Source organism: Cloacibacillus sp. An23 (assembly GCF_002159945.1).
Taxonomy (GTDB): Bacteria; Synergistota; Synergistia; order Synergistales; family Synergistaceae; genus Caccocola.
The window spans coordinates 1-192,062 of record NZ_NFJQ01000008.1 but is presented as its reverse complement, the minus strand read 5'-3'; the positions used below and the strand labels follow the sequence as shown (position 1 = coordinate 192,062).

At 56.6% G+C, this 192,062-nt stretch carries 188 protein-coding genes, 6 tRNA genes, 1 pseudogene and 1 riboswitch; of the genes and pseudogenes, 29 read left to right on the top strand and 166 right to left on the bottom strand.

Annotated features, from left to right (window positions below; translation table 11 throughout):
- The 12 genes from B5F39_RS09670 to B5F39_RS09615 all read right to left on the bottom strand — a co-directional run.
- The coding region (locus B5F39_RS09670) for an HAD-IIIC family phosphatase (protein WP_087366634.1) at positions 1-1,316 on the bottom strand (1,316 nt) is incomplete at its 3' end.
- 11 nt (positions 1,317-1,327) lie between these two features.
- A complete protein-coding gene (locus tag B5F39_RS09665) occupies positions 1,328-2,083 on the bottom strand; it encodes an SDR family oxidoreductase (protein WP_087366631.1) in 756 nt (251 codons plus the stop codon).
- Positions 2,073-3,146 carry a ketoacyl-ACP synthase III gene (locus B5F39_RS09660; protein ID WP_087366629.1) on the bottom strand — a complete coding sequence of 358 codons (1,074 nt, stop codon included), beginning with the start codon at positions 3,144-3,146 and terminating at the stop codon, positions 2,073-2,075. Before B5F39_RS09660 ends, B5F39_RS09665 begins: the two co-directional genes overlap by 11 nt.
- Before the next feature lies 1 nt (position 3,147).
- On the bottom strand, positions 3,148-3,348 hold the full coding sequence (locus B5F39_RS09655) for a phosphopantetheine-binding protein (protein ID WP_087366626.1): 201 nt from the start codon (positions 3,346-3,348) through the stop codon (positions 3,148-3,150).
- A 2-nt stretch (positions 3,349-3,350) separates the two neighbouring features.
- Positions 3,351-3,587: an acyl carrier protein gene (locus B5F39_RS09650; protein WP_239391208.1), complete on the bottom strand. Its 237-nt coding sequence runs from the start codon at positions 3,585-3,587 to the stop codon at positions 3,351-3,353.
- A gap of 59 nt (positions 3,588-3,646) precedes the next feature.
- Positions 3,647-4,282, bottom strand: coding sequence for a NeuD/PglB/VioB family sugar acetyltransferase (locus tag B5F39_RS09645; protein ID WP_087366623.1), 636 nt, complete (start codon positions 4,280-4,282; stop codon positions 3,647-3,649).
- 32 nt (positions 4,283-4,314) lie between these two features.
- A complete protein-coding gene (locus tag B5F39_RS09640) occupies positions 4,315-5,238 on the bottom strand; it encodes a UDP-3-O-(3-hydroxymyristoyl)glucosamine N-acyltransferase (protein WP_087366620.1) in 924 nt (307 codons plus the stop codon).
- 35 nt (positions 5,239-5,273) lie between these two features.
- A complete protein-coding gene (locus B5F39_RS09635; RefSeq protein WP_087366617.1) occupies positions 5,274-5,936 on the bottom strand; it encodes a PIG-L deacetylase family protein in 663 nt (220 codons plus the stop codon).
- Positions 5,933-6,682, bottom strand: coding sequence for a sugar transferase (locus tag B5F39_RS09630; protein WP_087366614.1), 750 nt, complete (start codon positions 6,680-6,682; stop codon positions 5,933-5,935). The genes B5F39_RS09635 and B5F39_RS09630 overlap by 4 nt, the downstream gene beginning before the upstream one ends.
- Positions 6,683-6,735: 53 nt before the next feature.
- Positions 6,736-7,902 (bottom strand): aminotransferase class I/II-fold pyridoxal phosphate-dependent enzyme, encoded by a 1,167-nt coding sequence (locus B5F39_RS09625; RefSeq protein ID WP_087366610.1) that lies wholly within the window; start codon positions 7,900-7,902, stop codon positions 6,736-6,738.
- A gap of 272 nt (positions 7,903-8,174) precedes the next feature.
- Positions 8,175-10,742, bottom strand: coding sequence for a Helicase associated domain protein (locus B5F39_RS09620; protein WP_087366608.1), 2,568 nt, complete (start codon positions 10,740-10,742; stop codon positions 8,175-8,177).
- 1,095 nt (positions 10,743-11,837) lie between these two features.
- Positions 11,838-11,934: transfer RNA gene (locus B5F39_RS09615), tRNA-Sec, on the bottom strand.
- 213 nt (positions 11,935-12,147) lie between these two features.
- Here B5F39_RS09615 and B5F39_RS09610 point away from each other — a divergent pair.
- From B5F39_RS09610 to B5F39_RS09600, 3 genes are all read left to right on the top strand, one after another.
- The gene (locus tag B5F39_RS09610) at positions 12,148-12,903 is read left to right on the top strand and encodes a hypothetical protein (RefSeq protein ID WP_087366604.1); all 756 of its coding nucleotides are present in this window, start codon (positions 12,148-12,150) and stop codon (positions 12,901-12,903) included.
- Between the two features lie 57 nt (positions 12,904-12,960).
- Positions 12,961-14,124 carry a sugar diacid recognition domain-containing protein gene (locus tag B5F39_RS09605; protein ID WP_087366601.1) on the top strand — a complete coding sequence of 388 codons (1,164 nt, stop codon included), beginning with the start codon at positions 12,961-12,963 and terminating at the stop codon, positions 14,122-14,124.
- Positions 14,125-14,268: 144 nt separating this feature from the next.
- On the top strand, positions 14,269-15,627 hold the full coding sequence (locus tag B5F39_RS09600) for a GntP family permease (RefSeq protein ID WP_087366599.1): 1,359 nt from the start codon (positions 14,269-14,271) through the stop codon (positions 15,625-15,627).
- A 105-nt stretch (positions 15,628-15,732) separates the two neighbouring features.
- On the opposite strand, the gene B5F39_RS09595 is transcribed toward B5F39_RS09600, so the two are convergent.
- The 10 genes from B5F39_RS09595 to rpmH all read right to left on the bottom strand — a co-directional run bounded on the left by B5F39_RS09595 (position 15,733) and on the right by rpmH (position 21,617).
- Complete coding sequence (locus B5F39_RS09595) at positions 15,733-15,954, bottom strand: hypothetical protein (RefSeq protein ID WP_087366596.1); 222 nt, start codon at positions 15,952-15,954, stop codon at positions 15,733-15,735.
- On the bottom strand, positions 15,941-16,258 hold the full coding sequence (locus tag B5F39_RS09590) for a hypothetical protein (protein WP_087366594.1): 318 nt from the start codon (positions 16,256-16,258) through the stop codon (positions 15,941-15,943). The genes B5F39_RS09595 and B5F39_RS09590 overlap by 14 nt, the downstream gene beginning before the upstream one ends.
- A gap of 17 nt (positions 16,259-16,275) precedes the next feature.
- Complete coding sequence (locus tag B5F39_RS09585; protein ID WP_143330711.1) at positions 16,276-16,596, bottom strand: hypothetical protein; 321 nt, start codon at positions 16,594-16,596, stop codon at positions 16,276-16,278.
- Between the two features lie 246 nt (positions 16,597-16,842).
- Positions 16,843-18,348: a Do family serine endopeptidase gene (locus B5F39_RS09580; protein ID WP_087366588.1), complete on the bottom strand. Its 1,506-nt coding sequence runs from the start codon at positions 18,346-18,348 to the stop codon at positions 16,843-16,845.
- 118 nt (positions 18,349-18,466) lie between these two features.
- Positions 18,467-19,243, bottom strand: a complete 777-nt coding sequence (locus B5F39_RS09575) for a prolipoprotein diacylglyceryl transferase family protein (RefSeq protein ID WP_087366585.1) — start codon at positions 19,241-19,243, stop codon at positions 18,467-18,469.
- Positions 19,244-19,255: 12 nt separating this feature from the next.
- Positions 19,256-19,954 (bottom strand): RNA-binding cell elongation regulator Jag/EloR, encoded by a 699-nt coding sequence (jag, locus tag B5F39_RS09570; RefSeq protein ID WP_087366582.1) that lies wholly within the window; start codon positions 19,952-19,954, stop codon positions 19,256-19,258.
- A 3-nt stretch (positions 19,955-19,957) separates the two neighbouring features.
- Positions 19,958-20,779, bottom strand: coding sequence for a YidC/Oxa1 family membrane protein insertase (locus tag B5F39_RS09565; RefSeq protein ID WP_087366579.1), 822 nt, complete (start codon positions 20,777-20,779; stop codon positions 19,958-19,960).
- A 9-nt stretch (positions 20,780-20,788) separates the two neighbouring features.
- Complete coding sequence (yidD, locus tag B5F39_RS09560) at positions 20,789-21,112, bottom strand: membrane protein insertion efficiency factor YidD (protein ID WP_087366576.1); 324 nt, start codon at positions 21,110-21,112, stop codon at positions 20,789-20,791.
- Positions 21,085-21,477, bottom strand: a complete 393-nt coding sequence (locus B5F39_RS09555; RefSeq protein WP_239391207.1) for a ribonuclease P protein component — start codon at positions 21,475-21,477, stop codon at positions 21,085-21,087. Before B5F39_RS09555 ends, yidD begins: the two co-directional genes overlap by 28 nt.
- Before the next feature lie 5 nt (positions 21,478-21,482).
- Entirely contained in the window at positions 21,483-21,617 is a 135-nt protein-coding gene (gene rpmH, locus B5F39_RS09550; protein ID WP_087366572.1) for a 50S ribosomal protein L34, read from the bottom strand.
- A gap of 220 nt (positions 21,618-21,837) precedes the next feature.
- On the opposite strand from rpmH, the gene rpsT reads away from it, so the two are divergent.
- Positions 21,838-22,104, top strand: coding sequence for a 30S ribosomal protein S20 (gene rpsT, locus B5F39_RS09545; protein ID WP_087366569.1), 267 nt, complete (start codon positions 21,838-21,840; stop codon positions 22,102-22,104).
- 152 nt (positions 22,105-22,256) lie between these two features.
- On the opposite strand, the gene B5F39_RS09540 is transcribed toward rpsT, so the two are convergent.
- From B5F39_RS09540 to B5F39_RS09510, 8 genes are all read right to left on the bottom strand, one after another.
- Entirely contained in the window at positions 22,257-23,411 is a 1,155-nt protein-coding gene (locus B5F39_RS09540) for an aldo/keto reductase (protein WP_087366566.1), read from the bottom strand.
- 35 nt (positions 23,412-23,446) lie between these two features.
- Positions 23,447-24,091, bottom strand: a complete 645-nt coding sequence (locus tag B5F39_RS09535; RefSeq protein WP_087366563.1) for a flavodoxin — start codon at positions 24,089-24,091, stop codon at positions 23,447-23,449.
- 17 nt (positions 24,092-24,108) lie between these two features.
- Complete coding sequence (locus B5F39_RS09530; RefSeq protein WP_087366560.1) at positions 24,109-25,194, bottom strand: cyclophilin-like fold protein; 1,086 nt, start codon at positions 25,192-25,194, stop codon at positions 24,109-24,111.
- Positions 25,195-25,260: 66 nt separating this feature from the next.
- Entirely contained in the window at positions 25,261-25,722 is a 462-nt protein-coding gene (locus tag B5F39_RS14445) for a LysR family transcriptional regulator substrate-binding protein (protein WP_204245089.1), read from the bottom strand.
- A 14-nt stretch (positions 25,723-25,736) separates the two neighbouring features.
- Positions 25,737-26,141: a LysR family transcriptional regulator gene (locus B5F39_RS14440; protein ID WP_204245088.1), complete on the bottom strand. Its 405-nt coding sequence runs from the start codon at positions 26,139-26,141 to the stop codon at positions 25,737-25,739.
- Positions 26,142-26,365: 224 nt separating this feature from the next.
- Positions 26,366-27,331, bottom strand: a complete 966-nt coding sequence (locus B5F39_RS09520; RefSeq protein ID WP_087366557.1) for a putative sulfate exporter family transporter — start codon at positions 27,329-27,331, stop codon at positions 26,366-26,368.
- Positions 27,332-27,753: 422 nt separating this feature from the next.
- A complete protein-coding gene (locus tag B5F39_RS09515; RefSeq protein WP_087366555.1) occupies positions 27,754-28,707 on the bottom strand; it encodes a (4Fe-4S)-binding protein in 954 nt (317 codons plus the stop codon).
- Positions 28,708-28,722: 15 nt separating this feature from the next.
- Entirely contained in the window at positions 28,723-30,354 is a 1,632-nt protein-coding gene (locus tag B5F39_RS09510; RefSeq protein WP_087366550.1) for an FAD-dependent oxidoreductase, read from the bottom strand.
- 117 nt (positions 30,355-30,471) lie between these two features.
- On the opposite strand from B5F39_RS09510, the gene B5F39_RS09505 reads away from it, so the two are divergent.
- Positions 30,472-31,392, top strand: coding sequence for a LysR family transcriptional regulator (locus tag B5F39_RS09505; protein WP_087366547.1), 921 nt, complete (start codon positions 30,472-30,474; stop codon positions 31,390-31,392).
- A gap of 105 nt (positions 31,393-31,497) precedes the next feature.
- On the opposite strand, the gene B5F39_RS09500 is transcribed toward B5F39_RS09505, so the two are convergent.
- The 27 genes from B5F39_RS09500 to B5F39_RS09370 form a co-directional block, all read right to left on the bottom strand.
- Entirely contained in the window at positions 31,498-32,556 is a 1,059-nt protein-coding gene (locus B5F39_RS09500) for a SurA N-terminal domain-containing protein (protein WP_087366544.1), read from the bottom strand.
- Between the two features lie 80 nt (positions 32,557-32,636).
- On the bottom strand, positions 32,637-33,560 hold the full coding sequence (gene ribF, locus B5F39_RS09495; protein ID WP_087366541.1) for a riboflavin biosynthesis protein RibF: 924 nt from the start codon (positions 33,558-33,560) through the stop codon (positions 32,637-32,639).
- Positions 33,560-34,495: a tRNA pseudouridine(55) synthase TruB gene (gene truB, locus B5F39_RS09490; protein ID WP_087366538.1), complete on the bottom strand. Its 936-nt coding sequence runs from the start codon at positions 34,493-34,495 to the stop codon at positions 33,560-33,562. Before truB ends, ribF begins: the two co-directional genes overlap by 1 nt.
- Complete coding sequence (locus B5F39_RS09485) at positions 34,468-35,463, bottom strand: bifunctional oligoribonuclease/PAP phosphatase NrnA (RefSeq protein WP_087366537.1); 996 nt, start codon at positions 35,461-35,463, stop codon at positions 34,468-34,470. Before B5F39_RS09485 ends, truB begins: the two co-directional genes overlap by 28 nt.
- Entirely contained in the window at positions 35,460-35,834 is a 375-nt protein-coding gene (gene rbfA / locus B5F39_RS09480) for a 30S ribosome-binding factor RbfA (RefSeq protein ID WP_087366534.1), read from the bottom strand. The genes B5F39_RS09485 and rbfA overlap by 4 nt, the downstream gene beginning before the upstream one ends.
- Positions 35,806-36,132 carry a DUF503 domain-containing protein gene (locus B5F39_RS09475; RefSeq protein ID WP_087366531.1) on the bottom strand — a complete coding sequence of 109 codons (327 nt, stop codon included), beginning with the start codon at positions 36,130-36,132 and terminating at the stop codon, positions 35,806-35,808. The genes rbfA and B5F39_RS09475 overlap by 29 nt, the downstream gene beginning before the upstream one ends.
- Before the next feature lie 9 nt (positions 36,133-36,141).
- A complete protein-coding gene (gene infB, locus B5F39_RS09470; RefSeq protein ID WP_087366528.1) occupies positions 36,142-38,235 on the bottom strand; it encodes a translation initiation factor IF-2 in 2,094 nt (697 codons plus the stop codon).
- Positions 38,228-38,563, bottom strand: coding sequence for a ribosomal L7Ae/L30e/S12e/Gadd45 family protein (locus B5F39_RS09465; RefSeq protein WP_087366525.1), 336 nt, complete (start codon positions 38,561-38,563; stop codon positions 38,228-38,230). Before B5F39_RS09465 ends, infB begins: the two co-directional genes overlap by 8 nt.
- Positions 38,560-38,856, bottom strand: coding sequence for a YlxR family protein (locus B5F39_RS09460; RefSeq protein WP_087366522.1), 297 nt, complete (start codon positions 38,854-38,856; stop codon positions 38,560-38,562). The genes B5F39_RS09465 and B5F39_RS09460 overlap by 4 nt, the downstream gene beginning before the upstream one ends.
- A gap of 12 nt (positions 38,857-38,868) precedes the next feature.
- Complete coding sequence (gene nusA / locus B5F39_RS09455; protein WP_087366519.1) at positions 38,869-39,984, bottom strand: transcription termination factor NusA; 1,116 nt, start codon at positions 39,982-39,984, stop codon at positions 38,869-38,871.
- Between the two features lie 32 nt (positions 39,985-40,016).
- Positions 40,017-40,520 carry a ribosome maturation factor RimP gene (gene rimP / locus B5F39_RS09450; RefSeq protein ID WP_158096013.1) on the bottom strand — a complete coding sequence of 168 codons (504 nt, stop codon included), beginning with the start codon at positions 40,518-40,520 and terminating at the stop codon, positions 40,017-40,019.
- Between the two features lie 123 nt (positions 40,521-40,643).
- Positions 40,644-41,195: a YqiA/YcfP family alpha/beta fold hydrolase gene (locus tag B5F39_RS09445; RefSeq protein ID WP_087366514.1), complete on the bottom strand. Its 552-nt coding sequence runs from the start codon at positions 41,193-41,195 to the stop codon at positions 40,644-40,646.
- A 240-nt stretch (positions 41,196-41,435) separates the two neighbouring features.
- A tRNA-Pro gene (locus tag B5F39_RS09440) sits at positions 41,436-41,513 on the bottom strand.
- A 110-nt stretch (positions 41,514-41,623) separates the two neighbouring features.
- Complete coding sequence (locus B5F39_RS09435; RefSeq protein ID WP_087366513.1) at positions 41,624-41,905, bottom strand: HU family DNA-binding protein; 282 nt, start codon at positions 41,903-41,905, stop codon at positions 41,624-41,626.
- 122 nt (positions 41,906-42,027) lie between these two features.
- A complete protein-coding gene (der, locus tag B5F39_RS09430; RefSeq protein WP_087366510.1) occupies positions 42,028-43,338 on the bottom strand; it encodes a ribosome biogenesis GTPase Der in 1,311 nt (436 codons plus the stop codon).
- 21 nt (positions 43,339-43,359) lie between these two features.
- Positions 43,360-44,718 carry a PFL family protein gene (locus B5F39_RS09425; protein WP_087366508.1) on the bottom strand — a complete coding sequence of 453 codons (1,359 nt, stop codon included), beginning with the start codon at positions 44,716-44,718 and terminating at the stop codon, positions 43,360-43,362.
- Positions 44,719-44,721: 3 nt separating this feature from the next.
- A complete protein-coding gene (locus tag B5F39_RS09420; RefSeq protein WP_087366655.1) occupies positions 44,722-44,991 on the bottom strand; it encodes an ACT domain-containing protein in 270 nt (89 codons plus the stop codon).
- 54 nt (positions 44,992-45,045) lie between these two features.
- A complete protein-coding gene (locus B5F39_RS09415; RefSeq protein ID WP_087366505.1) occupies positions 45,046-46,821 on the bottom strand; it encodes a hypothetical protein in 1,776 nt (591 codons plus the stop codon).
- Complete coding sequence (coaBC, locus tag B5F39_RS09410) at positions 46,821-48,032, bottom strand: bifunctional phosphopantothenoylcysteine decarboxylase/phosphopantothenate--cysteine ligase CoaBC (protein WP_087366502.1); 1,212 nt, start codon at positions 48,030-48,032, stop codon at positions 46,821-46,823. The genes B5F39_RS09415 and coaBC overlap by 1 nt, the downstream gene beginning before the upstream one ends.
- Positions 48,016-48,240: a DNA-directed RNA polymerase subunit omega gene (locus tag B5F39_RS09405; protein WP_087366499.1), complete on the bottom strand. Its 225-nt coding sequence runs from the start codon at positions 48,238-48,240 to the stop codon at positions 48,016-48,018. Before B5F39_RS09405 ends, coaBC begins: the two co-directional genes overlap by 17 nt.
- Complete coding sequence (gene gmk, locus B5F39_RS09400; RefSeq protein ID WP_087366496.1) at positions 48,237-48,806, bottom strand: guanylate kinase; 570 nt, start codon at positions 48,804-48,806, stop codon at positions 48,237-48,239. The genes B5F39_RS09405 and gmk overlap by 4 nt, the downstream gene beginning before the upstream one ends.
- Before the next feature lie 3 nt (positions 48,807-48,809).
- Entirely contained in the window at positions 48,810-49,055 is a 246-nt protein-coding gene (locus B5F39_RS09395; protein ID WP_087366493.1) for a DUF370 domain-containing protein, read from the bottom strand.
- A gap of 9 nt (positions 49,056-49,064) precedes the next feature.
- Positions 49,065-49,952 (bottom strand): YicC/YloC family endoribonuclease, encoded by an 888-nt coding sequence (locus tag B5F39_RS09390; protein ID WP_087366490.1) that lies wholly within the window; start codon positions 49,950-49,952, stop codon positions 49,065-49,067.
- A 36-nt stretch (positions 49,953-49,988) separates the two neighbouring features.
- Positions 49,989-51,137 (bottom strand): GTPase HflX, encoded by a 1,149-nt coding sequence (gene hflX, locus B5F39_RS09385; RefSeq protein ID WP_087366487.1) that lies wholly within the window; start codon positions 51,135-51,137, stop codon positions 49,989-49,991.
- Positions 51,134-51,805 carry a (d)CMP kinase gene (cmk, locus tag B5F39_RS09380; RefSeq protein ID WP_204245087.1) on the bottom strand — a complete coding sequence of 224 codons (672 nt, stop codon included), beginning with the start codon at positions 51,803-51,805 and terminating at the stop codon, positions 51,134-51,136. Before cmk ends, hflX begins: the two co-directional genes overlap by 4 nt.
- A 22-nt stretch (positions 51,806-51,827) precedes the next feature.
- Entirely contained in the window at positions 51,828-52,745 is a 918-nt protein-coding gene (locus tag B5F39_RS09375) for a dihydroorotate dehydrogenase (protein WP_087366481.1), read from the bottom strand.
- On the bottom strand, positions 52,735-53,505 hold the full coding sequence (locus B5F39_RS09370) for a hypothetical protein (protein ID WP_143330708.1): 771 nt from the start codon (positions 53,503-53,505) through the stop codon (positions 52,735-52,737). Before B5F39_RS09370 ends, B5F39_RS09375 begins: the two co-directional genes overlap by 11 nt.
- 98 nt (positions 53,506-53,603) lie before the next feature.
- Between B5F39_RS09370 and ade the strand changes: the two genes are divergently transcribed.
- The 3 genes from ade (at position 53,604) to B5F39_RS09355 (ending at position 56,620) form a co-directional block, all read left to right on the top strand.
- Positions 53,604-55,346 (top strand): adenine deaminase, encoded by a 1,743-nt coding sequence (ade, locus tag B5F39_RS09365; protein WP_087366474.1) that lies wholly within the window; start codon positions 53,604-53,606, stop codon positions 55,344-55,346.
- Between the two features lie 103 nt (positions 55,347-55,449).
- On the top strand, positions 55,450-55,794 hold the full coding sequence (locus B5F39_RS09360) for a ferritin family protein (protein ID WP_087366471.1): 345 nt from the start codon (positions 55,450-55,452) through the stop codon (positions 55,792-55,794).
- 25 nt (positions 55,795-55,819) lie between these two features.
- On the top strand, positions 55,820-56,620 hold the full coding sequence (locus B5F39_RS09355; RefSeq protein WP_087366469.1) for a family 1 encapsulin nanocompartment shell protein: 801 nt from the start codon (positions 55,820-55,822) through the stop codon (positions 56,618-56,620).
- Between the two features lie 152 nt (positions 56,621-56,772).
- On the opposite strand, the gene guaA is transcribed toward B5F39_RS09355, so the two are convergent.
- The 7 genes from guaA to codB form a co-directional block, all read right to left on the bottom strand.
- Positions 56,773-58,311: a glutamine-hydrolyzing GMP synthase gene (gene guaA, locus B5F39_RS09350; RefSeq protein WP_087366468.1), complete on the bottom strand. Its 1,539-nt coding sequence runs from the start codon at positions 58,309-58,311 to the stop codon at positions 56,773-56,775.
- A 120-nt stretch (positions 58,312-58,431) separates the two neighbouring features.
- Positions 58,432-58,896 (bottom strand): prepilin-type N-terminal cleavage/methylation domain-containing protein, encoded by a 465-nt coding sequence (locus B5F39_RS09345; RefSeq protein ID WP_087366465.1) that lies wholly within the window; start codon positions 58,894-58,896, stop codon positions 58,432-58,434.
- Positions 58,897-58,995: 99 nt separating this feature from the next.
- Complete coding sequence (locus B5F39_RS09340; protein WP_158096012.1) at positions 58,996-60,213, bottom strand: type II secretion system F family protein; 1,218 nt, start codon at positions 60,211-60,213, stop codon at positions 58,996-58,998.
- Positions 60,214-60,451: 238 nt separating this feature from the next.
- Positions 60,452-62,086 (bottom strand): chaperonin GroEL, encoded by a 1,635-nt coding sequence (groL, locus tag B5F39_RS09335; protein ID WP_087366459.1) that lies wholly within the window; start codon positions 62,084-62,086, stop codon positions 60,452-60,454.
- Between the two features lie 23 nt (positions 62,087-62,109).
- On the bottom strand, positions 62,110-62,400 hold the full coding sequence (groES, locus tag B5F39_RS09330) for a co-chaperone GroES (RefSeq protein ID WP_087366455.1): 291 nt from the start codon (positions 62,398-62,400) through the stop codon (positions 62,110-62,112).
- 314 nt (positions 62,401-62,714) lie between these two features.
- Positions 62,715-63,947 (bottom strand): cytosine deaminase, encoded by a 1,233-nt coding sequence (codA, locus tag B5F39_RS09325; RefSeq protein WP_087366451.1) that lies wholly within the window; start codon positions 63,945-63,947, stop codon positions 62,715-62,717.
- 25 nt (positions 63,948-63,972) lie between these two features.
- Positions 63,973-65,226, bottom strand: coding sequence for a cytosine permease (codB, locus tag B5F39_RS09320; RefSeq protein ID WP_087366448.1), 1,254 nt, complete (start codon positions 65,224-65,226; stop codon positions 63,973-63,975).
- Between the two features lie 334 nt (positions 65,227-65,560).
- Between codB and B5F39_RS09315 the strand changes: the two genes are divergently transcribed.
- Complete coding sequence (locus tag B5F39_RS09315) at positions 65,561-66,286, top strand: DUF4241 domain-containing protein (RefSeq protein WP_158096011.1); 726 nt, start codon at positions 65,561-65,563, stop codon at positions 66,284-66,286.
- Positions 66,287-66,367: 81 nt separating this feature from the next.
- Here B5F39_RS09315 and B5F39_RS09310 read toward each other — a convergent pair whose 3' ends face one another.
- The 6 genes from B5F39_RS09310 to B5F39_RS14070 all read right to left on the bottom strand — a co-directional run bounded on the left by B5F39_RS09310 (position 66,368) and on the right by B5F39_RS14070 (position 72,420).
- The gene (locus B5F39_RS09310; protein ID WP_087366443.1) at positions 66,368-66,613 is read right to left on the bottom strand and encodes a (2Fe-2S) ferredoxin domain-containing protein; all 246 of its coding nucleotides are present in this window, start codon (positions 66,611-66,613) and stop codon (positions 66,368-66,370) included.
- Complete coding sequence (locus B5F39_RS09305; protein WP_087366441.1) at positions 66,614-68,314, bottom strand: [FeFe] hydrogenase, group A; 1,701 nt, start codon at positions 68,312-68,314, stop codon at positions 66,614-66,616.
- Between the two features lie 4 nt (positions 68,315-68,318).
- Complete coding sequence (locus tag B5F39_RS09300) at positions 68,319-70,196, bottom strand: NADH-quinone oxidoreductase subunit NuoF (protein WP_087366438.1); 1,878 nt, start codon at positions 70,194-70,196, stop codon at positions 68,319-68,321.
- Between the two features lies 1 nt (position 70,197).
- Entirely contained in the window at positions 70,198-70,677 is a 480-nt protein-coding gene (locus tag B5F39_RS09295) for an NAD(P)H-dependent oxidoreductase subunit E (RefSeq protein ID WP_087366435.1), read from the bottom strand.
- A gap of 108 nt (positions 70,678-70,785) precedes the next feature.
- Complete coding sequence (locus tag B5F39_RS09290; RefSeq protein WP_087366432.1) at positions 70,786-71,442, bottom strand: redox-sensing transcriptional repressor Rex; 657 nt, start codon at positions 71,440-71,442, stop codon at positions 70,786-70,788.
- Positions 71,443-72,084: 642 nt separating this feature from the next.
- Entirely contained in the window at positions 72,085-72,420 is a 336-nt protein-coding gene (locus tag B5F39_RS14070; protein ID WP_143330707.1) for a hypothetical protein, read from the bottom strand.
- A gap of 4 nt (positions 72,421-72,424) precedes the next feature.
- Here B5F39_RS14070 and B5F39_RS14065 point away from each other — a divergent pair, with 4 nt between their 5' ends.
- From B5F39_RS14065 to B5F39_RS09260, 4 genes are all read left to right on the top strand, one after another.
- A complete protein-coding gene (locus tag B5F39_RS14065; RefSeq protein ID WP_143330706.1) occupies positions 72,425-74,062 on the top strand; it encodes a YadA-like family protein in 1,638 nt (545 codons plus the stop codon).
- 539 nt (positions 74,063-74,601) lie between these two features.
- Entirely contained in the window at positions 74,602-75,597 is a 996-nt protein-coding gene (locus B5F39_RS09270; protein WP_087366424.1) for an NAD(P)H-dependent glycerol-3-phosphate dehydrogenase, read from the top strand.
- 192 nt (positions 75,598-75,789) lie between these two features.
- A complete protein-coding gene (locus tag B5F39_RS09265) occupies positions 75,790-76,221 on the top strand; it encodes a MarR family transcriptional regulator (RefSeq protein WP_087366421.1) in 432 nt (143 codons plus the stop codon).
- A 310-nt stretch (positions 76,222-76,531) separates the two neighbouring features.
- On the top strand, positions 76,532-77,851 hold the full coding sequence (locus B5F39_RS09260; protein WP_087366418.1) for a cytidylate kinase family protein: 1,320 nt from the start codon (positions 76,532-76,534) through the stop codon (positions 77,849-77,851).
- Positions 77,852-78,061: 210 nt separating this feature from the next.
- Here the strand turns inward: B5F39_RS09260 and B5F39_RS09255 are convergent, their stop codons facing one another.
- From B5F39_RS09255 to gyrA, 20 genes are all read right to left on the bottom strand, one after another.
- On the bottom strand, positions 78,062-78,793 hold the full coding sequence (locus B5F39_RS09255) for an NAD-dependent deacylase (protein ID WP_087366416.1): 732 nt from the start codon (positions 78,791-78,793) through the stop codon (positions 78,062-78,064).
- Entirely contained in the window at positions 78,786-79,007 is a 222-nt protein-coding gene (locus B5F39_RS09250) for a DUF1653 domain-containing protein (protein WP_087366414.1), read from the bottom strand. Before B5F39_RS09250 ends, B5F39_RS09255 begins: the two co-directional genes overlap by 8 nt.
- Positions 78,985-79,458: a nickel insertion protein gene (gene larC / locus B5F39_RS09245; RefSeq protein WP_087366412.1), complete on the bottom strand. Its 474-nt coding sequence runs from the start codon at positions 79,456-79,458 to the stop codon at positions 78,985-78,987. The genes B5F39_RS09250 and larC overlap by 23 nt, the downstream gene beginning before the upstream one ends.
- Before the next feature lie 66 nt (positions 79,459-79,524).
- Positions 79,525-80,307, bottom strand: a complete 783-nt coding sequence (locus B5F39_RS09240; protein WP_087366409.1) for an MBL fold metallo-hydrolase — start codon at positions 80,305-80,307, stop codon at positions 79,525-79,527.
- Positions 80,308-80,486: 179 nt separating this feature from the next.
- Entirely contained in the window at positions 80,487-80,927 is a 441-nt protein-coding gene (locus B5F39_RS09235) for a C-GCAxxG-C-C family protein (RefSeq protein ID WP_087366406.1), read from the bottom strand.
- A gap of 195 nt (positions 80,928-81,122) precedes the next feature.
- A complete protein-coding gene (locus tag B5F39_RS09225) occupies positions 81,123-82,442 on the bottom strand; it encodes a glycine/betaine/sarcosine/D-proline family reductase selenoprotein B (protein WP_239391205.1) in 1,320 nt (439 codons plus the stop codon).
- A gap of 13 nt (positions 82,443-82,455) precedes the next feature.
- The gene (locus B5F39_RS09220; protein WP_087366395.1) at positions 82,456-83,721 is read right to left on the bottom strand and encodes a glycine/sarcosine/betaine reductase component B subunit; all 1,266 of its coding nucleotides are present in this window, start codon (positions 83,719-83,721) and stop codon (positions 82,456-82,458) included.
- A 94-nt stretch (positions 83,722-83,815) separates the two neighbouring features.
- A complete protein-coding gene (gene larA, locus B5F39_RS09215; protein ID WP_087366393.1) occupies positions 83,816-85,084 on the bottom strand; it encodes a nickel-dependent lactate racemase in 1,269 nt (422 codons plus the stop codon).
- 12 nt (positions 85,085-85,096) lie between these two features.
- Positions 85,097-85,849, bottom strand: a complete 753-nt coding sequence (locus tag B5F39_RS09210) for an alpha/beta fold hydrolase (protein ID WP_087366390.1) — start codon at positions 85,847-85,849, stop codon at positions 85,097-85,099.
- 43 nt (positions 85,850-85,892) lie between these two features.
- Positions 85,893-87,179: a TRAP transporter large permease gene (locus B5F39_RS09205; protein WP_087366387.1), complete on the bottom strand. Its 1,287-nt coding sequence runs from the start codon at positions 87,177-87,179 to the stop codon at positions 85,893-85,895.
- Positions 87,180-87,184: 5 nt separating this feature from the next.
- Positions 87,185-87,679, bottom strand: coding sequence for a TRAP transporter small permease (locus B5F39_RS09200; protein WP_158096009.1), 495 nt, complete (start codon positions 87,677-87,679; stop codon positions 87,185-87,187).
- 103 nt (positions 87,680-87,782) lie between these two features.
- Positions 87,783-88,784 carry a DctP family TRAP transporter solute-binding subunit gene (locus tag B5F39_RS09195; RefSeq protein WP_087366381.1) on the bottom strand — a complete coding sequence of 334 codons (1,002 nt, stop codon included), beginning with the start codon at positions 88,782-88,784 and terminating at the stop codon, positions 87,783-87,785.
- A 273-nt stretch (positions 88,785-89,057) separates the two neighbouring features.
- Entirely contained in the window at positions 89,058-90,161 is a 1,104-nt protein-coding gene (locus tag B5F39_RS09190; protein WP_087366379.1) for a helix-turn-helix domain-containing protein, read from the bottom strand.
- Entirely contained in the window at positions 90,142-92,199 is a 2,058-nt protein-coding gene (gene dctP, locus B5F39_RS09185; protein WP_158096008.1) for a TRAP transporter substrate-binding protein DctP, read from the bottom strand. Before dctP ends, B5F39_RS09190 begins: the two co-directional genes overlap by 20 nt.
- A gap of 162 nt (positions 92,200-92,361) precedes the next feature.
- Positions 92,362-93,099 carry a class I SAM-dependent methyltransferase gene (locus tag B5F39_RS09180; protein WP_087366373.1) on the bottom strand — a complete coding sequence of 246 codons (738 nt, stop codon included), beginning with the start codon at positions 93,097-93,099 and terminating at the stop codon, positions 92,362-92,364.
- Positions 93,100-93,172: 73 nt separating this feature from the next.
- The gene (locus tag B5F39_RS09175) at positions 93,173-93,754 is read right to left on the bottom strand and encodes an indolepyruvate oxidoreductase subunit beta (protein ID WP_087366370.1); all 582 of its coding nucleotides are present in this window, start codon (positions 93,752-93,754) and stop codon (positions 93,173-93,175) included.
- A 3-nt stretch (positions 93,755-93,757) separates the two neighbouring features.
- A complete protein-coding gene (gene iorA, locus B5F39_RS09170) occupies positions 93,758-95,524 on the bottom strand; it encodes an indolepyruvate ferredoxin oxidoreductase subunit alpha (protein WP_087366367.1) in 1,767 nt (588 codons plus the stop codon).
- Positions 95,525-95,601: 77 nt separating this feature from the next.
- On the bottom strand, positions 95,602-96,342 hold the full coding sequence (gene pssA / locus B5F39_RS09165; RefSeq protein ID WP_087366364.1) for a CDP-diacylglycerol--serine O-phosphatidyltransferase: 741 nt from the start codon (positions 96,340-96,342) through the stop codon (positions 95,602-95,604).
- On the bottom strand, positions 96,335-96,964 hold the full coding sequence (locus tag B5F39_RS09160) for a phosphatidylserine decarboxylase (RefSeq protein WP_087366361.1): 630 nt from the start codon (positions 96,962-96,964) through the stop codon (positions 96,335-96,337). The genes pssA and B5F39_RS09160 overlap by 8 nt, the downstream gene beginning before the upstream one ends.
- 1 nt (position 96,965) lies before the next feature.
- Complete coding sequence (gyrA, locus tag B5F39_RS09155; protein WP_087366359.1) at positions 96,966-99,419, bottom strand: DNA gyrase subunit A; 2,454 nt, start codon at positions 99,417-99,419, stop codon at positions 96,966-96,968.
- 106 nt (positions 99,420-99,525) lie between these two features.
- On the opposite strand from gyrA, the gene glsA reads away from it, so the two are divergent.
- Positions 99,526-100,548: a glutaminase A gene (gene glsA, locus B5F39_RS09150; protein ID WP_239391203.1), complete on the top strand. Its 1,023-nt coding sequence runs from the start codon at positions 99,526-99,528 to the stop codon at positions 100,546-100,548.
- Between the two features lie 234 nt (positions 100,549-100,782).
- Here the strand turns inward: glsA and B5F39_RS09145 are convergent, their stop codons facing one another.
- From B5F39_RS09145 to B5F39_RS09130, 4 genes are read right to left on the bottom strand one after another with little or no spacing between them, the layout of a single operon-like run.
- The gene (locus B5F39_RS09145; RefSeq protein ID WP_087366357.1) at positions 100,783-102,462 is read right to left on the bottom strand and encodes a glutamine--tRNA ligase/YqeY domain fusion protein; all 1,680 of its coding nucleotides are present in this window, start codon (positions 102,460-102,462) and stop codon (positions 100,783-100,785) included.
- A gap of 22 nt (positions 102,463-102,484) precedes the next feature.
- Complete coding sequence (locus B5F39_RS09140) at positions 102,485-103,432, bottom strand: asparaginase domain-containing protein (RefSeq protein ID WP_087366354.1); 948 nt, start codon at positions 103,430-103,432, stop codon at positions 102,485-102,487.
- 39 nt (positions 103,433-103,471) lie between these two features.
- On the bottom strand, positions 103,472-104,488 hold the full coding sequence (locus tag B5F39_RS09135) for a hypothetical protein (RefSeq protein ID WP_087366351.1): 1,017 nt from the start codon (positions 104,486-104,488) through the stop codon (positions 103,472-103,474).
- A 6-nt stretch (positions 104,489-104,494) separates the two neighbouring features.
- Complete coding sequence (locus tag B5F39_RS09130) at positions 104,495-106,312, bottom strand: hypothetical protein (protein WP_087366348.1); 1,818 nt, start codon at positions 106,310-106,312, stop codon at positions 104,495-104,497.
- Between the two features lie 238 nt (positions 106,313-106,550).
- On the opposite strand from B5F39_RS09130, the gene B5F39_RS09120 reads away from it, so the two are divergent.
- From B5F39_RS09120 to B5F39_RS09105, 4 genes are all read left to right on the top strand, one after another.
- Positions 106,551-106,636 (top strand) — tRNA-Leu (locus B5F39_RS09120).
- A gap of 13 nt (positions 106,637-106,649) precedes the next feature.
- Positions 106,650-106,726 (top strand) — tRNA-Met (locus tag B5F39_RS09115).
- Positions 106,727-106,732: 6 nt separating this feature from the next.
- A tRNA-Met gene (locus tag B5F39_RS09110) sits at positions 106,733-106,809 on the top strand.
- 45 nt (positions 106,810-106,854) lie between these two features.
- A tRNA-Pro gene (locus tag B5F39_RS09105) sits at positions 106,855-106,932 on the top strand.
- Positions 106,933-107,544: 612 nt separating this feature from the next.
- Here B5F39_RS09105 and xylB read toward each other — a convergent pair.
- From xylB to B5F39_RS09025, 15 genes are all read right to left on the bottom strand, one after another.
- Complete coding sequence (gene xylB, locus B5F39_RS09100; protein WP_087366342.1) at positions 107,545-109,068, bottom strand: xylulokinase; 1,524 nt, start codon at positions 109,066-109,068, stop codon at positions 107,545-107,547.
- A gap of 65 nt (positions 109,069-109,133) precedes the next feature.
- Complete coding sequence (locus B5F39_RS09095; protein WP_087366339.1) at positions 109,134-109,994, bottom strand: MurR/RpiR family transcriptional regulator; 861 nt, start codon at positions 109,992-109,994, stop codon at positions 109,134-109,136.
- 94 nt (positions 109,995-110,088) lie between these two features.
- Positions 110,089-111,399 carry a glycine/betaine/sarcosine/D-proline family reductase selenoprotein B gene (locus B5F39_RS09085; RefSeq protein WP_255376023.1) on the bottom strand — a complete coding sequence of 437 codons (1,311 nt, stop codon included), beginning with the start codon at positions 111,397-111,399 and terminating at the stop codon, positions 110,089-110,091.
- Between the two features lie 15 nt (positions 111,400-111,414).
- The gene (locus tag B5F39_RS09080; protein WP_087366329.1) at positions 111,415-112,719 is read right to left on the bottom strand and encodes a glycine/sarcosine/betaine reductase component B subunit; all 1,305 of its coding nucleotides are present in this window, start codon (positions 112,717-112,719) and stop codon (positions 111,415-111,417) included.
- Positions 112,720-112,734: 15 nt separating this feature from the next.
- Positions 112,735-114,018 (bottom strand): TRAP transporter large permease, encoded by a 1,284-nt coding sequence (locus B5F39_RS09075; RefSeq protein WP_087366326.1) that lies wholly within the window; start codon positions 114,016-114,018, stop codon positions 112,735-112,737.
- Positions 114,019-114,510: a TRAP transporter small permease gene (locus B5F39_RS09070; protein ID WP_087366323.1), complete on the bottom strand. Its 492-nt coding sequence runs from the start codon at positions 114,508-114,510 to the stop codon at positions 114,019-114,021.
- A 107-nt stretch (positions 114,511-114,617) separates the two neighbouring features.
- The gene (locus B5F39_RS09065; RefSeq protein ID WP_204245085.1) at positions 114,618-115,625 is read right to left on the bottom strand and encodes a TRAP transporter substrate-binding protein; all 1,008 of its coding nucleotides are present in this window, start codon (positions 115,623-115,625) and stop codon (positions 114,618-114,620) included.
- Between the two features lie 38 nt (positions 115,626-115,663).
- Complete coding sequence (locus B5F39_RS09060) at positions 115,664-116,461, bottom strand: SDR family oxidoreductase (RefSeq protein WP_087366318.1); 798 nt, start codon at positions 116,459-116,461, stop codon at positions 115,664-115,666.
- A 41-nt stretch (positions 116,462-116,502) separates the two neighbouring features.
- Positions 116,503-117,624 (bottom strand): glycerol dehydrogenase, encoded by a 1,122-nt coding sequence (locus tag B5F39_RS09055; RefSeq protein ID WP_204245084.1) that lies wholly within the window; start codon positions 117,622-117,624, stop codon positions 116,503-116,505.
- Between the two features lie 378 nt (positions 117,625-118,002).
- Positions 118,003-119,355, bottom strand: a complete 1,353-nt coding sequence (gene radA / locus B5F39_RS09050; RefSeq protein ID WP_087366315.1) for a DNA repair protein RadA — start codon at positions 119,353-119,355, stop codon at positions 118,003-118,005.
- An 8-nt stretch (positions 119,356-119,363) separates the two neighbouring features.
- A complete protein-coding gene (locus B5F39_RS09045; RefSeq protein ID WP_087366312.1) occupies positions 119,364-120,128 on the bottom strand; it encodes a histidinol-phosphatase in 765 nt (254 codons plus the stop codon).
- Between the two features lie 7 nt (positions 120,129-120,135).
- Entirely contained in the window at positions 120,136-120,471 is a 336-nt protein-coding gene (locus B5F39_RS09040) for a serine kinase (protein WP_087366310.1), read from the bottom strand.
- A complete protein-coding gene (locus B5F39_RS09035) occupies positions 120,468-121,784 on the bottom strand; it encodes a [Fe-Fe] hydrogenase large subunit C-terminal domain-containing protein (protein ID WP_087366308.1) in 1,317 nt (438 codons plus the stop codon). The genes B5F39_RS09040 and B5F39_RS09035 overlap by 4 nt, the downstream gene beginning before the upstream one ends.
- 20 nt (positions 121,785-121,804) lie before the next feature.
- Positions 121,805-122,236, bottom strand: coding sequence for an ATP-binding protein (locus B5F39_RS09030; protein WP_087366306.1), 432 nt, complete (start codon positions 122,234-122,236; stop codon positions 121,805-121,807).
- 3 nt (positions 122,237-122,239) lie between these two features.
- Positions 122,240-122,602, bottom strand: a complete 363-nt coding sequence (locus tag B5F39_RS09025) for a DRTGG domain-containing protein (RefSeq protein ID WP_087366303.1) — start codon at positions 122,600-122,602, stop codon at positions 122,240-122,242.
- A gap of 164 nt (positions 122,603-122,766) precedes the next feature.
- Between B5F39_RS09025 and B5F39_RS09020 the strand changes: the two genes are divergently transcribed.
- Positions 122,767-124,200 (top strand): hypothetical protein, encoded by a 1,434-nt coding sequence (locus tag B5F39_RS09020; RefSeq protein ID WP_087366300.1) that lies wholly within the window; start codon positions 122,767-122,769, stop codon positions 124,198-124,200.
- Positions 124,201-124,854: 654 nt separating this feature from the next.
- On the opposite strand, the gene B5F39_RS09015 is transcribed toward B5F39_RS09020, so the two are convergent.
- Both B5F39_RS09015 and B5F39_RS09010 read right to left on the bottom strand, forming a co-directional pair.
- Positions 124,855-125,352 carry an adenosine-specific kinase gene (locus B5F39_RS09015; protein ID WP_087366298.1) on the bottom strand — a complete coding sequence of 166 codons (498 nt, stop codon included), beginning with the start codon at positions 125,350-125,352 and terminating at the stop codon, positions 124,855-124,857.
- 93 nt (positions 125,353-125,445) lie between these two features.
- Positions 125,446-125,877, bottom strand: a complete 432-nt coding sequence (locus tag B5F39_RS09010) for an OmpH family outer membrane protein (RefSeq protein WP_087366295.1) — start codon at positions 125,875-125,877, stop codon at positions 125,446-125,448.
- Positions 125,878-126,108: 231 nt separating this feature from the next.
- Between B5F39_RS09010 and B5F39_RS09005 the strand changes: the two genes are divergently transcribed.
- The gene (locus B5F39_RS09005) at positions 126,109-126,330 is read left to right on the top strand and encodes a DUF3343 domain-containing protein (RefSeq protein WP_087366293.1); all 222 of its coding nucleotides are present in this window, start codon (positions 126,109-126,111) and stop codon (positions 126,328-126,330) included.
- A 14-nt stretch (positions 126,331-126,344) separates the two neighbouring features.
- Here B5F39_RS09005 and B5F39_RS09000 read toward each other — a convergent pair whose 3' ends face one another.
- Complete coding sequence (locus B5F39_RS09000; protein ID WP_087366290.1) at positions 126,345-126,605, bottom strand: hypothetical protein; 261 nt, start codon at positions 126,603-126,605, stop codon at positions 126,345-126,347.
- A 1-nt stretch (position 126,606) separates the two neighbouring features.
- The gene (locus tag B5F39_RS08995; RefSeq protein ID WP_087366288.1) at positions 126,607-128,034 is read right to left on the bottom strand and encodes a chloride channel protein; all 1,428 of its coding nucleotides are present in this window, start codon (positions 128,032-128,034) and stop codon (positions 126,607-126,609) included.
- 59 nt (positions 128,035-128,093) lie between these two features.
- Between B5F39_RS08995 and B5F39_RS08990 the strand changes: the two genes are divergently transcribed.
- Positions 128,094-128,672, top strand: coding sequence for a hypothetical protein (locus B5F39_RS08990; RefSeq protein WP_143330705.1), 579 nt, complete (start codon positions 128,094-128,096; stop codon positions 128,670-128,672).
- Positions 128,673-128,690: 18 nt separating this feature from the next.
- Here B5F39_RS08990 and B5F39_RS08985 read toward each other — a convergent pair whose 3' ends face one another.
- The 12 genes from B5F39_RS08985 to B5F39_RS08930 all read right to left on the bottom strand — a co-directional run bounded on the left by B5F39_RS08985 (position 128,691) and on the right by B5F39_RS08930 (position 140,770).
- Positions 128,691-129,758, bottom strand: coding sequence for an AbrB family transcriptional regulator (locus tag B5F39_RS08985; RefSeq protein WP_255376025.1), 1,068 nt, complete (start codon positions 129,756-129,758; stop codon positions 128,691-128,693).
- A gap of 226 nt (positions 129,759-129,984) precedes the next feature.
- The gene (locus tag B5F39_RS08980) at positions 129,985-130,194 is read right to left on the bottom strand and encodes an acetyl-CoA carboxylase biotin carboxyl carrier protein subunit (RefSeq protein WP_087366280.1); all 210 of its coding nucleotides are present in this window, start codon (positions 130,192-130,194) and stop codon (positions 129,985-129,987) included.
- On the bottom strand, positions 130,158-130,865 hold the full coding sequence (locus B5F39_RS08975) for a phosphoribosyl-dephospho-CoA transferase MdcG domain-containing protein (protein WP_158096006.1): 708 nt from the start codon (positions 130,863-130,865) through the stop codon (positions 130,158-130,160). The genes B5F39_RS08980 and B5F39_RS08975 overlap by 37 nt, the downstream gene beginning before the upstream one ends.
- A gap of 24 nt (positions 130,866-130,889) precedes the next feature.
- The gene (locus B5F39_RS08970; RefSeq protein WP_143330704.1) at positions 130,890-131,948 is read right to left on the bottom strand and encodes an acyl carrier protein; all 1,059 of its coding nucleotides are present in this window, start codon (positions 131,946-131,948) and stop codon (positions 130,890-130,892) included.
- Between the two features lie 13 nt (positions 131,949-131,961).
- A complete protein-coding gene (gene mdcE / locus B5F39_RS08965) occupies positions 131,962-132,852 on the bottom strand; it encodes a biotin-independent malonate decarboxylase subunit gamma (RefSeq protein WP_087366271.1) in 891 nt (296 codons plus the stop codon).
- Between the two features lie 15 nt (positions 132,853-132,867).
- Positions 132,868-133,815: a biotin-independent malonate decarboxylase subunit beta gene (locus B5F39_RS08960; protein ID WP_087366269.1), complete on the bottom strand. Its 948-nt coding sequence runs from the start codon at positions 133,813-133,815 to the stop codon at positions 132,868-132,870.
- A 5-nt stretch (positions 133,816-133,820) separates the two neighbouring features.
- On the bottom strand, positions 133,821-134,147 hold the full coding sequence (gene mdcC / locus B5F39_RS08955; RefSeq protein WP_087366266.1) for a malonate decarboxylase acyl carrier protein: 327 nt from the start codon (positions 134,145-134,147) through the stop codon (positions 133,821-133,823).
- A gap of 18 nt (positions 134,148-134,165) precedes the next feature.
- Positions 134,166-135,845, bottom strand: coding sequence for a malonate decarboxylase subunit alpha (mdcA, locus tag B5F39_RS08950; RefSeq protein ID WP_087366263.1), 1,680 nt, complete (start codon positions 135,843-135,845; stop codon positions 134,166-134,168).
- A gap of 20 nt (positions 135,846-135,865) precedes the next feature.
- Positions 135,866-136,654, bottom strand: coding sequence for a biotin--[acetyl-CoA-carboxylase] ligase (locus B5F39_RS08945; RefSeq protein WP_087366260.1), 789 nt, complete (start codon positions 136,652-136,654; stop codon positions 135,866-135,868).
- Positions 136,654-137,868: a Na+-transporting malonate decarboxylase, carboxybiotin decarboxylase subunit gene (gene madB, locus B5F39_RS08940; protein WP_087366257.1), complete on the bottom strand. Its 1,215-nt coding sequence runs from the start codon at positions 137,866-137,868 to the stop codon at positions 136,654-136,656. The genes B5F39_RS08945 and madB overlap by 1 nt, the downstream gene beginning before the upstream one ends.
- A gap of 236 nt (positions 137,869-138,104) precedes the next feature.
- Entirely contained in the window at positions 138,105-139,496 is a 1,392-nt protein-coding gene (locus B5F39_RS08935; RefSeq protein WP_087366254.1) for a TRAP transporter large permease subunit, read from the bottom strand.
- 86 nt (positions 139,497-139,582) lie between these two features.
- A complete protein-coding gene (locus tag B5F39_RS08930) occupies positions 139,583-140,770 on the bottom strand; it encodes an amidohydrolase family protein (RefSeq protein ID WP_087366252.1) in 1,188 nt (395 codons plus the stop codon).
- Positions 140,771-140,942: 172 nt separating this feature from the next.
- On the opposite strand from B5F39_RS08930, the gene B5F39_RS08925 reads away from it, so the two are divergent.
- Positions 140,943-141,803, top strand: a complete 861-nt coding sequence (locus B5F39_RS08925) for a LysR family transcriptional regulator (RefSeq protein ID WP_158096005.1) — start codon at positions 140,943-140,945, stop codon at positions 141,801-141,803.
- A gap of 220 nt (positions 141,804-142,023) precedes the next feature.
- Here the strand turns inward: B5F39_RS08925 and raiA are convergent, their stop codons facing one another.
- The gene (raiA, locus tag B5F39_RS08920; RefSeq protein ID WP_087366247.1) at positions 142,024-142,566 is read right to left on the bottom strand and encodes a ribosome-associated translation inhibitor RaiA; all 543 of its coding nucleotides are present in this window, start codon (positions 142,564-142,566) and stop codon (positions 142,024-142,026) included.
- A gap of 265 nt (positions 142,567-142,831) precedes the next feature.
- On the opposite strand from raiA, the gene B5F39_RS08915 reads away from it, so the two are divergent.
- On the top strand, positions 142,832-144,001 hold the full coding sequence (locus B5F39_RS08915) for a pyridoxal phosphate-dependent aminotransferase (protein WP_087366246.1): 1,170 nt from the start codon (positions 142,832-142,834) through the stop codon (positions 143,999-144,001).
- 111 nt (positions 144,002-144,112) lie between these two features.
- Here the strand turns inward: B5F39_RS08915 and B5F39_RS08910 are convergent, their stop codons facing one another.
- The 24 genes from B5F39_RS08910 to B5F39_RS08795 all read right to left on the bottom strand — a co-directional run bounded on the left by B5F39_RS08910 (position 144,113) and on the right by B5F39_RS08795 (position 169,606).
- Positions 144,113-144,844, bottom strand: a complete 732-nt coding sequence (locus tag B5F39_RS08910; protein ID WP_087366243.1) for a DUF4241 domain-containing protein — start codon at positions 144,842-144,844, stop codon at positions 144,113-144,115.
- 21 nt (positions 144,845-144,865) lie between these two features.
- The gene (gene tsaD, locus B5F39_RS08905; protein ID WP_087366240.1) at positions 144,866-145,912 is read right to left on the bottom strand and encodes a tRNA (adenosine(37)-N6)-threonylcarbamoyltransferase complex transferase subunit TsaD; all 1,047 of its coding nucleotides are present in this window, start codon (positions 145,910-145,912) and stop codon (positions 144,866-144,868) included.
- Complete coding sequence (locus tag B5F39_RS08900) at positions 145,912-146,115, bottom strand: hypothetical protein (protein ID WP_087366238.1); 204 nt, start codon at positions 146,113-146,115, stop codon at positions 145,912-145,914. Before B5F39_RS08900 ends, tsaD begins: the two co-directional genes overlap by 1 nt.
- Positions 146,097-146,648, bottom strand: coding sequence for a hypothetical protein (locus tag B5F39_RS08895; RefSeq protein ID WP_143330703.1), 552 nt, complete (start codon positions 146,646-146,648; stop codon positions 146,097-146,099). Before B5F39_RS08895 ends, B5F39_RS08900 begins: the two co-directional genes overlap by 19 nt.
- A gap of 78 nt (positions 146,649-146,726) precedes the next feature.
- Complete coding sequence (gene murJ, locus B5F39_RS08890; RefSeq protein ID WP_087366644.1) at positions 146,727-148,412, bottom strand: murein biosynthesis integral membrane protein MurJ; 1,686 nt, start codon at positions 148,410-148,412, stop codon at positions 146,727-146,729.
- Between the two features lie 318 nt (positions 148,413-148,730).
- A complete protein-coding gene (gene lptB / locus B5F39_RS08885) occupies positions 148,731-149,471 on the bottom strand; it encodes an LPS export ABC transporter ATP-binding protein (RefSeq protein WP_087366232.1) in 741 nt (246 codons plus the stop codon).
- Position 149,472: 1 nt separating this feature from the next.
- Positions 149,473-150,546: an LPS export ABC transporter periplasmic protein LptC gene (gene lptC, locus B5F39_RS08880; RefSeq protein WP_087366230.1), complete on the bottom strand. Its 1,074-nt coding sequence runs from the start codon at positions 150,544-150,546 to the stop codon at positions 149,473-149,475.
- Between the two features lie 85 nt (positions 150,547-150,631).
- Positions 150,632-151,492, bottom strand: a complete 861-nt coding sequence (locus B5F39_RS14265; protein ID WP_087366227.1) for a hypothetical protein — start codon at positions 151,490-151,492, stop codon at positions 150,632-150,634.
- 3 nt (positions 151,493-151,495) lie between these two features.
- On the bottom strand, positions 151,496-152,095 hold the full coding sequence (pyrE, locus tag B5F39_RS08870) for an orotate phosphoribosyltransferase (RefSeq protein WP_087366224.1): 600 nt from the start codon (positions 152,093-152,095) through the stop codon (positions 151,496-151,498).
- The gene (pyrF, locus tag B5F39_RS08865) at positions 152,095-152,802 is read right to left on the bottom strand and encodes an orotidine-5'-phosphate decarboxylase (RefSeq protein WP_087366222.1); all 708 of its coding nucleotides are present in this window, start codon (positions 152,800-152,802) and stop codon (positions 152,095-152,097) included. The genes pyrE and pyrF overlap by 1 nt, the downstream gene beginning before the upstream one ends.
- 111 nt (positions 152,803-152,913) lie before the next feature.
- Positions 152,914-154,218 carry a dihydroorotase gene (locus B5F39_RS08860; RefSeq protein ID WP_087366219.1) on the bottom strand — a complete coding sequence of 435 codons (1,305 nt, stop codon included), beginning with the start codon at positions 154,216-154,218 and terminating at the stop codon, positions 152,914-152,916.
- Positions 154,218-155,144 (bottom strand): aspartate carbamoyltransferase catalytic subunit, encoded by a 927-nt coding sequence (locus B5F39_RS08855; protein ID WP_087366641.1) that lies wholly within the window; start codon positions 155,142-155,144, stop codon positions 154,218-154,220. Before B5F39_RS08855 ends, B5F39_RS08860 begins: the two co-directional genes overlap by 1 nt.
- Before the next feature lie 13 nt (positions 155,145-155,157).
- Positions 155,158-155,709: a bifunctional pyr operon transcriptional regulator/uracil phosphoribosyltransferase PyrR gene (pyrR, locus tag B5F39_RS08850; RefSeq protein WP_087366216.1), complete on the bottom strand. Its 552-nt coding sequence runs from the start codon at positions 155,707-155,709 to the stop codon at positions 155,158-155,160.
- Positions 155,710-156,058: 349 nt separating this feature from the next.
- Positions 156,059-157,525: a Na+/H+ antiporter NhaC family protein gene (locus B5F39_RS08845; RefSeq protein WP_087366213.1), complete on the bottom strand. Its 1,467-nt coding sequence runs from the start codon at positions 157,523-157,525 to the stop codon at positions 156,059-156,061.
- A gap of 153 nt (positions 157,526-157,678) precedes the next feature.
- Positions 157,679-158,287 carry a LysE family transporter gene (locus tag B5F39_RS08840; protein WP_087366210.1) on the bottom strand — a complete coding sequence of 203 codons (609 nt, stop codon included), beginning with the start codon at positions 158,285-158,287 and terminating at the stop codon, positions 157,679-157,681.
- 162 nt (positions 158,288-158,449) lie between these two features.
- Positions 158,450-159,928, bottom strand: coding sequence for a Na+/H+ antiporter NhaC (gene nhaC, locus B5F39_RS08835; protein ID WP_087366207.1), 1,479 nt, complete (start codon positions 159,926-159,928; stop codon positions 158,450-158,452).
- Between the two features lie 82 nt (positions 159,929-160,010).
- Positions 160,011-161,588, bottom strand: a complete 1,578-nt coding sequence (locus B5F39_RS08830; RefSeq protein WP_158096004.1) for an amidohydrolase — start codon at positions 161,586-161,588, stop codon at positions 160,011-160,013.
- Positions 161,589-161,635: 47 nt separating this feature from the next.
- The gene (locus B5F39_RS08825; protein WP_087366201.1) at positions 161,636-162,388 is read right to left on the bottom strand and encodes an SDR family NAD(P)-dependent oxidoreductase; all 753 of its coding nucleotides are present in this window, start codon (positions 162,386-162,388) and stop codon (positions 161,636-161,638) included.
- Between the two features lie 177 nt (positions 162,389-162,565).
- Complete coding sequence (locus tag B5F39_RS08820) at positions 162,566-163,915, bottom strand: APC family permease (RefSeq protein WP_087366198.1); 1,350 nt, start codon at positions 163,913-163,915, stop codon at positions 162,566-162,568.
- Positions 163,916-163,946: 31 nt separating this feature from the next.
- Positions 163,947-164,648, bottom strand: coding sequence for an isochorismatase family cysteine hydrolase (locus tag B5F39_RS08815; RefSeq protein WP_087366195.1), 702 nt, complete (start codon positions 164,646-164,648; stop codon positions 163,947-163,949).
- A gap of 72 nt (positions 164,649-164,720) precedes the next feature.
- Entirely contained in the window at positions 164,721-165,836 is a 1,116-nt protein-coding gene (locus B5F39_RS08810) for an ATP-NAD kinase family protein (protein WP_087366192.1), read from the bottom strand.
- 4 nt (positions 165,837-165,840) lie between these two features.
- Entirely contained in the window at positions 165,841-167,412 is a 1,572-nt protein-coding gene (gene gcvPB / locus B5F39_RS08805; RefSeq protein WP_087366189.1) for an aminomethyl-transferring glycine dehydrogenase subunit GcvPB, read from the bottom strand.
- Positions 167,413-167,425: 13 nt separating this feature from the next.
- Positions 167,426-168,811 (bottom strand): aminomethyl-transferring glycine dehydrogenase subunit GcvPA, encoded by a 1,386-nt coding sequence (gene gcvPA / locus B5F39_RS08800; RefSeq protein ID WP_087366186.1) that lies wholly within the window; start codon positions 168,809-168,811, stop codon positions 167,426-167,428.
- A gap of 12 nt (positions 168,812-168,823) precedes the next feature.
- Positions 168,824-169,606, bottom strand: a complete 783-nt coding sequence (locus B5F39_RS08795) for an SDR family NAD(P)-dependent oxidoreductase (protein ID WP_087366183.1) — start codon at positions 169,604-169,606, stop codon at positions 168,824-168,826.
- A 420-nt stretch (positions 169,607-170,026) separates the two neighbouring features.
- On the opposite strand from B5F39_RS08795, the gene B5F39_RS08785 reads away from it, so the two are divergent.
- Positions 170,027-170,677, top strand: a complete 651-nt coding sequence (locus B5F39_RS08785; protein ID WP_087366175.1) for a GntR family transcriptional regulator — start codon at positions 170,027-170,029, stop codon at positions 170,675-170,677.
- Positions 170,678-170,700: 23 nt separating this feature from the next.
- Here B5F39_RS08785 and B5F39_RS08780 read toward each other — a convergent pair whose 3' ends face one another.
- The 5 genes from B5F39_RS08780 to B5F39_RS08760 form a co-directional block, all read right to left on the bottom strand.
- Positions 170,701-171,324, bottom strand: coding sequence for a trimeric intracellular cation channel family protein (locus B5F39_RS08780; RefSeq protein WP_143330702.1), 624 nt, complete (start codon positions 171,322-171,324; stop codon positions 170,701-170,703).
- Positions 171,325-171,585: 261 nt separating this feature from the next.
- The gene (locus B5F39_RS08775) at positions 171,586-172,845 is read right to left on the bottom strand and encodes an argininosuccinate synthase (protein ID WP_087366169.1); all 1,260 of its coding nucleotides are present in this window, start codon (positions 172,843-172,845) and stop codon (positions 171,586-171,588) included.
- Positions 172,846-173,269: 424 nt separating this feature from the next.
- Entirely contained in the window at positions 173,270-174,067 is a 798-nt protein-coding gene (gene surE, locus B5F39_RS08770; RefSeq protein ID WP_087366166.1) for a 5'/3'-nucleotidase SurE, read from the bottom strand.
- Between the two features lie 10 nt (positions 174,068-174,077).
- Entirely contained in the window at positions 174,078-174,695 is a 618-nt protein-coding gene (locus tag B5F39_RS08765) for a site-2 protease family protein (RefSeq protein ID WP_087366164.1), read from the bottom strand.
- Positions 174,696-174,772: 77 nt separating this feature from the next.
- Positions 174,773-175,483 (bottom strand): thiamine diphosphokinase, encoded by a 711-nt coding sequence (locus B5F39_RS08760; RefSeq protein ID WP_087366161.1) that lies wholly within the window; start codon positions 175,481-175,483, stop codon positions 174,773-174,775.
- Between the two features lie 97 nt (positions 175,484-175,580).
- A riboswitch (TPP riboswitch) is annotated at positions 175,581-175,678 on the top strand.
- 51 nt (positions 175,679-175,729) lie between these two features.
- Between B5F39_RS08760 and thiD the strand changes: the two genes are divergently transcribed.
- From thiD to B5F39_RS08735, 5 genes are read left to right on the top strand one after another with little or no spacing between them, the layout of a single operon-like run.
- Complete coding sequence (gene thiD, locus B5F39_RS08755; RefSeq protein ID WP_343217578.1) at positions 175,730-176,560, top strand: bifunctional hydroxymethylpyrimidine kinase/phosphomethylpyrimidine kinase; 831 nt, start codon at positions 175,730-175,732, stop codon at positions 176,558-176,560.
- Positions 176,553-177,299, top strand: coding sequence for a hydroxyethylthiazole kinase (gene thiM / locus B5F39_RS08750; RefSeq protein ID WP_087366158.1), 747 nt, complete (start codon positions 176,553-176,555; stop codon positions 177,297-177,299). The genes thiD and thiM overlap by 8 nt, the downstream gene beginning before the upstream one ends.
- Entirely contained in the window at positions 177,289-177,930 is a 642-nt protein-coding gene (gene thiE, locus B5F39_RS08745) for a thiamine phosphate synthase (RefSeq protein WP_087366155.1), read from the top strand. The genes thiM and thiE overlap by 11 nt, the downstream gene beginning before the upstream one ends.
- A 16-nt stretch (positions 177,931-177,946) precedes the next feature.
- Positions 177,947-178,459: an energy coupling factor transporter S component ThiW gene (gene thiW / locus B5F39_RS08740; protein ID WP_087366152.1), complete on the top strand. Its 513-nt coding sequence runs from the start codon at positions 177,947-177,949 to the stop codon at positions 178,457-178,459.
- A gap of 44 nt (positions 178,460-178,503) precedes the next feature.
- Positions 178,504-179,010, top strand: a complete 507-nt coding sequence (locus tag B5F39_RS08735; RefSeq protein ID WP_087366149.1) for a DUF2004 domain-containing protein — start codon at positions 178,504-178,506, stop codon at positions 179,008-179,010.
- 385 nt (positions 179,011-179,395) lie between these two features.
- Here B5F39_RS08735 and coaE read toward each other — a convergent pair whose 3' ends face one another.
- From coaE to B5F39_RS14055, 11 genes and pseudogenes are all read right to left on the bottom strand, one after another.
- Positions 179,396-179,977: a dephospho-CoA kinase gene (gene coaE, locus B5F39_RS08730; RefSeq protein ID WP_158096003.1), complete on the bottom strand. Its 582-nt coding sequence runs from the start codon at positions 179,975-179,977 to the stop codon at positions 179,396-179,398.
- Complete coding sequence (locus B5F39_RS08725) at positions 179,937-181,895, bottom strand: UvrD-helicase domain-containing protein (protein ID WP_087366143.1); 1,959 nt, start codon at positions 181,893-181,895, stop codon at positions 179,937-179,939. The genes coaE and B5F39_RS08725 overlap by 41 nt, the downstream gene beginning before the upstream one ends.
- Before the next feature lie 31 nt (positions 181,896-181,926).
- Positions 181,927-182,520, bottom strand: coding sequence for a hypothetical protein (locus B5F39_RS08720; RefSeq protein WP_087366140.1), 594 nt, complete (start codon positions 182,518-182,520; stop codon positions 181,927-181,929).
- A gap of 562 nt (positions 182,521-183,082) precedes the next feature.
- Positions 183,083-184,528 carry a flippase gene (locus tag B5F39_RS08715; RefSeq protein WP_087366136.1) on the bottom strand — a complete coding sequence of 482 codons (1,446 nt, stop codon included), beginning with the start codon at positions 184,526-184,528 and terminating at the stop codon, positions 183,083-183,085.
- Positions 184,510-185,808, bottom strand: a complete 1,299-nt coding sequence (locus B5F39_RS08710) for an O-antigen polymerase (RefSeq protein WP_255376024.1) — start codon at positions 185,806-185,808, stop codon at positions 184,510-184,512. The genes B5F39_RS08715 and B5F39_RS08710 overlap by 19 nt, the downstream gene beginning before the upstream one ends.
- 105 nt (positions 185,809-185,913) lie before the next feature.
- Positions 185,914-187,761: a hypothetical protein gene (locus B5F39_RS08705; RefSeq protein ID WP_143330700.1), complete on the bottom strand. Its 1,848-nt coding sequence runs from the start codon at positions 187,759-187,761 to the stop codon at positions 185,914-185,916.
- A gap of 119 nt (positions 187,762-187,880) precedes the next feature.
- Positions 187,881-188,930: an NAD-dependent epimerase/dehydratase family protein gene (locus tag B5F39_RS08700; protein WP_087366127.1), complete on the bottom strand. Its 1,050-nt coding sequence runs from the start codon at positions 188,928-188,930 to the stop codon at positions 187,881-187,883.
- Between the two features lie 16 nt (positions 188,931-188,946).
- Positions 188,947-189,663, bottom strand: coding sequence for an IspD/TarI family cytidylyltransferase (locus B5F39_RS08695; protein ID WP_087366124.1), 717 nt, complete (start codon positions 189,661-189,663; stop codon positions 188,947-188,949).
- Between the two features lie 13 nt (positions 189,664-189,676).
- Complete coding sequence (locus tag B5F39_RS08690; RefSeq protein ID WP_204245083.1) at positions 189,677-190,411, bottom strand: CDP-alcohol phosphatidyltransferase family protein; 735 nt, start codon at positions 190,409-190,411, stop codon at positions 189,677-189,679.
- Between the two features lie 74 nt (positions 190,412-190,485).
- Complete coding sequence (locus B5F39_RS08685) at positions 190,486-191,619, bottom strand: glycosyltransferase (RefSeq protein ID WP_158096001.1); 1,134 nt, start codon at positions 191,617-191,619, stop codon at positions 190,486-190,488.
- Between the two features lie 29 nt (positions 191,620-191,648).
- A pseudogene (locus tag B5F39_RS14055) lies at positions 191,649-192,062 on the bottom strand (hypothetical protein); the annotation flags it as partial.

The window sequence follows — 192,062 nt, the reverse complement described above, 5'->3', positions numbered from 1 at the left end:
TAGCTGCCGAATTTGTCTTCCAGTTCGCCTATCCAGATTTTGTGGCTGCCGTCTTCTTTCATCCTGCGGATGTCGCTTTCGGTGTATCTCCGCGCCGTTAGGTTGAACTGGTTGGTTTTCTGCGTAAGCTGCGCCGCGCGCGGGATGTCTTCTTCGGTTATCTCTCGTATGGTGAGTTTCATTTCCAGCGTCTTAAGGTACTCTTCTATGGATGGAGCCTCTTTTTTAAGTTCCGAGCGTTTGTGCTCTATCCGGTATTGCTCCGTCTTCTGCGTGTCTTCTTTCGTGAGTTTCAGCGTCGGGAAGTATTTCTTCCATATCTCTATGGCGAATTTTTCAAGGTTTGCGGTGTCTTTCGGGAATTCAGGCACGATTACCTGCGGCAGAGCCGTTTTTACCGCTTCTCTTTCTATCGGGTTGTCGTCTATGAATACGAACGAATCTAGGCCGATGTTGAGCTCTTTTGCCAGTTCGTCTATGTTGACCGGCTTGGGCTCCCAGTTGGCTTTTACGGCTACGAAGTCTTTTTCGCGCAGTATCATGTCGGGATGGTTGTTTATCCCGTCCATCGCGTCTTCCGGATTGTTTTTGGAGACTACCGCGAGTATCGCGCCTTCTTCTTTTATATCTTTTATTCTTTTCTGGAAGTCGCGGTAGCGCGAGCCTTCTTTCGTTGTGGAGAGTTCTATACCGCCTACCCCGTCTTCTCCTATGACTCCGCCCCAGAGCGTGTTGTCGAGGTCGAGCACTATGCATTTGGCTCTGCGTCCTTTGATGGAGTTCACTGCGTTTGATATTTCATCGGCTATCGCTTTTTCTCCGGTCATGGAGTAAGGGATGCTTCCCAAGTACCACATACGGGAGCTGTAGAATTTGTCGCGGCCTATATTTGTGGCCAGTTCCTTAATGTCCAGTACTGGTATTCCGTTTTCTTCAAGCGCGTCGAGCCAGTAGGATTCGGCCTTATGCTCTATCCTTGCCGATATGTACGGCTGTATCTTCTTTTGAGGAATGTCAAGAGAAGATACGAATATAGGAATATCTTTATGGGACGAAGCAAAGCCGATGATCACGGAGAGTGCTTCGTCCAATGTTTCTTTGGCTGAAGGCCAGTCTGTCGGGAAAGCGTCGCCCATGAGCTGCGTGCCGTCGAGAATAAGGAATACGCATTCGGGTATAGTGCCGCCGAAGGACGCGGAAAGCAGTTCCTGCACCCACGTGTTGTAGCCGGAAGAGGTGTAGATTTCTTCTCCGGTGAGTTTGGCTGCGGTCTGGGCCAAAGAATCTATTGTGACGTTCGAAAGCAGAGCAAGCATTTTTCTAGCCCTTATCCTCTTATCATGTGTCCGCCGTCTATTATGTAGGACTGACCCGTCGCCCATCTGCTTTCGTCGGAGAGAAGCCAGACGATCAAAGAGGCTGCGTCTTCCGGTTTGCCCAGGCCGAGCGGGTACGTCGCTTCAAACTGTTCTTTTCTGTCATAGGATAAATTTTTCATAAAGCTCTCAGACATTTCAGTCTTTATCATGCCGGGAACGACTATGTTCAGACGTATTCCTCTTGATACCAGCTCTGCGGCGGCGGGAGCAAGGAATCCTTCAATAGCTCCTTTTGTTGCACCGTACAACGACTGGCCGACAGAGCCTTCGTGTGCCGACAGAGACGAAATAAGTACGAACGAAGCGCCGTTTTCGCTTATCATTTTCTTTTTCGAGAAGCAGCGTATCAGCTCTATCGGCGCAAAGGTGTTGAGCGTAAAAAGCTCTTTCACTTTGTCAGGCTTGTTCATGGATATCGGCATGGTGAGCTGGGCTCCAGCCGTGTATACCATTCCGGAGATCGGGCCGGATTCCTGATTTACCTTTTCAGCGAATGCGGCTATAGCCTCCGTGTCCGAGAAGTCACATCCGTATATCTCCACGCCGCCGCCGTACCGTTTGTATTTTTCGGTCATGGCCTCGACGTTTCTAGCGGCAGCTATGACTTTATAGCCTCTGGCAAGCAGCATTTCCGCCGTCGCGAAGCCGATGCCTTTCGACGCTCCGGCTATGAGTATTTTTTTGCTGTTATTGTCAGCATTCATATTCGACCACTCCGGGGCAGCGGCACGGACCTAGTTCCATCGATACGGAGGCGAGCGAGAGTCCCGCTCCGAAACCGGACGCCAGTACTTTCAGGCTTTCCGTTTCTATTCTTTCGTGAAGCTCGGAGGCGAGCGTCACAGGGATCGTCGCTGAGCTTGAGTTGCCGTATTTCTGTATTGTCGTCGGCACTTTGTCCATCGGGAATTTCATTTTCTTTGCAACCTGGCGGATCATGAAGAGGTTCGCCTGGTGGAGGGCAAGCACATCGTAGCCGTCAGGCGCCGTTTTCGTTTCCTGCATTAGGAAGTCGAGGCACTTGGGGACTGAGCGCACGACGAAGTTGAATACTTCCATGCCGTCCATTTTCATGTCTATGCCGCGGCGGATTCCTCCGTCGGGATATTCTCTGTATTCGGCGCTGTGTGCGTTTACTCTGTTTCTGTAGCCGCCTTCGGGGATGATGAGCGCGTCGCGCTTGCTTCCGTCAGTTTCAAAAGCGAAGGTCCACAGCAAAGCGTTTTCGCACGGCTCTACTAGCGTAGCGGTTCCCGCGTCTCCGAAGAGGACGGCGGTGGCTCTGTCTTTGGGCGAGGCGAAGTGGCTGTTGGTCTCGCCGTCAAGGAGCAGGACGGGTTTGCGCATCGAGTTCGCCGCCATAGCGGCATTCCACAGGCCGTAGACATAGCCGGAGCATGCGAGGTTTATGTCAAAGGCGGCGAGTGCGTTTGAGAGGCCGAGCCTGTGCTGCGCAGAGGTCGCGTTGTTGGGCATGAGGAAGTCCGGCGACGATGTGACGAATATCACTCCGCCGATTTTCTCTTTGTCGTAACCGGAATGTTCGAAGAGACGCTCAGCCGCTTTGACGCACAGGTCGAGGGCCGTGACTTCGCCTTCGGGCGAGGTTCGCCTTTCCGCTACTCCGGTAGTCTTGATGACTCCGTCTATTTCGTCTCCGTAAAGCTCCGCCCCGGCTTCTTTGTTTGATACGGAGTGAGACGGCAGACAGGCGGCTAGTCCCGCTATCCTTACGTTATCGACTTGCGCAAGGGCGAAGTCCGGCATTCTATTCCACCTCTGCAAAGGCGATTATGTCGCCCACCGATTTGACTTTCGCGATTTTCTCGAGCGGCACGGATATTCCTTCTTCGTCCAGAGCCATGATTATCTGAAGGATTTTCAGCGAGCCGGCGTCGGAGAGCGAAGACGATGCGTCTGCCGAATACCCGAGAATATCCGACGCTACAGCTATGACCTTTGTTTCCATCTCTATTCGCCTTCTTTTGAGGCGGCCTTATACAGGTCCCCGACGGTGTGCATTTCAAGGAAATCGTCCACGGGGACGTTTACTCCGCATCTGTCCTGCATGAAGATGAGGATGCTGAATCCAGTGAGCGACGACCAGTAGTCCGCGGACTCACGGAAATCCGAGTCAAGGGTCAGCGTCGTGGGGTCGGCTTCCAGTATTTCTGCCAGTTCTTCTATGAATTGTTTGGTGTCCATCATAATTAGATATCCTCTCTTCTGTATCATATATACAATTTTTATTCAGCAAGTTTATTGTGTTACTTACATTTGAGCACTTTCGCAGGGCTGCCCATTGCCATTCCGCCATCGCAGACATCCCTGCAAACTACGGTGCCAGCCGCTATAGTTACGCTATTGCCAATGGTTTTTCCCTGCAGAACAAAACTGTGTGCGCCTATGAACGTTTCGCACCCAACTTTGACAAATCCAGAAACGGCGCATTGCGGCATAATTGAGCATGCTTTACCTATCACTACGTCATGCCCAATAACCGTGCCCACATTAAGGAATACGCCATCTTCAATAACGGCTTTAGTAGAAATGCTGCAAAAGTCCGTAACAACGATGCCTTTTCCCAATTTGCAGTCTTTATTGATGATTGCATGTTTGGACAGGATGTTAGGAAAAGATAAATTTCTATAACATTCTAGTTGGGTCAGCCGTTTATTTTTCTGGCGTGTATCTGTAAAACCGAAAACTACCGCCAAGTCGGCCGTTTTAAGATATTCAGGAGAAAACACAGGAATACCTTCAACCATGTCTGGTCTGTCGTCGCAATCGACGATAAAACCAACTACCCGCCACTCGTCAGCATAGTCGCGGCGTATCAGCGACAGGATTTCTCTCCCAAGTCCTCCTGCTCCGTATATGACTAGATTTTTTATATTTGTCATATCTTCTTGCCACCGTCCACGGTCAAAGCGGATTAGAGTTTGCTCTCTTTACCCATGTAGTACGGGAATATATATCTTGCGGGATCGCCGTAGACTGTGGCGTTGGTACGTTTTATGTCCCTGACGACTACTGAGTTGATGCAGACGCGTACTTCGTCTGCGACTTTCGCCCCGTTCTTTATCACGCAAGAAGAGCCAAGCCAGCAGTTGTCACCGACAACGCAGCTTCCTCCTATTTGAGTTCCTCCGGCGATAAAAGTATTCTTCCCGATAACTACGTTATGAGCCACCTGAACCAGATTATCTATCTTCGTATTGTCTCCAATGGTAGTGTCGTCAAGCACTCCACGGTCTACGCAGCTGTTGGCTTTTATTTCCACGTTGTCTCCGATGACGACGTTTCCCATGTGTACGACATGCTGCCAGAGGTTGCCGTCATCGAGGAAATAACCGTGGCCGTCAGCTCCGATTACTGCTCCGGCCCATATATGGCAGTTTTTGCCTATGGTCACGTCGTGGTATATGGTCACGTTGGCGTCTATTATTGTTCCGTCGCCTATACGGCATCCGTCTTCTATTACCGTATAGGGGCCTATGTAGACGTTCTCCCCTATGACCGCTGTCGGGCTTATCACCGCTTTATCATAGATGCCCGTTTTTCTTATCCTTCGGTTGAAATGATAGGCGACGGTCCCGAATACCCGTCTCGGATCCTGCACGTGAATCATTACAGTGTCTAGGTTAGGGTCATGTTCCTGCTCAGGCTGACAGAGGAGCACAGCCGCGTTGGGAATGGTGTCCGGCGAAAGCGTTTTCTGCGACCAGCATAGCGCGTCGGCTGACGGATGCAGCAAGGAAGCGAAACGTTTTATTTCCTTATCTCCGTCTGTCTTGACTTCGCCTATAAGCAGCTGTTTTTCTTTGAGAAATTCTATAAGCTCGCTCAGTTTAAACATATGCGTTCAACCTTTCTATTTTGCCTCTGTTTGTGTCAGCGTATTTCACGGATCAGAGAGAAGGCTTCCGCGGCTCTCTTGTTGACCGTCGATCCTCTGTATTTCGCAAGAGCTTCAAGGCTTTCAATTGATCTCGGATTTGGATACGGCGCAAGCTGGGACTGATAGAACCGCATCGCCTGTAATTTCTGATCCAAATAACCGCTTATGTCGTTATAGACCGTCGGAATGAATTCGTTGACGGTGTTAGGGATATCCCATCCTGTCTCCGACAACGTCTCATAAGCGTATATCCTTTTTGCCACGTGTTCGTATTTGGGACGCAGGGCAACCATGGCGGCGTCGACTATCATCTTGTGGTCGAGCTGCATGTCGCCCCTGTGGGGGATATACACTTCTTCCGGCTTTATACGCTGTACGACTTTACAGAGGCTGTCGTTGAGCTCGTGCCTTGGGACTTCTTCGAGCATGGCGGCGGGGAAGTCAAGGAAGATGGTTTCTTTTACCCCTAAATATTTATGGGCAGCTGAACATTCTTCCCTAACAATTTTCACACCTTCGTCGTTGAATAGAGGAAGTTTTCCTCTTGTCACGATGCAGACGTATACCTGGTTCCACGCTGCCGTATGTTTTGCGATTGTTCCACCGCATCCCAGTATTTCGTCATCCGGGTGCGGAGCTATTATCAGGACGTTCATCTCTGTTCTCCCTGCGCTGCCGCGTAAAGTTCTTTTTCTTTTTCACTGTTCTTTTTCGCTCTGACGGCAGTGTTGTTGTCAGTGCCGCTGCCGGCAGAGCCGGATTCTATCGTTTGTCCGGTATGAACACTGCCTGTGAATGCTTCCCTGTCAGGCGATGAGATAGTAATGAAGCCGCTTAAGACGTTGGGGATTGCGCGGAATATGATTTTTATATCTTCAAACAGCGTGATATGTCCGGCGTACCAGACGTCCCATTCGAACTGTTTTTCCCATGAAGTGGCGTGGCGGCCCATTTTTGTGAAGCCTATAAGCCCTGGACGGACATCGTGACGGTGTCTCTGGATTTCGTTGAATTTATCCAGATAGGAAGCAAGGAGCGGGCGCGGGCCTATCCATGAACAGGTTCCTTCCAGGATGTTGAAGGCCTGGAGGATCTCGTCAAGGCTGGTGCTTCTAAGCCATTTACCGAGTTTGGTCATGCGTTCCGCGTCCGGCAGAAGCTTGCCGTTTTTATCTTTAGCGTCGGTCATCGTCCGGAATTTATATATCCTGAATATTTTCTCGTCTTTACCGATGCGCTCCTGCGTAAAGATGATAGGACTGCCGAGGTTTATGCGGACTAATACAGCTATGATGAGATAGAGCCACCAAAAGAGTACAATCGTAAGAAGGGCCAGGAATATATCCAATGGCCTTTTGAGGTATCTCTCGTATGGTCCGTAAGGTATGTGTTTCTGTCTCATTTTGTTTACTGTCCTACCCGCTTCTAATCTTCTAGTTTCTTTTACGCTTATGTCTATGCCGACAGATATCTTTTCAGCGCTTCAATCACGTAGTCCTGCTCATCGTCTATCATGGCGGAAGCCGACGGCAGGCATAGACCTGTGTTGAAGAGCCTGTCTGATACGCTGCCGTTTTCTCCGTCTCCGTGAGTGAAGTATTTAGCGTTCATCTGCTTGAAGTACGGCTGGAGGTGCATGGGTTTCCAGACGGGACGTGTTTCTATGTTCTGTTCGTTCAGGTAGTTGAGCACGTCCATGAATGTTTTGCCTGTTATTTCTTTGTCTATCGTTATAGCTGTGAGCCATTGGATGGAACGGGCTTTCGGCGTCTCGGGCATCAGGGTTATGCCGGGGATTTTTTCAAGTTCCTGTTTGTATTTGCTGTATATGGCTCTTCTTCTGTTTATGCGTTCTTCAAGATGGAGCATCTGGCCTCTGCCTATGGCGGCGAGGATGTTGCTCATCCTGTAGTTGTAGCCTATTTCGGTGTGTTCGTACCACGGCGCTTTGTCTCTGGCCTGGGTGGACCAGAATCTGGCTTTTTCTATGTATTCTTCGTCGTCGGAGAGGAGCATTCCTCCGCCTGATGTGGTTATTATTTTGTTGCCGTTGTATGAGTAGACTCCTACTTTGCCGAAGGAGCCGCATTTTTTGCCGTCGTATGTGGCGCCCAACGCTTCGGCGGAGTCTTCGAGTATAGGAACGCTGTATTTGGCGCAGATTTTTTGTATCTCGTCTATTTTGGGCGGCTGCCCGTAGAGTTCGGCGACTATAACGCATTTGGGCATTCTGCCTGTTTTTTCAGCGTCGTCGAAGGCTTTCTGAAGTGCTGTGGGCGACATATTCCATGTCTCTTCGTCTGAGTCGATGAAGACGGGGACGGCGTTCTGGTACATAGCCGGAGCTACCGAAGCTATGAAGGTCAGTGTGGAGCAGAAGACTATATCTCCGGCCTGCACGTTGAGCAACCTGAGGCCGAGGTGTATAGCGGCGCTCCCGCTGGAGAGTGCAAGCGCCGATTTTACTCCGGCGTATGCCGCGGTCTCTTTTTCAAATGCGTCGACATGCGGGCCGAGAGGCGCTATCCAGTTGGATTCGAATGCGTCTTTTACGAGCCTCAGCTCGTCTCCGCTCATGTGCGGGTATGATAGTAGGATTCGTTTTTCGGGTTTTGTCTTCATCTTTGCTTCATGTCTCCTGTAACGGTCTGGTTCCGTTTGCTATCTGTCGTACATTTCTTCTATCAAGTCTCGTTTTATATGTATTCATGTTCGCGCCTATGGCGTTCAGCGCGCTTAGTTTGCTTACCTGTTCGCTTGAAAGTTTTCCCTAACCGATAAGGGGAGTAACGCCGATGTATTGCCACTCAAAAAAATAAGAAACTGCGGACATTGCTGTAACTTCAAATAGTTAGAATATTTATTTAATTTATATTGATAGTTATGCATATTTTTTATCTCACAATACAGCTATATTGTTTATTTAAGATGTCTATTTTTGATACCTGTTGCTGTGACAATTTCCCATGTCTTATAAGAAAACGCTGTCTCACGAGCCACTGGCGTAAGCTGTGGCTTGGGGGAAACTCCGCTTTTAAAGATGCCGTATCGTTTATTTGCTTCATCTTTATGAGCATTTCCGTTGCTGCTTTATATTTTTCTTCCCATGCCTTTTCAGCGGGCGTACGCCAGTCCATACCAAGGGTTTCAAGCTGGCGAATCTGGTCTTGGGTAAGTACTTTAACTATGTTATTAGATTCGCCGCGGTAGGCCCTTCTGCATTCGTAGAGCCATTTGCCTAGCCATATTCCGTCGGTCGTCACGTAGTGCTGCGGGACGTTGAGGTCGCCGTGTTCGGCTTTGTATTCTCTGCACGCGGCGATGCGTCTGCTCCACGAGTCTTCTTGTTCCCATTTGAAGCCGAGAGTATCAAGCTTTGCTTTACGTTCGGGCGTAAGCTTGGTAGACGATCTTCCGGTTTTGTCGGCCGGCTGCACATGTCCCTTGAGCCATTTGCCTAGCGGGAAACCATCTTCGGTTACATACATGGTCGGTACGTCAAGATTGCCGTATTCAGCGTAGTATTCCTTTGCTTTGCTGTAACCGTATTCCCAGCGCCGGGTAAAAGCGTCCTGCCAGTTCATGCCTATTGCATCAAGACGCTGTATCTGCTCTTGTGTGAGAGACGTCGTGTTTTTTAGTCTTCCGTCTCTGGCTTTGCGTATTCTTCTGATCCACGCGCCTACACGAAGCCCTTCAGCGGTTGTGTAGCCGGCGGGGATGTCGATGTTCCTGTGTTTTTCGTAGTATTCGACGCAGGCCTGGTAGTATTTTTCCCACCGGAAGTCTATCTTGTCCCAGATCATGCCGAGTTTATTGAGCATGGTTATACGCTCGTCGGTGAGATAATAGCCCCTGCGGAGGTTGTTTTTCGCGGTGCGGAGGTTCGATATCCATGCGCCGAGTTCTATACCGTCAGGCGTAACATACCTTGCATTTATATCGATGTTGCCGTTGTCATACTTGTATTTGCATAAGGCGCCGTAGTACTTTTCCCACGCTTTGTCGTATTTGCTATGCCAGTCCATTCCTATGGCGTTCAGCTTCTGGATTCTTTCTTCCGTGAGTACGCCGTGTATCTTTCCGGCTTTGACCAGTTTTTGTGTGTTGAGCCACGAGCCTAGGGCGTAGCCTTCGGGGGTTACGTAGCGTCTTTCTATGTCGAGGTTGTGGTGCTTTTCGTAGTAGGCTTTTGCCAGTTTATACATGGAGTCCCAGCTGGCGGATAACGTCTCTTCGAGTTCGCAGAAGAGCTGCCTGCTGTCCCTAGTTTCATCTGTTATGGTGAATGTCTCGTTGACTATTTTATCTTCCTGTCCCGTGCCTCTGTAGTAGTTTATGGCTGTGTTCATCTCTTCCTGTACTGCTGAGATGGAGTACAAGTTTTCTATGTTGTTTACTATATCGATTATTACGGGTACTTTACTTTTATCTTTACCGCTTTTACCGGAGGATAAAGCTCTGCCTATCTGCTGTTTATAGACTATTGGAGATACCGTAGGACGCAGGAGTATTACGCCCGATACTCCGTCTACGTGGATGCCTTCGTTGAGCATGTCGATACAGAGCAATAGCTTTAAGTGGTCCGTATCGTCTTGCCTAAATGAGTCAAATGCCTTTGATGATTCCGCGTCTTCGGAGTAGGCTTTGTAGATTACTGGAGTACTGTCTACTCCTTTGAACCATTCGTGGATATGCGTCTCCGTTTCGCGCAGGTGTTCTACGTTTGAGCAGAAGACTATGTATTTGCCTTGTTTATCTTTTATATGTTTGGCAAATACCGCATCCAAGCCTTCCGCGTTTTCTAAAGAACGGCGGAGTGCGTCGAGCTTTTTCTGGGCTTCGTCTCTGGTTGCCTTTGTCTTAGCCCTGCGGATGCGGCTCTGGTATTTTTCTATGTCCTTCGAGCAGGAGTAGATAGAGAGTACGTATTCGGGAGGCGTTAGTATGCCTCTGACTACGGCTTCGCCTAATGTCATTTCGGAAGCGACATTGCTGTCGAAGAGTTCGTCGGCCATGTCGCGGCGGTTGTCCAAGTAGCGGATGCTTGTAGCAGAGAGACCAAGCACGGGGACGTTTGGATAGGCGTCGAATAATCTCTCAACGCCTTTGCCCCACATCTCGGCTCCTACGCGGTGGAATTCGTCCAGGATTATGTACGACGGCTTGAGTTCGTCGATTGCTTCCATATCAAACTGCATGAGCTTGGCGTAGGTGCGGAATTCGACGTTGCAAGGTTCATAGCCGCAGACGGATTTAATGTTCTCCAGCTGCGTGCGAAAGATATATTCGCTCGGCGAGAGCCAGAGTATGCGCGACGATGGATTGTCCTCCGCGAGCTTGAAGGCGATGAAGGATTTACCGGTGCCGGTGGGGTGCACAACTGCGGCTTTGCCGCGTTCGGCGAGCATGGAGACTGCTTTGTCGTATGCTGTTTGATTGTGTTCGAACAGATCTATCATCGCAGCCTCACCTCCGTATCGTCACGTACCCTCTCGCCCGAAGTGGCGAATAATGCGTACCTTTTTCGCCAGTACACGATTGACTTTTACAGAAGGTGTTGTAATAATATGGAGAAGCCAAGCGATGTTTTTGGCTGTTGTTTAATGTATTTAGGCGCGTTTTATAAAGCGATGTTGGGTGGCGAAAAAGGTACACCTTTTTCGCCACTTATACGTTTCAGAATAGCATGAACGTAGATCTGGGTTATGTTTTCTCCATACATTCATTTATGGAAAATATATACTTCGACACGAGGATTCATGTTCTTATCATATCGCGCGATAGTACAGAAGAATTCTCTTTGCCTTTTTTATTTCCCAATAATTACCGCAAAAGTAAATTGCTTTGTATAACCTATGTAATGTTGGATCGGCACGTTTCCGGCAAGAGCAGTAACTGACTGAAACGCAGGCGTTATATAGTCAAGATAAGTCTCAATTGTTTGTTCCTTGTTTACGGATGCAGCAATCTGTATGTCCTACTGCGCAGTAGAGCCGGCTGCACAAGAATGCGCCCCCAAAAGGAATATGTTCCATTTACAATAGAACGTCACGAATTTTATGGTCTAAATAGTAATTGCTGCCGCGCTTGAAACACGGCGGCGGCGTTCCCGCCTCGCGCCCCGCGTATTCGCTTTCACTCCATTTTCGAAGTGTGATAGGCGCTATGGCAGATATCCCGCCGTCTCCGCCTCGGTCAGCCGTTCCTTCTCCGTCGCCGAACTGAACATCTCTGCAGCTTCCTTTTTATTACGTATTCCCATTGCTTCTAATCCTCCGTACCGAATTCTTACCGGCTATCAAGAACCGGTTTTCTTTCCATTGTTATGTTGGCATATTCAGAGATTGCTAAACAAGCATTCGTTTTAAAATAGGATAAGGAATGACATATTGCTGATGTTCGGGAGTTCTATTTTTATGAAAAACTTGGAGAGGTCATTCTGTTGCGGAATCTGCATTATGAATTTTTTGCTACCGAGATGCTACCGGAAATTTGGGGGATATATAAAATAAAAACGGCCCAAAGCCTAAAAGCTCTGAACCGTTGGTATGACTTGGCGGAGGCGTGTAGGAATCGAACCTACCAGAGCAGCTTCTAACCACTCTCACCGGATTTGAAGTCCGGGCCCAGCACCAGCTGAAACGCACCTCCGCGCGGCGACTGGTACAGTCTAGCAGAAATTCGCCGCCTGCGCAATCACGGAGGCGCAAATTATTTTTCTTTCCGGCGCCGCAAATGTGCGCAAGTAATACGTTTTTCCACGTTTTTTAAGATAGTATAATAATGATATAATAAATAGCATTGAACGAAACAATTACGACGAATTTATATCAAGCCCTTCGCAGGGATAGGGGGAATGTCCAGATGAAATATCCGAACATGACGGTCAATATCTTCGTAAGAAGGCATATGCAGGACGGGAGCATGACGGTCGTACCCTGCACCATGTCGCTGCTTCCGCCAGAGGAAGCCGATGACGCCGTGAGGATTCACGACGAGGTGGCGCACGGACTCAGCGAGGATATTTTTATTCCAAGTTCCAGGGAAGAGATCGAGAGATATTTAGGCCCGGAAGGGCTCGCCGTCGGCATCAAACACGAGGGACGGCTGATTTCGCTAAGAACCGCCATTACCGGCGAGGATTGGGTTCGCTATACGGCTAATGGGATGGGGCTGCCGCCCGGCGAGGCGGAGAACGCCGCATGCACCGGCTTCTGCGTCGTTCATAGGGAGTTCCGCGGCAATAACGTGCAGTTTCTAAGCCAGTATTACGCGGAGAATCTCATCGCGTCACACCGAGACGCAATTCTCACCACGGTGTCGCCTCACAATATTTTCAGCTTGCAGAACGTTCTAAATTGCAATTACCGCATCGTCGCGCTGAACGAAATTTACGGAGGGCATCTGCGCTACGTCCTAAAGAAAGAATTCCGCTCTGAGTTCCCGCTGTGGACGCACTGGCATATGCAGATCCCCATACGCGACATAGAACGTCAGCGCAGGGCGCTCGCGGCCGGCGCCGTCGGCTATAAGCTCGTGAGGAAGCCGAGCGGCATGCACGTGCTTTACGCCGCGGCAAGCAGGACCCCGTGCTCGGCGAAGGATCTCCGCATCGACTAGAAGATCCGCACCGTAAACGCTTTTCCGGCCTTGACATCTTATTTTCGGTGACGCGGGATGTATTTTTTAGGTAAGCTTGCGGCCGACATCGTGCGCCTTATAGGCGGGGTTATAGACGATGAGGGCGTCACTGTGAGCGTGGCCGACACCGACGGGCGCGTCGCGGCGAGCGGCGATCCGCGCAGGACCGGTACGGCCGACTGCGCCGCGAGGCTCGCCGCGGCGCAGAACCTTTCGGAACTTGAGATAAGGTACGACGGAGAGTTCGAGGGGGCGCTCGAAGGGATCGCCATTCCGGCGAGCGTGCGCGGCGAGACGGCCGCGGTCACGCTGCTATCAGGCCCGCCCGCAAAAGTCAGGCGGTATGCCGGCATCGTCAAGAAGATGACCGAGATATTGATTCTCGAAAGCGTCCTCTCCGAGGAAACGGATATGGAGCTGCGCGCGCGGACGCGTTTCCTCAACGAGTGGATACACGGCGCGCCGCGCATGCCGCTCGGCGTGCTTATAAACAAGGGGCTCCAGTTCAACATCGACATAACCTCGCCCCGCCGCCTTATGCTCGTATCGGTCATACCGCGCGACAGCGGCGCGGACGCAGCGAGGCTCCAGCGGGCCGTGGACGCCGCGGAGAAGAAGATACACGAGTCGCTGCTCCGCCATGAGGAAGGAAGCCTCGTGTTCCGTTCGGAGAACCATCTAGTCTGCCTCCTGCCGTCGGCTTCCGACGAAAAAATGCTGTCCGTCGCCGTGCGTCTCAAGGCCGGCGCTGAGAAGGCGGAGGAGGTTACGCTCGCCGTAGGGATAGACGCTCCGGCCGGCGACTGGCGCCAGATGCCCGCCGCGTTCTCGTGTGCGGAAAAAGCGCTCGGCGCCTGCCTGCGTTCGCCGAGCCGCCAGCCGCGGCTATACGAGAGCCTTAATATGGAAATTTTCGAAAGCGAACTCTCCGACATGACGAAGCTTGAATTTATACGCCGCATTTTCAGAGGCTGCTCGCCTGATGAGATCGCCGAATACGCGGCCATGCTCGAGGCCTACTATGACTGCGAGGGCTCTGTGACGAAGGCCGCCGGACGCCTTCTCATACACAAAAACACGCTGCAGTACAGGCTGAAGAAGCTTGCGGAGCGTACCGGCTACGATCCACGCTCTATCAAATACAGCTCGCTCTACTATAACGCAGTGCATTTTTACAGAGATTTAGGCAATATACTATAATTTAGATATTTTGACTGTTTTTTATACCAACACGAGACATAATAGTTGTTATATATAACATTGTAAACTTTTTCGCGAGGGGATACAATAGCCGGCGTGCTGCGGCAATGGCACTAATATTTTTTTATAGGGGGTCGTTCAAAGATGACAGGCATACCGCTTATTATTATGTTTGTAGTGGCAGTCATCGCGATGATCGTCGCAATTTCAAAGTTCAAGATCCATCCGTTCCTTTCCATTATGACGGTCTCTCTGTTCTTCGCGCTGGTCGCAGGAATACCGCTGAAGGACATTCCGGGGACTATCGGGACAGGGTTCTCGGGTACGTTTACGAGCATAGGCATCGTCATCATACTCGGAGCCCTCACCGGGTCGCTGCTTGAAAAGACCGGGGCCGCGCTCAAGATGGCGGACGTCGTCGTCAAGCTCGTCGGCAAGAAGAACCCGGACCTAGCGATCCTAATCATGGGCTGGATAGTTTCAATCCCGGTCTTCTGCGACAGCGGATTCGTCATACTGAACCCGATAAGAAAGGCTCTCGTCAAGCGCACCGGCGTTTCAAGCGTAACTATGACGGTAGCCCTTTCGATGGGTCTTTATATCTCCCACTGCTTCATACCGCCGACGCCTGGCCCGATAGCCGCGGCGAACCTTCTCGGCGTGGGAGACGAGCTGCTCCTCGTCATCGTGCTCGGCGTAGTTCTGTCGATTCCTCCGCTTATTGCGGGCTATATATTCGCCAAATACATTGGGAAAAAGGTCAAGTCGAAGGACGAACTCGCTGAAGAGTCAGGCAGCGAACCGGTGAAGACTTACGAAGAGCTGCTTAAGGAATACGGGCAGCTTCCGGGCGCAGTCGCTTCGTTCGCCCCTATCATCGTCCCGATCATTCTGATGGGAGTAGCCTCCGCCTGCGCCATGGCTAAGATTGACATTCCGTTCATCACGTTCCTCGGTACGCCGATAATAGCCCTCGCCGTCGCCGTCGTGCTCGGCGTGATACTGCTCGTACAGGCCGGTAAGACTTCCGAATTCTACAATATGACTAACGAGACGCTTATGGTGGTCGGCCCGATACTTTTCGTAACGGCTGCCGGAGGCGTCCTCGGAAAGGTCATCAGCGTTTCCGATATGGTTCCGTTCATAATGCAGCACTCGAACGTGCTTGAGACGGTCGGCATATTCTTCCCGTTCATCCTCGCCGCCATCCTCAAGACGGCTCAGGGCTCATCCACGGTCGCTATCACTACTACAGCCGGTATGCTCGCCCCTGTGCTTCCAGCTCTCGGCCTCGCCACACCGACGCTTTCAGCGCTTTGCGTAATAGCGATAGGCGCCGGCGCAATGACAGTCTCGCACGCGAACGACTCCTACTTCTGGGTCGTTACGAACTTCGGCGAGATGAAGGTGGAGGACGGATACAGAACTCAGACGATAGGCACGCTCGTCATAGGCTTGGCCTCGATGGTCGGAGTCGTCATCGCCTACATGATACTCGCGTAAATGAAGCCGGCGGCTGAGAAGCAAGAGCCGGCCGGCAAATAAGCATCAAAATCAAGCCGCCGCTTATGATGAAAGCGGCGGCTTTTTTTGATGTTTCCGAATCCTTTATTTTTTTGCAAGAAGCCTTAGAGCAAGCCCGGCGAAGTCCAGTAACGGGAAAACCAGCCCCAGCGCGCGTCTGCCGGAAAGTCCGGCTGCGGCTCCTGCAAGCGCCGACAGGGCTACGCTTTTCCCGGGGTGATCTTGCATTATCACTGACGGGCGCAGCCTGTCAGTCGCGGCGGCGAAGTCGCGCTTCGCTTCGGCCAGAGATTTACAGCCCGCCATCTGTACCGTCCTCCCCATGCGTCCTGTTTTCCGCGCCTGTACGCGCGGCCCGGCGCAGCAGCGTCAGCCCTCCGGCGCAGAACGCCGCGGCTGCGGTCAACGCGGCCGCTGGCCGCCCTATCAGCGGCGCCGCGAATGCGAAAAAGGCGAAGCCGGCTGCCAGTACGGCGGCGAACAGCATCAGCCCGCCGAAGAACAGAAGAAGCGCGCGCCGAACGGCGGCTTCTGCCTGGCTGCGGAATTCGCGCCCTTCGGCTTCAAGCAGCTCGAAAAAGCTGAGTACTGCGGCGGCGAACCTGTTCACTGCGAGAATCCCGGCGTTCAGCGCTTCCTGTCGAGCAGCACGGCCGCGGCAAGGCCGGCGCCGAAGGCGAGAGCGAGCGACGCGCCGGGATGCTTGCGTATCTTGTCGCATATGAGCTCTTCCAGCTCGCGGCCTTCGCCCTTATACTTTTCAAGGAAAGGTTCCAGCTCCTCGTAAAGATGCTTCGCCTGCGCCTTGGCGTTCGCCTCAAGCGCATGTAGCTTCTCCCCGCGCGCTTCTTCGTGACGCGCCGCAAGCTTTTCTTCAAGCTCTGCGATCTTCGCCTCGAGTGCTTCGATCTTTTCCCGTCCCTCGAGGACTGCGTTTTCGTCGTTCATATATATGCTCCTCCTTCCGCACGGCTCCGAGCCGTATCCGTTTTTCATTATAACATTGCATTGACTTTTGTTGATAGCCGCCGGTAAAGATAATAAAACATTCACGGAGCTTCGCCGCCGAATGCTCCCCTTCATTCATACCTTAACCCGTTGCCTATCGAGTCCGTTGTCCGCGCATATGATAAAGGAGCCCGGGCTTACGTCCGGACTCCTTTCTGTGCAGCCTTATGGTTTCTTGAGCTTTCTCTACTCTTCGCCGAGAGAGATGAATAGCGTCTGTCCGCCGCGTGAGACGAGGAAGCCGAAGTTCTTCGTCTTTTCGTTCATCATGCGCTCCCAGTCCGCTATGGAGTTTATCTTCTGGCGGTTTATCTCAAGGATCACGTCGCCGGCGCGAAGCCCGGTGCGCTGTCCGCGCGAACCGCGCTCTACCGAGACGACGACCACGCCGCCGCTCTCGGAAAGGTTATGCTCCTCGCTGAACTCCGGGCTGTTGGGGACTACCGTTATGCCCATGCGCTTTGATTCCGCCGGAGCCTGCTGGCCGCCGCCTTTTCCGCCGCGCTGTCTGCCGTTCTCGATGGTCTTCGCGCCGCTCACGTCGCCGAGCGTTATCTCAACGTTCATCTTCTTGCCGTCACGGTATATCTCGAAGTTCACCTTGTCGCCCGCAAGCTTGTTGCGCACCGCGTAGACGACGTCCTCGCTGCTCTTGACGTCCTTGTCGCCTATCTTGACTATAACGTCGCCGCGCTTGAGGCCGAACTTCTCCGCCGGCGAGCCGGGCTGTATGTCGGCTATTATAGAGCCTTCCTTGACCGGTATCTTATAGGCTTCGACAAGCGGAGCCGTCAGAGGCTGCACCGTCGCGCCGAGCCAGCCGCGGCGCACTTCGCCGTGCTTGATGAGGTCGTCCATGACCTGTTTCGCCATGTTGATAGGTATGGCGAAGCCGATGCCCTGCGCGTAGGGGATTATAGCCGTGTTCATGCCGATGACGCTGCCGTTCATGTCGATGAGCGGCCCGCCGCTGTTGCCTGGGTTGATCGCAGCGTCGGTCTGAAGGAATCCCTGGAAGTTGACCCCAGGGGCCTGCAGCGTCCTGTTCTTGGCGGAGACTATGCCGGCCGTTACAGTGCTGCCGAAGCCGTAGGGGTTGCCTATGGCCACTACCTGCTCGCCGACTTCGGTCGCGTCGGAGTCTCCGAGCGGAAGGAAGGGAAGGTCTTTAGCTTCAATCTGTATGACTGCTAGGTCGAACGTCGGGTCCTGGCCAACCTTCTTCGCGTCGAAGGTACGCCCGTCGAGCATAGTGACGCGTATTTTTTCCGCATCCTCGACGACATGGTTGTTGGTCAGTATATAGCCGTCCCTGCTCACTATGAACCCAGAGCCCTTGCCGCGGCGCGGAACCTTCCTGGGCTGCTGCGGGCCGAAGAACTCTTCGCCGAAGAACTCGTCGAAGAACGGATTGCCCTGGAACGGGTTCATCACCGGCTGCTGCGTAACCATGCTCTCCACGTCGATGTTGACGACCGCTGGCGAGCTTCTTTTGACTATAGCGACGAGAGGATTCTTCACGTCCTCAGTCCCCGGCAGAGAGGCTACGGCCTCGCCCGCCGGATTCGTCTGCTTCACGACGCCGGACTCTCCGAGCGTATATCTCGTCGCTATATATGAGCCGGCCGTGCCGCCGGCGAACAAGATAAGCGCCGCGAGAGCGGCCGTACCGAACTTTTTAAATTTTTCCAAACTGGAACACCTCCGTAATACTTCTCGCTTCAACAATATGTACTGCCCTGCATAGTGGATATAATAGCATAAGGTCAACGAAAGTCAATAAAGTTTGACGAGAATCGGCGGCGAATTTTCAGCGGCGCTCCGCGAGACGCCGCTTGACGGTGCGGCACAGCCACGCCGCGCCGGCTATGATCCCGGCGGCCCAGACGAAGGCGTTGACGTTCATCAGCCCGTCTGCGTATAGCTGCCGGCGCGGGTCGGACAACAGCCTGTAAAGGCCGTATAGAATCAGCATGAACGGAAACAGCACGCCGCCACGCCTGCGAGCATCCTCGGGCAGCGCCGCGCTTAGAAGACAGAGAAAAACCGCTATGCAGAGGGAGGCCGCGGATTCCGCCGGCTGCGAGGGAAAACGCCAGAAATTCGGCGCGTCCGACGGAAAGTGCAGCCACAGCGCCGGAGGCTCGGAGTAAAAGCCGCCAGCGCCGGAGCAGCAGCCCTCGAGCAGACAGCCGACTCTGCCGAGCGCGAGCATCGCGGCGAGCGGGACCGACGCCGCGTCGGCGAACGCGTCGGCGCTCGCGCCGAGCCGGCGCAGCCGCCAGAGGCCGAATAGACCGCCGCACAGCAGTCCCCCGGCGGAGTACAGCCCGCGGAAGATTTCGGAAAACTCTATGCGCCCGTCCAGATAGAGCGGAATACGCTCTATTATCCCCGGGATGAACGAGCCGAGGATACCGGCGCAGTAGACCCATACGAGGACGGACGAGACGGCGCGGTCGTCCATGCCGTAGACGCGCGACGCGCGGCGGCGCGTCCACACGACGAGCAAAAAAAGGGCGGAGGCCCACAGCAGATAATAGCTGCGGATCTCCGCTCCGAAAATCTCAAAGAGTACCGGGCGCATCACGTCCCCCGGCTAGCTGTACCTGCGGCGCTGAGGCCTGCGTCCCCTCTCGCGCTTCTGCGCGCCTCCGACGGGGCAGACGAGCACGCGGCGCAGCGGCTCCTCGCCGACCGAACGCGTCTCGACGTCCCTGTCGTCGCGCAGAGCTATGTGGATTATGCGGCGCTCCCAGCTCGACATCGGCTCGAGGCTCACGGGCGAGCCCTTACGCTTAGCCTCCCGCGCTATCGACTCGGCGAGGCGGCGCAGAGTCTGCTCCCGGCGCGCGCGGTAGCCGCCGCAGTCGAAGCGCACGCGGCGCGTAGACATATCGTCGTGGCAGACGAGGTTGGTTATATATTCAAGCGCCTTCAGAGTCTCGCCGTAGCGTCCTATCACGACCCCGGCATCCTCGCCGACCAGATTGATGATGCCGTCGTCGGTGAGCTCTGGAATGAGGTCGAGATCCATTTTATCGAGCACCTCGTTGACGAAATGGCACGACTTTATATAAGAGACCGGGGCGAACGGCGCGACCTCGACCTTATAAGTAGAGCCGAGAAGCCCGAAAAGCTTCTTATCCTCGGAAAGCACGGTCGCGTCAACGTCGTCCGGCTTAATTCCCCAGATTTCCGCTCCCTTGGCCTTCGCCTCTTCCACAGAGGAGCATTCGAGCACGCGGCTCTCTATCTCCGGCATCGGCATAAGTTCTGTATCGGAAGTATTTTTCATAGACTATTCCTCGTCGTCGTCATCGTCGCCGACGCGCTGCGCGCTCACCGGCTTGTTCTTATGGAGCGTCGGCTTTATAGCCATCTCCGCCTTCGTCTTCTTCATGACGAAATACTGCTGCGCTATGCCTATCAGAGATGAAAGCCCCCAGTAGAGCATTACGCCGCCAGGCATCGAAAGGCAGATGAACGCCATGAATATAGGCATGATCGTGTTCATCATAGCCATCTGCGGGTTGTTGCCGGCGCCGGAAAGCTTCTGCTGCGCCCACGTGAGGAATGAAATCGCTATAAGCAGCGCGAGGTTGCCGAGATAGAGCCCGGCGTTGGCGAGCCCGGCCGGATTACTGAAAATACCGGAGAGAACGGCGAACAGGCTGTATATCCCGTCCGGGCCGGGAGCGACGCCGACGGCCTGGCCGAGCCCCGCCGTCGCGGACGATCCGAGCAGGACGCCGCAGAACGAAGTACCTGAAAAATCGTAAGAGTTAAGAACCTTGAAAAGAAGTATCAGTATAGGGAGCTGAACGAGAATCGGCAGACACCCCGCGGCGGGGTTCACCTTATATTCCTTGTAGAGGCGCATCGTCTCCTGATTCAGTTTCTCACGGTCGTGACCGTATTTCTCCTGGATAACCTTGAGCATCGGCTGTATCTTCTGCATGTGCTGCATACTGACCATCTGCTTCTGGTTCAGAGGATAGAGCGCCACCCTGACGATGAGGGTGAGGATGATTATCGCCAATCCGTATGAATTTGTGATGCCGTACAGGAACTCAAGGAAAGAAAGAAGGAGCTGGCCTGCCCCATTCCAAATACCACCCAAAATTTCCACCTAACCTTTCGAAGTCCGCTCCTTCTGCCTCAGGAGCTTTCCCAGCCATTTCCGCGCCTCAATGTCGCGGCGTTCCGGCACGGGGTCGTAGCCCCCCTCGTGCCACGGGCCGCATTTCAGCAGCCGCGACGCCGCGAGGCACAGCCCTATCGCGGGGCCGTACCTGTTCAAAGCCTCAGCCGCGTATTCCGAACAGCTCGGATAAAAGCGGCACTTTCCGCCCCCGAGCATGGGGGACAGAACCGTCTGATAGACGCGGACGGCGAAGATAAGGAGCCAGCCTGCCGCACGCCCGATCAGCCGCGTCTTGAATCTACGCTCCAATCGGCGCCGGGCCAGTCCTTCGCAAGAAGCCCGCGCCTCTTCATGCACGCCGCGAGGTCGCTGTAAACGTCGCGCGCGTTCGCTTCAAGCCCCGACGCGCGCAGCGACGCGACTATCCACACGCCGTCCCTCGTCCAAGGCAACAGACGGCGGACGGCTTCGCGCAGCACACGCCTTCCGCGCACCCGCTGCGCGCCGCAGGCTATCTTCTTGCCTACAGCGACGCCGGCGAGCGCCGGCCCCTCGGCGTTCGTTACATACAACAACCGCACCAGCGCGCCTGAATCGCGACGTCCGGTGCGGAAAACAAAATCAAACTGCCAGCCTTTCTTAAGACGCGCGGCAGATGAAAACCCAAAATCCACCAGAACTAGACGGCGAGGCGCGCCCTGCCCTTACGGCGGCGGTTCCTAAGAATACGGCGGCCGCTCGGCGTCGCGGAGCGCTCCAGGAAGCCCATAGCGCGCTTCCTTCTCAGATTGTGCGGCTGAAACGTCCTTTTCACAGACAACACCTCCTGCGTAATTGCTTCATTCTAAAAGGTTCAAATTCTATACAGAATTATCATTGTACGGTTATTCCCCAAACAACCTGTTAAATATAGCATAGAGGCGGCGTTAGGGCAAGGAAAGCGACAAAATTTCCGCGGAAAATTTTTAAAGTATTGCGCACGGGCCATATTTTATGGTAAGATTCCCCTTGTCTTTGTGAAGGAGGTGACGGCATTGCCAAACAAGAAATCAGCTAAAAAACGAGTCCTGGTCACTGAGAGAAACCGCATCTACAACCGTTTCTGGAAGACCCGCTGCAAGAACGCGGTGAAGAAACTCCTCGAAGCGGTGGAAAGCAAGGATCTTGAACTTGCGACGAAGAGGCTGAACGAGGCTCAGAGCGTACTGGACAAGGCGGTAGTAAAGGGCGTCGTCCACCGTAACACAGCCGCTCGCCGCAAAGCGAGCATCACGGCTAAAGTCAAAGCCCTCCAGGCCTAGGCTTCACACACAACCATTATAAAAGGAAACGGCGGAGCGCTCGCACGAGGCTCCGTTTTTTTCGTACTCTGCGCATGGCGCTGAAAACGCCGCGCTGCTGCGGGTAGGCCGTGCGGCGCGGCGTTTTTGCGTTTTTTGTATTGTTGCGCCCTTCAGCGCCCGACCTGACGCTGCTGTTCGGCGTTGTATCGGTCTCCCGTCACGGGAATCGCGGCTACGGCGTCCTCCAATTCCTTCCATTCAGCGCCGGAACAGGCGAAGTCTAGCGTGCGGAGGTTTTCTTCGAGGTGAGACGGCTTAGTCGTGCCGGGGATGGGGACTAGCCACGGCGCTTTGTGCAGCAGCCAGCCGAGAGCGGCCTGCGACGCGGTCATTCCGCGCATGCGCCCGAAGCTCTGGAGCGCGGCGGCTATTCTCGTGTTCGCACGTATCGCATCGTGAGTGAAGCGCGGCAGCGTCTGGCGGTTGTCATTGCCAGGGCCGAACACGGTGTACTCGTTGATGCCGCCGCCGAGGAAGCCGCAGTTCATCGGGCTGTACGGTACGAAGCCTATCCCGAGCTCGCGGCAGACATCGAGCACTCCGTTTGTCTCGACGTCGCGGAACATCAGGTGATATTCGCTCTGTACCGCAGTCAGAGGACAGACGGCGTGGGCCCTGCGTATCGTTTCGGCGCTCACCCCGCACATCCCCCAGCGCAGCACCTTGCCCTCCTTTATGAGCTCCGCCACATTGCCGGCGGCCTCCTCGGCCGGCACTTCCGGGTCGGCGCGGTGCTGATAGAAGAGCGGCAGCGCGTCGAGCCGCAGACGCTTCAGAGAATCCTCGCAGTAACGGCGTATCGTCTCGGGACGGCTGTTCTGCCGTCCGGTCGCCTTGCCGTCTATCGCCTCGTGTCCGAACTTAGTTGTCACGCTTATCCTGTCCCTAAACTGCAACAGCGCCTCGCCAGCAAGCAGTTCGTTCGTGAGCGGGCCGTATATTATCGCAGTGTCGAAGAGCGTCACTCCGCGGTCGACGGCCTCGTGAAGCAGCCTTATGCACTGCGCCTTGTCCGGGTGCGCGCTGCGGTTGTAGGTCATGCCCATCAAGCCGAAGCCGAGCGCCGAGACGGTCATCGCCGCCTTCCCGCTTCCGAGCGTCCTCTTCGGCAATTCGCCGCGCGCCGCGCTTTTCGCCCTTTCCGCCGCTTTCGCCTCGCCCGCCGCGAATCCGCCGACGCTCGCGGCCGCCCCGGCGAGCGCCATCGTTTTCAGAAAATCCCTGCGGCTCACCGCCCCGGCCCGCTCTTTCGTTTCGTCTGTCATTTCGCTTCTCCTTCTCTTTCTTCCGCGCAAAACGTCTAATAGCCTAGCTGTTTCAGCCATTCCGTTATCTTTCCCCTAGCGCCCGCGACGTCGTCGCGATAGACGCCTACGTGCCCCTTCATCTCAGCCGAGGCCGGAAGCGCGGCGCGCAGCTCGCGGATGCTCTCCGCCGCCCCGCCGGTGCCGTAGGTGCAGAATGGGATTATCGTCTTGCCGCTCATGCCGTACTTCTCGATGAAAGTAAAAACCGGCATCGGCGCGGTGCAGCCCCAGTTCGGATAGCCGAGGAAAATCACGCCGTACTCGCCCGCGTCTATGCCTAAGTCTTTTATCGCGGGGCGCGCGCCGCTCTGCTTTTCCTCGCGCACGCGCGCAAGACATTCGTCGAAATCGGAGGGATACGGTTCCTCTGCGATTATCGGGAAGAGCGTGCCTCCGGTCTCCTCCGCTATCCACGAGGCGATCAGCCCCGCATTGCCCGGAGGCGCGAGGCTCGCGGAGGTCACCGCGTCCACCTCCGCCGCGCCGCTCGGGCGCGCGTTCTCCGCCCATGTGAAGTAGGCCACGAGTATCCGTTCCCCGCGCGCTTCGTCTCCCGGCGCATCGCATCGGGCCGCGCCCGCCAGCAGGGCCGCGAGCGCCGCGCAGAGAAAAATCCCGCAATATCTTGAAAACTTCATGCAGTGAGCCTCCGCCTCTACTCGGCAGCCGCGAATGTGAAATCCTCGCGTCCGCCGAGCGTGTCGAAGATTTTCAGGTCGGAGGTGACGCGCCCTATCGGTATGACCTCCATCGTGAGGTTCGGGCGGTCCGTCTGCGCGTAGAAAATAGCGAGAGTGTTGTTCGTCGGGCTGTAGGTTATGTCTCCGTCGTCGAAGCGCAGGCGGCCCTCGGCCTCGGTCTGCGGCGTGAAATCCAAACCGCCGTAATACTCGCGCCCGCCGTAGCCGACCATCGAGACGGTCAGCGGCATACGCGCGGCGATCTCGCGCGCGAGCGGAGTGTCGAAGAGCACGCCGTAGAGGCTGCGCCCCGCCGCCGTAATTGTAATTTTCCGCGTCTCCGCCGCCTCGGCCTTGCGCGCCATGCCTATCGAGCGCAGCCACTCGATTATGCGCCCGCGCGCGTCCGGCACGCCGCGCGCATCTATGTCTATTCCTTCATGCCGCCCGGCATCTGGCGCGGCGGAGAAAATTTCGGCGTAGCTGCGCCCGCTTCCGTAGCCGTCGTGAGTGCAGAAGGGTACGACGGTTTTTCCCGCGAGGCCGCCGCACTCCTTAATGAAAGACACTACGGCGCGCGGCGCTGTGTTCGCCCAGACGGGATAGCCTATGAACACGGCGTCGTACTCCGACATATCGGGCAGAGCGCCTGAGAGCGGCGACAGATAGCCCCTGTCTATCTCGTCGTGATTCGCCTCTATTACCGCGTCGAAATCCGCCGGATATTTGTCAGTCGTGCGTATAGCGTAAAGCTCGCCGCCCGTCAGCCCGCCCACCACCCGCGCGGCGTACTCGGTCGTCCCAATGCGTGTGCCGCCCGTTTCAAGCAGGCTCGCGGAGGACGTCGCGTCCGCGCCCTCTGGATACCCAGAATTACCCCACAGCGAGAAATAGGCTACAAGCACGCGCCCCTCGCCCGAAGCGCGCGCCGAACCGCCGCACAATGAAACGGCGCATAGTGACAATACCAACAACAGCAGCATGAAAATCTTCTTCATCCAGCACAACATCCTTTCGCCGCGCGAAAGCGGCTGAAATTCGTGGCGCGCAGCGATTTTCATGCGCGGCGCGCCTTTATCGGTCAGTGATCAGATTTTAGATTCAGCGGATTGCGATGTCTAATACTCCTATTTCATCGCCGCGTCATGCTTGAAATGGATTCGCGCGCCATCGACGAACTTCTCGACGGCGGGGCTCATCGGCTGGCCGCGCTTCCAGGCGAGCACGCTCGTCGAAAGCAGCTCCGGCGAGAGCGGCACGGCCCGGACGAACGACCTGTCCCAGAACATGACCGAGCCCTCGATCACGAGCGCGCAGCCGAGACCGCGCCGCACCATGTGCGCGGCGTTAGTGCTCAGGTTGCTCGTGAATGAGACGCGCAAATTCTTGTAATAGCCGCCGAACCAGTTTTCGAGCACGCTCTTCACGTGCGGACGCCTGACCATGATGACTGGATGCTTAGACAGCTCCGCAGGAGACACGGCGTCGAGGCGCGCGAGCGGCGAACCCGGCGGCACCAGGGCTACCCAGCGTTCCCGCACGCCGAGCCTGACGAAATCGTGCCGCTCGACGTTTACCGGCTCAAGCATGAGCCCGACGTCGGTCAGCCCTCTGTCGCGCTGCCCGTGTACAGATAGAACGAAACGTGCGGATGGCGCTTTGAAAAAACCTCGATATATTCCGCAAGAGCGTCCGTCGCGGCGAGCTCGCCCGCGCCTATCGAAATATCGCCAGTGAGCGGCCTATCCCTGCCGCAGAGGCGGAGCTCGCTCCTCGTCCTCTCCACGAGTTCCATGACTTCGGAGGAACGCCGCCGGAGCATAAGCCCCTCCCTCGTCAGCTCTATCCCCTGCGGCCCGCGCGTGAACAGCTTCGCCCCGAGCTCCTCCTCGAGCCGCGCGAGCTGGCGGCTCAGAGTAGACTGCGGCAGATTCAACGATTCAGCCGCCTTAGTTATGCTGCCTTCCTCCGCAGCCGCAAGAAAAATCCGCATAGCTTTAAGCTCCATAGCGATTCCACCGCTTCCGGCTTTTTACGTTCTTATTGTTTCATTATATCAGCGCGTGGAAAAGGGCAAAAAACGCAGACGATAGCTTTCGCCGCGTATAAGGCGCAGCATCGGTCCGCACTCTTGCCGACCCGCTCGCCGGTATGAAAAAACGCCGCGCCTGTATGCTTTCGTGAAAAAGCGGCGGCACGGCGGTATTTATGCAAAATCTGCGGGAATGGGCGTCAGAGCGCGAGCGAAGGCATGAAGCCGAGCTTTACAGCCGTGAGACTGAGCGCGGAGACGGCGAGCCAGAGGGCGACGGCCATGACGAGCGGCTTCGCTCCTATCTTTTTCAGCTCGGCGCGCCCGAGCCCGCCTCCGACGAGGAAGAGCGTGCCGGTCATCATGTGCTTTCCGGCGAGAGCGCCGGCGTCCCAGAGCTGCGAGAATCCCGGCGCGAGCGAGCGGACGAGCGCCGCGAGCAGAAAGCCAAGCAGGAACCACTGGAACTTGGCCTTCGCGTCGGAGCCGGCGAGACGCGCGCCTAGATAAGATACGGGGAGAATCCACAGGGCGCGCGTGAGCTTAACGGTCGCGCCTATTGCCAGAGCCGCCGCGCCGTATATGGAGGCCGCGCCGACGACGCTGCTGGTATCGTGTATCGCGAGCGCCGCCCAGAAGCCGAACTGCTCCTGCGTAAGGCCGAGCGCGTGGCCGAGCGGAGGAAATACGAAGAGCGCTATGCCGTTGAGCAGAAAGACGACAGCCATCGCGACGCCCGTCTCAACGCTCGACGCGGAGATAGCGGGAGCCATCGCAGCTATCGCGGAGCCGCCGCATATCGCGGTGCCGGAGCTTAAGAGCACGGCGAGCTTGCGCTCTATACCGAAGGCTTTGCCGAGCAGCGAACCTATCGCGAGAGTGGCGGAAATTGAAATCAGCGTCACCCATAACGAAGCGAAGCCGACCTTGAGCACCGCGTCGAAACGCATACCGAAGCCTAGCATTATGACGGAGAGCTGAAGAAGCTTCTTCGACGCCGCGGACGTATCCTTCTGCGCCGGATTGCCTGCGGTGAGCGCGATCGCGAGGCCGAGCGCCAGGCCGACAGCCGGATTGGGCGTTATCACCGAGAGCAGCGCCGCCGCCGCGAACCAGAAATATTTGTTCCCCGCCGTCCGTTCCATAAGAGCGTTATGAATGTCCATCGCCGTATTCCCCCAAGTTTTTTCGTTTATGCCGCGATTATACAGGAGCATATTCATTATGAAAAATAATAGGTTTTGATATAAAACATAGAAAATTACTATGTTATACCATAAGGGGGACGCCAGCCCCGTTTGACGTGCGTTTAGCGCGGGTGGCTGCGGCTTACACCACTTCCGCCTCACATGCCGAAAGCCGCGTGATTCCGCGTCCGCCGAGAAACGCGCCCGGCGGAGCCCGCCCCGTCTCATCGGGCGTTAGCAAAGCGTTGATGAAAATTCAAAACGTCCGCTAACGCGAACTATAACTTTACGTCAAAGCACGAAATGACGGTGGGACCGGCTGTTTCTCTCCGACGGAGGGCGAACGCAAAAAAGCGGAAGAGCGCCGCCCTTCCGCTTCGTTCTGTTTTTTGATTTTTTATCTAGCAGGTCGCGCCGCCGGTGAGGTGCAGCTCCGCGTCGAGTATCTCCTGTTTGCGCGACATTATGTCGCCCTCGAGCAGCTCCTTCTCGATGTAGTCGAAGCCGAGGCGCTCTATCGTCTGCGAGAAGCGCTCGCCGGTCTTTCCCTGCTCGCGGAAGAGGAGCAGAGCCTTTTCTATCGTCAGCATGACCTCTTCCTTCTCGGAGAATATCTTCGAGAGCGGACGGCCCGTCATCGTGGACTTGCCCCAGCGTCCGCCGATGTATATCTTGTATCCGCGCGTCTTCTCCGTCACTGCGTCGAAATGGCATTTTCCGACGCAGTGGCCGCAGTTGTTGCATTTGTCCCAGTCTATCTCAAGCATTCCGTCTTTGAGCTTCGCCGCTCCGATTGGGCACGACGCCTCGACTGAACACTTTTTGCAGCCGTTGCAGGAGTCTTCGTCGAATTCCGGAACGCACTGGCCTATTACGCCGAGGTCGTTGAGGTCGGGCTTGACGCAGTTGTTCGGGCATCCGCCGACGGCTATCTTGAACTTATGCGGCAGGCGCACCTGGCGGTAGCCTTCGTAGAAACGCTCGTGTATCTCCTGCGAGACGGCGAATGTGTCGATGAGGCCGTACTGGCAGGTCGTACCCTTGCACGATACTACGGGGCGCACCTTCGAGCCGGTGCCGCCGGTCTCAAGGCCGGCTTTCGCTATGTAGGCGCGGAAGTCCTCTATCTTGTCGAAGGGCACGCCCTGGCATTCGAAGGTCTGGCGCGTCGTGAGAGTCACTACTCCGTTGCCGAAGAGCTTCGCGGCTTCAGAGAGGCAGGCTATCTGCTCCGCCGTCACTTTACCGTTGACCGTTATGATTCGCGCCGAAAAGTTGTTCGTCCCCTTGTTGCGCAGAAAGCCGAGCGCCTTTACAGTTTTTTCCTCCGCGGCTGTTACGAGTCCGTTTTCCACAGTTCTTCCCCTTTTCTATTCTTCGGTCTCTATTTCGTTGAAGGTGTGTCCGCCTTCGAGCACCTTAGTGTTCGTGAAGCCGTATGCCTTGAGCTTGTTCTGCGTCAGATACGCGCGCTTCCCCTTCGCGCATATGAATAGCAGCTTTTCGTCCTTCGCGTACTTGTCGAAGCTCTCGTCAACCTTCGTGTAGTCGAGATAGGGCAGGCTCGGCAGCGACGGCTGTATCGAAGTGTCGATGAATTTATAGCCCTCGGCGGCGCCAGCCGCGAATTCCGCGGGCGTGAACGAGTCGAGCGCGCCGCTGAGCTTGTTCTCCATTATGTTTATCATATTGACGAATGGATGTATCGCGGTCGAGAAGGGCGGCGCGTAGGCGAGGTCGAGGTTCTCAAGGTCGGAGAGCGTCGCGTTCATCGATATGGCGAGCGCCGCTATGTCGGTCATCTTGTCCACCGCGCCGGGGCCGAGCGTCTGCATTCCGAGCAGTTTACCGCTCTTTCTGTCCGCTGTCATCTTGACGATGAAGTTCGACGCGCCGGGATAATAGTGCGCCTTGTCGTCCACGACAGCCGTGACGCTGACGGCGTCGTAGCCGGCGGCTTTCGCGGCTGCTTCCGTGAGCCCGGTGCGGCCTACGTTGATGCCAGGCAGCTTGCATACGCCGGTGCCGAGGACGCCCACGTATGATTCTTCGCCGCCCGCAAGGTTCTTAGCCGCAACACGCCCCTCCATGTTAGCCGATGAGCCCATCGGCGACCAGGCGGGAGCGCCGGTTATCCTGTTTCTGACCGTCACGCAGTCGCCGGCGGCGTAGATGTCGGGGTCGTTGGTGCGCATCGCGCCGTCCACCACGAGCGTGCCGTTCTTCGCGGTCTCAAGTCCGCTGTCCGCGAGGAAGGCGGTGTTCGGCTTTATGCCGAGCGCGAGCACGACGAGGTCGGCTTTCATAGCGCGGCGGCTCGTAAGCACCTTTTCGACGGTATCCGTCCCCTCTATGCCTTCGAGCTTCGTCCCCGTGAAGCAGACGATGCCGCTGTCGGCGAGCTTGCGCTCGACGTAGCCCGCGACTTCGGGGTCGAAGCCCGGGAGTATCTGCTCCGCCATGTCTATGACGGACACTTTGACGCCCTTCGCCGCGAGGTTCTCCGCCACCTCGAGGCCGATGAAGCCGGCTCCGCAGACGACGGCGCGCTTGACCGTCCCGGTGTCGAGCAGCTCGCGCATCGCTATGGCGTCCTCGGGCCTGCGCATCACGAAGACGTTTTTGAGCTCAGTCCCGGGAAGTTTCGGGAATATCGGCGACGCGCCGACGGCGATCACAAGTTTGTCGTATTCATAGACGTTTTTCTCGCCGGTCTCGACGTCCGCCGCCGTCACAGTCTTCGCCGCGCGGTCGAGAGCGACTGCCTCCTTGCCGGTGAGCACCTTCGCCCCGGTCAGCGCCGAGAATTTCGCGGGCGTGTTGACGATGAGCGACGCTTTGTTTTCTATAACGCCGCCGACGTAGTAGGGCAGGCCGCAGCCAGCGTAGGATATGTCGTTATCCTTTACAAGTATCGTAACCTCCGCGTTCCTATCCTCGCGTTTAAGCTTCGCCGCCGTCTTGGTTCCCGCAGCGACTCCGCCGATTACAAGAATTTTCACGTCATCACATCCTTCGTGGGATTTTTAACATTATAATTATATGCGTTTTCTTCAATTATTAAACATAATAAAATATAATTGAGTTCATAGGCAAATGCTATACATTGGAGGCGCGGAATGACTCTTCATCATCTCAAGGTTTTCATCAGGGTCGCCGAGGGGGGCTCGGTCAGCGCGGCCGCGCGCGAGTGCCATTTGGCGCAGCCGACCGTGAGCCAGATCATACGCGAGCTTGAGGAATATTACTCGACGCGGCTTTTCGAGAGGCTTTCCAAGAGGCTCTACATAACGGAAGATGGGCGCAGGCTGCTGGCGCGCGCCAAGGAGGTGGCAGCCGCATACGAGCGGCTCGAGTACGACATGTCGCCGGACAAGATGCGCGACAGGCTGCGAATAGGCTCTTCGGTCACCGTCGGGATGTGCCTGACGCCCGCGCTCGTGAAGCGCTTCGGCGCTGCGAGGCCCGAGGCCGAGATTTACAGCTACGTCAACAACACGCGGACGATAGAGCGGATGCTGTTGGCGTCTGAGCTCGACGTGGCGATCGTCGAGGGGCGCGTGCGCAGCCGCGACGTGCAGTCGTTTCACTGCCGGGACGACTACGTAGCGCTTTTCTGCTCCGCGCGCCATCCGTTCGCATCGCGCGCCAGCGTGGATATCGCCGAGCTCGGCGCGGAGAGCTTCGTACTGCGTGAGAGCGGCAGCGGCACTCGAGAGATTTTCGAAAATTTCATGCGCGAGCGAGGACGTAAGATAAAAGTCAAATGGGAGGTCGCCTGTTTCGACGCCACGCTGCGCGCCGTCGTCGAGGAGGGCTGCGTCGGCGTCGCGTCGGTACGCCTGCTCGCGCCGCATCTCGCGAGCGGCGCCGTGCGGGCGATATACAGGCCGGGCGGCGAATGGGACAGGACTTTTTCTCTGATTTACCACAAAGATAAGTTCATCACGGAGAGTATGGAGATGTTCGTAAAGGAGGCGCTCGACGGCAAGGAGGACGAACTGCCGCAGAAGGACGATATGATACGCCTTGACGGGTAGCCCGCACGGACGGAGGAGAGATATGCCGCGCGAGGCCGGATCACGCAAAAAGGCCGGAGCTATGCGCTCCGGCCTTCGGCGTTTATTCGTCTCGTATGTCCCGCGCTATTTCGCGTCGGAGGAGGCGGCCCCGGTCTTGTCCGGCGACGCGGGCTCCGCGGCGGGCGTCTTGTCGGCGGACGCCGGCTCCTGCGGGAATATCGACGGGTCGAGTATCTTCACGTTCGCTCGGCTGAGAAGCTCTTCGAAGAACTTCTGCTGCTCGGCCTGCATTTTCTGATTGCGTATCGTCGCGCGCACGTCGGCGCTGACCTCGTTGAACGGCAGCACTCGCTCCGTCTCGCGTCCGCGGTTGATGGCGATGAATACGAACGGGTCGTTTGCTTTCTCGACCGGGGTGACTTTGTTCACCGGCGCGTCCTTGATGGGCGCAAGCTCGTTCTTCAGCATCTGGTCGGTGAGTATCACGGGATTATCGTAAGGCGTCGCCATCTCGACGTCGGCGCGGTACTTCTCTATCTGCTCGTCCCATTTCGCGCCGGAGGCTATAGCCTTCTGCGCGGCCTCGGCGGATTCCTTTTTACGGAAGGTGGCTATGTTGGCCTTGACTCCGGCGGGCTGCTTGTAGAGGAAGTCCTTCGTCGCGTCGTAGAAAGCTGTGACTTCGGAATCCTCCACCGTTATGTTCTCGCCGAGGGATTCCATGAGCTTCTGCATACGTATGCGGCGCGCAATGTCGTCCTTTATCTGCTTCTCTGTGACGCCGGAGCGCTGCATGTAGGCGAAGAACTCTTCGCGCGTCGGATAGCTGTCCATCATGCGCGTATAAGCGTCGTCTATCTCGCCCTTGTCGGCGCTGAGCTTACGCGCCTTTATCTCTTTTTCGAGCTCCGAGTCCACAGCCATGTTGTCTATGACGGCCTGGCGTATCATCGGTATATCGCCGGAGGTTATCTCGCGTCCGTACTGTTCGGAGAGGCGGGCGGCGCCCTGCTCCAGCGCGGAGCGCATCACTTCGCGCCCGTCTATCTCGGCGACCGGGTAATCCCTCATCCCTTCGCCGTCTCCGCCGCCGCGCACGTAGAGGCCGTAGCCCGCGAAGCAGGAGGCGACGAAGAACAGTATGACGATTATCATTATCACTTTGGTGTGGTTTCTCAGCATTCTAAGCAAGGGAAATCTTCCTCCTCATAAACATCGGCTTTTCAGCAACTCCATAATGATACGATAGCGTCACCGCGCTGTCAAAGAACGGCGGCGAATTTCTCCATTGTTTCAGCGTTTCTGCGCATATATTCCTTCGTGTCGGCGCGGCAGGTCTCGACGTCCTTTTTCATCTGGGCGACGAGGCCGTCGCTTTCGGCGAATTTCACCTCGCCGCGCACGGGCGTCGTAATGAAAATGAAAAGCTCGCGCCCGTAGAAATTTTCGTCGGCGCCTATGACGTGCGCCTCGCAGCGTATCTCGCGTTCGCCCGCGAAGGTCGGATTGCTGCCGATGTTGAGAGCGCACGGCATCCACGCGCCGCCAGTGCGCACGAGAGCGCTGTAAACTCCCTCGGGCGGGTATATCTTGCCGCGCGAGACGGCGATGTTAGCGGTCGGGAAGCCGAGCTTCCGTCCGCGCCCGTCCCCCTCGCCGACGACGCCGCTTATTATGAACGGATAGCCGAGCATCTTCGCCGCGAGAGCCATTTCGCCGAGGGCGACGGCGCGGCGCGTCTCCGTGCTGCTGACGGTCATTCCGTCGAAGGTGTAGCGCGGCACTACGTCGAGCGTCCAGCCGCGCGCGGCGCATATTTCGGCGAGTATTTTGGGCGTGCCGGCGCGGCATCTGCCGAATCTGAAATTTTCGCCTATGACGAGGCCTCCGACCTCGTATTTCTTGTCTATGTAGTCCGCGAAGCTCTCTGGCGAAAAGGCGGCGAAGTCGTGCGTGAAGGCGATCTTCTCCATGCGCGGCACGCCCAGGTAGGCGGCTATGAGATCCTTCTCCCTCTGCGAGAAGAGCAGGCGGAAGTTGTCCCTGTCGAGAAGCTGGCGCGGATGTCCGTCGAAGGTCATCACGCCCCAGTCCGTACCGGCTTCTGCGGCGCGCTCCGCCGCCTTGCGGAGCAGCCTCGCGTGTCCGAGATGGAAGCCGTCGAAGGCTCCTAACGCGTAAATCATTATTCCAAGCCCCCAGATAAAATTATATTGACGCCGGGCAAGAGCTCGAGGCCCCCGTCTTTCTGCACGGCGCGGCAGATAGAAAATATCCGCTCAGACTTCACCGCGACTGGCGAGCCGGGCCTCGGCTCCGCCCCGAACGACAGGCGCGTCAGACCGCCGAGGCGCACGCTCCTGCCGCATGAGAGCGCCGCGAAAGCCTGGCCGTCCGCCAGGTACGAGGCGCACGGCCCCTCGAGCGACGGTATAGGCGTCAGCTCGCGCGCCAGCTCGTCCCCCGTCATCGCAAAAAGCTCTTCGGCCCCCTTCGCCGCGTCTATGGAAAACGGCCCGCTCCGGCTCCTGACGAGAGAACTCAGGTGCGCGGCGGAGCCGAGGCGCGTCCCGAGGTCGCGCGCGAAGCTGCGCACGTATGTCCCCTTGCGGCACAGTATCGAGAAAGAGACGCGTCCGTCCTCGCTTATATCCGACGTGCGGGCGATTTTAGAAAAGCAGACGGGCTTCGGCTCCGGCAGCACGCCGCGCCCCTCGCGCGCGAGGACGTGCGCGCGCTCGCCGTCTATGTGGACGGCCGAGACGGACGGCGGAGACTGCATGCGCCACCCCATGAAGCCGCATAGAGCGGAATCTATCATTTCATCAGTAACGTGCTTCCACGGCGCGCTCTCTACGGCTTCGCCGCTCGCGTCGTCGGTCGAGGTGCGCGTGCCGAACGTCACCTCGGCCTCGTAGCGCTTGGGCATCGACATAATAAAATCAGAAAGCCTGGTCGCCTGCCCTACGAGCACTATGAGAAGCCCGGACGCCGTCGAGTCGAGCGTGCCGCCGTGGCCCGTCTTGGTCCCGCGTCCGATCGCGCGCCGCAGCTTCTGCACGCACTCCGTGCTGCGCATTCCGACCGGCTTATTTACAGGGAGGATTCCTGAGAGCGGCATTTAAGAGCCTCTTTTCTCACATTGTCGAGCGCTTCTTCAAGGGGAGACGCCGTTTTGGCGCCCGCCGCGCAGGGATGTCCGCCGCCGCCGAAGGATGCCGCGAGAGCCCTCGCGCTGTACGGAGGCCTCGCGCGGACGCTTAGCTTGCAGAATCCGTCGTGCTCCGTCACGAGCAGAGAGAGCCTCACGCCCTTTATCCGCAGCGGCATATTAACGAGGCCGTCAAGCTCAGCGCTTCCGGCGCCTGACTCATCCAGCTCCGCGCGGCTCAGCCGCAGCAGCGCGCACTCGCCGCCGCCGAACAGCTCCGTCCGCCCGAGCGCGAGTCCCCACAGCCGCGTGGAGGCTAGGCTCATATTCTGGCTCACGGCGTCGTCTATCTCCGCCGGCTTAGCCCCGGCCTCGATGAGCACTCCCGCGCAGCGGTGGCTCTCCGCCGTCGTCGAGCTGAAACGGAAATTTCCGTTGTCGGTGACGAGCGCCGTGTAGAGAGCCGCGGCCTCTTCAGGCGTTATGCCCTTTCCGCAGGCTTCCATAAGACGAACGACGATCTCCGCCGTCGCGGAAGCCGACGGCTCTACGAGGTTGGTTTTGCAGAATAGTTTATTGTCGCCGTGGTGGTCTATGCAGAGCGAATCTGCGCACACGCCGAGCAGCTCGCCGAAGTTGTCCACCGAGCGCTCGGCCGTGCTCATGTCCACCGCGACGAGCAGCGCGCCCTCGGCGAGCGGGAGCGGCGCGTTTTCTGCGCGGACAAGTTCGTCCGAATATGGGAAAAAGGAGAAAACCTGCGGCAGCGGGTCCTTCGACACTATAGCCGCGCGCCTGCCGCTTCGCTTCGCGAGCGAATAGAGCGCGAAGGCGCTGCCCAGAGTGTCGCCGTCCGGGCGCTCGTGGCAGACGAGCGTCCATGCGCCGTATTTCGTCAGCTTTGCCAGGGCTTCGCTGAAAGCGTCGTCGTTTTTCATTCTCCGGCGTTCTCCGCCTTCATGCGCGCGTCGCGCTCAGCGACCATGTCGAGCAGCTCGTCCATCTTGCGCGCCTTGTTCTCCGAGTCGTCGAAACGGAAATGCAGCTCCGGAATCGTGCGCAGCCGCATCTCCTTGCCGAGCATCGCGCGCAGCACAGGCGCGGCGGCGTCAAGCGCGGCCTGCACCTTCTCCCTGTCGTCCTGATTTATGAGCGTATAAAAAACCTTCGCGTGGCTCAGGTCGCGCGCGACGGAAACGTTCGTGAGCACAGCCTCGCCCGCGTCAGGATTCTTTATGCGCGTCTGAAGCATCCCGGAGATCAGGCGCAGAAATTCCTTGTTAAGCCTGTCTATCCGATATGTCACCATAGCTGAACACCTCCAGAGAAAAGCCGGTTATTTCAAACTCCCCGTCCTCTTCCCTCTGATATAGAAATTTTTCGAGATTGCCCATGCGTTCCTCCAGCTCGTGCGGCGAGGACCCGGCCGCGGCGAAGCCAAGCGAAGCCTCGCCGTGCGTCCCGTAGGGGCCGAGGTCGGCCGCCGATATGGAGAAGCGCCCGCGCACGCCGTCTGTAATGGAACGGACGACGTGCCGCCTGTCCTTGAGGCTCGCGGCGAAGGGCAGCCTCATGTCAAGCCGCACGGCGGCTATCCAGAACTGCATCGCGCGGCGTTAGTCCAGCGACTTCTTTTCTTTCAGTATCTCGTATGCTTCCACCACGTCGCCTACGCGGAAGTCCTGGAATTTCTCGAAGCTGAGGCCGCATTCGTTCCCTGCCTTTATCTCGCGCACGTCGTCCTTGAAGTGCTTGAGGCTCGAAAGCTCGCCGCTCCAGAAGACGACGCCGTCGCGTATCAGGCGCACTTTCGCGCTCCTGCGGATAAGCCCCTCCGTAACGCGGCAGCCGGCGATGTTGCCGACCTTCGGGACGCGGAATATCTCGCGTATCTCGGCCTGTCCGAGCGTGTGTTCGCGGAGCTCCGGCGCGAGCATGCCTTCCATGGCGGCCTTCACGTCGTCGAGCATGTCGTATATGACCTGGTAGAGACGTATCTGCACGCCCTCGTTTTCTGCTATCTTCTTCGCGTTGCTGTCGGGGCGCACGTTGAAGCCGACGATTATCGCGTTCGAAGCCGAGGCGAGCATAACGTCGGATTCCGAAATACGGCCGACGCCCTCGTGGACTATGTTGATGGACACCGCGTCCGTGCTCATCTTCATCAGAGACGAATGGAAGGCTTCGAGCGAGCCCTGCACGTCCGTCTTGAGGACTATGCGTAGCTGCGGTATCTCCTCCGTCTGCATCTTCTCGTAGAGCTCTTCGAGGGTCAAGCGCTTCGCCTTGCTCTGGTCGGTCTCGCGCCGCTCAAACTCGCTCTGGGATATGAGCTCGCGCGCCTCGCGCTCCGACGAAAGCGTCGTGAATTTCTCGCCGGGCTGCGGGACGCTCTCAAGCCCGAGCACCTCTACAGGCATGCTCGGCCCCGCCTCGTTGACGTTGCGTCCCTTGTCGTCGATCATCGCGCGTATCTTGCCCCACGCGGAACCGGTGTGTATGATGTCGCCCCTGTGAAGCGTCCCTTCCTGCACTATGACTGTAGCGACCGGCCCCTTGCCTTTATCCAGGTTCGCCTCGATGACCGTGCCCGACGGAGGCGCTTTCGGGTTCGCCTTGAGCTCCTGCATCTCGGCGACGAGAAGCAGCATCTCGAGAAGGTCGTCCACATGGAGCCCCTTCTTAGCCGCGACGTCCACCATGATGGTGTCGCCGCCCCATTCCTCGGGGACGAGTCCGTAGTCGGAAAGCTGCTGGCGCACGCGCTCAGGCTTCGCCTCGGGCTTGTCTATCTTATTGACCGCTACGACTATCGGGACGCCGGCGGCCTTCGCGTGGTTGATGGCCTCGACGGTCTGAGGCTTTATGCCGTCGTCCGCAGCGACGACGAGGACGGCGATGTCCGTCACCTGCGCTCCGCGCGCGCGCATCGAAGTGAAGGCCTCGTGTCCCGGAGTGTCGAGGAACACGAGAGTGTTGCCGTTGTATTCGACGCGCGAGGCTCCGATGTGCTGGGTGATGCCGCCGGCCTCTTTTTCAGTGACGTGGGTCTTTCTGATGTTGTCGAGCAGCGTCGTCTTGCCGTGGTCGACGTGGCCCATGACGGTGATTATCGGAGGACGCGGCTGCAGCTCGCCGTCGCCGTCCTGCCTGCCTTTTTTCTTTTTATCTTTGGCTTTGAGTTTTTTATGGGAAACCTGCTTCGGAGCTTCCTCGCGCGGCTGCTGGGCCGGCGCTTCGACCGGCTCGGCCTCCACAGTTTCGACCGCGTCCCCGGCGGGCGCCGGCTCTTCCTTAGTCGGGGCCTGGGCCGGGGCTTCCGACGCGAAGACGAAATTTTTCTTGAACGTCTTGCCGAGTATCTGGAGTATCTTCTCGTCGGCGCGGGTCGTGGCGGGCAGCATAAGCCCCTCCATCATCAGAGCCTTTACCGCGCTTCCGGCTTTTTCGCCCGCGAGCGCCGCAACGTCGGAGACCGAAGCCCCGTCCTTTACGGCGACCGTCGGATATGTCGATATGGCCTCTATCTCCTGGCGCGAAGCCTCTTCCTGCGCCTTGTTGAGCGACTCCTCCACCATCGGGACGAGTCCTTCGTCTATCGAGCTCATATGGGACTTTATGCTGATGCCGAGGCCTGTGAGCAGCTCGACCATTTCTGTGTTGCTCTTTCCGAGCTTTTTAGCCAGGTCATAAACTCTTATCTTACTCATTCGCATCACTCCTGTCGCAAATCGTATGGATTTTTTTAACGAACCCGCTTTCCGCCGGCAGAGCCGCAGTCTGAGCCGCAGTCAAGCCGAGGGCTGCCCCCAGCCCGGCGCGGTCCGTCCCTTTTATCAAAATTATATCCGCGCGTCCGCGCCCGGCCGCCGCCTCTAAACGGCGCGTTACGTTGGCGGCGCAGTCGCACGTTACGAAAACAACATACCTTCCGCCGGACTTCAGCGCAGCAAGAACCTTGTCCTGTCCGACCAGAAGCGCTCCGGCGCGGCGGGCCATGCCCAGAGTCCCGAGAATTTCTCCGCCGCAGGCTCTCACGCTTCGCCGCCCTTTTCCGCGCAGAGCGCCGTGAGCTCGTCGTAAAGCGATTCCGGCACCTCGGCCTTGAGCGCGCGCGAAAGCGACTTTTTCTTTTTCGCCGCCGCAACGCACGACGGGTCTGCGCAAAGATACGCGCCGCGCCCGTTCGCCTTCCCGGTCGGGTCGTAGCGCACTTCACCCTCGGGCGACCTCACGATACGCAGCAGCGTCCTCTTCGGCGACTCCTCGCCGCATCCGACGCAGGTGCGCGGGCGCTGTTTCTTCACCGGCTGCTTAACGGCCTTCGCCATGCGTCCGGCCCCTTACTTGTCCTTTTCGTCCTCGGATATCATCTCTGAGAAGTCCATGAAGAGGTCCTTCATCGTCGGGAGCTTCTCCTCGTCCTTCACCTTGATGTCTATCTTCCACCCGGTCAGGCGCGCCGCGAGGCGCACGTTCTGTCCCGCCTTGCCTATCGCGAGCGAAAGCTGGTCCGAATGCACGTAGGCGATGACGGAGCGGTCCTGGTCGAGAAGCGGCTCGATGCGCACTATCTTAGCAGGCGAGAGCGCGTTGACTATATATTTGAGCGGATCGCTGTTGTAGACGATTATGTCGATCCTTTCGCCGTTCAGCTCGCTGCTGATGGACTTGATACGCCCGCCCTGCTTCCCTACGCACGCGCCGAGCGGCTCTACGTTCACGTCGAGGCTCGCGACGGCTATTTTTGCGCGCGTTCCGGCCTCGCGTACTATGTTGCGTATCTCAACGATGCCGTCCCTGATCTCCGGCACCTCGAGTTCGAGCAGCCTGCGCAGAAGCCCCGGATGAGTGCGCGAGACGATTATGCGCGGGCCGCGCGTCGTCTGGCGCACGTCGAGCAGATAGAACTTCATGCGGTCGCCTGGATTGTACTTCTCTCCGACGATGCGCTCTTCCTTCGGCATTATAGCCTCGGTCTTGTCGTTGAGGCGCACGAGTATCTGGTCTCCCTCGGCCTTGAAGACGGAGCCGGTGACGATGTTCCCTATCTTGTCGGAGAACTGCTCGTACACGACCTGGCGCTCCGCGTCCTTAAGCTTCTGGATTATCACCTGACGCGCCGTCTGCGCAGCTATGCGCCCGAAATCCTCCGGCAGCACCTCGGAGCGTATCACGTCGCCGACCTCGAGATCCTTGTAGCCGCGGCGCTCCGCCTCCTCGGGCGTCATCTCTGCGTCGTGGTTCACGACCTCGTTCACTATCTCGTAGACTTCGTAGAGCGATATCTCGCCGCTCTCTATATCTATATGCACTTCAATGTGCTGGTTGCCGCCCTTGAATTTCTTGTAGGCCGACACCATGGCCGCCTCGAGGCTCGAGACGATAGTCTCTTCAGAGAGCCCCTTTTCTTCTTCTATCTGTTTGAGCACCTTTTTAAAATCCTTGCCAAGCTGCATTTTTCCTGTCAGACCCCTTTCTCTTTGCAAAATTATTTTTTCTTCTTAGGAATTTTTTTGAAGGTTTTCTTCTGCCCGCGCTCCGGGACATATACTAGGTGCGCGCGCTTTATATCGGCGAGGGCGACCGTAACGCCGCCGTCTTTCGTCCCGACGGTCACCTCGGCATCCGAAGGCGTGCCCGCTATGACGCCGCGTACCTTCCTTCCGCCCTTTTTCAGCGAGATCTCAGCCTCGTTCCCCGCGAACCGGCGATAGTCCTCTATGACGAACAGCGGACGCTCGACGCCTGGCGAACTTATCTCAAGAAAATATCTGTCAGGAAGGTATTCCTCCACCGTATCCAAATACTCGCCGACGTCGCGGGAAACTATCTCGCAGTCCCCCGTGTCGATGCCTCCCGGCATCTCGAGGTAAACGCGGACGACGTTCATCCCGTTTTCCGAAACTGCCTCAAAACCGGCGCACTCGTAGCCTAGAGCTTCGACCCTCCCGCATATCGCGCGGTGGATCTCGTTGTATTTCTCCTGGTTCACACATACGCCTCCCTTAACAAAAGAAGAGTGGGAAAAACCCACTCTTCCAGCATTAACTCCAGAATTGTCTGTTAAGTGTATCACTTTTTCAAAAAAAAGCAACACATTACAGTCAGGCGCACCCTATCCGAAGAACTTTTTGATCTTTTCACCGATTTCCTCGTCGATGTCCATCCTGTGCGTCGCGCGGACCGTCTCAATGTTTCTGAAGTGCTTCGGAAACATCGGGCGCGTCAGAACGTCGTGGTTCAGCTCTTCGTCCTCTTCGGAGAGCAGCACCATCATGTTGTCGTAGTTGGGATGCTCATAGACGTATTCGCTTACAAGCGACGCGTATTCCTTGCGTATCCATACCGGGAGGTCGTATTTAGATCCGAGGGACAGGAACGGGAAAAGGCACGGATTAAGGAGCACTGTCCGCGCGTGCGGAAAGATTATGTTGAGGATATTGGCGAAGAAGCCGCCGAGGCTGGAGCCTATTATCCTGACGGGGCCCTCACCCGCGCGTTCGGCTTCTGTTATCCTGCCGCGCAGCGTCTTAAGCACGATGCGCGGATTAGTGTTCCTGTAATCGAAGGTCGGGGAATATATCTCACACGAATAATTATTCTTCAGCCATTTATATTTGCTGTTCTCCCCGCTGCTTTCAAAACCGTGGATGTTAACTATTATCATATTATCAGCGCCCTTTCTTACCAATTATTTTTGGTTTGGTCGAATTATTTACTTCATCGCGCCGGACTCAGGGGCCGAATGTGACGCGGAACGGCCCCGCGCGGCGTATACGTCGAAATTTAATATATTATATCATGCGCAGGCGGCTAAAAATAAACGCCGCGCGTACAGGAGGCGCGGCAGGCGGTAGTGACGGACAAAAAGCCCGGCTTCTTGATGAAGCCGGGCCGTAGATCCAAATGGTCGGGATGAGAGGATTCGAACCTCCGACCACCTGCACCCCATGCAGGTACGCTAGCCAGACTGCGCTACATCCCGTACAACGCAAAGTATGATACCGCGACATCGCGTTTAGGTCAAGAGGGACAAAAAAATTCCCCCGCCTCGAAGCGAAGGAATTTATCTAATCTAAGCTTTAAAGAAGACGGTTACTTGTTTACGGCTTCCTTTAACGCCTTCCCGGCGCGGAAGACCGGTACGTTCTTCGCCGGAATCTCTATAACTTTCTTCGGATCCTGGGGATTGCGTCCCTGGCGCGCGGCCCTCTTCTGAACTTCAAACGTGCCAAAACCTACAATCTGGACTTTCTCGTCTTTCTGAAGCGCCTCATGTATATTGCAGAATATAGCTTCCACAACTTCGGTCGCCTTTTTCTTAGTGACGCCCTCTACCTCTTTGGCCACGATGTTGATGAGGTCTGTCTTTGTCACCGCAATGCCACCTCCATTCAAATTTGAACCGCCTTAACGCAGTACATAGCATTTATACAGATAAAAGCCCGCAACGTCAAGACCTTGACATTAGAAAATTAGCTCTGACAGCGACTTTTACGCTAGTTTTTGCTTCTCATGAAAATCTTTATCGGAACGCCGGAAAAATCCGCCATTTCCCGCAGTAGGTTCTCGAGGCGCCTTTTGAAGCTCTTCGACGAAAGCTCGGGATCGTTGACGAAGAAGACGAACGCGGGGGGCGCTCCGTCGGCCTGTGTGCAATAGTAGACTTTGAGGCTGTGGCCTTTGCCGTCTCCCGGCATGCGGTCGAATACGAGCACTTCCTTGACGAGCCTGTTCAGCTCCGACGTCGCTATCCTCCGGCGGCGGTTCTCTTCGACCTTGAGTATCAGCTCCGGCAGCTTGCCCAGGCTGCGCCCGGACAGAGCCGAGATGAATACGCGCGGCGCGTGCGCGGCGAGCGGAAGCTCGTCGATGAGTTTTTTCGTCACGACGTCGCCTACCTTTTCCTCTTTCGGCGCCAGGTCCCATTTGTTGACTACCAGCACAAGTCCCTTGCCGCGCTCGAGCACCTGACCTACGAGACGTTTGTCCTGCTCCGTAAGGAGATCCTGCGCGTCGAGCAGCACAAGCGCGACGTGGCAGCGGTCTATCGCCTGGTAGGTGCGCACGTTGGAGTAGTATTCAAGCGCGGAATTCACCCGGCTTTTGCGCCGCAGCCCTGCCGTGTCGAGGAAGCGGAATTTTTTGCCTCCGATCTCGACGACGGAGTCTACGACGTCGCGCGTGGTGCCGGCTATGTCGCTGACCATCGAGCGCTCCTCTCCCGCGAAGGCGTTGAGCAGGCTCGACTTGCCGACGTTAGGGCGTCCGACGAGAGTCACGCGGATTTCGTCAGTATCCTCGTCCAGCTCTTCGTCCTCGAGCTTCGAGGCGACTATGTCCATGAGTTCGTTGAATCCGCTGTTGTGCTCGGCGCTGACGCCTACGACCTCGTCGAATCCGAGTCCGTAGGCCTCGCCTATCATGGCGTCTTCCTGATTTGAGTTGTCGAGCTTGTTCATCGCTACGACGACGGGCTTGCCGCTTCTGCGCAGCTTGTGCGCTATGTCCTCGTCGGTCGGCGTGACGCCGGTCTTGCCGTCTACGACGAAGATTATCACGCCGCTTTCGTCGACTGCGAGGTCGACCTGCTTTTCTATGAGGTCCATGAACGGATGCTCAGTCTCGGAACGGATGCCGCCCGTGTCCACGATGTAGAATTTTTTGCCGCCCCATTCGGTTTCTCCGTAGAGCCTGTCTCTCGTGACTCCGGGCTGGTCGTCCACTATCGCGGCGCGTTTTCCCAGTATCCGGTTGAATATGGAAGATTTGCCGACGTTGGGCCTGCCGACGATCGCTGCTATAGCCATTGTGTTTACGCTCTCTTTTCTTTAGTTTTTGAAGCTGTGTATCGGCGCCGGAATCCTTCCGCCGCGGCCGACGAACGCCGAGCAGTCGAACCTGTTGACCGGCATTATTGGCGCGTAGCCAAGCAGTCCGCCGAAGGTCACGGTCTCCCCCGCCACTTTGCCGTATACCGGAATGACGCGCACTGCGGTCGTTTTATTGTTTATCATGCCTATCGCCATTTCGTCGGCGATTATGCCCGATATGGTCTCCGCCGGCGTTTCGCCTGGAAGCGCTATCATGTCTAGGCCGACGGAGCAGACGCATGTCATCGCCTCGAGCTTGTCGAGCGTCAGCGCGCCCGCCTCCACCGCCTCTATCATGCCGTGGTCTTCGCTGACCGGGATGAAGGCCCCGCTGAGGCCTCCGACGTAGGACGAGGCCATGACGCCTCCTTTTTTGACGTTGTCGTTGAGTATGGCTATCGCCGCCGTGGTGCCTGGGGCGCCGGCGCGTTCGAGCCCCATCTCCTGCAGTATCTCGGCGACGCTGTCGCCTATCGCCGGGGTCGGCGCGAGCGAGAGGTCGATGATTCCGAATGGAACGCCGAGGCGTTCCGACGCCTCGCGCGCGACGAGCTGCCCGACGCGCGTTATGCGGAAGGCCGTTTTTTTGACTGTCTCGCAGAGCGTCTCGAAGTCCGCGCCGCGTACTTCTTCGAGCGCGCGCTTAACGACGCCTGGGCCGCTTACTCCGACGTTTATCGCGCAGTCGCGCTCGCCTACGCCGTGGAAGGCCCCAGCCATGAACGGGTTGTCCTCGACGGCGTTGCAGAAAACGACGAATTTGGCGCATCCGAGCGAATCCTTGTCCTTCGTCAGGAAGGCCGTCTCTTTTATAACGCCGCCCATTTCTTTCACGGCGTCCATGTTGATGCCGGAACGGCTGGAGCCGAGGTTGACGGACGAGCAGACGCGCTCCGTGACTGCGAGCGCCTCCGGTATCGAGTTGATGAGTTTCTGGTCGGATGCCGCCGTGCCTTTCTGGACGAGAGCGGAGAAGCCGCCGATGAAGTTGACTCCGACCTCTTCCGCAGCGCGGTCGAGCGTGCGCGCTATCTCGACGTAGCTGTCGGTCTCGCAGCAGGCCGCTGCTATAGCGACCGGCGTCACGGATATTCTTTTATTGACTATCGGGATGCCGAACTCGACCGCTATGTCGTCTCCGACTCGCACGAGGTTTTCCGCCGTCTTAGTTATCCTGTCGTACAGCTTTGTGCAGAATTTTTTTTCGTCTGGGTCCGCGCAGTCGAGTATGTTTATGCCCATCGTTATGGTGCGGACGTCGAGGTTCTCTTCGAGGATCATCTCGTTCGTCCAGCGCGCTTCTGATCTGCTAATCATTTTTTATATCCTGTGCATGCTTTCGAATATTTCTTCACGCTGGAATTTTATCATGAGGCCTATCTCTCCGCCCAGTTCCTCGAGGCCGCCAGCAAGCTCGCCGGGCGAGCAGGTCGCCTCGGTCACGTCGATTATCATGAGCATGTCGAAGTATCCATTGACTATCGTCTGTGAGATTTCGAGCACGTTGACGTTTTTGCCGGCGAGGTATGTGCATACGCTCGCGATGATGCCGACCTTGTCTTTTCCCAGTACCGTGACTAGCGCTTTCATTCCGTCCATACCCCCAGGTTCTTTGGTGCACGCCGAAGCGGAGGGGCTATGCCCTCAGTCTAGATATAATAATACAGAGGGAAAAGCTTTTCCAGACCTAGATATGGAGAAATAAGGGGAGAGTATCGCGCCGAGCGCCGCGAAACGTTTCGTGCGCGCCCAGAGCGCGGCCTCTTCGTCCGACTGCCAGCAGTCCACGCCGGCCTCCTCGAGCTTGGAGGCGATCTCGCGCAGGGCGGAGCGCGCCGCGGTTATCTTTATCATCGGCACGAAGGGCGGCAGCTCAAGCTCCGCGCGCTCCGAAAGCTCCCTGCGCCAGAAACTGCGCCAGCCGCGCCGCAGGCCGTCCTGCCAGCCGGTTCCGGGACGGCGGCTCTGGACGACGACGCGCCTCTCGCCGCCGCGCCACATTGATTCCCAGAGCATCGCGTAGGCGCGCGCGCGCGCGTCGTAGCCCTCGGAGCGGGCCTCTGCGTCGGCGTCTATCCAGCCGATCACGGAGGGCGACAGGCCGCCGCAGAGCGAGAGCAGGCCGCGCGTACCTATGAGCAGCGCGCCGTGCGGATATTGTTCCGCGAGCTCTTCCGCCTGGGGGATTTTTTCTCCGTCGTTCTGGAAGAGCAGTACGCCGCCGTATCTTCCGCGCAGCGCGCCGCCGGCCCGCTCGAATAGGGCTTCGAGCCCAGGGCGCGAGCCGCGCATGAGCATGCCGCCGCAGTTCGGGCAGCGCTCTGGCAGCGGCGCGCATTCTCCGCATGATACGCAGCGCAGCCTCCCGCGGCGTTCTTCCCAGCGCATGGCGGAACCGCAGCGCGGACAGCGCGCGCTCCAGCCGCACTCCTCGCAGCAGAGCTCGCCGGCGTAGCCTTTGCGGTCGAGAAGCCACATGACCCATTCGCCGCGCGAGCGCGCCGCCGCAGTTTCGCGCAGCAGCGGCACGCTTATCGAGAGCTTTCCGGTGAGGGCCGCGAATTCCGACGCCTGCGCCTCTTTCGTATCGACGAATATCAGCCGCGGCTCGCCGCCGTTGTCTCCGACGCGCGGGTTCATGGACAGGAAGCTTTTCGCCGATGGCATGGAGCCTCCGAGAACGAAGCGCGCCCCGGCGAATTCTGCGCGCTTTCCGAGCAGCGGGCGCGCGTTGAATACCGGGTGTTTCTGAGAGCGCCATCCGCCCTGGTTCTCTTCGTCCATTATTATCGCCGAAAGCCCGGCGAGCGGGACGAACGACGCGCCCGGCGGGCCGACGATGAAACGGAGGCCGCCTTCGAGCGCGAGCTTCCACAGTTTCCACTGCTTCGACGGGCCGTCGGGCCACAGCGCGCCTTCATCGCGTAGCGAAGGCGGCAAACTTTCCCAGAAGGCGCGCGCCATGACGGCCTCGGGAAACAGCGCGAGCGCCGGAGCCCCCTCCTCAAGCACGCTTCTGTAGCGCTCCCATCTTTTTTTATAGTCCGTGTCGTAAAAGCATTCTGCGGAGAAAATTCCGCGGTTTTCGCACGCGGGCCTCGGCGGCAGAGCTTCATCCGAAAAGAATTTCGACGGCAGCAGCGTTTTCATCGCGAAGCCCGCTCCTATAAACCACGTCAAGCCGAACCATTTTATCAGCTTCCAGAGCTCGGGCGGCAGCGGCGGGCGTTCGTCGATCACGCCGGCGAGCCGCTTTATCTTCGAAGCGTCGAAGCTCCCGCGCGAGTTCACCGTGACGCCTATCCTGTTCCCGCGCCCGAGCGGAGCGGATACGCGAAGCCCCTCGGCGAGCTCCGTCTCCCATTCGTAGGAGAGCGGCGTCCACCAAGGGGCCGGAAATATCGCGTGTACGAAAGGCATTATCTCCCGGCGGCGAGCGCCGATACGGAATCGAGTATGACCGCCGCCGATTCCTCTTTCGTCCCGGAGAAGCGCAGCGGCTCCGCGCCGCGCGCCATTATCGTTATAGCGTTGGTGTCCACGGCGAAGCCCGCGCCCGGCGCGAGCACATCGTTAGAGACTATCATGTCGAGATTTTTTTCGGACATTTTCTTCTGAGCGTTTTCGAGGACGTTCTGCGTCTCGGCCGCGAAGCCTATGAGAAGCTGCCCCGGCCTCTTGCGCCGCCCGAGTTCGGCGGCTATGTCCGGGTTCTGTACGAGCTCAAGCGTAAGCGTGTCCTTACCGCCGCGCTTTATCTTCTGCTCCGAGCGTTCCGCCGCCCTGTAATCGCCGACGGCGGCGGCTTTTACTATGACGTCAGCCGTCTCGGCGGACTTCATGCAGGCTTGGTACATATCTTGCGCGCTGACGACCTCGACTACCTCGAGCCCCGCCGGCCGGCGCAGCGCCGACGGCCCGGTTATCAGCGTCACCTCTGCTCCGCGCCGCCACGCCTCCTCGGCTATCGCGTAGCCCATCTTGCCGCTGCTTGGGTTGCTGATGAAGCGCACCGGGTCGATATACTCGTGCGTCGGCCCCGCGGTGACGGCGACGCGCATCCCGGCGAAGTCCTTTTTATCGCAGAGCGCGCGCAGCACATAGTCGTTTATGACGGCGGCCGAGGGCATACGTCCCTTGCCCTCGTAGCCGCAGGCGAGCAGGCCGCTGTCCGGGTCCACTATTTCGGCCCCGCGTTCTTCCAATATCCTTATGTTCTCGCGCACGGGGCCGCTCGCGAGCATCTTGCTGTTCATCGCGGGGAAGAGCAGAAGCGGCTTTGTATTCGCAAGCAGAGCCGCGCCGAGCAAAGTCGAACCGTCGCCCTGCGCCGCGGCGCGCAGAACGTTCGCCGTGCACGGTGCGATTACGAACAGGTCGGCCCAATCTGTGAGCGAAATGTGCGGTATCTGCCAGCCGTATTCGGCTGAGAGGAAATCGCGCTCGCGCCATATGCGGCGCTTGCTGAGCGTCGAGAGGGCGAGCGGGCTGACAAATTGCTCGGCGGCCTCGGTCAGCACCGTCTCGACCTCGAAGCCGAGCTTGACCCAGCCGTGCAGTATGTCCGGCGCCTTGTAGGCGGCGATGCCTCCGCTGACGCCGAAGAGTATCCGCCTAGGCCGCGGGCTCATTTTCCTGCTTCGGGAGCGGGTCCACTATGCGGTAGGCGATGCGTCCGTTCGTCACGTCGTCTACCGCCATCGAGATGTATTTCTCGTCTCCAGAAAGGTCGCGGCGTTCGCTGAGCTGTCTCGCGCGCGCCGCTATGACGAGCGTCAGTATGTACTTGTTGGGAATGTCCCTTTCACGGTATATTTTTTCGAGATCCATATATATCATCGTTGTTCCTCCCTGTTTTCCTTCACTATATTTATAATCTCGTCGACGGCCCTGTCGAGGTCGTCGTTCACAACAACGTAGTCGTAGCTGTCAGCGCAGGCTATCTCGGCCTCCGCGTTCTTTATCCTGAGCGCCTGCTCCTCCGGCGGCTCGCTTCCGCGTCCTCTGAGGCGGCGGCGCAGCTCTTCCATCGACGGCGGCTTTACGAAGACCGTCACCGCCTCCGGCATTTTTTCTTTTACTATGCGCGCGCCCTGCACGTCTATCTCGAGCACGATGTCGGTGCCGGAGTCGAGAGCTTTTTCAACTATGTCGCGCCGCGTGCCGTAGAGATGCCCGTGAACCTCGGCGTATTCGAGAAAGTCCCCGTCGGCTATTCTGCGGCGGAACTCATCTTCAGTGACGAAGTAGTAGGTCTCGCCCTCTTTGTCGAGCTCCGGCCTCGGCGCGCGCGTCGTACACGAGACGGAATATTTTATGTTGCTCAGCTTTTCAAACGCCCGGCGCAGCAAAGTCCCCTTGCCGACCCCCGCGGGGCCGGAGAATATATAAAGCCGTCCCTTCACGGCCTACGCCTCCCCTTCGAAGCGCGCCGTTATCGTCTCCGGCTGTATGGCGGAGAGTATAACGTGGCGGCTGTCCATTATAAGTATCGAGCGCGTCTTGCGTCCCTGCGTGACGTCCACCAGAAGCCCCGCCTCGCGCGCCTCGTCCTTGAGGCGGCGTATCGGAGCGGAGTCCGGGCTGATGAGCGCGACTACGCGCTCGGCGACGACCATGTTGCCGAAGCCTACGTGGAGAAGTTTCTGCGTCATGCGTCCCAGCTATTCCAGATTCTGTATCTGCTCACGGATGCGTTCGAGCGCGGCCTTCGCCTCCACGGCGAGCCAGCGTATCTCGGCATCCGCGACCTTCGAGTCTAGCGTGTTGACCTCGCGGTTCATCTCCTGCACTATGAAGTCGAGCTTGCGCCCCGCGCTTTCGTCGGAATCTCCGGCGGCGCGGAATTTCGCTATGTGGCTCTTGAGCCGCGCGAGCTCCTCCGCGACGTCCCATTTGTCGGTCAGCAGGACTATCTCCTGCATGTAGCGCTGCTCTTCGAGCTTCTCGCCTATCTTTTCAAGAGCCTCCGTGACGCGCGCCTTCATCGCCTCGAATGCCGCGTCGCGCGCCGGCAGCCACTTCGCCTCTATCTCGGCGGCGAGCCGCTCGAGCTCCGCGAGGTGGCGCAGCACCTCCTCGCGCAGGTGCGAGCCTTCGAGCGCGCGCATCTTGTTCCACGACGCCGCGGCCTCTTCGAGAAGCGTCTTGAAAGCCTCCTCGACGGCCTGCGAATCATCTTCGTCCTCGAACTTCGGCATGTCGAGCACGCCGGGGAAGAGCGCGACGCGCTCGACGTCCACGTCGGGGACGAATCCCAGCGCGCGGCGCGCCGCCGACATTTCTCCGCAGTAGGCGGCGAGCACGTCCCTGTTGACGCGCCCGGTCTTGAAATCCTGCGCCCATAGCACCTCCATGCGGAGCTGCACCTTGCCGCGGCGGAATGTTTTTCTCAGATTCTGGTGGAACCACGGCTCCCAGCTCGCAAACTCCCTCGGGAGACGCACGGAAATTTCCTGATAGCGGTGGTTGACGCTGGAAAGCTCTATTACGACTGTTCCCCATTTAGTCTGTATCTGGGAGCGGCTGAAGCCGGTCATGCTTATGTACATACAGATCCACCTTTCGAATCGGTCATATTAACCTTGTTATAATATATCCTCCGCACGGTTTTGCGCAACGCCGGAGGCGAAAATTTCGCCGATTTCCGAAAGCATTTCCGCAAAGCCGCAGCCGTCGAGCGCGCAGACGCATACGACGCGTTCGCCGCGCGCTCGCAGTTCGACCGCGACGTCTTCGGCGGCGAGGCCGCTTTTGTCTATCTTGTTGAGTACGATGAGGCGCGGCAGTTCGCCGGCTCCGAGGCCGTTCAGCGTTTCGAGCACGACGTCGAGCGTCGCGCACGGGTCTTTGTCCGCCGAGTCGAGCACTATCAGAAGCAGGTCGGCGTTCGCGGCCTCTTCTAACGTGGCTCTGAATGCCGCGACAAGCTCGGGCGGCAGTTTCCTGATGAAACCGACGGTGTCAGAGAGCAGAAAGGGCTTCCCCTCGCCGGTCTCTATCCTGCGCACGACGGTGTCGAGCGTGGAAAAGAGCTGGTCTTTCGCAAGAATCCCTGCGTCTTTGGAAAGAGCCTTAAGCAGAGTGGACTTTCCGCTGTTCGTGTAGCCGACGAGCGCCGCGAGCGGCACGCCCCCGCGTTTGCGCCGCTCGCGGTTTTCGCCGCGCCGCCGGCGCACGTCCTCAAGCCTCTTCGTTATGCTCTTTATGCGCAGTTCGAGCTTGCGGCGGTGGCGCTCGAACTCCGTCTCGCCAGGGCCGCGCGTCCCTATGCCGCCGCCGGTGCGCGACATCTGATGCCCCAGCCCTTTGAGGCTCGGAATTTCGTAGCGGTACTGAGCTAGCTCTACCTGTAATTTCGCCTCGGCTGTGTTTGCGCGCCGTTCGAAAATCTTCATTATGACGAACGCCCTGTCCCAGACCTGAAGCCCCGTGAGCTTCTGGAGGTTGCTCTTCTGCGTCGGCGTTATGAAGTCGTCTACTACGAGGTGCGTCACATCGTTCGGCTCCGCGTACTCCTTTATTTCCTGCGCCTTGCCCGCGCCGATGAACGAGGCGGGGTCGGGCGCGCGGCGTTTCTGCACGACGCGCGCTGCGACCGGGACGTCGAGATTTTTCAGAAGAAGCGTCAGCTCGTCCAGGGAGCTCTGAACATCCTCGCCGTCGCCGAGCGCCGCTGTGACGGCCTTCGGCGGCTTCGGCCTCAGGTCCGCTGCCGTGCGCCTCTGGCGGCTCAACGGTTCTCCTGCGCCTCTATCTCTTTCGCGAGCGAGGCTATCGCGTCTACGACCTCGGCGGCGCTCATCGTCGTGCTGTCGAGTATGACGCAGCCCTGCGCGGGACGCAGCGGAGCTATCTCGCGCGTCATGTCGAAGCGGTCGCGCTCAATGACCTGTTTCAATATCTCTTCGTAATCCGCGCTCTCGCCCTTCGCCTCGCGCTCGGCGCAGCGCCGCCTCGCGCGTTCCTCGGCGCTCGCGGTTAGGAATATCTTGAGCTGCGCCTCCGGGAACACGACGGTCCCCATGTCGCGCCCGTCGGCGACGAGGCCGTCGGCGGCCTGAGCGCGCTGGAAGCCGGCGAGCGCGCCGCGCACCTCGGGCCTCGCGGCGTAGGCCGAGACTATCTCGTCTATGTGCGCCGTGCGTATCGCCTCTGTGACGTCTTCGCCGTCCGCCGAGACTTTGCCGCCGCTTATGTCTATTTTGAAATTCTTCAGCGCTTCCGAAATTTTCTCTCCGTCTTCGGGCGCTATGCCGTCACGGTCTAGCTTCCACGCCACGGCGCGGTAGAGCGCCCCCGTGTCGAGATAGGGAAGCCCGGTCTTTTCCGCGACGGCCTTCGCCGTCGTGCTTTTTCCGGCCCCGGCCGGGCCGTCTATAGTTACTATTATCCTTTTGCTCATTATCGCTGAAATTCCGCCTCTTTTAAGAAATCCTCGCGCGTCCCGTAAGCTCCAAGAGCTCCGACGCGCCGTAACGTTTCACGAACTCCGGCAGCCCTTCGCATATCGAGGCACCGGCCTTCACGTCCGCGAAGAAGGCGCTGCCAACCTCGACCGCCGAAGCCCCGGCGAGCAGCATCGCAGCGCAGTCTGAAGCGTTCGACACGCCGCCGCAGCCGACGACTGGGATCTTCACCGCGCCGCAGACCTGCCATACCGCGCGCAGCGCGAGCGGGAAGACCGCGGGGCCGGAGAGTCCGGCGACTACGCGCCCGAATGCAGGCTTTCCGACAGTCATGTCCATCGCCATGCCGAGCCACGTGTTGGCGCAGACAATCGCGTCAGCGCCCTCTGCCTCGACTGCGCGCGCGACTGCCGCAATGTCCGCGGACTGCGGCGTCAGCTTGACCCAGAGCCGCCCGTTCCACGCCTCTCTCGCGGCGCGCACAGCGACGGCGGCCTGCTCGCAGCACACGCCCCACGCCATGCCGTCTCCGTCGGCGTTGGGACAGGAGATGTTGAGCTCGGCGGCGGCTATCCCTTCGACCTCCGAGAGTATGCGCAGCGTCTCGCGCGTCTCGGCGGGGCGCTCCATTACGACGTTCGCTATCACCGGGACGGGGCAGTTTTTCACAAGCTCCGCGTAGCACGCCGCGAATTCGCGCACGCCGCAGTTTTGCAGGCCGATGCTGTTGAGCACGCCCGACGGCGTCTCCCATATCCTGACGCCGCCATTTCCGGCGCGCGGCTCGAGGCTTATCGCCTTCGTGCAGAGCGCGCCTATGCCTTCAAGCTTCTCGCCGCCCCAGAAATCCTCAGCGTAGGGCCATACGCCCGAGGCCGGGATGACGGGAGAGCGCAGTTCCAGATCCCCGACGCGCACGGTCAAATTAGTAGTCATTGAGATCCACCTCATCGGCCCTGAAAAGCGACTGGTCGGCACAGACTCTCTTGAGCCCGCCCGAGGTCTTTACGACGCAGCCCATGCAGCCGCCGTAGCCGCAGGCCATGCGCTTGTCGAGGCTGAAATAGAGATTCTGCGGATTCTCCGCGTAATGGCGCTTCATGGCATTAAGGAAGCCAATAGGGCCGCAGCACCATACGTCCCTGCCGCCGGTGTCGCGCGGCAGGACCTTGAACATCGAGTCTCCCTCGCCGAAACTGCCGTCGTCGGTGAATATCCTCGCGTCGGGGCATATCTCCTTTATCTTCGCCGCGAAATCCTCGCAGCCGCGCCCCGGCATTCCGACGTAAAGCTCCGAGGCGGCGCCCGTCTTGCGCGCGAGTATGAAGCCCGCCGCGCCGACGCCGCCGCCAGCCGCTATCGCGCCGCGCCCCTCGGGATAAGGCACGCCTATGAAGCCGCGGATTTTCAGTGTCTCCCCGGCCTTCACGCGCGAAAGCATCTCCGTCCCCTCGCCAGCGAGCATATAGCAGACGGAAATCACGCCGCGCGCGCCGTCCGCGTCCGCCGCCTCGAACGGGCGTCCGAGCAGCTTCGCTCCGTCGGGCGCGAACACCATGAGGCACTGCCCCGCCTTCGCCGCGCGCGCAAGCTCCGGCGCTTCGAATGTCATCCAGAATATGCGTTCCGTGAGCCTGACGTTCTCCGCCACCCTGGCGTCGTAGTCCCTCACACTATGCGAACCGCATCCTTCCACCAGCACTCCCCGCTTTCACAAATCAGCTGATAAAATATATTCAAGTTTCGACATATATTTTACCATCTTACGAGGGGGCGCACCCCGGAGGTAACGCAATGAGCTTAAAAAATCTTCTCCCCTACGCGATGAAGGAAAAACCATGCGACGCGGTGTTCACAAACGCCGAGTTCGCCAACCTTTACACGATGGAGATAGAACGCGCCGACGTGGCCGTCAAGGACGGAATCATCGTCGGCATAGGCGAAGGCTATGAAGCCGCCGAATACATAGACTGCTCGGACGGACTGCTCGTCCCGGGCTTCATTGAGGGGCACATGCACGTCGAAAGCACTATGATGACGCCGCGCGCCTTCGCCGCAGCCGCCGTGCCGCACGGCACCTCGACCGTCATGGCCGACCCGCACGAGATAGCCAACACCTGCGGCATGGAGGGCGTGCGCTTCATGAAGCGAGAGAGCGAAGGGCTGCCGCTCGACATATTTTACGGCGCGCCGTCCTGCGTGCCGGCCTCGTGCTTCGAGACGCCCTTCGAGGAGATAACTGCGGAGGGCATAGCTGAGCTGCTCGCCGACGGGACATGCACGCACCTCGGCGAGATGATGAACTTCCCCGGAGTCTACCTCGGCGACGATGAAGTCTGGAAAAAGCTCGAAGTTTCAAAAGACACGGTAATCACGGGCCACGCCCCCGGCGTCAGCGGCGCGCAGCTTTCAGGCTATCTTCTCGGAGGCGTCACCTCCGACCACGAATGTTCGACGCGCAAAGAGGCGCTCGAAAAGCTGCGCCGCGGCATGCACCTGATGATACGGCAAGGGGCCGCCGCTCGTAACCTGAAGGACCTCGCGCCGCTGCTTGCGGAGGATCCGCGCCTCTGCGTGCGCTGCCTCGCCGTCAGCGACGACATAACGCCGGCCTTCATGCGCGAGCGCGGACACATGAACGGATGCGTGCGCGAGCTCATAGAGTGCGGCGTCCCTCCGCTCGCCGCGCTGCGTACAACGACGCTGACGCCCGCGGAATACTTCCGCCTGTACGACCGCGGCGCGATAGCCCCCGGCAAGAGGGCCGACCTCGCGCTCGTGGACTCGCTCGAAAACTGCCGCGTGCTCTGCGTCTGGAAAGGCGGCAAACTCGTCGCGCAGGACGGAAAAATACTCGAAAACCTCGCGCCCGCCGCGGTCTCCGAGTTGCCGGGAATACATAAAACTGTCGCGACGCCGACGCCCGACGAGCTGAAAATCAAGCTCGGCCCAGACGACAAATACATCAACGTTATAGGCGTCGCGCCGCGCCAGTTCACGACGGAGACTCTGACGCTCGAACCGACGGTCGAGGGCGGCTGCGCATGCGCCGACCCGTCGCGCCGTCTCGCTAAGATGGCGGTCGTCGAGAAAAACCGCGGGACGGGCCGCCTCGCGCTCGGCTTCCTGCAAAACTTCCCGATCGCGCGCGGCGCTGTCGCCTCGTCGGTCGCGCACGACGCGCACAACTACACCTGCGCCGGTATGGACGACCTCTCGATGGTGACGGCTCTGCGCGAGCTCGCGCGTATGCACGGCGGCGTTGTCGTCGCGGACGGCGACAAGGTCCTCGCGAGCCTCGAACTGCCAGCCGGCGGCCTCATGAGCCTGCTCGGCGCCGACGAACTGCTCGAAAAGCTCGCGGAGATACGCGCCGCCGCCGAGAGCATAGGATGCCCCGGCACTGAGGCGATGATGCAGCTCAGCTTCATGTCGCTCTCCGTAATCCCGAAGCTCAAGCTCACCGACCAGGGCTACTGCGACATCACTGCCGGCGGTACACAGCCGCTGACGTTGAAGGATTTGCCGAAGAAATAAATAATAATTTTAGATTGTATAGACAAGCATGAAACACTCAACTAAAATAGTGAGCACACGCTAATCAATGCGTGCAGCAAAAAACGAAAGGAGCACGACGCACATGGACGCATACACCGAACCATACGAGCTGCTGAGCCAAAAGGCGCGCGACGCGGCGCAGGCGCTGAAAAGCCTCCAGGAAGAGATCGAGGCCGTCAACTTCTACAACCAGAGGGCCGAGACCTGCACCAACGAGGACCTCAAGCGAATCATGGAACACAACCGCGACGAAGAAAAAGAACACGCCGCTATGCTAGCCGGCTGGCTCAAGGTCTACATGGATGGATGGGACAAGGAGCTCGACGAATACGTGACGAACGCGAAAGCGGGAGAAATGGGCGTCGATCACGAAGAGGGCGGAACTGACGAAAGCGCCGGCCCGTCCCTGAACATCGGAAAACTTTAGAGCGCCGGAAGGAGCCTGCATAACGATGGACATACTAAAGAGAAATATAGCGCCCATAACTGCGGAGGCATGGAAAGAGATAGACGCGCAGGCGTCGGCGATGCTCCGCGCGCTGCTCGGTGGACGCCGCGTCGCGGACGTATCCGGGCCTAAGGGCTGGACCTGCGACTCCGTCTCCGACGGCACACTCTCGCTCGCCGAAGAGACTCCGGTCGAGGGAGTCAACTACGGCATACGCGACGTCACGCCGCTCGTCGAGATACGCGCGCCCTTCACGCTCTCGATGTGGGAGCTTGACGACATATCGCGCGGCAGCAAGATAACGGACTTCACCGCGCTCCAGGATGCGGCGCGCCAGGCCGCGCTCTTCGAGGACACGGCCGTGTTCATGGGACTCGAAGAGGCCGGAATACTCGGCATAGAGCTCGAAGCCGGCAACGAGCCGATAGAGCTCGCCTTCGGCGGCGACGCTCTAGTCGAAGCCGTTTACGCCGCGACGCAGCGCCTCGCCGCGCGCGGAGTCGGCGGGCCCTACGCGCTCGTCTGCTCCAAAGAAGTCATGGCGAAGATAAAGACCTGCGCCGCGGTCTACCCGCTAGAGAAGCGACTCGAACGCATAGTCGAAAAAATAATCGTATCGCCGCAGTACGAAACCAACTTCGTAACGTCGCTTCGCGGCGGCGACAGCGAACTGACCGTAGGACAGGACTTCTCCGTCGGCTACCAGTCGCACACGAACACCGAGGTAAACTTCTACATCACAGAGACATTCACCTTCCGCGTCTTCGCGCCGGAAGCCTTCGTGCCGCTCAAGCTGGTCGGCTAAACGACATAATTTAATAAACAAGCGCCCGCGTTCCCGTAAGCAACCATCCTGGGACCGCGGGCGCGATTTTTCTATACTGCAAAAAACAAATAAAAAATCATGACGAGCCGTTGCAAGACAAGGCTCTTCGGGATTCGTCTACGCTGAAAATATCATTCCCACTCGATCGTTGCCGGCGGCTTCGAGGTTACGTCCAGCACCACGCGGTTTACCTGCGGGACTTCGTTGCAGATGCGGCGGGCCACTGTGTCGAGGAGGTCGTAGGGGAGGCGGACCCATTCGGCGGTCATGGCGTCGAGCGAGGAGACGGCGCGGAGCGCTATCGTTTCGCCGTAGGTGCGCACGTCGCCGACGACTCCGACGCTGCGGACGGGCAGAAGCGCGCAGAAAGCCTGCCAGATGTCGTTGTAGAGGCCCGCTTTGCGGATTTCTTCAATGAATATCGCGTCGGCTTCGCGAAGCACGTCGAGCCGTTCTTTTTTGAGCTCGCCGAGACAGCGGACTGCGAGGCCCGGGCCCGGGAAAGGATGACGCTCAAGGAAGTGCGGCGCTATGCCGAGGACTTTTCCGACGCGGCGCACTTCGTCTTTGAAGAGGTCGCGGAGCGGCTCGAGCAGCCCCATTTTCATGTCTTCGGGAAGGCCGCCGACGTTGTGGTGGCTTTTGATGACGCCTCCGCCGCCGTGTCCGCTTTCGACTACGTCGGGGTATATCGTCCCCTGCAGCAGCCAGTCGGAACCGCCGAGACGGCGCGCCTCTTCTTCGAATACGCGGATGAATAGCTCGCCTATTATCTTGCGCTTGCGTTCAGGCTCGGTCACGCCTTCGAGCGCTGTCAGGAAGCGTTCGCCCGCGTCTACATAGTGGACGTTGAGGTTGAGCGAGCGGTAGGTCTCCATGACCTGTTTGCCCTCGTCTTTGCGGAGCATGCCGTGGTCAACGAATATGCAGTGCAGCTTGTCGCCTACGGCGCGCTGCGTGATGACCGCCGCTACCGTGGAGTCAACGCCGCCGGAGAGGCCGCATATCACTGTGCCGCCGCCGACTTTTTCGCGTATCTTTTCTATCTCATGGTCGATCCATTCCATGCCGAGCGTCCACTCAGCCTTGCATCCGCAGATGTCGAATACGAATGCGGAGAGTATCTCCTGCCCCTTCGGAGTGTGCGCGACTTCGGGGTGGAACTGGAGCGCTGTCACCATGCCGTCGGCGGACTCGAAGCCGGCCATAGCGCCGCTTTCGCTGCGCGCCGTGACGCGGAAGCCTTCCGGCAGGCTTTTCACCTCGTCCCAGTGGCTCATCCAGACGTCGAGTTTTTTGTCGCCGCCGCAGCGCGCGAAGAGCCGTCCGCCCTCGACGTCCACGACGGCGCGCCCGTACTCCGCGGACTCTCCGCGTTCTACGGCGCCGCCGAAGGTGTGAGCGAGCAGCTGCATACCGTAGCATATCCCGAGCACGGGGACGCCGGATTTTATGAGTTCGACAGGCACGGCGGGCGCGTCCGCGTCAAGCACGCTTCGCGGGCCGCCGGAGAGGATTATCCCCGACGGGTTGGCGGCTTCGAGTTTTTCGGCGGGCGAGTCCCAGAAGAGTATCTCGCTGTAGACGCCGAGCTCGCGCACACGGCGCGCTATGAGCTGCGTGTACTGGGAGCCGCAGTCGATGATCAGGATTTTATTTTCTTTTTTCATAACGTGGGGGAATTCCCCTCACCTCCGGCAGTTGTTGAAAGTTCAGACTAAAGTATGACATAAATTTATTTGAAAATCCAGCTTAATATTTGTAAAATGCTGTGAAAGAGGCGCAGCGGGTTATTTTTTGACGATCATGAACACTTCTCCGCCGCCGCTGTAGTCCGGTTCGTCCGGGGCTGCCGCCGCAGATGAGTAAAGGCCGGACTCTTTCGCCATCGCAGCAAGGCGTTCCGACACGCCGTTGCCCTCGGCCAGCTTTCCGCCGCTGTAGCTGAGCCACAGAACGTTTTCTGAGGTTTCGAGCGAGTAGTCGTCGTTGTCGCTGACCGGTACGTCGAGGTATTTGTCGAAGCTCGCGTTTATCTCCTCCGGCCATTCGCCGTAGTCCGCGTAGTACATGACGCATGCGGTCTTCATGCTGCGCATGTCCGAGACTATCCGCGTCGCCTCGGCCTTGTCCGTCGCGGCCCCGGTAGATAGCATCATCATACTGGCGAGTATGCCTATTATGATTATAACGATGAGCATTTCCACAAGAGTGAAGCCTTCCGACCTGCCGCGCGCGGCGCGTATCTCCTTCATAGATGAAACCTCCGTCCCGTTTATTTTTGGATGAACGTGTAAATCAAGCCGTTATGATAATAGCAGGTTTTTGCGCGTAATGCAGGGCAAGCGCGGAATTTATATGAAGGAGTTTATCGCGGATACGATCGGCATGAATACGGCGACGGCTATAAGGCCGACCAGGCCGCCGACTATCACGACCATCACGGGCTCGAGTATGGAGCCGAGGCGCTTCACCTTCTCAGTGAGCTCGGACTCGTACCATCCGGCTATTTTTTCGAGCATTTCGCCGGTGCGCCCCGTCTCTTCTCCGACGGCCGCCATCTGGACTATCATCGGAGGGAATATGCCGCGCGCCCCGAGCGAAGCGCTGAGGCTTTTTCCCGAGGCCGCGTCCTCGCGCGCGGTCTCAATTGCTTTCCGTATTTTTTCGTTTCCGGCGGCGGAGGCGGCGAGCCGCAGCGATTGGAGGACCGGAAGGCCCGAGCGAAGCAGCGCCGCCATCGTTCCGAACGAGCGCGCGAGCGAGGCCTTGAGCAGCATGTCTCCGAATACCGGCATTTTCAGCAGAGCGCCGTCCGCCGCGGCCCGGAGGCCCGGCGCGCGCAGCGAAAGCCTCGCGGCGAGAAGGGCCGCCGCGAGAACGATTAGCGGAATGTACCAGTAGGCCTCCATCCACGAGCCGGCGGCGAACACGGCGCGGGTCAGAGGCGGAAGCGCGACGCCGAGGCCGCGGAAGGCGCGCTCGAACTGCGGAACGACGACCGCCGTCAGCACGCAGAGGGAGGCCGCCGCGACGAGGACGACGAGCGCGGGATAGGTGAGGGCCGAGACGAGCTTTTTGCGAAGCTCAGCCCGCGCTTCGAGAAAGGCTGCGAGGCGGGCGAGGCTCGCGTCGAGCGTGCCCGATTCTTCGCCAGCCCGTATGAGCGCGACGGTCACGGCGTCGAAGCACGATGGATGTCCGGCGAAGGCCCCGGCTATCGTAGAGCCGGACGAGACCTCGGCGTATATCCGCGCGATGACGCCATCGAAGCGGCGGCTCCTTTTTTGCCCGGAGAGTACGCGGAGGGCCGACGATGCCGATATGCCCGCGCCGGTCATGGCGGCGAGCTCACGAAAGAAGAGCGCCTTCTCGGCGAGCGGCACCCCGCCGCGCATAAAGAATGACGGCGAAGTCCCTGCGCCGCTCCGCGAAGGGCGCGCCGGGGCGATGTCTATCGGCGTCAGTCCGCGCTCACGCAGCCGCGCCGCGGCTTCGTGCTCGCCGTTCGCCTCTATTTCGCCGCGCACGGCCTCGCCGCCGCCGTCCTTCGCTTCGTAACGGAATTTCATAGCAACGCCCCCTTTCTGTTGAGAATGAGGCAGAGAAGCCGAAAAGTCAACCCGGCTCATAAACGGTCATGAAGATTCCGCGCGTCACACCGGCGCCCGCGGACGGAATTACGCGCCGCGCTCCGCTTCGTCTGAAGAAATAGCGCGCCGGCGCATGGTCACGAAAAAACGGCGCGAAAGCCGCAAAGCTTTCACGCCGTTTTGTTATTGTTTGATTTGGGTTGGTTCTAGCCCGGACTTAGTAGTCCATGCCGCCCATTCCGCCCATGCCTCCGGGCATGTCGGGGCCTTCCTTCTTTTCGGGCTTGTCCGCGACCACCGCGTCGGTGGTGAGGATCATGGCCGCGATCGAAGAGGCGTTCTGGAGAGCCGAGCGGGTGACCTTGACAGGGTCGATGATTCCGGCTTCGATCATGTCTACGTACTCGCCGGTCGTCGCGTCGAGGCCCTGGCCTTCCTTGAGGGTCTTGACCTTCTCGATGATGACGTCGCCCTGCATACCGCTGTTCTGAGCGATGAGGTAGAGCGGCTCGGTCATCGACTTGCGGATGATCTGGGCTCCGGTCTTCACGTCGCCTTCGAGTTTCGCTATCTCGGCGTCGAGGGCCTTCACGCAGCCGACGAGCGCGACGCCGCCGCCGGGGACGATGCCTTCTTCAACGGCCGCGCGGGTCGAGTTGAGGGCGTCCTCTATGCGGAGCTTGAGCTCCTTCTGCTCGGTCTCGGTGGCCGCGCCGACCTGGATGACCGCCACGCCGCCGACGAGTTTCGCAAGGCGCTCCTGGAGCTTCTCCTTGTCGTACTCGGAGGTGGAGTCGTTGTACTCTTTCTTAATCTGGGCCGCGCGATCCTTGATGGCCTGCGAATCGCCGCCGCCTTCGACTATCGTCGTGGTCTCTTTGCTGACCTTTACCTTCTTGGCGTGGCCGAGGTCCGCTACGTCGGCGCTGTCGAGCTTGCGGCCGACTTCTTCGCTGATGACTGTAGCGCCGGTGACGATGGCTATATCCTGGAGCATGGCCTTTCTGCGGTCGCCGAATCCGGGCGCCTTGACCGCCACGACCTGGAGTATGCCGCGGAGCTTGTTGACGACGAGCGTAGCGAGAGCTTCGCCTTCAACGTCTTCGGCGATGATGAGGAGCGGCTTCGCGAGCTGCACGCTCTTCTCGAGTATCGGGAGCATATCCTTGACGTTGGAAACCTTGCCGTCTACGATGAGGATGTTCGCGTCGTCGAGAACGGCTTCCATACGGTCGGGGTTGGTGATCATGTAGGGGCTGAGGTAGCCCTTGTCGAACTGGAGTCCTTCTACGGTCTCAAGCGTGGTGCCGAGGCTCTTGCTGTCCTCGACGGTGATTACGCCTTCCTCGCCGACCTTCTCCATAGCTTCGGCGAGCAGTTCGCCGACCTTCTTGTCGTTGGCGGAGATGGAAGCGACCTGAGCTATCTTCTTGTGCTCCTTGACGGGCACGGCCTGCTTCTTCAGTTCATCGACTACGACTTCGGTCGCGAGCTCCATACCCTTGCGGAGCTGCATGCCGTTCGCGCCGGCGGCTACGTTCTTCGTACCCTCGCGAATCATCGCGCGGGCGAGGACGGTAGCGGTCGTGGTACCGTCGCCGGCCACGTCGTTGGTCTTCGAAGCGACTTCTTTGATGAGCTGAGCGCCCATATTCTCGAACGGATCTTCGAGTTCGATCTCCTTAGCGATGGTCACGCCGTCGTTGGTGATGGTCGGCGAGCCGAATTTCTTTTCGAGAACGACGTTGCGGCCTTTCGGTCCGAGGGTGATGCCGACGGTGTCAGCGACTTTATTGATTCCGCGCTCCATAGCGCGGCGAGCTTCTTCTTTGAAAAGCAGAACTTTAGCCATAATCTATTCCTCCAGTTTCCTTACTACTTCTCTACGATGGCGAGGACGTCTCTCTCGCCGATGACAAGATAGGTCTCGTCGTCGACCTTGACTTCGGTTCCCGAATACTTGCTGTAGATGACCTTGTCGCCGACCTTGACTTCCATCGGCTGGCGCGTGCCGTTGTCAAGCACTTTGCCCTGGCCTACCGCGACGACTTCGCCCTCGACGGGCTTCTCTTTCACGGTATCGGGAAGGACGAGCCCGCCCTTCGTCTTCTCCTCATTGGGAGCCGCCTTTACTACGATTCTGTCTCCAAGCGGTTTAAGTTTCATAGGAAAAATCCCCTCCTGTAAAATTTTCTTTCTTGGTATTAGCACTCGCACTCATTGAGTGCTAATTTCTTTACAATCGAAATTGTAATGAGCGGGGCCGCTTTTCTCAAATCTGTTTATTGGAGATTATTATTAATTTTATGCTTATTTATATGATTTTCTCGCAAATCCGCGATTTTATACAAACAGTTTGACTTTATTAAATCTTTCAGTCGTGACGCGCTATCGCGGCGTTTGACGGCAAACGGCACGAAACGCGGGCCGCTCCGGATATTTTCCGAAGCGGCCCGCGTTTCGCGTTTTTTCTTTGGTTTCTAGAAAAGTATTTCTCTCTTCGCGGGCTCCGCGGAGGCGATGAGGCGGCCTTTGTTGTAGGAGCGGAGCACTTCGCCTTTTCTGTTAAGCGCGTTGTAGAAGTTGTCGCCGTCGAGGATTATGAAGCTCGCGTCGTTGCCCTCGGCTATGCCGTAGCCGGAGAGGTGCAGCGTCTTCGCCGCGTTGTAGGTGCAGAGCCTGTAGGAGTCCATTATCTCCTGATAGCCCATCATCTGGCAGACGTGGAGGCCCATGAAGATGACGTCGCGCATGTTGCCCGTTCCGAGCGGGTACCACGGGTCGAATATGTCGTCGTGTCCGAACGAGACGTTGTTGCCGTTCGCGAGCAGCTCTTTGACGCGCGTCACGCCGCGGCGGCGCGGGTATGTGTCGAAGCGCCCCTGGAGGTGCGTGTTGACGAGCGGGTTGCAGACGAAGTTTATGTCGCTCATGCGAAGCAGACGGAAGAGCTTGCCGCAGTAGGCGTTGTTGTAGCTGTGCATCGCGGTCGTGTGGCTCGCCGTCACCATGTCCTTCATGCCGCTTTCGAGCGCGCGGCAGGCCAGGGTCTCGAGCCCCTTGGACTGTTCGTCGTCTATCTCGTCGCAGTGGACGTCCACGAGTTTGCCGTACTTCTCCGCTATCTTCATGCAGTAGTTGACGGACTCGACGGAGTACTCGCGCGTGAACTCGAAGTGCGGTATCGCGCCTACGCAGTCCGCGCCCATTTTGACGGAATCCTCGAGAAGCTGCTCGCCGTTCGGGTAGCTCATGATCCCCTCCTGCGGGAAGGCGACTATCTGGATGTTGACGAAATCTTTGAGCTCTTCGCGGAGCTCTATCATCGCCTCCATCGCTACGAGCGTCGGGTCCGTCACGTCTACGTGGGTACGGACGTGCTGGACGCCGTTGCCCGCCTGCATGCGCACGGCGCGGCGCACGCGCTCTTTAACGTCTTCTTTCGTCAGTTTTTCCTTGCGTTTGCTCCAGCACTCTATGCCCTCAAAGAGCGTGCCGGAGAGGTTCCACACGGGGTCGCCGGCTGTGAGGCAGGTGTCGAGGTGGACGTGGCTCTCGATGAAGGGAGGAATGGCGAGCTTGCCGGTTCCGTCCACGATCTCTTCGCCTTCGCGCGGCGCGAGGTTCTGAGCAATTTCTTCAAACTTTCCGTCCGTTACGCGGATGTCTTTGGCTTCGGTCGAGTTTTCTATGAATATGTTTTTTACGAGCATTTCGGAATAGTCCTTTCTTTACGGCTTAGCGCTTCGCACAGAGGCGGTCTGCGATAAGGAAGACCAGAGCGGCGACGAAGAGCGAGTTGACGGGCTTGATGCCGGTCGTGACGAATATGCCGACGAGCGAGCCTGCGACTACGGCGAGTATCGCGGGCATGTTGACCTCGCGCAGCGCGGGCCTGTCGTTCTCGTATTCGTCCTTATGCAGGAAGTAGTGAAGTATTAGCACCGCGCCGACGGGTGGTATCATGCCGGAGAGCAGGTTCAGCATCCCGACGAAGTTGTAGTAGAGCCATACGGCGAGGCCGGTGCCTATCGCGCCGCTGACAAGGACGAGCGGCTTGTTCGGTATCTTCGTGATATTCGAGACGCCGAGGCCTGCGGTGTAAAGCGCGTTGTTGTTCGTCGTCCAGATGTTGAGGCCGAGCGTGAGCACGGCGGGAAGCGCGAGTCCCTGAAGTATAAGTATGTCGAAGATGTCGGGCACGCCGGTGACGGCTCCGCCGACCGCTCCGAAAATCATCATTATCGAGTTGCCTACGAAGAAGGCGACGACGGTCGCTACGACGGCGACGGAGGGCGTCCTCGCGAAGCGCGTGAAGTTCGGCGTCGCGGTGCCGCCCGAGATGAATGAACCGACGACTATCGCGATGCCCGCCGCGAGGGAAAGCGGTTTATCGGGGTTCTGCGCGAAGACGTTCATGAATCCGCCGACCTCGTTTATGCCCCAGTTTACGGAGTAAATGCCGAGCACCGCGATGAGCGGGACGGCGATGCTGCCGAGGACGGCGAGCGCCTTGATGCCTAGGTATGCCGTGACCGTCATAATGACGCCCGTTATCACTATGAGCGCCCACATCGGGACGGCGTTGTTGATAAGGCCGGCCACCGGTATCGCAAACATCGCGACGCCGACTCCGAACCAGCCTATCTGGGTGAAGCTGATGAGGGCCGAGGGAAGGTACGAGCCTTTGCTGCCGAACGAGCGATGCGCGAGAAGGTCGAGCGTGAGCCCCGTGCGCTGGCCGATGTAGCCGAGCAGCCCGCAGTAGACGCCGAGGAAGGCGTTGCCCAAGACCATCGAGAAGAAGAATTTCTGAAGATTGAGGCCGATGCCGAGGTTGCCGCCCGCCGTCATGCTCGGCGAGAAGAACGTGAAGCCGACGAGGACGACCATCGCGGCCCAGAGCCCCTGCACCTTCATCGAGGCCGGAACCGCCGAGAGCGACCACTCGCTGTCCTCTACCCTTTTTACCGCTGCCTGCTCACTTGCCATAAACGACGCTCCGTTTCTTTTTATTTTTCGACTATGCAACCGATTGTGCAAGCCGTTAGTCATTATACAACGAAAATCGCGTTTTTACAAAGAATGGCGGCGGATTTTATTTTTTGTTTCCGTCGGCGAAATATTGAAAAACTGAACCGGCGCGAACGAAGGCCGCGCGCTATACCTTAAAGGCGACGGAGCTGTATTCTCATCGCGCTTCCGCAAAATGCAAAAAACGCCACGAAGGATTTGCCTGCTTCGGGCCGTTTCCGCGTTTCGCCGCGCGTGCTATATTAGGCATGAAAATCATCCGCGCACAGGCGCGAGTCATGGAGGTCTGGCTATGCCGGGCAAAGAAGAAAAATCGCCGCTTCAGGCGGCGTTCGCAAAAAATCTTAAATTTTTGAATCACGAGAGCTATCCGGAAGATTTCTTCCGCGGCTTCTTCGACGGGAGGCTGACGACAGTCGCCGCCGGCGCGGTGGATTTCCCGACAGGGCGCGTCGTACTCGCAGACCCGCTATGCTACCTCGGCACGAAGTACGAGACAAGGCTCGACCGCGTCATACCCGCCGGAAGCTACGACGTTGAACTTGCGATACTGCGCTCGCCCGTTGCGGGAATCCGCGTCGCGGCGGCGCGGCTTGCGATAAGCGAAGCGCCAGTCGTCAGCCGCGAGATAGCGATGCCGGAAGGCCGCAAACTCGAAGAGCTCGGGCAGCCAGGCGTTTGGACGTTTTTCGGAGTGGACGCGGGGCTCGCCTGCTTCGCCGACGCTCGCACGGCGGAGGAGTACCGCGAGTTCGCCGCACGCTGGAGAGAAAAGAACCCGGAGGGCGATATTTACAATGATTACTTCGCGCGCCTGTTCGCAGAAAGCGCCGCGGCCCGTCCGGACGTCCAGAACGGTTACGGAGATTTCATCGCCTGGCGCGTCCCCGGCGGAAGCAGGCTCACGATGTTCTCCAGCGGGCTCGGCGACGGGATATACAGCGCATACTGGGGGCTCGACGCCGGCGGCTCCCCCGCGGAGCTCGTCATTCCTTTCATGAATCCCGAATTTTTCTAAGCCTGAGCGTACGTTCCGCGCATAGGCGAACGCCGCCGCGATTTCCGCGGCGGCGCTGCTTTTTACGCTGTCTTATATCTTTTACTTCACGAGCGGCATTACTGTCTCTTCAAAAAATTTGTGCGCGTTCTCCGGCGAGACGCTGTATATCTTTCCGTCTATCTCCACGGACACGCCGTGCTCGCAGTTGCCGAGGCAGAAGGAGCCGGATATGTCTATCTTGTCGTGCAGCTTTCTGTTCTCTATCTCGTGCTGGAAGTACTGCAGGACGTTGTACGCGCCCTTGAGGTAGCACGAGGTCCCGTTGCATATTCTTATCGAAAGCATCTACTCAGCCTCCTTCGAGCCGTAACGGACGTGCAGCAGCTCGTGTACTTTGCCCTTGAGCAGTCCGTTGTAGAGCGATATCATGAGCGGGTTTTCCTCGGAGCGCTTGATGCTCGACATCCTGTCGGCGGAGTAGAGGCCCTTGCCGCGCAGCTCCTTTTCACCGCGCAGCGCGAACGGCTGCCCGGCGCCGCAGACGCAGCCGCCGGGGCAGGCCATGACCTCGACGAAGTCGTAATGCTCGCCGGCCTTTATGCGCTCGAGCAGCTTGTGCGCGTTGCCGAGGCCGCTGACTACCGCTATTTTCAGCGTTTTGTCCCCGTAGGCCACTTCGGCCTCTTTTATGCCCTCGTTTCCGCGCTCGCCCTTGAAGGCTATCGCGCGCAGCGCGGCGGGCGATTTGTCGGAGGTTATGCGGCGCAGCACGGCCTCAGTGACGCCGCCCGTGACGCCGAAGATGACGCCGGCTCCGCTCATCGTGCCGAACGGCATGTCAACTGCCTCGGGCTCGAGTTCGTCGAATACGATGCCGGATTCTTTTATCATCTGTATCAGCTCCTGCGTCGTTATCACGAAGTCCGTGTCGGGGCCGAGTTCGCTGCGGAATTCCTCGCGCGCGGCCTCGCCCTTCTTCGCGGTGCAGGGCATGACGGCGACGTGGTAGTGCTTGCGCGGCGAATGTTTGTGGTGCTCCTTTATTACGGAAGCGAACATCTGCATCGGCGAGCGGCAGGTCGAAAGGTACTCAGCGAACTCGGGCTCGTTCTTCTCGCAGTAGCTCACCCACGCGGGGCAGCAGGAGGTGAAGAGCGGCATTTCGTCCGTCTCGCCCTTCGCGAGCTTCTCGAGGAATTCGGCGGACTCCTCGAGCACCGTGAGGTCGGCTCCCGTAGAAGTGTCGAAGACTTCGTTGAAGCCCATGCGGCGCAGCGCCGCGACGATGCGGCCCATCGCGTTCTCGCCGCCGCCCATGCCGAACTCCTCGCCTATCGCGACGCGCACGGCGGGCGCTATCTGTACTGAGACGCGCGCCTTTTTGTCGTCGAGCGCCTTCCAGACCTTCGCAGTGTCGTTCTTGACGACTATCGCTCCGGTCGGGCAGACGGCGGCGCACTGGCCGCAGCCGACGCAGCAGCTTTCCGCTATCGGAATGTCGAAGACGGTGCTTATCGTCATCTTCGAGCCGCGGTTCGCGAAGTCTATCGCTCCGACGTGCTGTATCTCGTTGCACATCCTCACGCAGTCGCCGCAGAGTATGCACTTGTTGTGGTCGCGCGAGATGCAGAGCGACGAGTCGTCTCGCCTCGGCTCCGCAGCGCCGTTCGGGAAGCGCACGCCCTCGATGTTGAAGCGCATCGCGAGGTCCTGCAGCTTGCATTTGCCGTTGTTGTGGCAGGTCGTGCAGTCGCGGCAGTGGTCGGCGAGCAGCAGCTCGAGTATCATCCGGCGGTACTTGCGCAGCCGCTCGGTGTTCGTCCATATCTCCATGCCCTCTTTCGGCGGCGTGGAGCAGGCGGCGTCGAGGCCGCCCCATTTGTTCTCGACCATGCACATGCGGCAGGCGCCGTAGATGGAGAGCTCCGAGTAGTAGCAGAAGGTCGGGAGCTGTATGCCGGCTTTGCGTATGACCTCGAGGATGTTTTTCTCGCCGTCTATCTCGACGGGTATCCCGTCTATCGTCATGTATTTCTTCTGTTCCATCGGGCTATCCCTCCTTCACCGCGTGGAACGGGCAGGCCGTCACGCAGGCGCCGCATTTTATGCATTTGTCCCTGTCTATGACGAAGGGCTTCTTTATCTCGCCGCTGATCGCCCCGACGGGACATCCGCGAGCGCATTTCGAGCAGCCCTTGCAGAGCGCCGGGTCTATCGAGAAGCTCTTGAGCTTCGAACAGGCCCCGACCGGGCAGTATTTTTTATAGATGTGCGCCTCGTATTCCTCGCGGAAGTTCTTTATCGTGCTGACGACCGGGAGCGCGGCGGATTTGCCGAGGCCGCAGAGCGCGGTGTGCGATATCATGTCGGCGAGCTCGAGCAGCAGCTCTATGTCGCCGTCGCGCCCCTCGCCCGCGACGATGCGCTCCAGTATCGCGAGCATCTGCTTCGTGCCGCCGCGGCAGGGGACGCATTTTCCGCAGGACTCGTTCTGCGTGAAGTTCATGAAGAAGCGCGCCACCTCGACCATGCAGGTCTTGGAGTCCATGACGACTAGGCCACCGGAGCCTATCATCGCGCCCGCGGCTGTAAGCGAGTCAAAGTCGAGCGGCAGATCCAGGTCTTTCTCAGTGAGGCAGCCGCCGGACGGCCCGCCTATCTGCACGGCCTTGAAGCCGGCGCCGCCGCGCATACCGCCGCCGACGTCGAAGACGACCTCGCGCAGCGTCGTGCCCATCGGCACCTCGATGAGCCCCGTGTTCTCTATGTTGCCGGTCAGGGCGAAAGCCTTCGTGCCCGGGCTCTTGTCCGGGCCGAGCGACTTGTACCACTCGACGCCGTTGCTGATTATGAGCGGGACGTTGGCGAAGGTCTCGACGTTGTTCAGCACAGTCGGGCTGTCGAAAAGCCCGTGCTCGACCGTGCGCGGCGGCTTCACGCGCGGCATTCCGCGCTTGCCCTCTATCGAGGCTGTCAGCGCGCTGCCCTCGCCGCAGACGAAGGCCCCGGCCCCGCGGTTGATGTGTATGCGGAACGAGAAACCGCTGCCCATTATGTTGTCTCCGAGCAGTCCCAGCTCCTCCGCCTGGGCTATCGCGGTTCGCAGACGCGAGACCGCCATCGGGTACTCGGCGCGCACGTAGATGTAGCCTTCGGACGCTCCGCAGGCGACGCCCGCTATCATCATGCCTTCGAGCATCTTGTGCGGGTCGCCCTCCATTATGCTGCGGTCCATGAACGCGCCCGGGTCTCCCTCGTCGCCGTTGCAGACGATATATTTAGGCCCGGCCTTCTGCGCGCGCACCTGGCTCCACTTGCGCCCGGTCGGGAAGCCGCCGCCGCCGCGCCCGCGAAGGTTCGAGTCGGAAATCATCTGCACGATCTCGTCGCCGCTCATATCGAAGAGCGCTTTTTCAAAGGCGCTGTATCCGCCGATGCCGAGATATTCCTTTATCGAGGTCGCGTCTATATGCCCGCAGTGCTCCAGCACGCGGCGGGTCTGTTTCTTGTAGAAGGGTATCTCTTCCTGCCTTTTGAAAATTTCTCCGTGCTTGGAATAGGCCAGGCGCTCAATATGTTCGCCGCCGATTATCGTCTTTTCGACGATCTCACCGCAGTCGGCTGGCTTCACCTTGACGTAGAGCCAGCCCTGCGGCTCGATGCGGACGAGCGGCCCCATCTCGCAGAACCCGTGGCAGCCGGATTTCTTAAGGCCGACGGAGCCGTCGTGCGGCTCCTCGGCGAGCTCGACCTCGACCCTGAGTCCGCGCTCCTCCATTATTTTTTTAAGCTCGTCGTAAATCACGAGCGAACCGCTCGATATGCAGCCGGTACCCGCGCATATCAAGATCTTCTTCTTTTCGCCGGCGAGGCTTTCCGCGTATTCCTTCCTGAGCTCGCGCAGCTCTTCGCGCGTCTTTATAATCATGCTAAAGCTCCTTCTTGAGAGCCGCCACGAGTTCGGCGGCCTTGTCGGGCGTCATGGACGGATGCACCTCGTCGTTGACGGTAAGCACTGGGGCGAGTCCACACGCTCCGAGACACGACACCGTCTCGACGGTGAAGCCCAGGTCGTCCGTCGTCACCTTGTTCTCGGAAAGGCCGAGCTCCGAGCGCAGCCTTTCGAGTATCGGAATGGAATTCCTGACGTGGCACGCGGTGCCGTTGCAGACCTTGATGACGAACTTCCCCTTAGGATTCAGCGAGAAATTTTCGTAGAAGGTCGCGACGCTGTAGATGCGCGCCTCCGGCATTCCGAGCTTCTTTGAAAGATAGGGGAAGATCTCACGCGGCAGATAGCGGTAATGCTCCTGAATATCCTGGAGTATCGCAATGACCGCGGTAGCCTGCGCGTCGTGCTCTTCGACTATCCTGTCGATGGGCGCGTAGTCAAAACTCTCCGTCACCATACACATCCCTCTCTCTTAATCGGTTGATTGAACGGAGTCGCGGCGCCTCCACACAACGCGCCGGACTATAACATAGTATCAAAAAAGGCGGATGCCTGACGCGCCCGCCTACTTTTTATTCGCCTGACTCAGACGGCTTGAAAGCGCCGCGAACGACGCCGCGAGATTCTCATTCGAGACGATGACGCCATCCGGCACCGAAAGGTGTACCGGCGCGAAGTTCCACACGGCGAGGACGCCGCCGGCGATCATAGCGTCGCACGTGCTCTGCGCCGCCTCCGCCGGGACGGTTATAATCCCGATATGCACGCCGAGGCGCGCGCACAGTTCCGCTATGCGCGACGCGTCGAATATCTCCTTGCCCGCCACCGTCGTGCCGATTACGTCGCGCGAGGTGTCGAAGCCCGCGATGACCGCCAAGCCGTAGCGGTCGAAATTTTTATACGAAAGCAGAGCGCGCCCGAGATTGCCGACACCGGCGACGACCGCCTCGTGCGCGTTGTTGCAGCCGAGGAACTCCGCCATATCGTCTATGAGCCCGTCGAGGGCGAAGCCGATGCGTGGGTTTCCGTCAACGCTCGAGACGGAGGCCAGATCCTTCCGCACCTGCACGGGATGCAGCCCGAGCTCCGAAGCTATGAAAGCGGCGGAGACGTGGCTTTTGCCATCCGCCTTTATTTTTTTCAGCAATTCAAGATAGACCGGCATACGCTGAAGAGACTGCCTCGATATACTAAGAGGTTTAGCTGCTTCGCCCGACGTCATACCCCTTCACTCCCCGTCGCGTGTTTGCTTCATTATCGATAATTATATATCGATAGCAAAATCCTGCAAGTGGCAATCTGCGGCGCTTCGGACACTTTTTTTAAATTTCCCGGCGCAGGCAACGCCGCACGCAATTCCGGCGAAAAACGCGGCATCCGCTCCCTTTAGGAAAAACCGGCAGTCTGAGCGCCGCGCGTGCGAAGCTTCGTAAACACGCCGCAGCTTCAGCGCGCGCGAGCGAAGCGGCGAGTCGCGGGGAAAACTCCGCGCGTTTGCGGAAAAGCCGCACGCGCTGCGGGAATTTCGCCGAACGCGCGGAATCTTCATCACGCGAGCGGTTTTTCGTCAAACTCGCGCTCTTTTCCGAACGCGCCTGACTTCGCCTTCGTTCCGCGCCGGCCGCCCCGCGCCGCGGGCGGCGCGGAAAATGTAAAACGCGGCGGCGCGCTCTTGCAATTTGCCGTCTATATGGTACGATAGCGTAAATTACAACAGTTTTGCAGCGTATGCAACGCACAGCTGCACAGCATTTCAAGCTTAACTATGAAAGGGGAGGCGGAAATGATAACAGTAAGTAACAACTTGATTATGAATGTTATAATTACCCCCCCCCCGTTTGCATTCCAGACTAAATAGCTACTATCAATATACATATATAGAAACAAACCATAAAATACGGCGCGCACACGCCGCTGTCGCCGCGCGCCCCGCGCCGATGCAATACCAGCCGTTCGCGGACGATTCATAGCGCACGAAGATGGCGCACAGCCGCCGCACGCTTTCTCTCCTTTTGCTGTCTTTCCGTACAAAACCGAACTCCGCACGGCGCGCGAAAAATTTAGGAACGCGCCGCCGCTGTTGGTATTTTGCCCTTTTGCCGAAAATATGAAAGACAGGCAGAAAACACGCATGAGCACAAAATTTGCGCGTTCGCGCAGAAACAGCCGGACGCGGATAAATCAAGGAAAGGAAGGTCAAACAGATGACTTCGTTTACAAAACATAAAAAGGCCCATATAAAGCCGCTCGCGGTCTTCGCCGCCGCGCTGATGCTCGGCGCGTCGGCGTTCAGCGGCGCGGCGCTCGCCGACAATATTCAGTATGGCAATAACGCGAGCGCGACGGGGACGAACACAACTGCTATAGGAAACAACGCTAACGCATCCGGCAACAAAACCACCGCTATAGGTAACGCCGCTAATGCTTCTAACAGCAACAGCACCGCCGCCGGAAACAACGCAAACGCATCCGGTTTCGACAGCACAGCTACCGGAAGCGGCTCTCAAGCTATTGGCAACCAGAGTACTGCCACCGGCAACGGCGCTACAGCTGATAAAAACAACAGCACCGCTACTGGGTACAACGCTGCGGCTTCCGAACGCGACAGCACAGCAACAGGAAGCGGCGCTAAGGCTTCCAGCACCAGCAGCACTGCTACCGGAAACAACGCCGAAGCCAGCGGCAGCCAGAGTACCGCTACCGGAAGCGGCGCTAAGGCTAGCAGCGGCAACAGCACCGCCAGCGGGTACAGCGCTACGGCCTCCGGCGGCAACAGCACTGCCACTGGAAACAGCGCTAAGGCCAACGGCGGCAACAGCACCGCTACCGGAAATAACGCAACCGCTTCCAAAACCAACAGCACCGCTACCGGAAGCAACGCCGAGGCTTCCGAAAGCAACAGTACCGCCACTGGAAACAGCGCCAAAGCCTCCGGCGGCGGCAGCACCGCCACCGGAAACAGCGCTAACGCCTCCGGCGGCAGCAGCACCGCTACTGGAAGTGGTGCGACCGCTTCCAACACCCAAAGCACCGCTACTGGCAGCGGCGCTTTGGCTTCCGGCAATAAAAGCACTGCCACCGGAAACAGCGCCGCGGCTTCCGGTACCAGCAGCACAGCTATCGGAAACAGCGCATCGGCCGCAGGCGACTACAGCACCGCCGTCGGGAACAGCTCTGCGGCATCCAACAGGAACAGCACCGCAATCGGCAGCAACGCGAACGCACTGGGCGCTAATTCCGTCGCGATAGGCAGCGGATCCGTGGCGGCGGGCGACAACATAGTATCGTTCGGCAGCGACACGATCAAGCGCCAACTCACCAACGTCGCAGACGGCGGCGTCTACAGCGGAAGCTCCGACGCCGTGACCGGCGGCCAGCTTTGGGACGCCTATCAGCGTATGGGGACGATGGAAAACAATATTTATCGCGAGATGGATAACCTGCGCGAGGACATCAACATCGTCGGCGCGCACGCCGCGGCTCTCTCTGGGCTTCACCCGATCCAGTACGACCCCGATATGCCGACGACACTCTCGGCCGCCGTCGGCACGTACCGCGACGAGTACGCGGTCGCGGTCGGCGTTTTCCACTACACGCGCGAGACGGTGATGTTCAACCTCGGCGCTTCGATATGCTCGGACGGCGACCTTATGGGGCGCGCGGGCGTGAGCTTCGCGGTCGGCAAGGGCGGCGAGAAGTCAAAGAAGCGCGCGAAAGACGCCGCCTCGATGCAGAAGCGCATGGACGAGATGGAAGCGATGCTCACGAAGCTGATGGAGGAAAACGAACAGAACAAGCAGACCATCATCGAGCTCACGTCGCAGCTTGAAGCAAAGAACTGACGAAAACAGAGGCAGGAGCGGCTGCTCTCCGCTCCGGTCTCTAATCCGCGCCGGCGCGGGCGCGAGAGTTGAAACGCCTACGCCGAGCAAAAACGCTTTGCGCGCCGCCGCGATTCTGCCAGGGGTACGCGGCGGCTCGTAATAAAAGGCGGGACGGCGAAGTTCTGCCGTTCCGCTTCGCTTTGCGCCCGTTTATATTTACTTGCTTTTTCATAAAAACGCCGTCGTTCCGTGAATCTTCTATGCGGGACATCCGCCTTAAATACCAAGACTAAACGAAGCGATATGCCGCAATATGAGGTTACGCGATACGGAGCGGAGGCCAGGCAGGGCCCGCCCCGTTTCACCGGGCGCAAAAGATTTGCATGGCGACATGTAATTTTTATAAAAGTTCATACAATATATAAGCAACGCCCCGTCGCAGGCGCCACGCAAGGCCAGGCGCGCCGCGCGGCGTGCGCCAAGAGCTCTGTGCTATAATGAAAAAAGTCCTAGACCGCGCCTCCGCGCGGCGAACAATGGTGAACGGGGGAACAAACATGAATATAACGATCCTCGGCGCGGGAAGCTTCGGAACGGCGATGGCCGTACACCTCGCGTCGCTCGGCAACGAAGCTCTGATGTGGACGATAGACGAAAGCCAGGCGAAGGCGATAACGGAGACGCGGCGCAACAACTTCTGCTTCCGCGACACAGAGCTGCCGCGCGCCGTCAACTGCACGACCGACTTAGACGCCGCGCTCGCTTTCTCCGACCGTTACATAATGGCGATACCGACGCAGTTCGTGCGCGAGGTCTGCGAGAAGATAGCCGCGCGCGGAGAACGCGAAGGGCATATCCTCAATCTGGCGAAGGGCATAGAGATCTCGACCGGCGACCTGCTTCACAAGGTCTACGCTGAATGCTGCCCGTTCCTCAAATATTCCGCCCTCTCCGGCCCCAGCCACGCGGAAGAGGTCCTGATAGGCCGCCCGACGACCGTCGCGCTCGCCTCAGCAGACGAAGAAGAGGCGAAGGGCTGGCAGCAAATCGTCAGCGGCAACAACTTCCGCGTCTACACCGGGACGGACGTCGTCGGCCTCGAGGTCGGCGGCGCGACGAAGAACATATACGCGATAGCGGCGGGCATAGCGAAGGCGCTCGACCTCGGAGACAACGCAATGGCGGCGCTCGCCTCGCGCGGACTCGCCGAGATAATGCGCTTCGGCGCTAAGCTCGGCGCTTCGCCTCTCACCCTCTCGGGGCTCGCCGGAGTCGGCGACCTCATCGTCACATGCTACAGCATGTACTCGCGCAACTTCCGCCTCGGCCTCGCGATAGGCAGCGGCATGAGCTTCGAGGAGGCCGCCGGCTCGCTCGGGCAGGTAGCGGAGGGCGCCTACACGGTGCGGGCCGTCGTCGAGAACAGCAAGCAGTTCGGAGTCGAGATGCCGATAGCCGAGGCCGTCTACCGTGTGCTCTATAAGGGGGAACGTCCTCAGAAGCTTATCGAGGAGCTATTCGCGCGTCCGCTGAAGCCCGAGATGAGACTGTAATTTCCGCGCAGCGTCTCCAGCGCGCCGAGAAAGCAAGAAACGCGCAAGCGCCGCAGGCTTAACGCCGCGGCGCTTTTTTATCGCGCCCCGATATTTTATAAGAGACGCGCGGCGGCAGTTTTTTGCTTGACATTGCAGTGTGGCGGTTTTTTAATATACAACATATTGTATTTTGCTTTTTCAGGAGGAGCAATGACGGAAGAGGATTTTATAATCGAGCGCAGGATTCTGAGAATCGGCAATATGGTGCTGGCGACGCGCGACGCCGATTTGAAGCGTTTCGGACTGACGACGGTGCAGTCGGAGACGCTTCTGTTTTTCGACAGGCACGCCGGGGCGCTCGCCGCCGATTTGAAGGATTATCTCTCAGTCAGCCATCAAGCGGCGCGCGGCATCGTGGAGCGCATGAAGGAGAAGGGGCTGCTTTACGCCGTCGTCGGCGATGACGCGAGGGGAAAGCGGACTTATCTTACCGAGAAGGGGCGGAAGCTCTGCTCAGAATTAAAGAAAAAGGGAAGCGCTCTCGGCGCAGGCCTTCTGTCCGGTTTATCGGACGAAGAGAAAAAGGCTTTGTATTTCACTCTTGATAAAATTATAAAAAATATCGAAGAGCAAAAAACGTAAAAGCAGGCGGAAGGCAGCCACGAAACTGCGTTAAGCGTAGCGTTCGGTTCAGCCCCGCCTGTTTTCGCGCGCCGTCCGCCTCACGTGCGCTTCGGCATGCGGAGCGGAGCCTTTTACAAATTTTTCCGGCAGTAACGCCGGTATCGAAGTGAAAAGACGCGGCGTTCCGCGTCCGCCGTAAAGCGCGGCGGACAGACATGAGCAGACTGACGCGCGCAAAACCGGCGGCGCGCCGGAGCGCGGCGTTACAGAATGTGCGCCTGTTTCTCTTTTGAAATTCAGCAGCGGTATTATTTATAAGGGGGCAGAAATGATTACATTAGAGACGATAAAACGTTATTTTGTTTTTCTTATAGGGCTGGTTCTCACAGCCTTCGGGGTCGCGCTGATAACGAAGGCGGCGCTCGGAACTTCGCCTATAGCGGCGATTCCATACAGTCTGTCGCTGATCAGCGGAAGACTGACGCTCGGTATATGGATAGTGATTTTCAATCTCACGCTCGTCGCGTCTCAGGCCGCGATAGAGGGCAGGAAATGCGTCAAGGCTCAGATTATGATCGAGGCCGCGCTGACTTTTCTCTTCGGCTATTCCGTGGACGCCGCGATGTCCCTCCTGTGGGCGCTCAATCCGGCGAGCTACGCAGCAAAGGCCGCGGCGCTGCTTGCCGGATGCTGCGTCATATCGCTTGGCGCTTATCTAGAGGTGATAGCCGACGTGGCGATGCTGCCATACGACGGTTTTGTGCGCGCCTTGTCTCGGGCGCTGAAGAAGGAGTATGTGACGCTCCGAGTGTTCCTGGACGTAACTATGTCTGCTGCGGCCGCGGCTCTCTGTCTGATCTTTCTCGGCGGGCTCGCGGGCGTGCGCGAGGGCACGGCGGCCTCTGCGCTGCTTGTCGGCTCTATCGTGAAGATCTACGCGCGTCTGTTCTCCGGCGCTGCGAACAGGATTTTCCCGCGGACGGAAGAGGCGGCAAAACCGGCCGGCATTCCTTCAGGCAATCTGATAATCGCGATTTCGCGCGAGTACGGCAGCGGCGGGCGAAATATCGGTAAAAAAATCGCGGAAGCCCTGGGCGTGCCGTATTACGACGCGGAGCTGATCCGCATGTTCGCCCAGGAGGGCGGCTATACGGAGGATTTCGTGCGCGAGTTCGACGAAAAAATGACGCCCTCGCAGTATAAACTCTATTCGTGGTACGTTCCGGCATTGCCAGATCGCGACAAACCGAAGGCCGAGCGTCTGTTCCATATTGAAGAAAGGGTCATCAACGAGATTGCGTCACGCGGCTCCTGCGTCATAGTGGGAAGGCTCGCCGGCCATATCCTGCGCGGGCATAAGAACGTGCTGCACGTCTTTATAACAGCCGGCGCGGAGGCGAAGATCAGGCGCGTGATGGCGAGGGACGGCCTTACAAGGGGGGCGGCCCGTGCGCAGATATCGAAGGTGGAAAAGGAGCGCGCAGCGCATTGCCTGTATTTCACACACACGGAATGGGGGAAGGCCGAAAATTACGACCTGTCTGTAAAGTCCGACAAATACGGAATTGATGAAACCAGCAGCATGCTGACCGCAGCCGCAGGGCGCCTGGCCGCGCGCATATCGCAGCTCCCGCCGGCGTCCACGTAGCGCGCGCCGTGGACGCGGAGCGGCTTCGCCAACTACCCGGCTCCGCCCATAATAGAACGCGCCGGAGCAAGATCCGCAAAAGTCCTCGTCTCGCCAGCCGGACTCGGCTTCCGTTTTTTGCCGCCTCGCTGCGCTATACGGAACGGGCCGCCTTTCGTTCGTCCGGCGGCTCGTTGATTTTGTTCGTATTTCTGTGGTTTGCGGCGTTTTTTACGGAAGTTCCACGTACTTCTCCACTTCCGTCAGGAAAGCGCCTATCCCCTCGTGGACGACGACGTCGGCCATCCTGTCGAGCGGAGTAGGTTCGCGGTTGATTATCACGAGGTTCGCGCCGTTCATCTTAGCCTGCTGCGGGAAGTAGTTGGCTGGAGAGACGACAAGAGACGAGCCGAGCACTATGAACGTGCGGCAGCGCCCGCTGAGCCTGTCGGCTACGGCGAGCGCCTTCTGCGGCAGCATTTCTCCGAAGAGCACGACGCTCGGGCGCAGGTGCCCGCCGCAGAACTCGCACGGACGCCCCGCGAGGAAGGCCTCCCTGTCCCCCGTCTTGCCGCATCTGTGGCAGTAGACGGGCTCGAGGCTGCCGTGCAGCTCCAACACGTTGACAGAGCCGGCCTTCTGGTGCAGCCGGTCTACGTTCTGCGTGACGACGCCGTCTACGAGGCCGCGCTTTTCCCATTCGGCTATGAGCTTATGCCCCACGTTGGGCTGCACCTCGTCGGGGACGAAGAGGCGCGCTTTGTAAAATTCGAGAAATTCGTCGTAGTTGTTTTCGAGTACGCCCACGGAGGCGAGACGCGCAGGGTCGGCGTGCGCCCATATACCGTCCTTCGAGCGGAAATCCTGGAGTCCGGACTCCGTGCTGAGCCCGGCTCCGCTGAATATGACAACGCCTCCGCCGCGTATGAGCGCGGCGACCTTTTTCGCCATTTCCTCACTCATTGCCAGCTCCTCCGTTTTCTTCAATTTCCCGGAAACGCGGAACGCTTTCCCCGTTCACAGTCACGTTTTCAAAAAACATTTTCTTCGGCCTTATCCATAGTCCGCCGTCGTTATAAAGCGGGCGGTAGACGACGTACTCTTCTTCCGTCTCCGAGTGGCGCGCTATTCCGACGAACTCGTATTCGCCGCCCTTAAAGTGCCTGAATTTCCGCATCCACGGCGGCCTCCGCGCGCACGCGGGCCATCGGAAGCCCGGTGTCGTGCGCTATCCTTCTTATGTCCTCGTACTCGGGCGTCTCTTTCAGCGTTTCGCCGCCGAGCATGCCGCGCTTGAAGCGCACTTCGCCGTAGCGCGTCCCGACTTTACGGATCTCCCGCGCGAGCATCAGCCGCTCGACCTCGCGCATACGCACGCCTAGCGTCGTCGTATGGCGCAGCATAAGCTCCGCGAAGCGCTCCGTTTCCTCCGGCGCGGCCAGAACGCAGAGCTTCACCGCCGGACGGTTCTTTTTCATCTGTATATGCTCGAACCAAACGTCCAGCGCCCCGGCAGCGAGCAGCAGCTCCATCGCAGCGCCGAGGTCCTCGCCAGTCATGTCGTCGATGTTCGCGCTTATCTCTATGGCGCGTCCTCTTATGAGGCCGCCGGATTCTCCTTCAGCCATCTCAGCACCGCCTTTCGGCTTTATTTTAGCTCAAAGCGGCGGAAAATACCCGGCGGACGGCGCGCGCTACAAGGTCAAAATTTCCCCGTCCTCCGGCACTGCGATATTTTCCAGATGTTCGGCTTCTATGAACCTTCTCATGTCCGCGCGGCTCACGGAGGCGTGCGGCACCGCGTCCATGTGCGAGACTATGATCAGCGCCTCCGGCGCGGCCTCGCGCACTTTCAGCACGTCGTCCGTCCCCATGATGATGAGGCCTCCCGTCAGGAACTGCGCGCCCGCCGCGTTCACCGCCACAACGTCCGGCGAATATCTGCCGAGCGCGCGGCGCACGCAGTCCGCCCATATCGTGTCGCCGGCGAGATAGAAAGTCTTCTCCCCGGGATTTTTGAACACGACGCCGGAGGCTTTGCCGCGGATGCCGAAAGCGTCGTAAAAGCTCTTAGTTTTTTCCGGGTCTCCGTGCACGCAGTCCGTCTTGCAAAGCTCCGCCTCTCCGAATTTCGAGCCGGAGTACTCAAGCGTCTCAACGTTCGTGAAGCCGAGCTTCTTTACTATATCCGCGTCCCATTCGTCCTGAGTGAAGAACTTTATATCCTTCGGCAGAGCCTTCGCCGCATACTCGTCGAAATGGTCAGGATGGAAGTGCGTCATTATCACGGCGTCTATGCCGCGCATCGCTTCCTCGGGCGGAAACGGCAGCGGCGACGTGGGCCAGCGCAGCTCCGGATGGAAGCAGCTCTCGAACGGAGGGAAGGCGTCCTTCTCAGCGAAGAACGGGTCTACGAGGAAACATTTCCCCGCGTAGGTTATTTTCGTCGTCGCTCCCCTGATTTGCTGAAATTTCATCTGTGATCTCCCCTTTGACAAAAACCGTGCGTCTCATTGTCCCGGACTTTTCCGGCCCGGCGCGCGCCCCGCCGGAGTACGGCGCAGTTATATATTACGGCGTCCGCCCCGCCGGCACAATATCCGGCGCTTTGCCGATAAAAGAGAAAAGGCTCGCGGGGCCGCGCCGCCGGGAGCCGTCACTCGGACAAAAGCTCCCTCGCCGCCGCGCACGCGTAGCACACCGCTGGCGCGCAGACGCTTTTGAAAAGCCCGGCTCCGGCCGCCGCGTTCAGCTCCGACTGCACCGCGGGGTCAAGGCCGCCGAGCAGCTCTTTGCAGTTGACGCTTCCGTATTTTTTAATAAAGCGGCGGTCGAACTCGTCTTTCTTTTCTTTCAGCTTCGCTGCGCGTTCGGCCTCGCCCGGGCCTCCGACGCCGTATTTCAGGCCGAGCGCCATATACGCGCCGGTCACGCAGCCGCAGACGCCCGCGTGCTCCATGCCGGAGCCGAAGCAGGACGCTATGCGCCGCGCCGTCTTTTCGTCCAGCCCGAGCTCGGTCGCCAGCTCGCCGAACACCAGCATCGAGCAGATCACGCCCGAGCCGAATCCCTCCAAAGCCTGCGTTTCGTCTATCATACGCCAGCCTCCCAGCTTTCTATAAAACTTCCGCACACCGTAGGTTGCGTTACGCTAATACAACTAGACCAACTCTAATATATATACCGCAAAATTGCAAGAGCGGTCTCCGCCGGAGATGCGCGATAAAATAAGCTCCGCGGACAGTACAGTCACGCGGAGCTTAATTGCGTATATTCTGCTATGTTCCGGCGGTTACTCGGAGACTACCGCGTGGGCTCCGTTCTGCGGAGTTTCCTCGAGAAGGGCGAGAGCCTTCTCGACCATCTCGCGGCGGTAGTCTACTTCCTTGTCGTGAGGAAGCGACGGGTTGCCGAATACGTGGAGGACGCTGTTGCCGCGAAGTATCCTGTTCGCGCCTATGCCCTCCGATATCTTCGTAAGGTTCGTGACATGCACGACCGGTATGCCGGCGCGCTGTATTTCTTTTGTCATCACTGCGCCGCAGCGAGAGCTCGTTCCTCAGGTGGATGTGAGGATCACGGCGTCGACATGGTCCGCGAGCAGCGCCTGCGCTATGCCTTCGCCGAGCTTCTTGCTCATGTCGAGCGGAGTCATGACGCCCGCGGTCATGTAGTAGTGGTCGAGCAGCGCGCCTATGCGCCCTTTCTTTACCTCCTCGCGCAGGCAGTCGACAGGCACTAGGCGGTTCGGGTCCTGAAGTACGAAGGCGTTGTTGTAGCCCTGATGGCTGACCTCGTAATCCTCGGCTTTCAGGTAGTCCTGCCCTGCGAACGAGTAGCAGCGCCAGTTCTTAGAGTTCGTCGGCGGCATCCTGTCAGGGTTGCCGCGCGGCACGAGTCCGCCGTCGGTCACGACCGCTACGAGGCATTCTGAAAGCGGCTTCGACAGCACCGGCACCGGTATCTCCTCGTGGTTCGGCATGACGACCTCTGTGCGGAAGGGCCTGCCGTAATATTTGTTGAGAAGCATGTCCACGCCGCGCTTGCAGGCCGGCGTCGAGTAGTCCACCTCTATCGCGGGGCCGCTGCCGTGGTAGCCCTCCTGCTTGCCGTCGCGTATCGTTTCGCCCGAGGCGAGCTTGAGGCCGAACTCGACGAGGCGCGTCATCGCGTCCTTCATGTTCTTCGCGTTGTTGTCGGTCTGCACGATGTAGCAGCGGTTCTTATAAAGGTCTGTGCCCGGGTTCTCCGAGAACAGCGCCGTAGCGCAGGGGATCTTGAGCTGCTCCTGCACGGCCGCAGTCAGCGCCGCGCAGGCTATGCCGTAGCGTCCGGCGTTGAAGCCTGGGCCCGCGAGCACAAGGTCGGGCTTCACCTCGCGGATTATATCGAGTATCTGCGGTATCACCTCGGCCTGGTGCTCGGATATATAGTTGTCGCCGCAGATGACCGTCTTGACGATCTCGCCGCGTCCCGCGAGCACGGCCTTCATAAGCATACCGGGGCCGACGGGGCCGTCTTTTGTCGAGAGTCCGACGCTCGCCTGATCCTCGCCGCCTATACCTCCGTAGAACTGGTTTATGTAATGAAGTATCCTTAATTTATCAGACATGGCGCATACCTCCTTACTTCCACTCCAGGTCGGCATCCGCCGTCTGGAAATAATCGCCTATCTGAGACCAGCAGCCGCACAGCGCGTAGTTCGTCGTGTGCGTGAAAGGCCCCCACGGATTGTAGCCGAGCAGGCACGGCACGTTCGCGTGTTCGCCTATGAGGCGGTCGACCTTCGGGTGTTCCACGTCCCAGTTGCGCCCGCTGCTTATGACCGCGTCCACGCGCGGGTCTGCTATTACGAGCATGTCCCCCGGCTCGTAGTTAGAGACGGCGGCCTGGTTGCTTATCGCCGGCATACCGAGCTTCTCCATCCAGTTGAAGGCGAGGGCCGAGTCGAGCTGCGCGTGTCCCATGCCGGATTTGTTGACTACCACGCAGTCCGCGTGCAGGGTGTCGCGGCAGAGGCGCGCGCCTATCATGCCCATCGTCTCTTTGCCGTCGAGCTTCATGACGTTGTTCGCGAAGACGCATCCGACGAATTCGAGATCCTTGCCGTGGCGGTTGAGCAGCTCTTTGATATACATCTCGTTCTGGAGATAGTAGTTCGGCTCCCAGTAGCGCCAGACCATCGCGCCGTCGAGTATCTCAGTCGGCTGCACCACCATCGGCAGGAAGCCGAGAGCGCTCTGTCCGTAGAAGAGGAAGTTCCACGTGTCGTGCGATGCGAGGTGCGTCGCGAAGTATGCGACGCGCGGCAGACGCTTCTCGCCGGGCTTGTACTCGATGGGGTTCCACTCGAAGCGCTCCGAGTAGTCGATTTTATGTCCGAGGCCGAGCTTCGCGAGGTAGACGTTCGCCTTGAGCGATGCGAGCTTCAGCGCCTCGGCGTAGCTGGCGTCGCTCACGCCATCGGCGGGCTCCGCGTCTATGCAGACGTGGAAGTGCTTCGAGAAATGCGAGTAGCGCGCCGCGGGGCCGCCCATATCGAGGTAATACTTGATGTTGCATTTAGCGTAATAGATGTCGGAGACGACGACGCCCTTGAGCGCCAGCGTCTTCCCCTCGCCGGCCGGCGCGAGTTTGCCGAGAATGCCGGGATAAGTCTCGTCGGGGTTCTCGACCTTGCAGCGCGGCTGCATGACGTCGTGTATCGCGAGTATGCGGCAGCTTTCGCCCGGAGCCGCGAGCTCTATCTCGAGCCGCGAAAACAGGTCGCTCGAGCAAAGCTCGCGCAGCTCGTCGCGGTTTATCGTCAGCACGCCGTCCTCGAGCGACGACTTCTCTCCGAAGCGCACCGAGCGCACGTAGATATAATCTATTTCAAAAGGTTTTGCCATGTTTTCACTCCTTTTTGTGACACGCCGCCCCCGGCCTTCCGCGCAACGGCAAAGGCGGAAGGCTGAGGGAGCGGCTTATGTTATTGCTGCTGGGTTACTGTTTGATTATCAGGGAAACCCCGTTGGGGATGACCGTCACGCGCGCGGAAGCGCCCCTGAGCGCGCGGGCGCGCGCGTAGGCCTCCTCGAGCGAGGGCGCGTATTCCATCTTCATCGCCGTTATCTCTTTTTCGAGCTCGGGGCGTGTGACGAAGTAGACGTGATGCTTCTCGAGTATCCGGGCGAGTATCTGATACTGCCACTGGTCTGGCACAGTTTCGTCCATCGGCACGCGGCGTATCTCCTCGAGCAGCTCCTCGGGGGTCGAACACTCGCTGAGCGCCTTGTAGAAGCTGTCGCCTCCGATTCCGTCCGCGCACTCGGCGCATATTATCAGAGCGCCGTCTTCGCCGGCCGCGTCCGCAGCGGTCGTAAGTCCCTTGACCGCCTGATAGACGTTCTGGTCGAGCGGGGCGCCGCCGTTGGACGTTATTACGATGTCCGCCTTGTACGCAGGGTCGGCCTCGCAGTACTTTGCGAGATAGGCGCATCCCGCGTGATGGGCCTCTATCGCGTCGCCGGCGAAGGCCGCTACGACCTCGTGAGCCTCGTTGACCACGACGTTGACGATGTATGCGAGCTTCGCCATGCGAGCGGCGCATTCCATGTCGCGGTTTATCGGGTTGCCATCAATCACGCCCATGCGCGACTTCGGATCGTCGATGAAATCCGCGCAGTGATTGCCTAGCACCGTCACGCGGCTGCATACGCCGGGAAGTATGCTCTTGCGGCCGCCGGAGAAGCCGGCGAAGAAGTGAGGCTCGATGAAGCCTTCGGATACAACAAGCTCCGCGTTCGCGACGAGCGAGTTGACGACGAGGCGCGCTCCGGAAGGAAGGACGCCGAGCTCCGTCAGCGGGGAACTGTCGCAGTCGTGGACGACTATGCGCTCGCGCGACGCGATTTCCTCGCCGAGCTTATGCACGAGCTCCTCGGGAGTGGTGCCCCTGTGGCAGCCGGTCGCGACGAGCAGGGTTATGTCGATGTCGGGATTCCCGGCGCGCAGCTCCGCCAGCATGTGCGGGATTATCTGTTTGCTCGGCACGGGGCGCGTGTGGTCGCTGATTATGACCACCGCGTTCTTCTTCCCCGCCGCAAGCTCGCTGAGCTTCGGTGAAGCTATGGGCGAAGCCATAGCCTCAAGGACGATCCTGTCGCCGTCCGCGCCGCCGCCGAGCTCCTGTATCTTCGATTCGACGAGCTGATATTCCTCTTTGATGTCAAGCGTCTGATAAGTCTTCCCGTAAGGGATCTTTATCTCCATTGCTTCCACCTCTCAGCCAAGCTGTTTCTTCAGGAACTCCAGAGTCTTCTCGTAAGCGTGCTTCTTCCACGGAAGCGAAAGGAAGCGGTGGTTCGCCCCTTCCACGATGTCGAGCTCGCAGTTGTCCCCGTAGACCTTCTTAAGCGCGTAGGCGCTCTCGACGGGGATGTCCACGTCGCCAGTGCCGTGGATGAGAAGTACCGGCTTGTCGTAGCCCTTCACCATCTCGAGGAAGTCCATGCCGGCGCACTCGTCCATGAATTCGCGCGAGAGCTCGAGGCCGTCGATGTCCCATCCGCGCTCAGTCGGCCCGCGCATCGTGCGCGTGCGCTGTCCCGCCTGGAAGAGCATCGTGAGAGCCGTAGACCATCCGAAGGCCGCCTTAGGCTGTATATGAGGCGCTTCGACGAGCGCGAGCAGAGCGCCGAGGCTGTGTCCGCCGAGGAACATGTTGTTTACATCGACGTACGGCTGCTTGGCGGCCCACTCGAAGATGGCGGCGGTCTCGTTCATTTCGCTGCCTATCGTCATTTCATAGAACTCGCCCTCGCTCTCGCCCGTGCCGTAGAAGTCGTAGCGCACGACGCAGAAGCCTTCCTTCACGGCCATACGGACGAACTCTTCGTAAAGCCTCTGCGGCCCCGTCTTCCACACAGTGAAGCCGTGGAGGAAGACTATCGTCGGGAAAGGACCGCCCGAGTCCGGCATGCGCACGTTTCCGCGCAGAAGACGTCCGTTTACGTCCAACTCATTAGCCAAATACATTTTACTATATCTCCTTAACTATATCTTAACTGCCGAAAATCCGTTACCAAGGGATCATTCCGAAAAGCTTCGGGAGAATGAGCACCGTGTCCGGTATCAGTATCATGATCGCGAGCACTATGTAGAGGATTATGACCTGAACCACGACCTGCTTCATCGCCTGCTCGAGCGAAACGCCAGCGATCTTCATCGTTATGAAGAGGTTCGGCCCCATAGGAGGCGTCAGCATTCCTATGCAGAGGTTGACAACCATCATTACGCCGATGAATATCTCGTGATAGCCGAGCGCCTTGAGTATCGGGACGATGATCGGCGCGAAGAGTATGACGCCGGAGTTCGTATCTATGAACATGCCGACGATGAGCAGTATGAAGTTCAGTATCAGCATGATAAGCACCTTGCTGTCCGTGAAGGAAAGTATCGCGCTGCTGATCTGGTTCGGTATGTCGGCGAGCGTCAGTATGCGCCCGAAGGTGTTGGCTCCGCCGAAGAGGATCATTATGGTCGCGGAGGTTATAGCCGCGTCAACGAAAGCTTCCTTGAGGCCGTCCCATGTCAGAGTCTTATAGATGAAGGTGCTGACCGCCATCGAGTAGACGACGCCGACGACCGCGGACTCTGTCGGAGTGAATATGCCGGTGTAGATACCGCCGAGGACGATGACGGGCATGAGCAGAGCGCCGATGCCTTCGCGCACGGCCTTCATCGTGCCGCCGGAGGAGGGCTTGCCACGGTAGTTATGCTTCTTCGAGTAGAGCTTGTTGTAGATGATGAGGCCGATGCCCATCATGATTCCGGGGACGACTCCGCCCATGAACAGCGTCGTCGTCGAGCAGCCTATCGTGACTGCGAACATTATCATAGGAATGCTCGGCGGGATGACCGGGCCTATCGTCGAGCCGGAGGCGAGCAGCGTAGCCGAGTATTCTGGAGCGTAGCCCTGCTTCATCATAGCGGGGATCATTATGCCTCCGATGGCCGCCGCGGTCGCGGGGCCGGAACCTGAGATGGCGGCGAAGAGCATGCTCGCTATCATAGCCGAGGTGCCGAGGCCGCCCGCCGAGTCGCCGGTCACCGATTCGGCGACCTTGACGAGCTTCTGCGCGAGCCCCGAGGTGGACATCAGCGATCCGACGAGCATGAAGAACGGTATCGCCATCAGTGCGAAGGAGTCGCAGCTCTTGACCATAGACTGCGCGAGCATCATGTCCATCATCTGTCCCGGGAAGTAGGCCATGAAGACGGCGAGCGTCGATATGGCGAGTCCGGCGAAGATAGGAACGGTGAGGAAAAGAAGCACCAGAAGGGTGCCGATAAGTAAAGCTATCATATCAGTTAAGCCTCCTTGTGCTTAGCCGCAGCTGCGGTCCTGCAGCGGCGCTGTATGACCCTGAGCGTGAAGCCCGCCATGCCGAGCACGCCGGCGAGGTAGAGAGTCCACGACGGCAGCCACGTCATGGCCGGGAACACCTGTCCCGTGGACATGACGCGCATCATGACGCCGAAAATTTTATAGGTGAGCAGGCAGCCGAAGAGGACGACTATTATATCGCCGATGAGGAATACAGTCTTCGCGCGCTCCTCGCCGAAGACCATGTTCGCTACCGTGACCTGCAGATGCGAGCTCGTCTTGCCGGCGAGGCTGACGCCGGCGAAGGTCATCCAAACGAAGAGATAGCGCGCGGCCTGCTCCGACCAAGTCGCCGTGTAGTGGAAGCAGAAGCGCGTGACGACGTTTACGAAAAGTATGACCGTGAGGATGCTGAAGAGCACGATTATCATCGCTATCTCGATTTTATCGTACCACGGTGCTTTTTTATCGATTAACATGAAATTCTCCTTTTTTTGAGACAACAAAGGGGAGAGCATGGGAAGCCCACACTCTCCCCGCGACTTCAAAAACCTATCTGAGGTTTATCGTTCGCTTAAAACCCTAGTGCTTTGCGTTGATCGCCTCGACGGCCTTCACTGCGTCGGCTCCGCTCTGCCCCTGCTCCTTCACGAACTCGTCGTAGACGGGCTGGGCGGCTTTACGGAACTCCATGCGCTGCTCCGGCGTCAGCACGATGACCGTCGTGCCGCTCTTCTTGACCTGCTCGCGGAAGATATCGTCGTCCTTCTTGACCTCGGCGCGCTCCCAGTTGACCGCTTCGGCTGCGGCTTCCTTGATTATCTTCTTCTGGTCGTCGTTGAGCCTGTTCCAGGTGATGGTGGAGATGATGAGCGGGCAGGCGTCGTAGATGTGGCCCGTCTCGACGACGTACTTCTGGACTTCATAGAAGCGCGAGTTGACTATGTTCGTGTAGGGGTTCTCCTGCGCGTCGATGGTTCCCTGCTGCAGCGCGGTGTAGAGCTCGGACATCGCCATCGGTATCGCGGAAGCGCCGAGCGTGTTGAAGTGCGCCATGTGGTACTTGCTGTCCATCGTGCGGATCTTTATGCCTGCGACGTCGGCGGGCTTCGTCACTTCTTTGTTGCATGTGAGGTGGCGCCAGCTCTGGGTCATCCAGCCGAGAAGGTAGAATCCCTGCGGCTCGAGCGCTTTGCCCACGGAGTCGCCGAGCGGGCCGTCGAGGACTTCCTCAGCGGCGGCTTCGTTCTTAAAGAGGTAGGGCAGGTCGAATATCGCGGTGCTCGGCGTGAAGCCGGAGAGCGCGGCGACCGACGGGGCCATCATGTCGAGCGAGCCGAACTGGAGCTGCTCCATCATAGCGGTGTTGTCGCCGAGCGAGGAGTTCGGGAAGACCTGGATCTTGAGCTCTCCGCCGGACTTGTCGGAGACGAGCTTGGCGAAGTAGTCGAGCCCCTTGTCGAGGCTGCTGTTGTCGGCTACGACGTGGCCGAGCCTCAGCGTCGTGGCGGCCTCGGCCTGCCCCGCGAACGCGGCGGCCGCGACCATAAGGGCCATCACTGCGGACATAATGCTTTTTCTCATAATTTCAACGTCCCTTCTGTGCTTTTGTTTTTATGAAACTTTTAGGGCTTAGCCCAAAAGTCCATCAAGCCGGACGTCGTACGCTCGTCCGTCTTGAAACTGCCTTTTCCCGGCAATTCTCTCCGTCACATATACCTTTTTTCACTATACTTATTTTATTCTTTCACGCATATTTTTCTATATTTCCTATTTCTAACAAAACGGCAAACAAAATGTGCACGGAGCACAGCTTCGCGTCGTTTTCCGGCTATGAACGGGCGGCGCGGCGTGTAATCAGCAATATCGCCTATAATATGCGCATATCAGCATAAGGAGGAATTTATCCGTGTCCCTGTGCAGCGGGTCGACGCCGAGGAGCTCGCGCAGCCGCGACACCCTCATCGTCACGGTGTTTCTGTGCACAAACAGCTTCTCCGCCGTGAGGATCACGTTCATATCGCATTCGATAAGTGCCTCTGCCGTAGCGAGCAGCTCCGGCTCGCCGCGCAGCCGCTCCGCGTACGGCGCAAGGAAGTGGCGGAGCTGCGACGGCTCGGTCTTCTGGAATGTGTATTCAAGAATATATTCCGAGGCGTAGTATATCCCGCCGCGCTTTCCTTCCGCGCGCGCCCATTCGCCCGCGATAAGCGCGGCCTCGAGGCTGAGGCGGTATTCTTCGGGCTGGGCGGCGTACGTACCAACGAATATCTCCGGCGCAAACCCGCAGCGCGCGCTTATCCGTTCGGAGAGGGCGCGGAGGTATCCGTCGAGCCTGCTCTTCACCGAGCGCCGCGTCTCGCCGAGGCAGCGGCATATCACCAGCCGTCCCTCGCCGGTCAGGCCGCATATGTCCTGCGCGTCGGCCTCGCGAAAGCGCGACGCGACGCGCGCGGCCTCGCGCAGTTCTTCGGCCCCGCCGTTCACGACGCAGACGGCGCGCGGTATGCCGAGGTCTTTGCCGTATTCCTCGGCGAGCAGAAAGGTGTAGACTTTCATCTCGAGCGTGTCCGTATAGAGCAGGCTGTCGAGAAGGCGGTTCTCCCCCGGACGGGCGGCGCGCGCATCATCCGGCGCGCTTTCGCCGCCGCAGCGGCGCGCCTCGGATGCGAGCACGTCGAGCATTCGTACTGGAACAGCGGCGCTCGAATAATCTTCGGCGCGCAGGCACAGGAATATCTGAAAGGACGGAGGCAGCGGGAGCTGCACGAGATAGTAAAGCCGTCCGCCGCGCGAAAAGACCGACGCCTCTTTCCTCATATCAAAGCGTGCGGGCGGAACGCCGCATTCGGCGTCCTCGCGGCACATCAGCCTGACGCCGCCGTCGAAGAGCGCGACGCCGCCGCGCGGGAACGCGGCGCAGGCCATCTGAAAGAGCCGTTCAGCGTCTGCTCTTTGCATAGCGTCTCTTCGCCTTCATTATCTTGGTGAGGAATTCGCGCCGAGATTCCGCCTCGTAAAGAGGCCTGACGCTCCTGCGCCATACAGCCATCTCGTCGTCGGTCGGGACAATTACCTTCATGCCGAGGCGCACGAGCTCCTCCTTCGCGGCGCGGTTCGTCTCGACCTGGCGGCGGCGCACCCACGCCCCGCTCTCCTCCGCCGCCTGTCGGAACATTTCCTGGCGTTCCACGTCGAGTTCGAGCCACGATTTCTTAGAGATGCAGAGCGCCTCCATGCTGTACCATATAGGCAGCTCCGTCACATAGTCCTGGTATTTGTAGAATTCCATGTCGAGGATGTTCTTGTAGGGATTCTCCTGGCAGTTGATTATATTCGAGGCGAGCGCGTCTTTGATGTTGTTATAGTAAATCTGGAGCGGCACCGCGCCGAGGCCGGCGAAGTAGTCGCGTATCGAGGCCGACGCGAGTATCCTTATCCGCCGTCCCTTCAGGTCGGACGGGACGCGGATGGGCGTGCCGCGCGAGGTGAGGCAGCGCCAGCCCATCGACCATAGGCCGCAGCATATTATCCCGGCCTCGTCGAGGCTGTCGCGCAGCTCCGGGAGGACCGTGGTGCGGACGACGTACTCCGCCTCGTCCGGCGACTTGAAGAGGAAAGGCAGATGAAGTGTGAGCGCTTTGTTGTCGGTGTACGGGCAGAGCGCTATCGTCGAGCCGACGACTACGTTCAGCGCGCCGGACATCAGCATGCCGAATAGCTTGTAATTGTCGCCGGAGGTCGATACCGTGTGGATGTTGAGCTGGAATCCGCCGCCGCTCTTCTCGTAAAGCAGCTCCGAAAGATGGCGCAGCCCGAGGCTGAGCACGCTGCCCGGCTGCACGATTACGCCGCCGTTCCACACCGTGCGCCGCGTCCTGTTTATGACGCAGGCGCGCAGAGCTACGCGGTCGCGCACGCTGTGCAGCGGGTCGAGCGCGGTCCTCTCTTTTATTTTTCTTATGCGCTGGAGTACCGTGTTGCGGTGGACGCCAAGAGCTTCCGCGCATTTTATCGGGCTGCAGTCCGACAGCGACAGGCGCACCGCCGTGGCGGATATTTCCTGGTTCTCGTCCAGCGCCGACGATATATCGCGCGCGAGGTTCCTTCGCGCCGCGCCGTCAAGATTGGAGTAAAGCCATTCGAATATAAAGTCGTTGATGAAGAGGCACGATCCGCCCGTTCCGCCGTGCCGTGAATAGAGATACGCCGCCTCGGCGTAGCTCTTATGAAGCAGCGAGACTCCCTGATAGGCGCTTCCGGCGTATACCGAAAGCTCGGCGAGCCCGGAGGAACGCTCCGATATGTACTCCGACATAGAGGCCGCCATGCTTTTTATCTCTCCGGCGTAAGAGGTATAGTCGGCGCCAGGGACGGCCTTGAACACTATCATCTGCCCGGCGTCGGCGTAGCCGTAGATATCCTCGCGAGACAGTATCCCGGCCCCGGCGGCCCAGCGTTCGAGAGAAATGAACGGCACCTCGCCGTCGTGATGTCCCGACGCGGTCTCCACGACGCAGAGCACCGCGCAGCGAAGTATGTCGCGTTCATAGCCGAGAGCGCCGAGGTATGACTCCGCCTCCGAGTCTATGCGTCCGGAGCCGGCGAGCTGGCTGACGAGCATCGAGCGCTTGCGCCCCTCCTCCTCGGCCCCGCCCTCCGCGTCCATGCGGCACTCGGCCTGTATCAGGACTTTCAGATAGGCCGCAGCGAGCTCGCCTCGCTCCGCCGGCGCGGCGATATAGCAGACCGTCCTGCCGTCAGCCTCGCACGGCGTCCAATAGACGGACGCGGCGTCCGCGATACGCGCGGCCTCATCCGGGCCGGAGGCGCTCTCAAGCAGACGCGACAGATCCGCCGCGAACCGCTCTCCGCCACCGCCGAGAACGAGCCGCTGCTTCAGCTCCAAGTCCAGCACGCAGGCCGGAACGTCGAGCGAATGGCCCACGGCGCGCGAGACTGCGCTTATGACAGATTCATTCAGGTAAGACGCGCCCATTTTGCCGTGGACAGCCCTCCTCCGCATCCGCGCGCATTTTAGATACGTTCATGCCGCTTTTTCGTATCTGCCAGAAGTATAACATATTAAACACACTTCATATGAAAATTAAGCAAAATTCAGCATTTTGAAGGACTCAGCTCGCCCGCGGATCCGCTTGTATCAGCCGCGCTTCGCCGCGGATACTATAAACATCATCGGGCGGCGCATCTCGTCGCGCATTCCGGGAATCTCCGCGAGCATCATCGCCGTAGGGCGCGGCTCGGCGAAGCCGGTCAGCGCAAAGCCGTTCGAGAGCAGCGCGTTGATGTAGGCGTCGAGCGTGCGGTGGTATTTGACGACGCGTTCGCCGAGGAATACGGCGTCGCGGCGGCCTTCGTAATAATAATTATCGACCGGGAAGTGGGCTATCGAGCCGTCCGCATTATAGTGCCAGTCCTGCGGCCCCTGCGCGGTGAAGACGGGGTGCTCGGCGGAGAATACGAACGTTCCGCCGGCCGCGAGGAAACGGCGCACTTTTTTCACGACCGCGCCGAAGTCCCCGACGTAGTGAAGCGCGAGCGAGCTCAGCACGACGTCGAAACTTTCCGGCGGAAAGTCCGCGTCTTCTATCGCCTCTCGGACGTAGCGCACGTTCGCAGCCTTCGTCCGAGCGCGCGCCGCGGCGAGCATTTTTTCGGAAATGTCTATTCCGACGACGGAGGCCGCGCCGTTTTCCGCCGCGTAGACGCAGTGCCAGCCGTAGCCGCATCCGAGGTCGAGCACGCGCTTTCCGCGGAAGTCCGGCAGCATCGGACGCAGAGTCTCCCACTCGCCGGCCGCCGCGAGGCCGTACTTTGAGCGCGCCATCTGCGCGTATTTCTCAAAAAATATCTCGTCGTCGTATTTGTTCTCTTTCATCTGATTTTTCTCTTTCGCGGGAACATAAGAAAAGGGCGCGGCCCAGCCGCCGCGCCCGTGACGTTTCGTAATGTTACTGCTCTAAGCCGGCTCTGAAGGCTTTGAGGTTGAGGTCGAGAAGTTTCTCTGGGATCAGCTCTTTGAGCACGTCCTCCCAGTCGAGGTCCTCAAGGCCCATCGCCTTGACGAGCGCGCCGAGGAGCACTATGTTCTGAGCCTTGATGTTGCCGAGGCTGCTCGCTATCTCTCCGGCGTTGAAGACCTTCGTGTTCGGCACCGCGGCGCGGAGCTTCTCGGTCACGCCTTCGGGATATTTGGCGGCTCCGGTGAGCACCGGCAGGGAATATATTTCGAAGTCGTTGACGACGAGCGTGCCGCCCTTTTTAAGATACTGCAGCCAGCGCGCGGCTTCGACCTTCTCAAAGGCGACGAGCACGTCGGCCTCGCCCTCGGGCACGACGGGCGAAGCTACCTTAGAGCCGTAGCGCACGTGCGTCGTTACGCTGCCTCCGCGCTGGCTCATGCCGTGTATCTCGGACATCTTGACGTCGTAGCCTTTGCGCACGAGCCCTTCGGAGAGTATCTTCGAGGCGAGTATCGTGCCCTGTCCGCCGACTCCGACGAGGAGAATGCTTTTAGTATCGTTTTTCTTCATGGCCTAACCCTCCCTGACTATCGCGTGCTTCGGGCATATCTGCATACAGACGGTGCAGCCGTTGCATGAAGCACGGTCGATGTAGACGCGCCCGTCGCGGAAGTTGACCGCCGGGCATCCGGCCTTGAGGCAGAGCTTGCATTTCACGCACTTCTCCTCGTCTACGAAGCATTTCATATTCGCGCGGCGCCTTACGACTTCTTTGATCAGCGCGCAGGGCGAGGTCGTGATGATGACGAAGGGCTCCGTCGCCTCGTATCCGGCGCGGACCGCGTCTCTCGTCGCCGTGAGGTCGTACGGGTCGATGAGGCGGATGTTTTCTTCCTTCACTCCGCAGGCCATGCAGAGCGCCTTGAGGTCCACCTGGTGCGTCGGCTCGCCCATGAGCGTGCGGCCAGTGCCCGGGTTTTCCTGATGTCCGGTCATGGCGGTTATGCGGTTGTCGAGTATGTTGACGACTATCGGGGCCTTGTTGACTATCGCGTCGATGAGGCCGGTTATGCCCGAGTGGAAGAATGTCGAGTCGCCTATGACCGCGAACACTTTTTCCTTGCGGCCCGCGCGTTCGACGGCTTTGCGGAAGCCGACGCCGCCCGAGACGCTCGCGCCCATGCAGATGACCGTGTCGGTGACGGAGAGCGGCGGAACGATGCCGAGCGTGTAGCAGCCGATGTCTCCCGTCACGACGATATCTTTATATTTGCCGACTTCGTAGAAGAACCCGCGGTGCGTGCAGCCTGCGCAGAGCACCGGCGGGCGCGGCGGTATCTCGGCGTCTATCGAGTAGCCGCCGCTCTCCTCAGAGTCGGGGAAGAAGGCGCGGCGCACGCGCTCGGGCGTGAGCTCGTCTATCCACGGCAGCTTCTCGCGTCCGGTGCAGGCGATGCCGAGCGCTTTGACGTAGTTTTCAAGATACGGCTCGTTTTCCTCTATGACGTAAAGCGTTTCGACCGAAGCGGCGAAATCGCGGATTTTCTTCTCGGGCAGCGGCCATGTGAAGCCGAGCTTGAGGTATGACGCTTCGTCGCCGAAGACTTCCTTCGCGTGGTTGTAGGAGATCCCGCTCGTGATGATGCCTACGGTCCCGCTTCCGCGCTCGACGCGGTTGAGCGGGGTCGTCTCGCTGTATTCTTTGAGCGCAGCGATGCGCTCGGTCAGTATCTGCTTGCGGCGCTTCGCGTTCGCTGGGGCCATGACGTATTTCGTCACGTCCTTCTTGTACGGGCGCACTTCGCGCTCGACCCTGTCGCCGGTCTCGACGAGCGTCTTGCTGTGGCATATGCGCGTCGTGACGCGGAAGAGCACAGGCGTGTCGTATTTCTCGGAAATCTCGAAAGCTTCCTTTACGTAGTCGAGGCATTCCTGGCTGTCGGATGGCTCCACCATCGCTATCTTAGCGTGCGAGGCATAGAAGCGGTTGTCCTGCTCGTTCTGCGAGCTGAAGAGGCCGGGGTCGTCGGCGGACACTATCACGAGGCCGCCGTTGACGCCGGTGTAGGCGAGAGTAAAGAACGGGTCTGCCGCTACGTTGAGACCGACGTGCTTCATCGCGGCGAGGGCGCGCGCTCCCGCTATCGAAGCGCCCGCCGCGGCCTCCACCGCGACTTTTTCGTTCGTCGCCCACTCGGAGTAAACCCCTTTGTCCTTGTAGAGCGCGAGGTTTTCAAGAATCTCCGTCGAGGGCGTCCCGGGATACGCGGCGGCGAAGTGCAGCCCGGCTTCCCACGCGCCTCGGGCCGTCGCCTCGTTTCCGGTCATTATCTTCCTCATTCAATCTCCTCCTTGTAAATAAAAAACCCGGCCTTCGCGAGCGAAGCCGGGATATAAAACTCCTTGCCTTGTTGCCGTTATTCTTTGTCTTCGGCGGAACGCTCGTCTCCGGCGTCGAGCATTATCCACGCGGCGCCGTCGAATCTTACCAACCCGCTTATTATATACATTAAAGCGACGGCGAGGAAAGCCTTTTCACGCAAAACTACGAAGCAGAGGACGATGAAGGTCGTCATGCCGTAAAGCTTGACCTTGTTGACGTTGTGTTTGCTGAGGCGCTTCGTGTTACAGTAGGGGACGGAGCTGACCATCAGCGCGCCGACGAAGCACATGGCGCACATCGCGGCGAGCGGAGTCACCGGCGCGCCGGCCATGACGAGCGAGGCGAGCGAAAGGCCGCCCGCCGGTATCGGAAGCCCCTGGAACGGGCCCGTCGGCACGTGCGCGACGTTGAAACGCGCGAGGCGCAGCACGCCGCAGAGCGCGAAGAAGGAGGCGGAGAGCGGGCCCCATACCCCGCTTTCCGGGCCTATATATGCGGTGTAGACGAGAAAAGCCGGAGCGACGCCGAAGCTTATAGCGTCGGCCAGGCTGTCGAGCTCCTCACCGAAATGGCTGCCGCCGCCGAGGCTGCGCGCGACGCGGCCGTCCATAACGTCGAAGAAGGCCGCGAAGCATATAAGCAGAGCGGCCGGGACGAGACGTCCGTGCGACGTGAGTATTATCGCGGAAACGCCGCAGAATACGCTGCCGCTTGTTATCATGTTCGGGATTATCATCCTGAACGGTATATTTCTGACTTGCCTGTGCTTACGCATTTTTTTTCACTCCTATTATGGTACGTCCGGCGAATACCTTGTCTCCGAGTTTTACGTTGGGAATTATCGCAGGCGGAAGATAGATATCCACCTTTGATCCAAGCTTTATCATACCATATCTTTCGCCGCCGCGCACAACGTCGCCCACTTTCACGCGCGGAGCTATGCGGCGCGCCATTATGCCTGCGATCTGCGTAAGCACGAAGCGCCCGTATTCGGACTCCGCTCCGACGTAGAAGCGTTCGTTTATCTCCGAAGCCTTGGGCGCTATCGCGAACCATTTTTTCCCCGGAACGTACTTCGCGTAGCCGACCGTGCCCGTCACGGGGAAACGGTTGACGTGGACGTTGAAGCCGTTCATAAATATGCCTATCTTAACGGCCTTGCCGGTGTACTCGTGCTCGGAGTCCTCAATCTCGACGACGGCGCCGTCCGCCGGGCTTAAAAAGTCGCCGTCGTTCAGCGGGCGCTCCGGCTCGCGCTCCGGGTCTCGGAAAAACCAGCAGACGAAGGCGAGCAATACGCAGAGGCACAGGCTTATCCACGGCGATACGTACCACCCCGCGGCCGTCATGAGCACAAGCGCGGCTATCGTCGGCCAGCCGTCGCGCGCGATCTTCACTTTAGTCTCCGCTCTCGTCCTTGCGGACGATGCTGATGTCGGCGACGGTGTCGCCTTCGTCGAGGCTCACTATCGTGTAGCCGGTCGCGGAGCGGCTCAGCGTCGATATTTCCTTGGCCACGATACGCACCATGCGCCCTCGGCTGGTTATGACGATGATGTCCTCGTCCTCCTGCACGCCCCACGCGCCGACTAGGTTGCCGGTTTTTTCCGACAGCTTCATCGCGCGGACTCCGTATCCGGCGCGGTGGTGCTGCGTGAATTCGTCGTAGGCGGTGCGTTTTCCGATGCCGCGTTCGCTGATGAAGAGCACCTCGCGGCCGTCGGACACCACGTCGCAGCCGACCACGGTGTCGCCGTCGTCGAGCCTTATGCCGCGCACGCCCTGCGCCTGGCGGCCCAGCGGGCGGAATTCGTCCTCGTTGACGCGAAGAGTCTGCCCCATCGCGGTCGTGAGCAGAAGGTCGTCGCTGCCGCTCGTCACGCGCACGCGCGCTATGTCGTCGTCGTCCGCTATGCCGAGCACGCGGCGGCCCGCCCTCGTCAGTCCGTCGAGCTCCGTCACGGGAAGCCGCTTCGCCGTGCCGAGTTTCGTAACGAAGAATACGAACTTCGCGCCCTCGAGCGCGCTGTCCTTCATCGCGACGACGCGCTCGTCCTTTTCGAGCGTGACTATAGTGCCTATGAGCTTGCCCTTGCCGGTCTTAGGCTCCGGCAGGGAGAAGCCGCGCACGCCGAAGACGCGCCCACGGTTTGTGAACAGGTAAAGCGTCTTGTGCGTCGTCGTGGTCGCGATTATCGCTATCTCGTCCTCGGCCTTCGTCGCGACGCCCTTTACGCCCTTGCCGCCGCGCTGCTGAACGCGGTAGTCCTGGAGCGGCATACGGCGGATGTAGCCGTCGCGCGTAAGGGCGACGACTATGTCCTCTTCGGGAATCAGGTCCTCGGCGGCGACCTCTTCGACGCTGTTCTCTATGTCGGTGCGGCGCTTGTCGTTATATGCAGTCTTGACTTCAAGCAGCTCGCTCTTCACGACCGAGTCAAGCACGACGCGGCTCGAAAGTATGCTGTGGTAGCGTTCGATGTCCATCAGGAGCTGGGCCAGCTCGGCGTCGAGCTTTTCGCGTTCGAGGCCCGTCAGGCGCTGGAGCCTCATGTCGAGTATGGCCTGCGCCTGTATCTCGCTGAATTCAAGTTCTGACATGAGTCTCTCGCGCGCCGTCTGCGCCGTGTCGGAGCCCCTGATTATCGCTATTACGCGGTCTATCGCGTCGAGCGCGCGGAGCAGCCCTTCGACGATATGACGCCTGTCCTCGGCCTTGCGCAGACGGAACTCCGTCCTCCGGCGCACCACCTCGCGGCGGTGGTTGAGGAATATCAGCACCATCTCCTTGAGCGGCAGCTCTTTCGTGCCGCCGTCTACAATGGCGAGGTTTATAACGCCGAAGGTCGTCTGGAGCTGCGTGCGCGAATAGAGCTGGCGCAGCACGAGGTTCGGGTCCGCGTCGCGCTGGAGCTCGACGACTATGCGCATCCCGTTCCTGTCGGATTCGTCGCGCAGGTCGGAAATCCCGTCGATTATGCCGGTCTGCGCGCCCTTCGCTATCGTCTCTATAAAGTTGGTCTTGTTGACCATATAAGGTATCTCGGTGATTATTATCGCGCGCTTGCCCTTCTTGGGCTCCTCTATCTCGACACGCCCGCGTACTATTATCTTTCCGCGGCCGGTGCGGTAGGCGTCTATTATGCCGTCGCGCCCGAGGATGACTCCGCCGGTCGGGAAGTCGGGCCCCGGCATGAGGTTCATCAGCTCGCCAAGTTCGACGTCCGGGTCGTCGAGCACCGCGCAGCAGACGTCTATCGCCTCGCCGAGGTTGTGCGGCGGCATGTTCGTCGCCATTCCGACGGCGATGCCGGTGCTGCCGTTGACGAGCAGATTAGGAATGCGCGACGGGAGCACGAGCGGCTCCTGCAGCGACTCGTCGAAGTTCGGCCCCCAGTCTATGGTGTCTTCGTTGATGTCGGCGAGCATCTCCTCGCCGAGCGCGTGAAGCCTCGCCTCGGTGTAACGCATGGCCGCCGGCGGGTCTCCGTCGATAGAGCCGAAGTTTCCCTGACCGTCCACGAGCGTGTAGCGCATGCTGAAATCCTGCGAAAGGCGCGCCATCGTGTCGTATATCGCCGCGTCGCCGTGCGGATGGTACTTACCCATCGTCTCTCCGACGATACGCGCCGACTTCTTGAAGGGCTGGTTGTGGCGCACGCCGAGCTCCATCATCGCGTAGAGTATGCGGCGCTGCACGGGCTTCAGCCCGTCGCGCGCGTCTGGCAGCGCACGACCGACAATGACGCTCATCGCGTAGTTCAGATAGCTTTGTTTGATTTCCTCTTCGAGCGGGAGCGTAATGACTTTGTTTATCTCAAACAAGTTGCTCTGCTTTGAATTGTGGTCCATATATTTACCTCCGAGCGCAGATAAGCGGAACATTTCAAAAATAAAGCGGCTTATACGCCGCGTTTTATTCCACCTTCTTATTATACCAAAAAGGCGGCGCTTACGCATGAGCGCCGGATTTGAACGGCGCGCCGCGTCTCTGCTACAATATTGGCGTTTCACGAACAAAACGCGATACGGAGAAAGGGGCGCTTCGGCGATGGAAGAGCACGCTTTGAACAGGGAACTTCTCGACAATATCATGGACGTTGCGCGCGTGATGTCCGCGGACGGAAAGCCCGCGGACTACATACCGGAGCTGGCGCTCATGCCGGCGGAGCTCTTCGCGCTGAGCTGCCTGCCGGTAGGCGGCAACGCGGTTGAGACGGGCGACACGGAGCGTTTCTTCACGATGCAGTCGGTCTCGAAGATCCTAGCGCTCGCCTTCGCGGTCGAACACTTCGGCGCGGACAACGTATTCCGCCACGTCGGCATGGAGCCGAGCGCCGACTCGTTCAACTCGCTCATGCGCATAGAGATGACCTCGTCAAAGCCGTCGAACCCGTTCATGAACGCCGGAGCCATCGCGGTCTGCTCGCTCATCCACACAGCCTACCGCGACGGCTCGGCGGACAGGCTGCTCGCGTTTTTCAGGGACATTACGGGACGCGAGGACGGCTTCGACGAAAAGGTCTGCGCTTCCGAAAAGCGCAGCGCCGACCGCAACCGCGCGCTCGCCTACTTCATGAAGAGCGTCGGACTGCTCCACGGAGACGTCGAAGCAATACTGGACTTCTACTTCAAGCTGTGCAGCATCCGCTGCACGAGCGGCGGCCTCGCGATGATCGGCGCGATGCTCGCGTCGGGCGGCGTTTCGCAGGCTACGGGGCGCAGGCTCGTGAAGCGCGAGACCGTACACACGGTCACTGGGCTCATGAGCGCCTGCGGACTTTACAACGGCTCGGGAGAGTTCGCCGTGCGCGTAGGACTTCCCGGCAAGAGCGGCGTCTCGGGAGGAATCCTCGCCGTCGTGCCGGGACGCATGGGGATCGGCGTTTTCTCGCCCGCGCTCGACGCGAAAGGGAATTCCCTCGCGGGCATGAGGGCGCTCGAACTTCTGTCGGAAAGGCTGAACCTGCGCGGATTTTAGGAAAACCGCCGAAGGGATATAAAGCGGCGGCGCGTCCGTGAAGCCGACGGACGCGCCGTTATTTTATAAAAATCCCATGGGGCACGCCCGAGCGCCGCAGCGCATCCCGGCAGCCCGCCGCGCATAAGGACGGCACGGCTTCGGCCTCTTTTCATAAAAATGCGGAAATCATACAAAAAGCGCGGCGCTCCCATGCGTAACGGGCGCGCTGCGCTTTTATGCGAAGTTACAAAATTATCCCTGCTTCTTCTGCTCCTTGCCCCATGAGTCCTTGAGCGAGACTGTGAGGTTGAAAACCGGCTTTTCCGGCGTCGTCGTGGTGTCGGCACAGAAATAGCCGTGGCGCAGGAACTGGAACTTGTCGAGCGGCGCGGCCTTCGCGAGCGACGGCTCGACGAGAGCGCCTTCCGCGACGCGCAGCGAGTCTGGGTTGAGGTAGTCCTTGTAGTCTTTGCCATCTTCCATGTCGTTCATGTTGCGCAGCGTGAAGAGGTTGCCGTAGAGGTTGACCTTCGCGGGCACCGCGTCTCCGGCCCACACCCAGTGCAGCGTGCCTTTGACCCTGCGTCCGTCGGGCGCGTCGCCGCCGCGGCTGTCCATGTCCGCGGTGCAGCGTATTTCGGTTATTCTGCCGTCCGCGTCTTTTTCAAAGCCGGTGCATGTTATCAGATAGGCGTGCTTGAGGCGCACCTCCTTGCCGGGCGAGAGGCGGAAGAAGCCCTTGACCGGCTCCTCCATGAAGTCGCCGCGCTCGATGTAGATTTCTCTGCCTATTTTGATTTTGCGGCTGCCCGCCGACGCGTCCTCGGGGTTGTTCTCCGCGTCGAGCTCGTCTACGAAGCCCTCGGGCCAGTTCTCGATGACGGCCTTCACGGGGTCTAGCACCGCCATGCCGCGGAGCGCCGTCTTGTTGAGCTCCTCGCGCAGGCAGTGCTGCATCAGCTCTATCTCTACGAGGCTGTCGGCCTTCGCGACGCCTATCTCGCGGCAGAAGCGGCGTATCGACGAAGCCGTGTAGCCGCGGCGGCGGAAGCCGCAGACCGTGGGCATGCGCGGGTCGTCCCATCCGTCGACGATGCCGAGCGTCACGAGCTCGAGCAGCTTGCGCTTGCTCATGACGGTATAGGTGAGGTTGAGGCGCGCGAACTCGTACTGGTGAGGCACGCTCGGCACGTCCGCATTCGCGATGAACCAGTCGTAGAGCGGCCGGTGGTCCTGGAACTCGAGCGTGCATATCGAATGCGTGACGCCCTCTATCGCGTCCTCGTAGCCGTGGGCGAAGTCGTACATGGGATAGACGCACCACTTCGAGCCGGTGCGGTGATGTTCCCTTTTCAGGATGCGATAGATGACCGGGTCGCGCATGTTGAGGTTGCTGCTCGACATGTCTATCTTCGCGCGGAGGACGTGGCTGCCCTCTTCGAACTCGCCCGCCGTCATGCGCGCGAAGAGGTCGAGGTTCTCCTCGACGCTGCGGTTCCTGTAAGGGGAATCGACGCCTGGCTTCGTCAGAGTCCCTCGGTTGGCGCGTATCTCTTCGGCGCTCTGGTCGTCGACGTAGGCTTTGCCTGCTTTTATGAGGTCTATCGCCCATTTGTGGAATTGGCCGAAATAGTCGGAGGCGTAGCGAAGCTCCGCCCACTCGAAGCCGAGCCAGCGGACGTCCTCCATTATCGCCTCGACGTACTCCGTATCCTCTTTCGCCGGGTTCGTGTCGTCGAAGCGCAGGTTGCAGCGCCCGCCGAATTCCTTAGCCGTTCCGAAGTTAAGGCATATCGACTTTGCATGACCTATATGAAGGTATCCGTTCGGTTCGGGAGGGAAGCGCGTGACTACTTCCTTGACGCGCCCGCTTTCCAGATCCGCAGAGATGATTTCTTCGATAAAGTTCTGATTCTTGTTTTCCGAAGCCATAAATCCAGCCTCCACCCGTTCGTTAAAATTTTTCAAGACAGCGCGCCAGAATTTTTTCGGGCGCGTCCGCGTCGCTCAATAACGCTAGATATGATAATGTAATTAAGAATTCAAGGGAATAGCTCCCCTGACCGAAAACCGTGAATTTTTTCCCCGCGAGCGCCGCCATCCCGACGCCGCCGTAGCGCGCCGGATTTTTCTCGCCTTTCGCGCATGAGCTGGCCGCTATTATTACCGGGCGCTCCGCTCCGCCGTATGCCGCTTCGATCTCACCGTGCAGCCGCTGCGCCATATTCCCAGCGCCGTAGCCGCAGAGTATGATGATTTTCACATTTTTCGGGAAGCCGCCTGAATAAGCTGGGTGCAGGTAAACGACGGCAAGCCTGCGCGCGGTCTCCAACGCGTCCGCGGCATTACGCGGCAATCCGAAAAACGGCGAAACTCCGCCGCCGGTACGGACGTAGGCGCAAAGCGCGGACGAGTCCTCTTTATGCACGTAAGCGCCCGGAAAGCTCTCGCAGGCAAAATAAATAAAGACGCCGCGTTCCGTGTCGCAGAGCAGCTTCGCCGCCCCGAGCAGATTGTCCGCGCCGTCGAACCCATCCTCGGCCGGCACTCTCTGGCTGCCGGTCAGCACGACCGCCGCGCCGGAAACGGTAAGCGAAAGCCACGCGGCGCTGTATGCCATCGTGTCAGTACCGTGGACGACTAGGAATTTTTTTATCCCTGCGTCACGCCCTTCAACTATGACGCGCGAAAGCGCAAGCCACTCGTCCGGCGACATGTCCGAGCTGTCGATGCCGGCCTCGCCGAAAGCCCAGGCGGTCACGCACTCGAAGCCGCGGCCGCGCAGATAATCGAGCGCCCGGGCGACGGCGGCGCCAGCGGCCCCGGCGTCCGGCACGGCGCCGCCGCCATTATCGACCGAGACTATCGTGCCGCCGGTCGATACGACCATGACCTTTTCCATAGCTTTGCCCTCCTTTACCCGAAGCGGACGAACCAGACGCTAAAACGCCGCCGCCTCCATCGAAAGCAGTATCCCCTCGTACCAAAGCAGCAGCACGGCGCAGACGGAAAGCAGATAAACGACGCAGCCGCGCGCGTATGCCGGCAGCGGGCGCTCGAGCAGCGACAATATCAGCCTGCACAGAGGGACTGCGCAAATCCTCATGAGGCCGACGGAAATCCAGAAGACGACGAAATTGACGGCCTGCCCTCGCCATGAGATCGCGGCAGACTCGCCGAAGGTTCCCATAAGGTCGCTCGGGAAGACGATGTACGTTACAGCGGCTATGACTATAAAGGCCCGCAGCACGGACCAAACCTGGAGAATACCGCGCGGCGCGCCGTCGTAATCAGGAAGCTCGTCCTCTTTAAGCAGCAGAGTCCCCGACTCCGCGCCGCGCTGCGGCGTCTGGCTCAGCACGGCGATTACGAAAATGACTACGCCGGCGACGCCAGGCCACGACATCGAGCGCATCTGTCCAAACAGAGAGAAAGAGTTGAAGCTGAACGGATCGCTGTCGAGCCCGTTCTTTATGAGGTATGCCGCTATAGACGCGCAGGCCGCCATAAAAGGCAGGAGAAACCGGATCATATTCTTCATCTCGGCCCGCACCGTCTCAAGGGCCTCGCCCGATCCGGTCGAATACAGCGATATAAGCACGAATACCTCTGAAAGCAGCATGAACTGCGCCAGCTGCACCATATCCGCACCGTTGTCGATTATCGGTATATACGTGCAGACCGGCAGACAGGCCCATACGGTCATCAGCGCCGCGAAAGCCGGGACCGGGCAGTACAGCGGAGCGTTCGAGCGCGCGCCGCCCGGAAGAACCGCCGGCCTCCTGAAAAATCCCGCGAAACTCACGGACGGAACGTCCGCCGCACCGCTCCTTTTAGCTAAAGCCGCAAAGAATCTGAAATATATCTTTTCGGAGACGACGGCGGCTGCAACGGCGAAACAAATCAGCAGCCACGCGTTGAAATAACGGAAAAGCGAAGAGAAAATATCTGCAGTCATATCAAATCACCTTACGAACACAGCCGCGGCGAAAAGCAGAACAAGAGCCGCGATGCCGCACAGCCCGGAGGCGGCAGCCCGGCGCCATGGACGGAAACACGACGCGGCGACCTCGGCGATAAACCGCTCCGAAGGAAACATCGGAAAAGCGACGGCCCTCTCGCCTCGCGCCGGAGAGACGACGCCGCCTGAGCGGCGGACGCACAGACTCACTGCCGCGGCGCCGCAAGCCGCCGCCATCAAAAAGACCAGAAGCCATTTATACACGTCCCACGTGAAAAAACCAGTCGATATACGCAGCATCATCGCGTACCGGCCGGCGTCCGGCATGGCGGCTCCGGCCGGTACGGTACGGTTTATCAGAGCAGCGGCGGCCGGAGAGACCATTTTTTCAAAAACATATCCGGGGACGGCGGAAGCCGCAGCGAAGAGCATAAGCAGGAAAAACAGAGGAAAAGCCACCGTAGACTCCCCCGCGAAATGGAACTCGCTCTTCAGTGGCTTTCGGACAAGCGCAAGCGACGCGAGGAAACGCAGCCCGATCATCAGCATAAACACCGTAAACATGAAAAGAGCCACAGCGACCAGCGGATTCAGGAAATTTGCAGAACGGAACAAAAGCTGCTTAGAGGTATAGCCGATAAAAGGCGGAAGCCCGGCGAGAGACATGACGACTACAAAAAGTGCGAAAAGCGAAAGCGGAGCGCGCTCGGCCATCATCCCCTCCTGCCACAGCTCACAACCCTCGTACTCCTGCTTCAGATAAACCGTAACGACGGAAAGAGCCGCCGTCACTGGAAGGAAAATCAGCCACAGCGCTATCATCGACTCCATCGCGCTCACGCCGTAAAGGGCGGCGCGCTCGGCGCTGAACGTCCCGCTCACGGCGATGCCGGTCGTTACGACGACCATACCTTTAACGTACATAATCATCGAATCCATGAAATGAACAGGAGACCTGCCCGCGCTCTGAAACACTATCGCGGACAGCATAGCCGCGAAGCCGAGCATTATAAAAAGCGCGGGGACCTTCTGAAGGCCGTCGAGCGGCCCGTAAAGCGAGAAAATCACGCGGAAAGCCGCGAACAGCGACGCCTGCGTCCTGATGCCGAAAAAGCATATCTTGGAGGCGTCGGGAAGATAGGGCGACGGCTTGAAAAAAATATACAAAAGCGGCACAGTCATCAGCACGAAAGCCGCGAGCGACGAAGGCGTCCCCTTCACTAGCGACGCCAATGCGGAGATATTGTCCGTGCCGTACTCAGACCTGAGCATCAGCGCACCCGCGAGAAACATCACGAGCAGCAGGACGCGCGAGACGTAATAAAGCGCGTGCTTGCCGCCCGGCCTTCGCTCGCCGACCGCGAAATTGCTGTAAAGCCCGGTCACCCCGGCCTGCGTCGCCAACATGAACACGAAAAGGGCCGAAAGCCCGCTCGCGTAAAACATCCCCTGTATCCCGGCGCACGTCAGCAGGAAAAAGGCAGCCTTGCGCGGCGTGATAATATTGCGCTTGTCGGACAGCGCGCGCAGCCCCGCGACGAAAGCGACGAAGCTCATAAGCATCGAAGAGACGGCGCCGAAAGCGTCTACCGTAAGCGCGGCTCGCGCGCCGTCAAAATTTCCACCGGCGGCCGACCGCCAGCCGCCGTCAGAAAGAAAATAAAACGGAGCGGCCGACATCTCCGCGCCGGCCCACACACGGTATGAAACGACGAGCTCGGCGATCAATATGACGAGGAACGGAAGCTTATACAAAATCTTAGGGATACCCCTGCCGCGCCCACGCGCCGCTAAGCGTCCGTAAAGCATGACGCAGGCCATCAATAAAACGCCTGCGAACGGAAGTGTAATGGCAATAACGGGCAAAGGCATCGCCCGGAACAAATACGACAGATTCATACGCTCACCTTTCGCGCAGCAAACTGCGGCGGCCCGGCACGCTGACAGGCCGCCGCCGATTATTATAACAAAAGAGGCTCGAGACGTTACAAAAAGGCCTCGCGATATTTTCAAAAAGCTATTGACGCGGCGGCGAAAGTTGGTATAATACTCTCCGTTGGCCGGGGTGGCGGAATGGTAGACGCACGGGACTTAAAATCCTGCGGGCGCAAGCTCGTGCGGGTTCGAATCCCGCTCTCGGCACCAACCAGCCTGGTATCGCGGGGTGGAGCAGTTCGGAAGCTCGTCGGGCTCATAACCCGAAGGTCATAGGTTCAAATCCTATCCCCGCAACCAATTTATGGCGCTGTAGCTCAGTTGGCTAGAGCATTCGGTTCATACCCGACAGGTCACTGGTTCAAGTCCAGTTAGCGCCACCAGTAAATACCAGCCTCTCAGCGATGAGAGGCTTTTATAAAGTTTTTCGGGGCGTAGCGCAGTCTGGTTAGCGCGCTTGGTTCGGGACCAAGAGGTCGGAAGTTCGAATCTTCTCGCCCCGACCAGTTTGAGACAGAGCCGTTCGGAATGAGCGGCTCTGTTTTTGTATTAGGCTCCATATCGTTCCGTTATTCATACGTATATCCGTATCGTGCTGCTGAGTGCGCGGGCTTTTCCATAAACAGACGCCGCGCCCGTTCGGCATACGGCATAGTATATTCTCAAATACGTGAGAGTTCCGAACATTATATATGGCGAAATGGCTGAGCAGTATGATCTGGATATTGATATTCAACCTGTCGTACCGGCTTTATTATCCTCGATCAACTTCTTTAAAAAATGTATGTCGCCTCGCAAATCTTTTGTGTGATGCGTGGCGCCCATTCCATACTCAATAGCATCATCCATCGCGGCTATTCCGTTTAATTCAGCCTCGGTCCTAAGTGTTAAGGATGGAGATTCCACCGGACTGACAGGGCCGTTTTAGTGGCAGGCTATCCGGAAGATTGCCGGAATGACATAAATGTTTGCCGTTTTAGTCAATTCACTATATTACGGCTATTTCAGCGTTCTTGCCCGCAAATTATATAACCGCGCCGTCCGCGGAGTATGCCGAAAGCGCGCCGCTTGTATGCGGCACGCTTATTTTCCGGCGATTCTATTGGTATTTTCCACTATCACTCATTCGCTATGTGCGCGAGCTTGTCCCATATCGGTGCGGAGGCTTCTACTATTTCTTTGTAGATGGCGAATATTTTTTCGTATTTCGCGTGGTTTTCCGAAGCCGGTTTGTATGTGCGTTTCATTCTTACGCATTTGCGCGCGGCTTCGATTTCGTCGGAGAACGCGCCTACGCCAACTCCGGCGAGGAGCGCTCCGCCGAAGGAGGATTCCGCGTGCTCGGGCATTTTTACTTCGAGGCCGAATACGTCGCATACGATCTGGCTCCACAGCGGACTTTTCGCACCGCCGCCTATTATGACGATGTCTTCCATGTTGCCGGTGAAGTCTTTGAGTACCTGGAGGCAGTCGTAAAGGCTGAATGCGACGCCTTCGAGCAGCGCGCGGGCGAAGTCGCCTTTGTTGTGTACCATGCTGACGCCGAAGAAGTCTCCGCGCGCGTTGGGGTTGAAGTACGGGCAGCGTTCGCCCAGCAGGTACGGATGGAATATCAGGCCGCGCGCGCCGAGTTCGGCTTTCGACGCCTGTTCGTCCATTAGCATGTAGACGTCTTCGCCCTTCGCTTCGCAGAGTTCTTTTTCCGCGGGGTACAGCGCGTCGCGCATCCATCTGTAGGCAGAGGCGCAGCTGTTGGTCGCCGTCACGGTGTACCACTTGCCCTCTACGGAGTATGGGTACGTGAATGATTTTGCGTGGGGGACGGCGTTGTCTGTGATGAGGTTGACGTTGCCCGCGGTCGCAAGCTTTACTATTATCTGTCCGGCGTTGACCGCTCCGGCGCTGAAGTCTTCCGCGGCAGTGTCGGAGCATCCGGCTATTACCGGGAGCCTTTCGGGAAGTCCGGTAAGCGCGGCCGCTTCGGCGCGGACTTTTCCGACGATTTCCTTTGTTCCGCGTATTTCTGGAAGGACGGATAGCGGCAGCTCTATCATTCCGCAGAGCTCGGGAGACCAGGCGTTTTTGCGCGCGTCGTAGAGCAGGCTCCCCTGCGCGTCTACGATGTCGGTGCAGAAGTCTCCCGTCACCCATGAGCGCACGTAGTCTTTTGTGAACATGAGGCGCTTTATTTTTCCGTAGTTTTCCGGCTCGTTCTCTTTCAGCCAGAGAAGCTGCGGCAGGGTCCACGTCGGCGTCGGCATCTGCATTCCTATGCGGAATATCTCTTCGCCGTATTTTTCTTTGAGGCGATTACATTGGCCGCCGCTGCGCTGGTCGTTCCACATGATGCAGGGGCGTATGACTTTTCCCGCTTCGTCCATCAGCACCGCGTTGTGCGTCGAGGCGGTGACGGCGAGCGCGAGCATTCCGGCGAAGCCGTCGCTCATCTGTCCGCGGCAGGATTTTACAGTTTTGATGAAAGCTTCTATCCAGAGGGACGGGGCCTGCTCGGACCATCCGGGATGCTTGTGTTCGGAGGGGTATTCCTCAAAGGCGGAGGCCAGGATGTTTCCCTCTTTGTCTATAACGGTGGCTTTGCAGCCGCCGGTTCCGAAATCAACGCCGAAAAGTTTTTCCGTCACGATTTATTCCCCCAATGTATGTACGCCGGGAGGAAGCGCCGCGCCGAAAAGAACCGGCACAGTTTTTAATATTTCTTGACGACGAGCGCCTTCTCCAGAGCTTCGAAATTTTGTATGGCCTTATCGCCGAGCTTCAGCGACACGCCGGTGTACAGTGTGTCGATGATGGTCAGCTCCGCAATGCGCGACGATATGGCGTATGTCCTGTACTTCGTCTCCTGCGAATATGTGTAGAGTCGTATGTCCGCCAGTTTCGAAACGGGCGATATGCCGTTGTCCGTAATGGATATGACGGTAACGCCTCTTTCCTTCGCCAGCTTCATCGCCTCGGCGACGTCGCGCGAGCTTCCGGAGTGCGATATGGCGAGCAGCACGTCCTCTTTCGTCATGGAGACGACCGCTATCATCTGCATGTGGTCGTCGGTGTAGGCGCTGACGTTGAGCCCGATGCGCAGGAATTTGTGCTGCGCGTCGAGCGCGATGGCGCCTGAGTTCCCGTTGCCTATCACGACTATGCGCCGGGCTCTGCAAATAGCGTCTATGCTGCCAGCGACGGCTTTTCCGTCGAGCGCCTTCCTCGTCATCGTGAGAGTGTGGATGGCGCTCGAGAATATCTTGTCTATTATCATTTCGGGCGGCGAGCCTGCCGTCAGGTCTTCGTGTATCTTGTCCTGCTGGCTCACAAGCTCGCGCGCGACGCTGACTTTAAGCGCCTGGAACCCTGAGTAGCCGAGCTTGGCGCAGACCCGCGTGACGGTCGCCTCGCTCGTCCCGGCAAGCTCGGCCAGTTCCGTGATGGAGGAGTAGATCAGCTTGTCGCGGTTTTCCATCATACATTCCGCCGTCTTGCGCTCCATCTTGGAAAGGGATTCCAATTTTTCCTGTATGCGGCTGAAAAATGCTTTGCTCGATATATCTTCGCTCATGTAAGTTCGCTCCTGTTGGTCGGTTTTATCTATTTTACATATCCGGCGGCTCTCGAGCAAACTTATTTTCCGTACAGCCGCGTTAGGTTTTCCGCTATATCAGGTCTACCACACGCCCTCTTTCGCCCGGGGCCGCGAGCATTTCGAGCGCTTTGTCCACGTAGCGTCTGCGGCACGACTTTTCATCCTCGGGGCTGAGGTTCGGGTTGCCGACAGGGCACGTTATCGCAAATCCGCGCAGTATGCGCGACGCTCCTACTGAGCCCGCAATGTCCACGACGGCGCATATCTGTGTCACCGGTATGCCGGCGCGCTCTATTTCCTTTACTATCGTTGACCCGCAACGAGTGCTCGTGCCTCAGGTAGAGGTCAGTATGGCGGCGTCCACACCTTTTGCGAGGAGCGCCTGCGCGATCTGACGGCCTTTTTCCTTAGAGGCGGCTACGGAGGCGCAGTTGCCGGTGGCGACGTAGACTTCGGGCTCGAGCGAGCCGAGACGGCCTTCGGCGACTTCCTCGCGAAGTACGTCGACCGGGAATAGGCGATACGGATTTTCCATGACCCATGTGCCGTCGTAGCCGCTGTGTATGACGAAGTGAGGCTCGGAGATAAGTTTGTCCCAGTCGTAATGCCCCCATGTCGTGCTGCCGTTCGGTTTCAGCTTGTCGGGATTGCTCTCCGGGATAAGTCCGCCGTCCGTTACGAGCGCGAGTTTCGCGCGCGTAATGTCCGCGACGGGCGGCGCCGGCTCGACTATGTCGAATTTCGGAGGGAGCAGTTCGCTCTCAAACGGCTCGCCCTTGATCTTCTTCATCAGCATTTCTATGGCGCGCTGCGCGGCGTTCTGCGGCTGTTCCTCGTTGAGGATGACGTCGCGTATAATGTAGCCTTCAGAGGCGGCGCTTCCTATATGTTCTCCGGTCAACAGCCGAAGGCCGATGCCGGCCATGACGGGCGCGACGCTGCGGAGCTGCGAGGACATTATGCCCGTCTTGACTATGTACGTGTCCTTCCTGAAGAGGTCCACGGCCGGGTTCTCCGGGTACATCCCGGTAACGGTCGGGATGTGCAGTTCGCGTCCGACGGCCGATGCCATACTGCCGCAGCTTATGCCGTAGCGTCCCGCGTTGAACGCCGGGCCTGCGATGAACAGGTCGGGCTTCAGCTCCCTCACTATGGCGAGCCCTTCCGCGGTCGAACGCGCCGTGTCGTCCGCGAAGTAGTTGTCTCCGCATATCACGGTAGCGACGACCTCGCAGCAGTCTTTCAGCAGATTCTGGAAGAGCTTCGCGGGGCCGACGGCCTCATGCTTCACCGAGAAGCCGACGTGAGCCATATCCTCCCCGCCTATCTGCCCGAAGAACTGGTTTATATAGCAGACGACGCGCCATTTCTTCTGTTCCATTGCGTTACACATCCTTTAATAATCCACGGCCTTGCCGTAGGAATAGCCGACCTGGCTCATTAGGCCGACCTGTTTCATATAGGTCGAGCGCACCTGCCCTATCGCGGGGTCGCCGGTGGCTATCTTGTGCCCGCCGATAACGCCGTCGTCTCCGCTCAAATAGAGCGCGTCTTTCGGCCCGCCGAGCAGAGTCTTGACGGGCGGGAGCGTGAAGTTGTGGTAATAGGTGCCTGAGCAGACTATCGAATCCACGTTCGGCTCGCTTATCATACATTCGACGCCGAGGTTGCTCTTGCCGTTGAGTATCTGGATTATCGGCACGGCCTTGATGCCGAGCTTTTCCGCCTCGCTCGCTATCGCGCCGACGCACAGAGTCGAAGCGCCGCCGACGCCTTTTGTAACAATTACGCCGTCCGCGTGGAACACATTCTTAAGCAGACTCGCCGCCATCTTCGAGACGAGGTTCCTGTGCTTCGCCTCGACAGAGGTGACGGTTATTATCACTCCGGCGAAGTTCAGGTCTTTGCCGTGGCGGCGCATTAGCTCCACTATCACGGGGTGGTTTTGTATCTCGTAGGTCGTGACGCAGCGGAAGCCGCCGCACGGCGATATAGCGCCGTCGAGTATCTCGGTCGGCTGCATGACGAGCGGGAAGGTGTCCGGCACGGCGTTGCCGTATAGCATAGGCTCGCGGTAGTTCTGCGTGTCGTACTGCTTCGAGTATATCTGATACGAATAGGCTATGCTAGGAAGGCCGGGATACTGAGTCTCGTTGTCGAAGGTCTCCACCGACTCCGCCGGGTGGTCCAGCGTGACCTTGGCGAGCAGCACGCTCGTCTTGAAGCCTATCCTGCGCACCGCCTCACGGTACTCGCGGAAGTCGGCGCCTTCGTGCGCCATAGGCTCGATGACCAGCTCCGGCATCTTCGCGTACGGGTTTATCGCGGCGCACTCGCCGCTCATGTCGAACGAGCCCCACTTCCTCGACCAGTACGTATCGTTCTGGCAAAGCACTATGCCGGCTCCCTCGACGGCGCGCGTGACGCCGCTTCCGGCTATTTCATAGTCGTCGGTCAGCACGCCGGGCCAGTCTATGTTGTCGGACGCCTTGCAGCGCGGCTGGACCACGTCGACGACGTTGATGATGCGCGTGGAATCGCCGGGATAGGCAATGTCTATCTTCAGAGTTTCAAAGCAGCTCTCCGGCTCCGCGAACGCGAGAATATCCGCCTTATTGACGTAAAGCACGCCGTCCTCAAGACATGTCCTCTTGCCGAAACGCATATCCTTCACGCGCACCGTTTCCACAGTTAACTTCATGCAAATTACTCCTCTTTATGCTCCCATCAGAAGATTAGGAACGAAAGTGACTATCGGCGGGAAGAACCACATAAGGAGCATTACCGCCAGGATGATTGCAACGACATGACCGGCATATCGTACCGCTTCTTTAAACGGCGCTTCCGCGATACTCATAGACAAGAATAAGTAAAGCCCGACAGGCGGTGTCAGCCCTCCGACAACAGTCGCAACAGAGAAAATGACACCGAACAGGAGCGGGTCAACGCCTAGTCCCGTTATAATTGGATAAACTATAGGCAGAATAACAGCTGTTGCGGCTAATGTCTCCATAAAGCATCCAATTATAAGCATCACAACAATAATGATGAACACTACCACCGCCGGGTCATGTGTAAGTGAAAGCATAAATGTCTTTATCGTTCCAGCCATATTTTCACGCGCAAAAATATATGAGTAAATATTCGAAATTCCCATAAGCATCATGAGCATGGCTGACGAAGCAGACGCTCTCTTAAAAATACCGACAAGATCGCTAAGCTTTAAAGTCCTATATATGAAGAATCCACATACTAGGCCATAAAGACATGCGATAATTCCTGATTCAGTTGCAGTAAATACTCCGGATATGACTCCTCCCAGGATGATAAGCGGAGTAATCAGTGCAAAAAATGCTTCTCTAAATGTACGCCACACTTCACGCAGATTAAATTTATCCGCACCTGCATCAACATTGTGCTTGCGAGCGTACCAATAACACATCGCCATTAGGCACACACCAATAACTACACCAGGAATCAATCCGCCAAGAAAAAGCTTGCCGATAGAGAATCCGGTTAATGACGCAAACACTATCATGTTAGTGCTAGGCGGAATAATGGGGCCAAGCGCGCCGGAACCGGCAATCAGTGCAGCTATAAAAGAACGTTTGTACCCAGCTCTTTTCAGTTCCGGCACCGTCAATGTGCCGACAGCCGTCATAGTTGCCGCTCCGGAACCAGAAATCCCAGCAAAAATCATATTCGCAAGGACTGAAACCATCCCCATGCCGCCACGAACAGAGGCAATACACGCGCGGCAAAAACTTAATATTCTTTTAGATAAGTGCGCTGCACCAAGTATTTCTCCAGCCAATATAAAAAACGGGCCTGCCATAAGAGAGAAAGAGTTCATACCGCGTATTGCTTGCTGGACGGCCATAAATGTCGGGATGTCGCTTCCTAATATAATCGCTAAGAGTCCAGACAAACCTATAGCAAAGCAGCACGGCACGCCAAGGGCTAAAAAAATTAAAAGCGTGACTAAAGCAATGACGACCATCTATCTTTCCCCTTTTTCATATTCTTTCGCTAATTTAGGAATTGCGCTTGCGTAAGAGCAAAGCATCATTGCTATACCGATAGGCACTGCCGCGTAAATATACGAATAAGGTATTCGAATCGCCGCACCGAGTGACCTGCCGCTCCTTGACACAAGTTCGATTGCTGCTGGAAAGAACATAATGAGAAAAATCACACATAGCACTCTGCCTATAATAAACAGCCAGGCTCTAAGCTTATTGTCTTTTAAGAAACTAATCAAAATATCAACAGAAACGTGCCCATCAACTCTGATGGTGAGTGCCGAACCAATGAAAGTCAGGTAAATGCAGCAAAAACGCATCGCTTCTTCCGTCCATGCAGGCGCGGTATGGAAAATAAAACGCCCGAAAACCTGGACGCTGCCTAAAGCTAAAATTACGATAAACAACGCCATACACACATACGTTTGTATACATTCTATATAGCGGTCTATTTTTAGTAATGTTTTCAAAAAAGTTCCTCCTTTTGTTGACATTACAAAATTAAATAAAGTGAAAATGCGTATGTTTCAGCCTAGTCTAGTGCATACGCATTTTCACGCAATGCGCTAGCGCCTATTTACTTTATTGCTTCCATTTTGGCTATAAGTTCTCCGAGTCCATAAGTCTTGCTATATTCGTCATATATGGACTGGCATGCTGCTCTCATTCGCTCACGCTCTTCAGGTGCAATCTCATTTATCGTCACGCCGGCGGCCTCAATCGTTTTTTCAGCATCTCGCCCCATTGCGTCTCTGTCAGCAATCTGCTGTTTCTGATTTTCAAGAGCACATTCCGTTATAATTTTCTGCAAATCTTCCGGGATAGAATTCCATTTATTCTCATTTATCAGCACCATATAAGCCTGCGGAAGATACCCCAATTTCGACATATAACGGCCGACTTCCTGAAAATTCATGCTGACAAGGCCGACATCGTCGGCTTCAACCGCATCAGCGACCCCCTGCTGAAGAATCGTGTATGCTTCGCTCCACGCTGATGTGACGGTGTTCGCGCCTAAGCAGTTCCAAATATCAACATATAATTTTGTTTCCGGCGTCCTTATTTTTAACCCTTGTATATCTTCCAGACGCGTTATTGGTTTGCTCTTTATCAGCGGGTGACGTAAACCGTTTGAATACGTCATGAGCAGGCGTAACCCTGACCCTTCAAGCATAGCCGGAGCTTCAGCAGGAATGATTTCTTCAATTATCTTTCCCTGTGAAGCAAGGCTGTCTGTAAGGAAAGGAAGGTTGAAAACACCGAGCTTTGGAATATTAAGAGCAGAAGCCCAATCAGAGGCATCAGCCAAAGTCATGTCGAGCGTCCCCATAGAGACCTGTTCCATCATTTCGCGCGCTGAGCCTAGCTGGCTCGCCGGATAAATATTAACGACTACACGCCCGCCGCTGCGCTCTTCTACCAGTTTTTTAAACTGTTCTGGGGCAATATAAAGAGCATGCCCGGGATTCTGAATGTGGCCAAACTCAAGCGCAATAGGTTTATCCGCAGAATATGATGGAACAGCGAAGAAAACTACCAACAACAAGCAAATTATGAAAGTCAGATGACGTTTGTTTCGCTTCATAAATAACATCTCCCTATCTTAGTTTTAAAAGAAACGCACTAAAGTCGTACTTGACCACATGTGATAGAAATATTGCTGCCGGTAGTCGCGTTGCCAAGCTCTCCGCACAGCATTACAGCCCAATTACCAATTTCTTCAATCTCTAAAAGACGATGCAAAGGAATTAAATCAGCAAAATAGTTATATCCTCCTTCCGTATCAGTACCAAGTTCTTCCGCAATTCTGGCAATAGAATTGACCATCATTGGAGTTTGCACAAAGCACGGGCAAAGTGCGTTGACCAATATATTGTCTTTAGCGAGTTCATTTCCCCAGATACGCGTGAGATGAGAAACAGCAGCCTTAGACGCGGCATAAGCGCTGTATGTTTCCGTTGTTAAAAACGCCTGTGAAGAAGATATATTTACAATGCGCCCCCATTTATTGTTTTTCATATATGGGACAGCGTTTTTCGTGCAGATAACGACACCGTCTACGTTGACGTCCATTACTTTCTTAAACTTTTCCAAGTCGAGATTATTCACAAGGTCTTTATAAATTATGCCTGCGTTATTGCAAAGTATATCTAAATGTCCATATTGGGTTACTATGCCCGCAAATATTTCTTTAACATTCTCTTCGTCTGTTACATCCATTATCATGCGATCTATAGATTTATAAAGTTTTTTGTCTGAGCATTCATCGTCTGTAAATTTCAAGTCGGTCGCAATTACAGTTGCTCCCGCGTCGCTTAACGCATTTGCAATCCCCATACCATTCCCTTGAGCAGCTCCTGTTACAACTGCGACACGACCGCTTAAATCAAAGAGAGCTCCAAAACGCTCCAAATGTTTCATTTGGCACAACCTCCTTTAATTTTTATGAAAAAAATCAACAACTACAGCCCTTTATATTTCCTGCCGAGAGCGTCAGCGGCTATGATCGCGTTGTAGACGCTCTCTTTCGTCACGGCGAAATGCTCCTGATGGACGAGCGGACCGCCGGCCGTCTTTTCGGCTATCGCCATGACCTTGTCCGGCACCGTCTCAACGCCGAGGTCGGCCAGCGTCACAGGCAGGCCGATGGAGACCATGAAGCGCATCACTTTATCGACGGTCTCGGAGGGAGTGTTTTCCAGCACCATCTGGCAGACGATGCCGAACGCGACCTTTTCGCCGTGGAGATACTTGTGCGTCTCAGGCAGTACCGTAAGGCCCGAGTGTATGCCGTGCGCCGTAGCAAGGCCGGTGTTGAGGAAGCCGAGGCCGGAAAGCAGCGTGTTGGCCTCGACGACGTTTTCAAAGGCCTCCGTCACCACTCCGCCGTCGAGCGCCATAAGCGCCTTCTCTCCGTCCTCGAAGAGGATGTCCCAGCTCGCCTTGGCTATCGCCATGCCGGCCTTGCAGCGGCGCATTCCCGAAGCGATGTAGTTCGGCGAGTCGGAATATTCGCAGGCCTGCGCCTCAAGCCACGTCGCGAGAGCGTCGCCCATGCCGGCGACGAAGAGGCGGCGCGGGGCCTTGACGATGATTTCGCTGTCTACGAGCACGAGGTCGGCGTTTTTCTTCATCTTGCGCGAGCCTATATATTCTCCGTCCGGCGTGTAGACGACGGCGATCTCGCTGACGGGGGCGTCTGTCGAGGCCGAGGATGGCGCGATCACGACCGGGAGCCCCATCTCGTCTGCGCAGATCTTGGCCGTGTCCATCGTCTTTCCTCCGCCTACTCCGACGATGACGGCGGCGCCGTGCTCCTTCGCTATGGCGGCGATCCTCGCCGCCTCTTCGCTGCAGCACTCGCCGTTGAAAGAGATGGATACGAACTTCTGTCCGCTCTCGCCGTAGGCCTTTTCAAGACGCGCGTTGAGGTCCGGATAAAGGAATCCGTCTATCAGAACGCAGGCGTTTCCGTAAGGCGCGGTATATACCGGCAGACGGTCGAACTCGCCCGCCCCCTGTATATAGCGCAGCGGGCTTCCGAACGCTCTCGTCGCCGAACTCAGCATGACTTTCGAGTACACATCATTGGCACTCTGCCTCCCTTTTATTTTTTCGCGGACGCCCGCGCGGCTCGCTGCCTTTGCGGATGCCGTTACTTCATAAAAATTATTTTCAATACTATCGACACCACAATAGAACAAAAAAGCGCTCTTTACATATAATTCACCGCTTTTTATATTCCTCAGCACTAAATTTTATCCGATACGAGGCAAAAATCTATTGCTTTTTCCAACTGTCCTTCTGTCTCTTACGATTCGGATTATATAATACGTAAAAATTATTTTCAAGTCTTTCGTTACGTAGTTTGTACGAAAAGTATGCGCACCCGGCACAAAAGGCGGCGCGCTTCGGAATGCGCGCGGAGCTGCCGGCGCCGCGATGAATGGCGAAGAGGCGGTTCAGCGTTTCAGGAACAGGTCGATTATTTCTCGCAGGGCGGAGATTTTAAGGGTTTCTATAGGGTAGGTTTCTTTCGGGGTGCGCCGGCTTATTACGGCTCGCCTGAAGCCGAGGCGCGCCGCTTCTTTTATGCGCAGCGGCGTGCGCGCGCAGGGGCGCACTTCGCCGGCCAGGCCGACTTCGCCGATGAAGCAGACGTCGGCGGGAAGTTCCACGTCCGCGGCGGCGGAGGCGAGCGAGGCGCATATGCCGAGGTCCGCCGCGGGGTCCTTGAGTGTGAGGCCTCCCGCGACGTTGAGGTATACGTCGCTCGCGCGCGAACTTATGCCGCACCTGCGTTCGAGCACGGCGAGCAGTAATTGCAGGCGGTTCACGTCGACGCCGCGCGCGGTGCGCTTGGGGTACGGGAAGGGCGTCGGGCAGGCGAGCGCCTGTATTTCGGCGGCGAGCGCGCGCGAGCCCTCGAGCGTCATCGCTATCGAGACGCCGGAGCTTCCGAGGTCGGTGCCGTTCCAATAGAGGCGGCTCGGGTCGTTTACCGCGGAGAGGCCTTTGTCGGACATTTCGAATATCCCGAGTTCTTCGGTGCTGCCGTAGCGGTTTTTCTCCGCCCGCAGCAGGCGGTTCGGAGAGTTCTGCTCGCCGGAGAAAAGCAGGACGACGTCCACGAGGTGCTCGAGCAGCTTCGGCCCCGCTATCTGTCCCTGTTTGGTGATGTGTCCGACGAGAACGGTCGGTATAGAGCATCGCTTGGCGGCGTCCACGGCCATGGCCGCGACGCCTTTGACCTGGTTCGGAGAACCGGCCCAGCCGCTTTCGCTGTCGGCGCGGAAGGCCTGCACGCTGTCTATCACCATGAAGCCGTAGCCGTATTTTTCGGCGGCTGCGAGCGACGACGGGAGGTCGCTCTCGCAGAGCAGGTCAAGCCCAGGCGTCATGAGGCCGAGGCGCCGCCCGCGCAGCGCGAGCTGTCCCGATGATTCTTCGCCCGATATGTAGATTACGCGGGTTCCGCGCTTCGCCATTTCGGCGCATACCTGGAGCAGCAGCGTGGATTTCCCTACGCCCGGCTCGCCGCCCAAGAGCGTCACTCCGCCGCGCACCCAGCCGCCGCCTAGTACACGGTCGAGCTCGTCTATGCCGGACGGGATGCGCTCCTGCTCCTCCACATCGAGGCCCGAGATAGGCACCGCGGCCCTGACGGGCCCGCTAATCGGGCCATGCGCGGCGGCGGGCTGCGTCTCCTGCTCCAGCGTGCCCCACGAGCCGCATTTAGGGCATTTTCCCATGAAGGTCTGGCTCTGGTAGCCGCATTCGGAACATTTATAAAGCCGTATTTCTTTCTTCGCCATTTAAGCCTTTACCCCCAGGGCCACGATATGCGCCGCCCGCCTTCGCCGCGGAGCGCCATGCGTATTTCGTCGAAGGTCGGCGCTTCGAGCATCATTTTGGTGCAGTTGCCGCGCGTCATGGTGTCGAGCGTGTGAGAGTCCGACGAGCGTATGAAGGCGCGCCCTGGGTAACGCTCGCGCCAAAGGCGCGCCTCGTCGGAGTTGAGGCGGCGCGAGAGTTCGAACCCGTCCGCGGGATAGTCCTCGGGCATCGGGCCGAGCGCCGCTGTGTACGAGAAGGCCGGACGGTCTACGTGCGCGAGTATCGCTAGGCCGCCTAGCGACTGCGCCTTCTCCACTATCTGGTCTACCTCGTAGCCCGCGCCCTGTATCAGCAGTATTTCTTCTTCTTTGACGATGCCGTTCCCGGCATCGACGACTATCTGATAGCCGAAGTGCTCGACGTCGTTTTTTATCGGGCGTACGCGTTTCCACAGCCAGTTCTTAAATTCGAGCGCGAGCGGATACTCCGGGAAAACGCAGAGCGTGTGTATGTCCTCCGCGCTCTGCGCCTCGATGCACGGAAGCACGACGGGACAGCCGGGGCGCTCGCCGTTCTGCGCCGCCCCGGCTATTCCCGGATAGTTCTCGCATGTGTTGTGGTCGGCTACGCCTATCACGTCGAGGCCGGCCCCGCGCGCCTGCTCGACGATTTCCGGCGCGCCCATCTCGAGCTCGCCGCACGGCGAAAGCAGCGTGTGTATGTGGAGGTCTACCCAGAAGGGCTTCAGCAAGACGCGGTTATCCCTTCAGTCCCAGCCCCGCGAGCTTCACGCACGTCCCGTAAAGTGTATCCGGCACGGAAATTATCGTGATGTTCTCCGTCTTGCAGCGCTCTATGAGGTCGTCGGGAGCTTTGCGCCCCGCAGCTATGATTATGAGCGGGAGGTCTTTCAACACGGCGACGGCGGCGACGTTGAGGTGCGCCTGCACCGTCACCCACGCGGCCCCCTCGAGGGCCGTCCCCATCACGAAGCTCAGCAGGTCGCCCGCCGTAGCTCCGGTTATCTCACGCGCGCCGTCGCCCTCGCACTGTATCTCGCCGCCGAGCGCCTCGCATACTTCCTTTACGGTCATTTCGTTCCACTCCTTCTTTTAAGAGTCTGAGGCTGCGACTCGGAGAGGACTACTATCTTGTTCGCGAGCGAGGCTATCCCCTCGCGCAGCTTGAAGATGCAGTCCGTCACAGAGCCGTGCCCTCTCACTATTTCTTCCGCCATAGCCTGGCACGACGGGCGTCCGCACGATCCGCAGTCGATGTGCGGCAGCCCGGAATATATTTCTTTCATCTGCTGGAGCTTCACCATCGCCTCGGCGACGTTGTTGGAGAGCGGCAGCCTCGGCCTCGGCGAGTATTCCTTCGTAGTGGCCCAGAAGTCCATCGCGTTCAGCTCTTCGGCGCGGCGCAGGTTCTGCGGCGTGATGTTCCAGTCCGTCTGTATGCTGTTGAGCCTTAGGCTCGCGAGGAAGCGCGAATCCGCGGTGCCGACGCCGCCTACGCAGCCCGTGTCGCATGTGCGGCACTCGATGAAGTCCACGGAGCGCAGCCGCCCGAGCTCCAGCTCCTGCAGCACGTCTATCGTGTTCCTCATGCCGGAGACGGCGAGCATCGTCAGCTTCTTATCGGAAAACGCCTGTATGTGCTTCGACTCTCCGCCCCTGCGCGCCCACTGCACCCAGCGGCTCGCGCGCTCCTTCCTCGGGTGGTCGTGCGAGGCGGATACGTTGCTAGCCATTATGCTGCGCGCGACGCGGCGCACCGTGACGGCCGCGTCAAGCGGCGAATGTTCGCGGCCCAGCGGCTCGCGAACCATCGATATTTTAGACGAGCAGGGCGCGAGCAGAGTCACCGGAACAGAGCTGCTCGTGCGCATCTTCCATAAGTCGGCCGCTATCTCGAGCGGAGAGCAGACTGGGACGACGCGCGACAGAAGCTCGGGGAAGCGAGCCTGGATAAGCCGCAGCGCCGACGGGCAGTAGCAGGATATCAGCGGCAGAGACGAACGCGCCGTGCGCGCTATCATCTGAGCGGTAGCGGCGGCGGCCAGGTCGAAAGCCTCTTCGATCTCGTCTATAAGCGGCGTCAGCCCCATAGACAGGAGGACGGCCTCGAGCATCGGCGGGTCGGTGTAATGGCTGAACTGTGAGAAAAAAACTGGGTCAGTGACAAGCGGGACGCACTCGGCCTCCTTGACGGAGTTCCAGTCGTCCTCCTCTATGCCGAGCGCCTGCCTGTGGCACGAACGCAGACATTCGCCGCAGTCGATGCAGAGCTCCTCCATAATGCTTATCTCTCCGTCTACGATGCGGATGGCCTCGGTCGGGCATACGCGGATACAGTTCACGCATCCCTGGCAGGCCGCTCTTGAGATCTTAACGCTGTGGAGCATGTGACTCCCTCCTCCCGCGTCTAATTTTTATTGAAAAAGACGGTACAGGTCAGAGTCGTACCTTTCCCGACCTCGGATTCTATATTGAAAACGTCGCTGTTGCGTTTTATATTCGGCAGCCCCATACCGGCACCGAAGCCCATCTCTCTGGCCTGGTCGCTCGCCGTCGTGAAGCCTTCCGTCATCGCTTTATCTATGTCCGCTATCCCGGGGCCTTCGTCCTCCGCGATAAGCACGACGTGGTCTTCGAAAATATCCGCTTTCAGCACTCCCCCTCCCGCGTGTATGACGAGATTTATCTCCGCCTCGTAGGTGATTATCGCAACCCTGCGGCAGATACCGGAGTTTATGCCGAGCATTTTGAGGGTGTTTTTTATATTGTTCGAGGCCGCGCCCGCGACCATAAAATCGTTGCCCTCAATTCTGTATTCGAGACAGACAGGGGCTCCCATGGCCTAAATCTCCTGAATGTCGTGGCAGGGCTTCATGCCCTTCGCGAACAAAATGCCGCAGGCTTCGAACATACTGTACCGCGTCAGAAGTATCGGGATGCCGTTCTCACCGGCGAGCTGAATCGTCTCCTCGAGCGGCCTCTTGCCGCGCACGAAGACTATGGCGGGAATGTCCAGCATCTGCGCCGTGCGCACGATCTGGACGTTCGTCAGCCCCGTGAGAAGCAGCGACCCCGGCGTGCAGAACGCCAGTACGTCGCTCATCAGGTCGCACGCATAGGCGTTGTTGACAATAATGCTGTTAAGATCATCCGACGTAGAGACGTTTTTGGCATCCAGCAAAGATGCCAGCTCTTGCAAAGTCATCTTAATCCTGCCTCCTGAAAGCTTGTCGTATATGCTGACCCCAGAGTTCAAACTCATTGTGTAAAGAATAACAAAGAGAAGTGAGAAAAACAAGTGCGGATGCCGCTCATAAGAGGCGCGAGGGTATAATATATTAAGAAAATCATCGCGGGAAGTGGTCGTCAATGACGTCGTTCTGCATATCGGCCTGCGCTCTGCTCGCGCTCTTCTTCGCCGCCGGTGTGGCGATAAGCGGACGAGGCCCGAAAAAAGATTACAGCCTCGGCGGAAGGAAGGCCGGAGCCGCCGGTGTGACCGGCATACTGCTCGGCGCGCTTGTCGGCGGTGCATCCACGGTAGGCACAGTCCAGATGGCCTACAGCTACGGCATGACGGCGTGGTGGTTCACCCTCGGCGGCGGCATAGGCTGCCTGCTGCTCGGCCTGCGTTTCGCCGTCCCGCTGCGGAGGGCGCGCATAACGACGATAGCCGACTACCTCGGCGCGAGCTACGGAGGCGGACGCTGCGGCGGAGCGATAGAATTCGCCGCGACCGCGGCCTCCTCGCTCGGCACCTTCATCTCAATATGCGCGCAGTTCTTATCCTGCATCGCGCTGATCAGAGGCGTTCTGCCGCTTTCCGCACCATCGGCGGCGCTGGTCGCGGCCCTCTCTATAGGAGGCTTCATAGCCTTCGGCGGCATGAAAAGCTTCTCTAAGCTCGGAGAGGCGAAGATAGCCGTGCTCTACGCGGCGCTCACACTCTGCGCTTTCGCCGCACTAGGCGGCGGAGGGATGGCGGAGATAAGGCGGAGCCTGCCCTTCCAGCCGTGGTTCAACCCCTTCGGGCGCGGCTTCGTCCCTGAGGCCGGATATCTCGCCTCGATGATAGTCGGGGTATTCACTACGCAGATATACATACAATCCTTCGCCGCAGCTAAAAACCTGCACGCGGCGAGACGCGGCGCGTTCGCCTCGGCGCTGCTCATGCCGCCGATGGGGCTGCTCGGCACGGCGGTCGGCCTCTCCGTCCGCGCGCGCGGCGTTGAGGTGCGCCCCGACCAGGCGCTCTCGTGGTTCATCATGGACTCTTTTCCGCCTCTGCTCGGCGGCCTGCTGTGGGGCGCTATAGTCATAACAGTCGTCGGCTGCGCGGCGGGGCTGACGCTCGGCATCGCCACCAATATAGTGAAAAACCTCCTGCCGCGCGAGAGGCTGGCCCGCTATCTTGAGAAAACCGGTGGGAAAGGGCTCGCACCGTCGCTCGCGCGCGCAGCCGCATCGCTTACGGAAAAGCGCCTCGTCGCCGTCATGGCCGTAATCGCCGCGCTCATAGGCGCGGCGACGACCGGCACGATGATACTCGAATGGAGCTTCCTCAGCATGGGACTCCGCGGCGCGGGCAGCTTCATCCCGTTCGTCCTCGCCGTGCTCAGGCCCGGCGCGCTCCCGCCGAAATGGGCGCTCGGCTCCTGCTGCGGCGGCCTCACCGCGATGCTCGCGTGGGCCTTCGCACGTATGCCCGGCGACCCGCTCTTCGCCGGCCTCGCCGTATCGGCGGCCTTCGCCTTCTGCGGCCTGCTCTCGGCAAAAAGACACGTCCCGGCGAAGCAGCGGTGAACTGCAAAGCGCTCCGACGGCTAGCGCGGCGTGCTCACGCCGGGGATTCCGAATTGGCTCTCTATTACTTTGCGCAGCGGCATATTCACCAATGTAAGGAAGGGCTCGTACACCTTCCGTCACCTCGCGATGTACGCAAGGACTGAAGGCTTCGGACACGTGAAGTCTCGGAAGCTCGTAGTATTTTAACTTTTACATAAAAATACCGTCGTTCCGCGAATCTTCTGCGCGGAACCTCAGTCTTAAGCACCGAGGCTAAAGCAGAAGCGATATAGCCATAATATTTTAGATTACGTAGTACGTCGCTGATGGTCCGCAGAGTCTGCCCCGCTTCATCGGGCACACGGGCGTTGGGGGGGACGACATAGTTCTTATAAAAAGTTAAATGACTATAAAGCCGCCAGATTTCGCGTCAAGCGCGGAATGACGAGAAAAGCGGCGGCATCCCTGTGCATTATGGGCAACGTGCTGCTCCTGTTATAGATTTCGTGGCCTTTCATGTTTTGCGCGGCGGGATATTCATCGTCATGTGGGTATTTCTGACGAAGCCTGGCGCGGGGGCCGCGAAGGGACGCTGCGTCGTCTGGATTGCAGATTTAATGTAATTACGGAAAGGAGGCGCGCCGCGCTTTTCAAACGCGGAGCGCGGAAGCTTTATCTCTTGTACCCGATTATGTCGCGCAGCAGCGACACGCGCCACTCCGCGCCTTTTTCGTCTTCGACGCCCTTGGTGGGGAAGCCGTCGATGACGCCTATGACGCCGCGGCCCTGCGCGCTTTCGGCGACGAGTACCTGAAGCGGGTTGGCGGTGGCGGCGAATATGCGGCAGACTTCCTGCACGTCTTTTATTCTGCCCAGCACGTTGATGGGGTAGCCTTTGCGCATGACGATGATGAATGTATGCCCCGCGTTCATTTTCTGCGCGTTTTCTATCGCGCATTTTTCCATTTCCGCGTTGTTGCCGTCGTGGCGTATGAGGCAGTCGCCCGACGCCTCGCAGAATGCGACGCCGAATTCTATGCAGGGCGCGGCTGTCGCCATCGCCTCGTATATGTCTTCGACTGTTTTGATGAAGTGGCTCTGCCCCACTATGACGTTGGCCTCTTCGGGTATGTCTATCTGTACTGCGCTTATGTTGATGTTTTCTGCCATTGCGGCACCTCCGTTGTTGTTTTTGCGTCCGGCCTTAGTATAGCAAAACGGCGGCCCCTGCGGACCGCCGTTTTTTATCTTCTTTCCGGCGCGTTACTTCGCGCTCTTTTTGAGCTCGGTTATGACGTCGTTGGTGATGTCCACTCCGCCGTAGAAGACTACGCCCTTGTCCATGACGACGGTGAGTTTCTTCTGATTGGCGACCGTGCGCATGGCGAGGTTGATTTCCTTGAAGAGCGGCTCCATGAGCTTTCTCTCTTCCTGTGCGAGCTCCTGGCGCTTCGCCTGGTAGATGTCGGCTTTTTTCTTGTTGTCCGATTCTTTGTCGATGGCGGTCTGCGCTTCCTTCTGGAGCTTGTCGGTCACGTCGCGCACCTGGCGCTGCACCTGCTGGAACTTAGGATGCTGGAACATTACCTGCTGTGTGTCGATGGTGCCGACTACGTCCGCCGCGAAGGCGGAACCGGCGAGGACGAGAGCCGACAGAGCGGCTAACATTACCGTAAGCGTTTTTTTCAATGCCATTCAAGTTTCCTCCTCTTGAGTTTGAGGATAAATCCGCTATCCCCTCTCTGACTGACCCGAGTATTTTACCCCGTTTTCGTCTTTACGTCCACGTGCCGAACGCGGAGCGGGGCGCGCGGACGCCGCCGCGCTTTGTATTCCTGCACAATAGCGTCTCCCCGTTGTTTATAATAACGGAAAGATGTGGTAAAAATATGTAGATGCGAGTTTTTTACGCGGAGGGATGCAGGAATGGAATGTCTCGCAACTTTCGACACGACGCACATGGCGCTTTTCTTCGAGAAGGCCTGCCGCGCCGCCGGGCTCAACGTGAAGATAATCCCGGTGCCGCGCCAGATTTCCGCGAGCTGCGGGCTGGCGTGCAGTTATCCGTGCGGCGACCGCGGGAAGGTGGAGGCCGTCGTCGCGGACAAGGCTATAGAGGTCGCGGAGTACCACGAGCTCGCCTCCTAACGGGGCGGGCTTTTTTAATCTTCCCTGTCGGGCGGGTCTTCGCGGAAGTATTTGTGCCAGAAGAACCAGCTCATGAACCGCCATAGCAGGTAACCGAGGCAGACGACCGAGACGGATATCCAGAGCAGCCCGCCGAAGCTCGTGCCCGCGCCGCCGAGCAGCGCGCCTCCCGCGCGCCGCGCCTCCGCTCCGCCCGGGCCGAAGAATTTCCATATCCACGCCATCATTACGGCCGCCGCGAGCGCCGTAAGGATCATGTTCAGAGTTTTGCGCATCTTATTTCGCGCGCCTCCTTTCGATTATTCCGCTTATTATGCGTTCCGCGTAGAATTTGGCGATGCGGCGCAGCGATATGCTGTCGAAACGCCTTACGAGGCGTTCGCCGCGCTCCGTGCGCCTTATGGAGAATGCTCGGGATTTAGGAGAAAGCAGCACCTGAGTCGGGTAGAGGCTTCTGTGTCCGACCACTAGGTATGATACGGCGCAGGCGACGCCAGCGAAGGCGGCTATCTGCGCGCCGAAGAGCTCCATTGCGAAGAGCGTGCCGGATATCGGCGTGTTCGTCGATGCGGCGAGGACGGAGCAGACGCCGAGCGCGGCGCAGAAGGACGGGTCGAGGCCGAAGACGGCGGCGAAGAGCAGGCCGGCGGAGGCGCCGATGAAGAATGTCGGAGTAATTTCGCCGCCGCAGCCTCCCGCAGCCAGCGTTATGCCCATCGCGGCTATTTTGACGGCGAAGCCGAGAGGCAGGCTTTCGTCCCCCGCCACCATCGCCCATATAGCGTCGCTGCCGAGGCCGAGGAAATCGCCGCCGAACAGCATCCCTATGGCGAGCAGCAGGACCGCGCCCGCGAGCGGACGCTTCCACCCCGTAACGCCGAAGCGCGCGAACGCTTTTTTAGCCAGGTGGATGCCCTCGATGTCCGCTATCGCAATAACGCCGAAGAATATCCCTGCGGCGAGCGAAGAGGCGAGGGCCCACGGGCCGAGCTCGGGCACCGTGACGGTCACGCCGGACGCGTGGCCCGCGCCCATCGCGGCGGCCGTGAAATAGCCGACGATGCCGCTTATCAGCGACGGAAAAAGAACGTCGTAGAATATCTGTCCGACGAAGAGCACCTCGACGGCGAATATCGCGCCTGTGACTGGAGTGCTGAAGACGGCGCAAAAGCCCGCCGCGATGCCGCAGATTATAATTTTTTTCAGGTCGGATTCGTCGAGATCGAAGATTTTGCCGAGGACGTATGAGACGCCGGAGCCGATCTGCGCGCATGGCCCCTCGATGCCTACGGAGCCGCCCGACGCGATAGTCGCTATCGTAGCGGCTATCTTGACCGGCACGGCCTTCACGTCTATCACGGTGCGCCGTCTGTTGTGTATAGCGTCTATGACGGCCTCGGTACCGTGCCCCGCGGACTGCGGCGCGAGCAGCCGCACGAGGAAATAGCTGACAAACAGCCCAGGAAAGAGCAGAAGATGGCGGAAGCGTCCGAGCGCCGCGGCCTTGTCCATGCTCCAGCGCAGCGCGAGCAGAAAGCCGCCCGCGACCAGGCCGACGGCGAGCCCGGTGACTATCGCGATTATCACCCATTTCGCGACGGCGCAGATGAGCCACACCTCGTCGCGCACGATGTCCGCGCCGTCCGGCTGCTCCACGTCTATGCGCACCGCCTCCCCGTTTTCTTTATTTCCCGTCCCGTCCATTCTTCATCACCGGATTTTATTCTAGCATATCCGGCCATTAAATACTGTATAATATGCGCATGAGAGAACGCGCGTCTGAAATAGCCCAGAAAATCGCAAAATACCTGATATTCGCCGGAGTGCTGGCCTCGTTCGTATTCATAGGCTGGCGCATAGTCACTAAAGGAGAATACGAGCGGCGCGAGCTCGCGCAGTGCGAGGCGCTCGCCGTGAGCGCCGCTTTCGCGGCATGCGTGGCGCTCGACGAGCCGCCGCTCGCGGCCTACATCCGCGAGAACGGCGAGACCGTCTTCGTCATAGACCACATGAAGATGCCGGGGCACAACGTCGTCTCTGTGACGCTCTCGCCTGAGGGCGACGGCTTCTCCGTGCTCGCCCGCGCCGAGACCAACTGGAACTCGCGCAGCCCGCAGAAAGCAGAGTTCGCGCTGAAAAAAACCGCCTCCGGCACGGACTTCCCTAAAAACGGCATGGCGAAGGCCTTCCTGGCCTCGGCGTCGTACGACGGCCGCGAAGACGCGAAGCGGCTGACATTTACCTTCCCCCACGAAAGAAAATGCCCCGTCCCCTTCGACGTAATCGCGATAAAGGCCGACGGGCTGCACAAGACGCCGCTGACCGTGCTGGTGCCCCGCTGAATAGCGCCGAGGCGCGAATCAAAACAGCTTGGTTATCTGATAGCAAATCTGCGGAAAAACGGAAGCCGCCATTAGCATCCTGAATATCTGCATGACGACCAGCGACGGGCTGTGAACGCCTATGTCAGCCGAGATGAGCGCCATATCGCTCGCTCCGGCTGGGGGCACCATCAGCATCGCCTCCTTGAAGGGTATCCCGAATTTCTTGCAAAGCAGATTGCCGGCGGCGTAGGCGTTCAGCATATACGCCGCGACGATGATAACGGCAGGGACGACAAGCTGCGGAATGTCACGCAGCGCCTCCGCGCCGATCGAGCATCCGATATAGGTGCCGGAGAGCACCTGCGCGAAACGCTTGAACCGCTTCGGCAGAGCGGCTGGAATACCGAGCAGCTTCAGCGCGAGCGTTCCCGCGATAGAAAACACCAACGCCCCTGCCGGGACATGGAGCTTCAGCCCCGCGAAGCCGCAGGCCGCCGCCGTAAAAAACGCCGCCGCTACGGACAGCGGCGTGAGCGTGGCCTTTTCCTCCGGCTGCGCATCGGGCTCTGCCGCGGCCTCAGCCGCTCCGCCGCGCTTCCTCGAATACATCCACGCTATCCACGCCGGGAAAAAGCCTATTCCCATACAGAGCCGCACGAACTGAAGCACGACGACTTCGGCCACGTCCGCGTGCATGTCGAAGGCTATCAGCGGCACGTCGCTCATGCCGCCGGGGACGGCGCTGAGCAGCGCCGTTATCGCGTCGAGCGAGGTGAAGGAGTAGAGCGCGAGGCCGAGGATCATATCGAGCGCGAGGAAGGACAAAATCACTACGGCGGCGGGCGCGCGCATACGCTTCAGCGCCATGATGTCGCGAACGCTCACGGAGCACCCGATGAAGGCCCCTGCCGAAACCTGCGCGACGAACTTAGCCGCGAAGGGCATCTCCGCGCGCCCCGTGGCAAGCGAAAGAGCGACAGTGCCGCAGACCGCGCCTATAAGCATCCCGCCGGGGACCTTCATCTTGAAAAACAGCAGCGCGGCGGCACCCCCCGCGCAAAATGTCAGAAATATATTTATCATAATAAACCAATACCATTTAATTTCTAAAAATGTAGCCTTGCTTACCTTAACGGCAACTATTTACATTATATAGCCACGCCAATGGAAATTTAAGCATTATATGGTAAATTTACTCTCTTTTTTTATAAAAAAGAGAGCTTTACATAAAAGCTCTCTACAAATCGCCATGCTAAAAATTAGCGTTCGCTATTAAGAAATAACATAGCAATATTATATTGAAATTTTCTACATAATATACAATAAATGTTTATTCAACGATTGCTAATACTTTTCCGGCAGACACACGTTCTCCGGGATTGACCTTAATTTCTTTCAACACGCCATCAATCGGTGAAGGGACTAATTGTTTCATTTTCATAGCCTCCATAACAACTATTACATCTTTCACCTTTACGGTATCCCCAACCTGTTTTTCGTACCTTACGACTTTTCCTGGGACTCTTGACTTAATTTCCATGTAAATTCCTCCTGTGAATTTAGAGTTTCTATAATGTTTTCTCTATTGAACAGCCGAACGTCACATAAGCTTTTGCCTAATAATGTCTGGCTTCCAATAAACAGCTCATCCGCTTTGATTCCATATCCATTTCTTAACTGGACTTCAGCATCAATTTTTACCCTATGTTTCTGACCTATTTGCGCCAAAACAGTATACGTTTCTGTAAGGTCACACAAAGTCTGTCCCTGTATAATAAGATCCAAATCTGAATTGCCGTCTGTATAGCAATATCCCGTGACGATTTCCAGCGCAGCAGAGCCAATAACACCAATGTGCCCCTTTTGAGCTTCTAATAAAAGCGACACATCCTTTAGCGCTGCCATACAGCGACTTTCTACCTGATATTCACAATACGGCAAAATATAAGGAGAAATCACACCGAGAATCTCATTGGGATATACAATATTCGCTATACGTAAACGACTATCGGACACTCTCCATGGATATACAAAACCGACATTTACTTCACCATAAGCACTTATATCCCCGCGTCTTACGATGCCTGGCACATATCCGTTATGATATCTTGCGAGTATAGTCGCTTTTAAGACATCCATAGAAATGCTTTCCGCCTTCGCCATCAAATCAAAAAATATCCTAGCCCTCCCTTCAAAAGAGATGTCCAGCATATCGTGCCGTTTATATAATTTCATTTACTTACTCCAGACCTCATTATGCCTATGGTCATTCTGATATAGGCACTGAGCCTCTGCCAAAGAATCGAAAAGCTCTGTTTTTATCGCATTGTCAATACAAAAACTCGGTATAGTATTTTTATTATACTGTGAGCCCTTTAATTCCAGTACCGTGCAATCAGCACCCAGCCTGACAGATGGGCTTACATACACGTGTTTCCCCTTTAGCCTTAAAATACTTTTAGCAATGCGCCTGACCGTTTCTTCAGATTTAAATTTAGACGCGCGAATAACTATATCAATGTCGTTAACGCTGCGTTTAAGCCTATAAGTTATTAGCCGTCCCTTGCGATTACACATATGTCCCGAATTAGACAGAATCAAGCAGTCACCAGTCGGAAGCCCTCCGACAATAACTTCATGCCACTCTTTTTCAGCAGGCATGAACGATAAATCGTTCCTTAATGGAATTCCATCGCATGCTATCCAGCCGAACTCCTGACATCCATACAAATCATGGACTTCCATCCGCCTCTCTTGCGCCGCTTCATGCATATCCAGATTCAAAGGAGTGCCAGCCGTTATTATTCGCGTTGTTCGATTAAATAAATTGGGGAAACCGAGCTTTTCTGCGTCTCGCATCGATGCGTATATGAACGCACCTTCTCCCAGTATCGCAGACGGCTGTACATTTAACATGGATTCAATCAAAGACATACGACTCGAGCGATTGAGATAGAGCAAGTGGATGCCTCTGCGCTGAAGAGCTTCAACAGGAAAAACGTTGACTAACGGAGGATATGTTACAAGTAAATTATCCCCTTCACGCAGCCCTATGATATCTAAAGCGTTTATAGACGCTTCGATTCGCGCATTAAGTTCCTGGTAGGTTACGCCTATTACATTCTGCAATGCGCTGCTGCCAGTTGAAAATGTTGTAAAAGCGATGTTACAAGGTGTATGCAGCTCTTCGATTTTATGGGCTACTGTAGGGCCGCATAATCCTCTTGCTGATAAGGGTTGATGCGGCAGCTCTTCAATAGTAGGGCTATTGTCAAAAAGTTCAAACTGTTCCATTACTTAAACAAATTTAAACGCTTAAATAATGACGGATGACGCACGAATACTCTTTCTTCATTTCATCCATCGCTTTCGCACGAGAATTACGTCCGTTCCGCTTAAGACCAGACAAACCCCGCCCCTTAGGACCTAATTCTTGTAATTTGTGTTCTGCTTTTAGAATGCGAATCTTCTCTATATGATCAGCAACGCATCGCTTCATGTCGGTTAGTGTGTAGATAATCTCGTCTATTCCGCCTAATTTGTAGAAGAAATCTACGCCTGACGCAAACACTGGATTATCTACTGACATTTTTTCCAACTCTTCTATGTCCATTTTTGTTATCCTTGCGATACTGGTCAATGGCATTACGTGAATTATTGTGCCGAAGTCCTTAGACAATGCAAGAATATGATCAGCCTGTAATCCATGGCATAGAAAAGCTCCACTTATGGCCCGCCCAATGACAACTGCAATTATAGGATGTCCCATTCCGCGAGCCTCTGCAAGGGCAAGCTGATATGCTCCCGTCGCTTTATTCATTCCGATAATTTCTTCTATCTTGCCTGGGGCATTACCCGGCGTATCAACGATTAATACAATCGGCCTTTTCTGTCCTATATCTTTTGTACGATCAGCTTCCATTGTTATATATACAGCTTGAGCCATTTTGTACGCTTCTTCCAAACCAATGATACCAGCAAAAACGACAGGGAACTTCTCATTATAAGCGTCTGTATCGTTGGCGATTATTGTTGAAACGTTCCCGTTAATTTCTCCTGTCCCTACTATAGCGCCACATCCAAAATCCGCAGCAAAGTTATGACCGCATACGCTATTTTCCACAAAAGTATCTTTATCAATCAGCATATTCAAAACTTCGCGGACCTGGCCAATCATAGTGATGTTAGAGTCTTCCATTGCTTTTCCTCCCAATTACAAAGGTCTGCGCTGTACCAATGTAAGAAATTCCTCTACATCAGAATCTATCAACGCGTCAATATCAGAATTGCCATAAGCTCTCCAAAGATCTCTAGAATCACGTATATCTCTTTCTAAAACTTCATTTATAAAAGCAAGCTGCTTATTTACCAGATACATCGAACCTATTCTACGCATTTTCTCTATATCTTCCATTGAGCAACGCGAAAGCTGATTGATAATGTCTCTGAAAGCGGCCGTTTTATCTGGAACTAAGTAGTTGCAGTCCCTAACGATATATTTATGTTTTCCGCCTGTAGTACGATATACAAGAGATTTATCGGAAGCGTCAAATTCTTCTTTTCCTACTTCCTGCTCTATAACTTCTGGACCAGTCAAACCTAAACGACCGACATCACTCATCACAACTACATCTGTAGCTGCCGCTACAAACCCCATTCCGCCAAAACACCCTACTTTGCTTCCAATTACAGCAATAACAGGAACTTTATGTCTTAAATCCTGAATAGCATCTATAACTTCCGCATGAGCCAACAACCCAGCGTTAGCCTCATGAAGCCTCACTCCACCGGTTTCAAATGAAATAACCACAAGAGGGCGGCGGCTTTCAAGCTCTTCTTCTGGAATCATATTATATGTTTCCAAGGCTAATCTGAGTGACATTACGAGCTTTGCTCCGCCTACTTCTCCTATAGAACCTCCGATAAATTTCCCCTCCATCGAATTAACAAAAACAGGATGTTTATCAATAAGCCCCATTCCAGAGACAAGGCCGTCATCAAATTCTACGGCGACGCCGAGCAAAGGTAAGTGTGGACTTGAAAATTTTTTTCTTGGTCCTAAGAACTCTGTAAAAGTATCTTTGTCAACAAGGCCTATCGCACGTTCCCTGGCATGAATTTCAGAAAATTTCCTAGCACTGATTTTATTCCAATCGCGCATATAAATTACTCTCCTTTGAGGAAGCCTGTCTCTACCAGCCCTTGTCTTAAACGCATATAAACAACTACAGGCGTAGCGTTATCGTCGTTAATTTCTATAGACAAATCTCCAAGGCTAAATTCTTTCACAAATCTTTCCAAAACCTTTTCCCACACTTTTTCAAATCCTTTTACTGGTGTAACTACTTTTACTTTAACACTTCCATTTAAATTCTGTCGTTCAAACAATACTTCAAGGTCACCGGAGCCAGTTACACCATAATGGCCCCACTCTGCAGGAATGCTTTTCGGGTCAGCCACTTTAAATTCGTAATACAAAGTCTGCAGCGCCATAAATAATATCCTCCTAAACTACCATGTCCTAAACTGCTTCGGCGGCTGATACAAGCCGTGAGACCATTTAACAAGCTCCCTGATACTTTGGGCCGCAAGCATAGACTTATTCGCCTGCGTTATATTAATCCCCAAATCCTCGGGGGTTTTTATAACTCCAAGCTCCCTTAACTTCGCAGTTTCATCCGGATCGGCAGACAAACCGATATCCGTAAAACCCGCAACGCCTCGGATAGCAGCCATGCGTTCTTCTATATCGTGGCACTTATGTAGGTACGCGATACCTTCTTCTGTAACAATATGCGTAAGATCGTCCCCATAAATCATTATTGGTTCAATCGTAAGGTGCGCATTTTGTGATAGAGCAACGGCGTCCAGTTCATTTACAAAACAAGAAGCCATCTTCTCTCTGAATGTTTCGGCCAACTGGACGACAAGTTTTTTTCCTCTGTGCAGCGGCCCAATATTTTTGCTAATACCAACATCCTCGGCGCCGCATTGCATCCATGCTTCACTTGCATGCCGCCGACCTTTGGGGTCGCATCCCATATTAGGAGCCCCGCCAAATCCGGACACGCGTTTTGCCGTTGCAGTGCTGCTGTTGCCCCATTTATCTATTTGCAAAGTCCCGCCGATAAACATATCAGTTGCATAATGTCCGGCAACTTGCGAAAAAGCTCGATTCGAACGCATTGAACCATCCGGACCATTAAAGAATATATCTGACCTGGCAGCAACGTAATCCTCCATACCAAGTTCTCCGCCAAAACAATGGACCGACTGAACCCATCCTGTTTCGATGGCCGGGATTAAGGTCGGATGCGGATTCAATACAAAATGTGTACAAATTTTCCCCTTTAGCCCTAAAGATTCGGCATATGTCGGCAGTAACAGCTCAATTGCAGCCGTATCAAAGCCTATGCCATGGTTAAGAGTCTTAACGGCATATTCCGCATAAATGCCTTTTATTGCCATCATTCCTCTCAATATTTGCGCTTCTGTGATCAGTGCCGGATTTCTGGTAAAGAGCGGTTCTATATAAAAAGGTTCCGGAGACTGTACAATAAAATCAACCCAATCCCCAGGAATATCAATCCTCGGCAACTTGTCTACGATTTGATTGACCTGTGCTATGACTATCCCTTGTTTAAATTTTGTCGCTTCAACAATAACAGGGGTATCCTCCGTACTAAAACCGGTATATAAATTACCGTCCCTATCGGCTTGCACCGCTGCAACCAAAGCCACTCTAGGGGTCAAGTCGACGAAATACCGTCCATAAAGTTCAAGATATGTATGTATCGCTCCAAGTTCAATATTACCGCTATTTATCAACTCGGCGACTTTTCCAGCTTGTGGGCCTGAAAATGAAAAATCAAGTTTTTGCGCAATGCCGCGTTCAAAAACTTCAATATGTTCAGGCAATGCAATAACTGATTGCACCATATGGAGGTCATGTACAACCGATGGATCAACTTTACAAAGACATCTAGCTAAAAAATCAGCTTGTTTCTGGTTGTTCCCTTCCAAGTTTACAATATCGTAAGGTTTAATCACACTTTCCAGCAATTTTACTGTATTATCTGATAATACTATCTTTGAGCCTTGTCCCGTTACTAACGCAGATGCGGCACTTAAACGCCGTGCTGTATCTCGTTTGATATTATCCCATACACCTGAAAGACTGCCACTGATCATAACTGACACACCCTTTCAACTCATATCATCCTATTACTTACTTCTCCATAGAGAAACGTTTCTATCTTACCGGCAGAATCTTTAACAACCAGAGCGCCGTCTTCGTTAATTGCTATCGCTTCACCTTCAAAAATCTCATCATCGCCGTCAAATACAGATATTCTCTTTCCTAGCGTTTCACAATATCGCCGATATCTACCGACCATACAAGACGGTCCATATACGGATATTTCATTAATCTCTCGGTTCATATTATGTATCAATGAAAACGCTACTTCTTTGATTGGAAATCTTTTCTCTGTTTCAAGATAAATAGAAGTAGCAAGTTTTTTTATGCCGGACGAGAACGAATCAAAACTCTGATTAATGTTTAAGCCGAATCCGACAAGCACAAAATCTAATTTATCAGCTCCCCATATAGCTTCTGATAGAACCCCGCATATTTTTTTATTATTTACCAAAACATCATTCGGCCATTTAATTCTGCACGCTAAGCCACTGATATCGGATATACATCGCAATGCCGCTATAGAGGCCGCCATACTAATCATAGGAATTATGCGATCCTGTAAATCTATTTTCTGAGTCAGAGTTAAATACAAACCACCTACTTCAGATTCCCAAAGACGAGACATTCTTCCACGTCCCATAAACTGCGAATCTGCAATAACAGCAACTTTGCTCCCATTTATCGCTAAATTTTTAGCGACAATATTTGTAGAGCTTACGCGGCGAAAGTGTAAAACGTCTCTTTCTTCATATTCATCTATATATTTTTCATACTTTATAGCTAAAGGATTAAAACGCATTACTGGACAAGACCTATAGTTGAGACATATATGCCAGTTGCAATAGCAGAGACAATGACTCCGGCTATATTCGCCCCCATCGCAATGGGAAGGATGACGGCAAACGGATTTTCTTCTTCAGCTACATGCTGCGCTATTTTTGCTGTAGTTGGCACACATGAGACTCCCGCAATACCTATAAGAGGATTAAAGTTTTTCTTTTTAACTACATACATGATCCAGCCTCCGGCTATACCTCCAAGCCCAGAGAATAAAAGGGCGGCGACACCTATTATCAGCAGTTTAATGACTTTAGGGTCAAGAAGCACAGACGCTTCACATAACGTTCCAAGCATAAGCCCCAACAGCAACGTTGAAAGATAAAGAATCGTATTTTCCAAAAGTTCCAGATAAGGCTCTATTTTAGCCTCCTTGATAATTAATCCCAGAAAAAAGGACATTATGAGAGGCGCTGCTACCGGAAGCAAAAGGCATAACAACGCGCATGCTGCCAGACAAAATATAAAAATTGTTTTTGGCTGTATCTCCGGGATTTCTTCTATATAGTCTATCCCCCTATATTTTGTAGGAACTAATTTTTTTACAAGATACGGATAAGCCGCATAAGTAAGGCTTAAATAGAGATACGCAATTATAGAGATAGGCACAAAGAGCTTAGGCGCCATCATCAATGAACCAAACAGCACCATTGGCCCGTCGGCTCCTCCTATTATCGCCACCGAGGCCGCTTCTTGAGGCGTGAGTCCTAAATAGACGCCTATTACAAGAGCAACAAACGTACCGAGCTCTGCGCAAAGAGCTATAAAAATACTTGTAAATGGATTCATTATAATAAAACTTATTTCACTCATAGCGCCTATTCCCATAAACACTAAACATGCTATGAGACTGTTGCTGAACATAAAATTATAAATCGGCTGAAGGAAATTAACCTGCATGATGTTAATAAGCGCAGAAGGATCTTCAACAAGCGGTGCAACAAACAATGTGCCTAGTGAGCCGTCCTTTAGAAACAATACTCCGGCGTTAATACAAATAAGTCCGACTCCCATAGGAACCATAATCAACGGCTCAAGTTTTCTTTTGTAACCATAATAAGCCAATAAAAAGCCCATAACTATCAGTACTATACGAGCAACAGCTATGTTTAAATCTTGAAAGGCAAAGCTGGCTATTCCAGGAAATAAGTTTAAAACAATTTCACTTTTAATCATCTTTACTCACCTTCTGTCTGCTCAGCAGATTGAAACTTCATTAATATTTTTATTAACAACACAACAACCGAAATCATTACAACTGATATAATCGCTGTTAAGGCGTACGCAAAAGTGGCATACAGAATAATATTCATATTTTGTTCCTCTCTATAAAGACACCGTAAACGGCGGCACGCAGCTAAACTCATTTATGATATGAGTAAAAGCCGCGCGCCGACCCCACACGCTACATATTACACGTACAGTAAAATCATACCTGTAAAGACAACCCAAAGCCAAACAGGAGTCGCAAGCAACATAGATCTTACGGGATTAACTTCAGCATTCAGTACACTGCCAACCAGTCCAGCCGTAAAGAAAGTACATGTATCTGCAGGCGGCATTCCTTGTCCTGCGGCTGCAAACTGCGCTCCAGCAGCAGCGGCTTTGCCAGGAAGAATGCCGGCCTGTAGCAACGCAGGCCCAAAGAACGAGAATATCGCATTATTAGGAGTAGACTGCGTACCTGTAAGCATACCCATAATTACCATCGCGGCCATACCGCCGAATTTGAGTACGTGGAGATCAAGGCCCATAGCGAAATCCTTTACAATCTCTATCTGCCCGCCATACGTAAACGCTCCAACCATAAGCGCAGAGAAGAAAAGTACTATCATCATTGAAACGGAGTTCTTAACACCAACGACTATACATTCGAACTTCGTCTTTCTAACGATAGGGAATATATATGCCACAAGTGTTGAAAGAACAAGTATCAAATTTGTCACATTAGTGAATCCTTTGATAAAAAAGATCTTACTGATAGCGGTCATAAACGGCACTCCACCAATAGAGATCTGATTAAAAACAAGCGGCACAATATCTATTATTTTAACCGTTCTCAGTATCACCAGTACCAGCAGGAATAAGAACGGAATTAACGTCCACCATCTCTCTATTAAAATATCTTTTACTTTTCTCGGAGGAATAATATTTCCATTTTCATCATAGTCGACGATTTTTGCATTCTTGTCTATAAAGCAAAATGAAACGTAAATACATTCGACAATAAATGCACTGCCCACCGTGAAATAGCAATACTGGTTCGCCAGGTCTACCTCTGTATGGATAAGCGACGAAGACAGAAATATCGCTTGACTCACAGGCGGCATTAGAGATCCAATCGCACCGCCCATGACCAACGTAGCACATACCTTAGTAGGATCAAGCCCCAGCTGGACCAATGAAGGTATCATAAGTACGCCGACTATAGCGATAGATGCTGTGCCTCCGCCCAGCAATGCGCCAGCAATAACCAGAGTCAGTAGTATGCAGCAAACCAATATACGAGGGCGTTCGCCAAACTTAGCTTTAAAGCAGCTGAAGACGGTGTCCATCGTTCCCAGCTGAATTTGAGTTTGAGCATATATACTTCCGAATACCGTAAGAAAGAGCACCCATGCAATTGTATCTATACCGTATAACCATGCGCTTATCCACTTAATAGGATTGTAAATTCCACCCATAACTAGAGCGCAAATAGAAGCCACCCCCAATGACGGCCAAATCTTTCCGCCAACAAGAGGTACTTTTTTACATAATAGCAAGAATACCAGCAAGCATATTGGGACTATAACTGTAATCACCTAATAGCCCTCCTTATATCAAAATTTTAATGGGGAAAAAAGAGAAAAGGCTGAGGGCTGAAAAATACAGCCCTCAGATATGATGCTTATTGAATATGGTACAACTCTTTACCGTTTTCAAAGAGAAGCTGCCTTGCCGTTTTTTCAGCCTGGTTTGCGGACATAAGCCCAAGCCGTATGTAGTCGTCAAGTATTTCGCCGAGCCAGGCTTTTGACACCTTTGCAGCTGTCCATGCAATTTCGGGGAATCCATGCTGTCCTGTACCAAACAGGATTTTCTTATGCGGACACACGCCGAGCAGATCCTCTATATTAGTGCGGAACGCATATGAGTTCCATGGCAGAACCCAGCTGGTATCGACAAAAATATTCGGGAACGAATACGCCATCATCCCAGCATGACGTGTATATGGGAATCCCTGGTGCAGGAATACAATTTTAGTCTTAGTCAAAGCGAGATCGGATGTATAAAAGGGAACAAAAAGAAATGGATCAAGATGCGGCACATATGCTGCGCTTGGACGGTTAAAACCAGTCGTTCCGGCATGGATATGCACTGTGACATTTAGCTCTGATGCAATCAGAAGGACATGTCTGTACATCGCAAAGAAAACGTCCTCCACTGCCGTTTTATCCTCGCCTTTTTGTGCCGCAGCAAATTTCTTCTCAGCTTCACTGTCAGAAATCACACGTACTTCCATTGTGTAATTCTCTGCCACGTGCCCTTTTAGCGCCGTGAAACCATCAGAAATAGCCTTACGAATCCTCTGTTCGACATTTTCCATCAGAGCTTTGAAAGAACTTGCTGTAGGAAGCAGTTCAAAATAATCATCTTCAAAATTGTATAGGCGGTATACAGGGCACGGAAAAGCTTTGTCTTTTATATCGCCCCACGGATCGTGGCTGTCAAGGACTGTACCGATAATGCCTTCTTCGTTATAAAGACTCTTTGTGTATTCTTTCAGTTTTTCAACGCTGCCGTCTATATATGTATTCCTTGCGGCTATCACAGCGTCTGGTGTTTCTTCGCAATCAAAACGCTCGGCAAGATAATGACTAATCAGCTTCACTACACCTAGATTTTCTATGTTGCTTACCTGCCAATCAGAGGCATGTCCATAGGTATAATCCGACTCAACGCCCTTATCCCAAGGTTCCATATCCTGGTAGCCATGGATAAAGCGCATTATGAAACTTTTTTTAGTCAGAGATGTCAAAGTAGGATCGATAAGATGCGTATGATTATCAAAGAAACTCATACCTTTTAAATTCATTATAATTTCCTCCTTTTAAGTTTAGATCAATCAACCTGCAGATTGTAGATATCTCTTACCTAATTAGGCGCCATAATGTTAACAATAAATTTATCCTTGTTTGTTAATATTGTCCAATATATAATAAGAATATGTTTTATAGATGAAAGTTATTAGAGGAGAACCTATACCGATGGAATTATTCCAACTGCGCTACTTTTTAACAGTCGCTAAATATGAAAATTTTTCCAAAGCAGCTGACGAACTGCTAGTTTCTCAACCTTCTGTCAGTAAAGCCATAATACAATTGGAACAAGAATTAGGAGTGCAGTTATTTGATCGCAACGGCAAACGCATAAAGCTAAACAACGCAGGAAAGGCGTTGCAAGAACGTCTAAAGAGCGTTCTTGCAACGCTCAATAATTTACCGAATGAATTGAGCATTGCAGCTGGTAAACGTCAATCCACGATTATTTTCAATGTTCTTGCTGCGACTTCTTTACTTCCAGATATTTTGCTTAAGTTTAAGAAAGAGTATCCATTGATAAATTTCCAACTATTGCAGAATAAAAATGCAAAATATGATTTATGTATATCCTCAACATTACCTAATGTTATGTTAAACAACAGCGCGTTAGTAATGAGTGAGGATTTGAAGCTGGCAGTCCCAGCGTCATCACCATTAGCATTAACTAATGCCGTCGATCTTGCAGATTTGCGATATGAAAGCTTTGTAATGCTAAAAAATCACATATTGCGAGACATCACGATGCATTTTTTTAATCTTTGTGGATACTCTCCAAATATTGCTTTTGAGAGCGATAGCCCATATACAATCAGAGAGCTGGTAAGCGCCGGGTTAGGCATAACGTTGTGGCCAGAAATCACTTGGGGGAAAATACAATCAGATAAAGCTAATTTATTAAATATCACTAATCCGATTTGTAGAAGAAATATATTCATAAGTTGGCCTGACGATGGTATTAAGAAACAAGAAGTCATGGTATTTTTTGAATTCTTAAAAAGATATTTTAGGCAACGCATACGTTCTTAAAGTAATTTACATAATGATGTTTGTCGCACTAACCTCCAAGTAATCATGCCATAAAACTATATGTAATATAGCTTATAGCTATAAAAAATTAAAATTATATCGCTTATTTTGCAATACAAAATATACATAAATTATATGTTTTTTGCGCATGAAAAAGCCCCTCCGCGAAGGAGGGGCTTTCGCGCCGGGGCGGCCCGGCGAATGGTTTTCTAATATGCGCCTATTTCGGCTCGAGCAGTCCGTAGCCGCCTTCTTCGCGGCGGTAGACCACGTTTATCTCGCCGGTTTCGTCGTTCTTGAAGATGAAGAAGGAGTGCCCGAGGAGATCCATCTGCATAGTCGCCTCGAGCGGAGTCATAACGTCTACGGAGAATTTCTTTCTCTTGACTATCTCGTGCTGCTCTTCCTTCTCCGGGGCGGCGCCAGTCATTATCTCCGGGTCTATATCGAAGGAGACGTCCTGGACTTTCATGCGCGCCCTGTCGGTGAGGTAGCTTTTGTGCTTCTTCACCTGGCGTTCTATATTTTTCAGCGCCTTGTCGAAGGCCTTGCGCAGATCGGGCGCGTAGTCCTCGCCTCGCATTATGACGCCGTTTACGTTCGCGGTGATCTCGACCACGTTCATGCCCCGCTTGTAGTTGAGCACGACCTGAGTGTCAAGGATACGGTCGAAGAACTTTTCTATCTTGAGAAGCTTCTTCTCCATATAATCCTTAATGTCTCCGGGGAGTTCGACATTGCGTGTAAAGAAACGTACTTCCATAGCCACTCCTCCATTCGTTATGCTGCTTGTGTTTCCTGTAGCTGACTATATTTTATCATGACATTCAAATCCACACAAATGAGGAAATTATGTAAATATTTTTCATAAAGTCCACCGCCAATGCTTAAATTTACGCTTCTCCGCCGCACTATTTTCAGTGGAATATTGTTACAAATGGCGGGCTGTGTTATTATAGCATCAGTATTTTCGCGTTTTTACCGCGAACGCTGCAAAACCTATCATTTAAGAGAAGGAGGACATAAAAGTGAAGTTTTCAAAGAGAATCCTGAACATAGCCCCCTCCGCGACGGTCAGCATATCCGCCGCCGCGAAAAATATGAAGGCCGAGGGCAAGCCTGTGCTTTCCTTCAGCATGGGCGAACCGGACTTCGGCTCCCCCAAGTCCGCCAACGACGCCGCGATAGAGGCCATCAAACGCGGCGAATCACACTACACGCTGAACACTGGAATAATCGAGCTGCGCCGCGCCGTCTGCGATTACTATAAAAGACGTTTCGGCCTCGAATACAAGCCCGACGAGGTGATAGTCGCGGCCGGAGCGAAGCCGCTGCTCTACGAGGCCATGCAGGCGCTCGTAGACGACGGCGACGAGGTCGTGCTCTTCGCGCCCGCTTGGGTCAGCTACATCGAGCAGCTCCACATGGCGGGCGGCGTCGAAAAAGTGGTGGACACGATGTCTACCGGCCTTCTCCCGACTAAGGAAAAGCTGCTCGAAGCCATAGGTCCGAAGACCGTCGGCATAGTCGTCAACTCGCCGTCGAACCCGACCGGCGCTATTTACCCCGAGGAGACGCTGCGCATGATAGCCGAGGTCGCTATAGAAAAAGACCTCTGGATAATCTTCGACGAGATATACGAGCGCTTCGCATACGAGCCGGCGAAGCATGTGAACATAATCAACGTCGTCCCCGAGGTAAAGGACCGCGTCATAATAATCAACGGCGTAAGCAAGGCCTACGCTATGACCGGCTGGCGCATCGGCTACGCGCTCGGCCCGAAGGAGATAATCGCGAAGATGGCGACGCTCCAGACGCACCTCACCTCGAACGCGAGCTCGATAGCCCAGTGGGCCGCCTACGGCGCGGTCGAAGGAGCGGACGAGGACGTCGAGAAGATGCGCGCCGAGTTTGAGAAACGCCGCCGCGTCATCGTAGACATGATAAACGACATCCCGGGGCTGAAAGTCCGCGAGCCTGAAGGAGCTTTCTACGTATTCGTGGACGTGACAGGCTGCCCGGTGCCCGACGATATGAAGTTCTGCGAGATGCTGCTCAACGAAAAATACGTCGCCGCCGTTCCCGGCACGGCCTTCCTCGCCCCCGGCTACATCCGCCTCTCCTACGCATGCTCGATGGACAACATCAAAGAGGGCATGAAGCGGATGAAGGAATTCGTCGAAGGGCTGAAGAAATAGAAATTTACCGTCAATCTGCAAAAATATGCCCGAGGCCGCCATCCGGCTTCGGGCTGTTTTTTTACTCACTGACGTTAAATCTGCGCGCATGAGCGCGCTTTGTCTTAGGCGCTATTCGCCGTCGTCGCTGTAGTCCTCTTCCACGTCTATGAAATGGACGTAGACGCCGCAGACTTTGCCGTCCGCGTCATAGCCGAAGTAGACGGGATATACGCCGTCGCCCCAGCCGGAGGCGAATATCGGGAGGTTCAGCCCCGTCCATGGAATCGTCCAGTTGAGCCAGTCGCCGTACTTGCATTGGTATTTCGGGTACGCTTTTGCGTTTTCTTCGAGAAGGTCGCAGAAGAGGTCGTCGTAGTAATCAATACCCTCTTCTTCCGCTTCGCGCTTTTTCCAGTATTCAAAGAAAGCGTCGCGAGTTTTTACGTCGGCGACGCAGCCCATCCCCGCGTCGACGCCGAAGCCGAAAATTTCGTCGTCGCCGAGTTCGTCAAGTTCTTCGTCGCCTTGCAGGCCCATCTCGTAGCGCACAGGCTTGGCGTCGCTTACGGCGACTTTTACGCAGGCGTAGCGGTTTCCGTATTTTTCGCTCGGGACGACGCAGACGGTCACGGGATATGTTCCCGCCGGTATCGTCTGCATGTAGGGGCGCGCGTCGGCGAATTCCACGAGGGGGTCGCAGGCTATGACCTCCCCGATCGGGAATGAGACTGCGCCTATTTCGAGCGTATCGACGTCCATCGTCCCTATTTTCTTCTCGGTGAAGTAGGCGTCCAAATCTTTCTTGCAGCGGAGCTTTTCTTTTACGGCTTCGTATTTTTCGAGCCATTCTTTTGAGGGCATGTCCAACGTCCTTTCGTGTATTTACCACACGCTCCACGACGGGTTCGGCGAGAGCGCGAGGGTCGAGCGGTTTCCGCGCATGTAGGAGGCGTATCCGGCGGCGGCTATCATCGCGGCGTTGTCGGTGCACATGGCGCGCGGCGGCAGGAAGAGCTCGACGCCCTTCGCTTTCGCGTAGTCCGCGAGGGCGGCGCGCAGCGCGGAGTTAGCGGCGACGCCGCCGGAGAGAGTAACGCGCTTTACCCCGGTGTTTTTTACCGCGAGTTTGAGTTTGGACAGAAGGCTTTCAACCACCGCGCGCTGGAACGACGCGCAGACGTCGGCGAGCGGGAACTCGCAGCCTTCGGCTTTTTCTTTTTCTATGAGGGTTATCGCGGCTGTCTTGAGGCCGCTGAAGCTGAATTCGATTTCTTTGCTTCCGGCGAGCGGCAGCGGAAGGCGGAAAGCTTCGGGGTTTCCGCCGGCGGCGAGGCGGTCGATCACCGGGCCGCCGGGATAGCCGAGGCCGAGGACTTTCGACACCTTGTCGTAGGCTTCGCCCGCGGCGTCGTCGCGCGTGGAGCCGAGCAGCTCGTAGTCTCCGAACGCCCGCACGAGGACGACCTCGGTGTGTCCGCCCGATACTATCATCGATACAAAGGGCGGCTCGGGCACGGGGCGGTCGTCGCCTTCTTTACGCGCGACGTTCGCGAAGATGTGCCCTTCAAGGTGGTTCACTCCTATGAGCGGCACGCCCCAGCCCTGCGCGAGCGCCTTCGCCGTCATCACGCCGACGAGCAGAGAGCCCATGAGCCCCGGCCCAGCCGTCACGGCTATGAGGTCTATTTCGTCGCGCGGCGAGGATATTCCGGCTTCGGCGAGAATTTTGCAGAGCAGCGGAAGTATGGCCTCCTGGTGCATACGCGAGGCGAGCTCCGGCACAACGCCGCCGTAGACGCTGTGCGAGTCTATCTGGCTCGATATGGCGTCCGCGACGACGCGGCTGCCGTCCGCCGTGACTGCGAGCGCGGTGTCGTCGCAGCTCGACTCTATCCCGAGAGTTACAAAACCGCCGTGCTTTTCACCCATCAGTGCGAGCAGCCTCCGCAGCAGGAACAGTTGCCGCCGGAGCATGAGCCGCAGCCGGCGCTCCGTTTTTCGCCTTTCACGTGGATCAGCACGCGGCAGCGGCAGTTCGGGCATTTCTCGGCGTGCGTCTTGCTGTCGAAGACGAGGCCGCACTCGACGCACTTATATGTGTGTGGCGCTTCTTTTATTTCGGTACTTTCCATAATACGGAATCATCTCCATATCCTACAGGTATTTCTTTTCCGGCTTTCAGCTCGGATGCGGGGACGACGAAGGCGAAGTAGCCTTTTTCGCCCGAACCGAGCTCGCCGAACGGGTTCGTCATGCTCGGCGAGAGCACGTCGCCCTTAGCCAGGTGGTAGCCGCCGACGAAGATATTTTCCGGAGCCACCTCCATCGGCTTGAAGGTCTCTATGTGCGCGATAAAGAGAGCCTTGCCGCGCGTCCCGTCGCTCCCGTAGTACTGCACCATTTTCTTCGCCCAGTCCTGTATGGCGAAGTCGGCGCTCACGGCGGCGGCGAGGTCGCTGTCCACGTATATTATCTGAAGCGACGCGCGCGAGCCTATCACCATGTCGCCGAAGCGCTCTCCCTCGACCCATACGTCGGTCTGGCGCGCGCCGAGGAGCTCAGTCGCGTCCACCTGTCCCGGCTCCCATTCGCGCGCGCAGGCGGCGGAGGCGAACAGGACGCAGAGCGCGGCGACCGCTGCAAAGAAGAATATTTTATTTTTCACGGCCTTTTCCCCCAATCAAAGATTTCGCGGCTTCGGGCGAAAGGCCGCGCAAGAATATTTTACACCAGAAAGGGGCCGTCAGCCGCGCTTTTTAACCGCGCCGCATATCCACCGCCACTCGGGGCAGCGCAGAGCGAGCGTGCCCGCGGCGTACACCGCGCCTCCGCCGGCCGTCGCGGCGAAGAGCCATAGCAGCCTCGCGGAAAGGGCCGAAGCGTCGGGATACGGCATGAATTTCTTAAAAACGGCGAGAGCCGCGGACATTGCGGCGAGCGGAAGCAGGACGCGCCAGAGCCACGAAAGCTCAAAGATGCGGAGCCGTCCGCCTATGTTTCGTGAGAGCTTCCACGCGGCGAAGATACTCGCCGCAGTGAAGGCCGAGGCCGAAGCCGCGGCGAGCCCCGCGTATGCGAAGAAGCGCATCAGGACGACGCTGGCGGCGAGGTTGACTGCGACAGTCACGCCGGTCACGAGCACGGCGGCGCGCGGCATACGGCGCGCGTAGATGGCGCGCATTATCACGGTGCTGCTGGCCATGCCCGGAAGGCCGAGCGCGTAGAGCGAGAGAGCCGTCCCGGTCGCGTGCCATGCCCATTCGGAAAACGCGCCGCGGAAGAAGAGCAGGTGGACGACCTCGTGCGACACCATGCAGAGCCCCGCAGCTACGGGAAGCACGACGAAGAGGTTGAAGCGCATCGCTCCGCGCACGAAGTCGCAGAAGGAGGCCGTGTCGTTCGGGTCCTGCCGCGAGAGCACGGGAAGGACGGCCTGCGAGATTGCTATGACGAAGAGGCCGAGCGGGAGCTGGAGCACGCGGTCGGCGTAGGTCAGCACCGATATGGAGCCGCCGTCGAGGAAGGAGCCGAGCATACGGCTTATGACGGGGTTGAGCTGGTTGAGCGACAGTCCGGCCGCGTATGGCAGAAAGAGCGCCATCATGCCGCGGAGCTGCGGGTCTGCAAAATCCGGCCTGCGCGGGCGCAGCGTGAACTTCAGCCGCGAGCACCAGTAGACCTGGAGCAGCATGTGGAAGGCTCCGCCGGTCAGCACGGCGAAGGCGAGGTTCCATACGGACAGCTCGCGCATAGTCGCGAGAAGAAAGATTATATATGCAAGGTTGCTCAGCGCGGGCGCTATCGCCGGGACGAAGAAGCTGCCGAGGCTGTTCAGGACGCCCATCGCGAGCGCGCCGACGGAGACTAGCATCAGGAAGGGGAACATCATGCGCGTCAGCGTCACCGCGACTGCGCGTTCCTCGGGCGCGAAGCCAGGGGCCATTATGTCGACGAGGAAGGGCGAAAGCAGAATTCCGGCCGCGACGACGGCGCTGCATCCGAAGATGAGTATCGTCAGAGCCTCGTCGGCGAGGCGTCTCGCGTCGTCGCGCCCGTCCGCCGCGAGAGTGCGCGAGAAGACGGGGACGAACGAGGCTGAAAGAGCCCCCTCGGCGAGAAGCTGGCGCGATAGGTTCGCGAGGGTATAGGCTACGAAAAAGGCGTCGAGCTGCCGCGTCGCGCCGAAGAGCGCGGCCGTGAGCATCTCGCGCACGAGGCCGAGCACGCGGCTGACGAGCGTCCCGGCCATCATGCGCATGGCGTGGAAGACCATGCCCGAGAGCGCGTCCGGGCGTTTTGCTTTTTCTCCGCAGTTTTTCGGAGCCTCGCCGGTTTTATTGCTTTCGTTTGAGCGCGGCGCGTGATTTTTCGCCGCCTCGCCGGCTTCATTGCCTCCGTCTGAGCGCGGCGCTCGATTGCCCGCCGTCACGCCGGTTTCATTGCCGCCGGTTACGCGCTGTGCGTGACTTACCGCCGCCGCGCCGGTTTCATTGTTTCCGTTTAAGCGCGGCGCGTAATTTTTCACCGCCCCGCCGCTTTCATTGCCCCCGTTTAAGCGTGAAGCGTGATTTTTTGCCGCCTCGCCGGTTTTGTTGCCGTTTATGGAATCGTCGCGCATAATGTCAAAATCACACCATATTATATAAAAATAAAAACGGCCCGAAAGAGCCGCCGTTTTTTACGTTTCAACGCCGGAAGGAAGCGCCGGCGCGCCTGCCGGGCGGCGCAGGCAAAACGCCGCCCGGGGCTACCAGCTGAAATCCTTTCCGAGATAGAGCTCGCGCGCCTTTACGTTTTCGGCGATTTCTTCCGGCTCGCCCTCGAGGAATACCTTGCCTTCGTATATGAGGTAGGCGCGGTCTGTAATCGAAAGCGTCTCGCGGACGTTGTGGTCGGTGAGCAGTATTCCGTAGCCGCGCTCTTTGAGGTCTCTGATTATCGACTGAAGGTCCGCGACCGCTATCGGGTCGATTCCGCTGAACGGCTCGTCGAGAAGTATGAAATGCGGCTCGAGCGCGAGGCAGCGCGCTATCTCGACGCGGCGGCGCTCGCCTCCGGAGAGCGAGACGCCCTTCGTGTCCTGAAGATGCTTTAATCCGTAGTCGTCGAGCAGCGCGGATATCTTTTCGCCGCGCACGTCCGCCGGGACGCCCGATTCCTCGAGCACGAGGTCGAGGTTCTGGCGCACGGTGAGGCTGCGGAACACCGAGGCCTCCTGCGGCAGGTAGCCTATCCCGGCGCGCGCGCGCCGGTACATCGGAAGGCCGGAAAGCTCCTGCGCGCCGAGCCATACGCTGCCGGAATCCGGGATGATGCGCCCGACTATCATGTAAAATGTCGTGCTCTTGCCGGCGCCGTTCGGCCCGAGCAGCCCGACTATCTCGCCCTTGTCTATCTTTACGCTGACTTCGTTGACTACGCGCCGCCCGCTGAAGCTTTTGATGAGCTTTTCCGCGCGCAGGGTCGTCGCGGCTGTTTCGAGCGCCATCCTACCAGCCCTCCACCCAGCGCGTCTCGTCGTCACTGAGAGTGCTCTCCGAGCCTGATGAGGGGCGCTTGGCTCCGCTCTCGGCTTTGGGCGTGCCGCCGGTTTCGGGGCTCTTTTCGGCGCTCCTGGCGGGAGCTCCGGACTTTTTCGCGTTCTTTCCGCCGTCCTTCTTCTGATCCGCCGGCTGCTCTTCCTCGTCCACTACGAAGATTATGCGCGAATTGCCCTTGGCTTCGATCACCCTCGTGTCCTCGTGGACGACCATCGTATCGGCTGTGACGGTCTTGCCGTCGCTGCGGACGGCCTTCGTGTTGCCCGAGACGACTATCGTGCCGCGGGCCTTCGAATAGACGGCCCTGTCGCCGGTCACGCGCGTCTTGAGCCCCTCGCGGTCCACATAATCGAGCACGACGTTACGGTCGGCCACCATGTCCTTGAGCGCGTCCTGTCCGGTCTGCGGGTCCGGCGCCAGGGTGCCTTCGACTGTACGCGCCGAGACGGCGAACTTTTCTACCAGGTCCTCGTAACGGCGCACTCCCGTGGCCCAGAATTTATTTCCGCTGCGTCTCGCGTCGTCGGCTTTCAGGATTTTCTTTTCGAGCAGGCCGTCCACGCCGCCGCGCGCGGCGTAGTTTTCAGTCCCAGGCTCCCAGCGCACATAGTCGGCGTTGAGGTAGTCTTCCGCGCCGCGCGTGAGCCGCACGCTGCCGAATGCCTCAACGAGGCCGTCGGTGCGTTTGGATTTGTCCCCGGTCCACGTGGCGCTCTCCGATTTGAGCGTCGCGTCCTGTTCTGGGAATTCTCCGCGCACGTTGCCGCGCAGCGTCATCACTTCGTCGTTCGTATTGCCTTCGGCCTCGTCGCCCCAGAGCGTCGCGCCCTCGCGTTTTATGACGACGTTGCCGGAGGCGCGCGCGTCGCCCGTGTTGACGTTGTAGTCGATGCTGTCGGCGGAGAGCGTCGTCTCCACCTTCTTCACGCCGCCCTGCTGCGCCTGCGCGGCGATTGCCGGGAGCGACGCTGAGCAGAGCGCTGATATTGCGCATAGCGCGGCTAAAACTCGTTTTATTTTCATCGGAGACCTCTTTTTCCACAGAGATAGCGGCGCGCGTCCGTGCGCGCCGTATCGTCTATTCTACATTATTTTTCCGATTTACACATTACTTTTGAGACGGCTTTTCCGCGCCGAGGCGCGCGGCGACGGAGGTCAGGATGTCGTGAAGGAATACGAATATGTCGCCGTCTCCGGACGGAGGCGGAAGAGTCATACGGTTCGGGTATGCCGCGGCGGCGGCGCGTATCGTCTCCGGCGTCCACGGGTCGAGCAACAGCAGCCAGCCGCGCCGCGCGGCCTCGTCGAGCGCGGCGCTCAGAGCCGCGCCGTCCCCCGAGAGCCAGCCGTTCCATACGCCGTCAGGCGGGCGGACTATTCCCTCTATCGACGAGCGGAGCCATACGCCCTCGGCGCCGGTCAGGTCGAGCGCCTTCGAGGCGCCGCCGGCCGAAAGGTGCCGCCCGACGCCGACGGCGCTGTCTATGCGCGATTGGAACTCGGCGAGCCGCCTCTGGTAATAGGCGTAGCTCTCAGGGTCTATTTTTGAAACGGCCTTCATTATCTCCTGCGCAATGAACGGAAGCATCGCGGGGTCGAAGAAGGCGCGGCGCAGCTTTTCCTCGGAAACCTGCACCATGTCGAAGAGCAGCGCGAGGTTTGAGTTCTTCGCGCTTATCCTGTGGCGCGATGCGTCGGCCGCGTCGAAGGCTATCACGACCTCGCCGCGCGCAGGGCGCGAGACGAGCCGCTCGCGCCCGTCGGCTTCGAGAACGGCGAGAGCGCGCACCGAGGCCCTGTCGCCGCATATGAACGACGCGGTTTCAAGAAGCCACGGAGACGTTACGGCTATCCTGACGCGCTTCTGCGCCGCGATCGCCCGTCCCGCGCAGAGAAACGGGACGAACGCGAATAACGCGGCGAGCGCCAGCGTCAGACTCGCGGCGAAAAAGCGCGCCGCTTTAGCCATGCTTTATTTTCCGTCCGGGCGGCTGCCGGGCTTCACGAGCGGAAGCCCCGCCGCGCAGAGCGGGCATTCCTCGGGCCTGTAGGTCGCGAAATGCACCTTTACCAGCGACTTCAGATCCCAGTCAGGCAGACACTCGGGCGCGCGGCGGTCCACAATGCAGCCGGAGCCGGCCCATTCCGCCCCTCCGTCTACGAGTATCTGCGCGGACTCGCGCGACGACTTGCCGGTCGTGCATACGTCCTCGACGAGCGCGAAGCGCAGCTTTCCGGGGTGCGGGAAGCGTTTGAGGCGCATGTCTCCGTCTACGCGCTCGGTGAAGAGGAACGGCACGTCGAGCGCGCGCGCGACTTCGTGGCCTATAATAAGGCCGCCGAGCGCGGGCGAAAGTATGAAGTCCGGCCTGTACGGCTCGAGCAGCTTCGCGAGCTCCGCGCCGGCGTAGGCGGCGTACTTCGGATAGCGCAGCATGAGAGCGCACTGCATGTAGTTGTCGCTGTGCAGCCCAGAGGTGAGCTTGAAATGCCCCTGAAGATGAGCTCCGCTTTCTTTCATCATTTCAAGAATTTTCTTTGAAACTTCTTCGTTCGCGCAGGTACAGGCCATCAGCGTGAAGCCTCCTCTAATGTCTTCAATATATCCTTCGCCGCCGCAATCGGGTCGGCGGCCTCGAGTATCGGACGCCCGACGACTATGTACGACGCGCCGGCCTTCGCGGCGTCCGCCGCCGTGGCTACGCGCGTCTGATCCTCCGTGCTTACTTTCTTCGTTCTTATGCCCGGGACGATGCGCAGCAGCCTTTTCGCGCGTCCCTGAAGAAGCTCGAGGTCGAGCGGCGAGCAGACTATACCGTCGAGGCCGGCGCGCTCCGCGGTTTCGGCGCGGCCAATGAGCGCACCGTTCATATCGCAGCCGGGATGCACGCCGCTCCAAAGCTCGCCGCCGAGGCTCGTCAGCACCGTGATGCCGAAGAGCTTCATCTTGCTTCCGGTCTTGTCGCGCATCGCGACGCTGCGCGCCATCATCTCATAACCGCCCGACGTGTGTATCGTGAGAGCCCAGAGCCCCGCTTCCGAAAGAGGCTCGACCGCCGAGGCGACGGTGTTCGGGATGTCGTGCAGCTTGAGGTCGAGGAACACGTCGTACCCTCTCGCTATGATTTCTTTAACGAACGGAAGGCCGCCCATCGCGTAGAGGCGCGGCCCGATTTTCACGTAGCGCGTCGCCTTGTCCAGTCTGTCGAGGAACTCGCGCGCCGCGTCCGGCGTTTGCACGTCGAGCGCGAGGATGAGCCCGCACTGTCTTTCTTCCATAAATTATCCCTCCGTAAGGAGATAGCACAACGCAAGGTTGTGCTATCCGTTCTTACTATATTATAACCGCCGCGCGCGCAATTTTGGCGGCGCGGTAAAATTAGCGGTTTCTTACAGTTCTTCGTCGTCCTGCCAGATCTTGCGCCCCTCGACGAAGGTCATGACCGGCCAGCTCGTGAGCGCTATCCCCTCCCACGGGCAGCAGCGCGCCTTGCTGTGCCACGTCTGGCAGTCTACTATGCGGGTGCGTGCCTCGTCTATCACCGTAAGGTCGGCGCACGCGCCCTCGGCTATCACGCCGAGGCCCTGCCACTTTTCGGGAAGCAGCGCGGCGGGCGCTGAGGTCATCTTCGTAAAGATGAGTTCGAGCGGCACTTCGGGGCGGTTCTTCGCGCGGTAGTCGAGCAGCACCGCGGCGGCGCACTCAAGCGAAGCGATGCCGAAGGGAGCCTCCTGGAACGGTTCGTCCTTCTCGTCCATGTGCCACGGAGCGTGGTCGGTGACTATCGCGTCTATCGTTCCGTCCACGAGCCCCTCCCACAGCGCGCGCTGGTCCTCGACCGAGCGAAGCGGCGGATTGACCTTGAAGCGCGAGTTGTAGCCGCTTCCGATGACGGCGTTCTCATTGAGCGTGAGGTGGTGGAAGGTCGTGTCGCAGGTGACGTCGAGCCCCGCGCGCTTCGCGTTGCGGATAAGCTCAACTGCGCCGGCGCATGAGATGTGTGTGAAGTGGATGCGCGAGCCGGTGTCGCGGACGAGCGCTATGCCGCGCGCTACGTCGATCTCCTCAGACGCGCCGGGGATGCCTTTGAGGCCGGACATCGCGCTGACGCGGCCCTCGTGGACCTGCCCGCCCTGGAAGAGGCTTATCTCCTCGGGGTGCTCCATGACGCGCGGCAGACGCTTGCCGGTGTAGAGCAGCGCAAGGCGCAGCAGGTGGCTCGTGGCCACCGGCGAACCGTCGTCGGTGAAGAACACGGCTCCGGCCTCCGCCATTTTTTCCATCTCGCATATCTCCTTGCCCTCGCGCTTCTTGCTGACGCAGCCTGCGGGCAGTATGCGCGCGGCCTTCGCCGCCGCGCCGTGGCTCAGCACGTACTCGACGAGCGCCGGCTCGGAGACAGCGGGCTTCGTGTTCGGCATGGCGACGAGCGTCGTGAAGCCGCCCGCGGCTCCCGCCATAGCGCCGCTTTTCAAGTCTTCGTTCCACTCGAGCCCCGGATCGCGGAAGTGAGCGTGAAGATCGATGAAGCCCGGCGTGAGCAGCCGTCCGTTTCCTTCCACAACCTCGGCGTCCGCGCATTCAAGGCCCGAGCCTATCTTCGCAATCTTGCCGTCCTCGACGAGAACGCAGTCGTCTTTTATGAACTCTTTGCCGTCGAATACCTTGAATCCCTTGAATAAAAGCTTTTCCATTATCTCGCACCTCCGCCGCAGAGATAGAGAAGCGCCATCCTCGTGGCGACGCCCGAACGAACCTGCTCCAGTATCACGCTTTGATGTCCGTCCGCCACCTCGGAGGCGATTTCGACGCCGCGGTTGATCGGTCCGGGATGCATCGCGAGAGCGCCGGGCTTCGCGAGCTTCATGAGTTCTTCGTCCGCGCCCCACCAGCGGTGATACTCGTCGACCGACGGGAACAACCCGTCCTGCTGGCGCTCGCGCTGGATGCGGAGCAGGTAGACCATGTCAGCGTCCTCGACGGCCTTGCGCGCGTCGCGCTCGTAGGTGACGCCGAGGCACTCGACCTCGCGCGGCATGAGGGTCGGCGGGCCGGAAAGAACGACTTCGCAGCCCATAGTCTTGAAGGCTATGACGTCGCTGCGCGCGACGCGGCTGTGCAGCACGTCGCCGACGAGCGCTATTTTGCGTCCTTCGAGGCTGCCGAAGTGCTTCCACGCCGTGTAGACGTCGAGAAGCGCCTGCGTCGGGTGCGCGTGGGTGCCGTCGCCCGCGTTGAGCACGATGCCGTGCTTGAGCTTCGAGGCGAGGTACTGAGCCGCGCCGACCGCACCGTGGCGCATGACTACGATGTCCGCGCCCATAGCTTCGAGAGTCCACGCCGTGTCGCGCATCGTCTCGCCCTTGGCCGTCGAAGAGCCGGAGACCGACCAGTTTACGACGTCGGCCGAGAGCATCTTCTCCGCGAGCTCGAACGAAACGCGCGTGCGAGTCGAGTTCTCAAAGAAAAGGTTCACGCACATCTTGCCGCGGAGCGCCGGGACTTTCTTCACCGGCCTGTCCATAACGTTCTCCATGTGGCGCGACTGGTCGAGGAAGAAAAGAAATTCCTCGCGCGTCCAGTCGTCTACGTCGATGACGCTCCTATGGCGCCATGTCATCTGTCCGATTTCGTTAAGCGTCGCGCTCACAGATTACCACCTCGTCCTTTCCGTCAAGCTCAGAAACTTTTACTTCTATGACCTCGTTCTTAGAGGTCGGCACTTTCTTCCCGCAAATGTCGGCGTGGATCGGCAGCTCCCTGTGTCCGCGGTCGATGATGACCGCTAGCTGCACTATCTGGGGCCGTCCGAGATCGACCAGGGCTTCGAGCGCCGCGCGCACCGTGCGCCCCGTGAAGAGCACGTCGTCGACGAGGAAGACGTGCTTTCCCGCTATATCGACAGGAATCCTCGTGCTGTGGATTATCGGCTGCTCGGCGAGCGCCGTGAGGTCGTCGCGGTAAAGCGTTATGTCGAGCTCGCCGCACGGAACCTTCTGCCCCTCGGCCTCTTCGATAAGCTTCTGGAGCCTGCGCGCGATATAGACGCCGCGGCGGTGGATGCCGACGAGCACCATGTTTTCAGTGCCCTTGTTGTGCTCCACCATCTCGTGGGCGATGCGGCGAATGACGCGGTTCAAGTCCTGCGAATCCATAAGCTGCGCTTTCTCTCTGAGTTCCGCCATTAAAACCCCTCCTTAAAAAATTCGGACAAAAAAATAAGACCGCCATGACGGACAGCCTTACGCGATAAACGGACGAAAAGACGGCGACGCGGCCCACGCTCCGAGCTCATGCGAAAAACCGGAAATCTGTCGAAACATTGTGCGCGCCTCCCTCTGATTCAGCTGTAAGAAGTATAGCTCATCCCGAAGTTTTATGCAAGCGATTGCAAAATATATTTTCAACGAAATTTCCGCGTCTTGTGAAACTTCGTGCCGCTCCGTACGCCGCGCGTTCCGCTCATGAATACGCGAAAGGCGGCACGGATTCGCCGCGCCGCCGTAAAGTTTCGCGTGTACCGACGATTTGACGTTACTTTCCGCCTTCGTACTGCGCCGCGTTTTTCTTGAGGTAGACCTGCGGCTCGGACGGAAGTTTGAAAAGCGGGATGAAGCGGTCCCAGCCCGTGAGCGTCAGCAGAAGCATGGAGCCTACGGCGACCATCGCGTAATAGTTGTGGGCGATCACTCCGCCCGCCGTGATGCCGGAGGCGAGAGGATAGACCGACGCGCTGATGCCGAGGAAGAATCCCATATAGCAGTGCCACGGAATGAGCTGCGAGCCGAGGACGCCCATCGCGTCCGCAAACGTCGCGTTGCGCAGCGCGAGCGTGTACATATCTTTCTTCGACGCGACTACGTTCTTTTCCGTGATGTCCTTGATTATCGGGCTGATGGTGACTATCTGCGCCATTTCGTCCGACAGCGCGGCGTTGCCTATAAGGCACATGAGGCTGTTGGCGAACATAAGCTGGCGCACGTTGCGCACCGTCTTGACGATGAGCGCCGCGACGGAGTCGAATGCGTTCATGAGGCGCATTACGCCGCCGAAGGCTCCTACCCAGAGCATCATCGCTATCGACCAGCCGCCGGCGTCGGAGAATCCCGTGTAGACAAGGTCGAGGAAGGAGCTGAGGCTTTCAACCGTACCCGCGATGAGGCCCAGAATCAGCGACGAGATTATTCCGCACGCAATGCAGATAAGCGTGCTGTATCCTTTGATGGCGGTGCCGATTACAAGAATAAGCGGGATCACCATGTAATACGGCACGCCCTCACGCACGAGGTTGAGCAGCGTGACTGCCGATGGGCGTTCGTCGGCCAGCGCGCGCCAGACGACGGGCGGAATCTGCGAAATAGCCTCCGAAGCCTGCGCCGTAGTCCCCGGCATGCCCATGGAAGCCACATAGAATATGATCGCGCCGATGATGAGGCAAAGTCCCGACCATACGCCCTGATGGCGCACACGGTCTATGACCTCGACCTGCTGGATGCCGGAGCTGACTATCGTGGTGTCGGAGATAAGCCCAATGTTGTCGCCGAAGCAGGAGCCGCCGGCTATTGCTCCGATGGTGAGAAGTATATCGCCGCCGACGATGTGGTTGAGCCAGAGGAATATCGGCGCGCACGCGGCGAACGTTCCCCAGGACGTCCCTGTGGCCGTGGAAAGGATGCAGGTCAGCACGAAGGCGACCACGGCGACGGTCTTCGCGCTGAGTCCGGCCGCGAGCGACATGTTGATGACTGCGGCGGCTACTCCGGTCGCCATAAAGCATTCGGCGACTGCGTAGGCGACTTCAAGAATCAAAAAGACTATAAGGAAGTGCTTGAGATTTTCAAGCGCCGCGTTCATACAGTCGCCGAACTTGAATTTATCGACGGCCATTGCGACGATCGAAGCGTACATAAAGGAAATAGGAGCGGCGAGCAGTATATCCATACCGGATACCATAAGCCCGGCGATGACGATGATCGGAGTAAGTTTCATAATGGCTTTCATAACAACAGCATCCTCCCTTTCAGCAGCGTAATAACCCCTCTACGCCGGTCCCGGACGGACCGGCCCCCTCAGAATACCGCGCGGTGAAAGAAACGTTCCCGAATAGCCCGGCACCACCACCTTTAGACATGAATAACGCGGCGCGTAACGCGCCTAGAAAAAGCGCGTAAGTCCGTACAGCAGCTTGGCTCCGTAGAAAATTATCACGACGCCGCACACGATGTTGACGGCGCGCAGCAAGCGGGCTCCGAGCCTGTCGCGGAAAAGCGAGACGACGAGCGAGAGCCCGGTGAACCACAAGGCAGAGGCGCAGGCTACGCCGCCGATGAAGGCCGCGGACTGCTCCGGCGGCAGCGTGACGTAGAAAGCGCCGAGCATCATCGTGCCGTCTATCAGCGCCTGCGGGTTGAACCACGTGACGACGCAGGCCGATGCGGCCGTGCGCATCAGCGGCATGCCCTCGCCGGGCGAGCCCAGCTCGCGCGGCTTCTCGCGCAGCAGGCCGGCGCCGATTTTTATGACTATGAGGCCGCCTATGCCGAGGACGCACATTTGAAGCCATTCATACCTCTGTATCAGCGCTCCGACGCCGAAGAAGCAGAACAGCGCGAGAGTAACGTCGAAGAAGACCACTATAAGCGCCGTCAGCAGCGCGCGCCTGCGGCTCTGCGCCATCGCGGAGTTGATCACGAACAGATTCTGAACTCCTATCGGAGCGACATAGGCGAGGCCTAGAGTCAGCCCCTGCACGAAATAGTACACTGCGGATTCCCCAATCTCATAGCTCTGCGGATACGGCGCGGCGGCGCGGGATTTTCCGTGCCACTGCCGCCGTCTGAATGCTTCGCGCCTGATGAATCTTGCTATTTGCCGCGGCGCGCGCAGCTTGTTCTCAAGGCCGCGCCGCCGCGTTTTATGATACGTTTACTTAAGGTTGGCCTCTTCGCCGAGCTCGCGGGCCTCATCGACCATCGCGCGCTCTTCGTCCTCTATCGAGCGGTAGGTGCGCTTGCTGGGTATCTGCCCCGTTTTCCACTGGAACATGCCGGTGAAGCCCCATACGATCGCTATCAGCGGGCATATCCAGTTGAAGAGAGCGTACGGCAGATACTCGAAGGAATTGACGCCGACCGCCGCGGACGCGAAGGCCCCGCAGAGGTTCCACGGTATCAGGAGCGACGTTACCGTGCCGGAGTCCTCGAGCGTCCTCGAGAGGCACTGAGGCAGCATATCCTTTTCCCTGTAGGCGGGCATCATAAGCTTTCCGCCGAGAATGAGCGTCATGTACTGGCTCGCGGTGATCAGATTCAGCAGAATCTCGACGAGCACCGTAGTCGCGACCATCGTTCCCACCGTGCGCGTCATGACCTTCATCTTGTTCAGCACGTTGTCCAGAATTCCGCACTTTTCAAGGATGCCGCCGAAGGCCATGACGATGACGGTAAGGCTCGCCGTATAGTGCATGGAGAACATTCCGCCGCGCGAAAGCAGCGTGTCTATAGCGGCGTTGCCGGTCTTGGAAACGAAGCCGTTTTCCATGATAGTCATAATCGACGAGATGCTCTGCCCCTGCACGACGATGGCGAGGAGCGCGGCGACGAGCGCCGAAATAAGCAGCGTCGGCATGGCCGGGAATTTCAGCACGGCGAGCCCTATCACGAGCACGACTGGAATCAGAGTCGTGAAATTAAGATTGAATATGGAATCGAGCGACGTCAGAATGGTCGCTATAGTCTCGCTGTCGGCGCTGCCGCCGTGCGAAAATCCGAGGAACAGGAAGCCTATCAGCGCAAGCACCAGCGCCGGGCCGCCGGTGAAGAGCATCGCCCTGATATGGTCGAAGAGGTCGGCTCCGGCGACGGCCGGCGCCACGTTCGTCGTGTCGGACATCGGGGACATCTTGTCGCCGAAGGCGGCGCCGGAGACCACGGCTCCAGCGGTCATCGCCGGATTGACGCCGAGCCCCATCCCGACGCCCATCAGCGCTACGCCGACGGTCCCGACCGTGGACCACGAGCTTCCCGTGGCGAGGGAGGTGATGACGCATGCGAGGCACGCCGTGCACAGGAATATGCTCGGGTTGATGAGCTTAAGCCCCCAGTAGATGATCATGGGGACCGTACCGCTGGCGATCCACGACCCCATGACCGCGCCTATCGTATAGAGGATAAGCACCGTCGGTATCGTCAGTTCTCCGCTGGATATGATTGCGAACTCAAGCTTTTTATAAGGACAGCCGGTAAGGACGAGCATCAGTATACAGAAGCCCATGGCGGTGAGCATCGTTATATGAAGCTGCAGCCCGGTTATGAAGATGGCGCTGCACATAGCGAAAAGCATAAATCCGAGTATAGTGAAGCATACCCACGTCTGTGGCCGGTATTCCGGCATATTATTACTCATATGTGAATCTTCCCCCCATTTTTGCGTCCAGCCGCAAAGTTCAGGCGGCCCGGCGCGAGGCGACGCGCCGGGCCGCATACGCTCAGTCTCTCTTAAACACGCACCGCCCGCCGACGAAGGTGGCGATGTTCTTCACGCGGCGCAGGCCGTCTTCTGGCCCTGCGGTCGGGTCGCCGTCCACGACGGTGAAGTCCGCGGCGTATCCCGGCGCGATTTTGCCGAAGCTTCCGCCGCGGCCCACGGCCTTCCACGGGTTGACGGTGTACAGCTTCAGCGCGGAATCCAGGTCGAGTTTCTCGTCGGGGTTGAATCCGGCGAGCGGCGAGCCGTCGTCCTCCGAGCGGCAGACGGCACACCATATAGAGATCCACGGGTTCGGGTCCTCGACCGGAGCGTCGCTCGAGCCGGTCAGAAGTATCCCTGCATCCTGAAGCGTCCTGAATGAATACGAATGTTCCATGCGCGCGCCGAGGCGGAGCGGAGCCATCTGCCTGTCGGTGTACGCCTGAACGGGCTGAAGATCGACCGCCGAGCCGCTCGCGGCGATGCGTTCGACGACGGACTTCGGGCACACGATGCAGTGATTGATGCGGAACGGCAGCTCGGGACGCCCGTATTCCGCGACGACCTTTTCAATCGCTGCGACGACCTGTTCTATCGCCGTGTCGCCTATCGCGTGTATCTGCACCTGTATTCCGCGGCGGCACGCTTCCGCAAGCATCGAATACATCTCGCCGTCCGTCCAGTTGAGCAGTCCGCGCGTCTCCGGCGCGTCAGAATACGGCTCGTTCAGGGCGGCGGTGTGCCCGCCGAGGCAGCCGTCCGCGAAGAGCTTCAGCCCTGCGAATGAAATCATGTCGTTGCCGAAGCCGCTCTTTATCGTATAGTTCGGCAGCCTGTCGTGGTAGCAGAGCACGCGAAGCGGCAGGCGGCCCTGCGCCTCGAGGTCCTGCATCGCGGCGAGGTCTTCGCCGAGCGCGTAGGACGGAGCGTCGTTGGCGTGTACGGCGGTTATGCCCTGCGATACGAGTTCGATACAGGCCTCGTGTATGAGTTCGCGCAGCTTTTCCGGCGTTTCGTACTCCGCCGCGACCGCCTCTATTATCGTTCCCGCGCCGCCTTCGGTTATCAGCCCCGTGGGCGTACCGTCGGCGCCGCGCACGATGTCGCCGCTCTCCGAATCGTAAAGTCCCGCCTTTTTAAAGCCGGCGGTGTTGACGTTGTGGTTGTGGCCGCAGTAGCGGCTCAGTATCACGGGATTGTCGGGCGCGGCCTCGTCGAGCATATGAATGTCGGGGAGCCGGGGATTCTCCCAGCAGCTCTCGTTGTAGTTGATGCACCTGACCCATTTGCCCTTGCCGGCCTTCGCGCACTCCTCGCGCAGCGCGTCGAGCATCTCCTCAAGAGAACGCACGTTCGAGAGATCGCGGTACAGCCTGCGTTTCGCGAAAGCTGTGAAATGTATGTGCGCGTCGGTGAACCCCGGAAGAACGAGGTTCGTGCCGAAGTCCAGCACTTCCTCGCCCGGCTCGGGCGCGAAATCGCCGGAGAGCCCTGTCTCCGTGACGGCGCCGTCCCGCACGCGGAACCATCCGGCGTACGGCAGAGAGCCGTCGCCGGTCCATATCTTTCCCTTTACAACGTAAGATGTCTTGTCCACAGCAGAAGCCAGCCTTTCTGTCGCGCTCGGCATAAGCGAAAGGGGATTTAGTAAAGCCCCGCGGTTTCTCCGCCGTCTATCCTGATGTCGGCTCCAGTGATGTAGGCCGCGTCGTCGGAGGCGAGGAAGGCGTAAAGCTTTCCGATCTCCTCGGGCTCTGCGTGGCGCTTCATCGGGATGCCCTCGTTGACCTTCGCGAGCATCTCGTCGGTGTACTCGGCGCGCTGCATCGGTGTGAGCACATAGCCCGGGCAGACGCAGTTGACGCGCACGACCGGCGCGAGCTCAAGCGCCATGCTCTTCGTGAGAAGGATGACGCCGGCCTTCGATGCGTTGTAGTCGGTGTACCAGCGGTGTCCCTCGGTGCCGTTCGTCGATGCGGTCATGAGTATCACGCCGCTCTTCTGCGCGAGCATGCGCTTCGCGGCCTCCTTGGCGCAGAGGAACATGCCGTTGAGGTTGATGTCGATGACCTTCTTCCACTGCTCGTAGGTGATGTCGGTGAAGTCGGAGCGGATGCTGATGCCCGCGTTGGATATGAGCACGTCGATGCCGCCGAGCTCCGCGTCCATCTTTTCAAAGGCCGCCTTCACGTCTTCTTCTTTGCTGACGTCGCAGAGGCTGTACCCCGAGAAGGCGGGATTCTCCGCCATGACCTTCTCGACCGCGCTTTTGTTGTAGTCTACTACGAAGACCTTCGAACCCTGCGCGGCGAACACCTGCGCCGTAGCCAGCCCGATGCCGCTGGCGGCCCCGGTTATGAGCACCCTTTTGCCTTTTAATTCGTCGTAATGAGCCATGCAAATCATCTCCTTAAGAATTAAAAAAATAATATATTTGCAACCAGTATCAGTCAAGTATTAAGCATATTATTCTCCATAAAAATACGCTTAATATTTAGATAGTTATGGATAAATGTGAATATTCGCATATTTATCCATAGAAACAGCCAGCTTATGCAAAAAATGCAACAGCCATTACAGTGTAACGTTGTCAGGAGACTGGATCAAAGGTTTCCATTCTTCTGGAGACGTACTTTGTTTATACTTTGCATATGCATACAACATACCGCCAATTACAAAATACACACCAAGCGCTATCCATGTTGCAGCATCCATAGCCTTAACACACTGGTACAAACAGTATATACAGAACAAAATAGATTCTAGTCCCATAAATAACCCGTAAGGGCAACGATACGGGCGTTCCCAATGTGGCTTCATCCTGCGCAGTTTAAGGAATGACAGTGAAACAAATAGGTATATTATACCGGCAGCGCCGACTGTTATTGTAAATATATAGTTTATCCACGCTTCAGGTGCCATGATGCAGAAATATAACGAACAAATATAGACCAATGTATTGGCCACCCATGGCTGTCCATAGCGATTAAGAAGAGCTAACTTCTTGGGCACCTGTCTCTGTAAAGCTGCTCCAAACATAGTCCTAGATGCAGCAAGCCAGAACCCAGACAGAGTTGTTATGCACGTAATTGCCCCCATAATGACTATTACCAACGCCAGCCAATGCATGCCCAATATGTCAGCTACACGTGGGTCAACAATATCTGTCTGTGCAATCCATTCCTGCGAAACTATCCCGGCTACTCCAAGTATAGCAAGTCCATAGACAAGGAACGTGCATAATATACTGCCGATAAAGCCTATGATTATTTTCTTCTTAGAAAAATTGGATTCTTCGACTAATACTGCAATCAAATCGAAGCCAATAAACTTAAACATTAAAAGTCCTAGACCAGCGCTGAATCCGGCCGCACCTTTGGGAAACCAAGGCGATATGTTGCTCCATCTCCACTCGTCGCTAAATACAAAAATCATAGAAGTAACAAGTGAGACAACCAGAGTCCCCCAGAACATAATGTCCTGAACCTTTGCTAAATGTTTTATTTCTAGATTGACCATTACAAACCATACGGATAATATCACACAGGCGAGGATTTTTAATTCTATAAAGTTCAACGGGTATAGATAAGATACCATTGTGGAGATGCCGATTGTTACGTTCGGCATTGCGGACAAGTAGAGCAAAAACATGCACCACCCGACCAGCCACCCAAAATCCCAATTAAATGCATTGCTAGCCCATATATTTTCACCGCCAGCATAAGGGAGCATGGCCGTCATTTCTGTATATATCAAGCACAACGGCAACAATATAATACCGCAGGCAAGAAGGCATAGCAAAGAGCTTGGCCCAGTAAGTTCAAACCAATACCGTATTTCAACCATCCACGCAGCTATCATTCCGCCCGCGGCCATTGCTATAATTTGAGAGAGAGTCAACTCTTTTTTTAATGCGCTTGACATAGGCCATGCCCTCCCTTAGTGCAGTTTAAGATTATTTAGCTCTTCCTTCGATTAAAGCGATTGTTTCGTCAGTAGACAGCACATTACAATAAATGATGTTCATAATCTTCAATTCCATGTGGTGTAATTCCATATCTGGAGCGGCGCAGCAATCTTCAACGCAAATTACCTTAAAATTATGGTCGGCAAGCACTCTCACGGTTCCGGCCACACACTGATCTGTGACGACCCCAGTAACAATAATCGTGTCAATTCCCATATTTCGCATAAGTTCAGAATAATTTGTTCCAAGGCTGACGCTGTCAGTTGTTTTATTGACTACGATATCATCTTTTTCAGGAGCTAATTCATCCATCATAGCGGCTCCCTCAGAATCAATCGGAACTAAAATATTATTCCACCCAATAGTACTCTGCACTCTTGCCCTGTCTGCTCCGTTAGCTTTTAGAGACGCTATCCTACCGTATGTAACTTCAATGCTGTTTTTGCGGCAACATTCAATGAGCCGTTTATTATTAGGAATCGTAACATTCTCAACATAATCAAAATAATGTTTCCAGCGATCCCATTCACCCATTTTTTTAAAAAGCTCCGCATCATATCCGTCTTTAGATAAAAAATGCTTTTGCATATCGACTATAAGCAAAGCCGTTTTAGCAGGCTCAATTTTTATCGCAGGCAATTCGTCAATATCCTGATAATAAAATGACAAATACTTCGGATTCGCTTTCATGCTGTCTGACTCCTTTGGTGTAGGTTTTTACCGTCAATAGTTAGACATATTTTCCCGTTGGTTCTGCATCATTCACTCAATTTTTACCATCATGCGGCGGCTGTGGCCCGTCACCACCGGGACGTAGCCTTTGAGCTCCTCGTCGAGCGCGGCGTCTCCTGTGTCGGCTATGAGGCTCTTGCCGAAGAGACCGGCCATTTTGCCCGGCGTCGCGGCGACTGTGATGTTTTCGTGCGGGATCATTTTTATGACATCGGGGCTGAGCTGCTGGTTGCCGCGGCCGAAGATATGTCCCTGACCGCCTATCACGGTGATTATGAGCGAGCGGTCTTCCGGTTTTTCCTGCGCGAGCAGGTTTTTTATCTGCTCCGCAGTGAGGTCCTTCCCGAGCTGCGCGCCGTCTTTCACGGCGTCGACGCCGAGCAGCGTCCCGTTTATGCCGAGGCGCTCTTTTAATCTCATCGTCGTCGAGCCGGAGCCGATAAGGTAAAGCGTCCCGGGCTTCATCGAACCGGCGAGGAAGGCCGCGAGGTTCGCCGATTCCTCCGAGCTTCCGGCTCCGCCGCCGGATTTGCGCTCCTGCATATATTCGGCGTCGTCGGGCACGCGCATGTAGCCGTAGAGGCGCGCGCTGACGCGCCCCTCGCGGAAGGCATCCTCGTCTATGTCCATGACCTCGGCCTCGGTGAAACGCTTTACGCGGCCTTCGAGAAAGTTCTTTATGAGCCGCCCCGCGTCGATAGGACGCTTGGCGTAGACGGCGGAGTGTATCTTGACTCCCGCGGGGATGCCGACGACGGGTATCTTGTCTCCGACGGCGGCGCATACGTCGCGCGCCGTGCCGTCTCCGCCGGCGAAGATTATCAGCTCCGCGCCCTCTTCGAGCATCATCCGCGCGGCGCGGCGCGTCTCTTCCGCGGTCGTGCGCGCTTCGGTCTCAAAGAGCGTCTCGTGCTCGATTCCGTATTTTGTAAGAAGGCCGGCCCCCATCGCCCCCGACGGCGTAAGGAACAGCGTTCCGCGCGCTGCGTCCGCAAATTCGCGCAGCGCCGTTTCCGCGCGTTCCGAGGCGCGCGGCTGCGCGCCGAGCTCTATGGCGCGGCGCAGAGTTTCTTCGCCGTCCGTGCCTTTGAGAGCGACGGAACCGCCCATTCCTGCGACGGGGTTGACGATGAAGCCGGCCTTCATTTACTTAACCTTTCTTAGGCTCGAAGTAGCCGGTGTATTTCTTGTTGTAGGCGCGCCACGTGATCGCGTATTTAGCCGGGTCGTCGAAGTAGTCGTGGTCGATGTGGTGGACGGTGCTGTTCACGGGCGCGTGCTTGACGGCCTCGGGCTCTTCGTAGCACATGCGCGATATTTCCGCGAGCACAGCCGTGTAGTCGTCGATGTCCTGCTTCGAGTATGATTCCGACGGCTCTATCGTGAAGGGCTCGGGGATTACGAACGGCTCGTGGCTCGACCAGTAGTGCGTGCCGAAGTCCGCGCAGCAGCGCTGCACGTCCGCCGTGCCGAAGCCGGTCTCTTCCTTAAGCTGCTGCCAGCTGTAGCGCGCCTGCTCGATGCGCGACGGGTGGTTCGGGAAGCTGATGGAAGCGCCGCGTATCGCGAGAATCTTCTTCATGCAGTAGTTGTTGTTGAGTATCGCGACGCGCGAGACTTCGCGCAGGCCGTCCGCGCCGAGCGCCATTATCCACGAGTAGGCCTTTACGACGACCGGCGCGACTCCCCAGAAGGATTTTATCTTTCCGCAGGATTTCGGAAGGTCGAAGTCGAGGTAGTAGCCCTTCTCGGGCGAGTACTCGACGAGCGGCACGGGCAGGTAGGGGCGGAGCTCCTTCCTCGCCGCGACCATTCCCGTGGCGGGGCCGCCGCAGCCGTGCGGCGCGCCGAAGGTCTTGTGGAGGTTGAAGAAGGACATGTCGAAGTTCGCTTCCGCGGTGCGCGTGATGCCGAGCAGGCCGTTCGCGTTGGCCTGGTCGTAGCAGCAGAGCGCGCCCTTCTCATGCGCGAGGCGCGTGAATTCCTTTATGCGGACGTTGAATATTCCGGTGTCCTCGGGGTTGGTGAAGAATATCGCCGCGGTGCGGTCGGAGAGCGCCGCCTTGAAGGCCTCGATGTCGGGATAGCCCTCCTCGTCGGGCGGGATTATAGTGACCTTGTAGCCCTTGACGATTGGCACGGCGCAGTCGGCGGGATGCGAGAAGAGCGTCGTGATTATTTCGTCGCGCTTGTCCTCCTCGCCCTTGTCGCGCCAGTAGGCGCGGACTATCGAGGCGAGCGCGAGCACGCCGTGCGAGCCGCCGCCAGGCTGCATCGAGAATACGTCGAGGCCGGATATCTCCTTGAAGAGCTCGCCGGTCTTGTAGAATACTTCGAGGATGCCCTGCGCCGTCTCGTCGGGCTGGAGCGGGTGCATGTCAGCGACCTTCGGCTGTCCCGCGAGGCGGTCGTTTATCTTCGGGTTGTACTTCATCGTGCAGGTCCCCTGGCCTATGTCGATGTTTCCGTCCACGCCGATATTTTCCTGCGAGAGGTGGTTGTAGTGGCGCACGAGCTGGAGCTGCGCTATCTCGGGAAGGTTGGCGCGCTCCTTGCGCACCATGCCCGCGGGCAGCGTTCCGAGCGCCTCGTCGGTGCTCACGCAGTCGCAGCAGGGGCCGGGGACGAGCACTGCGCGCTCGCCGGGGGTGCTGAGTTCGTATATAATCGGTTCGTTCCACTTAGCCTGGTGGAATTTCTTCATTCTTTCGAGATTGTTCATTGCCGGGCCTCCTTTACGCCAGAATCTCGCCGAGGGCCGAGACGAGCGCCTTTATGTCGTCGGCCGAAGTCTGCTCCGTGACCGCGAGCAGCGCGCATCCCTCAAGCTCGGGGAAGGCCGCGCCGAGGTCGTAGCCGCCGAGTATGCCGCGCTCGAGCAGCGCCGCGTTTATCTCCTTCACGGTCTTTCCGCTCGCCGAGAAATCAACGACGAACTCCTGGAACGGCGTGCCGGAGAATTTATCGAGCGAAACGCCCTTGAGCCCGGCGAGGTTCTTTTTGAGGCAGACCTGGCGCTGGAGCACGGCCTCGCCGAGCTCCTTCATGCCCTGCGGCCCCATCGAGGCGAGGTAGACGCCGGCCGCGATGCCCCAGAGCGCCGCGTGCGTCCCGACGAATTCCTTAGCGTGGTCGCGGTTCGCGAACGAGGTGCGCTCCCAGAGGACGTCGCCGAAGCCCCACTCGCCCTCGCTCGTCGGCGCGATGCCGAAGAGGCGCGACGGATATTCATCTACGAATCGCGGCTCGTCCTTCGTCGCGATGAAGCCCGCGACGCCGCCGCCGTAGTTCATGTGCATGCCAAGAGCCTGGATGTCGCCGCAGGCGATGTCCGCGCCGTACTGCGACGGAGGCGTGAGCAGGCCGAGCGTGGACGGCTCGACGTAGGCGACGAGCAGAGCGCCCTTCTCGTGCGCCATGTCCGCTATATCCTGCGCGCGCTCTTCGATGATGCCGAAGAAGTTCGGATTCATGACGAGCACCGCCGCTGCGTTCTCCGTCAGGTTCTTCTTGAGGCAGTCGAGGCAGATGCGGCCCGTCTTCGGGTTGTAGTCCGTGAAGGTTATCTTGACGTCGGGCTGGAGGTAGGTCTGAACCGCGCGCAGAGTGTCGGGGTTGATGTTCTTCGGCACAACGACCTCGTTCCTGTGCGTGATGCGGCAGGCCATGCGCAGCGCGGTGCCTACGGCCTGAGCGCCGTCGTAGTTCGGCACGTTGCAGACGTCCATGTCGAGCAGCTCGGCCATCATCGACTGGTACTCGAACATCGCATGGAAGCGGCCGTGGTCCTCGTAGGGCTCGCCCGCGTAGGCGGTGAGGAACTCGGAGCGGTTCACCACCTCATCCACGAGAGCCGGGACGTAGCGGTTGTAGCAGCCCGCGCCGAGGAAGCAGATAAGCTCCTTCGCCGTCTTGTTCTTCGCGAGGATGCCGTTGACGTGGCGCACGAGGCCGGACTCGTCGCAGTACGGCTCCGGCAGCGCCATCTTGTGGTTCATACGCATATCCTCGGGAATGTCGGAAATCAAATCTTCAATGGAATTCACTCCGATGAAATCCAGCATTTCGCGCTGGATCTTCTCCTCGGAGTTCGGAATGTAGGGGAACATCTTCTTCGCCATCATAGCGCCTCCTTACGCAATTCCGCCGCCGTCCACGACGAGCGACGAGCCAGTGACCCACGGGGCCATTCCGCTGCAGAGGAAGAAAACGCACATAGCGACGTCCTGCGGCGTGCCGAGGCGGGCCATCGGGCGCTGCGCGCACTCTTCCTTATATTTGTCGTCATATACGCCGCCGAGCTGCTCGCACTCGCTCTTGAGCATCGGAGTATCGATGTCGCCCGGGCAGACGCAGTTCACATTGATGTTGTCGGGGCCGTGGTCTATCGCCATCGCGCGCGTCATATTCCAGACGCCGCCCTTCGCCGCGCAGTAGGAGACGGCGTGGTCGCCGCCTTTGAGCGCCCAGCCCGAGCCTATGTTGACTATCTTTCCGCCGCCGGCCTTCTTCATGTAAGGCACTACGTGCTTGCTCATAAGGAAGACGCTCTTGAGCGTAACGTTGATCGCGAGGTCCCAGTCTTTCTCCTCAAGCGTCTCGACCGTGCGGCGGCGCGCGACGCCCGCGCAGTTCACGAGTATGTCTATGCGCGGATACTTCGCCGCAACCGCGTCGGCGACGGCCTTGCAGTCGGCCTCTTTCGTCACGTCGCAGCGCATGAACTCCGCGTGTCCGCCCGCGTCGTTTATCTCCTTCTCGACCTTGCGGCCCAGCTCTTCGTTGATGTCGGCGATGACGACGCTGACGCCGGCGTCCGCGAAGAAACGCGCGATGCCCGCTCCGATGCCGGAGGCGGCGCCGGTGATTATCGCGGTCTTGCCGTTCATGCCGCAGAGCTTGTTCAGATCCAGCATGTCTATCTCTCCTAACTTGTTAAATTTTTCCGTATGCACTGTATACACTAAATCCTGCGAATACTTTATAATATGGTAAGCTAAAAGTCAATACTCCGGCGCGCCCGGCGAAGCCGCGGAGGGTTTTGCGCTCCGGGCGGCGCGCGCCCCGCTCCGTGGAAACTGCGCGAAGCCGGCGGCTGGGAGCGGGACGCCGGACGCGCGTGGGAAAGCGCCGGCAGCGGTCGGCTCTTCAGCGGACGCCGGCGTTTTGCGCCGCGCCATGAGATTCTCAGCAATGCGCGCGGCATCGCGGAAAGCGCCGGAGTTCGCGTCCGCGTTATGAAGGACGGAATTTTTCACGGGCGCGCGGACGCGGAGCGCTTTCAGCCGCCGGGACTTTGCCGTGATACGAAGAGATATACAATAGGAGTGATTACCATGTCGATACAGGCTGGAGCGGGACACACTGCTTCGGAATTCGTGTACGAGCAGCTCAGGAAAAAAATCTTCGACAAGGAGCTGGCGAGCGGGCAGCGCCTGCCGGAAATATCTATAGCCAAAGAGATGAACGTCAGCCGCACGCCGGTGCGCGAGGCGCTGCGCCGCCTCGAGAGCGAGGGGCTCGTGCAGATAGTGCCGGGCTGGGGGGCCTGCCTCGCCTCGCCTACGCGGCAGGAGATAATAGACACCTACGAGGTGCGCGAGACTCTTGAGATAATGGCGATACGCAAGGCCGCGCGCCGCATCACGCCGCTGCAGCTCTGTATGCTTCAGGAGCAGATAGACGCCGAGCGCGAGATTTTCATTAGGCGCGACCTCGAGGCCTATCTGCGCGTCAACGACAGCTTCCACATAATAATCGCCGAATCTTCGGGCAACGGCGCTCTCGCGGGATATATCAGGAACGTCCTATCGCGCATTTTCGTGCAGATGATTTTCTTCGAATCATTCTTCGACTTCGACACGAACCCGAGCCTCGAGGAGCACATAACGATACTCGAAGCGCTCCGGGCGCACGACGAGGAAAGATGCGCGACTCTGATCCAGGAGCACCTGAAACTTTCGATGGAGGGGCTGAAGGCGCAGTAAGCGGAGGACGGCGCGCAGCGCCGCTATTTCTCCCGGGGCGAGACCTTCATCACGGGCAGATTTACCCCGAAATATGCAGTAGATACGCGCACGGCTGCGATTATGACAAGCGCGCAGAGAGAGGCGTATTCGATGCCTATGACGCGCCTCACGTACCACATGAAGAGGCATCCCGCTATCGCCGCCGTCGCGTATATGTCGTTCCTGAATATCACCGGCACGCGCTGAGCCATCACGTCGCGCAGGACTCCGCCTCCGACGCCGGTTATCACGGCGGAGAAAAGAAACTGCATGAGGCTGTAGTCGAGAGCCATCGCTTTCAGCCCGGCGTCTACGGAAAAGAAAGCCAGCCCGACGGCGTCCAGCGCCGTCACGAACAGCCCCGTCCTGAACAAGCCGGGAAAAACCGCGACTGCGGCGACCGAGGCGCATACGAGAGCCGCGGCGCGGTAATTTGAGAAAAACGCAGGGATTCCCCTGTCCATAACGACGTCGCGCAGTATCCCGCCGCCGCACGCCGCGGTAAAAGCCAGTATCAGGACGCCGAAAACGTCCATCTTTCTCTGAATAGCCGCATAGGCCCCGCTCAAAGCGAAGCTGACGACCCCAATAGCCTCCAGCAGCGTCAAATCGGAAACGGAATACACGCGCGCGCCTCCCACAAAGCGTATGGTTTTGACCGGCGGCAAAAAAGCGCCGCATCTTTCTTCCTCGAGCGAAGCTTTTCTCGGAAGCCGCGCGGCGAGGGAGCTCTGATCCCCGCGCCACAGAGGGACCGGAGCCGGAAACAGGCTGCGGAAAGCGGCGGTCTTTTCTGCGCCGTCCGATAAGTATAAACGAAGGGCGCGCCGGTGTCTGCGTCCGGCGCGCCCTTGCGCTCGGCGGCGCTGGCATACGCGCCGCGTTTTTTACTTCGTCGCGTCTTTGCCCTTTTCGAGCATGAGCTTGTCTATCGGGTTGATGTTCTTCTCCTTGTGGACCTGGCGCCAGGTCTTTATCGGCATTCCCCATATCTTGATGAAGCCGACGGAGGCGGACTGGTCGAAGATGTCTCCGGCGGAGTAGGTCGCAAGCGCCTTGCTGTAGACGGAGGTGTCGGACTTCATGCCGTCGATGATGCAGTTGCCCTTGTAGAGCTTCATGCGGACGGTGCCGCTGACGGACTTCTGCGTCGTTTCCACGAAGGCCTGTATCGCCTCCATGAGCGGCGAGAACCAGTAGCCCTCGTAGGTTAGCTCGCCGAACTTGACCTCGAGCTCGCGCTTCGTCTTGAGCACGTCCTTGGAGAGCGTCAGAGTCTCGAGCTTCTTGTGCGCGGCGATGAGCGCGAGCGCGCCGGGGCATTCGTAGACTTCGCGGCTCTTGAAGCCGACGAGGCGGTCTTCGATCATGTCTATCCTGCCGTATCCGGCCTTGCCCGCCGTCTTGTTCATGTAGTCGATGAGCTCTATCGCGCCCATTTTCTCGCCGTTTATCGCGACGGGGACGCCGTTCTCGAAGGTTATCTCGACGGTCACTTCTTCGTCCGGCGCGTCCACCGGGTCTACGGTGAGCTTATAGGCGTCCTTCGGCGGCTCGTTCCACGGGTCTTCGAGTATTCCGCACTCGATGGAGCGGCCCCAGAGGTTGTCGTCGATGCTGTAGGGGCTCTTCCTCGTCGTGGGCACGGGGACGTTGTGCGCCGCGGCGTAGTCCATCTCTTCCTCGCGCGTGAAGCCCCAGTCGCGGACAGGCGCGAGAACTTCGATGTCGGGGTTCAGCGCGTTGCAGGCGACTTCGATGCGGACCTGGTCCTGTCCCTTGCCGGTGCAGCCGTGGGCGACCGCGACCGCGCCCTCCTTCTCGGCGCACCAGATGAGAGCCTGTGCTATCATCGGGCGCGAGAGCGCCGAGTTGAGCGGGTAAACTCCCTGATAGACCGCGTTGGCCTTGAGCGCGGGCCAGACGAACGTGTCTATGAATGCCTCGCGCAGGTCTACGACGTAGGCCTTGGAAGCTCCGGCGACGTACGCCTTCTGCTTTATCTCCTCGAGGTTGTCGGCCTGCTGCCCGACGTGCATCGTGAGCGTAACGACCTCGTATCCCTGTTCGTGAAGCCACGGAATAGCCACCGACGTGTCGAGTCCTCCGCTGTAAGCGAGTATTACTTTTCCTTTGCTTTCTGCCATTTGAATTTCCTCCTTAGAAATTTTTCTTTTTTCTAAAAACATAAAAAAGCCCGTCCCGTTTCCGTTCAGGAAAGGGACGGGCTGAATTACCCGCGGTGCCACCCTTGTTGACATCGTTAGATGTCCGCTTCGTTCGGTTATGCTCTGGGGTGCGGAATTTGGATCTTCTTTGCGAGAGGCGCTTTCAGCCGGTGGCTCCTCATCTCTGTCGCCGAACGACCCGATTCATGTCCCCGTCGTCGCATAAAGCTGTATGCTCTTGACGGAACATTCGTCGTATACGTCTTATTCGTCCGACAGATTTAAGTCTCACCTTCGCCCCTCCTTCATCAAAACTTGCGAAGCATTTTAACAGATAGCGCGGATTTGTCAACAGTGCAAGGCTCCGCGTTCAAATTGAACCAAGGTGCGCGCTTCGTTCAGTTTATCTGCCGAGCGCGGCGTCCACGTCGCGCTCCATAGAGAGCGCCGAAATGCGTTCGAGCTCCGTGAACGACGTCATTTCAAGATGCACGGGCGTGACGGAGGCGAAGCCGCGCGACACGGCGCGCACGTCCGTGTCTTCGTCATCGCCGTCTACGATGCGCCCGCCGACCCAGTAGGCTTCTCCGCCGAACGGCGTCTTTATCACGGTGATCTTGTCATGATAGCGGCGTTTGCCCTTGCGCGCGAGCTTTACGCCGCGCAGCTCTTCGAGCGGTACGTTCGGCACGTTGACGTTGTAGAATACGCCCTCGCCCATCGGGTGTTTTTGCGTCCATTCGAGTATTTCGAGCGCAGCGCGCGAGGCCGTGGAGAAATGCAGCTCCGCGTCGCGCGAGCCGCAGACGAGCGAGACCGCCATCGCCGGAAGTCCCGCAATCACGCCCTCCATCGCAGCGCAGGCCGTGCCGGAGTAGGTGATGTCGTCGCCGAGGTTCGGCCCGCGGTTTATGCCTGAAATCACTACATCGGCAGGAAATTTAAGCGCTTCGAGCGCCATTATCACGGAGTCGGTCGGCGTGCCGTCGCAGCACCACGCCTCGAGCCCCCCTGTCAGCGCCGCGTCCGCGCGCTTGATCTGGAGCGGCCTGTCCATCGTCATGGAATGCCCCGACGCGCTGCGCTCCCTGTCGGGCGCGCAGACTAGCGTCTCGTATCCGGCGGACGAGAGGGCGCGCGCCAGTTCAAGTATGCCTTCGGCGTAGACGCCGTCGTCGTTGGTGACAAGTATCTTTTTCACGGATTTCCTCCTAGAACATGACGATGTGGAACAGCACGGTCATTATCGGATACATGATGTACGGGAATATGCCGAGCACGAGCAGGCCGACGACGACGAACATGCCGTAGCGTTCGAGCCAGTAGTAGTATTTCATGCACTGGTACGGAAGCAGCACGTAGAGTATGCGCGAGCCGTCGAGCGGCGGTATCGGGATGATGTTGAAGGCCGCGAGGCCGAGGTTGATGTATATCATCAGAAGTATGAACTGCTGCGCGCCCCAGCTCATGAACAGGCCGGGGAAGAAGTTCACGAGCCTCGCGCAGACGAACGCCGTCAGCAGGTTGCCTACGACGCCCGCGAGACTGACGATTATTATGTCGCGCTTCGGGTGCTTGAAGTAGCGCGTGTCTATCGGCACGGGCTTCGCCCAGCCGAAGCGGAAGAGCAGAAGGCAGAGCGCGCCTATCGGGTCGATATGGTCGAGCGGGTTGAGCGAGAGCCGTCCCTCGCGCTCAGCGGTCGGGTCGCCGAGCAGCTTCGCGGCGAAGCCGTGGCAGAATTCGTGAAAAGTTATCGCCCATAGCACTGCGGGGACGCTGAGCAGCAGGTTCGCAAATCCGCCGGGCGAGAAAATGTGTCCTAACATCGACTCACATCCTTATATCCAATTACCGGCCTATTCTATCATGTTAAGCGGCGGGCGGCACGCGCCAAGCGGCGGAGCTAGAATGCGTCGTTCCACGTCCAGCAGAGGCCGAGCGTGCCGTAGCCGCACGAGACATCGACGCGCCCGTCCCCGTCTACGCGGTTGCTCACGGCGTAGGGGAAGCCGTAACTAAGTTCCGCGCAGGAAAGCGGCCAGCGCACGCCCGATATGCAGACGCCTTCGCAGCGCGGCGAAAACGAGAGCAGCGAGACGGCCTTCGGCTTCCTCGCAAACTCGAGCGAATAGCTCTGCGGCCCGTGAAGGAAGAGCAGCCCTTCGTGGTCGTCGGCCGCGCAGAGCTGAACGCCTCGCGGCGCGAGGTTCAAAAAAGATATGACGAGGCTCCATAAATGGTCGAATCTCCCGCCGAGCGCGCCGGTCAGAAACAATTTTTTCCCGTTATTTTTATGCGATTCAACAAATATTTTCAGAGCGAGCTGAAAATCCGTCAGATCCTTGTCGCTCTGATACTCGCGCACCGGCGCGCCGTTCTCCTCGGCCCAGCGCCACGCCTCCGCGCTTCCGCTGTCTCGGTCGCCGACGAGCATCGCGGGGACTATCCCCGCCGCGCGGCAGGCTTCTACTCCCCTGTCCACGGCCCACACTTCGCCGTACTCCGCGGCGCGCGCGAGAAATTCAGGCGACGGCGCGCGCCCGCCGAGGACCATCACGCAGAGGCCGCCCTCCGCGATATTTTCGTTTTCTATGGCAATTCCAGGAAGTTCCATACGTTTCACAGCAAGCCCGCCTTTCCGTGAAGTTTGTAGCAACGCGCGCCGCCTTTGTCAAGTTGACAGCGCCGCCGCGCGGGCAGATAATTTATTGAAGGCTCTCCGGGGGAGCGCAAAGCTGAGAGGAAGGCTACTTCGACCCCAGACCTGATCCGGTCAACGCCGGCGTAGGAAGCGAGGCTTTGTATGACGATTTTACGCCCCGCGCACGATGCGGGGCTTTTTTGATAAGGAGGAACGGATTTGAGACAGGGCATATACAGAGGCGTCGCGATGACGGTCGCCGGCAGCGATTCAGGCGGCGGCGCGGGCATACAGGCGGATTTGAAAACTTTCGCCGCGCTCAAGATATTCGGAACGTCGGCGATAACTGCGGTGACGGTGCAGAATTCGCTCGGCGTGAGCGGCATACACTCCGTGCCGCCGGAGATTGTGAAGGCGCAGATACTCGCGGTCGGGCGCGACTTCCCGCTCGACGCCGTGAAGACGGGGATGCTCGGCAATCGCGCGGACATCAGCGCCGCGGCGGAAGGGCTCGCCGAACTCGGCATAAAAAAGATAGTAGTCGATCCAGTGATGGTCGCGCAGAGCGGAGACTCTCTGCTCGAGGCGGACGCTGTGGAGGCGGTGAAAAGCATAATCGTCCCCATGGCTATGATTGTGACGCCGAACCTGCCCGAAGCCGAGAAGCTGACAGGCGCGGCCGTGCGCACCGTCGAGGATATGAAGGATGCGGCGGCGCAGATAGCGAAGCTCGGCTGCGGCGCGGTGCTCGTCAAAGGCGGGCATCTCGGAGGCGAGCCGGAGACTATCACCGACGTGCTATACGCGGACGGGAAGATGACGCTATTCGAGGACAAGCGCATCGACACGACCGCGAACCACGGCACGGGCTGCACTCTTAGCTCCGCGATAGCGGCGGAGCTCGTGGCCGGCTGCGGACTCGCCGAGGCAGTGCGCCGCGCGCGGCTTTACCTGCGCGCCGGGCTGCATTACGGCGTGACGGCCGGCCACGGAGCGGGATGCCTCGGCCACGCTGTGACTATGCCGTGGATAGAAATAATCAATGGCTAAGCCGCTGGTCTATCAGATAACGAACACCGTCTCGGCGCAGCTCCAGGCGGACTGCGTGGCCCTGCTCGGCGGCGTCTCGATAATGTCGCCGCAGCCGGAAGAGGCGGCCGAAATCGCCGCGGCCTGCGACGCCCTGCTGATAAACATCGGCACGCCGCCCGGCCGCGCGCGCGAGCTGTACCTCGCGGCGGCGCGCGCGGCGGCTGAGCACGAACGTCCGATAGTCATGGACGCGGTGGGTTACGGCTTCTCGCGCTTCCGCACGGAGGCGGCGGACGCGCTGCTCTCCGAAATAAAGTTTTCCGTCATAAAGGGGAATTTTTCCGAAATCGCGGCGCTCTGCGGCGAGGGCGCGGCCCCGCGCGGCGTGTCGAGCGAATGCGGCGAGGCTGGGGCGGCCGGGATAGTCGCGGAGTGCGCGAAAAAATACCGAGCCGCGGTCTACTGCACCGGCGAGCTCGATTTTATATCGGACGGAGAAAAAAGCGAGACGGTAAGCGGCGGCTCGAAGCTGCTCGCCATGACGAGCGGCATAGGATGCGCGCTCGGCAGCGCGACGGCTCTCTTCTGCTCGCGCGAAGCTCCGTTCGAAGCCTCGCTGCACGCGCTGAAGCTCTTCCGGCGCGCCGCGGCGCTCGCCGAGAAGGACAGCGCCTCGGCCGGCCCATACTCGTTCCGCACGGCCTTCATGGATTGGCTCGCCGAGCTTCATTCGGAGGAAGAGAAAAATGTACGATAGAAAAAAACTCGCGGAAAAGCTTCGCCTTTACGTGATATGCGGAGAGGGCGACGCGCCGGAGGCCGTTATAGAAAAGACGCGCGCCGCGCTCGCGGGAGGCGCTACGGCCGTGCAGCTTCGAGTAAAGAGCTGGACGGGGCGCGAAACCTACGGGACGGCGCTCGCTCTGAAAAAGCTCTGCGCGGAGCGCGGCGCGCTTTTCGTCGTCAACGACAGGCTCGACATAGCGCTCGCCGCCCACGCCGACGGAGTACACCTCGGGCAGAAAGACCTTCCCGTGGACGCGGCCCGCGCGATCGCGGGGCCGGACTTCATAATCGGAGGCACGGCGCGCACTCCGGAGCTAGCGCGCGAGGCCGAGCGGCTCGGCGCGGACTACGTAGGCTGCGGCGCGGCCTTCGGCACGGCGACGAAGGGCGACGCCGTCGTCATAGGACCCGACGGAATCAAAAATACGCTCTCCGCGATAAGCATCCCCTCGGTCGCGATAGGCGGCATAGAGCTGTCCAACGTCCGCGAGCTCGCGGGCTGCGGCGCGAGCGGCATATCGCTCTCCGGCGCGGTCATGCGCGCGGAAGACCCCGAAGCCGCGGCCGGCGCTCTGATAAACGAGATAAACAAATATTTTTAATTAAAGAAGCGAAAAAATGAGAAACGACAAAAACGACATACTTCTGAAAAAAGCCGTGCTCGCGGGCGCGCTCGCGGCCGCTGGCGTCGTGCTATCCGTCGTCTCCATACCGATGGGGCCGACGAAATGCTTCCCGTTCCAGCACACGATAAACGTCCTCGCCGGAATCGTCCTCGGCCCGTGGTGGGCCGTCGGCGCGGCCTTCACGACGAGCGTCATCCGCAACCTGCTCGGCACGGGCAGCCTCTTCGCCTTCCCCGGCAGCATGTTCGGCGCGCTCTTCGTCGGCCTCGCGGCACGCGCTCTACCGGAAAAGTACAGGATAGCCGCCGCCTGCGCGGAGCCCGCCGGCACTGGCATAGTGGGCGCGTGGGTGGGCGCAAAGCTGCTCGGCCCCGCGATAGGCAAAAGCGTCGGATTTTATTTCTTCTCCGGTTCGTTCCTGATAAGCTCCGTCCCCGGAGCCGTCATCGGCGCGGCCCTCGTCTGGGCGCTCAACAGGAGGCGGAACGTTACGCGCACCTTCTGAAGCATGATGTAGCTGGGAATCCATAAAGCAAAGGAGAAACCGTGATGAAGCTGAACAGCGAAAAATACCCTGACATCGAGTACACCCCCGGCGAAGAGATTTTCCTCGGCAAGGGCGAAGCGGGACAGCCGTTCTGGTTCGACGTGGAAGAGACGTTGACCGCGGACGAAGCGGCGATGGAAAGAGCCGCCCTGATGCTCGACCGCGTGGACGAGCTTGAGGCAGCGGCGAAGAAATTTCTGAAAGAGACGCTCGCGGACGAAGAGAGCGAAGACTACGCAACCGTCGCCTATTTCATGGAATTTCACCGCGACGAGCTGGAGGCGGAGGACACGGCGAAGCTGTTCCCAGTGGACGACACGACGGCGCTGTCGTTTTCAGAGATGGCAGACTACCTCCGCGTCGACCGCTTCGGAAGCATTGCAGACGCGAAAACGGGCGAGCAAGGGTTCATAATGGACTTGAATTTCAATCCAGAAATCACAGACGAGCTAATGGTGATATATTTCGACGCTGACGGCAACGTCGCCTGCGTCGCGCACGAAAGCTGAAATTTATAAAAAATGCGCGCCCCGCTGAGATTTGCGTGGGGACGTGCATTTTTTGCTTCAAGCATTAAATCGACGTCAGGCCAGTTTTGTAAGCTCAGGCAGAACCTGGAAATACCCGAAAAGCCATACGGCGGCAATCAGCGCCGTCAGATAGAGCGCAAAAGCCGCAGCGCGTTTCGCCCCTGCTTTCGACGAGCCGCGCCAGCCTCACTCCGTACTTCGTAAACACAAAGACGTTCGCCGCGAAGGCGATTATGAAAACGAAGCCGCCCGCATCGAAAGCATGAAGCGGGCGGGGAAATACTGCGCGAGCGGAAATTGACGCTTCTGACTGCGGTTTCGATCGGGAGCGGAAATTTCTTCGCCTCCGCTTCTTTTGACGCGCTTATAGCTTTTTCAGCTTTTCGCCGAGTTCGCGCGCCTTTTGCTTCCATTCTTCCTCCGTGCCGTCGTTGACGAGCACGAAATCGGCCTTCGCCATCTTTTCATAGCTTGGCGTCAGCTTCGCCTCGCGGCGCGCGACCTCCCCGGCGTCCCAGTTGCGCTTCGCGTTGCGCGCGACGCGCTTGTCGAAGGGCGCGGCGGCGTAGACGACGTAATCGAGCCACTCATCGTGGCCGCCCTCGTAGAGCAGAGGGATTTCGACTATCGTCCAGCCTTTCGATTCGCGCGCCAGTTTTTTCAGTTCTTCGCCTGTGCGTTTATGTATCAGCGCTGAGGCGAATTTATATTCTCCGGCGTCGTTGAATATTTTAGCAGCTATTTTAGCCCAGAGCGTCCTGTGGTCCGGCTCGTCGAAAAATCCAGCGCCCCAGCGCTTCTCGGCCTCGACGCGCACCTCGGGCACGTCCCACATTGAGCGCGCGACAGTGTCCGCGTCTATGACGTTCGCGCCCATTTCGCGCCAGACCGAGCAGAGCGTACTCTTACCAGCGCCAACGTCGCCTGTCAGACCGATTGTCGGCATTATTTTTCTCCCATGCTTCATCTGTAAATTCTTTAACCTCTTGTGGAATTTCACCTAAGAATCGAGACATACTATTATGCTGCCAGCCTCCAAAGAGCATACGGGATGCTGCACAACTCATATATAAACGTTCCCTCGCTCGTGTCATGCCTACATAACAAAGGCGGCGTTCTTCAGATATATCGCCAACGCCTTCAACAGCACGTGCAGTTGGAAAAATTCCTTCTTCCATACCAGCCATAAATACAACCGGATATTCAAGTCCTTTAGCTGCATGCAGAGTCAACATACTCACAGAGTCTTGAATCATTTCCGAAGAGTCTTGGTCTGTCATCAACGGTAGTTCTGTCAATGCGTCTACAATATTACTTTCAGGCGTAATCAAAGAGAGTATTTCCATGACATTTTCGATACGCTCTTCCCAGTCATCATGATATTTATCATGCAAATAATTTTCATATCCATTTGTGTACAATATTGCACGTATCGCATCACCAGTGTTGTTCTTATTTGCTAAAATAGCAAGCATATCTGAAGCCAGAGACTTCGCACCTAACGCTGGTTTACTCTTAAGGCGTGCACCAGTCCTCTCAACTTCACGCCAAAGTTCTTCAGCGCTTTCATGAATCATTTTCGACATTGCATCTTGGAGTTTTGCTATACTCGATTCACCAAGACCTCGTGCTGGTATTTTGGCAACACGCGCAAGTGAAATTCCATCAAGCGGATTAACTGCAAGACGTAACATTGAAATAGCATCTTTTACCTCAGGACGTTCATAAAAAGCTACTCCGCGTATAATTTTATGAGGGATTGAGTGCCGCAGAAGGGAGTTTTCCATAACAGCACTCATAGCATTTATACGATAAAGTATTGCCATTTCTCCATAACGATAACCTTCATCGTGCAATTTCTCTATACATGTCGCAATCCATTCATTTTCGTCTTCATTATCTGATAAGCGCTTCACCTGAATTTTGCACCCGCGCTCCGACGCCGTCCACAGATCCTTTGGGTGACGGTCGTCGTTGTTGCGTATGACGCCGTTCGCCCCGTCGAGAATGTTTCCAGTCGAACGGTAGTTCTGATCGAGTATCGTCAGTTTCGAGCCCTTGAAGTCGCGCTCGAAATTCAAAATCATCGACATCTCCGCGCCGCGCCAGCCGTAAATGGACTGGTCCGGGTCGCCGACGACCATAATCTTGCGCCCGCCGTCCACGAGGCAGCGCAGCAGGAGATACTGCGGCATATTCACGTCCTGATACTCGTCAACGAGCACCCAGTCGAGCCGCTCGCGCTCGTGCGCGAGCACATCCTTGTCGGTCGCGAGGATATGCAGCGGCAGCACCATCAGGTCGTCGAAATCAAGCGCCCCCTGCGTTTTCAGCGCGTTCTGGTATGCGTCGTAAAGAGAGCGCCAGCGGTCGGAAATACTGGGCTCGCGCGACACTGGGTTCGCCTTCGTCTTGGCCTTCGATATCATGTCGAGCGCCTCGGCTATACTCAGCTTCTTCGGGTCGATGTTCAGGTCGTTCATCGCGCGCTTGACGACCGACTTCGCGTCGCCTCGGTCGAAAATCACGAACGGGTACGGATAGCCGAGCTTCTCAAGCGCATCGTGATAACGGTGCAGAAAACGCAGCCCATAGGAATGAAACGTAGAAATCTCAAGCCCGCCGAGCTCGCCGTCAAACATCGCCTCGGCGCGGCTCTTCATCTCGCGCGCCGCCTTGTTCGTAAAAGTCAGCGCGAGAATGCGCCACGGCCTCACGCCCACCTCCTTCACAAGATAGGCTATCTTCGTCGTGAGCACCTTCGTCTTGCCGCTCCCCGCCCCCGCAAGCACGACCTGCGGCCCGTCGCAGTATGTCACAGCCTCGCGCTGTCTGGGGTTTAACGAATCTATAATGCCGCTCATTGAAACACGTCCTTACAAAAATTATCTCCGGCTATTCTATACGAACCGCCGGAAGGGTTTTCCCGTATTTTTTGTACGTCCCCACACGCCGAACTTTTTTGCCATCGGGGACGTCGATTCTCTGCTTATCGTAATAGTTGGCCCCTTCGCCCACAAGGAGCACGTCTATCGCGTCGCGGTCAAACACGATGTCGCGTTCGTTTCCCGCCCGGGCAAGAGCCATGTCGGGCTCCACCACTTCAAAAACCTGTAGATATTTTACATCTATAGTCTCGGATGCTGCCGGAAATACGGTCAGAGCGCTGCGCTCTCCATAGAAGAAATTGACTGCCGTAACGACGGTGACTATCGCAAACATCAATAAGAATACGGCGATTTTCCATTTAAAATAAGATCCCAGAATTTCCCTCATGGCAGCTCTCCCCGGCACTATATTCAAAACGCCAAATACAGTATAGGAAATGTCGTTTTCTGCGTAAAGAGAGAGTAAATCAAAGAAGAAAGTTTCAGTTGCGACATAGGGGCAGAACGGATAGAACACAATACCGTTCGCAAAAGCAATTTGCTGACCTTGCTTGCATAGAAGAGAATCAGAATTAGACGGATCACCTGTGTTCCAGTACAATGGATACTCGCCCAAGCTCTATGTAAAGCGGAACTCAAAAAAATATGGTTGGCGCCAGACGTATAGGAAGCAAGAAAAATGACGGACAGATTCGTTGTAAAATATAAGAAGAGATATCCCCAACGATAAGTTGCCTAGAAAACGAGCTTGAAGATTCACTTCCGACTACACCTTTCCGCTTATAGAGACGAAAAAACATCGTCTACGAACATGCTTGGCGGCTGAACATGGAGATACGCCGGAGGCGCAGCGTCGTAGTGATATTACCCGAGGGATCGTACACGAGACTAGTCACAATGCATCTGATAGAGTACTCGGAGGAGTGGACAGCAAACAGAAACGGCGACTTCAGCCCCAGTTCTATACAATCAATCTATACTGGAGCAAGTAGCCGTATAAATGCAGGGCATCGTACTGGAGGAAAATGTTTTTGCGAACGGGTGTTGACACGAGCCGGACACAGCCATTTGGCGATGAGTTTGTCGTTCATTATAGGATCCTCCTTGATAAGGCATTATTGCAAGGCTTCGATATGTGATCCCATTGTATTTTGCCTTTCAAGTTAATTGACCATATGCGAAAAACGAGCATATAATTCTTTTATAATAATCATCTTAAAGCGGAAGGCAAATAAAATATACAATATTGTAAAAATACAAAAATGTATTATTAAATTGATAATTGGATGATAGATAAAATAAAACATCATAATAAATATAGGTATGATGGACAAAAATGTTGAGTATATTATTTTTATTATTTCGCTTAAATCAACGTTGTTCCTAAGATATTTTCTTGAATAGATAAATTGTATAGACATCTGAACAAACTCTGCAAATAAAGTAACCATTGCCGCTCCAAGAAAACAATATCTAGGCATAAAAAACAAGTTTAACATAATTGCTACCAATGCACCTGCCGATACAGCTTTCATAAATGCTCCATCATGTCCATGCGGCAATAATATTTGGTTGCCGGTTATATTGGAAAATCCTGAGATTATCAAAATAGGCGCTAATATTCGCATACAATTCGCTGCCGGAAGATATTCTTCTCCACCCAAGACTAAAATAATGTTTCTTGCTTCTAAAGAAAAGAATGCTGCTATCGGTATAGCGATGCTCAATATTACAGATACAGATTCGTTAAGTACAGCATTATATGACTTAATATCATTAGTCATCAAATAATATGAAAGGCGCGGAAATAATACGGAGCTAACTGAGTTTATCAGGGAAAGCAAAACCAATTGTCCTTTACTTGCTATATCATATAGCCCCACTGCACGATTTCCGCATATAATTCCAAGCATAATAATATTCACGTTGGTATAAACATTGATTGCCAGCATTGATGCAAAAAGTACCAAGACAGAGTTTATATGACGCTTAAATTGCCACTTTGTGTTCACGTTCCAGTCTATAAATTTCATTGAATGAATGAAATTACATAGATAATTAGCAATATACCCGATACACGTGATTGTAGCATAAATAACATAATCGTTTTTATCCTTAACAAATATAAAAATTAAAATTAATGAAGCAATTTTTAGAGAAATAGCACGTCGCGCTATATATCCATACTGTTCAAGACCTCCGTATAGCCATTCGATGCCTAAAGGTGCCATTGCAATCTGCAAACAACTTATGACAAATAAAGACATGTTATTTTGAAATTTTTCCGTAAAAACTACAAAAAAAATTAAAACTGCAAGAGTAACACCTGTTACTGCAGAGTTGAGAATCAATAGTTCCTTTACAATGATTGAGAGATCACGTCGACTATCTCTTGCTTGTGCAACAATACGGACACCATAAGTATATATGCCAAGTGAACCTATCAATAGCATATAATTAGATAAAGAACTAAAAAATGATATGCGTCCCATGTTCTCGGTTGTCAATACACGTGAAACATAGGGATATGTAATCAATGGAAAAACTATGCTAGATAAACGATAGACGATATTAAGGATTGCATTTTTTCTTAATGATGTCTGCTGCATATGCAACCCCTGCCATTTATAAAAATCTTCTTTTCAGAAAATATTCGATATAATATATACAATAAGACAATTTTATATATACCGCTTAGTGTAATGGTACTGCCATAAAAATATTCCTCAATCGGCATATAAAAGATAAACCTCGACATCCATGAAAAGAGCAAGACTTCAAACACAGTTTTTCCCTTAATGCACGCATTCTTACTTTTCATATACATATAATTCATAATAAACCCCAATATTGCAGAGAAAAACACAATACCAAACGTTCCAAAATCACTATAATACCTTCTAAATGCGGTGTAAATATTACCGAGATTCTTGCCTGCGATATTTCTAAATTCAAGAGGCCCCAGTGGTTTTTTCCCAATTCCAAGGTGCATGTTCAAAAAAGAGCCGATGCCCATCAGTGTCTCATCGTTTCCGAGCATCCCGGTATTTTTGTCTTTCGGTGCTTTCACAAAAAGATCGAAAGCGCGAATCCCGCCACCTGCGTAGACAGTAGCACTGTTAAATAACGTGTTGCCACTATGAATTCTACCTTGAAATATAGCAAATACAAAGAAAAGAATAAAAAAAACGAATAGTAATTTTACTCCCTTGCTTATAACATGAATCGCAATACGAAAATTAAAGCCATATTTGACACCATAGAAGAAAAAAATGAGATATACAATCTCAGCCAATAAGTTCAGAATATGCCCACGCGCCGATACAAGCAGCGAATTTACAGGCCAAAGTAATATTATTAGAACAAGCCACATATCAGATTTTTTATAGCACTGTAAAATAAAATTATGTAGCAAAACGTATACTGCAAAAGCAGAAAACACTTCTACGCTATAACGTAATAAACGTAAATAGCTCGGCATAGCGAATTCTTTCGGGATAAGATTATTAACGTCAATCACTCTGTATGAGAATAACATTGATCCAAGTGACGAATGGGGGAAATTCATACTGACGACCGTAGCTCTTATGTAATCTGCCAGCATAAATATCTCAACTAGGCCAAGACCAAACATAAGCGCAAATCCCCAAGATGTTATAATAATTCTTTTTCTTATATCCGATGCTCGTGTTAACAAGATACTATTATATCTGTAATGTGAGATACAATATGCAAGCAGGCTACCTGATAAAAAAGATATTATTCCTAGGATCAACAGCAAAACCGACTGGGCGCCATACTCGGCAAGCCGCCAGTCTTCGTATCTTGTCATGGGCACGCAAGCACAAGCCATAAAGACAAGAACCATCATCACTGGCGGAGCGAACATATCCTTTTCAAAAACTATATATGATATATAAAAAATAAAACACAAAGAGACAATAAATAAAATATACATTTTTACATTATAACGGCAATTGCTTTGGGTATATTTTTAATTCTTTCTATTTTTTACAAGCAGATCCAACTGATGCGGATTTTTAATGAATGGAAACACTTGTTTAATAAACCCGGGCTTCCACCTTGCTTGCTTATAGTCATTCAACAGCGAGCGAGGCCTTAATAAATAATAAAATATATTTTTTTCCAAGGCTAACGGCTTTATGTCTCCATCTTCATAGGGCAAAGAAGATAACATCTTAGCTTGGTATAACGTAGGCTGAAAGGCTAATTTCTCATATGCCATAACCGCATCGTTTTTAAGGAACGGCAGATTTTTGTAAGGCGACTTGTTTATATAATCATCAATAAACTGCATAGCCCCGATTTGGAACTCTTCAACCTTTTCAAAGCCATCGCCCATTTCACATTTAGCGTATAGTGGTATGATATGATTTTCTTCATATACATAACCAGATGTCGTTCCAATTTTAGGGAATAACATTACTTCAAGAATGTACATCATAGAAAGCTGCGAAAGGACAAGACGTTCGTCGTCTGTGTCAAACCAATAACCGCAAGTATCCATCTTGCTAAATGATGCTCTTTTAGTATTTCCAAAGTACATTCCCATCACTTTCGTTCTAAGTATTTTTTCCAGCATATTTTGCAGCGTGCCGTGCCAACCTACGTCGACTATCGCCATTTTTATGTTTGCTGACATCCCCATTGATTTCAGATAATCTAAGGATAAATCCCCTTCTTTCCTAAGCATCTCTAAAATTACATAGTTTAGCGCATCATAAACAATGGTATTTTTATTGGTAAATTCGTCAGATGCTGCTATATTTACGCCTAACGCTGCACAGCCCTCAACAACGCCCCCTGTCTCCAAACCTATGGCGTCACATACAGCGCCGATTGAATATTCTCTGCGTCCCATAGTGTCAAAAACAGAATGAATCTGATTGCTCTCCAATATATATGCTCTTCTCAAACTTTTACGTGAAATTTCTAGATATTGGACAGACTCGTCAGGGTACAGTCGCTGGTATACTTGTACAACAAGATACATATCGCGAGCAAGAAAAAACGTCCGTTCTATATTTTGTTCGTGGACTTTGCTGTGTATCCAGTGGCAAAACCCCAGCAATAAAGGCCCTAATGCTTCATATCCCCATAGAAACAGCTTAGATCTACTATGATATTTGGACAGCATATTATTTATGAAGATATACGGAGAATGCTCGCTTGCGTTACCTAACATTGTACGGTTTATAAACGTTGTATTGATTACGGTATGTGAAAGATAGATGCTCTTTATCCCTTTCTTCATGCATGCAAAAATATCAGCTCTTTTGCTATCTCCTATATGTACAAGCTCGCTTTTATCGATCTGCATGTCAGATAAAACATATTTAAATAAATTCCCTGTAATTTTTTTTAGGCCCACTGTTGAAGATAAATATAATCTATGATAATGAGCATAGCCACAATTTGTCAGTATTTTACAGATTGCCCATTGTGGCAAATACATATCAGAAGTGATAACAATGGTCTTGCCTCCGACAACGCATCGCTTATATATTTCCTGTATGGGATAATTAGGTATACAAACCTGTAACTCAGTTTCTATTTCCAGTTCTTGTAATGTTTTTCTTTCTACCTCGCTCATCTCCATTTGATCATAAATCGCGTCAAACGTAACTTCTTCCCAGTCGCTAAGATATACGGCTTTCCGCTCAGCTTCAATTCTTTGCTTATAAAAAGCCATCCGTGGCTTTGTTGGATTTAGCAGGTTATATTTCTCTTCGACAAGTTTGAATACTTCCCTTGGCGTTGAAACATTGCGCTTTATAAGGGTGTCAAATATATCAAAAGAGACATATTGGAATTTTTCCATCTTATTCCAGATTTTTTGATAAAAGTTTTCTCTCATTTTTCTCCCAATATAAAAACGCACACAAAAAAACATTACCTATTATTACTTGATGTTTATGTGGTAAAGCCGATATCTTGAAGTCATTTCATCATAAGAAAGCGTAAAGTCTTCCACATGCCAGAAGAGACGTCATATCTCATATTCCAGCCAAGGGCTTTAAGCTTATCTCCGTTCAACCTAGCCTTCGTCGCTGTGCTATAGCCAGCCTTTTCTTTGTCATCAGGCAGTTCAAAGACGACATTCGTACCGGCAATGCCAGCTATCATCTCCGCCAAGTCTTTTAACCTGATGTCTCCTCTCTTATCGGCTATATTATATGCCTCACCGCATTTCCCACGCAGCATAACGGTAAGAAGTCCTGATACCGCGTCAGCTACGTATGTATAGGAATAGAACTGTTTTCCATCGCTTTTTAATACAATGTTTTCTTGCGCAGCAGCTTTCTTTATGAATTGCGCTATTGCCTTTGTATCAGAACTTAGCATGGTCGGGCCGTATGTACGCGTAAATCTTGCGACTACAGCGTCAAGTCCCTTTTGTTTAATATATGCTTGACATAAGGCCTCACCACACCGTTTACTTTCGGGATAGCCGGCCCGTAATGTATTGCAGTCTATATATCCGCAATAACGCTCGTCAAAGAATTCAGCGTCTCCGCGATTTTCTCCGTAGATTTCATTGGAAGAGGCAAAAACCAAACGTCGTGCGTTATGATTCACCGCAAATTCCAGCATATTATTCGTGCCGATGACGTTAGCGGTTATTGTACCTATTGGATCTTCTGCATAAGCTATGGGGTGCGTATTACTCGCTAAATGCAGTACGTAATCAGCGTCTTTTATATCTATAGCACCCATAGGGACATTGATATCGTGGGCTATAAATTGGAAGCGTTCGTCCTCTTGATATTCACAAAATGTTTTATCAGCTCTTTCTTTATTTCTGCCGATTGCATAAATATTACAATCTAATTTATCAAATCTATTTTTGTACATAAGCACATTGACAAGAAAACTGCCTATCAAACCGCTTGCGCCAGTAATCAAGACTGCTTTGTCTGTTAATTCATTCCATGGTAAATCCAGCTCCGCCACATATCTGATATCATCTTCAAACAGTTCGTTGCTCATTGCGCTCTATCCCTCTTTACTTCAACCAATTATCTTTGTCCGATTTCAGATATGCTTTGAACAGTTCTAAATCATCTTTTGTTGTAAGTTTAATATTTTTATCAGACCCGGAAGCGAAATACAGCCTTTCGCCCAGATCGGCCATCATCGTATTTGTGTATGATGAGCCGTGTATTCCAATCTGTTTTTCAAACGCTTCATGATATTTCGCGTCAAGCAATCCAAATTTATAGGCCTGCGGGGTTGAGACGCGGCGAAGTGTTTCTCGCGGAATATACTTAATTGTGGATACTTCATCGTCAATTATAAAAATCTGCTCATTGTATGGCATTGAAGTAACAGCGTTTCCATACTGACGACATTTCATAATCACATCGGTTAAAACTGCATCATCGACAAGAGGGCGAATGCCGTCATGGATGATAACGATGTCATCAGGGGCACATTTGTCCTCAAGATTAAACACCCCATTACGTATAGACTCTTGTCCTGTTATTCCCCCAGTGACTATCCATTGAAGCTTTGTAATATTAAATTGTTTAGCATATGCTGATAATACGCCGTGCCAACCGTCAAGACAAACGACTTCAATTACGTCAATTAACGGATGACGCTGAAATCCCTCCAGCGTATATATCAATACTGGCTTATCATAAACATTGATAAATTGTTTGGGAATATCTTGTCCCATACGGTGCCCGGATCCACCCGCTATAATTACAGCTACATTCATTGAGAATATCCTTTCAAACTTTCATAGTCAGTATATTTTTTAATGCAACAGCCATAATCAAAAAATTGATTGCACAATAACTCAATGTAAATAGATCCATAGCGTTGAAAATTATAGAAACCAACATAAAGACCTGAAGAAAACCTGATGTTGACGTAATGTTTAGCGCAATCGTTTTAACTATACCATACTCAGATTTGTCCATTAACCCCGATAGTGCTTTTTCATTTTTTAATGATGTAATTGCACGATGCATTATCAGTCTAGGGAACAAAGTAAAAATTCCAGACAAAGCGCCAATTACGATATAGAATTCCGGTGGAATAAAAATAATATCAGCAATAATTCCATTTTTATGCGATGCAGCCCATCCCCAAGCAAAAAATGAAAGCACTGTTGCAGCATATCCTCCCATCGCATCATATACACTGCCGATTGGAGAAGATAGTTTTTTATACCGTGCAATATTCCCATCTACGCCGTCCAATAGATTCCACAAGAAAAAACATACCCACCCTAGTAGCAATGTATCTACATTTTCACCTAATCCCATAAGTAAAAAACCAACCACACTAGGAATTACAGAAAGTACAGATACAGTATTAGGCGCAATATTTGTATACAAAAACGGTATGGTCAATATATACGATAATGGTCTGCCTATATAGAACGCAAAATAATTATTTTTAGAGTCTTTTCTTTTTTTCGGGGTCATAGTTATATCTGCGATTTGCTTCGGCGTTATCATAATAATTTTTCCTCCAACCATTTTACGAAATCGATTAACCACTTCATAGATAAACCTATATAAAATAAGATTCGCTATTTTGCTACTTGCCTGCAATATATATTACTCATAGCTTTTAATGAGAACTTCATATCAAAGCTTTTTGCAATCTCTATATTATTCAAAGCACATCGCTTCCGAAATTCGATATTATCCCGCATGGTTAGTATCGCTGCCACCATTGCTTCAACATCTAGCGGATTGCTTATACAGCATCCTGTAACACCATCTTGTGTATAGTCCTTTATACCATTGACATACGACGATATTAGCGGAAGTCCTACAGCCATACTCTCCAAAGGGGCAATGCCAAGTCCTTCTCTTACGCTTGGATGTACAAAAACATCAGCAACTTTACATATCTCGTCAATATCTAACCTATGGCCTAAGAGCATGACATTGTCTGCAATACCATTTTGCATTGCCAATCTCATGTATTCATTTTCAAGAGGACCTTTACCTGCAATCACATAGAAAATTGTTGGGTCATTGATTTTACCAAGTGCCCTAATAACAACACGTTGGTTTTTCCTATTAGCTAGTTCTCCTACTGACAATAGTACAAAAGCATTATCCGGGATGCCTAGTTCTACTCTTTTATCATGCTTAGAGACTTTACATCGTTTAAATTTCTCTATATCGACACCAATTCCTGGGATGTAATAGACAACAGGAGTACAAAATTTTCTTTGGGCACGAGCGTAGTCCTCTTTGTTTATAGTAACCAACACATCTGTATAACGTGACAAATATTTTTCTATCGGATAGTACACAAGCCAGTTCAGCAGCGGCGCTCCTTTGTAGAAGTGGAAGCCGTGAGCCGTATACATCATTTTTATCTGTTTAGCCTTGACCATATGCCTAAGTGCAAAACGTGTCACTGCGGAAGCAATTGGAGTATGGACATGGACAACGTCATACCCACCATCCTCCACGATGCTTCGGATTCTATCCATTGCTTCAATCATGCGGAAAACATCAAACGGATTACGGCTCCATTTTATATCGTAAACGGAGTTAAAAGTGCTGATGCATTTATCATTGCCAATAATGCCGTTTGCAGCTCCGTCCACAATCCACCCTTGCTGCTGCATACATTTTACGTGCGGCAATAAAAAAGCACTTAATGTTGATGCTACAGTCGATACCATCAAAAGTTTAGTAGGCATAGCACAAAAATATTTCCCTTCGCCAATATCTATACTAGAGTTTTGATCTTTTTTGTATACGACACTATTGAGCCAGAAATCTCGTTTGTCGTCTCCCATCCAATTCGCTGTAAATAGAAATCTTTGACGACATTATTCTTAGCCGTTTCCACATACTCGCCTATGATTTCTTTAATGCCTTCTTCTTTAAGGTCATGCTCTATATGTTTAAGAAACTCCGTCTCCACATTCCGTCCCATGACCCTGCAGCTCATGAGGAAGGTGTCTATCACCGCTCGCTGTTCCTTCGGTTCCAGCCTTACTATCGCTAGTATGACCTTGCCATAGCTGCCGAATTTGTCTTCCAGTTCGCCTATCCAGATTTTGTGGCTGCCGTCTTCTTTCATCCTGCGGATGTCGCTTTCGGTGTATCTCCGCGCCGTTAGGTTGAACTGGTTGGTTTT

Coding starts and splice junctions, on each gene's coding strand:
- B5F39_RS09665 (WP_087366631.1), bottom strand. CDS start 2,083: ATGAATGCTGACAATAACAGCAAAAAAATACTCATAGCCGGAGCGTCG.
- B5F39_RS09660 (WP_087366629.1), bottom strand. CDS start 3,146: ATGCCGGACTTCGCCCTTGCGCAAGTCGATAACGTAAGGATAGCGGGA.
- B5F39_RS09655 (WP_087366626.1), bottom strand. CDS start 3,348: ATGGAAACAAAGGTCATAGCTGTAGCGTCGGATATTCTCGGGTATTCG.
- B5F39_RS09650 (WP_239391208.1), bottom strand. CDS start 3,587: ATGATGGACACCAAACAATTCATAGAAGAACTGGCAGAAATACTGGAA.
- B5F39_RS09645 (WP_087366623.1), bottom strand. CDS start 4,282: ATGACAAATATAAAAAATCTAGTCATATACGGAGCAGGAGGACTTGGG.
- B5F39_RS09640 (WP_087366620.1), bottom strand. CDS start 5,238: ATGTTTAAACTGAGCGAGCTTATAGAATTTCTCAAAGAAAAACAGCTG.
- B5F39_RS09635 (WP_087366617.1), bottom strand. CDS start 5,936: ATGAACGTCCTGATAATAGCTCCGCACCCGGATGACGAAATACTGGGA.
- B5F39_RS09630 (WP_087366614.1), bottom strand. CDS start 6,682: ATGAGACAGAAACACATACCTTACGGACCATACGAGAGATACCTCAAA.
- B5F39_RS09625 (WP_087366610.1), bottom strand. CDS start 7,902: ATGAAGACAAAACCCGAAAAACGAATCCTACTATCATACCCGCACATG.
- B5F39_RS09620 (WP_087366608.1), bottom strand. CDS start 10,742: ATGATAGATCTGTTCGAACACAATCAAACAGCATACGACAAAGCAGTC.
- B5F39_RS09610 (WP_087366604.1), top strand. CDS start 12,148: ATGAAATATCCGAACATGACGGTCAATATCTTCGTAAGAAGGCATATG.
- B5F39_RS09605 (WP_087366601.1), top strand. CDS start 12,961: ATGTATTTTTTAGGTAAGCTTGCGGCCGACATCGTGCGCCTTATAGGC.
- B5F39_RS09600 (WP_087366599.1), top strand. CDS start 14,269: ATGACAGGCATACCGCTTATTATTATGTTTGTAGTGGCAGTCATCGCG.
- B5F39_RS09595 (WP_087366596.1), bottom strand. CDS start 15,954: ATGGCGGGCTGTAAATCTCTGGCCGAAGCGAAGCGCGACTTCGCCGCC.
- B5F39_RS09585 (WP_143330711.1), bottom strand. CDS start 16,596: ATGAACGACGAAAACGCAGTCCTCGAGGGACGGGAAAAGATCGAAGCA.
- B5F39_RS09575 (WP_087366585.1), bottom strand. CDS start 19,243: ATGCGCCCGGTACTCTTTGAGATTTTCGGAGCGGAGATCCGCAGCTAT.
- jag (WP_087366582.1), bottom strand. CDS start 19,954: ATGAAAAATACTTCCGATACAGAACTTATGCCGATGCCGGAGATAGAG.
- B5F39_RS09540 (WP_087366566.1), bottom strand. CDS start 23,411: ATGACAGACGAAACGAAAGAGCGGGCCGGGGCGGTGAGCCGCAGGGAT.
- B5F39_RS09535 (WP_087366563.1), bottom strand. CDS start 24,091: ATGAAGTTTTCAAGATATTGCGGGATTTTTCTCTGCGCGGCGCTCGCG.
- B5F39_RS09530 (WP_087366560.1), bottom strand. CDS start 25,194: ATGAAAATCGCTGCGCGCCACGAATTTCAGCCGCTTTCGCGCGGCGAA.
- B5F39_RS14445 (WP_204245089.1), bottom strand. CDS start 25,722: ATGCTTGAGCCGGTAAACGTCGAGCGGCACGATTTCGTCAGGCTCGGC.
- B5F39_RS14440 (WP_204245088.1), bottom strand. CDS start 26,141: ATGGAGCTTAAAGCTATGCGGATTTTTCTTGCGGCTGCGGAGGAAGGC.
- B5F39_RS09520 (WP_087366557.1), bottom strand. CDS start 27,331: ATGGACATTCATAACGCTCTTATGGAACGGACGGCGGGGAACAAATAT.
- B5F39_RS09505 (WP_087366547.1), top strand. CDS start 30,472: ATGACTCTTCATCATCTCAAGGTTTTCATCAGGGTCGCCGAGGGGGGC.
- B5F39_RS09500 (WP_087366544.1), bottom strand. CDS start 32,556: ATGCTGAGAAACCACACCAAAGTGATAATGATAATCGTCATACTGTTC.
- ribF (WP_087366541.1), bottom strand. CDS start 33,560: ATGATTTACGCGTTAGGAGCCTTCGACGGCTTCCATCTCGGACACGCG.
- truB (WP_087366538.1), bottom strand. CDS start 34,495: ATGCCGCTCTCAGGAATCCTCCCTGTAAATAAGCCGGTCGGAATGCGC.
- B5F39_RS09485 (WP_087366537.1), bottom strand. CDS start 35,463: ATGAAAAACGACGACGCTTTCAGCGAAGCCCTGGCAAAGCTGACGAAA.
- rbfA (WP_087366534.1), bottom strand. CDS start 35,834: ATGGTGACATATCGGATAGACAGGCTTAACAAGGAATTTCTGCGCCTG.
- B5F39_RS09475 (WP_087366531.1), bottom strand. CDS start 36,132: ATGCAGTTCTGGATAGCCGCCGTGCGGCTTGACATGAGGCTGCCCTTC.
- infB (WP_087366528.1), bottom strand. CDS start 38,235: ATGAGTAAGATAAGAGTTTATGACCTGGCTAAAAAGCTCGGAAAGAGC.
- B5F39_RS09460 (WP_087366522.1), bottom strand. CDS start 38,856: ATGGCGAAGGCCGTTAAGCAGCCGGTGAAGAAACAGCGCCCGCGCACC.
- nusA (WP_087366519.1), bottom strand. CDS start 39,984: ATGCAGCTTGGCAAGGATTTTAAAAAGGTGCTCAAACAGATAGAAGAA.
- B5F39_RS09445 (WP_087366514.1), bottom strand. CDS start 41,195: ATGATAATAGTTAACATCCACGGTTTTGAAAGCAGCGGGGAGAACAGC.
- der (WP_087366510.1), bottom strand. CDS start 43,338: ATGGCTATAGCAGCGATCGTCGGCAGGCCCAACGTCGGCAAATCTTCC.
- B5F39_RS09425 (WP_087366508.1), bottom strand. CDS start 44,718: ATGATTAGCAGATCAGAAGCGCGCTGGACGAACGAGATGATCCTCGAA.
- B5F39_RS09420 (WP_087366655.1), bottom strand. CDS start 44,991: ATGAAAGCGCTAGTCACGGTACTGGGAAAAGACAAGGTCGGCATCATC.
- B5F39_RS09415 (WP_087366505.1), bottom strand. CDS start 46,821: ATGCCTTTCGTACACGCGATATTTCCGGCCCCTTGGTGGACGCCGCTC.
- coaBC (WP_087366502.1), bottom strand. CDS start 48,032: ATGAGCCCGCGGCCTAGGCGGATACTCTTCGGCGTCAGCGGAGGCATC.
- B5F39_RS09405 (WP_087366499.1), bottom strand. CDS start 48,240: ATGATATATATGGATCTCGAAAAAATATACCGTGAAAGGGACATTCCC.
- B5F39_RS09395 (WP_087366493.1), bottom strand. CDS start 49,055: ATGACGCAGAAACTTCTCCACGTAGGCTTCGGCAACATGGTCGTCGCC.
- B5F39_RS09390 (WP_087366490.1), bottom strand. CDS start 49,952: ATGTACATAAGCATGACCGGCTTCAGCCGCTCCCAGATACAGACTAAA.
- cmk (WP_204245087.1), bottom strand. CDS start 51,805: ATGAGCAAAAGGATAATAGTAACTATAGACGGCCCGGCCGGGGCCGGA.
- B5F39_RS09375 (WP_087366481.1), bottom strand. CDS start 52,745: ATGACTACTAATTTGACCGTGCGCGTCGGGGATCTGGAACTGCGCTCT.
- ade (WP_087366474.1), top strand. CDS start 53,604: ATGAGCTTAAAAAATCTTCTCCCCTACGCGATGAAGGAAAAACCATGC.
- B5F39_RS09360 (WP_087366471.1), top strand. CDS start 55,450: ATGGACGCATACACCGAACCATACGAGCTGCTGAGCCAAAAGGCGCGC.
- B5F39_RS09355 (WP_087366469.1), top strand. CDS start 55,820: ATGGACATACTAAAGAGAAATATAGCGCCCATAACTGCGGAGGCATGG.
- guaA (WP_087366468.1), bottom strand. CDS start 58,311: ATGAAAAAAGAAAATAAAATCCTGATCATCGACTGCGGCTCCCAGTAC.
- B5F39_RS09345 (WP_087366465.1), bottom strand. CDS start 58,896: ATGAAGGAGATACGCGCCGCGCGCGGCAGGTCGGAAGGCTTCACTCTT.
- B5F39_RS09340 (WP_158096012.1), bottom strand. CDS start 60,213: ATGAAATTCCGTTACGAAGCGAAGGACGGCGGCGGCGAGGCCGTGCGC.
- groL (WP_087366459.1), bottom strand. CDS start 62,086: ATGGCTAAAGTTCTGCTTTTCAAAGAAGAAGCTCGCCGCGCTATGGAG.
- groES (WP_087366455.1), bottom strand. CDS start 62,400: ATGAAACTTAAACCGCTTGGAGACAGAATCGTAGTAAAGGCGGCTCCC.
- codA (WP_087366451.1), bottom strand. CDS start 63,947: ATGCTCGTAAAAAACATATTCATAGAAAACTCGACCGAAGCCAAAGAC.
- codB (WP_087366448.1), bottom strand. CDS start 65,226: ATGGCAAGTGAGCAGGCAGCGGTAAAAAGGGTAGAGGACAGCGAGTGG.
- B5F39_RS09315 (WP_158096011.1), top strand. CDS start 65,561: ATGCCGGGCAAAGAAGAAAAATCGCCGCTTCAGGCGGCGTTCGCAAAA.
- B5F39_RS09310 (WP_087366443.1), bottom strand. CDS start 66,613: ATGCTTTCGATAAGAATATGCAACGGGACCTCGTGCTACCTCAAGGGC.
- B5F39_RS09305 (WP_087366441.1), bottom strand. CDS start 68,314: ATGGAACAGAAGAAATACATGACGATAGACGGGATACCCGTCGAGATA.
- B5F39_RS09300 (WP_087366438.1), bottom strand. CDS start 70,196: ATGATTATAAAGACGCGCGAAGAGCTGCGCGAGCTCAGGAAGGAATAC.
- B5F39_RS09295 (WP_087366435.1), bottom strand. CDS start 70,677: ATGGTGACGGAGAGTTTTGACTACGCGCCCATCGACAGGATAGTCGAA.
- B5F39_RS09290 (WP_087366432.1), bottom strand. CDS start 71,442: ATGACGTCGGGCGAAGCAGCTAAACCTCTTAGTATATCGAGGCAGTCT.
- B5F39_RS14065 (WP_143330706.1), top strand. CDS start 72,425: ATGACTTCGTTTACAAAACATAAAAAGGCCCATATAAAGCCGCTCGCG.
- B5F39_RS09270 (WP_087366424.1), top strand. CDS start 74,602: ATGAATATAACGATCCTCGGCGCGGGAAGCTTCGGAACGGCGATGGCC.
- B5F39_RS09265 (WP_087366421.1), top strand. CDS start 75,790: ATGACGGAAGAGGATTTTATAATCGAGCGCAGGATTCTGAGAATCGGC.
- B5F39_RS09260 (WP_087366418.1), top strand. CDS start 76,532: ATGATTACATTAGAGACGATAAAACGTTATTTTGTTTTTCTTATAGGG.
- B5F39_RS09255 (WP_087366416.1), bottom strand. CDS start 78,793: ATGAGTGAGGAAATGGCGAAAAAGGTCGCCGCGCTCATACGCGGCGGA.
- B5F39_RS09250 (WP_087366414.1), bottom strand. CDS start 79,007: ATGCGGAAATTCAGGCACTTTAAGGGCGGCGAATACGAGTTCGTCGGA.
- larC (WP_087366412.1), bottom strand. CDS start 79,458: ATGGCTGAAGGAGAATCCGGCGGCCTCATAAGAGGACGCGCCATAGAG.
- B5F39_RS09240 (WP_087366409.1), bottom strand. CDS start 80,307: ATGAAATTTCAGCAAATCAGGGGAGCGACGACGAAAATAACCTACGCG.
- B5F39_RS09235 (WP_087366406.1), bottom strand. CDS start 80,927: ATGATAGACGAAACGCAGGCTTTGGAGGGATTCGGCTCGGGCGTGATC.
- B5F39_RS09220 (WP_087366395.1), bottom strand. CDS start 83,721: ATGGCAAAACCTTTTGAAATAGATTATATCTACGTGCGCTCGGTGCGC.
- larA (WP_087366393.1), bottom strand. CDS start 85,084: ATGGAGATAAAGATCCCTTACGGGAAGACTTATCAGACGCTTGACATC.
- B5F39_RS09210 (WP_087366390.1), bottom strand. CDS start 85,849: ATGTATTTGGCTAATGAGTTGGACGTAAACGGACGTCTTCTGCGCGGA.
- B5F39_RS09205 (WP_087366387.1), bottom strand. CDS start 87,179: ATGATAGCTTTACTTATCGGCACCCTTCTGGTGCTTCTTTTCCTCACC.
- B5F39_RS09200 (WP_158096009.1), bottom strand. CDS start 87,679: ATGTTAATCGATAAAAAAGCACCGTGGTACGATAAAATCGAGATAGCG.
- B5F39_RS09195 (WP_087366381.1), bottom strand. CDS start 88,784: ATGAGAAAAAGCATTATGTCCGCAGTGATGGCCCTTATGGTCGCGGCC.
- B5F39_RS09190 (WP_087366379.1), bottom strand. CDS start 90,161: ATGCAAAGAGCAGACGCTGAACGGCTCTTTCAGATGGCCTGCGCCGCG.
- dctP (WP_158096008.1), bottom strand. CDS start 92,199: ATGGGCGCGTCTTACCTGAATGAATCTGTCATAAGCGCAGTCTCGCGC.
- B5F39_RS09180 (WP_087366373.1), bottom strand. CDS start 93,099: ATGAAAGAGAACAAATACGACGACGAGATATTTTTTGAGAAATACGCG.
- B5F39_RS09175 (WP_087366370.1), bottom strand. CDS start 93,754: ATGAAGAAAAACGATACTAAAAGCATTCTCCTCGTCGGAGTCGGCGGA.
- iorA (WP_087366367.1), bottom strand. CDS start 95,524: ATGAGGAAGATAATGACCGGAAACGAGGCGACGGCCCGAGGCGCGTGG.
- pssA (WP_087366364.1), bottom strand. CDS start 96,342: ATGCGTAAGCACAGGCAAGTCAGAAATATACCGTTCAGGATGATAATC.
- gyrA (WP_087366359.1), bottom strand. CDS start 99,419: ATGGACCACAATTCAAAGCAGAGCAACTTGTTTGAGATAAACAAAGTC.
- glsA (WP_239391203.1), top strand. CDS start 99,526: ATGAGCGCCGGATTTGAACGGCGCGCCGCGTCTCTGCTACAATATTGG.
- B5F39_RS09145 (WP_087366357.1), bottom strand. CDS start 102,462: ATGGCTTCGGAAAACAAGAATCAGAACTTTATCGAAGAAATCATCTCT.
- B5F39_RS09140 (WP_087366354.1), bottom strand. CDS start 103,432: ATGGAAAAGGTCATGGTCGTATCGACCGGCGGCACGATAGTCTCGGTC.
- B5F39_RS09135 (WP_087366351.1), bottom strand. CDS start 104,488: ATGACTGCAGATATTTTCTCTTCGCTTTTCCGTTATTTCAACGCGTGG.
- B5F39_RS09130 (WP_087366348.1), bottom strand. CDS start 106,312: ATGGCCTGCGTCATGCTTTACGGACGCTTAGCGGCGCGTGGGCGCGGC.
- B5F39_RS09095 (WP_087366339.1), bottom strand. CDS start 109,994: ATGAGCGAAGATATATCGAGCAAAGCATTTTTCAGCCGCATACAGGAA.
- B5F39_RS09080 (WP_087366329.1), bottom strand. CDS start 112,719: ATGAAGTTAACTGTGGAAACGGTGCGCGTGAAGGATATGCGTTTCGGC.
- B5F39_RS09075 (WP_087366326.1), bottom strand. CDS start 114,018: ATGGTCGTCATTGCTTTAGTCACGCTTTTAATTTTTTTAGCCCTTGGC.
- B5F39_RS09065 (WP_204245085.1), bottom strand. CDS start 115,625: ATGAAGCGAAACAAACGTCATCTGACTTTCATAATTTGCTTGTTGTTG.
- B5F39_RS09060 (WP_087366318.1), bottom strand. CDS start 116,461: ATGAAACATTTGGAGCGTTTTGGAGCTCTCTTTGATTTAAGCGGTCGT.
- radA (WP_087366315.1), bottom strand. CDS start 119,355: ATGGCGAAGAAAGAAATACGGCTTTATAAATGTTCCGAATGCGGCTAC.
- B5F39_RS09040 (WP_087366310.1), bottom strand. CDS start 120,471: ATGACCGTAAAGGAAGTATGCGAGGCGCTCGGCGGCGAGATACAGTGC.
- B5F39_RS09035 (WP_087366308.1), bottom strand. CDS start 121,784: ATGCTCCACAGCGTTAAGATCTCAAGAGCGGCCTGCCAGGGATGCGTG.
- B5F39_RS09030 (WP_087366306.1), bottom strand. CDS start 122,236: ATGGGAGCCCCTGTCTGTCTCGAATACAGAATTGAGGGCAACGATTTT.
- B5F39_RS09025 (WP_087366303.1), bottom strand. CDS start 122,602: ATGACTTTGCAAGAGCTGGCATCTTTGCTGGATGCCAAAAACGTCTCT.
- B5F39_RS09020 (WP_087366300.1), top strand. CDS start 122,767: ATGACGTCGTTCTGCATATCGGCCTGCGCTCTGCTCGCGCTCTTCTTC.
- B5F39_RS09015 (WP_087366298.1), bottom strand. CDS start 125,352: ATGGCAGAAAACATCAACATAAGCGCAGTACAGATAGACATACCCGAA.
- B5F39_RS09010 (WP_087366295.1), bottom strand. CDS start 125,877: ATGGCATTGAAAAAAACGCTTACGGTAATGTTAGCCGCTCTGTCGGCT.
- B5F39_RS09005 (WP_087366293.1), top strand. CDS start 126,109: ATGGAATGTCTCGCAACTTTCGACACGACGCACATGGCGCTTTTCTTC.
- B5F39_RS09000 (WP_087366290.1), bottom strand. CDS start 126,605: ATGCGCAAAACTCTGAACATGATCCTTACGGCGCTCGCGGCGGCCGTA.
- B5F39_RS08995 (WP_087366288.1), bottom strand. CDS start 128,034: ATGGACGGGACGGGAAATAAAGAAAACGGGGAGGCGGTGCGCATAGAC.
- B5F39_RS08990 (WP_143330705.1), top strand. CDS start 128,094: ATGAGAGAACGCGCGTCTGAAATAGCCCAGAAAATCGCAAAATACCTG.
- B5F39_RS08980 (WP_087366280.1), bottom strand. CDS start 130,194: ATGGAAATTAAGTCAAGAGTCCCAGGAAAAGTCGTAAGGTACGAAAAA.
- B5F39_RS08975 (WP_158096006.1), bottom strand. CDS start 130,865: ATGCTGGACATCTCTTTTGAAGGGAGGGCTAGGATATTTTTTGATTTG.
- B5F39_RS08970 (WP_143330704.1), bottom strand. CDS start 131,948: ATGGAACAGTTTGAACTTTTTGACAATAGCCCTACTATTGAAGAGCTG.
- mdcE (WP_087366271.1), bottom strand. CDS start 132,852: ATGGAAGACTCTAACATCACTATGATTGGCCAGGTCCGCGAAGTTTTG.
- B5F39_RS08960 (WP_087366269.1), bottom strand. CDS start 133,815: ATGCGCGATTGGAATAAAATCAGTGCTAGGAAATTTTCTGAAATTCAT.
- mdcC (WP_087366266.1), bottom strand. CDS start 134,147: ATGGCGCTGCAGACTTTGTATTACGAATTTAAAGTGGCTGACCCGAAA.
- mdcA (WP_087366263.1), bottom strand. CDS start 135,845: ATGATCAGTGGCAGTCTTTCAGGTGTATGGGATAATATCAAACGAGAT.
- B5F39_RS08945 (WP_087366260.1), bottom strand. CDS start 136,654: ATGCGTTTTAATCCTTTAGCTATAAAGTATGAAAAATATATAGATGAA.
- madB (WP_087366257.1), bottom strand. CDS start 137,868: ATGATTAAAAGTGAAATTGTTTTAAACTTATTTCCTGGAATAGCCAGC.
- B5F39_RS08930 (WP_087366252.1), bottom strand. CDS start 140,770: ATGAATTTAAAAGGTATGAGTTTCTTTGATAATCATACGCATCTTATC.
- B5F39_RS08925 (WP_158096005.1), top strand. CDS start 140,943: ATGGAATTATTCCAACTGCGCTACTTTTTAACAGTCGCTAAATATGAA.
- raiA (WP_087366247.1), bottom strand. CDS start 142,566: ATGGAAGTACGTTTCTTTACACGCAATGTCGAACTCCCCGGAGACATT.
- B5F39_RS08910 (WP_087366243.1), bottom strand. CDS start 144,844: ATGCCCTCAAAAGAATGGCTCGAAAAATACGAAGCCGTAAAAGAAAAG.
- tsaD (WP_087366240.1), bottom strand. CDS start 145,912: ATGGGTGAAAAGCACGGCGGTTTTGTAACTCTCGGGATAGAGTCGAGC.
- B5F39_RS08900 (WP_087366238.1), bottom strand. CDS start 146,115: ATGGAAAGTACCGAAATAAAAGAAGCGCCACACACATATAAGTGCGTC.
- lptB (WP_087366232.1), bottom strand. CDS start 149,471: ATGGCGCTCGAAACAGCCGCGACGACCCTGCGCGCGGAAAAGCTCATC.
- lptC (WP_087366230.1), bottom strand. CDS start 150,546: ATGAAAATAAAACGAGTTTTAGCCGCGCTATGCGCAATATCAGCGCTC.
- B5F39_RS14265 (WP_087366227.1), bottom strand. CDS start 151,492: ATGGCTAAAGCGGCGCGCTTTTTCGCCGCGAGTCTGACGCTGGCGCTC.
- pyrE (WP_087366224.1), bottom strand. CDS start 152,095: ATGGCCTGTACCTGCGCGAACGAAGAAGTTTCAAAGAAAATTCTTGAA.
- pyrF (WP_087366222.1), bottom strand. CDS start 152,802: ATGGAAGAAAGACAGTGCGGGCTCATCCTCGCGCTCGACGTGCAAACG.
- B5F39_RS08860 (WP_087366219.1), bottom strand. CDS start 154,218: ATGGAAAAGCTTTTATTCAAGGGATTCAAGGTATTCGACGGCAAAGAG.
- B5F39_RS08855 (WP_087366641.1), bottom strand. CDS start 155,144: ATGACATGGCGCCATAGGAGCGTCATCGACGTAGACGACTGGACGCGC.
- pyrR (WP_087366216.1), bottom strand. CDS start 155,709: ATGGCGGAACTCAGAGAGAAAGCGCAGCTTATGGATTCGCAGGACTTG.
- B5F39_RS08845 (WP_087366213.1), bottom strand. CDS start 157,525: ATGAAAGCCATTATGAAACTTACTCCGATCATCGTCATCGCCGGGCTT.
- nhaC (WP_087366207.1), bottom strand. CDS start 159,928: ATGAGTAATAATATGCCGGAATACCGGCCACAGACGTGGGTATGCTTC.
- B5F39_RS08825 (WP_087366201.1), bottom strand. CDS start 162,388: ATGGCTCATTACGACGAATTAAAAGGCAAAAGGGTGCTCATAACCGGG.
- B5F39_RS08820 (WP_087366198.1), bottom strand. CDS start 163,915: ATGTCAAGCGCATTAAAAAAAGAGTTGACTCTCTCTCAAATTATAGCA.
- B5F39_RS08815 (WP_087366195.1), bottom strand. CDS start 164,648: ATGAAAGCGAATCCGAAGTATTTGTCATTTTATTATCAGGATATTGAC.
- B5F39_RS08810 (WP_087366192.1), bottom strand. CDS start 165,836: ATGAAGGCCGGCTTCATCGTCAACCCCGTCGCAGGAATGGGCGGTTCC.
- gcvPB (WP_087366189.1), bottom strand. CDS start 167,412: ATGAACAATCTCGAAAGAATGAAGAAATTCCACCAGGCTAAGTGGAAC.
- gcvPA (WP_087366186.1), bottom strand. CDS start 168,811: ATGGCGAAGAAGATGTTCCCCTACATTCCGAACTCCGAGGAGAAGATC.
- B5F39_RS08795 (WP_087366183.1), bottom strand. CDS start 169,606: ATGCTGGATCTGAACAAGCTCTGCGGCATGAACGGCAAGACCGCGATA.
- B5F39_RS08785 (WP_087366175.1), top strand. CDS start 170,027: ATGTCGATACAGGCTGGAGCGGGACACACTGCTTCGGAATTCGTGTAC.
- B5F39_RS08775 (WP_087366169.1), bottom strand. CDS start 172,845: ATGGCAGAAAGCAAAGGAAAAGTAATACTCGCTTACAGCGGAGGACTC.
- B5F39_RS08765 (WP_087366164.1), bottom strand. CDS start 174,695: ATGTTAGGACACATTTTCTCGCCCGGCGGATTTGCGAACCTGCTGCTC.
- B5F39_RS08760 (WP_087366161.1), bottom strand. CDS start 175,483: ATGGAACTTCCTGGAATTGCCATAGAAAACGAAAATATCGCGGAGGGC.
- thiM (WP_087366158.1), top strand. CDS start 176,553: ATGGCTAAGCCGCTGGTCTATCAGATAACGAACACCGTCTCGGCGCAG.
- thiE (WP_087366155.1), top strand. CDS start 177,289: ATGTACGATAGAAAAAAACTCGCGGAAAAGCTTCGCCTTTACGTGATA.
- thiW (WP_087366152.1), top strand. CDS start 177,947: ATGAGAAACGACAAAAACGACATACTTCTGAAAAAAGCCGTGCTCGCG.
- B5F39_RS08735 (WP_087366149.1), top strand. CDS start 178,504: ATGAAGCTGAACAGCGAAAAATACCCTGACATCGAGTACACCCCCGGC.
- coaE (WP_158096003.1), bottom strand. CDS start 179,977: ATGCCGACAATCGGTCTGACAGGCGACGTTGGCGCTGGTAAGAGTACG.
- B5F39_RS08725 (WP_087366143.1), bottom strand. CDS start 181,895: ATGAGCGGCATTATAGATTCGTTAAACCCCAGACAGCGCGAGGCTGTG.
- B5F39_RS08715 (WP_087366136.1), bottom strand. CDS start 184,528: ATGCAGCAGACATCATTAAGAAAAAATGCAATCCTTAATATCGTCTAT.
- B5F39_RS08710 (WP_255376024.1), bottom strand. CDS start 185,808: ATGTTCGCTCCGCCAGTGATGATGGTTCTTGTCTTTATGGCTTGTGCT.
- B5F39_RS08705 (WP_143330700.1), bottom strand. CDS start 187,761: ATGGAAAAATTCCAATATGTCTCTTTTGATATATTTGACACCCTTATA.
- B5F39_RS08700 (WP_087366127.1), bottom strand. CDS start 188,930: ATGAGCAACGAACTGTTTGAAGATGATATCAGATATGTGGCGGAGCTG.
- B5F39_RS08695 (WP_087366124.1), bottom strand. CDS start 189,663: ATGAATGTAGCTGTAATTATAGCGGGTGGATCCGGGCACCGTATGGGA.
- B5F39_RS08690 (WP_204245083.1), bottom strand. CDS start 190,411: ATGATAACGCCGAAGCAAATCGCAGATATAACTATGACCCCGAAAAAA.
- B5F39_RS08685 (WP_158096001.1), bottom strand. CDS start 191,619: ATGCCTACTAAACTTTTGATGGTATCGACTGTAGCATCAACATTAAGT.